Source organism: Actinoplanes nipponensis, assembly GCF_016862275.1.
GTDB classification, from domain to species: Bacteria; Actinomycetota; Actinomycetes; order Mycobacteriales; family Micromonosporaceae; genus Actinoplanes; species Actinoplanes nipponensis.
Genome location: NZ_BOMQ01000030.1, coordinates 1 through 172,858 on the forward strand (window position 1 = coordinate 1; position 172,858 = coordinate 172,858).

Annotated in this window: 141 protein-coding genes and 5 pseudogenes; 62 read left to right on the forward strand and 84 right to left on the reverse strand. The window is 74.4% G+C overall.

The features are described from left to right. A partial coding sequence (locus tag Ani05nite_RS12940) for an FG-GAP repeat domain-containing protein (protein WP_239129825.1) occupies positions 1-368 on the reverse strand: 368 nt, incomplete at its 3' end. 318 nt (positions 369-686) lie between these two features. Between Ani05nite_RS12940 and Ani05nite_RS12945 the strand changes: the two genes are divergently transcribed. Both Ani05nite_RS12945 and Ani05nite_RS12950 read left to right on the forward strand, forming a co-directional pair. After that, entirely contained in the window at positions 687-2,291 is a 1,605-nt protein-coding gene (locus Ani05nite_RS12945; protein ID WP_203768227.1) for an alpha/beta fold hydrolase, read from the forward strand. A 312-nt stretch (positions 2,292-2,603) separates the two neighbouring features. Next, positions 2,604-3,311 (forward strand): TetR/AcrR family transcriptional regulator, encoded by a 708-nt coding sequence (locus tag Ani05nite_RS12950; protein ID WP_203768228.1) that lies wholly within the window; start codon positions 2,604-2,606, stop codon positions 3,309-3,311. A gap of 46 nt (positions 3,312-3,357) precedes the next feature. Here the strand turns inward: Ani05nite_RS12950 and Ani05nite_RS12955 are convergent, their stop codons facing one another. The 3 genes from Ani05nite_RS12955 to Ani05nite_RS12965 form a co-directional block, all read right to left on the reverse strand. After that, positions 3,358-4,209 carry a hypothetical protein gene (locus Ani05nite_RS12955; RefSeq protein ID WP_203768230.1) on the reverse strand — a complete coding sequence of 284 codons (852 nt, stop codon included), beginning with the start codon at positions 4,207-4,209 and terminating at the stop codon, positions 3,358-3,360. Positions 4,210-4,241: 32 nt separating this feature from the next. Continuing rightward, the gene (locus tag Ani05nite_RS12960) at positions 4,242-4,907 is read right to left on the reverse strand and encodes a DUF6230 family protein (RefSeq protein ID WP_203768232.1); all 666 of its coding nucleotides are present in this window, start codon (positions 4,905-4,907) and stop codon (positions 4,242-4,244) included. A gap of 77 nt (positions 4,908-4,984) precedes the next feature. After that, positions 4,985-6,169, reverse strand: coding sequence for a PucR family transcriptional regulator (locus tag Ani05nite_RS12965; protein ID WP_203768234.1), 1,185 nt, complete (start codon positions 6,167-6,169; stop codon positions 4,985-4,987). 128 nt (positions 6,170-6,297) lie between these two features. Between Ani05nite_RS12965 and Ani05nite_RS12970 the strand changes: the two genes are divergently transcribed. Further along, positions 6,298-7,629, forward strand: a complete 1,332-nt coding sequence (locus Ani05nite_RS12970; protein ID WP_203768235.1) for a YncE family protein — start codon at positions 6,298-6,300, stop codon at positions 7,627-7,629. 36 nt (positions 7,630-7,665) lie between these two features. Here Ani05nite_RS12970 and Ani05nite_RS12975 read toward each other — a convergent pair whose 3' ends face one another. Next, entirely contained in the window at positions 7,666-10,428 is a 2,763-nt protein-coding gene (locus Ani05nite_RS12975) for an AfsR/SARP family transcriptional regulator (RefSeq protein ID WP_203768236.1), read from the reverse strand. Positions 10,429-10,603: 175 nt separating this feature from the next. Here Ani05nite_RS12975 and Ani05nite_RS12980 point away from each other — a divergent pair, with 175 nt between their 5' ends. Next, entirely contained in the window at positions 10,604-10,990 is a 387-nt protein-coding gene (locus Ani05nite_RS12980; protein WP_203768237.1) for a hypothetical protein, read from the forward strand. A gap of 64 nt (positions 10,991-11,054) precedes the next feature. Here Ani05nite_RS12980 and Ani05nite_RS12985 read toward each other — a convergent pair whose 3' ends face one another. Further along, a complete protein-coding gene (locus Ani05nite_RS12985) occupies positions 11,055-13,016 on the reverse strand; it encodes an SGNH/GDSL hydrolase family protein (RefSeq protein WP_203768238.1) in 1,962 nt (653 codons plus the stop codon). Positions 13,017-13,232: 216 nt separating this feature from the next. On the opposite strand from Ani05nite_RS12985, the gene Ani05nite_RS12990 reads away from it, so the two are divergent. Beyond that, complete coding sequence (locus tag Ani05nite_RS12990; protein ID WP_203768239.1) at positions 13,233-15,131, forward strand: pectate lyase-like domain-containing protein; 1,899 nt, start codon at positions 13,233-13,235, stop codon at positions 15,129-15,131. 510 nt (positions 15,132-15,641) lie between these two features. After that, positions 15,642-15,989, forward strand: a pseudogene (locus Ani05nite_RS40995) (CPBP family intramembrane glutamic endopeptidase); the annotation flags it as partial. A 260-nt stretch (positions 15,990-16,249) separates the two neighbouring features. Here the strand turns inward: Ani05nite_RS40995 and Ani05nite_RS12995 are convergent. From Ani05nite_RS12995 to Ani05nite_RS13005, 3 genes are all read right to left on the reverse strand, one after another. Beyond that, entirely contained in the window at positions 16,250-16,969 is a 720-nt protein-coding gene (locus Ani05nite_RS12995; RefSeq protein ID WP_239129857.1) for a SigB/SigF/SigG family RNA polymerase sigma factor, read from the reverse strand. A gap of 187 nt (positions 16,970-17,156) precedes the next feature. Continuing rightward, complete coding sequence (locus tag Ani05nite_RS13000) at positions 17,157-17,831, reverse strand: DUF6766 family protein (protein ID WP_203768243.1); 675 nt, start codon at positions 17,829-17,831, stop codon at positions 17,157-17,159. 83 nt (positions 17,832-17,914) lie between these two features. Continuing rightward, positions 17,915-18,325, reverse strand: coding sequence for a hypothetical protein (locus Ani05nite_RS13005; RefSeq protein ID WP_203768245.1), 411 nt, complete (start codon positions 18,323-18,325; stop codon positions 17,915-17,917). Positions 18,326-18,424: 99 nt separating this feature from the next. Here Ani05nite_RS13005 and Ani05nite_RS13010 point away from each other — a divergent pair, with 99 nt between their 5' ends. Then, positions 18,425-18,997 carry a DUF2087 domain-containing protein gene (locus tag Ani05nite_RS13010; protein ID WP_203768247.1) on the forward strand — a complete coding sequence of 191 codons (573 nt, stop codon included), beginning with the start codon at positions 18,425-18,427 and terminating at the stop codon, positions 18,995-18,997. 10 nt (positions 18,998-19,007) lie between these two features. On the opposite strand, the gene Ani05nite_RS13015 is transcribed toward Ani05nite_RS13010, so the two are convergent. The 3 genes from Ani05nite_RS13015 to Ani05nite_RS13025 form a co-directional block, all read right to left on the reverse strand. Next, positions 19,008-20,597, reverse strand: a complete 1,590-nt coding sequence (locus Ani05nite_RS13015; protein WP_203768248.1) for an SMI1/KNR4 family protein — start codon at positions 20,595-20,597, stop codon at positions 19,008-19,010. Positions 20,598-20,670: 73 nt separating this feature from the next. Then, a complete protein-coding gene (locus tag Ani05nite_RS13020) occupies positions 20,671-22,353 on the reverse strand; it encodes an aminotransferase class V-fold PLP-dependent enzyme (protein ID WP_203768249.1) in 1,683 nt (560 codons plus the stop codon). Between the two features lie 96 nt (positions 22,354-22,449). Next, entirely contained in the window at positions 22,450-25,506 is a 3,057-nt protein-coding gene (locus Ani05nite_RS13025) for a PAS domain S-box protein (protein ID WP_239129829.1), read from the reverse strand. Positions 25,507-25,689: 183 nt separating this feature from the next. On the opposite strand from Ani05nite_RS13025, the gene Ani05nite_RS13030 reads away from it, so the two are divergent. Beyond that, positions 25,690-26,151, forward strand: a complete 462-nt coding sequence (locus tag Ani05nite_RS13030; RefSeq protein WP_203768250.1) for a hypothetical protein — start codon at positions 25,690-25,692, stop codon at positions 26,149-26,151. Positions 26,152-26,191: 40 nt separating this feature from the next. Here the strand turns inward: Ani05nite_RS13030 and Ani05nite_RS13035 are convergent, their stop codons facing one another. Further along, positions 26,192-27,205, reverse strand: coding sequence for an acetamidase/formamidase family protein (locus tag Ani05nite_RS13035; protein ID WP_203768251.1), 1,014 nt, complete (start codon positions 27,203-27,205; stop codon positions 26,192-26,194). Beyond that, positions 27,202-28,617 (reverse strand): APC family permease, encoded by a 1,416-nt coding sequence (locus Ani05nite_RS13040; RefSeq protein ID WP_239129831.1) that lies wholly within the window; start codon positions 28,615-28,617, stop codon positions 27,202-27,204. Before Ani05nite_RS13040 ends, Ani05nite_RS13035 begins: the two co-directional genes overlap by 4 nt. 168 nt (positions 28,618-28,785) lie before the next feature. On the opposite strand from Ani05nite_RS13040, the gene Ani05nite_RS13045 reads away from it, so the two are divergent. Further along, entirely contained in the window at positions 28,786-29,130 is a 345-nt protein-coding gene (locus Ani05nite_RS13045) for an STAS domain-containing protein (RefSeq protein WP_203768253.1), read from the forward strand. A gap of 64 nt (positions 29,131-29,194) precedes the next feature. Further along, positions 29,195-29,911, forward strand: a complete 717-nt coding sequence (locus tag Ani05nite_RS13050) for a Clp protease N-terminal domain-containing protein (protein ID WP_203768255.1) — start codon at positions 29,195-29,197, stop codon at positions 29,909-29,911. Between the two features lie 18 nt (positions 29,912-29,929). Here the strand turns inward: Ani05nite_RS13050 and Ani05nite_RS13055 are convergent, their stop codons facing one another. The 5 genes from Ani05nite_RS13055 to Ani05nite_RS13075 form a co-directional block, all read right to left on the reverse strand. Beyond that, a complete protein-coding gene (locus Ani05nite_RS13055; RefSeq protein ID WP_203768257.1) occupies positions 29,930-30,376 on the reverse strand; it encodes an ATP-binding protein in 447 nt (148 codons plus the stop codon). 113 nt (positions 30,377-30,489) lie between these two features. Next, positions 30,490-32,055: a PP2C family protein-serine/threonine phosphatase gene (locus Ani05nite_RS13060; RefSeq protein ID WP_203768258.1), complete on the reverse strand. Its 1,566-nt coding sequence runs from the start codon at positions 32,053-32,055 to the stop codon at positions 30,490-30,492. Positions 32,056-32,162: 107 nt separating this feature from the next. Continuing rightward, on the reverse strand, positions 32,163-33,008 hold the full coding sequence (locus tag Ani05nite_RS13065) for an amidohydrolase family protein (protein ID WP_203768259.1): 846 nt from the start codon (positions 33,006-33,008) through the stop codon (positions 32,163-32,165). After that, positions 33,005-33,943, reverse strand: a complete 939-nt coding sequence (locus tag Ani05nite_RS13070) for an aldo/keto reductase (RefSeq protein WP_203768260.1) — start codon at positions 33,941-33,943, stop codon at positions 33,005-33,007. The genes Ani05nite_RS13065 and Ani05nite_RS13070 overlap by 4 nt, the downstream gene beginning before the upstream one ends. Positions 33,944-34,010: 67 nt before the next feature. After that, positions 34,011-37,001, reverse strand: a complete 2,991-nt coding sequence (locus Ani05nite_RS13075; RefSeq protein ID WP_203768261.1) for a beta-galactosidase — start codon at positions 36,999-37,001, stop codon at positions 34,011-34,013. Between the two features lie 513 nt (positions 37,002-37,514). Between Ani05nite_RS13075 and Ani05nite_RS13080 the strand changes: the two genes are divergently transcribed. The 5 genes from Ani05nite_RS13080 (at position 37,515) to Ani05nite_RS13100 (ending at position 41,419) form a co-directional block, all read left to right on the forward strand. Further along, positions 37,515-38,264 carry an AbfB domain-containing protein gene (locus Ani05nite_RS13080; protein ID WP_203768262.1) on the forward strand — a complete coding sequence of 250 codons (750 nt, stop codon included), beginning with the start codon at positions 37,515-37,517 and terminating at the stop codon, positions 38,262-38,264. 43 nt (positions 38,265-38,307) lie between these two features. Then, entirely contained in the window at positions 38,308-38,829 is a 522-nt protein-coding gene (locus Ani05nite_RS13085; protein ID WP_203768264.1) for a hypothetical protein, read from the forward strand. An 82-nt stretch (positions 38,830-38,911) separates the two neighbouring features. After that, entirely contained in the window at positions 38,912-39,553 is a 642-nt protein-coding gene (locus Ani05nite_RS13090) for a TetR/AcrR family transcriptional regulator (RefSeq protein ID WP_203768265.1), read from the forward strand. Between the two features lie 151 nt (positions 39,554-39,704). Then, the gene (locus Ani05nite_RS13095) at positions 39,705-40,490 is read left to right on the forward strand and encodes a phosphatase PAP2 family protein (protein ID WP_203768266.1); all 786 of its coding nucleotides are present in this window, start codon (positions 39,705-39,707) and stop codon (positions 40,488-40,490) included. Continuing rightward, positions 40,487-41,419: a DMT family protein gene (locus Ani05nite_RS13100; RefSeq protein ID WP_203768267.1), complete on the forward strand. Its 933-nt coding sequence runs from the start codon at positions 40,487-40,489 to the stop codon at positions 41,417-41,419. The genes Ani05nite_RS13095 and Ani05nite_RS13100 overlap by 4 nt, the downstream gene beginning before the upstream one ends. A 193-nt stretch (positions 41,420-41,612) precedes the next feature. Here the strand turns inward: Ani05nite_RS13100 and Ani05nite_RS13105 are convergent, their stop codons facing one another. The 3 genes from Ani05nite_RS13105 to Ani05nite_RS13115 form a co-directional block, all read right to left on the reverse strand. After that, positions 41,613-42,092, reverse strand: coding sequence for an ATP-binding protein (locus Ani05nite_RS13105; RefSeq protein ID WP_203768268.1), 480 nt, complete (start codon positions 42,090-42,092; stop codon positions 41,613-41,615). A 192-nt stretch (positions 42,093-42,284) separates the two neighbouring features. Further along, positions 42,285-43,523 (reverse strand): MFS transporter, encoded by a 1,239-nt coding sequence (locus tag Ani05nite_RS13110; RefSeq protein WP_203768269.1) that lies wholly within the window; start codon positions 43,521-43,523, stop codon positions 42,285-42,287. 152 nt (positions 43,524-43,675) lie between these two features. Continuing rightward, positions 43,676-44,623, reverse strand: a complete 948-nt coding sequence (locus tag Ani05nite_RS13115) for a LysR family transcriptional regulator (protein WP_203768270.1) — start codon at positions 44,621-44,623, stop codon at positions 43,676-43,678. A gap of 114 nt (positions 44,624-44,737) precedes the next feature. Between Ani05nite_RS13115 and Ani05nite_RS13120 the strand changes: the two genes are divergently transcribed. The 5 genes from Ani05nite_RS13120 to Ani05nite_RS13140 are packed head-to-tail and all read left to right on the forward strand — an operon-like array spanning position 44,738 to position 49,869. After that, positions 44,738-45,868, forward strand: coding sequence for an FAD-dependent monooxygenase (locus Ani05nite_RS13120; RefSeq protein WP_203768272.1), 1,131 nt, complete (start codon positions 44,738-44,740; stop codon positions 45,866-45,868). A gap of 19 nt (positions 45,869-45,887) precedes the next feature. Continuing rightward, positions 45,888-46,826, forward strand: coding sequence for a VOC family protein (locus Ani05nite_RS13125; protein ID WP_203768274.1), 939 nt, complete (start codon positions 45,888-45,890; stop codon positions 46,824-46,826). Beyond that, positions 46,826-47,758: a fumarylacetoacetate hydrolase family protein gene (locus Ani05nite_RS13130; protein ID WP_203768277.1), complete on the forward strand. Its 933-nt coding sequence runs from the start codon at positions 46,826-46,828 to the stop codon at positions 47,756-47,758. Before Ani05nite_RS13125 ends, Ani05nite_RS13130 begins: the two co-directional genes overlap by 1 nt. 12 nt (positions 47,759-47,770) lie before the next feature. Continuing rightward, complete coding sequence (locus tag Ani05nite_RS13135; RefSeq protein WP_203768278.1) at positions 47,771-48,907, forward strand: alpha/beta hydrolase family protein; 1,137 nt, start codon at positions 47,771-47,773, stop codon at positions 48,905-48,907. Continuing rightward, positions 48,904-49,869: a cyclase family protein gene (locus tag Ani05nite_RS13140; protein ID WP_203768280.1), complete on the forward strand. Its 966-nt coding sequence runs from the start codon at positions 48,904-48,906 to the stop codon at positions 49,867-49,869. The genes Ani05nite_RS13135 and Ani05nite_RS13140 overlap by 4 nt, the downstream gene beginning before the upstream one ends. Here the strand turns inward: Ani05nite_RS13140 and Ani05nite_RS13145 are convergent. The 3 genes from Ani05nite_RS13145 to Ani05nite_RS13155 all read right to left on the reverse strand — a co-directional run bounded on the left by Ani05nite_RS13145 (position 49,847) and on the right by Ani05nite_RS13155 (position 52,119). Then, positions 49,847-50,815, reverse strand: a complete 969-nt coding sequence (locus tag Ani05nite_RS13145; protein WP_203768282.1) for a DUF2332 domain-containing protein — start codon at positions 50,813-50,815, stop codon at positions 49,847-49,849. The two genes, Ani05nite_RS13140 and Ani05nite_RS13145, sit on opposite strands and share 23 nt — an antisense overlap. A 75-nt stretch (positions 50,816-50,890) precedes the next feature. Continuing rightward, positions 50,891-51,616 carry a YceI family protein gene (locus tag Ani05nite_RS13150; protein ID WP_203768284.1) on the reverse strand — a complete coding sequence of 242 codons (726 nt, stop codon included), beginning with the start codon at positions 51,614-51,616 and terminating at the stop codon, positions 50,891-50,893. After that, on the reverse strand, positions 51,613-52,119 hold the full coding sequence (locus Ani05nite_RS13155; RefSeq protein WP_239129834.1) for a nitroreductase/quinone reductase family protein: 507 nt from the start codon (positions 52,117-52,119) through the stop codon (positions 51,613-51,615). The genes Ani05nite_RS13150 and Ani05nite_RS13155 overlap by 4 nt, the downstream gene beginning before the upstream one ends. An 89-nt stretch (positions 52,120-52,208) precedes the next feature. On the opposite strand from Ani05nite_RS13155, the gene Ani05nite_RS13160 reads away from it, so the two are divergent. After that, the gene (locus tag Ani05nite_RS13160; RefSeq protein WP_203768285.1) at positions 52,209-53,060 is read left to right on the forward strand and encodes a TetR/AcrR family transcriptional regulator; all 852 of its coding nucleotides are present in this window, start codon (positions 52,209-52,211) and stop codon (positions 53,058-53,060) included. A gap of 27 nt (positions 53,061-53,087) precedes the next feature. Here Ani05nite_RS13160 and Ani05nite_RS13165 read toward each other — a convergent pair whose 3' ends face one another. From Ani05nite_RS13165 to Ani05nite_RS13175, 3 genes are all read right to left on the reverse strand, one after another. Beyond that, positions 53,088-53,546 (reverse strand): hypothetical protein, encoded by a 459-nt coding sequence (locus Ani05nite_RS13165; protein WP_203768288.1) that lies wholly within the window; start codon positions 53,544-53,546, stop codon positions 53,088-53,090. Positions 53,547-53,620: 74 nt separating this feature from the next. Next, positions 53,621-55,063 (reverse strand): family 43 glycosylhydrolase, encoded by a 1,443-nt coding sequence (locus Ani05nite_RS13170; RefSeq protein WP_203768290.1) that lies wholly within the window; start codon positions 55,061-55,063, stop codon positions 53,621-53,623. Positions 55,064-55,142: 79 nt separating this feature from the next. Further along, positions 55,143-56,000, reverse strand: coding sequence for an ATP-grasp domain-containing protein (locus Ani05nite_RS13175; RefSeq protein WP_239129863.1), 858 nt, complete (start codon positions 55,998-56,000; stop codon positions 55,143-55,145). 135 nt (positions 56,001-56,135) lie between these two features. Between Ani05nite_RS13175 and Ani05nite_RS13180 the strand changes: the two genes are divergently transcribed. After that, positions 56,136-57,236, forward strand: a complete 1,101-nt coding sequence (locus tag Ani05nite_RS13180; protein WP_203768292.1) for a phospholipase D-like domain-containing protein — start codon at positions 56,136-56,138, stop codon at positions 57,234-57,236. On the opposite strand, the gene Ani05nite_RS13185 is transcribed toward Ani05nite_RS13180, so the two are convergent. Continuing rightward, positions 57,233-60,946: an ATP-binding protein gene (locus Ani05nite_RS13185; protein WP_203768293.1), complete on the reverse strand. Its 3,714-nt coding sequence runs from the start codon at positions 60,944-60,946 to the stop codon at positions 57,233-57,235. The two genes, Ani05nite_RS13180 and Ani05nite_RS13185, sit on opposite strands and share 4 nt — an antisense overlap. A gap of 76 nt (positions 60,947-61,022) precedes the next feature. After that, a complete protein-coding gene (locus Ani05nite_RS13190) occupies positions 61,023-61,577 on the reverse strand; it encodes an HAD domain-containing protein (RefSeq protein ID WP_239129836.1) in 555 nt (184 codons plus the stop codon). A 59-nt stretch (positions 61,578-61,636) separates the two neighbouring features. On the opposite strand from Ani05nite_RS13190, the gene Ani05nite_RS13195 reads away from it, so the two are divergent. After that, positions 61,637-62,335 (forward strand): hypothetical protein, encoded by a 699-nt coding sequence (locus tag Ani05nite_RS13195; RefSeq protein WP_203768294.1) that lies wholly within the window; start codon positions 61,637-61,639, stop codon positions 62,333-62,335. A 34-nt stretch (positions 62,336-62,369) separates the two neighbouring features. Here Ani05nite_RS13195 and Ani05nite_RS13200 read toward each other — a convergent pair whose 3' ends face one another. Continuing rightward, positions 62,370-67,397: a family 43 glycosylhydrolase gene (locus tag Ani05nite_RS13200; RefSeq protein WP_203768295.1), complete on the reverse strand. Its 5,028-nt coding sequence runs from the start codon at positions 67,395-67,397 to the stop codon at positions 62,370-62,372. Between the two features lie 336 nt (positions 67,398-67,733). On the opposite strand from Ani05nite_RS13200, the gene Ani05nite_RS13205 reads away from it, so the two are divergent. After that, on the forward strand, positions 67,734-68,078 hold the full coding sequence (locus tag Ani05nite_RS13205; RefSeq protein ID WP_203768297.1) for a histone-like nucleoid-structuring protein Lsr2: 345 nt from the start codon (positions 67,734-67,736) through the stop codon (positions 68,076-68,078). Between the two features lie 115 nt (positions 68,079-68,193). Here the strand turns inward: Ani05nite_RS13205 and Ani05nite_RS13210 are convergent, their stop codons facing one another. Together Ani05nite_RS13210 and Ani05nite_RS13215 are read right to left on the reverse strand one after the other, a co-directional pair. Next, entirely contained in the window at positions 68,194-69,675 is a 1,482-nt protein-coding gene (locus Ani05nite_RS13210) for a GGDEF domain-containing protein (RefSeq protein ID WP_203768298.1), read from the reverse strand. Positions 69,676-69,733: 58 nt separating this feature from the next. Then, positions 69,734-70,345, reverse strand: coding sequence for an NADPH-dependent F420 reductase (locus tag Ani05nite_RS13215; RefSeq protein WP_203768299.1), 612 nt, complete (start codon positions 70,343-70,345; stop codon positions 69,734-69,736). 144 nt (positions 70,346-70,489) lie between these two features. Here Ani05nite_RS13215 and Ani05nite_RS13220 point away from each other — a divergent pair, with 144 nt between their 5' ends. The 3 genes from Ani05nite_RS13220 to Ani05nite_RS13230 all read left to right on the forward strand — a co-directional run bounded on the left by Ani05nite_RS13220 (position 70,490) and on the right by Ani05nite_RS13230 (position 72,865). Then, positions 70,490-71,206: a GAF and ANTAR domain-containing protein gene (locus Ani05nite_RS13220; protein WP_203768300.1), complete on the forward strand. Its 717-nt coding sequence runs from the start codon at positions 70,490-70,492 to the stop codon at positions 71,204-71,206. A 61-nt stretch (positions 71,207-71,267) separates the two neighbouring features. Beyond that, positions 71,268-72,362: a DICT sensory domain-containing protein gene (locus tag Ani05nite_RS13225; protein ID WP_203768301.1), complete on the forward strand. Its 1,095-nt coding sequence runs from the start codon at positions 71,268-71,270 to the stop codon at positions 72,360-72,362. 101 nt (positions 72,363-72,463) lie between these two features. Next, positions 72,464-72,865, forward strand: coding sequence for an STAS domain-containing protein (locus Ani05nite_RS13230; RefSeq protein ID WP_203768302.1), 402 nt, complete (start codon positions 72,464-72,466; stop codon positions 72,863-72,865). A 10-nt stretch (positions 72,866-72,875) separates the two neighbouring features. On the opposite strand, the gene Ani05nite_RS13235 is transcribed toward Ani05nite_RS13230, so the two are convergent. Both Ani05nite_RS13235 and Ani05nite_RS13240 read right to left on the reverse strand, forming a co-directional pair. Then, positions 72,876-73,628 (reverse strand): ZIP family metal transporter, encoded by a 753-nt coding sequence (locus Ani05nite_RS13235; RefSeq protein ID WP_203768303.1) that lies wholly within the window; start codon positions 73,626-73,628, stop codon positions 72,876-72,878. A 28-nt stretch (positions 73,629-73,656) separates the two neighbouring features. After that, positions 73,657-75,204 carry a GGDEF domain-containing protein gene (locus Ani05nite_RS13240; RefSeq protein WP_203768304.1) on the reverse strand — a complete coding sequence of 516 codons (1,548 nt, stop codon included), beginning with the start codon at positions 75,202-75,204 and terminating at the stop codon, positions 73,657-73,659. A gap of 224 nt (positions 75,205-75,428) precedes the next feature. On the opposite strand from Ani05nite_RS13240, the gene Ani05nite_RS13245 reads away from it, so the two are divergent. After that, positions 75,429-76,625, forward strand: a complete 1,197-nt coding sequence (locus tag Ani05nite_RS13245; RefSeq protein WP_203768305.1) for a right-handed parallel beta-helix repeat-containing protein — start codon at positions 75,429-75,431, stop codon at positions 76,623-76,625. A 73-nt stretch (positions 76,626-76,698) separates the two neighbouring features. On the opposite strand, the gene Ani05nite_RS13250 is transcribed toward Ani05nite_RS13245, so the two are convergent. Beyond that, positions 76,699-77,112 carry a rhodanese-like domain-containing protein gene (locus Ani05nite_RS13250; protein ID WP_203768306.1) on the reverse strand — a complete coding sequence of 138 codons (414 nt, stop codon included), beginning with the start codon at positions 77,110-77,112 and terminating at the stop codon, positions 76,699-76,701. A 35-nt stretch (positions 77,113-77,147) separates the two neighbouring features. Next, positions 77,148-77,570: a hypothetical protein gene (locus Ani05nite_RS13255; protein ID WP_203768307.1), complete on the reverse strand. Its 423-nt coding sequence runs from the start codon at positions 77,568-77,570 to the stop codon at positions 77,148-77,150. Positions 77,571-77,755: 185 nt separating this feature from the next. Between Ani05nite_RS13255 and Ani05nite_RS13260 the strand changes: the two genes are divergently transcribed. Then, the gene (locus Ani05nite_RS13260; protein WP_203768309.1) at positions 77,756-78,157 is read left to right on the forward strand and encodes a hypothetical protein; all 402 of its coding nucleotides are present in this window, start codon (positions 77,756-77,758) and stop codon (positions 78,155-78,157) included. A gap of 14 nt (positions 78,158-78,171) precedes the next feature. Here the strand turns inward: Ani05nite_RS13260 and Ani05nite_RS13265 are convergent, their stop codons facing one another. The 4 genes from Ani05nite_RS13265 to Ani05nite_RS13280 all read right to left on the reverse strand — a co-directional run bounded on the left by Ani05nite_RS13265 (position 78,172) and on the right by Ani05nite_RS13280 (position 82,634). Next, positions 78,172-79,101 (reverse strand): diacylglycerol/lipid kinase family protein, encoded by a 930-nt coding sequence (locus Ani05nite_RS13265; RefSeq protein WP_203768311.1) that lies wholly within the window; start codon positions 79,099-79,101, stop codon positions 78,172-78,174. A gap of 429 nt (positions 79,102-79,530) precedes the next feature. Then, positions 79,531-80,211, reverse strand: coding sequence for an alpha/beta fold hydrolase (locus Ani05nite_RS13270; RefSeq protein ID WP_203768313.1), 681 nt, complete (start codon positions 80,209-80,211; stop codon positions 79,531-79,533). 461 nt (positions 80,212-80,672) lie between these two features. Further along, positions 80,673-80,978, reverse strand: coding sequence for a hypothetical protein (locus tag Ani05nite_RS13275; protein ID WP_203768315.1), 306 nt, complete (start codon positions 80,976-80,978; stop codon positions 80,673-80,675). Between the two features lie 1,047 nt (positions 80,979-82,025). Continuing rightward, on the reverse strand, positions 82,026-82,634 hold the full coding sequence (locus Ani05nite_RS13280; RefSeq protein ID WP_203768317.1) for an HAD family acid phosphatase: 609 nt from the start codon (positions 82,632-82,634) through the stop codon (positions 82,026-82,028). A 187-nt stretch (positions 82,635-82,821) separates the two neighbouring features. Here Ani05nite_RS13280 and Ani05nite_RS13285 point away from each other — a divergent pair, with 187 nt between their 5' ends. Genes Ani05nite_RS13285 through Ani05nite_RS13295 form a run of 3 tightly spaced genes read left to right on the forward strand, consistent with a single transcriptional unit; the run spans position 82,822 to position 85,222 of the window. Beyond that, the gene (locus Ani05nite_RS13285) at positions 82,822-83,340 is read left to right on the forward strand and encodes a SigE family RNA polymerase sigma factor (RefSeq protein ID WP_203768319.1); all 519 of its coding nucleotides are present in this window, start codon (positions 82,822-82,824) and stop codon (positions 83,338-83,340) included. Continuing rightward, positions 83,337-84,152 carry a hypothetical protein gene (locus tag Ani05nite_RS13290; RefSeq protein ID WP_203768320.1) on the forward strand — a complete coding sequence of 272 codons (816 nt, stop codon included), beginning with the start codon at positions 83,337-83,339 and terminating at the stop codon, positions 84,150-84,152. The genes Ani05nite_RS13285 and Ani05nite_RS13290 overlap by 4 nt, the downstream gene beginning before the upstream one ends. Continuing rightward, positions 84,149-85,222: an amidoligase family protein gene (locus tag Ani05nite_RS13295; RefSeq protein WP_203768321.1), complete on the forward strand. Its 1,074-nt coding sequence runs from the start codon at positions 84,149-84,151 to the stop codon at positions 85,220-85,222. The genes Ani05nite_RS13290 and Ani05nite_RS13295 overlap by 4 nt, the downstream gene beginning before the upstream one ends. A 3-nt stretch (positions 85,223-85,225) precedes the next feature. On the opposite strand, the gene Ani05nite_RS13300 is transcribed toward Ani05nite_RS13295, so the two are convergent. Both Ani05nite_RS13300 and Ani05nite_RS13305 read right to left on the reverse strand, forming a co-directional pair. Further along, on the reverse strand, positions 85,226-86,266 hold the full coding sequence (locus tag Ani05nite_RS13300; RefSeq protein WP_203768322.1) for a Gfo/Idh/MocA family oxidoreductase: 1,041 nt from the start codon (positions 86,264-86,266) through the stop codon (positions 85,226-85,228). Positions 86,267-86,275: 9 nt separating this feature from the next. Next, positions 86,276-86,440: a hypothetical protein gene (locus Ani05nite_RS13305; RefSeq protein WP_203768422.1), complete on the reverse strand. Its 165-nt coding sequence runs from the start codon at positions 86,438-86,440 to the stop codon at positions 86,276-86,278. A gap of 106 nt (positions 86,441-86,546) precedes the next feature. On the opposite strand from Ani05nite_RS13305, the gene Ani05nite_RS13310 reads away from it, so the two are divergent. Then, complete coding sequence (locus Ani05nite_RS13310) at positions 86,547-87,314, forward strand: esterase/lipase family protein (protein ID WP_239129840.1); 768 nt, start codon at positions 86,547-86,549, stop codon at positions 87,312-87,314. A gap of 6 nt (positions 87,315-87,320) precedes the next feature. Here Ani05nite_RS13310 and Ani05nite_RS42365 read toward each other — a convergent pair. The 6 genes and pseudogenes from Ani05nite_RS42365 to Ani05nite_RS13340 form a co-directional block, all read right to left on the reverse strand. Next, positions 87,321-87,883 (reverse strand): annotated as a pseudogene (locus tag Ani05nite_RS42365) (IS5 family transposase); the annotation flags it as partial. A 424-nt stretch (positions 87,884-88,307) separates the two neighbouring features. Further along, positions 88,308-88,946 (reverse strand): annotated as a pseudogene (locus Ani05nite_RS13320) (ABC transporter permease); the annotation flags it as partial. Further along, entirely contained in the window at positions 88,943-89,869 is a 927-nt protein-coding gene (locus Ani05nite_RS13325) for an ABC transporter ATP-binding protein (protein WP_203768324.1), read from the reverse strand. The pseudogene Ani05nite_RS13320 and the gene Ani05nite_RS13325, both read right to left, overlap by 4 nt. Next, positions 89,866-90,996 carry a hypothetical protein gene (locus Ani05nite_RS13330; RefSeq protein WP_203768326.1) on the reverse strand — a complete coding sequence of 377 codons (1,131 nt, stop codon included), beginning with the start codon at positions 90,994-90,996 and terminating at the stop codon, positions 89,866-89,868. Before Ani05nite_RS13330 ends, Ani05nite_RS13325 begins: the two co-directional genes overlap by 4 nt. Positions 90,997-91,029: 33 nt before the next feature. Next, positions 91,030-92,148 carry a Gfo/Idh/MocA family protein gene (locus Ani05nite_RS13335; RefSeq protein ID WP_203768328.1) on the reverse strand — a complete coding sequence of 373 codons (1,119 nt, stop codon included), beginning with the start codon at positions 92,146-92,148 and terminating at the stop codon, positions 91,030-91,032. Beyond that, entirely contained in the window at positions 92,133-92,834 is a 702-nt protein-coding gene (locus Ani05nite_RS13340) for a ThuA domain-containing protein (protein ID WP_203768329.1), read from the reverse strand. Before Ani05nite_RS13340 ends, Ani05nite_RS13335 begins: the two co-directional genes overlap by 16 nt. Before the next feature lie 151 nt (positions 92,835-92,985). On the opposite strand from Ani05nite_RS13340, the gene Ani05nite_RS13345 reads away from it, so the two are divergent. From Ani05nite_RS13345 to Ani05nite_RS13365, 5 genes are all read left to right on the forward strand, one after another. Next, a complete protein-coding gene (locus Ani05nite_RS13345; RefSeq protein WP_203768330.1) occupies positions 92,986-94,374 on the forward strand; it encodes an AI-2E family transporter in 1,389 nt (462 codons plus the stop codon). A gap of 153 nt (positions 94,375-94,527) precedes the next feature. Beyond that, positions 94,528-95,211 carry a DivIVA domain-containing protein gene (locus Ani05nite_RS41840; protein ID WP_203768331.1) on the forward strand — a complete coding sequence of 228 codons (684 nt, stop codon included), beginning with the start codon at positions 94,528-94,530 and terminating at the stop codon, positions 95,209-95,211. 137 nt (positions 95,212-95,348) lie between these two features. Further along, the gene (locus tag Ani05nite_RS13355) at positions 95,349-96,863 is read left to right on the forward strand and encodes an FAD-dependent oxidoreductase (protein ID WP_203768332.1); all 1,515 of its coding nucleotides are present in this window, start codon (positions 95,349-95,351) and stop codon (positions 96,861-96,863) included. A 111-nt stretch (positions 96,864-96,974) separates the two neighbouring features. Further along, positions 96,975-97,220: a PspC domain-containing protein gene (locus Ani05nite_RS13360; protein WP_203768333.1), complete on the forward strand. Its 246-nt coding sequence runs from the start codon at positions 96,975-96,977 to the stop codon at positions 97,218-97,220. A 135-nt stretch (positions 97,221-97,355) separates the two neighbouring features. Then, complete coding sequence (locus tag Ani05nite_RS13365; RefSeq protein ID WP_203768335.1) at positions 97,356-98,174, forward strand: DedA family protein; 819 nt, start codon at positions 97,356-97,358, stop codon at positions 98,172-98,174. Positions 98,175-98,239: 65 nt separating this feature from the next. On the opposite strand, the gene Ani05nite_RS13370 is transcribed toward Ani05nite_RS13365, so the two are convergent. Beyond that, positions 98,240-100,591, reverse strand: a complete 2,352-nt coding sequence (locus Ani05nite_RS13370; protein WP_239129871.1) for a putative bifunctional diguanylate cyclase/phosphodiesterase — start codon at positions 100,589-100,591, stop codon at positions 98,240-98,242. A gap of 124 nt (positions 100,592-100,715) precedes the next feature. On the opposite strand from Ani05nite_RS13370, the gene Ani05nite_RS13375 reads away from it, so the two are divergent. Together Ani05nite_RS13375 and Ani05nite_RS13380 are read left to right on the forward strand one after the other, a co-directional pair. Next, positions 100,716-101,609 carry a MarR family winged helix-turn-helix transcriptional regulator gene (locus Ani05nite_RS13375; RefSeq protein WP_203768337.1) on the forward strand — a complete coding sequence of 298 codons (894 nt, stop codon included), beginning with the start codon at positions 100,716-100,718 and terminating at the stop codon, positions 101,607-101,609. After that, positions 101,606-103,063, forward strand: a complete 1,458-nt coding sequence (locus Ani05nite_RS13380; protein WP_203768338.1) for a protein adenylyltransferase SelO — start codon at positions 101,606-101,608, stop codon at positions 103,061-103,063. Before Ani05nite_RS13375 ends, Ani05nite_RS13380 begins: the two co-directional genes overlap by 4 nt. Positions 103,064-103,082: 19 nt before the next feature. Here the strand turns inward: Ani05nite_RS13380 and Ani05nite_RS13385 are convergent, their stop codons facing one another. Next, positions 103,083-105,383 carry a rhamnogalacturonan lyase gene (locus Ani05nite_RS13385; RefSeq protein WP_203768339.1) on the reverse strand — a complete coding sequence of 767 codons (2,301 nt, stop codon included), beginning with the start codon at positions 105,381-105,383 and terminating at the stop codon, positions 103,083-103,085. Between the two features lie 166 nt (positions 105,384-105,549). On the opposite strand from Ani05nite_RS13385, the gene Ani05nite_RS13390 reads away from it, so the two are divergent. From Ani05nite_RS13390 to Ani05nite_RS13400, 3 genes are read left to right on the forward strand one after another with little or no spacing between them, the layout of a single operon-like run. Further along, positions 105,550-105,888: an ArsR/SmtB family transcription factor gene (locus Ani05nite_RS13390; RefSeq protein WP_203768340.1), complete on the forward strand. Its 339-nt coding sequence runs from the start codon at positions 105,550-105,552 to the stop codon at positions 105,886-105,888. Between the two features lies 1 nt (position 105,889). Beyond that, complete coding sequence (locus tag Ani05nite_RS13395) at positions 105,890-106,534, forward strand: dihydrofolate reductase family protein (RefSeq protein ID WP_203768341.1); 645 nt, start codon at positions 105,890-105,892, stop codon at positions 106,532-106,534. 9 nt (positions 106,535-106,543) lie between these two features. After that, complete coding sequence (locus Ani05nite_RS13400; RefSeq protein WP_203768342.1) at positions 106,544-107,005, forward strand: SRPBCC domain-containing protein; 462 nt, start codon at positions 106,544-106,546, stop codon at positions 107,003-107,005. A 15-nt stretch (positions 107,006-107,020) separates the two neighbouring features. Here the strand turns inward: Ani05nite_RS13400 and Ani05nite_RS13405 are convergent, their stop codons facing one another. Genes Ani05nite_RS13405 through Ani05nite_RS13415 form a run of 3 tightly spaced genes read right to left on the reverse strand, consistent with a single transcriptional unit; the run spans position 107,021 to position 110,387 of the window. Beyond that, positions 107,021-108,298: a dihydrolipoamide acetyltransferase family protein gene (locus Ani05nite_RS13405; protein WP_203768343.1), complete on the reverse strand. Its 1,278-nt coding sequence runs from the start codon at positions 108,296-108,298 to the stop codon at positions 107,021-107,023. Further along, positions 108,295-109,296 (reverse strand): alpha-ketoacid dehydrogenase subunit beta, encoded by a 1,002-nt coding sequence (locus Ani05nite_RS13410; protein WP_203768344.1) that lies wholly within the window; start codon positions 109,294-109,296, stop codon positions 108,295-108,297. The genes Ani05nite_RS13405 and Ani05nite_RS13410 overlap by 4 nt, the downstream gene beginning before the upstream one ends. Then, positions 109,293-110,387, reverse strand: coding sequence for a thiamine pyrophosphate-dependent enzyme (locus tag Ani05nite_RS13415; protein WP_203768345.1), 1,095 nt, complete (start codon positions 110,385-110,387; stop codon positions 109,293-109,295). The genes Ani05nite_RS13410 and Ani05nite_RS13415 overlap by 4 nt, the downstream gene beginning before the upstream one ends. Positions 110,388-110,476: 89 nt before the next feature. Between Ani05nite_RS13415 and Ani05nite_RS13420 the strand changes: the two genes are divergently transcribed. Next, a complete protein-coding gene (locus Ani05nite_RS13420; protein WP_203768346.1) occupies positions 110,477-110,983 on the forward strand; it encodes an Lrp/AsnC family transcriptional regulator in 507 nt (168 codons plus the stop codon). Between the two features lies 1 nt (position 110,984). Here the strand turns inward: Ani05nite_RS13420 and arfA are convergent, their stop codons facing one another. From arfA to Ani05nite_RS13440, 4 genes are read right to left on the reverse strand one after another with little or no spacing between them, the layout of a single operon-like run. Then, positions 110,985-112,493: an arabinosylfuranosidase ArfA gene (gene arfA / locus Ani05nite_RS13425; protein ID WP_239129842.1), complete on the reverse strand. Its 1,509-nt coding sequence runs from the start codon at positions 112,491-112,493 to the stop codon at positions 110,985-110,987. A gap of 26 nt (positions 112,494-112,519) precedes the next feature. Further along, positions 112,520-113,365 (reverse strand): carbohydrate ABC transporter permease, encoded by an 846-nt coding sequence (locus Ani05nite_RS13430; protein ID WP_203768347.1) that lies wholly within the window; start codon positions 113,363-113,365, stop codon positions 112,520-112,522. Then, positions 113,362-114,258: a carbohydrate ABC transporter permease gene (locus Ani05nite_RS13435; RefSeq protein ID WP_203768348.1), complete on the reverse strand. Its 897-nt coding sequence runs from the start codon at positions 114,256-114,258 to the stop codon at positions 113,362-113,364. Before Ani05nite_RS13435 ends, Ani05nite_RS13430 begins: the two co-directional genes overlap by 4 nt. After that, the gene (locus Ani05nite_RS13440) at positions 114,255-115,604 is read right to left on the reverse strand and encodes an extracellular solute-binding protein (RefSeq protein WP_239129845.1); all 1,350 of its coding nucleotides are present in this window, start codon (positions 115,602-115,604) and stop codon (positions 114,255-114,257) included. The genes Ani05nite_RS13435 and Ani05nite_RS13440 overlap by 4 nt, the downstream gene beginning before the upstream one ends. Before the next feature lie 233 nt (positions 115,605-115,837). Here Ani05nite_RS13440 and Ani05nite_RS13445 point away from each other — a divergent pair, with 233 nt between their 5' ends. Continuing rightward, positions 115,838-116,863: a LacI family DNA-binding transcriptional regulator gene (locus tag Ani05nite_RS13445; protein ID WP_203768349.1), complete on the forward strand. Its 1,026-nt coding sequence runs from the start codon at positions 115,838-115,840 to the stop codon at positions 116,861-116,863. A 187-nt stretch (positions 116,864-117,050) separates the two neighbouring features. Then, positions 117,051-118,061 (forward strand): hypothetical protein, encoded by a 1,011-nt coding sequence (locus Ani05nite_RS13450; protein WP_203768350.1) that lies wholly within the window; start codon positions 117,051-117,053, stop codon positions 118,059-118,061. Here the strand turns inward: Ani05nite_RS13450 and Ani05nite_RS13455 are convergent. Next, on the reverse strand, positions 118,054-118,455 hold the full coding sequence (locus tag Ani05nite_RS13455) for a hypothetical protein (RefSeq protein WP_203768352.1): 402 nt from the start codon (positions 118,453-118,455) through the stop codon (positions 118,054-118,056). The two genes, Ani05nite_RS13450 and Ani05nite_RS13455, sit on opposite strands and share 8 nt — an antisense overlap. Positions 118,456-118,509: 54 nt before the next feature. Between Ani05nite_RS13455 and Ani05nite_RS13460 the strand changes: the two genes are divergently transcribed. The 3 genes from Ani05nite_RS13460 to Ani05nite_RS13470 all read left to right on the forward strand — a co-directional run bounded on the left by Ani05nite_RS13460 (position 118,510) and on the right by Ani05nite_RS13470 (position 123,219). Continuing rightward, positions 118,510-119,298 (forward strand): metallophosphoesterase, encoded by a 789-nt coding sequence (locus Ani05nite_RS13460; protein ID WP_239129848.1) that lies wholly within the window; start codon positions 118,510-118,512, stop codon positions 119,296-119,298. Positions 119,299-119,369: 71 nt separating this feature from the next. Beyond that, positions 119,370-121,217, forward strand: a complete 1,848-nt coding sequence (locus tag Ani05nite_RS13465; RefSeq protein WP_203768354.1) for a sensor histidine kinase — start codon at positions 119,370-119,372, stop codon at positions 121,215-121,217. Positions 121,218-121,269: 52 nt separating this feature from the next. Continuing rightward, positions 121,270-123,219: a hybrid sensor histidine kinase/response regulator gene (locus Ani05nite_RS13470; RefSeq protein ID WP_239129851.1), complete on the forward strand. Its 1,950-nt coding sequence runs from the start codon at positions 121,270-121,272 to the stop codon at positions 123,217-123,219. Positions 123,220-123,257: 38 nt separating this feature from the next. Here Ani05nite_RS13470 and Ani05nite_RS13475 read toward each other — a convergent pair whose 3' ends face one another. From Ani05nite_RS13475 to Ani05nite_RS13485, 3 genes are read right to left on the reverse strand one after another with little or no spacing between them, the layout of a single operon-like run. Next, positions 123,258-125,042, reverse strand: coding sequence for a glycosyltransferase family 4 protein (locus Ani05nite_RS13475; RefSeq protein ID WP_203768356.1), 1,785 nt, complete (start codon positions 125,040-125,042; stop codon positions 123,258-123,260). Further along, positions 125,039-126,178: a glycosyltransferase gene (locus Ani05nite_RS13480; protein ID WP_203768358.1), complete on the reverse strand. Its 1,140-nt coding sequence runs from the start codon at positions 126,176-126,178 to the stop codon at positions 125,039-125,041. Before Ani05nite_RS13480 ends, Ani05nite_RS13475 begins: the two co-directional genes overlap by 4 nt. After that, positions 126,159-127,202 (reverse strand): glycosyltransferase family 2 protein, encoded by a 1,044-nt coding sequence (locus Ani05nite_RS13485; protein WP_203768360.1) that lies wholly within the window; start codon positions 127,200-127,202, stop codon positions 126,159-126,161. The genes Ani05nite_RS13480 and Ani05nite_RS13485 overlap by 20 nt, the downstream gene beginning before the upstream one ends. 396 nt (positions 127,203-127,598) lie before the next feature. On the opposite strand from Ani05nite_RS13485, the gene Ani05nite_RS13490 reads away from it, so the two are divergent. Continuing rightward, positions 127,599-128,945: a glycosyltransferase family 4 protein gene (locus Ani05nite_RS13490; RefSeq protein WP_203768417.1), complete on the forward strand. Its 1,347-nt coding sequence runs from the start codon at positions 127,599-127,601 to the stop codon at positions 128,943-128,945. Further along, positions 128,942-130,573, forward strand: a complete 1,632-nt coding sequence (locus Ani05nite_RS13495) for a glycosyltransferase family 2 protein (protein ID WP_203768362.1) — start codon at positions 128,942-128,944, stop codon at positions 130,571-130,573. Before Ani05nite_RS13490 ends, Ani05nite_RS13495 begins: the two co-directional genes overlap by 4 nt. On the opposite strand, the gene Ani05nite_RS13500 is transcribed toward Ani05nite_RS13495, so the two are convergent. The 3 genes from Ani05nite_RS13500 to Ani05nite_RS13510 form a co-directional block, all read right to left on the reverse strand. Beyond that, positions 130,552-132,348 (reverse strand): thiamine pyrophosphate-requiring protein, encoded by a 1,797-nt coding sequence (locus Ani05nite_RS13500; RefSeq protein WP_203768364.1) that lies wholly within the window; start codon positions 132,346-132,348, stop codon positions 130,552-130,554. The genes Ani05nite_RS13495 and Ani05nite_RS13500 overlap by 22 nt on opposite strands. A gap of 67 nt (positions 132,349-132,415) precedes the next feature. Further along, on the reverse strand, positions 132,416-132,781 hold the full coding sequence (locus tag Ani05nite_RS13505) for a hypothetical protein (RefSeq protein WP_203768365.1): 366 nt from the start codon (positions 132,779-132,781) through the stop codon (positions 132,416-132,418). Between the two features lie 168 nt (positions 132,782-132,949). Next, on the reverse strand, positions 132,950-133,555 hold the full coding sequence (locus Ani05nite_RS13510; RefSeq protein ID WP_203768366.1) for a hypothetical protein: 606 nt from the start codon (positions 133,553-133,555) through the stop codon (positions 132,950-132,952). Positions 133,556-133,866: 311 nt separating this feature from the next. Here Ani05nite_RS13510 and Ani05nite_RS13515 point away from each other — a divergent pair, with 311 nt between their 5' ends. Together Ani05nite_RS13515 and Ani05nite_RS13520 are read left to right on the forward strand one after the other, a co-directional pair. Further along, positions 133,867-135,999, forward strand: a complete 2,133-nt coding sequence (locus Ani05nite_RS13515; protein ID WP_203768367.1) for a two-component system sensor histidine kinase NtrB — start codon at positions 133,867-133,869, stop codon at positions 135,997-135,999. Beyond that, on the forward strand, positions 135,996-137,240 hold the full coding sequence (locus Ani05nite_RS13520) for a response regulator (protein ID WP_203768368.1): 1,245 nt from the start codon (positions 135,996-135,998) through the stop codon (positions 137,238-137,240). The genes Ani05nite_RS13515 and Ani05nite_RS13520 overlap by 4 nt, the downstream gene beginning before the upstream one ends. On the opposite strand, the gene Ani05nite_RS13525 is transcribed toward Ani05nite_RS13520, so the two are convergent. From Ani05nite_RS13525 to Ani05nite_RS13550, 6 genes are all read right to left on the reverse strand, one after another. Then, the gene (locus Ani05nite_RS13525) at positions 137,200-138,396 is read right to left on the reverse strand and encodes an HD domain-containing phosphohydrolase (RefSeq protein ID WP_203768369.1); all 1,197 of its coding nucleotides are present in this window, start codon (positions 138,394-138,396) and stop codon (positions 137,200-137,202) included. The two genes, Ani05nite_RS13520 and Ani05nite_RS13525, sit on opposite strands and share 41 nt — an antisense overlap. 40 nt (positions 138,397-138,436) lie before the next feature. Beyond that, positions 138,437-140,689, reverse strand: a complete 2,253-nt coding sequence (locus Ani05nite_RS13530) for a sensor histidine kinase (protein ID WP_203768371.1) — start codon at positions 140,687-140,689, stop codon at positions 138,437-138,439. A 32-nt stretch (positions 140,690-140,721) separates the two neighbouring features. After that, positions 140,722-142,419: a S8 family serine peptidase gene (locus Ani05nite_RS13535; RefSeq protein ID WP_203768373.1), complete on the reverse strand. Its 1,698-nt coding sequence runs from the start codon at positions 142,417-142,419 to the stop codon at positions 140,722-140,724. Positions 142,420-142,543: 124 nt separating this feature from the next. Continuing rightward, a complete protein-coding gene (locus Ani05nite_RS13540; RefSeq protein ID WP_203768374.1) occupies positions 142,544-142,927 on the reverse strand; it encodes a response regulator transcription factor in 384 nt (127 codons plus the stop codon). A gap of 46 nt (positions 142,928-142,973) precedes the next feature. Next, the gene (locus Ani05nite_RS13545; protein ID WP_203768375.1) at positions 142,974-144,176 is read right to left on the reverse strand and encodes a response regulator; all 1,203 of its coding nucleotides are present in this window, start codon (positions 144,174-144,176) and stop codon (positions 142,974-142,976) included. Next, positions 144,173-146,149 carry a PAS domain-containing sensor histidine kinase gene (locus Ani05nite_RS13550; RefSeq protein WP_203768376.1) on the reverse strand — a complete coding sequence of 659 codons (1,977 nt, stop codon included), beginning with the start codon at positions 146,147-146,149 and terminating at the stop codon, positions 144,173-144,175. Before Ani05nite_RS13550 ends, Ani05nite_RS13545 begins: the two co-directional genes overlap by 4 nt. A gap of 159 nt (positions 146,150-146,308) precedes the next feature. Here Ani05nite_RS13550 and Ani05nite_RS13555 point away from each other — a divergent pair, with 159 nt between their 5' ends. Beyond that, complete coding sequence (locus Ani05nite_RS13555) at positions 146,309-146,683, forward strand: response regulator (RefSeq protein ID WP_203768377.1); 375 nt, start codon at positions 146,309-146,311, stop codon at positions 146,681-146,683. 30 nt (positions 146,684-146,713) lie between these two features. Here the strand turns inward: Ani05nite_RS13555 and Ani05nite_RS13560 are convergent, their stop codons facing one another. From Ani05nite_RS13560 to Ani05nite_RS13575, 4 genes are all read right to left on the reverse strand, one after another. Continuing rightward, positions 146,714-148,141 carry an RICIN domain-containing protein gene (locus tag Ani05nite_RS13560; protein ID WP_203768378.1) on the reverse strand — a complete coding sequence of 476 codons (1,428 nt, stop codon included), beginning with the start codon at positions 148,139-148,141 and terminating at the stop codon, positions 146,714-146,716. 86 nt (positions 148,142-148,227) lie between these two features. Then, positions 148,228-148,932 carry a hypothetical protein gene (locus Ani05nite_RS13565; RefSeq protein ID WP_203768380.1) on the reverse strand — a complete coding sequence of 235 codons (705 nt, stop codon included), beginning with the start codon at positions 148,930-148,932 and terminating at the stop codon, positions 148,228-148,230. Between the two features lie 36 nt (positions 148,933-148,968). After that, on the reverse strand, positions 148,969-149,544 hold the full coding sequence (locus Ani05nite_RS13570; RefSeq protein WP_203768382.1) for a hypothetical protein: 576 nt from the start codon (positions 149,542-149,544) through the stop codon (positions 148,969-148,971). 17 nt (positions 149,545-149,561) lie between these two features. Further along, a complete protein-coding gene (locus Ani05nite_RS13575) occupies positions 149,562-150,713 on the reverse strand; it encodes a zinc-dependent alcohol dehydrogenase (protein ID WP_239129853.1) in 1,152 nt (383 codons plus the stop codon). A gap of 230 nt (positions 150,714-150,943) precedes the next feature. Here Ani05nite_RS13575 and Ani05nite_RS13580 point away from each other — a divergent pair, with 230 nt between their 5' ends. After that, the gene (locus tag Ani05nite_RS13580; protein WP_203768384.1) at positions 150,944-152,878 is read left to right on the forward strand and encodes a hybrid sensor histidine kinase/response regulator; all 1,935 of its coding nucleotides are present in this window, start codon (positions 150,944-150,946) and stop codon (positions 152,876-152,878) included. 257 nt (positions 152,879-153,135) lie between these two features. Beyond that, the gene (locus Ani05nite_RS13585; RefSeq protein ID WP_203768385.1) at positions 153,136-154,347 is read left to right on the forward strand and encodes a cytochrome P450 family protein; all 1,212 of its coding nucleotides are present in this window, start codon (positions 153,136-153,138) and stop codon (positions 154,345-154,347) included. A 25-nt stretch (positions 154,348-154,372) separates the two neighbouring features. On the opposite strand, the gene Ani05nite_RS13590 is transcribed toward Ani05nite_RS13585, so the two are convergent. The 8 genes and pseudogenes from Ani05nite_RS13590 to Ani05nite_RS13625 form a co-directional block, all read right to left on the reverse strand. Next, positions 154,373-155,674, reverse strand: a complete 1,302-nt coding sequence (locus tag Ani05nite_RS13590) for a 3-hydroxybutyrate oligomer hydrolase family protein (protein WP_203768388.1) — start codon at positions 155,672-155,674, stop codon at positions 154,373-154,375. An 80-nt stretch (positions 155,675-155,754) separates the two neighbouring features. Then, positions 155,755-157,626, reverse strand: a pseudogene (locus Ani05nite_RS13595) (helix-turn-helix domain-containing protein); the annotation flags it as partial. Continuing rightward, the gene (locus tag Ani05nite_RS13600) at positions 157,611-158,390 is read right to left on the reverse strand and encodes a 3-hydroxybutyrate dehydrogenase (protein ID WP_203768391.1); all 780 of its coding nucleotides are present in this window, start codon (positions 158,388-158,390) and stop codon (positions 157,611-157,613) included. The gene Ani05nite_RS13600 and the pseudogene Ani05nite_RS13595, both read right to left, overlap by 16 nt. 80 nt (positions 158,391-158,470) lie before the next feature. Next, positions 158,471-159,433: pseudogene (locus tag Ani05nite_RS13605) on the reverse strand (branched-chain amino acid ABC transporter permease); the annotation flags it as partial. After that, on the reverse strand, positions 159,430-160,302 hold the full coding sequence (locus Ani05nite_RS13610) for a branched-chain amino acid ABC transporter permease (protein ID WP_203768392.1): 873 nt from the start codon (positions 160,300-160,302) through the stop codon (positions 159,430-159,432). The gene Ani05nite_RS13610 and the pseudogene Ani05nite_RS13605, both read right to left, overlap by 4 nt. Then, entirely contained in the window at positions 160,299-161,552 is a 1,254-nt protein-coding gene (locus tag Ani05nite_RS13615) for an ABC transporter substrate-binding protein (protein ID WP_203768393.1), read from the reverse strand. The genes Ani05nite_RS13610 and Ani05nite_RS13615 overlap by 4 nt, the downstream gene beginning before the upstream one ends. Positions 161,553-161,562: 10 nt before the next feature. Continuing rightward, positions 161,563-162,258, reverse strand: coding sequence for an ABC transporter ATP-binding protein (locus Ani05nite_RS13620; RefSeq protein WP_203768394.1), 696 nt, complete (start codon positions 162,256-162,258; stop codon positions 161,563-161,565). Next, the gene (locus tag Ani05nite_RS13625) at positions 162,245-163,003 is read right to left on the reverse strand and encodes an ABC transporter ATP-binding protein (protein WP_203768395.1); all 759 of its coding nucleotides are present in this window, start codon (positions 163,001-163,003) and stop codon (positions 162,245-162,247) included. The genes Ani05nite_RS13620 and Ani05nite_RS13625 overlap by 14 nt, the downstream gene beginning before the upstream one ends. Positions 163,004-163,249: 246 nt before the next feature. Between Ani05nite_RS13625 and Ani05nite_RS13630 the strand changes: the two genes are divergently transcribed. Further along, positions 163,250-164,005, forward strand: coding sequence for a CoA transferase subunit A (locus Ani05nite_RS13630; protein ID WP_203768397.1), 756 nt, complete (start codon positions 163,250-163,252; stop codon positions 164,003-164,005). Further along, positions 164,005-164,652, forward strand: coding sequence for a CoA transferase subunit B (locus Ani05nite_RS13635; RefSeq protein ID WP_203768398.1), 648 nt, complete (start codon positions 164,005-164,007; stop codon positions 164,650-164,652). The genes Ani05nite_RS13630 and Ani05nite_RS13635 overlap by 1 nt, the downstream gene beginning before the upstream one ends. On the opposite strand, the gene Ani05nite_RS13640 is transcribed toward Ani05nite_RS13635, so the two are convergent. Beyond that, on the reverse strand, positions 164,634-165,797 hold the full coding sequence (locus Ani05nite_RS13640) for an extracellular catalytic domain type 1 short-chain-length polyhydroxyalkanoate depolymerase (protein ID WP_203768399.1): 1,164 nt from the start codon (positions 165,795-165,797) through the stop codon (positions 164,634-164,636). The genes Ani05nite_RS13635 and Ani05nite_RS13640 overlap by 19 nt on opposite strands. A gap of 238 nt (positions 165,798-166,035) precedes the next feature. On the opposite strand from Ani05nite_RS13640, the gene Ani05nite_RS13645 reads away from it, so the two are divergent. The 4 genes from Ani05nite_RS13645 to Ani05nite_RS13660 all read left to right on the forward strand — a co-directional run bounded on the left by Ani05nite_RS13645 (position 166,036) and on the right by Ani05nite_RS13660 (position 172,839). Then, a complete protein-coding gene (locus Ani05nite_RS13645; protein ID WP_203768400.1) occupies positions 166,036-168,192 on the forward strand; it encodes an MMPL family transporter in 2,157 nt (718 codons plus the stop codon). A gap of 112 nt (positions 168,193-168,304) precedes the next feature. Beyond that, the gene (locus Ani05nite_RS13650; protein ID WP_203768401.1) at positions 168,305-169,540 is read left to right on the forward strand and encodes a low temperature requirement protein A; all 1,236 of its coding nucleotides are present in this window, start codon (positions 168,305-168,307) and stop codon (positions 169,538-169,540) included. A gap of 32 nt (positions 169,541-169,572) precedes the next feature. After that, a complete protein-coding gene (locus Ani05nite_RS13655; protein WP_239129855.1) occupies positions 169,573-170,571 on the forward strand; it encodes a nitronate monooxygenase in 999 nt (332 codons plus the stop codon). Between the two features lie 378 nt (positions 170,572-170,949). Further along, on the forward strand, positions 170,950-172,839 hold the full coding sequence (locus Ani05nite_RS13660; RefSeq protein WP_203768402.1) for a helix-turn-helix domain-containing protein: 1,890 nt from the start codon (positions 170,950-170,952) through the stop codon (positions 172,837-172,839). Positions 172,840-172,858: the final 19 nt, after the last annotated feature.

Below are 172,858 nucleotides of genomic sequence, written 5' to 3' on the forward strand. Positions count from 1 at the left end.
GTGCCCGCGGCGAAATAGTCATGCCATTTCACGCCGGTGCCGACGAACGAGGAACCGGTCGACAATGCGACGTACACGTCCGCGGACGCGCCCTTGGTGAATGTCGCGATGTCGTCCTTGCCGTCGCCGTTGAAGTCGCCCACCAACGGCGTCTCCGTGCCCACGGCGAAATAGTCATGCCATTTCACCCCGGTCCCGGCGAATGACTGGCCCGTGGACAGCGCCACGTAGACGTCGGCCGCCGGGCCGCGGGTGAAGGTGACGATGTCGTCGCGGCCGTCGCCGTTGAAATCCCCGGCCACGCCGCTGAAGCCGCCACCGGCGGGCGGCGCGGCCACGGCCGCGGAGGGCGTGATCTGGGCGGCCATCGTGATGGCCGTGACCGCTGCGAGCGCCAGCAGGCGCCGATTCCTGTGCATGTTCGTCCCCGTTTCTCGAGCGGACCCCCGATGGGTGCTGCCGGAGAAAAAAGTAGCCTCAAAAGCCGCGCTTGGCTTCATTCAGTCCACTTCCCGTCCAGCTCGGGCAAAGCCGGTGAGCAAGCCGCCGACGGAGTAGGATTTCCGCCTTTTCCCCTCTCGCGGGTCGACCGGATCACGCCTAGGCTCTCGTTCGCCCGGCTCATGCGTGCGGTCGCGATCCGATTCGCCACGTCCCGCCGGGTGAAACGGACCGAGAGGCACAACATGAGAAGACTTCTGGCGGCCGCGGTCGCCATCGGCCTGGCGGCCGGTGGCGCGGTGGCGTCGGCGCCCGCACAGGCGACGCCCGTGCGCGGCGAAACCGGTTACACACCCGCGCCGATCGCGTGGGGCACGTGCGAGAGCCCCGGGCTGCAGCGCCGCGGCGCCCAGTGCGGCATGCTCACGGTGCCGCTCGACTACCGGCGCCCGCACGGCAAGACGATCAAGCTGGCCGTCTCCCGCATCCTGCACAAGTCGTCCGACGCCGACTATCAGGGCGTCATGCTGACCAACCCGGGTGGCCCCGGCGGTTCCGGCCTGACCCTGTCGGTGCTCGGCGAGTACGTGCCGGACAACGTGGGCGGCGACTACGACTGGATCGGCTTCGACCCGCGCGGCGTCGGCTCCAGCGAGCCCTCGCTGACCTGCGACGGCGACCTGACCACCGCGTACAACCGGCCGTACTACGTGCCGGTCACGCGGTCGCTGGAGAAGGAGTGGCTGGCCCGGTCCAAGAAGTACGCCGAGGCGTGCGCGAAGGCCGGTGGCGAGCTGCTCGACCACGTCAAGACCACCGACACGGTCGCCGACATGGAGAGCATCCGCAAGGCGCTGGGCGCCCGGCAGATCAACTACTACGGCTTCTCGTACGGCACGTACCTGGGCCAGGTCTACAGCACGCTGCACCCGGAGCGGGTCCGCCGGATGGTCCTCGACGGCAACGTCGACCCCCGCGGCGTCTGGTACGACGCCAACCTCGCCCAGGACGTGGCGTTCGACAAGAACATCGGCACCTACTTCGCCTGGGTCGCCAAGAACGACGCCGTCTACCACCTCGGCACCAGCGGCAAGGTGGTGGAGCGCAAGTACTACGCGACGCTTGAGAAGCTGCGCAAGGCGCCGGCCGGCGGGGTCATCGGCCCGGACGAGTGGGCCGACGTGTTCACCTCGGCGGCGTACTACATCTTCGACTGGACGACCATCGCCGAGGCGTTCGCGGCGTACGTCAACGACGGCGACATCGCCGGGGTCAAGGCGCTGTACGACGGCGGCTACCCGCAGGGGCCGGGCACCGACAACGGCTACGCGATGTACCTGGCCACCCAGTGCACCGACGTGCAGTGGCCGAAGAACTGGAACAAGTGGCAGCGCGACAACTGGCGCACGTACGCCAAGGCGCCGTTCCTCACCTGGGGCAACGCCTGGTTCAACGCGCCCTGCCGGTACTGGAAGGGCGACGTCGGCCGGCCGGTGCGGGTCGACGGCAAGAAGGCGCCGGCGATCCTGCTGATCAGCGAGACGAACGACGCGGCGACGCCGTACTCCGGCAGCCTGTACGTCCGCAAGCTGTTCCCCCGCTCGGTGCTGCTGGAGGGCGTGGGCGGCACCACGCACTCGGCGTCGCTCAACGGCGTCGCCTGCACCGACGACACGATCGCGGCGTACCTGTCCGACGGCACGCTGCCGGACCGGGTGCGGGGCAACCGCTCCGACAAGCAGTGCGAGCCGCTGCCGCAGCCGGACCCGTCGCCCGCGGCGGCGAAGGCCGCGGCCGCTCCCGGCGGTGGCTCCAGCCGGGTGCTGCAGGACACGACTGTCCAGCGCTGACCGTACGGTGAGGGGGCGCGGGCGAACTGCCCGCGCCCCCTCGTCATGCCCGCTCGGTGCGGGCGCCAGGGTGGCGCGGCGAGTGCGCGCGGACCGGCGGACAGCACACGACGGCGAACCGACATGACGCACCTTTCACATAAGGATCGCCATTCATTCCACAGCCGACAAGACGGTATTCGGGGGCTCCGTTCCGATGGGGGATATCCGCGCCAATCACGCATCGCGTCGCGCCGGCCCACCGCCGCCCGCATGCTCGTCTAGGCTGGCCGCAAGCGGTGCCGAGACCGGCCCCCGGGAGCGCGGAGGAAGGTGACGGTGTCCCCGACGGCGCATTCCGACGAGCGCATTCCGGGCTCGCGTTCGGCCACCGATCCGGAACGGCTGCTGCCCCGCGGGCGCCACGATCTGACCCGGGAATTCGTCAGCCGGACCCAGCGGGACCGCCTCATCGACGCGATGGCCCGCACGGTGGCCGAGCGGGGCTACGCCAGCGCCTCCCTGGGTGAGGTGTGCGCCGCCGCCGGGGTCTCCACCCGCGCCTTCTACCAGCACTTCGCGGACAAGGAGGCCTGCTTCCTGGCCACCTTCGACCGCGGGGTGAGCCTGCTGCAGAAGTCGGTGGCGGCCGCTTACGCCGGGCCGGCGCGCTGGCCGCAGCGGATGCACCGGGGGCTGGACACGCTGTTGCGGATCCTGGCGGCCGAGCCGGCCTTCGCCGCCCTGGCGGTGGTCGAGGTGCTCGCGGCCGGGCCGCGCGCGCGGGCCTGCCGCCGGCAGCTGCTGGACGCATACGTGGTGTTCTTCGCCGAGGCGCCACGCCGGGCCGGGGCGCCGCCGGTGCCGTCCGGCGTGGTGGAGGCGGTGATCGCAGGCGTGTACGGCGTCATCTACGACTTCGTGTCCACGGGCCGGGCGGCGGAGCTGCCGCAGCGGCTGGGCGACCTGACGTACCTGGTGCTGGTGCCGTTCCTGGGCCCGGCGGCCGCGGCCCGGGTGGCAGCCGAGGAGCCCGGGTGAGGGCTGCCCCCTCACCCGGGCGGGATGCGACGGGTGTCGGCCGTGGCTATGCGGTCGGCGTGGGGTCGGTCGGGACCGGGTCCGTCGGGGTGGGGTCCGTCGGGGTGGGGTCGGTCGGGGTGGGGTCGGTCGGGGTGGGGTCGGTCGGGGTGGGCTCGGCCGTCGGCGACGGCTCCTCCGTGGGGGTGGGCTCGGTCGGCGCGGGCGTGCCGGCCGAGACGGTGATCTGCTGGGTGGGGTCGGTCGTGTCGGTCACCGCGTAGCGGGCCCGGAAGGTGGCCGTGGTGGCGCCGGTCGGGCAGGTCAGGCCGCCGGTCACCCGGATCGGCAGCGCGACGCCCGCGGAGAAGTCCAGGAGCGGGGCGCTGGTCGCCGTGCCGGGCACCCACGGGCCGCTGAACGAGGCGGGTCCGTCCGGCGCCACGGTCACCACGCAGGACGCCAGCCCCGAGATGGTGGTGACCACGCCGCCCTGCGGGATGGTCATGGTGCCGACCGAGCCGGTCTCGCCGTACTGCAGCGCGATGGTCCAGCTGCCGTTGGTGGAGTTGGAGACCGTGCGGGCGGTCGTGAACAGCACGTTGGTGGGGCAGGCGCCGCCGTTGTTGGTGAAGGTCGCCGGGGTCAGCGCCGAGACCACCGGGCCGTCGGCGCTGGTGTTGGCCGGCTCGGCCGGGACCGCGCCGTCGTTGCCGGACTGGTTGCAGGTCACCGTGGTGCTGCCGACCAGGAAGGTGGCCGTGGTGCCGGACACCAGCGCGGCGGTGTAGCTGTGCCCGGCGGGCCCGACCGTGGTCGGGGTGGCCGCCTGGGCGGCCCCGGCGGGGAACGCCACCAGGCCGGCCCCGGCGACGACGGCCGCCGCGGCGAGGGCGGCCCGGGAACGGGTACGAACCATGTCGATCTCCTTTGATCAGGGGGTACGGCGGCTCAGAAGCACTCGTCCTTGCCCCACTTGAGCCGCAGGGACAGGCCGGTGAGGTTGAACTCGCCGGCGGTCGTCGCCCAGGCCACCTGCTTGAGGTTGGTGATCGTGACCTTGTCGGCCTGCTGGCTGAAGAAGCCCTCGCGGCGCTGGGCGACCTCGGCGGGGTCGTTGGTCGGTCCCTTGTCGAGGGTGGCCGCGTCCCGGCCGATCTCCATGTCCTGGAACTTGGCGTTGCCGTCCAGGTTGGTCATGTCGACGACCATGTTGGTGGCCGTCACCGGGTCCTTGCCGGTGCCCGCCTTGATCTTGAGAGTGACCGAGCCGAAGTCGCCGAGGTCGGTCACCACCGACTGGCAGAGGTTGGTCAGCGTGGCGTTCTTCATCGCCGACACCGCCACCGGCTCCGGGCGCTGCGAGCCGGCGCCGGGTTCGGTGCGGGCGTCGACGGTGCCGTACTGGACGAAGCCGTTGGCCACCAGCTGGTCGGCGCTGACCTTGAACTGCTGGCCGGACACCGAGAAGGAGGCGGCCAGCGCGCCGTTGGTCATCAGCGTGAGCAGGCCGGCCACAGCCGCGGCGCTGAGCCCGAACAGGACGCCGAAGCGGCGCCAGTGGGTGCGCCCGTCCGGGGGCTGGTGGTGGTGGGTGTGACAGTCACAGGTGTGCACGGGATATCCCCCCACTTGATCCAGAAAAGGCAGTTGTTCTGGATGGGAGGCACGCTAACCCCGGCCCCGAGGCATCGTCAAGCGTCGAAGTCCGCGGCCGGCGGACCGGCGACCGGGGGCGGCTCGCGCCAGCTGCGCAGGGCCCACCACAGACCCACGGTGGCCAGGACGGTCAGCCCCTCCCCCGGTTCGCCCGGGGCCGGCGGCACCCCGGTCAGCTCGTGCAGCCGCCGCAGCCGGTACCGGACCGTGTTGGGGTGCACGTGCAACGCCGCGGCGGTGTGGTCGAGGCGCTGACCGTGATCCAGATAGGCCATCGCGGTCGACACCAGCTCGCGGTGGAAGTCGTCGCCCGCGCGCAGGGCGCCGAGCACGGCGGTCGCGGCCAGGCCGGCCAGCAGCGGCTGGGCGTTCAGCGCGAGGTCGCCGGCGTACTCCACGAGCGCGTGCAGGCCGGGCCGGCCGGAGCGGGCGGCCAGGGGCAGGGCGGACAGGCAGAGGTCGTACACCCCGCGGATGCCGGGCAGCGGCCAGGCCGGGGCGGCGACGAGCAGCAGCCCGGGGTCGGACGTGGCCGGGAGTCGCGGGGCGAGCACCACGAGGCGGCCCCGCACCGTACCCGCGGTCCCGCCCGCCGTCGCGAGCCGCCGCCCGGCCGAGCGCAGCCGGCCCGGATCCGTCACCTCCGAGACCAGGCAGTGGTAACGGCCCTCCGGCCGCAGCCCGGCCCGGACCAGATCCTCCGGCGGCGGCTGGTCGCCGAGCAGCAGCGCGCGCAGCACCCGGTCGCCGGCCGCCTCCCGGCCGCGGGCCAGGTCCTGCTCCGCGGCCCGGTGCCCGGCGATCACGTGCCGCTCCATGATCCCCAGGTAGCGGTCCAGCTCCAGCAGCACCTCGAGCAGCACGCCGTCCGGGATCTCGGCCGCGCGGGCCCGCTGGACCGCGATCTCCAGCGCCCGGTTGCGGCCCGCCTGCACGGCGCTGAGCAGGCCGCCGATGGAGATGCCCTGCGCCGCACGGTCGGCGCCGAGCCGGTCGGCCTCGGCGAAGTCGCGCTCGCTGGGATCGCCGGCGCGCTCGAACGAGGCCAGGCCGGCCGAGAAGAGCAGGGCGACGTGCCGGCGGGTCTCGGCCGCCGGCAGCCGGGCGATCTCCGGGGCCTCGGCCCGGGCCGCCCGGACCAGGTCGTCGACGATGGCCGGGTCGGCGGCCATGGCCCCGAGCACCTTGACGAACAGGTCGCCCCGCGCGGTCAGCGCCATCTCTCCCCCCAGCGGCGGTTGTGGCTGCCGCACAACGACGGGCCCGGACGTTGGTCACCGGCACCTATCGACGGGCGACGATCCGCTGTTTCCTGTGCGTTACCGCAAAGTAACATCGCTCCGCGCCGATGGAGAGTCCCGTGTCCCGAAAAATGTTCGCGTTGACCGCCCTGACCGCCGCGCTGCTCGCCGCCGCCCCGCTGCCCGCCGCGGCCGCAGCACCGCCCCCCGGCCTGCAGGAGGTGATGCCCCCCGGCCTGCAGGAGGTGATGCCCCCCGGCCTGCAGGAGGTGATGTTCGTCGGCAACAATTGGGCCGGCACGGTGGACGTGATCCGGTCCAGCGGCGACTACGCCCGGCTCGGCGGGTTCAGCGTGGTCCCCGACCTGGACGCGCGGCTGTGGGAGATCTACCTCAACCCGATCAAGCTGGCGTACTTCCTCGGCATCCGCTCCGGCCCGGGCGAGGGACACGACCAGCTGGTCGACGACATGTACACCACACCGGACGGCACCGCGGTGGTCGCGTCCCGGCCCAGCCTGGCCGACGTGATCTCCATCGACCTGCGCACCGGGCAGCCCCGGTGGCGGTTCGCCGTCTCCGGCTACCGCGCCGACCACATGGCCGTCTCCCCGGACGGCACTCAGGTCGCGGTCTCGGCGTCCACCTCGAACACGGTGCACGTGCTCGACATCGCCACCGGCCGGCAGCTGGGCTCGTTCGCCACCGGCGACAAGCCGCACGAGAACGTCTACACCGACGGCGGCCGCTACCTGTGGAACATGTCCATCGGCGAGGTCAACACCGACCTCGACGGGCCCGGCTGGGACTGGACCAAGGGCGACCGGCACATCACGGTCGTGGACACCACGACCTTCCGCACGGTACGCACCATCGACATGCGCGCCCGCCTCGACGCCTTCGGCCGCAAGGACCTGTCCAACGCCATCCGCCCCGCCGTCTTCACGCCGGACGGCTCGAAGCTGTACTTCCAGGTCTCGTTCTTCAACGGGTTCGTCGAGTACGACGTGGCCACCGACAAGGTCACCCGGGTGAAGACGCTGCCGAAGAACCCGGCCACCAGCGACGACCGCACCACCTTCGTCAACGACTCCCGGCACCACGGCCTGGCGATGAGCCCGGACGGCGGCAAGCTCTGCGTCGCCGGCACGATGGACGACTACGCCACCGTCGTGGACCGGGCCACGCTGCAGGAGGGCCCGCAGGTGCCGGCGGACAAGCCGTACTGGGCCACGGTCAGCGGCGACGGGCGGGACTGCGTGATCTCCGAGTCCGGCGCGGACCAGGTCTCGGCGATCAGCTTCGCCACCGGCCGGCGGGTGGCCACGGTGGCGGTGGGCGACCACCCGCAGCGGGTCCGGATCGGTCACGTGGCGACCGGGTGGACCGCGCCGGTCCCGGCCTCCCCCACCGGGGCCGGCCGGTCGGCGGGACGCTGAGACGGTCCCGCCGGCCCGCGTCCCGGTCCCCCGGCGTCACGGCACGGCGGCCAGGGCGGCGGTGGCCGGGTCGGTGGTGACGCGGCCGAGGTCGCGGCGGATCTCCCCGGCGTCCGGGTGCCCCAGGTCCTCCAGGATCAGGGCGGCCCGGCGCCAGGCCGCGCAGCCGTCCGGAACGGCCCCGGCGCCGAGCAGGACCGCGCCGAGCCGGCGCAACGTGTCGGCCTCCTGGAAGCGGTCGCCGCAGGACCGGAACGCGTCCACGGCGAGCCGGAAGTGGGCCATCGCGTGGGCGTGGTCCCCGGTCCGCTCGTACGCCGCGCCGAGGGTGTCCCAGGTCAGGCCCTGGCCGAAGCGGTCGCCGAGCCGCTCGTGCAGGGCCAGCGCCTGCCGGCAGCGCGCGATCGCCGTCGCGGGCCGGCCCAGGTGGGCGTGGTGCCAGCCGATCGCGTTGAGCGCCGTGGCCTGCCCGGCGAGGTGCCCCTCCTGTCGGAACAGGGCCAGGGCCTGCTCGTCGTGCTCGAGCGCGTCCGCGTGCCGGCCCTGCCGGGCGTACATCCGGGCCGTCGTCCGGTGGGTCGCCGCGAGGCCGGCCCGGTCGCCGGCCGCGCCGAACCGCTCCCGGGCGGTCGCCAGCTCCCCGGCCGCGGCGTCGTAGGCGCCCAGCCAGATCTGGGCGACGGCCAGCCCGCGCCGGGCGTCCGCCTCCGCGCCGGGGTCGCCGAGGCGGAGCGCCGCCCGGATCGCGGCCCGCTGCAGCGCCGTCCGGTCGTGCCACCGGCCGCGCCGTTCCAGATAGGTGGTCATGGCCCGGACCAGGACCAGCACCTGCCGGTCGGCGCCGCACCCGGCGGCCTGCGCGACGCACGACAGCAGCACCTGGTGCTCCTGCTCGAACCAGACCATCGCGTCGACCGGGTCGGCGGCCCCGGCGCCCGGGCCGGCCCGGGTCAGGTCGAGCGTGTGATCGGCGGCCAGCGCCGTGGTGGCGTAGTAGTCCAGCATGCGCTCGCGCACCGGGGCCGGGTCGCCCGCGAGCTCGGCGGCGTAGAGGCGGACCAGATCGTGCATGCGGTACCGGCCCGGCTGGTGCTCCTGCACCAGGTGGGCGTCGATGAGCTCGCGCAACGACGGCATGAGCTCGCCGCGCGCGAGCCCGGTCAGCCGACGCACGGCGGCCAGCGCGATGTCCGGGCCGGGCGCGGCGCCGAGCCGGCCGAACAGGTCGGCGGCGGCCGGCCGGACCGCCGCGAGCGAGGCGGCGAGCACGGCCCGCAGGTTGCTGCGCAGGCCGCCGCCGTCGAGCCCGTCCAGCCGGGCCGACGACTCCCGCAGGTCCTCGGCGAACGCGGACAGGGGCAACTCCGGGGCCAGCGCCGCCCGGCCGGCCACGATCCCGAGCGCCAGGGGCAGGCCGGCGCAGTGGCGGATCAGCTCGGCCACCGCCGCGGGCTCCGCGGTCAGCCGGGCCGCGCCGAGATGGCCGGCGAGGACCTGCGCCGACTCGGCGTCGTCGACCGTCGCCAGCGGCACCGGGCGGGCGCTGTGCCCGGCGACCAGGTCGGGCAGCCCGCTGCGGGCGGTGATCAGGGTGGCGCAGCTCGCCGCGCCCGGCAGCAGCGGTTCCACCTGCGCCGAGGTGCGGGCGTTGTCCAGCACCAGCAGGATCTGCCGCTCGGCCATCAGGCTGCGGTACAGGGCGACCTGGCTGTCCCCGTCGGGCGGGACGGCCGCCGCGGTGACGCCCAGGCCGTACAGCAGGCTGCGCACCGCCACCTCCGGCGGCACCGGGTCGCGGCCGGGGTCGAACCCGCGCAGGTTCAGATGGAGCTGGCCGTCGGCGAACCGGTCGGCGTTGTCGTGCGCCCAGCGCACCGCCAGCCAGGTCTTGCCCACGCCGCCCGGGCCGTGCACGACCACCACCGGAGCGGCCTTGCCGGCGGCGCCGGGCCGGAGCGCTGCGTCCAGGCGGGACAGCACGGCGGCGCGGCCGGTGAAGGCGGCCGGCAGCGGCGGCAGCTGCCGGGGCTTGGCCCGGTGTCCCGCCGCGCCGGCCCGGGGCGCCGCCAGGGAGGCGTCGGCGCGCAGCATCTGCCGGTGCAGCTGCCGCAGCGACGGGCCGGGGTCGATGCCCAGCTCGTCGGCCAGTTGCCGGCGTACCCGGTCGTAGTGGGCCAGCGCGTCGGCGCGCCGGTCGCTGCGGTACAGCGCCAGGATGAGCTGGCCGGCGAGCCGCTCGTCGAACGGCTCGGCCGCCGCCCGGGCGGTCAGCGCCCCGATCAGCTCGGCGTGCCGGCCGCCGGCCAGCAGCAGGTCGACGTGGTCGCGTTCGGCGGCCTCCCGCTCCCGGGCCAGCTCGGCGCGCAGCTCGGCCGACCACGGGGTGTCGAGCAGCCCCAGCGGATCGCCGCGCCACAGCCCCAGCGCCGCGGCGTACGTCTGCTGGGCCGTCGGCGCGGCGGCGGCGCGGGCCGCGGCCACCAGGTGGCGGAACCGGTGCAGGTCGACGGCGAGCGGATCCACGGCGAGCAGATAGCCCGCGGCCTGGCGGATGATGACGACGTCGTACGGCTCGAGGGCCTGCCGGAGCCGGCACAGGTAGGCGCGGGTGGTCTCCCGGGCCCGGCGCGGCGGGTCCGCACCCCAGACGCGGGCGACCAGGCTGTCGGGCGGCACGCACCGGCCCGCGTCGACCGCGAGCGCCGCCAGGACGTACGTCTGCTTGGTGTGGCCGATGTCGACCGCCCGGCCGCCGGACCGCAGCTCGATCTCGCCGAGCAGCCGGAACTCCGCTGACACAGTGATCAGGTCCTTCCCCCGGTGCTACCGGGCCAGTCTTCCCCACCGGCGCCGGCCCCGCTGTCGCCCAGCGGACCTGCGGGGCAACGGGAATCCAACGCCGGCCCAACGGGCCCGGCCCACGGTGGGTGGCGAGGGCGGGCAACAGGTGCCGGCCGTCGTCGAAGGAGGCAGCATGAACAGCACGGCAGGGGTCAGCGCGGCGGGCAGCAGCACCGCGGGCAAGACGGGCACGAAGCGGTACCGGGTCCAGCTGACCGCGCTGACCTGCAAGCGCAAGCAGGACGCGATCGGCCGGGACGAGCCCCAGCTGTTCGTCAACGGCGTCTCGGTCTACGGCCCGGGCGACATCGGCAAGGGCGAGACGGTGGACCTGCGCCCGCGGTCCGCGGTCTTCGCCTCGGTGGCCCACATGGCGCTGGTCGAGGCCGACCCGGGCGCCGACGACCAGCTGGGCGTGGTCACCGCGATCGCGGGCCAGGCGGGCCGGGGACCGCAGCGCGGCGAGTTCCACCTCCCGGCCGCCGACTACGAGATCACCTTCCAGGTCGTCCCGGCCTGACCGGCCGCGGACGGCCGGCACGGCAGGCGGGTTCCGCCGGGGCACGGCGCTCCGGCGGGACCCGTCAGCCACGGCTGCGGGCCGCGAGGCGGTGCCGCTGGGCGCCGAAGAACGCCACCGCGGCCAGCCAGATGCCGGCCAGCGGCAGCAGGCCCAGCCAGCCCTGGGTGAGCAGCAGCACCCGCAGCCGGCCCTTGGCCCACTGCATGCCCTGCGTCCGGCAGCCGTCGGTGCTGGTGCTGAGCACGTCGCACTGCGGCCCGGTGTGGGTGGCCGCGACCGCCTGGACGCCGGCGCCGCGGCCGCCCGGCGTCTGCGGGACGACCGGGCCACGGGCGGGCAGCGTGGACAGTTCCGGCAGCCAGGTCTGGAAGGTCCGCAGCATCGCCGCGTGGCCGCGCTCGTTGGGGTGCAGGCTGCCGTGCGAGAAGTTCTTCGGGTTGAAGCGCTGCTCGGCCGTCCCGCCCACGGACCGGATGCCGATGAAGTTCAGCCCCGGGCGGCCCTCGTTGTGCGGGTCGCAGAGCTGCAGGCCGGCGTCCCGCAGCGAGGACTCCATCGCCGCCAGGTAGTGGAAGCCGAACTCCGCGGCCGTCTCGGCGATCACCCGGTTCAGGCCGCGGGTCACGAACTCGTGCACGAAGCGGCGCTCCCCGGGCGCCAGGGCGACGTCGGCGCACGGCCCGGACAGGTCGATCGGGTCGGGGTAGCCGACCACGACCACCGGGCTGCGCGGGAAGACCGCGTCGAGCTGCCGGTAGGTGTCGCGCAGGTTGCGCCGGACCTGGGCCAGCGCGCCCGTCCACAGGGCGGCCTGGCTGCTGCACGGGCCGGGGGCCAGGCACATCAGCCCGATCGTGGAGAAGCCGGCGTCGTTGCCGCCGACGCCCACCACCACCATGGCCGGGGTGTAGCCGGGGCCGTAGTCGTGCAGGTAGGCGTCCAGCTGGGTGCGCTCCTCGCCGGTCTGCGGCTGGGGCGGCAGCCCGCCCGGCCGGACCGGGCCGACGGTGGCCGACTCGACGTTGCGGGTGCGCGCGCCCGAGCAGGCCAGGAACTCGACCTGGTCGAACGGGCGCTGCTGGCCGGCCAGCGCCGCCCAGGCGGTGGGCGAACGGCGGCACTGGTTGCCGCCGCCGACGTCCGTGCCCGCGTAGTACGTCGACGCGCCCTCGCCGGACATGTAGGAGTCACCGAAGGCGACCAGCAGGGCGCCCGCGCCGCGGTCGACCGCGAGGTCGGGCGGCGGGTCGGTGGGCGCCGGGGTCACGCCCAGCAGCGCGATCACGCTCATCACGCAGGCGATGTCGGCCTGGGTGGTGGAGACCACCGCCACGATCAGCAGCCCGAGGACCACGACGGCGCCCAGCAGCCAGGGCGACCGGGTGCGGGCGTACAGCCCGGCGGTGGAGAGGCCGGCCAGCGCCGCCCCGGCCAGCCCGAACCGGCGGCGCAGCGGCCGCGGGCCGGACCGGGCGCACATCCACCGGACGACCACCTCCGACAGCAGGGCCACGCCGAGCGGCAGCAGCACCAGCAGCGCGGCGCCGAGCAGCACGTCCTCGCCGATCACCCCGGCCGTGCCGGAGCTGTGGCCGAGCAGCGCGGTGCCCAGCAGCAGGCAGACGGCCCCGGCGCCGGTCAGGGCGAGGGCCAGGACCCGCCGCCGCCGGTCGGAGCGCATTCCCTGGCGCAGCCAGGTCACCCCGGAGCCGGCCACGAAGTAGCCGAGCAGGACGCCGGCGAGCGCGACGCCGGCCCGCGGCCAGAGCTGGTACGAGCCCACCAGCGCGACCGCCAGCCCGAGCAGCGCCGCCCCGGCGCGCGGGCCGATCAGCCACTGCCGGTCGTCGAGGCTGTCGAGGTACTGGCCGCGGACCCAGAGCGTCGCGGCGATCACGAACAGCGTGAAGCACACCTGGATGGTCAGCGTGGAGGCCCCGGACCGGGCGGAGGCCAGCAGCAGGATCAGCGCGGCGGCGAAGATCCAGGTCCGTCGCAGCGCCGCGGGGTCGATAGCCGTCATGCCCTGCAGAGGCGCGACGGGGGCCCGGTGATACGGCTCCGCACAGCCCGCCGGATTGCCCGTTCGGACGTCACCGGTTCCGGAACTCCGGCGAGTTGTCCGGATGCCGCCGGGATTGCGGCGTCCGGCCCGAGAGCGCTCTCTTGACAGTTGGCCCCGGGTGTCGCTTGCTGTGCTGAGCTTCATTACCACCCTGTTACGAAAGGACCTCCCCGCATGACGACACGCCCCACCGGCGTTCGCCGTCTCGCCGGCCGCCGGTACCTCGCCGGCGTCCTGGCCCTCGCTCTCGCCGTCACGGCGACCGGCACGCTGACCGGCTCGGCCGCCATCGCCGCCCCCGCGCGGACGGGCTCCGCGGCGCCGAGCCTCGGGGCCAACGTCACCGTCTTCGACCCGGCCACGCCGGTCGGGCAGATCCAGGCCACCCTGGACGCCGCGTACGCCAAGCAGGTCGACAACGAGATGGGCACCGAGCGGTACGCCTTCCTCTTCAAGCCCGGCACCTACGGCACGGCCGACCAGCCGCTGCAGATCAAGGTGGGCTACTACACCGAGATCTCCGGCCTCGGCGCGTCCCCGGCCGACGTGGTCATCAACGGCAAGGTGGAGGTCTACAACCGCTGCCTCGCCGACGGCGGCACCAGCAACTGCCTCGCGCTGGTCAACTTCTGGCGCACTCTGTCCAACCTGTCGATCAACGTCAACGGCAAGGGCCAGGACGGCTGCCGCGGCACCGCCAACTTCTGGGCCGTGTCGCAGGCCGTGTCGCTGCGCCGGCTGAACGTCAGCGGCGGCACGTTCTCCCTGATGGACTACTGCACCGCGGGCCCGCAGTACGCCAGCGGCGGCTTCATCGCCGACTCGAACTTCCCGGCCGTGGTCAACGGCTCGCAGCAGCAGTGGCTGACCCGCAACAGCAAGGTGGAGAGCTGGTCCAACGGCGTGTGGAACCAGGTCTTCTCCGGGGTGCAGGGCGCGCCGGCCGAGACCGGCTTCCCGAACCCGCCGTACACCACGCTGGACCGGACCCCGGTCAGCCGGGAGAAGCCGTACCTGTTCACCGACGCGTCCGGCCAGTACAGCGTGCGGGTGCCGGCCGCGCAGCAGAACACCAGCGGCACGTCCTGGTCGGCCGGGCTCACCGCGGGCCGGACCATCCCGCTGAGCCGGTTCTTCGTGGCCAAGCCGTCCGACCCGGTCTGGCTGATCAACGCCAACCTGGCCCTGGGCAAGAACCTGCTGCTCACCCCGGGCGTCTACGACATCGCCCAGAGCATCAAGGTGTGGCACCCCAACCAGGTGGTGCTGGGCATCGGCCACGCGACGCTGACCGCGGTCAACGGCGCCACGCCGCTGACGGTGGCCGACGTGCCCGGTGTGGTCGTCGCGGGCGTCACCCTCGACGCCGGCGCCAAGGAGTCGAAGAACCTGCTCAAGGTCGGCAACGGCCGCGGCATCGGCCTGAGCTCGGCGAGCAACCCGACCACGCTGTCCGACGTGTACTTCCGCGTCGGCGGCCCGCACATCGGCAAGGTCGACGTGGCGCTCGAGGTCAACAGCGACAACGTGCTCATCGACCACACCTGGGTGTGGCGCGCCGACCACGGCGTCGAGGGCTTCACCGAGGGCGTCAACGGCGACACCCAGCGCTGGCGGACCAACATCGGCCGCAACGGCGCCGTGATCAACGGTGACAACGTGACCGCCACCGGCCTGTTCGTCGAGCACTTCCAGCAGTACAACACCATCTGGAACGGCCAGAACGGCACCACCGTGCTGTACCAGAACGAGCTGCCGTACGACCCGCCGACGCAGGCGGACTGGACGCAGAAGGACGGCACGCTGGGCTACGCCGGCTACAAGGTCGGCGCCCGGGTCCGCACCCACAAGCTCTACGGCGCGGGCGTCTACGTCTTCAACCAGAACAACCCGGCGATCCACACCGCGAACGGCTTCGAGGTGCCGAACCGTCCGGGCGTCAAGCTGCACCACATCATGACGGTCAACCTCAGCGCCGGCGTCATCGACCACGTGGTCAACGGCGTGGGCGAGGCGGCCGACACCACCAAGGTCGGCGTTCCGGTCTTCGTGACGGACTACCCGACCCCGTAATCCCCGCAGGTACCACCGGCAGGGCCGGATCCGCACCCGGGTCCGGCCCTGCCGGCGTCCATCCTGCGATGGAGGCGGGAATCCGGCCGCGGGCGGATCCGCGGGCGCCCCGGTTCCCGGCACACTTCCGGCATGCTGAACGCCGCGCCGCCGCTGAGCCCGTACCACCGTCTCGGGCGGACCGGCGCCCACCGCTGGTGGCGTCCGGTGGCCGGCACCGCCCTGGTGCTCGCCGGCGGTGTCGGGCTCATCCTGCTGATGTTCGGACTCGCCGGAGCCGTCGCGGCGCTCACCGGCCGGCCCACCGACGCGGACGGGCTGCCCACCTTCGGCCCCCTGCCCGACCTGGCCCTGGACTTCCTGACGATCGCGGCGCTGCTGCCGGCGACCCTCGCGGCGGCCCGGTGGGTGCAGCGCCGGCCGGCCGGCACCCTGTCGTCGGTCGCCGGCCGGCTGCGGTGGCGGTGGCTGGCCGCCTGCCTGCCGGCGGCCGGCGCGGCGATCGTGACGATGCTGGGCGGGGGCCTCGCGCTGGCCGCGGCGACCGGCGAGGACGCCGGGCTCGGCGGCGAACCGGCCGGCTGGGGGCCGTTCGTCGCGGGCACGCTGGTGTTGCTGGTCGTGGTGCCGCCGCAGGCCGCCGCCGAGGAGTACCTGACCCGGGGCTGGCTGCTGCAGGCGCTCGGGGCGTTCGGCCGCCGGCCGTGGGCGCCGATCGGCGTGCAGGCGGTGGTGTTCGCCGCGCTGCACGGCTGGGGCACGCCGTGGGGCTTCGCCGACCTGGTCGTCTTCGGCGCGGTGACCGGCTGGCTGACCGTACGCACCGGCGGGCTCGAGGCAGCGATCGCCCTGCACGTGGTCAACAACGTGGCCGGTGGCGCCCTGAGCGCCGCGTACGGCCGGCTCACCGTCGAGGAGACCGCCGCCGACCTGCCCTGGCAGCTCGCGGTGATCGACGTGCCGGTGCTGGTGGCGTACGCGGCGGTCGTCGTCCCTGCTGGCGCGCCGGCGGCGCCTCGCCACCCGGACCGCCCCGGCGCTCGCGTGCCCGCTCCCGCAGCCCGGCCGCCCGCTCGCCGGCACCGGGCCGGCTGCGGAGCGGGCGTAGCCGGGACGGCTCAGACCGTGTCGTCGCCGAGCTTGCCGCGCAGCTTCGCCAGCGCCCGGCTGATCAGGCGGGAGACGTGCATCTGGGAGATGCCGACCTGCTCGGCGATCTCCGTCTGGGTGAGGTTGCCGTAGAAGCGCAGGGTCAGGATGCGCCGCTCGCGCTCGTCCAGCGAGGCCAGCGCCGGGCCGAGCGCCAGGCGGGCCTCGGTCAGGGCGAACTCGTGGTCCTCGGCCCCGAGGGTCTCGCCCAGCTCGGTGGTGCCGTCGGCGCCGACCGGGGTGGACAGCGACGTGGCGTTGTACGCCCGCGCCCCCTCCAGGCCCTCCAGCACCTCCTCCTCGGTGACCTCCAGGTGGGCCGCGATGTCGGCCACCGTCGGCGAGCGGCCGAGGGTGTGGGTGAGGGTGTTGTTGGCGGCGGTGATCGCCAGGCGCAGCTCCTGCAGGCGCCGGGGCACCCGGATCGCCCACGTGCGGTCGCGGAAGTGCCGCTTGATCTCGCCGATGACGGTGGGGATCGCGTACCCGGCGAAGTCCGTGCCGAAGCCCGGGTCGAACTTGTCGACGGCCTTGATCAGGCCGACGGTCGCCGTCTGCAGCAGGTCGTCGGTGGGCTCACCGCGCCCGGCGTACCGGTTCGCCAGGTGGCGGGCCAGCGGCAGCCAGGCCTCGATGGCGCGCTCGCGCAGCGCCGGCCGCGACGGGTGGGACGCCGGCATCGCCGCCATGGCGCGCAGCAGGTCGTCGGCGTTCCCGGCGGTGCGCGCGCTGGTGAGGGGGTTGTCCTCGGGTGCTCGCCGAACGGTCTTCGTGGTCACGGGCTCTCCCTGCAATAGTTGCCTTACGGCAAACGACATTACCGGCCACGAACCCCCTCAAACCGGCCGAGGTCAGGATGTACCCGAAAGGTGGCTTTCAGCCCTCGATGCCCGTCGCCGTGTGCGCGGCGCCCACCGGCTTGGACTGCGGGGAGCCGCGCTGCCGCAGGTAGATGGCCAGGATCGCGATGGACGCCACGGCGAGCAGCTCGGACTGCCAGTTCTGCAGCGTGCGGTTCCAGAAGTCCGGCTCCCGCACGTACTGCGCCCAGGACACCGGATCCTGCAGGTCGCCGAGCTGCTCCTCGTTGTACGCGGCCACCCCGGCCACCGACTGGGCGGCCCATGAGCCGACGAAGATCAGCCCCATCACGATGCCCAGCGAGTTGGAGAACAGGTGCAGCCGCCAGCCCCGGGCCCGGGCCCAGGGCGGCGAGTCGTCGGTGGCGAACGCGCCCACCTTCTGGTCGCGGTCGGACTCCAGGCCGGCCTCGTCCAGCGACTTCGACTCCGGTGAGCCCTTCTGCAGCAGCCACACGGTCAGGAAGGTGTAGAGGAAGAACTGGAGGTACTCCGACTGCCAGTTCTCCGCCACGTCCGTGCCGAAGCTCGCGGAGGTCAGGTAGCGCCCGAGCGACACCTCCGGCAGTCCCTCGGAGAGCTGCATCCGGTTGAAGTCGGCGTGCCCGGCGACGGCCTGCCCGACCAGCACGACCAGGAACAGCAGACCGAAGACCAGGCCCAGGGAGTTCTCCCGCAGGAAGCGCTTCACCGGTGCAGCACCCCCAGCGTCGTGAAGTACGCCAGGCCGGCCCCGACGACCAGCAGCAGCAGGACGAACAGCACCCGCATGACTCAGCTCCCCTGCAGGACACAGTCGTAGGGACGGTTCGGGCGCGGCGTGCAGCCCGCCGCCACCACCCGCCAGCCGCCCGGGAACGCCGCCAGGAAGACGGTGTCGTCGGTGAGCCGGACCTGGGCCCACTGGCCGTACACGTCGGCGCCGGTCACCGTCCCGGGCCCGGGCAGCTGCTCGTCGAGGACGGCCTGCGCGCACGGCATGTCACCGGTGTCGGCGACCTCGGCGGCGGTGTCGGGCGCCAGCAGCGAGCAGGCGCTTTCCCCGTCGCGGTCGGCGACCGCGGTCAGCAGCCGGACGGCCACGTCACCGGCGGCGCGGCTGCGATCGTCGACCGATGCGCAGCCGGCCAGCAGGAGCCCGGCCAGGGCGACCGCGACCGCCTGTGAAGATCGCGTTCTGAGCACAGGCGCACGTGTTCCCCGCCGCGCGAGTTTTCATGCATGGGGTCACCGCCGGGGGAAAAGCAGGTGCGCCGGCGGCCGGGCGGTGGCTACGTTGGCCGGATGTCCGTCGATGCCGCCCGCGCCGCCGAGATCCTCGCCCAGCTGTCCGTGCCCACCCGGCTGCTCGTCCTGGCCGAGCTCGCCCGCCGGGGCGCCGAGGGCGCCTCGATCGGCGAGCTGCGGTACGCGCTCGACCTGCCCCTGCCCGAGGTCGGTGACGCCTGCGCCCGGCTGGTCGGGCTGGGCGTGGCGACCGGCACCGGCAACGGGTTCTACCGGGCCCGGCTCGAGGGGCTGCGCGACGGCGCCGACGCGGTCGACCGCCTCCAGCCCGTCACCGCCCTGCTCAAGGACTATCCCCAGCTGCGCGCGAACTTCTCGCACGGGCGGCTGACCGGCCTGCCGCCGACCCTCAGCGAGCGCTACCAGCTGCTCGGCGAGCTGCTGGCCCGCTACCTCGCGCTGGACGGCCTGTACGCCGAGGACGAGATCAACCGCCGGCTGGCCCGGATCACCGACGAGGTGGCCGCGACGCGCCGGATGCTGGTCGACACGGGCTGGCTGGAACGCGACCGGGCCGGCACCACGTACGGCCGGGGGCGGCCGCTGCCGGAGCCGGCCCGCGCGCCGTGAAAGCCCGCGGTCAGACGATGTCCCAGTCGAGGGCGCCGTCGGCGGTCACCCGCGGGCGGTACCGGCCCGCGTAGGGTCGCCCGGTCTCCAGCGAGTCGGCGGTCCGCTCGAGCAGCTCGGCCACGGAGCCCGGCCACCCGTCGAACGACACGCCCTCCTCGTTGAAGAACTCGCCCACCCGGCCCCGGCGGCCGGGCCGCTGGTCCACCAGCAGGTTGCCGCCGTCGCCGGAGGAGGCGAACGGCACGAACGCCCGGTCCCACCACGTGCTCTCCGGGGCGTCGAAAACCTCGGCCAGCACGCCGCAGAGCATCAGCCACTCGGCGGGCAGGTCGGCCACGGGCATCGGCAGGTAGAAGGGCGGCAGGGCGAAGCCGGCCGACCGGGGCCGGACCCCGTCGTGCCGGCGCAGCGAGGCGACCAGGTCGGCCGGGAACGCGACGGACATGCGCCGCTGCGCCGCGTCGACGGTCTGCGCGGCGGCCGGCGGGGCCAGCGACCGGCGGCCGGCCGGCGCGTGGGCGGCCAGCCAGTCCTCGATGCGCTGCCAGGCGGCATTCACCCGCCTCGTGGTGGCCCGGTCCGGCCGGGCCGGGGTGACGCGGCCCCGGTGCTGCGGGCAGATCTCGGCGACCGGCCGCGCGCTCGCGGCGCCGGCGTCCGGGCCCGGCGCCGCTCCGGGCCGGGCCAGGTCTCCCGGCTCGGGCTCCGGCCGGACGAAGCCCTCCGGGCCCGCGGTGACCTCGACCTGTTCCAGCGACATGTCGGTCTGCCCGGCCGGCTGGCAGAACGCCAGCCCGCACACCACCAGCGACAGGGAGACGAAGACGCCGGCGAGCAACAGCACGACGCGTTTGCCGCTGGTCGTCGCCGGGGGTGGCAGCGGCTGCGGCGCCGGTGGCGGGGTGTCGCCCTTGGGCCGGCCGGCCGAGGCGTGCAGCAGCGGGTGCAGCCAGCGGCGGGCGGCCACGGCGTGGTCGTCCGGGAGCGCCCCGGCGGGGACGCGGCCGGCCGGCGTCACCGGCATCCCGGCCTCGTGCTCGGGAACAGGCTGCTCGGCCGCGTCGCCCGGGCCCGGCTCCCCCGCCGCGCCGGCATCCGCGGCCGGCACGGCCGCCGGGGCGGCGTCGCCGGGGAGATCCCCGACGGTGATCACCGCGGCGGCGAGGCCGTGCGCGGCCACGGCGCCGAGGGCCAGCGAGGCGTGGTTCGCCGCGTCCGGCCCGGTGCCGGTGACCACGACGACCGGCGCCGACACCGCCACCGCGAGATCCATCGGCGTCCAGCCGGCCCGCCCGGCGGGCACCAGCAGACCCGGCACGCCCACCACCAGCACCAGCCCGTGCGTCCGGGCCAGCGTGCGGACCACCGCGGCCGCCTCGTCGACGCTCAGCGGGTCGGCCGCCGCGTCCCCGGCCTCCAGCACCGTGGCGAGCTCGCCGAGCAGCAGCTCGCCCGGCCGCTCGGCGGACCCGAACACCAGCGCCGCGGCGCGGACCGTCGACGCCGCCGCCAGCGCCGCCGCGGCGCGCTGCCAGTCGACGCTCGCCGACGTGGTGGCGAGCACCCAGGGGCCACCCTCCGGCCAGGGCACGGGCACGCGGGACTCCCCCGAGGTCGCGGAATGCGGGTCGCCGACATCCTAGCCACGGACGCGGGCGCCGCTCAGCCCGTCAGCCCGGACCGGCCAGACAGATCTCGGGCAGCAGGAACCAGCGCAGCTTCTCGAACGCCGGCGGCAGGTCCAGACCGATCCCGTCGGCCGGCTCCGGCCGTCCGCGCATGATGCGGCGGGCCTCGTCGAGGTAGCCCGCGAGGACCTCCTCGCCCAGCGTGGGACCCGGCGCCGGCATGGTGACCAGCCCGTCCGCGCCGAGCCGCAGATCGGCCAGGGACACCGGGAGCGGGGTCGCGGTGACATGGCGCCACCGGCCGGTCCGCGGCTCGAACCGGTAGTCGCCCAGCATCCGCTGCCCGTACCGGGCGATCAGCGCGACCGCCTCGGCCAGGTAGTCGGCGACCGTGTCGGAGATGAAGTAGTTGAGGTTGATCCGGGCCCAGCCGGGCTTGATGCCCTCCCAGCCCCGCACGATCTCGGCCCGGAACTCGCGCGAGTGCGCCTCGTCGATGCCGAGCAGGCGGTGCCCGTACGGCCCGGCGCACGAGCAGCCACCCCGGGCCTGGATCCCGAACAGGTCGTTGAGCAGCGCCACCACGAAGTTGTGGTGCAGGTGGCGGGCGCCCGCCCGGATCTGGAAGGAGACGATGGACAACCGGTCGGCGTACGGGTCGCCGAGCACCTCGACGCCCTCCTCGCCGGCCCAGCGGTCCAGGGCGCGCCGCCACAGCGTGCGTTCCCGCTCGCCGATCGTCGCGGTGCCGACCGCGTCCTTGACCGCGAACGCCAGCCCGGCCCGGATGGACTCCACCACCGCCGGGGTGCCGCCCTCCTCGCGGGCCACCGGGTCGTCCAGGTAGCGGTGGGTGAGCGGGTCCACGAAGGCGACCGTGCCGCCGCCCGGCACGGTCGGCACCCGGTTGGTCAGCAGCTCCCGGCGCAGCACCAGGACGCCCGGGGTCTGCGGGCCGCCGACGAACTTGTGCGGGGAGAGGAACACCGCGTCCAGGTGGTCGCCACGGCCCGGGGCCGATCCGGCCATCCGGATCGGCACGTACGGCCCGGCCGCGGCGTAGTCCCACACCGACAGGGCGCCGTGCTCGTGCAGCAGCCGGGTCACCGCGACGGTGTCGGTCAGCAGCCCGGTGACGTTGGAGGCGGCGGAGAAGCTGCCGATCAGCAGCGGGCGCCGCGCGTACGCGAGCAGGCGCCGGCGCAGGTCGACGAGGTCGATGTGGCCGTCGGGGCCGGCCGCGATCGGCACCACGTCGGCGATCGTCTCGCGCCAGGGCAGCTCGTTGGAGTGGTGCTCGTACGGCCCGACCAGGACCACCGGGCGCTCGCCGGCGGGGATGGCCGCGGTCAGGGCGTACCGGTCGGCCAGGGCCTCCGGCAGCCGCAGCCCGAGGATCGCCACCAGCTTGTTGATCGCCGCCGTGGCGCCCGAGCCGCAGAACAGCACCACGTCGTCCGGGCCCGCGCCGACGCTGCCCGCGATGATCCGGCGGGCCTCCTCGCGCAGGGCGCCGGTCTGCCGGCCGGTCGCGGAGGCCTCGGTGTGGGTGTTGGCATAGCGGGTGAGCACCTGCTGGCGGATGAAGTCCTCGATGAAGTCCAGCGCCTGCCCGGACGCGGTGTAGTCGGCGTAGGTGAGCCGGCGGGGCCCGTACGGCCCGTCGAGCACCTCGCCCGCGCCGATCAGTCCCCGGCGGATCCGGTCCAGCAGTGTCGTCTCCATGGCGGCCCTCCCCGCCGGGCCGGCGTCGACGGCGGCCCGGTGCTCCCCCGTTCTACTGCACCGGCGCCACCGGCCGGGCAGTCCCGGCGCGGCGGGTCAGCGGGCGCCGGGGGGCGCGGCGGCCCGGTCGGCCTCCTCGCCCGCGGCGCCCTGATGCAGCCGGGCGTGCACCTGGTCGAGCAGGTCCCGCCGGGTGAAGGGCTTCTCGATGATCAGCACGCCCGGCTGCAGGGTGCCGTTCTCGGTGAGGATCGGCTGCGCGTACCCGGACATGTAGAGCACCGGCACCTCGGGGCGGATGGCCTGCACCCGCGCGGCCACCTCGTTGCCCATCATGCTCGGCATGATCACGTCGGTGAGCAGCAGGTCGATGCGGCCCGGGTGGTGCTGGGCCAGGCGCAGGGCGGCCGGGCCGCCGTCCGCGGCCAGCACCTCGTACCCGGCCCGGATCAGGATGCGGCTCGCCGCGACCCGCAGCGCCTCCTCGTCCTCCACCAGCAGGATCGTCGCCTCCGGCGCGCCGGAGGGCTCGGCCGGGGCGGCCTCCTCCGGGGGGTCGCCCATCGTGACGGCGCCGTCGGAGGCCGGCAGGACGATGGTGACGGTGGTGCCGAAGCCGTGCTCGGAATAGAGCCGGACGGTGCCGCCGGCCGCGCTGGCGATGCCGTACACCGTGGCCAGTCCCAGGCCGGTGCCGGCGCCCTGCGGCTTGGTGGTGAAGAACGGCTCGAAGGCCCGTTCGGCCACCTCCGCCGGCATCCCGGTGCCCGTGTCGCTGACCCGGAACCGCACGTAGCGGCCCGGGACCAGCTCGGTGCTGTCGGCGACGTCGTCCACGCCGAGCTCGGTGTTGCCGGTGTCGATGGACAGGGTGCCGCCGGCGGGCATCGCGTCGCGGGCGTTCACCGCGAGGTTGAGCAGAATCTGCTCGAACTGGCTGGGGTCGACGCACACCGGCCACAGGTCCCGGTCCAGGTGCGTGATGAGGTGGATGTGCTCGCCGAGGGTACGGCGCAGCATCTGCTCCACGTCGCCCACCACGTGGTTGAGGCTGAGCACCTGGGTCTGGGTGATCTCGCGCCGGCCGAAGGCGAGCAGCTGCTTGGTCAGCCGGGTGGCGCGCTCGGTGGCCCGGCCGATCTGCGCCAGGTCGGCCCGGGCGGCGACCAGCTCGTCCGGGTGCGGCGCCGGCCCGTGCAGCGTCTCGGTGAGCAGCTCGGTGTAGCTGGCGATCACCGCGAGGATGTTGTTGAAGTCGTGCGCCACGCCCCCGGCGAGCTGGCCCAGGCTCTCCAGCCGGCGGGTGTGCTGCAGGCGGCGCTCGGCGGCGTCGCGTTCGGCCTGGGCGGCCAGCCGCTCCCGTTCGGCCTGGGCCTGCAGCCGCTCGGTGACGTCCCGGACCGCGGCCGACACGATGACACCCTGGTCGGTGTCCAGGGCGGACAGGCTGATCTCGGCGGGGAACTCGCTGCCGTCCTTGCGCACCGCGGCCAGCGCCACCCCGGCGCCCATCGGCCGCGGCTGCGGGTTCGCGAAGTAGTTCCGGCGGTGGTCCGGGTGCGCGGCCCGGATCCGCTCCGGCACCAGGATGTCGACCGACTGCCCGAGCAGCTCGTCGCGGCGGTACCCGAACAGGCGCTCGGTCTGCGCGTTCAGCAGAGTGATCCGCCCGTCGGCGGTGACCCCGATGATCGCGTCCGGGGCCGCCTCCAGCAGGCCCCGGAACATCGCCTCGGCGCGCTGGCGCTCGCCGATGTCGCGGGCGACGCAGGCCACGCCGAGCGGGCTGCCGGTCCCGTCGGTGATCAGCGACGACGTCAGCGACACCGTGATCGGTACGCGGTCGCGGGTCAGCTGCTCCACCTCGACCTGCTCGACCCGCTCGCCGCGGATCACCCGGGCCAGCAACTCCGCCTCCTGGTCCGACTGCTCCGGCGGGAACAGCATGGCGGCGTCGCGGCCGACCGCCTCGGCGACGCTGTAGCCGTAGAGCCGTTCGGCCCCGGCATTCCAGCTGGTGATGGTGCCGTCCAGCTCCTTGCTCATGATCGCGTCGGTGGAGGCCTCGACGATCGCCGCGAGCCGCTGGCGTTCGGCCAGCACGGCGGCCCGCTGGGCCAGGGCGGCGGCCTGGCTGGCCAGCTTCGCGAAGAGCGCGACGTCGTCGTCGGCGAACAGCGTCCGGTAGCGGTGCAGCAGCACCAGCGTGCCGCCGTGATCCGGCAGGGCCGCGGCGTCCACGAACCGGGTGCCGCTGATCCGGGCCAGCTCGGCCGCGATCGGCGCCGGGTCGGTCCAGCCGGCCAGCGCGTCCACGGTCCCCGATCCGGTGCGCAGGCGGGCGACGTCGGCCATCCGGTGGTGCTGTCCCGCGAGGTCGAGGGCGGGCGCGCCGACGAGCTGGACCGTGTCGCCCGGCCCGGGCAGCAGCACGACCACCGCGTCGGCGCCGAGCAGCTGCCGGGCCCGGTCGCAGTACCGCTGCCAGATCTGCTGCGTCGGCTCGCCCGCCGGGGCGGCGAGCAGGCTCTGGATCAGGGTGTACGTCGCTCCCCGGGACCAGGCCTGACGCAGCCCCGGCGGCGGCAGGAAGGCCAGCAGGTACATCACCGCCGAGACCAGCGCGAACGACCGGGACAGCGGGGCGGCGTCGGCCGCGGCCAGCAGGATCGTCACTCCGAACAGCAGGGTGCCCACGGCGGCGCAGCCCAGCCGGATCCGGGCCGATCCGCCCCGGCGCCGCGCGTCGGTCGCCAGCAACGTGGCCGCCACCGCCTCCACCAGGAAGAACAGCGCCACCACCGGCCCCGTCACCCACCCGGGCAGCGGCCGGGGCAGGACCACGAGCGGCGCCGCGGAGGCCAGCCACCCGCCCAGCGCGCCCCAGAGCAGCCCCGGCGACACCGGCCGCATCCGGCTCACCAGCCGCAACGTGAAGTACGGCTGCCCCACCAGCACGACGATGACCAGGGTGTGCACCGGCCGGGGCACCGAGCCCAGGGCCAGGCGCAGCACCCCGAGGACGAACAGCATCGCCACCGCGCCGAAGACCAGCATGACGTCGCGCAGCAGCGGATCGCGGCGGCGCAGGTAGCCCACCGTGGCCCAGACGAAGATCAACAGGAACGCCGCGGTGACGACCAGGATCGCCATCAGATCCCCCGCGCCGCGGGAACCGGGTTCGCCATCCCCTCATCCTCGATCATTTCCGGCGAACCAGGGCGTTTTCCGTCGGATGCCCGGTGGCCCGCGGCGGCCTCAGGATGCATCCATCCGGGCGCCGGTTTCCGAAGATTCCTTCGACGGCAACCATCCGACGAGGAGACGAGATCGCCCGTGACCGCTACCCCGCGCACCGAGCCGCCGCAGACCCGACAGTCCGTTGCCGACATCACCGCCTTCCTGCAGTCGGCGGTCTGGGACCTGGCGTACGGCGACGACGTGCCGCCCGAGGAGGCGCTGCAGCTGCATCACGCGGCCCAGCTGATGCTCTCGGCCAGCGAGCAGCTCGTCCGGGCCGGCCTGAGCGGCGCCGCGGCCCCGGCGGGCGCCGGCGGCCCGGCCGACCCGCCGGCGCTGACCCGGCTGCTGCTCGCGCTGGTCGCGTTCACCCGGCTGGACCCGCTGGAGCGGGGCCGGCTGGCCCCGGAGCTGGCCCGCGCCGCCCGGTCCACCCTGCGCCGCGAACGCGCCGAGGCGCTCCGGCTCACCGGCTGGGCCGTCGCCGACCTGGCCCGCGAGTACGACATCTCCCCCGGCGCCGTCCGCGCCGCGATGATGGAGGACCCGGCGCCCTAGGTTCCGCTCCTGAACCGGGCATGGCGCGCGGCCCGTCTGTCTACCGGGTCGCCAGGTACTCCGCCGCCGTCGCCCGCAGCCGGTCGTGCACACCCTCGTACGGCCGCACCGCGCCCAGGTAGCGCTTGTCGACCTTGGCGAGCATCGTGTAGTTAGGGTCGCAGACGTTGCCCACCGGCGCCTCCCCGGCCTGGCTGAGCAGCTGGTACGCGTCCAGGACGTCCAGCCCGGCCAGCCCGGCCGTCCAGGTCACCAGGTCGTGCTGGCTGATCCGGTACGCGTCCTCCAGCGGCCGGGCCGAGCCGGTGGACATGAGCGCGGAGTCCGTCTCCAGCCGCGGGGTGGGCGTCCCGGCCCCCTTGACGACGTCGACGATCAGCACCGTGTTCATCGCCGCCTCCACCCCGGTGCCGCACACCTCGCCGTGGCCCTGCCGGCAGTGGCCGTCGCCGAGGGCGAACAGCGCGCCGCTGACGTTCACGCCGAAGTACGCGGTCACGCCGGCGCGCAGCTCGGGGCTGTCCATGTTGCCGCCGTGCACGTCCGGCACGATCGTCATCCGGCTCTCGAAGGCGGCCGGCGCGACGCCGGCCGTGCCGTGCATGGGGTCCAGGGGCAGCTCCACCTCGAAGTCGCCGCGCCGCGCCCGGTAGCGCACCGTGCCCGCGGCCACGTCGACGTCGTAGCGCCAGACCAGCTCCTCCAGCGGCGGGTGCAGCATGGCGGTGGTGTGCGTGGCGGTCAACGCGCCGAAGTGCGGGAACGTGGTCGAGACGGCCCAGTCCCGGGCCGGCACGATCTCCACGAAGTGCACGGCCAGGGTGTCGCCCGGCTCCGCGCCCTCGACGTGGAAGGGCCCGGTCACCGGGTTGAGGAACGGGAACTCGCACACCCGCGACGGCAGGTCGCCGACGTCGCGGACCTTGCCGCCGAAGCAGTCCTCGGTGTACAGCTCCAGCACCGTGCCGGGCCGGACCCGGCGCACGGGCTCGCGGCCGCCGAACGTGTACGCCAGCTCCTCGGGGCGCGGACGGTAGCTGAGCACCTCGGTCATGGACTCTCCTCCTCCGGTGGGGCGCCGAGGCCGGCCAGCACCGGGCGCCGGCCGGTGGCGTAGAAGACGGCCAGCACCACCAGGCCGAGGCCGAGCCAGACGAACCCGAGCACCTGGGCCGCCACCTTGGCGTTGATCACGACGTACAGCAGGATCAGGAAGCCGATCACCGGCACCACGAGGTGGCGCAGCCAGTCGCGGCTGCCGCGGCGCACCACATAGTGGATCACCACGGCCACGTGCAGCGCCAGGAACGCGGTCATGGCGCCGAAGTTGACCAGCGTGGACAGCAGCGAGATGCCGTCGTCGCGGGCCGCCATGGCCAGGCCCAGGGCCAGCGACACCGCGGCGACCAGCAGCGTGGCGTTGGCCGGGACCTTGTGCCGGGGGTTGATCCGGGCCAGGAAGGCCGGCATCTGGCGGTCGCGGGCCATCGCGTACAGCAGGCGGCTGGTCGCCGCCTGGGCCACCAGCGAGTTGGCGAAGCCCCAGGCGATCGCGGTGGCCAGCGCGGTCAGGCCGGCCAGCCAGCCGCCGCCGGCGGCCCGGGCCGCGTCGTAGAAGGCGGTGCCCTCCGGGTCGCCGTCGGCCAGCAGGCCCGGGGCGTCCGGTACGAGCAGAGCGGCCACCCAGGTCTGCACGACGAACAGCGTGCCGGCCAGCACCAGCGCGCCGACCATGGCCCGGCCGATCCGGCGCGCCTCGACCCGGCTCTCCTCGGCCAGCATCGAGATGCCGTCGAAGCCGAGGAACGACAGCACCGCGATGGAGACGGCGCCGAACACCACGGACCAGGAGAACGTGCCGGAGTTGAACACGGGGCTCCAGGAGAAGCCGGCGCCCTTGCCGTCGAGCAGCGCCACCACGCCCACCACCAGGAAGATCACCAGGACGATCAGCTCGGCGGCGAGCATGACCCGGTTGACCCGGGCCGTCATCTGGATGCCGAGGTAGTTGACGACGGTGTTGACGGCCACGAACGCCACCAGCCACAGCCACACCGGCACGGCCGGCACCAGCGAGTTCATCGCGACGCCGGCGACCAGGTAGAGCAGTCCGGGCACCAGCACGTAGTCCAGCAGGATCACCCAGCCGGCCAGGAACCCGACCGGCGCGGCGATGCCCCGGCCGGCGTAGCTGTACACCGAGCCGGCCATCGGGAAGGCGCGGACCATCTGCGCGTACGACAGCGCGGTGAACATCATCGCCACCATGCCGACCAGGTAGGCCAGGGCGACCATGCCGCCCGAGCCCGAGTACACGCTGCCGAAGATGCCGAAGGGCGCGATCGGCACCATGAAGATGAGACCGTAGATCAGCAGGTCGGCGAAGCTCAGCGAGCGGCTGAGCTCCTGGCGGTAGCCGAACTGCTCGAGCCCGGCGGTGGCCGGCCCGTCCGGTGGCTGGGTCACGGCGCCTCCTCGATCTCCCGACTGGCCGCACGTTACCCGGATCCACCGACATAAATCTTCTCCCGCGCCGGGCGACCCGGCCGGCTCCCGGCGCCGGCGGCGGCGTGACCGGATCGTGCTGCGCGCGCGGGGTCCCGATGTCATACCTGCGTGCTAGACATGCTGCTTGTGACTACTCCCATCCACGAGATCAGCACCCGGCCCGTGGCCGGCGGCGTGCTGGAGGTCGGCCTGGCCGGCGACTTCGACATGAGCGTGGCCGCCGAGCTGTCCGACGCCCTGGTGCGCGCGGCCCGGGCGCCGGGGGTGCGACGGGTGGTGGTCGACCTGCGGCACACCGCCTTCCTCGACTCGCACGGCATCGCGGGGCTGCTGGCCGGTTTCGAGGCCGCCGCGCAGGCCGGGCGGCAGTTCAGCGTGACCAACGCCGCGGGGATGGTGCGGCAGGTCCTGGACATCACCGGGCTGGCGGAGGTGCTGATCGAGCCCCGGCCGAGCGGGGTGGAGGTCTGACGGCCGCCCGGGAAGCGTCAACCATGAGTTGACGAAGCGATGGCGTCAACCTATGGTTGACGTCATGACCACATCCGAACCCGTCACCAGCTCGGTCCGCCTCGACGACCTGATCGAGGCCATCAAGAGGACCCACTCCGGCGCGCTCGACCAGCTCAGCGACGCGGTGCTGGCCGCCGACCACCTCGGGGACGTGGCCGATCACCTGATCGGGCACTTCGTCGACCAGGCCCGCCGCTCCGGCGCCTCCTGGACGGAGATCGGCCGCAGCATGGGGGTCACCAAGCAGGCGGCCCAGAAGCGCTTCGTGGCCAAGGGCGACGCGCCGGACCTCGACGCCAGTCAGGGCTTCAGCCGCTTCACCGACCGGGCCCGCAAGGTCGTCGTGACGGCGCAGGAAGCGGCCCGCACCCACGGCAACAGCCAGATCAGCGTGGCCCACCTGGTGCTCGGCCTGGTGGCGGACCCGGCCGCGCTGGGCGCGCGCACGATCGTCGCGCAGGGCGTGACGCTCGACGCCGTCCGGCAGACCGCCGGCGCCACGCTGCCGGCGGCGGCCGAGTCCGTGCCCGCGCTGATCCCGTTCGACGCGCACGCCAAGAAGGCCCTGGAGCTGGCCTTCCGGGAGGCCCTGCGGATGAACGACAGCCACGTGGGCAGCGAGCACATCCTGCTCGCGCTGCTCGAGGTCGAGGACGGCACCGGCGTGCTGGCCGGCCTCGGCGTCGACAAGGCCGCCGCCGAGGCGTCCATCGCCGCGGCCGCGACACCGGAGGCGTAGCACCGCCCGGCCGGGTGCTCAGCCGGCCGGGGCGGCCGGCGGGAGCGGGAAGGACGCCCAGATGTGCTTGGTCGTCGCGGTGGCGTACCAGCACAGCTCGGCCGACAGCGTGCGGGCGATGTGCAGGCCCCGGCCGCCGACGCCGGCCTGGTGGACGCCGGCCAGCCGCGGCGCGCCCGCCGGGTCGTGATCGGCGACGTCGACGAAGAACGCGTCGGCGCCGCGCAGCAGCCGGACCACCGCCGGCGGCGACCCGTGCCGCAGCGCGTTGCTGGCCAGCTCGGTGGCCACCAGGATCACCCGCTCCACGGTCTCCCCCGGCGCGCCGCGGGGGACGAGCCGGTGGGCGGGCAGGGCGGCGCCCAGGCCGAGGCGCAGGGGACGCAGCTCGTCGCCGGTCGAGACCAGCCATTGCTCCAGCTCCACGGCCTGCGCGGGCGGCGGCGACGTCCGCAACAGACTCATGGGCTCGCTCAATGCCCTCCCGGATCTTGCGGAAACCTCCCGGGCGATCCGCCGCGGTCGATCCGGGCGGGTGGACCGCCGCTCGCGGCCGCCGAACCGCCGCCGGGCACGGGTCAGGACAGCACCCGGACGGCCAGGGTGCAGGTGTCGTCGTCCGGGCCGGCGGTGGGCAGCAGGTCGCGCAGGCGCTTGAGGGTCAGGTCGCCGGGCTCGGCCGAGACCTCGGTCAGCGTCCGCATCACCTCGCCGAGCAGGTCCGCGCCGGCGGCGTCGCGCCGTTCCACCAGCCCGTCGGTGTAGAACATGATCAGGTCGGCCGGCGCCAGCCGGACCTCGACCACCGGGTACCGGGCGTCGTCCGTCGCGCCCAGCAGCAGCCCACGCGGCACCGGCAGCTCCGTGGTCCGCGCGTCGCGGGCCAGCAGCGGGGCCATGTGCCCGGCGCGAGCCCACGACAGCGTCCGGGTGGCCGGCTGGTACGCGGCGATGACCGCGGTCCCGGTGATGTCCAGCCGCCGGCTCAGCCCGTTCAGGTGACCCAGCAGCACGCCGGGGTCGCAGATGCCGATGGACAGCCAGGCCACCAGGGCGAACCGCAGATGGGCCATGCCGCTGGCGGCCTGCAGCCCGTGCCCGGCGACGTCGCCGATGGCCAGCAGCGCGGACCCGTCCGGCAGGGCCTGCGCGTGGTACCAGTCGCCGCCGACCCGGACGGCCTTCTCGGCCGGCAGGTAGCTGACCGCGGCCTGCAGCCCCGGCAGCGGGAACGGGTCGCGGGGCACCGGCTGGATGAGGTTCTGCAGCTGCGCGGCGAGCCGGTGCTCGGCCAGCGCGGTGATCTCCCGGCTGCGCAGCTGGTCGCCGAGCCGTTCGATCTCGCTGCGCGAGTCCACCCGGGCCGTGACGTCCTGCACCACGGCATAGATCTTCAGTGGCGTGCCGTCCGCGTCGCGGGCGACGTCGGAGAGGATCCGCAGGTACTTGACCGCCGGGCCGAGCCGGCACCGGACCGTCACGTCGGCGGCGGCGCCGCTGTCCAGCGTCTGCCAGGCCGCCTCGGTGAGCCCGGCGTCCGCCGGCACCAGCATCGCCGCCTGCTCCGGGCGGGACATCGGGCCGAGCGCCGGGTCGCGTTCGAAGATCCGGTACATGCCCGGCGACCACGTGCTGCGCCCGGTCCGCAGGTCGTACTCGGCCGAGCCGAGGCTGCCGAGCAGCTCGGTCCTGGCCAGCCGGCGCTGGTCCTCGTCGCGCCGCTGCCAGCAGAGCAGCAGGCCGCCGAGCAGCGGGTGCACGGTCACGTCGAACACCGCCTCGGTGACGACGCCGGCCCGGTGCTCGCGGTAGCGGAACCCGGGCAGCTCGGCGGGCTCCCCGGTGGCCAGCACGCGGTGGTAGAGCTGCCACAGGTCGCCGCCGACCATGCTCGGGTACAGCTCGCTGAGCAGGGCCCCGACCCGGCTGGCGCCCCGGCCGTAGACATCGCCGCCGCCGCCGCTGACCGCCGCGATCCGGAAGTCGGCGACCGGCCCGTCGGCGTCGCGCACCGGGCGGACCCAGGTGCAGCCGACCGGGATCACCGCGAGGATCTCGCGCACCAGGGCGACCGGGTCGGCCGGGCCGGCCGGCGCCTGCGGTGACCCGGCCCCCGGGTCCTGCCACGCGCCGCCGGTCACCATGCCCGCAGCCTAACGGCCGGCGCGGGCCCGCGGACCCACCGAACGCGGGACCCGCCGCCCGGCGCCGGGCCGGGACCTACCGCCCTCCACTGTGGCCGGCGGCCGGCTCAGCCGGCCGGCAGCCGGTAGACCCGGGTGGCCGTGCCGCCGAGCACCTGCGCGCGCTGCGCGGACGTCCGTCCGTGCAGCGCCTCCAGCACCACGGCGAGCCAGCGGTCGTAGCCGGTGGCCAGGGTCGCGACCGGCCAGTCACTGCCGAACAGGCAGCGCTCGGGGCCGAACTCGGCCAGCGCGTGCCGCAGGTACGGCAGCACGTCACCGGGGCGCCAGCGGGCGTGGTCGGCCTCGGTGGTCAGACCGGACAGTTTGCAGACCACGTTGGGGTGCCCGGCGAGCCGGCGCAGCTGCTCCCGCCACGGCGCCGGCGTGCCGGCGCGGACCGGGGGTTTGCCGAGGTGATCCAGGACGAAGGTCACCTGGGGCAGCCGGGCCACCAGCTCGGTCACCTCGCTCAGCTGGGCGGCCCGCACGCACAGCTCGGCCACCAGGCCGTGGCCGGCCAGCAACCGGACACCGTCGACGTGACCGTCCGCGAGGGCGAAACCCGGCGGCTCGTCCTGCAGGTTGCGCCGTACCCCCCGGACCAGCGGCAGCGCGGCGAGGCGCCGCAGGGCGGCGGCGACGTCCCCGCCGCGCTCCAGGTCGGCGTGCGCGACCGCGCCGCACAGCACGGGCCAGCGCGCGGCGAGGTCCTCGACCCAGCGGACCTCGTCGTACGCCTGCGCCGGGTCCCGTCCCGCCTCGACGAAGACGGCCCCGGCGAGCCGGTGCCCGGCGGTGTCGAGCGCCGCCGGCAGGAACGGCCGCCGCAGCGCGGCCGACCCGGCCAGCCAGGGGTAGCGGAACCGGCGCGGGTCCCACAGGTGCAGGTGGGCGTCGACCAGCGCGGTCATGCCGGATCGCCGTTCTCCGGGCGGCCGCTGGGCCAGGTGCGGCCGCGGACCGGGGCCAGCAGGCGGTCGACGTCGGCCAGCAGGTCCTCGTCGAGGGGCCCGAGCGCCCAGCGGACGTTGCGGCGCGCCTGCCGCTCGTCGGGCATGCCGACGAACGTGGTCGCGACCCCCGGACACCCGGCGGAGAACCGTACGGCCAGGTGTTCCAGCGCGGCCCCCCGCCGGGCGCAAAGCTCGGCGGCGGCGGCGCAGCGGCGCAGCACCTCGGCCGGCGCCGGGTGCCAGGGCGGCGCGCCCCGGCCGGTGAGCGCCCCCATGGCCAGCGGCGAGGCGTTGAGGACCCCGACCCCCCGCGCGGCGAACGCCGGCGCCCAGTCGGCCAGGGACCGGTCGAGCAGCGTGTAGCGGCAGTAGGACAGCACGGTGTCGAGGTCCGCCCGCCGGGCGACGGCGGCGAGCGCGGCCAGCGGGTAACCGGTGACGCCGAGGTGACGGATCTTGCCGGCGTCGCGCAGCGCGGCCAGGGCGGGCAGGGTCTCCGCGACGATCCGGCTGAGGTCGCCGAACTCGATGTCGTGCACCTGGACCAGGTCGAGGTGGCCGGCGCCGAGCCGGGCCAGGCTCTCGTCGACGCTGCGGCGCACCCGCGCGGCGCTGAAGTCGAACTCGTCGGGCCCGTACCGGCCCACCTTGGTGGCCAGCGTGTAGGCGTCGCGGTCGACCCCGGCCAGCGCCCGGCCGAGGACGGTCTCCGCCCGGGTCCGCCCGTAGTACGGCGCGACGTCGAAGACGGTCACGCCCAGCTCCAGCGCGGCCCGCACCGACCGGATCCCGGTGGCCAGGTCGACCCGGCCGTAGACGTCGCCCAGCGGCGCGGCGCCGTAGCCGAGGATCGAGACGCGCAGGTCCGTGCCGTCGATCAGCCGGTATTCCACGGCGCCGCCCCCAGCATCGGTGAGTGTCCGGGTGCCGGCCGCACCGCGGGCGCGCCGGGCCGGCTGGTCAGCGGTGACCCGGCGCGCGTACCGGGGCCACCGGCACGCCGCCCCGGACGGTGCCCAGGTCGGTGAGCCGGACGCGCTCCAGCGTGTCGCCGGCGCCGCCGTCGCTGGTCACCGCCAGCGCCAGCGTGTTGCCGCCGCGCGGGTTCAGCAGGCCCTCGGGCAGCACGAAGGTGTGCTGCGGGCCGACGTCCGCGACGTACTGGCCGACGTTCCAGCCGTTGAGGAAGATCAGCGCCCGGTAGTGCCCGCCGGAGCGCGGGACGGCCGGGTCACCGATGGTCAGGCCCAGCGAGGCGTCGTGCCCGCGCGGGACGGCGAGGGTGAACGAGGTGCGGTACCAGGAGGTGCCGGGCGTGGCGGCGGTGTCGGGCACCGTCCGGGTGCTCCAGCCGCGATCCGGGAAGCCGGGCAGGTGCCAGCCGGTGCGTTCGCCGTAGAGGCCGCCGTTGTTGAGCGGGCCGCGGGCGGTGTCGGCGAGCAGCTCGCCGCCGGCGTTGCCCTGGATGCGCCAGGTCGTCGGCAGCGAGGTCGCGGCGGCGATCAGACCGCGGCCCTCCTTGTGGGCGTCGTTGACCCCGCCGTCCTGGTTGTGGCCGTTGTTGCGGACCATGACCGACAGGACGTGGTCGCCGTCGGCGCGCTGCGCCGGCGGGACGGCGAAGGTGGCCGTGCCGGTGGTGGGGGGCGCGGCGACGCCGGTGGGCAGCACGTGCTGGCCCAGGTAGACGCCGTCCAGCCAGGCCTGCACCATCCCGGCGCCACCGCCGCCGTAGGTCAGCGCGATCGTCTCGGGCGCGGCGCCGGTGAAGCGCCCGCGGTACCAGACGTCGCCGTGGTGGAAGCCGTAGTCGTCGGCGGTGAGCACCGGCTGCCCGGCCGGCGGCCGGGTGGTGCTGTTGGTGGTCGTCCGGTCGGCCACCGCCCAGGCCGAGTCGTCGAAGTCCGGCGCCTGCTCCGGCGACTCACCGGCGTAGCGCCAGGGCCGCGCGGACAGGTCGGGCAGCGCGAGCGGCCGCGGCCCGGGCAGGGCGGCGACGGCTAGCCGGCTGCCGGCGCGGCCGGCCCGGGTGCGCACCGCGACGCCGTTCCAGGTCACGGCGCGCACCGCGGGCGGCGCCCAGACCTCGAGGTCGCTCGCGGCGGCGGTGTCGCCGGTCAGGCGCAACGTCCGGCCCCGGACCGCGGCGGTACGGGCCAGCGCCGGCCCGCGGACGAGCACCGGGCCGGCGGCCGTGTCCAGCCGCCACATGGTGTCGGCGACGCTGTCCGCGGCGATCAGCAGCAGCAGGGGCGGCCGGCCGCCGCCGGTGATGCGGACCTGCGCGAGGCCGGTGTGGGCGTAGTCCAGCCGCAGGTCGCCGGTGGCGGCGTCGTACGCGGTGGCGACGGCGGCGTCCCCGGTCACGGTGACGGTGGGCGCGGAGGCGTACCGCAGGACCGTCTCGCCGTCCTCGCCGTCGCGGCCGTGCAGGGCGAGCAGGCCGCCGGCGCCGAACGCGGCGTGGGTCGTGATCTCGGAGGTGGAGTAGACCAGGCGCTGGCCCCGCACGTCGTAACCGGCCACCAGGATCTTGGCGTCCTGCCCGTTCAGGCGCAGCTCGCCGGCCTGCGGCACGGTGTAGGAGCCGTCGGCGGTCCGCACGGCGAAGCGGAACGTGTCGTTGGTCGTGGCGTTGGAGGGGTTGTGCATCGCGTGGTAGAAGTGCGTGCCCGTGCCGGCGTTGACGTTGTGGTAGATCTTCACGGCGGCCGAGGACGCGACCACCGGCTCCCCGGCGTCCACCGCGGTGAGCGGCTCGACGCTCTGCACGAAATAGCCGAGCTGCTTCATGGCCAGCGCCTTGGGCCGCAGCTGCCGGGCCTCGCTGATCGCCGCGCCGTAGTCGTAGGAGCTGTAGACCACCGGGGCCGGCAGCCAGCCCCAGCTGGTGCCGCCGAAGGTCATGTAGAAGTTCTGGATGCTCAGCCGGTTGGCGATGGTGGTGCCGTAGAAGACCCGTTCGTAGCCCGGCCCCTGCCGCACGGCCGTGCACGGGTACGTGCCGTTGCTGCCCCAGTAGTCAAACCAGCCGCCGCCGAACTCCGCGGTGAAGCCGGGCGTGTCCGGTGACGCCGAGGCGCCGCCGCGGGCGCCGCCGGGACCGTGGATGCCCCAGTCGGGCGCGGCGTTCGGGGCGCCGGGGGTCGCGTCGGCCCGGCAGGTGCCACCCGGGTAGCCGTCGAAGGCGTACAGGTCGACCGGCCCCTCCACGGTGCCGGGTACGCCGGATCCGGCCGGCACCCAGCGTCCCTCGCGGCCCTTGTCGTTGTGGAAGATCGGCACCGTGATGCCGTCCGCGCGCACCCGGTCGCGCAGGAACGTCAGGTATTCCCGCTGGGTGTCCCCCGTGGCCGCCAGCTCGTTCTCGATCTGGTAGAGGATCACCGGGCCGGCGCCGTCGGTGAGCTGGTGCCGCCGGATGACCGCGTCGATCGCCCCGAGCCACTCGCCGGCCGCGGCCAGGTGATCGGGGGCGGCGGTGCGGGCCCGGCCGGACTGGGTGGTCAGCCAGCCCGGGTAGCCGCCCGCGTCGACCTCGGCGTTGATGTACGGCCCCGGCCGGGCGATGACGTAGAGCCCCACCTCGGCGGCCAGCGACAGCAGCCGGTCCATGTCCCGCACCCCGGTGAAGTCGTAGACCCCGGGCCGCGGCGAGTGGTAGCCCCAGTCGAAGTAGACGGAGACCGCGTTGTAGCCGGTGGCCTTCATCTTCTGCAGCACGTCCCGCCACAGCCCGGGGCTGGGCAGCCGGAACGGGTGGAACTCGCCGGACCACACGAACGTGCGGCGCCCGTCGATGGTCAGGGAGTACCGGTCGTAGCCGATGGTGTGCGCCGTCGCGGGCCGTGGCGGCACGGCCGGCGCCGGGCCGGCGGGCAGCAGGGCCGCCCCGGCGGCGAGTAGCGCGGTGACGGCGAGGGCGAGGCGGCGCCGCTGCGGGTGGGTCATCGCGTCCCCCGGGAACGTCGGACAGCTGGGCGTGGGCCCGTCCAACCTATCGATGAGCGCCGATGTCTACAAGCGCCGCCGAGCGGGCCGGCGCCCCACGGGCGACCGCGGACGGTTCAGGTCCGCACCATTCACCGGAATGGGTGGTTGTCGATATGCGGCCGTCCCGCGTCACGCTGCGGTGGCCGGTCAAGGGACATCGGCGACCACCATTCCGGACATCCGACGATGTAAGGGTTGCGAAGTTCACCGGAAGACCGGAGCATATCGGCGTCGGCCGTCGCGAGTTCCCCGCGATCGGGTCTGATTCTCAGCGAACGGAAACGCATGACCTCTGAGGACGACACCCCGGCCCGGTTGCGGGTCGGCGGGTGGCTACCCCCGTACCGAGCATTTCCGCCCGCCGCCGGCAGCGAAACTCCACGGCTTGTTTACCGTTCACAATCTCCGCCGGATATCGATACCTTCGACGAATTGCGGCCACCCACAAACAGTGAGCGCCGTCGATCCGCCATGGTGTTCTGCGCCGCCGTGGCCGCGCTCGCGCTCATCGGGGTGGCGCTGACCCAGCTCGGCGACCGGCCCACCACGCCCTCCGCCGGGTCCGACGTGCGCCTGCCGGCCGCGCCGATGCTGCCGCCCGTGGCGGCCGCCGCCACGCCCACCGCGGAGCTGCCACCCGTCACGAGCGCCACCGCGTCCCGGTCGCCCTCGCCGGCGCCCCCCACCACCGTGGCGCAGCGCCGGCGGCCGGCGAGCGCGGCGGTCACCGTCGCGACGCGCGTGCCCGGCGCCACGCCCCCGCGCAAGCCGGCCGCCGTCCCGCCGCCGGCCTTGCGGGCCGGCGCGGCGGTCGGCCTGGAGCTCGTCGCGGCCCCGGGCTACCGGGTGCGGCACCGCGACTTCCTGGGCCGGGTCGACCGCATCGGCCCGGACAGCTCGGCGCTGGAGCGCGCCGACGCGCGTTTCCTGGTCCGGTCCGGCCGGGCCGACGCCGGCTGCGTGTCGTTCGAGGCGAGCAACTATCCCGGCCGGTTCCTGCGGCACCGCGACTTCACGCTGCGCCTCGACCGCGCCGACGGCAGCCGGCTGTTCGACCTGGACGCGACCTTCTGCCCGGAGAGCCCCGGCGGGTCCGGCGTGGTCGTGCTGCGCTCCCGCAACTATCCGGACAGATTCGTGACCGAGAGCCGGTCCCAGCTCCGGCTGGACCCGGCGACCCCCGGCACGGCGCCGCGGTTCGCCGTCCGCTCCCCGCTCTGACCACCCGTTCGCGCCCCGCGGCGAGCGGGAGAGGAATGAGGCAATGCCCCCACCCACCGGCGGTGCGCCGTCGAGCAGCCTGCAGGCCATCGCGATGTGGGCGGAGCGGGTGCACCACGCCCCCGACACCCGCGAGCTGTGGGTGCCGCTCGACACCGACCTGCGGATGACCATCGCCCAGAGCTTCCTCATCGGCATGAACTCCCGGCCCGACGACGCCCGGGCCGAGGCGCTGGCGGCCCGGGACTCCGCCGACCCGTGGTTTCCCGACATGCTCCAGCGGTGCGCGCGGCACTGGCGGCGGTTCTACGCGTTCCTCGCCGCCGGCGTGCCGACCGCCAGCCGCTCACAGCCCGTCGGCGCCGACATGGAACTGACCGTCGTGCCCACGCTGGCCCACACCGGCGCCCCGGACCGCGGGCCCTCGGCCACCAGCCAGGCCTTCATCACCCGGCTGAGCGCCGACCGCGGCTGGCTGATCGCCGCGCTGGGCTACAAGCTGCCCGTGCCCGGGTGGCCGCCGACCGAGTGGACCATCCCGCACCTGCGCAAGCGCCGCCCGTGACCGGCGCGGCGAGTGATCCACGGCACTAAGTTTCCGATTTGGAAAACTTGCACGTTCGGAAAAAAGACGTAGCGTCAAGGTCATGACGGACGACCTCGGCCTGCGGGAACGCAAGAAGCTGGCGACACGCCAGGCTCTCTGCGACGCCGCGCTGAAGCTCGCCCTGGCCGAGGGCGTCACCACGCTCACCCCCGAGCGGATCGCCGAGAAGGTGCACGTCTCCCCCCGCACCTTCCGCAACTACTTCTCCAGCAAGGAGGAGGCGATCGTCGCCGGGCTCCAGGACCGGGCCCAGCAGGTCGCCGAGAACCTGCGCCGCCGCCCGGCCGACGAGCCGATCTGGGAGTCGCTGCGCGCGGTGCTGGTGCCGTCGCTGGACACCGGCATGCCCGGCCCCGACCTCCGGCACCTGCTCGGGCTCATCCGCTGCCACCACGCGCTGCTCGCCGAGCACCTCACCAGCTTCGAGGCACTGAGCCGGCAGATGGCCGAGGTCATCGCCGAACGGACCGGCACGGACGTCAACCGCGACATCTACCCCCGGCTGCTGGCCGACGTGTCCGGCATCGCCCTCAAGGCCAGCCTCGGGCTGTGGGCCACCGGCACCACCGGGCGCGGCCTCGGCGACATCTTCGGCGAGGCCCTGGACCTGCTGAGCCGGGGACTGCCGCGGCCCGCCGTCGCCCCCGAGCACTCCGCGGACACCGGCCCGCCGGCCACCTGACCGCCGCCCACCCCGAGCCCCCGTCACCCGCCGGATGCCTCCGGCGGGCCGTCCCGTACGCCCCCGCCGACGACAGCGCCGACGGACAGCCCCCGCCCGTCACCGTCGCCCGCGGCGCGGTCACCGGCGTGAACCCCCCGGAAGGACCGGCATGAGCCTGGTCAGGAGAACGCCGGCCGCCACCGAGGCGGCGCGGCCCCGGGCCCTGCCCGAGCTCGCCCTGGTGGTTGGCCTGTTCCTGGCGTACAAGCTGGCCCGCCTGCTCATCCAGGGCCGGGACGAGGTCGCCTTCGCCAACGCCGGGCGGGTCCGGGCGCTGGAACGGTTCCTGCACCTGCCCGACGAGGTGGCCGTGCAGCACCCGGTGCTCGGGCACCCGGCCCTGCTGGAGGCGGCCAACAGCTTCTACGCGTACGTGCACTTCCCCGCCACCGCGGTGTTCCTGCTCTGGATGTTCCTGCGCCGGCCGGCGTCCTACCGGTGGGCCCGCCGCAGCCTGGCCGGGCTGACCGCCGCGGCGATGGTCGTGCACGTGCTCCTGCCGCTGGCCCCGCCGCGGATGCTGACCGGCACCGGGATGCTGGACACCGGGCGCCTGGTCGGCCCCGCCGTCTACGGCGACCCGGCCACCGACAGCCTCACCAACCAGTACGCCGCGATGCCGTCGCTGCACGTCGGCTGGGCGCTGGCCGTCGCGGTCACCCTGATCGCGGTGACCGGCGGGCGGTGGCGGTGGGCCTGGCTGCTGCACCCCGCGGCGACCCTGCTGGTGGTCGTGGTGACCGGCAACCACTACTGGCTGGACGGGATCGTCGCCGCGGCCCTGCTCGCCGCCGTGATGCTGGTCTGCCCCCGGCCCGCTCCCCGGGTCCCGGCCCACGCCGGGAACGCGGTCCCGGAACCGGCTCCCCCGGTGCCCGTGGAGCAGCCGGCATGAGCGGCGCCCTGATCGCCACGGTGCTGCTGTCGCTGCTCTCGGCCGTGGCGTACGCCCTCGCCGCCGTGGTGCAGGAACGGCTCGCCGCGGCGCCGCGCTGGTGGCTGATCGTCGGCCTGAACGGCGGCGGGGCGCTGCTGCACGTCGGGGCGCTGGCGTACGGATCGCTGGCCGTGGTGCAGCCGCTCGGCGCGCTGACGCTGGTGCTGGCGTTGCCGGTCGGCGCGGCGGTCGCCGGGCGGCGGGTGCGGGGCCGGGAGTGGCGCGGGGCCGTGGCCACCGTCGCCGGCCTGGTGGTGCTGCTGGCCGCCCTCGGTCCGGCCGCCCCGGCGCCGGCCCTGGGCGACGTCCAGGTGATGCTGCTGGTGCTGGTGGCCGCCGCGCTCATCGTGGGGCTGGCCGGTCGGGCGTACCGGGCGGTCCCCGGCCCCGCCCGGCTGCCGGGCCTGCGGCTCGCCGCGGCCGGCGGGATCGCCTTCGCGGTGTCCTCGGCCCTCACCCAGACCGTGCTGGTGCGGATCGGCACGGACGGGCTCGCCGCGCTGGAGCAGCCGGCCGTGGCCGGCACCGCCCTCACGCTGGTCGCCCTGTCGGCGGCCGGCCTGCTGCTGTCCCAGGCGGGCTACCGGTACGGGCTGGGCGGCCCGCTGGCCACGCTGACCATCGTCAACCCGGTGGCCGCCGCGGGCATCGGGGTCGTGCTGCTCGGGCTCGGCGCGGGCCTGACGCTGCCCACGATGGTGGCCGCCGCCGTGGCCGGAGTCGTGGCCGCCGCCGGCGTGGTGCTGCTGGCCACGCCGTCGCGCCCGGCCACCAGGGCCGCGTGCCGGCGGGTGTCGCGGCAGGCGCGACGCCGGCAGCGGCGCCGGCCGGTGACCCGGCGGGACAGCCGCCCGGCCACGCGCACCGCGCCGGTCCGCACGCCCTAGGTTGGGTCCCGCGGCGGGCCGACCACCGACATCCCCACCCGGACCGGCGGGACCGGCCGGCCCGGCCCGGCAGTCCGATCCGCGCGACGATCCCGGAACCCCACGACCAGCTCGCGGCGGCGGGCCATCGACGTTCGCCCCGTTCATCCACCGCCCGGCGATCCGATGCCGAGGTGCCCCGTCGGGGCGTGGCTCACGACCGGGGCGGCGCGGTCATCGGGGCGGTGAGGCACCGGGTCACCGTCACGGTGACGCCGTCCGGGCCGTCGCTGATCATCAGGGTGTCGGTGAGCCGGCGGGCGAGCAAAATCCCCCGGCCGCCCGGGACGTCGGCGGCGGGCGGCGCGGCCGCCACCGGCGGCGGGCCGGCGAAGCCCGCGCCGCGGTCGGTGACGTCGGCGATCAGCGTGTCGCCGTCCAGGGTCAGGCGCAGCGAGCCCTGCCCGCCGCCGTGCCGTACCGCGTTGGTGACCAGCTCGTTCACGGCGGTCACGAAATCGTCGAGGGCGTCGTCGTGCAGGCCGGCCGTCGCGGCGTGGCGGCGCAGGCCGTGCCGCAGCTCGGTGACCTCGGTCGCGGTGAAGTCGCTGGTGAGCAGCTCCGCCGGGCCCGGCGCCGGGGCCGCGCCGAGAACCGCACCCGGCTGGGTGAGGGGGGATTCCGGCGTCGCCATCCCGGAACCATAGCCCCTGCGGCGGAGCTGCCTCCGGGCCGCGACGGATCGTTGTCCCAGGGCAAGAACTGGCGGCCGGGCCGGCCCGCGCTGCCGGCCGCACCGGCCGGGAGGTGGTGCGACGGTAGTCCGAGCACGGTCCGGACGGCCGCGGCGGCCCGTGGCGGTGGGCCGGTGGGCGGCGTCCCCACGTCACCCGTGGGTGATGTCGAGCGGCGCCGCGCCGCGCGGAACCACCATCAGGGTGACCACGGCCAGGGCGGCGGCCAGCCCGGCCAGGATGGCCAGGGCGGGCCGCAGCCCACCGGCGGCGGCGCCGAGGCCGGCGATCAGCAGGGGGCAGAGGAACTCCCCGATGAACAGCGCGCCGGTCCACAGCCCGGTGCCACGGCCGCGCTGGGCGAAGCTGAGCCGGTTGATCGCCCAGGTGAGCAGCGTGGGCAGCAGCAGGCCCGTACCCGCGCCGGTGAGCACCGCGCCCACCGTGATGACCGGGACCGCGCCGGAGGCCGCGACGATCGCCAGGCCGGCGGCCGAGACGCCGAGGGCGACCGGCAGCAGCCGGCGCGGGCTCTGCCCGGACAGCCGGGCGAAGGCCAGCGAGCCGGCCGCCGTCGCGACCGACATGAGGGCGCTGAGCGCGCCGATGGTGGCGGTGGAGCCGACGCCGGCCTCGTCGAGGACGAAGGACAGCTCCACGATCAGGGCGTAGAAGATGATCCCCCCGGCCAGCGTGACCAGGCACGGCGCCAGCAGCTCGCGCCACGGCACCGCCGGCAGCCGCCGGCCGGCGGGCGCCGGGGCGGCCGGCCCGCGCTCCGGCTGCCAGAGCAGCCGGGCCATCGGGAGGGCCAGCAGCGCGGCCACGAGATAGAGCCAGAACGGGGTACGCCAGCCCGCCGCGCCGAGCGCGCCACCGACGCCCAGGAACACGGCGGCCGACACCGACGCCGTGAGGGTCTGCAGTCCCAGGTAGCGGCTGCGGCGCGGCCCCGACCAGTAGTCGGCGATCAGCGTCGTGCAGCACGTCATGATCGCCGCCTCGCAGATCCCGACCAGCACCCGGCTGCCGATGATGGCCCCGAGCGACTGCAGGTACAGCGGCGCGGTCCCGAAGACGGAGTAGAGCACCATCGCCACGATCAGCAACCGCTTGCGGTCGAGCGCGTCGACGACGAAGCCGGCGAACGGCGCGGCGAGCCCGATGACCAGCGCCGGCACGGTCAGCACGACCGGCACCAGCACGTCGGCCCCGGCCACCCCGGCGAAGTGGTCGGTCATCTGCGGCAGCACCGGGGCGATGAGCACGGCGCCCAGCACCGCCAGGCAGCTGCCGGCCAGCAACAGCGCGAGTTGGGCCGGCCCGGCCCGGCGGCCCGCGGACGAGGTGGTCGGCTCACCCGCCGGGGCGGGCCGGATGGTCTCGGACATGGGGGCGCCCTTTCGGTGCGACGGCAGCGGTCCGGTGCGCGGCGGCGGACGGCCGCCGGGGCGGCCTGGTCAGTGGCGCGCGTCACATCGGCTGCGCTGACTATGGGCGGGGCCGCCGCTGTCACGGAAGAGCGAACCGCGGATACCCGCCATCAGCTCCGCGGATGGTTCTCGCCGGCGGCCGCGAGCCGGCGCCCCGCCTCGGTGAGCACGTCCCGCAGCCAGGCGTGCGCCGGATCGGCGCGGTACATCGGGTGCCACCAGAACGCCTCGGCGAGGGGCACCACCTCGAACGGGCAGGCCAGCACGCGGACCGCGGCGAAGCCGGCGATGCGCCGGGCCAGGTGCTCCTGCAGCAGCGCCACCCGGTTGGTGCCGGCCACCAGGAACGGCATCGGCAGGAAGCCGTCGACCACGACCTCCACCCGCGGTTCCACCCCGATCATGCGCAGCTGCTGGGCCGCCGGCGCGAAGGCGGTGGGCAGGTTGTAGAGCACCACCCAGGGCAGCTCGCCCAGCTGCGCCAGGGTCAGGTCGGCGCCGACCGCGTCGTTGTCCCGCGCGACGATGCAGACCCAGCGGTCCTCGTACAGATCGGTGAAGGGGGTGTCGGCCAGGAAGCCGTGTGGCAGGACGATGCCGTCCACGGCGCGCAGCGTGTCGACCGCGTGGTCCACCGCGTATGGCGAGGTCTGCTGCAACCGCAGGCGGACCCCGGGCGCCCGCTCGGCCAGCAGCCGCGTCACGATCGGGCCGAGCACCGCCGCCGCGTAGTCGGAGGTGACCACGGTGAACTCCCGCTCGACCGCGGACGGGTCGAACTCGGCGTGGGCGTCGAAGACCCGGCGCACCCCGGCCAGGGCGGGCGCGGTGCGCGAGGCGAGCCGGGTGGCCAGCGGCGTGAGCTCGTACCGGTTGCCGACGCGGTGCAGCAGCTCGTCGCCGAAGTGCCGGCGCAGGCGGGCCAGGGCGGCGCTGACCGCGGGCTGGCTGGAGCCGAGGTGCTCGGCCGCCCGGGTGACGTTCCGCTCGCGCAGCAGCACATCCAGCGTGACCAGCAGGTTCAGGTCGAGATTGACCAGCACACGGTCGACGGGCACGGCTCACCATAAGCGCGGTGGATGGCGCTCATCAATGAAATCGGTCTTCCTGATGTCCGGAGCGCCCTGGACAGTGGTGTGAGTCACAAGCCCCGACACCAGGAGGAAACCGCGATGGCGGCAGTCCGCACCGTGCTCGTGGTAGGCGGCGGCGCCGCCGGCGCCGCCACGGCCATCCTGCTGGCCGAGGGCGGCGTGTCCGTCGACCTGATCGACCTCAAGCCCGCCCCGGACACCGCCGGCTCCGGCATCACCCTGCAGGGCAACGCGTTGCGGGTGCTGCGCCGGCTCGGCGTCTGGGACGACGTGCTGGCTCACGGCTACCCGTTCGACACGCTGGGGCTGCGCGCGCCCGACCCGTACGGCTCGCTCGTCGCCGAGCTGGCCGACGCCCGCACCGGCGGACCCGACCTGCCCGCCACCGTGGGGATGCACCGCCCGGAGCTGGCCCGGATCCTGCTCGACCGGGCGACCGCCGCCGGGGTCAAGATCCGGTTCGGGACCGGCTGCACGGCGTTGGCCCAGGACGCCGACGGCGTCGACGTCACCTTCGCCGGCGGCGACGCCGCCCGCTACGACCTGGTCGTCGGCGCCGACGGGATCCGCTCCCGGACCCGGGCGATGGTGGGCATCGACCTGCGGACCACGCCGACGGGCATGGGGATCTGGCGGGCGGTCACCTCGCGACCGGCCGGCGTGACCCGCACCGACCTCTACTACGGCGGCCCCTGCCACATCGCGGGCTACTGCCCGACCGGGCCCGACTCGCTGTACGCCTACCTGGTCGAGGACGCCCGGGACCGCAGCGGCCTGAGCCCGCACGAGTCGCTGGCGGTGATGCGGGAGCTGTCGCTGGCGTACCACGGACCGTGGGACGAGATCCGCGAGCGGCTCACCGACCCGTCGACGGTGAACTACACCTGGTTCTCCAGCCACGTGCTGCCCGCGCCGTGGCACCGCGGGCGGGTGGTGCTCATCGGCGACGCCGCCCACACCTGCCCGCCCACCCTGGCCCAGGGCGCCGCCCAGGCCCTGGAGGACGCCGAGGTCCTGGCCGAGCTGCTGCTGGCCGCCGACGCGCCCACCGACGCCATGTGGCAGGCGTTCACCGACCGCCGGTACGCCCGCGCCACCGCCGTCGTGGACGCGTCCCGGCAACTGAGCCGATGGCTGCTGGACCACGAGCGCGGCGACGTGCCCGGCCTGATGGCCCGCATCGCCCGCCTGGTCAGCGCGCCCGCCTGAGCACCGAGGAGCTTCCACCATGGACGAACGACTCATCACCCACCTGCGGCACGTCGACCTGGCCGTGCCCGACTACGACCGGCAACTGGACTTCTACACCGGCGTCTGGGGGCTGAGCCCGGAGACCACCGACGACGGCATCGCGTTCCTGGCCGCCGAGGGCTCCCCCGAGCAGTACTCGGTCCGGTTGCGCCGGGCCGCGGAGAAGCGGCTCGACCTGATCGCGTTCGGCGCCGCGTCGCCGGCCGACGTCGACGCGCTGGCCGAGCGCCTCGGCCGCGCCGGCGTCACCCTGGTGCACGAGCCGGCCGCGCTGCGGACCCCGGGCGGCGGCTACGGTTTCCGCTTCTTCGACGTCGACGGCCGTACCGTGGAGGTCTCCTGCGACGTCGCGGTCCGCCGGCACCGGCGGGTCGAGCCGGGCGAGTCCGTCCCGGTCAAGCTCTCGCACGTGGTGATCAACTCGCCCGACCCGGAGGCGACGGTCGCGTTCTACCGGCGCCACCTGAACTTCGCGCTCTCCGACACCCTGCACTCGCCGCACCTGGGCGAGGTCATGTGGTTCCTGCGCACCAACCGCTATCACCACAGCCTGGCCGTCGCCCGCGGCCCGCACACCTCGCTGCACCACGCGTCGTTCGAGCTGCGCGGCCTCGACGAGTACCTGCGCGGCACCGGGCGGCTGCTGCGGGCCGGCGTGGAGAAGGTCTGGGGCCCCGGCCGGCACCTCGCCGGCAACAACACCTTCAGCTACTTCCTCGACCCGCACGGCAACACCGTCGAGTACACCACCGAGCTCGAACAGCTCGACGAGGACACCTGGCACCCGCACCTGTACGACTTCTCCGACCCGATGGTCACCGACCAGTGGGGCACCGCGAACCCGATGAGCGAGTTCGTGGCCCGGCAGTCGTTCAACGACCCCGACCGCGGCGTCTTCGTCGCTCCCCCGCTCTGATGCGCATCGTCACCGTCGAGCACGGCGGCGCCCGGCGCTGCGGCGTGGTTGTCGGCGATGCCGTCCACCCGTTCCGCGGCGGCCTGGACACCCGCGCCGTCGTCGCGCTCGGCCTCGACCGGGCCCGCGAGCTGGCCACCGGTCCCGGCATCCCGCTGGCCGAGGTCCGGCTGCGGGCGCCGCTGCGCCCGGCCTCGGTCCGCGACTTCGTCGCCTTCGAGGACCACGTCGTGGGGGTGCGGCGCAGCATCGACGGCGCCGGCGGCGTGCCCGAGGCCTGGTACGACGCGCCGGCGTTCTACTTCACCAACCCGCACACCATCATCGGCCCCGACGACGACGTCGCCTTCCCGGCCGCCTCGGCCGACCGGGACTTCGAGCTGGAGGTCGCCGCCGTGGCCGGCCCGCGCGGCGAGGTGTTCGGCTACACCGTCCTCAACGACTGGTCGGCGCGCGACCTGCAGCGCCGGGAGATGCAGGTCAACCTCGGCCCGGCCAAGGGCAAGGACTTCGCGAGCACCCTGGGACCGTGGCTCGTCACGGCCGACGAGCTCGAGGCGCACCGCGACGCCGACGGCTTCCTCGACCTGGCCTGCACGGCCGGCGTCAACGGCCGGGTGGTCGGCGGCGACTCGCTCGCCACGATGGGCTGGACGTTCGAGACGATGATCGCGTACGCGGCCCGGGACAGCCGCGTCGTGGCCGGCGACGTGTTCGGCTCGGGCACCGTCGGCAACGGCGGCTGCCTGGCCGAGCTGTGGGGCCGCCGCGGGACGCAGGACCCCCCGCCGCTGCGCGACGGCGACGTGGTGACGCTGACCGTGCAGGGCATCGGCAGCCTGACCAACCGGGTCGCCTCCGCCCCGCCCGCGCCGCCGCTGCCGGCCGTCCGGCGCCGCCACACCCTCTCCGACGCCCCCCGTACCGCCTGAAAGGACCCCGCGATGTTCGAGTACTTCCCCGGCAACTACGTCTGGAATCTGGGCGTGGTGGCCACGCTGAACAGCGGCGGCCTCATCGACGAGGTGGACCGCGCCTGCCGGCCGCTGCGCGACGCCGCCACCCGCGGGTCGGACGTGGGCACCCGGGACTTCATGGCCGCCTGGACCGCGGTCGTGGACGATCTGCAGGCCCAGGCGATCGACGACGAGAAGAACGGGCGCCGGCGCACGGCCGGGCAGAAGTACCACCGCGCGACCAACTACCTGATCCAGGCCGAGCGGATGCAGAGCGCCCACGCGCCGGAGCGCCGCGCGGTGTACCAGCGCTGCCTGGACCTCATGCAGAAGACGTTCGACCTGCTCGACCCGGCCACCACGCGGGTCGCCGTGCCGTTCGAGGGCACGCTCCTGCCGGCCTACTTCACCACGGCCGGCCCCGGCGCCCCGTGCGTCATCATGTGGAACGGCCTGGACTCCACCAAGGAGCACATGTACGTCTCGGGCTTCGCCCAGGAGCTCGCCGCGCGCGGGATCTCCACGCTGATGGTCGACTGTCCGGGCAGCGGCGAGGCCCTGCGGTTCGGCGGCCTGACCGCCCGGGTGGAGACCGAGACCTGGGCCGCGGCCTGCGTCGACCATCTGCTGGACCGCGGCGACGTCGACCCGGCCCGGATCGGGCTGGTGGGGTGGTCGCTGGGCGGCTACTACGCCCCGCGGGCCGCCGCGTTCGAGAAGCGGCTGGCCCTGTGCGTCGCCTGGGGCGCCAACCACGACTGGGGGGCGGTGCAGAAACGCCGCCTCGACCGCGAGGGCGAGAACCCGGTGCCGCACTACTGGGACCACGTGCTGTGGGTGTGGGGCGAGACCGACCTGGACACCTTCATCGCCCGGGCCCGGGCGGTGAACCTCGACGGCGTGGTCGAGCACATCACCGTGCCGTTCCTGATCACCCACGGCGAGAACGACCGGCAGATCCCGCTGGCCCACGCCCACCGCTCGTACGACCAGGCGGTCAACAGCCCGCGGCGGGAGCTGCGGATCTTCACGCCCGCGGAGGGCGGCGCCGAGCACATCGGCCTCGACCACCTGCCCCACGTCGGCGTCTTCATCGCCGACTGGATCGCCGGGGAGTTCGCGTGATCGACCGGAGCGATCCCGAGGGCGCCGTCGCCGAGGCGGCCCGGCGCTGCTCCAACTGGGGACGCTGGGGCGCCGGCGACGTCCGCGGCACCATGAACTTCCTGACCGACGACAAGCGGGCCGCGGCGGCGGCGTTGATCCGGCGGGGGCGCTCGTTCTCGCTGTCGCAGCGCTTCGACATGGACGGCCCGCAGCGCGGCTGGCGGCGCCGCACCAACCCGGTGCACACGATGCTGGACACCGGCACCGACGCCGCGGCCGGCGTGCAGGGCTTCCCGCACGGGATCGGCGGCGCCGACGACGTGATCGCCATGCCGCTGCAGTGCTCGACCCAGTGGGACGGGCTGGGGCACATCTTCGACCACGGCGTCGCCTGGAACGGCCGTCCCGCCGGCGAGGTGGTGACCAGCCTCGGCGACGCGGTCACCGGCATCGAGACGGTCGCGGACGTCATCGCCGGCCGGGCGGTGCTGCTGGACGTGGGCCGCGCGATCGGCGAGCGCGGCGAGCTGCCCGACGGGTTCGCCATCACCGAGCAGCACCTGCGCGCGACGATCGAGCGGCAGGGCGCCTCCGCGGCGGTCGGCCGCGGCGACATCGTGCTGGTGCGGACCGGCCGGCTGGCCCGGGCCCGCCGCGAGGGCTGGGGCGACTACGCCGGCGGCGACTCCCCCGGGCTGTCGTTCACCACCGCCGGCTGGCTGCACCGCACCGAGATCGCCGCGATCGCCACCGACACCTGGGGTTTCGAGGTACGCCCGAACGAGTTCGACGACGCGTTCCAGCCGCTGCACCAGGTGGCGATCCCGCACATCGGCCTGTTCCTGGGCGAGATGTGGGACCTCGACGAGCTCGCGGCGGACTGCGCGGCCGACGGCGTCTGGGACTGCTGGCTGACCGCCGCCCCGCTGCCGGTCACCGGCGCGGTGGGCGCCCCGGTCAACCCGGTGGCGGTGAAGTAGCCGGGGCGGCTCCGCCGAACCAGGTCATCGCCTGCCCGTGCGAGCGGGTCCAGGCCAGCGGCCGGCCGTCGAGCGCCAGCACGTTGTACCGGGCGCTGTCCGGCGGCGCCGGCAGCGTGTCGTGGCTCAGCACCTCGGGGGACTCGTTGGCCACCCAGTGCCCGGGCAGCGCGGTGACCCGGGCGACGAACGCCTCCCGGCGCGCCCGCGGCACCTGGTAGAGCACCGAGGTGTGCAGCACGACGAGGGTGGCGCCGGCCGGGGCCCGCGCGGCCAGGGCGGGCAGGTCGTCCACCAGGTCGCCGCGGACCAGCAGCGGCGGGTCGGCCGCGGCGACGGCGACGGCCGCGCGCAGCCGGGCGCGGCGGTGCGCGTGCTCGGGCCAGATCAGGGCGTCGAGCCACGCGACGTCGGCCGGGTCGGTCACGTCCAGCGGGTTCAGGTCCAGGCCGGCCCGCCACACCACGCGCGGCCGGGCGGCCGGCGGGGCGAGGCCGGTCGCGGCGCAGTCGAGGACCGGCTCGCCGGCGCCGACGGTGTGGTCGCCGTAGCGGTAGGCGTACCGGTCGGGGTAGAGGCACAGCCCGGCGGCCGCGCCGACCTCCAGCAGGGCCAACGGCTGCGGCAGCGCCGCCAGGACCGGCAGCAGGACGGCGCACCGGCCCGGCTCGTTCGTCTGCGTGGCCCGGGTCCGCAGCTGCGGCTCGACCACCGGCCAGTGCGCCAGCGCCCATTCGCGGAACGCCGCCGGGTCGCGGACCGGACCGCCCAGCAGCCGGGCCACCCCGAACAACAGGTTGGGCTGCTGCTTACCCGGTGGCAGCGTGCCCAGCCGGGCCAGCAGCTCGTCGTCGGCGGCGACCGCGTCCGCCAGCCGCTCGTAGGTGGGCGACACCGTGCGGGCCTCGCGGGCGGCGAAGTCGGCGTACGCGTCGGCGATCGTCATGGCGTCCTTCCTACCGCATCCCGGCGAGGGGCCCGGGCCCGTGCGTCGCCGTGGCCGCGCGGGCCGGTCCGGCGCTCAGGTCCGGCGCAGCACGAGGCGGAACTCGGCGAGGCCGTGGTCGGCCAGCGAGCCGAACGGTCCGTAACCCTCGGGCCCGGGGATGGCGTAGTCGGCGAAGGCCACCGGCAGTGATCCGGCGACGCCGATGCCCGGGCCGTCCCGCCGCAGCGTGAGCGCCGCCGTGACCGGGCGCGTGACGCCGTGCAGGGCGAGCGTTCCGGCGGCGGTGGCGGTCACCGGCGTACCGGAGGGGAATCCGGCGCCGGGGGTGAGCGGCTCGGTCAGGGCGAGGATCGCGTCGGGGTGCTGCGCGGTGTCGAGGCTGATGCCGAACTGGGGCGCCGGCTCGGCGCCGCCGGCGGTCAGCGCGCGCAGGCCGATCCGCAGCTGAGCGGCGGTGACCCGGCCGCCCGCGACCGTGACGGTGCCGGTGACGTCCTCGGTGCGGCCGACCACCTCGCTGGTGAGCCCGATGACGGTCTGCTCGACCCGGAAGCCGGCCGACGAGCCCGCGGCGGGGCGGTAGACGCCGTCCAGCGGGCCGCTCGGCGCGGCGGCGCCGGCCGGGAGCGCCAGCGGCGCGGGCACCGGTTGCAGCTTGACGGCCGCGGCGACCAGGCCCACGGCCAGCAGGACGAGCGCGATCAGGACGGCGATGGTCCACCGCAGCCAGCGGCGCTTGCGGCGGCGGGGCCGGCCGGGCGCGTCCGGTGTGGACAGCGGAGGCGTGGTGGCGGTCATCGCGCGGACTCCTCGGTCGGGCGGACCGGTGCGGCCTCGATGCGGAAGGCGGGGTAGCGGGCCGCGATCGCCGCGAACTCGGCCAGGGGCGCGCCGGGGTCGACGGGCATGTGCGGCCGGGCGCCGGGCACCTTGCGCAGGTAGCGCTGGAGGATCGGCGCGCGTTCCGCGACCGGCACCTCGGCCAGGTGGCAGGTCCGGGCCCGCCCGTGGCGGATGGTCACCAGGCCGCCCGCGGCGCGGGCGTTGCGGACCCAGTTGCAGTCGTCGCCCAGCATCGAGACCAGGTACCAGTCGCCGTTCCAGTCGGCCATGCCGAGCGGGACGCGCATCAGGCGGCCGGTGCGCCGCCCGGGGACCTCGAGGGTCACCCAGCGGCGGGGCACCAGGCCCGAGCCGTGGACCCGGGCCCACAGGCGGGCGAAGCGGCGGGCCGTCGCGTCGCCGCGGCCGCCCGCGTACATGGCCCGGAGGTCGTCGTCGTTGAATGGCCAGCGTGCCATGGGAGCTCCCTCGGTCGGTTCCTGCTGCCACTGTCGCCGTTTTGGAACTTGAGACACAGAGTCCTAAGTCCCGACAGTATGCTGGAGCCATGGCACGCGCATCCACCCCGACCGGCCTCGGACGCCGCAGCCGCCGCCTCTCGGACCAGGAGACCCGGGACCGGATGCTGCGGACGGCGCTGGAGATGATCAACCGGACCGGGCTGACGGTCAGCCTCGACCACATCCGGTTCGAGGACGTCATCCGGGACGCGGACGTCTCGCGCAGCACGGCCTACCGGCACTGGCCGTACCGGGATCTGTTCTTCAGCGACCTGGTCAAGGAGCTGGCCGGCGCCGCGGTGCCGGGAATCGTCAACGACGAGATCTCGCTCATCCGGCGGATCCTCGACGAGCACCGCGACTGGCTGAAGACCCCGCAGCTGCGCCACGAGCTGATCCTCGAGCTGATCCGCCAGCTGGCCCTGCTCGACTTCCGGTCCGTCCTGGCCTCCCCCGGCTGGCGGACCTACCTGGCCCTGCACGCGACGTTCACCGGGCTCGCCGACGGCGAGCTGCGCGACCAGGTCCAGGCCGCGCTGGGCCAGGCCGAGGCCGCCCACGCGGCGCGCGTCGCCGAGGCCTGGCGCCTGATCGCCGGCCTGTTCGGCTACCGGCTGCGGCCCGAGCTGGCCACCAGCTTCACCGCGCTGGCGACGCTGCTCGGGGCCAGCCTGCGCGGGCTGGTCATCACCGCGCTGTCCACCCCGGAGGTGGCCGCGAGCCGGACGGTGGCCGCCCCGTTCGGCGCGGCCGGCGAGCGGGAGTGGTCGCTGCCGGCCATCGGCGCGGCCAGCCTGGCCCTGGCCTTCCTCGAACCCGACCCGGCCGCCACCTGGGACGACCGGCGCCTGGCCGAGATCCACCAGGTGCTGGACGACTGGGTGACGCCGCAGCCGTGACCCCGGCCGCGGCGGCCCCGGGCCGGCTCAGGAGCCCCGGCTGACCGCCAGCACGATGAGCGCGACCAGGACCAGCGGGATCGCCAGCCCGATCAGGGCCGTCGGGCGCTGCAGCAGCCGCGGGCCCGGGTTCATCGGCGGCCGGCTCGGCCCGTACGGGTTGGGCTGCGGCGCGCCCAGGTACGCCACCTTGCCCCGCTTGACCAGGTTCACCAGCACCGTGATCGGCGTGATGAGGAACGACGCCCAGCCGTACCAGCCCTGGACCAGGGTGCGGGCCGTCATCGCCCGGAAGGTGGCCAGCCCGCAGTCCCGGCAGAACGGGCCCTGCTGGCTGAGGAACCGCATGACGATGACGAAGCCCTGGTGGCCGCGGAAGGTCACCGGGGCGGCCGGCACGCTGCCGCACATCCGGCAGGCCACGATCGCGAAGGGGGCGTGCGCCGACCCCGGGTCGGTGGCGGCGTAGGGCTGGGGGTGGGACACGGTTCACCTCGGTAACTCGGACGACGACGGAGCCGCGTCAGGTTACGGCCGGATCGTCCGGCGCGCTGCCCCGTTCACTCGAGGACGAAGGTGGCGTCGGCGCGGTCGGTCGCCGTCGAGACGGCCTGCAGGAAGATGGCGTTGTCGTAGTGGCGCAGGTAGCGGCCCGGGTAGTTGACCGACTCGAACGACACCGTGCCGGCGCCGCCGGTCAGCCCGGCCCGGCGGGTGAAGCTGGCGTCGGCGCGGAAGGCCGCCGTGCCGTCGTCGCGCCGGACCCAGCCCTCGAAGGCGCTGTGCCGCAGGTAGTACCCCGGGAAGTTGGTCGACTCCAGCGACACCGAGCCGTTGCCGGCCAGGCCCGGCACCAGCCGGAACTGCGAGTCGGCCAGCGGCTTGACCTGCGCCTCGATGCGGGCCCGGTACTCCCAGTGCCGCACGAAGCGGTCCGGGAAGTTGACCGACCGCAGCCGGACCGGGGTGGCGCCGTCGGGCACCGGGATGCCGAAGTCCGGGGTGCCGTCGGCGTTCCAGTACAGCTTCTGCACCCGCGTCCGCCGGTTCGGGTCCCGCAGCGGGTCGCCCGAGATGGCCGCGTAGTTGCGGTCGTGGTAGACGAGGACGTCGCTCTGGCCGTCCTCGGAAGTGGTGAACGAGTTGTGGCCCGGGCCGTACTGGCCGGTGGTCGCGTTGCTGACGAAGACCGGTTCGGGCGTCTTGGTCCAGGACGCCGCGCTGAGCAGGTTCGCGCCGGCCGGGGCGGTCAGCATCCCCAGGCAGTAGTTGGCGTCCGTGGCGCTGGCCGAGTACGTCAGGAACACCCGCCCGTTGCGCTGGATCACCGCCGGCCCCTCGTTCACCTCGACCCCGCCGCGGCGTTCCCAGGCCAGCGTCGGCACGGCGATCCGCGTCGGCGTGCCGGTGATCGTCCACGGGTTGCCCATCCGGGCGATGTAGAGGTTGGAGTTGGTGTCGATGCCGGGCTCCGCCTGGGCCCACACGAGGTAGCGCACGCCGTTGGTGACGAAGGTCGAGGCGTCCAGGGCGAAGGTCTCCCAGGCCGTCCGGATCTGACCCTTCTCGGCCCAGGTGGCGGTGAGCGGGTTGGCGCCGGTGCCCTCCAGGACGTACATCCGGATCGCCCAGACGTCGGCGGAGGCGCCGGCGGCGAAGTAGACGTACCACTTGCCGTCGATGAAGTGGATCTCGGGGGCCCAGATGTGCGCGCCCATGACGCCGCTGGCGTGCTTGCGCCAGATCACCGTCTCCGGCGCGGTGGTCAGGCCCTGCAGCGTGGTGGCCCGGCGCAGCACGATCCGGTCGTACTCCGGGACGGTGGCGGTGAAGTAGTAGTAGCCGTCGGTGTGCTTGACGATGTGGGCGTCGGCGCGCTGGCTCACCAGCGGGTTGGTGTACTGCGCCGCGGGCGACGCCTGCGCGGGCGCGGCGCCGGTCAGCGTCGCGGCGATCAGGGCCACAGCGATCAGGGACGCGCGCAGCCGGCCGGAAACGGTCATGGGGATGCCCTTCTCGCCGCGCCCGGCCGACAAATGTCTCCTCCGGGTCACGACAGTGTTAACGGTCACAATGACCCCGTCAAGACCCCGGCGCATCGACCTCGGTCTTCAGGGCGGCGACCAGCTCCTCGGCGGGCGTGGACACCGGCCGGTCGCTGACCTGACCGTCGCCGACCTCGATCACCCGCCACTCGCCGTCGGCGCGCAGGGCCAGGTCCACCGTCACGAAGGGCAGGCCAAGCGCCGCTACCGCCGGGGCGACCGCGTCCGGCACCAGCCCGGGCGGCGGCGGCTCGTACGGGGTGTCCGGGTGGGCGGTCACCAACCGGCACTCACCCGCCACCCACCAGGTACGCGCCTCCGCCCCGCCGAACTCCTCGAACCGGCGCAGCACGAAACCGCCGGTGAACTCGTCCCCGCGCAACTCCCGCAGCCGGCTCGCGACCCGCCACGCCGCCTCCGCGTCGCCGAGCTCCGGCACGTACACCGCCTCGTACCAGTAGTGCTTCATCGACTTGGTCCAGTCCCGCAGCACGGCCGGTCCCCCGCCCAGCTCGGCCCGGGCCCGGTCGAAGTCCGCCCGGCCGGCCCCGTGGGTCCAGACGGTGTCGGGCGTCAGCCCGGTCAGCGCGGCGGCCCAGCCCGGCACCTCGTGCGCCCGGCGGTACGCCTCGGGACCGGTCCGCAGCGTCACGCCGCGCCGGGTCAGGGCGGCCGCCATCGCCGCGTACCGGTCGGCGCCCAGCATCCAGCCGCGGTAGACGGCGTCCTCCCCGGCCGGCACCCGGGCCACCGCGGCGTCCGCCGGACCGCCCGCGGCCAGGGCGTCGTGGTCGACCAGCGCGACCGTCCAGCCGGCCGCGCGGGCCGCCGCCGCCTCGGCGGCGAAGTGCTCGTCGGGCCGCCGCGGGCGCAGCACGTCACCGGGAATCAGCATCAGCACCGCACCATGGTGACCCACGGCCGAGTCGGGTTGGCGACCGAGGCCGCGGATCGGGCCCCGCCCGGGGTCATGGTGGGAGCGGGGCGGGCGGGCGAGGGGGCCGGCCCGAGGCGAGATGAGGGTGCCGCCATGGCTGTCCACCTGGGTGATGTCGCGTTCTACACCGGACCGCCGGTGCTGGGCGCCCCCGACGACCTGCAGGCCGTCATCCTGGACTTCCTGGGCGCGGCCACCACGTCCCTGCGGATCGCGGTGCAGGAGATCGACTCCGAGCCGGTCGCGCGGGCCGTCCTGGACGCCCAGGCCCGCGGCGTGCGCGTGCAGATCATCCTCGAGGCGAGCTACCTGCACGAGCCCCGCAAGCCCGCCGACCCCTGGGCGGTGGCCGGGGACAACGAGGTCAACCGGGTCATCCACGCGGCGTTCCTGCGGGCCGGCGTCGACGTGATCACCGACCTGAACCCGGCGATCTTCCACCAGAAGTTCGTGGTGCGCGACCACGGCCGGCCCGGCGCGGCGGTGCTGACCGGCTCGGCGAACTTCACCGCCACCGACACCGGGACCAACCTCGCCACCGGCGCCGGGCGCTCCGGCAACAACCTCAACCACGTCGTCGTGCTGGGCGGCAAGCAGGCCACCGACCAGTACCGCGCCGAGTTCGACCGGATGCGCGGCGGCACCTTCGGCGAGCTGCACGAACGCCACGAGGCCCGGCCCGAGGAGTTCCGGCTCGGCGGCCTGCGGGTCAAGCCGCTGTTCGCGCCCCGGCACGGGCCCGAGATGGAGATCATGAAGCAGATGCTCAAGGCCCGGGCCCGCATCGACTTCGCGATGTTCACCTTCGCCCAGTCCTCCGGCATCGACGACGCCATGGCCCGGCTGGCCGGACCCGCCCTGCCGATCCGGGGCATCCTGGACCGCGGCCAGGGCGCCCAGCGCTGGGCCGCCACCCAGCCGCTCAAGGCGGCCGGGGTGCAGCTGTGGGAGAACCGGCCGGGCACCGGGCTGCGCAAGGTGCACCACAAGCTGATGGTGATCGACACCCGGCTGACCGTCATCGGCAGCTTCAACTACACCGGGCCGGCGACCACCCTCAACGACGAGAACATCGTCGTGCTCGGCGACCTCGAGGAGACCGACGCCGCCGCCGAGGCCGCCCAGCGGCGCCTCGCCGGCGCGGCCCTGGCCGAGATCGACCGGATCATCACGGACCTGGGCCGGCCGATCTAGCCGGGCGGCGCGGCCCACCGGCGGGCGATGGTCACCCGGGTGCCGGTCGCGGTGGCGACGACCCGCACGTCCCCGTACGCGTTCATCAGCAGCGCCCCGCGCCCCCGGTCGCGCGCCGGCGGCCGCTCGCGCCAGCCGCCGAAGTCCTGCACGACGACCCGCAGCAGCCCGTCCGCCACCTGGAGCCGGACCTCCACCTCGGGCTGGCTGGGCCGCTGCGCGTGCTCGACCGCGTTGTTGACCGCCTCGGTGGCCGCCACCTGCAGGTCGTCGAGCACGTCGGGGTCGATGCGGTGGCCGGCCAGCGCCGCCCGCAGGTCCCGGCGCATCGCCGCCGAGGCCGTCGGCGCCAGCGGGTAGACCCAGGTCTGGTCGAGCTCCGGCAGCTCGGCGACGACGGCCGCGGCGGGCAGCGCCCGGCGCCGTACGGCGATCGCCGCGACGTCGGCGGGCAGCGGCTCGGCGGCGTCGGCCACGACCGCCTCGACGAGCGTGGCCGTCGGGGCGCCGTTCGCGGCCAGCTCCCCGGCGCGGCGCAGCAGGCGGGCCCGGCCCGGGCCGGCGACCAGCCCCTCGGTGACCAGCAACAGCTGGGCCCCGGCCGGCAGCGTCTCCTCGTTCTGCGCGTACGTCGCCGCCGCGGCACCCAGCGGCGGCCCGGCCGCTCCGGTCAGCAGCCGCGGCTCCTCGCCCGGGGCACACCGCACCGGCGCCGGATGGCCCGCGCTGCACCACGACAGCGCCCCGGTGGCCGGGGCCAGCCGCACCAGCAACAGGGTGGCGGAGAACGGCGCGGCCAGGCGGGACAGCAGCGTCGAGACGCGGGTCAGCACGGTCGCCGGGGCCGGCTCCCCGGCCGCGTACGCCCGGACCGCGTTGCGGACCTGCCCGGTGGTCACCGCCGCGCCCGGCCCCGGCCTGGCCACCGCGCCGATGCCCAGCAGCAGGTCGCCGCCGGGCAGGGTGACGACGTCGTACCAGTGGCCGCCGGCATCGCCGGACGCCGGGCGGTACCGCGCCTGCACGTCCCAGCCGTCGGGGGTCGGCAGGTGCTGCGGCAGCAGGCTCTGCTGCAGGGCCGGCGCCAGCTGTCGCCCGTGGTCCAGGGGCCAGGTGCCCTGGGCCAGCGCGGCCAGCATGGTCGCCATGGAGGCGAGCAGCGCCCGCGCGTCGTCCTCCGGCGGGCCCGCGTCCCCGGCCCGTACGGTGATCGCGCCGAGCCGGCCGCCGTCCGCCGCCCGGATGACCGCGGACAGCTCCCGGGTGTCCGCCCCGGCGTCCGGCGGGCCCGCGGTGAAGCGCAGCGGGCCGCGGCCGGCCCCACCGTCCAGCTCGGTGACCGCCCGTACGCCGCCGAGCAGCGCCCGGGCCTGGTCGGTGACGGTCTGGAAGGCCTCCTCGAGCGCCCGGCCGGAGGCGATGACCGCGGTGGTGTCGGCGAGCGCCCGCAGCTGCCGGGTGTGCGTGCCGCGCAGGCGGGCGAGCCGCAGGGTGGCCCGGACCCGGGCGACGAGCTCGGCGGCGGTGAACGGCTTGACCACGTAGTCGTCGGCGCCCGCCCGCAGACCCTCCACCCCGGCCTCCTGACCGGCCCGGGCGGACAGCATGACGACCGGCAGCCCCTCGGTGGCCGGCTCCCGGCGGAGCGCCCGGACCAGCCCGAAGCCGTCCAGCCGGGGCATCATCACGTCGGTCAGCACCAGGTCGGGCGGGTTGCGGCCGATGGCCTCGAGGGCCGCCTGACCGTCGGCGACCGCGTCCACGTGCCAGCCGTCCGCGGCGAGCAGGCGTACCAGATAGGCGCGCATGTCGCTGTTGTCGTCGGCCACCAGGATCCGCGCCCCGGCCGGCGAGCCGGCCGGGGCGGCCGCCGGCGTCGCGGCGTCGTCCGGCCAGCCGCCGGCCTCCCGGACCGCCGCTCGGGCCGTGGCGAACCCGGCCCCGGCCGGCGCGGGCTCGGCCGCCGGCCCGGGCTCGACGGCGCTCCACGGCAGCGTCACGGTGAAGGTCGTGCCCTCCCCCGGCACGCTGTCGACGTGCACGTCGCCGCCCTGCAGGCGGCTCAGCTCGCGGACCAATGCCAGGCCGATGCCGGTGCCCTCGTGGCTGCGCGACCGCACCCCCTGCACCCGGTGGAAGCGGTCGAACAGCCGGGGCAGCTGCGCCGCGTCGATCCCGATGCCGGAGTCGGTGACCCGCAGCCGGATCTGCGCGTCGTCGGCCTCCAGGGCCACCCGGATCTGCCCCACGAAGGTGAACTTGAGCGCGTTGGAGAGCAGATTCGTGACGATCTTCTCCCAGTTGCCCGGGTCGACGGCGACGGCCCGGGGCAGCGGCGGGCAGTCCACGACCAGGCGCAGCCCGGCGCGCTCGACCGCGGCGCGGAACACCCCGGCCAGCTCCGCGGTGAAGGTGGCCAGGTCCACGGTGCGCGGCGCGTGCCCGGCCCGGCCGGCCTCCAGGCTGGAGAACGTCAGCAGGTCGTTGACCAGGCCGAGCAGCCGGTCGGCGTTGCGCCAGGCGGTGTCCACCCGGTCGCGCTGCCCGGGCGGCAGCGGCTCCCCCCGGTCGGCCAGGGCGTCGGCGAGCGGGCCGAGCATCAGCGTGAGCGGGGTGCGGAACTCGTGGCTGACGTTGGTGAAGAAGCCGGTCTTGACCCGGTCCAGCTCGGCCAGCGCCTCCGCGCGCTCGCGTTCCTGCTGGTAGGCCTGCGCGTTGCGGACCGCGACGGCGACCTGCTGGGCGAGCAGCTGCAGGAAGGACCGGTACGTCTCGTCGAGGCCGCGGCTGGGGCTGATCCCGGTCAGCACCACCCCGACGGGCTGCTCCCGGTCGGCCGAGGGCAGCGGCTGGGCCACCGCGGCGCGGACCGGGTCACCCCAGGGACCGCCGGCCACGGCCAGCCGCTCCCCGACGTCGTCCAGCCGGGCGGTCCGGCCCGAGGCGGCGGTCCGCAGCCCCCACGGATCCCCGCCTTCCGGGTACGGGTCGCCGGCCGCCGCGGACAGGCTCAGCGAGGCGGGCAGCGCCGCCTCGACCGGGTCGCCGTCCGCGTCGGCGCCCACGCAGGCGGCCAGCCGCAGCGCACCGCCGTCGCGCAGGTAGACGGCGGCGAACGGCACGTCCAACGGGTGCTCGCCGAGCACCGCGCAGAGCCGGGCGCAGGTCTCGGCCACGTCCCCGGCGTCGGCCCCGGCCGGCAGCGCCAGATCCCGCAGCAGCCGCAGCCGCCGCTCCCCGACGATCTGGTCGGTCACCTCGCTGCAGACGGTGAGCACGCCCACGGTACGGCCGTCGTCGTCGCGGGCCGGGGCGTGCGAGACGCTGAAGTAGGCCTCCTCGCGGTAGCCGGCCCGGTCCAGCAGCAGCCGCAGGGACGGCACCCAGCTGGCCACGCCGGTCGCCATGGCGTCGAGGATCAGCGGCTCCAGCACGTCCCAGGCGTCGGCCAGGGTGACCCGCACGTCCCCGCCGAGCGCGGCCGGGTGCTGGTCGCCGATCAGCGCGGAGTAGGCGTCGTTGTAGAGCTGGGTGAAGCGCGGGCCCCAGAGCAGCAGCATCGGATACCGCGAGGACAGCACGATGCGGACGGCGGCGCGCAGGCTCTGCGGCCAGCCGCCGACCGGGCCCAGATCGGTGCCGGCCCAGTCGAGCCCGGCCATGAGCCGCCCGGTGGCGCCGCCGGAGGCGAACAGATCGTCCGGCGACATCAACGCCGATCACCGGCCATGCGCGAGCCTCACCTCCGGCCGGACCGGCCGGCCCCGTTGATGTTGACACCACCCTTTACCCAGCCGGTCGGCTTTCGCACACGCCGGCCGGGCCGGCTCTGTCACCCGCGCGGGGTCGCCGGGCCCGCATCAGCCAGCGCGTCACCGCGGTGAAGTCGTCGCCCACCAGGCCGGTGCGCGGGTCGACCCGGCGCAGAAGGGCGCCGCCGCGGTGGTGGGCCGCCACCCAGCGCCGGTCCGCGTCGGTGATCTCGTCGTCGATCCAGGCGAACGGCCGCCCCGCCGCCCACCGCACCAGCCCGGCGGTCTTCCAGTGCCGGCCGCCGGGCAGGTCGTCCTCGTCGTCGGGCCAGGTGACGACCGGGAGCCGGGGCAGGCCCAGCCGTGGCGCGATCACCTCGTTGGCCTGCTCCGACCACGTCGTGGCCCAGGTCAGCGCGCCGGGCAGGGCGAGCAGCCGCGGCCCGTCGGCCGGGTCGAGCCGGGCCAGCAGCGGGTGGGCGCCCGGCCCCGGATCGCCGGCGGGGTACCGCCGGCCGGCGTCGCCGAACGGGATCAGCGGGCCGTCGACGTCGAGGAAGACGATCGGGTGGTCGGCGCTGGCGGTCATCGCCGCCAGTGTACGAAGCCGGCTTGACAGCGCGGCCGGGGCGCGGGGAGGGTCGCGCCGTGCTCAAGGACGTGTGGCTCAACCGGCCCGACCAATTCGCTCCCGGCGCGGAGCTCTTCCGCAGCGACCGGACGTTCCAGCTGCTGGCCTACTCGGCGAGCCACAGCCAGCTGCTGCTGTCGTCCCGCGACGGCGCGGACGGCGAACCGTGCGGGACCGTGGTGGAGATCCTCTTCAAGCCGGTCGAGGCCGTCCGGGTCCAGGAGTGCTACCGCGGGCTCGTGGTGTCCTGCGCCACCGGCGAGGAGGCCGCCGCGATCGACGCGGGCATCTCCCCCTACGGCTACCGGGCCCGCGACGCGCGCGCCTTCATCCTGCGCAGCCAGGGCGTCGAGGGCTACGTCGTCGCCACCGCGGTGGGCACGCGCGAGGGCGTGCTGCCCCGGATGCGGCAGAGCCTGTTCCACGGCTACTCGCCCGAGGACACCGCCTGGCCCACGGGGCCGCTGGGCGGGGTGGGCGGCGGGCTGACCGTCGCCTCCCCCGCCGAGGTGGCCCACGCGGTGCTGCACGGCGTTCCGGACGGCGCCCGGCGGGACCGGCACCGCACCGTTCACGTGCTCTACGCCAAGGGGCACGACGCCGAGCGGCTCCCCGTGGGGGTGTTCCTCACCGCCGAGGACGCCGCCGAGGCACAACGGCTGGTGCGCCCCACCGATCCCGACTGCGTGGTGCTGCGCGTGCCGGTGGTCCTCTGACCGGCCGGCTCGGAGCCGCGGCGGCGCCGTACGGTCAGCGGACCCGGACCCGCACGATCCGGACCGTGCTGTCGTTGCCCGCCCGGTCCTGCGCCCGGTACGACACCCGGTGCACTCCCTTCCCGCGGATCTCGACCGGCCCCCGGTACATCCGCCAGGCCCCCCGGTCCACGCGGTACGCGATCAGGGCCACCCCGGATTCGCCGTCCCGGGCGGTCAGGGTGACCGTGGCCCGCGTGCGACCGGCGCGTACCGACGCGCCGGTGGCCGGCGGCCGGGGGTCGCGCCGGACGGTGAGTGTGCCCGGCGCCGACACGTTGCCGGCGTCGTCGGTGGCCCGGTAGCTCACGGTCGTCACCCCGGCGGGGAGCGGGACCGGTCCGGTGTAGGGCTGCCAGCGGCCGCCGGCGAACCGGTACTCGCGGCCGGCGATCCCGGACGGGTCGGTGGCGGTGACCACGAGCGCCACCGGGCCGGTGAACCAGCCGTGCCGGCCGGTGGCCCGGACCGGATCGGTCGTCGCGGTGACCGCCGGTGGCGTCACGTCCGGCCGCAGCGGCACGCTGACCTGCTGGACGCTTTCGGTGTTGCCGGCCCGGTCGGTGGCGAAGAACGCGAGGCTGTGCACGCCGGTGAGGGTGAACGGCTTCGCGTACGGCTGCCACGGCCCGGCGTCGACGCGGTAGCTGATCGAGGCCACCCCCGAGGCGGTGTCCCGGGCGCCGAGGGTCACGGTGGAGGTCTTCTTCACGGCCGTGACGGTGACGGCGGACATCGGCGGCTCGGGGTCGACCTGGACGGCCAGGGACGTGACCGGGCTCGGGATCAGGTTCGCGCCCCGGGCCCGGTGCCGCAGGGGGTACGCGCCGGCCGGCAGCGGCACCGGCTCGGTGTACGTGGTCCAGGCGCCGTCGCCCAGGGCGTACTCGATCGTGCTGTTGCCGGCGCCGCCGTCGAGGGTGAGGGTCGCGCCCGAGCCGTACCATCCGTCGGCGCCGGGCCGGGAGATCGCCGCCCGCGGCGCGGTGCCGGTGTAGGTGAGCGGGTCGGCGCCCTCCAGGGTGGGGATCACCGGGGTGATCGCGCCGGCCGCGTCGAAGTAGAGCCGGTCGATGGTGGTCTCGCGGTGGAAGCCGTCGCCGCCGGGGACGGCGAAGCGGTGGTACGCGATGTACCAGTCGTCGGTGCCGGGCACCTGGATGATCGAGCTGTGCCCGGTGCCCAGGATGCCGAGCGCCGGGTCCTTGGCCAGGATGGTGCCGCGGGCGGTGAACGGCCCGTACGGCGTGGCGCCGGTCGCGTAGGCGACCCGGTAGTTCTCGCTGCCGGTGTCGTCGACGGAGTAGCTCAGGTAGTAGGTGCCGTTGCGCTCGTTCATGAACAGGCCCTCGCGGAAGTCGGTCAGCCCGCCGATGGTCTGCCGGCGGGCGACGTCGATCGAGGTCATGTCCGGGTTCAGCGGCGCCACGTAGGCCCGGCCGTTGCCCCAGTACAGATAGCTCTGCCCGGTGGTGTCGGTGAACACGGCCGGGTCGATCTGCTGGGCGCCGGCGTAGTCGTCGCGGTCGATCAGCGGCGCGCCGGAGTCGGTGAACGGCCCGAGGGGCGAGTCGGCGGTGGCCACCCCGATGTTGCCCGCGGCGCAGAAGTAGAAGTAGTACTTGCCGTCGGCCGAGGCGATCGCCGGGGCCCAGGCGTTGGTGTGCGCCCAGGACACGTCGGCCAGGTCCAGGATCGTGCCGTGCTCGGTCCAGGTGGCCAGGTCGGTCGACGACCACACCTTGAACGTGGTGCTGCCCCAGCCCGCGATGCCGTCGGTGGTCGCGTAGATGTAGTAGGTGTCGCCGAAGCGGACGATGTTCGGGTCGGCGTTGAGGCCGGGCAGCACCGGCGTGCGCATGACCCGGGTGGTGACCGTGTAGTCCCGGGTCGCGCCGGCCGCGCTCGTGACGGTGATGCGCCGGGGCCCGGACCAGTCGCCGGCGTCAGCGCCGGTGACGGTGGAGGTGCTGGCCACGGTGAACACCGGGTGCAGACTGCGGCGGTCGGTGCCGGGGCGGACGGGCAGCACGATGGTGCCGGCCTCGCTGTCGATCAGCGCCGGCGCCCTGAGGCTGTCCAGCGTCACCGCGGACACCGTGGTGGCGTTGGCGCCCAGCCGGGCCACCTCGTCGCCGGTCAGGGCCCGGTTGTAGATCCGGACGTCGCGCATCCGGCCCTTGAAGTACCGGTCCGCGCTGTAGACGGAGCGGCCCAAATAGTTCGCCTTGGTGACGCCGTTGCCGATGGAGCCGGGCGTCACGGTCACCGCCGTGTTGCGGGCGACCTGCCGGCCGTCGAGGTAGAGCGTCGCCGCGCCGCCGCCGACGGTGTAGGTGAGCGTCCGCCACGAGCCGCGGGGCAGCGCGCTGCCGGTGGCCGCGCCCTGTTCGGTGCTCCAGTTGCCCGGGGCGATGGCCGCGCGGTAGTTGTCGCCGGTGCTGAACACGTAGCCGTTGCCGGCGCCGCCGCTGTCGGTGTTGCCCATTCCCCAGAGGAAGTAGGGCTTCGGCTGGGCCGGATCGATCCAGACGTCGGTGGAGACCGTCAGGGCCGGCATGCCGGCCAGGAGGTTGTCCGGCAGCTTCACGTGGCCGTCGGCGCCGCCGAAGGTCAGGCTGCCGTTGCCCCAGGTGGCCCCGCCGACCAGGGTGGCGTGGTTGCCGTTGCCCGAGGAGTCGGCGACCGTGGTGCCGGCGCTCTGGTCCAGCGCGTACCGGGCGACCAGGCCGTCGGCGGTGGCCGGCAGCGGTTGCGGCGCGCCGGAGAGCCGGTCGAGCTCGGCCTGGGTGACCGGCAGGACCGTGCCGTGGCGCGGGCTCTTCGGCAGGGCGTAACCGGCCGGGACCTTCCAGGCCGGGGCGTCGAGGTCGTCGGTGCCGAGCGGGATGTAGCCGCGGCCGCCGTACTCGTCGACGAACAGGTAGTAGCGCGAGCCGGACTCGTCGCCGGGGTTGGCCTTGAACGCCGTCGGGCCCTCGACGGCGGAGGTGCCGGCGGCCCGGCCGATGCACGAGGCGACGATCCGCCACGCCGGGTGGGCCGGGTCGTGCGCCGGGTCGGCCACGTCGTCGACGGCGACCAGCGAGTCGGCCTGCTCCTGGATGATGTCGCTGCAGCCGGTGACCGCGCCCTCGTCCTTGGTGAAGCGGTGGTACTTCCCGCCGTCCTTGATCACCGTGCTGTCGATCCGCGAGGAGCCCCGGTCCTGCCAGGTCCGCGGCGCGCTGAAGGTGACGAAGTCGCGGGTCGTGGCGTACAGCATCCGGTTGTAGGTGTCGCCGGTGTGTCCCGGGTCGGACGCGGCGTAGAGCTTGGACGCCCAGAAGACGACGTACTGGCCGAGGGCGTCGTCCCAGAACGCCTCGGGGGCCCAGGTGTTGCCGGCCGTCGGCGGCGAGACCAGCACGTGCCGCTGCGGTCCCCAGTGGACCAGGTCGGTGGACTCCCAGACCTCGATGTGCCGGCTGCCGCGGCGTTGCGAGTCGTCCCACGAGGTGCCGCTGCCGATGGACAGGTCGGTGGCGATGAGGAAGAACTTGTCGCCCTCCGGCGAGCGGATCAGGAACGGGTCGCGCAGGCCCTTGGTGCCCAGCGTGGAGCTGAGCACCGGCTGTCCGCCGTTGAGCTCGGTCCAGCGCAGCGCGTTGTTGCCCTGGCTCGCGGCGAAGGAGATCTTCTCCCCGGCGACGCTGTTGCCGGTGAAGTAGGCGAAGGCGTAGCCCTTCAGCGGCGCGGGCGCGGGCAGCGCGGGGACCGTGGCGGTGAGCGTCCGCTCGGCGCTGACGTCGCCGAGGCTGATCGTGGCGGTGAGCGCGACCCGCTTCGCCGGGCTGCCCGCCGCGGGCCGGTGCACGACGCCGGTGGCGCTGATGGTGGCGGGGTCGGCGCTGGCCCACGCGACGCCGGCGCCGTGCAGGCCGGCGCCGGGCAGCGTCAGGTTGCCCCGGACGTCGTCCAGGTTGGTCACGGTCAGCGCGGCGCGGGCCTCCTCGACCTGTTGCGCGGCCCCGGGCGCGGCCTTGACGGTGACCGGGAACGCCTTGGTGGCAGTGGCGGAGCCGCTGGTGAGGGTGGCGGTCAGGGTCACGGTGGTGTCGGCGGCCGGGCGCGTGACCGCGCCGGCGGCTGTGATCACGCCCGGGTCGGCCGAGGACCACGCGATCGTGCTGCCGTACGTGGGGCCCGCGTACGGCAGGCTCAGGTCGCCGGTGACCGCCGACGTGTCACCCAGGGTCAGCGCCGCCCTGTCCCCCGCCACCCGGGTCGCGCCGGGAATGGCGATCGCGGCGGCCTCGGCGGCGCTCAGCGCCCGGTCGTAGATCCGGAAGTTGCGGACCTTCCCGCGCAGGCGGGCGTCGGCGGTGTAGACCGACCGGCCCAGGTAGTTGGCCGTGGTGACGCCCGACCCGATGCTGCCCGGGGTGAGGGTCACGCCGGTGCGCGACGCCACGGGCGCGCCGTTGAGGTACTCGGTGGCCACCCCGTCGGCGCCCAGCGTGTAGCCGATGCTCGCCCAGACGCCCCGGGGCAGCGCCGACGCCGCCTTGGCGGTCTGCTCGGTGCTCCAGTTGCCGCCGGCGATCGCCGTCCGGTACGCGTCCCCGGTGGCCATCAGGTAGCCGTTGCCCACCCCGGCGGCGTCGGTGTTGCCCAGCGCCCAGATCATGTACGGGGTGGCCTGCGCGGTGTCGATGAGCACGTCGGCGGCCACGGTGACCTGGCCGAGCCCGGCCAGCACGTGGTCCGGCAGCTGCACGTAGCCGTCCGCGCCGCCGAGCACCAGGGCGCCGTCGGCGGACCAGGACGCGTCGCCGCGCAGGGTCCCGTCGCGGCCGTGCCCGGAGGTGTCCGGCGCCGTGGCGCCCGAGGTCTCGGACAGGTCGTAGCGCAGCACGAGGCCGTCGGTCACGTCGGCGGCGGCGGCCGGGGTGGCCGGCGCCACGAGGGCCGCGGCGGCGATGAGCAGGGCGGAGCAGCTAGCCAGGAGTCGGATGCCGCGACGACGGGGCTCGGCGACCATGAAGGCCTCTATCCAGGGGGTGGGTACCGGGAGAATGCCGAGAGTGTTAACGGTAACAAGCAGCCTGTCAAGCGGCTGTCATCAATGAGAAACACACCGGCAATCCCCGGTCGCGGGTGGACCGGGGGCGGGCGCCGCCGCGAAAACGGCCGCAAGCGCACCGATAGGGCGGCCGGCACAACCATGCGCGACGCCGCGGTAACGGATAGGCGACACCAAGAACGCGGATTCGTTTATCGCCCTGCGCCGGACGGCACCATGGCGATATCGGCTATGGTATCGCCAATAGAGGCGGTCACCAGGTGCCGCACCAAAGGCTTATCCGGGAGCGACCACATGGCGAAGCAGATCGTCACCCTGCTGACCGACGACATTGACGGCAGCAAAGCGGACCGCACCGTCGAATTCAGCATCGACGGCGTCAGTTACACCATCGATCTTTCCGAGAAGAACGCCGGCAAGCTGCGCAAGGCGCTCGACCCCTATCTCGCCGCCGCGTCCCGGATCGGCCGCAGCAGCACCGCCCGGATCGCGTCGCGGGGGGCCGCGCCGGCGCCCAGCCGGGCCAACCGCGATCAGAACCAGGCCATCCGGGAATGGGCCAACAAGAACGGTTACGAGGTGTCGGAACGCGGCCGCATCCCCACCTCGATCGTCGAGGCCTTCCACAGCAAGCGCTGATTCCGCGGGCGCCGGCGGCCGCCGTTGCCAATGCGCCGGCAACGGCGGCCGCCGGCCGGCGCGGGCACATTTCGGCGACGGCTACGGGCAATACGCCGGGCCGTCGCGGCGACGGTCAGCTCACCGGCGACGGTGCGGCGCCGGCGACCCGGTCGCGGCCGGCGTTCTTGGCCACGTACAACGCCGCGTCCGCGGCCAGGACCAATGCGTCGATGTCGCCGGCGGCGCGCAGGCCCGCGCAACCCACCGACACCGTCACCCGGTGGCCGCGGTCCTCCCCCACCGCGACGGGGACGGCGCCGATTCCCCGCCGGATCCGCTCGGCGATCTCGCCGACGTGCGCCGGATCGGTCGCCGGGAGCAGGACCGCGAACTCCTCGCCGCCGTAGCGGGCCACCAGGTCGCCCGGCCGGACCAGCTGGGCCAGCCGGTGCGCCACCTCGACCAGCACGCGGTCGCCGCCGTGGTGGCCGTACGTGTCGTTGACCCGCTTGAAGTGGTCGACGTCGAGCAGGAGCATGCCCAGGTCGGCGCCGGCCCGGGCGGCCCGGGCGGCTTCCGCGGGCAGGCTCTGCTCGAAGTAGCCCCGGCTGCGCAGGCCGGTCAGCCCGTCGGTGATGGCGGCGTTGCGCTGGGCCCGCACCAGCCCGGCCATCCGGGCCAGCACCAGCATGAACAGGGCCGCGCAGACCAGCCCGGCGACCAGCACGTGGGGCTCGCCGGTACGCAGGTACTGGATGACCATGGTGGCCGGCGCGATGACGGCGGCCAGCGCCAGCACCGCCAGCCGCGCCGGGGTGGCGTCCGGCGTGACGACGGACGACCGGTCGATCAGCCGCGGCGCGGACGGGTGCAGCACGGCCACCGCGAGCAGGAACGCCGCGCCCATCCAGAGGGCGTCGAGGAAGTTGCCGGGCCGGTAGGTGCCGTCGAGCGACTGGACGCTGTACACCGTGTCGGCCACCAGGATCAGCGCCAGGTAGCCGCCGAGCATCCGCAGCGCGGCGGCGCGCGGGCCGGCGCCGAGCATGAGGCGCGCGCCGACCATGATGAGCATCAGGTCGCCGACCGGGTACGCGACCGACACCAGCGTGGTCACGTTGCCGCTGGTCACGCTCATCGTGGGGGCGATCACCACCTCGTAGATCAGGTAGCCCGCGCTCACCGCGACGATGGCCGCGTCGATGGCGCTGGCCCCGTCCCAGCCCGGGGTGCGGCGCCGGACGACCACCAGCAGGCCCGCCGCCATCAACGGGTAGGCGGCCAGGTAGCCGACGTCGGCCGGGCTCGGATAGGCGACCTCGCCGTGGACCAGCGCGAGGACGTAGAAGATCACGTCGGCGGCGACCGACACCGCGGCGCCGGCGGCCAGCAGCAGCAGGGCCCGGCGCAACGGGCGGTGCCGGCGGGCGGCGACCAGGCAGCACGCCGTCAGCGCCGCGTTCGCGCTGACGTACAGGGCCACCTGGGTGCCGGCCCAGTCGCCGCCCAGGGCGACGAAGCAGTAGTACAGGGCGATGACCACCGGGGTCGCGGCCAGCAGGACCTGCCACGACGCGGGGCGGCGGGCGGGCGCGGCGGCCAGGGCGTTGCTCATCCCCGTACGGTCGCGCCCGGGGGATGCAGCCCCGCGAGCGATCGGTGGTATTCGGGTTTCAGCGGGCGACGCCGACCACCTGGGCGAAGACGGCCGTCGCGTCGGCCACGTCGATCTCGCGCAACTGCAGCGGGCCGCCGGTCTCGGTCAGGCAGGCGTTGCTCGCTCCGCCGGCGAAGAACGGGGCGAACCCGATGTCCTGGATCAGCCGGGTGGCCGCGGCGCGGGCGTCGCGGTGATCGGTGCAGATGAACTCGGCCAGCAGCGGGTCGCGGCCCCGGCGCCGGCGCAGCACGCTCGGCGGGCAGGTGTTGAACGCCTTGACCCAGTGCGCGTCGGGCGCCCAGGCCGTCAGCGTCTCGATGCCGCTGAGATCGTCCGGCCCGGGCCGCCGGTGGCCGGCACGGTCGCCGGGGAAGACGGGATTGGTCGCGTCCAGGACCGGTTTGCCGGTGAGGGCGCGCGCGGTGGCGTCGAGCGTGGTGTGCGCGGCCGCCCAGTCGGGGGCGAACAGCACGACGTCGCCGAAGGAGGCGGCGTCCGTCACGGTGACCGTCTCGGGGCCCGGTACGGCGTCCGGGGAGCCGACGACCACGTCATGACCGGCCTGGGTCCACCACTCGGCCAACGACCCGCCCAGCTCGCCGGCGCCGATGATTCCGATCCGCATGCCAGCAGTGTCCCCCCACCGTCCGCCGCGCGTCCGGAAAACGCTTGAACCGGTTCAACTTCGCCGGCCCGTCCGGGGTAGCCTGACCCTTCCCTGATCGCGCCCGCGCCGGCGGCAGCCGGATGCCTCAGACGGGATGGTCCGTTGTCCGACACCGACCGGCTCACCGCCACCGACGCCTTCGCCCGCCTCGGCCGGATCAACCTCGGCGAGACGGACCTCGAGGGCGTGCTGGAGACCGTCGCCCGCCTCGCGGTCCGCACCGTGCCGGGGGCCGGCGAGGTCTCGGTGACCCTGATCCGCGACGCCCGCGCCCGCACCGCCGCGTTCACCGGCGAGGTGGCCCGTCACCTGGACGAGTCGCAGTACGCCCGCGGCCACGGTCCCTGCCTGGACGCCGCGGCGTCCCTCGCCACGCTGACCACCCGCGACACCACCACCGACACCCGGTGGCCGCACTGGGCCGCCCGCGCGGCCGAGGCGGGTGTGCGCAGCGCCCTCGCGGTCGGCCTGCCGGTGGCGGAATCGGTCACCGGGGCGCTCAACGTCTACGCGCGGGTGCCCGACGCCTTCAGCCCGGACGCCGTCGGGCTGGCGCAGACGTTCGCCGGCTACGCCGCCGTCGCCCTGGCCAATGCGCACGTCCTCGACCGGCAGACCACCCTCGCCCACCAGATGCAGGCCGCGATGGCCAGCCGGGCCGTCATCGAGCAGGCCAAGGGCATCATCATGGGCGACCGGCGGTGCACCGCCGACGAGGCGTTCCGGATGCTCGCCGAGGTCTCCCGGGCCGAGAACCGCAAGGTCCGCGACGTCGCGGCGGCCCTGGTGGCCCGGGCCGCCGGCGCGGTGGCCGGCTGAGCCCCGCGGTGCGGGGGCCGGCGGTGGCGGACCGCCCGGGTCCGTCGTAGAGTCCGGCCCGATGATCACGGATAGCCTGACCAAGTCCACGTTGGTGACCGTCTCGCACGCCATCGAGCAGGCGGCCCTGGCCGTGGCCGAGGACGGGCCCATGGTGGTGGTCGCCCTGTTCCAGCGGCTGCCCTACTTCGAGCGCGAACGCCGGGTGTACGAGCGGATCGCCGGGCTCGCGGCGGTCACCGTCGTCGGCCTGGTCGCCGACGATCCGCCGCCGGTGCCGGCCGGGACCTGCGCCGTGCTGCTGCGCGAGCCGGAGGATCTGGCTCGGGAGTGGACGGTGGCGGTGCTGACCCCCCGCTTCGGCGCCGTGCTGGTCGCCCGCGACCGCGAGGAGGTCGACCCGGCGGCCGCGACGCTGGAGGGCGGCCGGATCTTCGACGGCGGCTGGCGGTTCCGGCGCGACGACGCGCTGCGCGAGGTGCTGCGGCTGCGCGCGGCGCTGGCCGACCGGCTTCCCGGAGCCGCGCTCACGGCGATCGACGACGTGGTGCAGCGGGTCCGGGACCTGCCGGCCACCCCCGGCGAGGGCCGGGCCGACGCGGCGGTTCGGCTGCTGGCCGAGCGTACGGACCGCGACCGCGCCCGGATCCGGCGGCTGCGGGCGCAGGCGGAGGGGACCCCGCCCGGCGGCCGGCACCAGGCCGGCCTGACCGACGAGGCCGGGGTACGCCGCTGGTCGGGCGACGGCGGGGTGACCGCCTCCGGGACCCTGCCGGTGGCGCTGATCGGCGTCCGCCCCGCCCCGGTGCAGACGCTGCCCGAGCAGACCGGCCGGCGTACGGCGGCATTGCGCAACGAGGGCCTGATTACGGTGCTGTCCGCGCTGCTGCGCCCGGCCGACCGGATCACCCGGCTCGACGAGGAGAGCTTCCTGCTGGTCCTGCCGGCGCTGCCGTACGACGACGCGGTGCGGCTGTCGTACCGGATCGGCGCCGAGCTGACGGCGGCGGGCGAGCGCAACCCGTTCCTGCCGGCCACGGCCACCGTGGTGGTGACCGTGACCCGGAACCGGCCGTTGCCGCTGGACGGCATCCGCGCCGGCCTGGCCTGGGCCCTCGGCCAGGGCATCCCGGTCGCCACCCTGCCGGCGGAGTGACCTCCCCGCACGGGTGGAAACCCGGCGCGCAGGTTGCGTCGATCCGTGCGTCGATTTACCGTCGGTTCCCGAAGAGGCGGCACCGGCAGGACGGATGTCAGATGCGCTGGGAACACGCGGTCCGGACCAGGCGGGACGTCAGCACGCTGAGGCTGCGCGGACAGCTCGACCGGTCGGGCGCCGACGCCCTGCACCGCACCCTGGTCGAGGAGGTGCTGCGGGACGGCGTCGCCGTCGTCCGGCTCGACCTGCGCGGGGTGCGGTTCCTGGGCGCCTCGGCGGCGGCGGCGCTGGTGGCGGCGAGCTTCGCCGGGCGCGCGGCGGGCCGCCGGATGATCGTCGGCGCCTGCAGCGACGAGGCCCGCGAGTCCCTGGACCGCACCGGCGCGGCGCAGGTCATGGGGCCGGCAGCCGGCGTCACCACCGGGTCCGCCGCGCTGCGCCGCCCGCGACGCTTCGCCGGCCGCCGCCGGGAGCCCGCGGAGGCCGGTGGCGCCCGTTAGCCGCAGCGGGTCAGTCGACCTGCGACAGGGCGAAGGCGGTCAGGAAGCCGAGCAGCGTGATGAGACCCATGGCCAGGTGGGTCTTCTCGAACGCCTCGGGGATCATCGTGTCGGCGATCATGGTGAGGATGGCCCCGGCCGCCAGGGCCGTGATCGCGGCCAGGATGCCCGGGGCGACCCCGCCGAGCACGGTGTAGCCGGCCAGGGCGGCCAGCCCGCTGATCAGGGCGATCCCGCCCCACAGGCCGAGGACGTAGGTCCGGGACCGGCCGGCCCGGCGCATCCCGGCCGCGCTGGACAGGCCCTCCGGCACGTTGCTGATGAACACCGCGGCCACGGTGGCCACGCTCACCGCGCCCCCGGCCAGCAGGCTGGTGCCGATGACGATCGACTCCGGCACGCCGTCGAGCAGGGCGCCGAAGGCCAGGGCCGTACCGGAGCCGCCCTGTTCGTCCTCGGAGGGCTGCTGGTCGCCGGAGCGTTTGCGGTGCCGGGCGCCGCGCCGGGCCAGCAGCACGTTGGCCCCGGTGTAGACGACGGCGCCGGCGATGGCGCCCAGCGAGGTCGGCCCCAGCCCGCCGCCCTCGTACGCCTCGGCCATGAGCTCGAACGACACCGCCGAGAGCAGCACCCCGGCGCCGAAGGCCATGATCGAGGCGATGACCTTCTGGGGAATCCGGGTCAGGTATCCGATCCCGGCGCCGACGAGCAGCGCCGAGCCGGCCAACAGTCCCCAGCCACCCGCTTGCAACCATCCCGGCATCGCCGCACAGTATCCCGGGCGATCTCCCTCAAACCGCGACGGGGTCCGCCGTCGGGGTGACGGCGGCCGAGACCCGGTCCCGTCCCTCCGCCTTGGCTCGGTAGAGGGCCCGGTCCGCGGCCTCCAGCAGCTGCCGCACGGAGCCGTCCGGCGCGCTCGCCACCCCGATCGAGGCGGTCACGGAGATGGCGGCGCCGCCGGCGACGATCGGGGTCTCCCGCAGGTGCCGGCGTACCCGTTCGGCGACGCTCCGCGCCTCCGGGGCGTCGGCGCCGGCCAGCAGCACCACGAACTCCTCGCCGCCGTAGCGCGCGACCACGTCGTCCGCGCGCGCGGCGGACGCGATCCGGGTCGCGGCCGCCGCCAGGACGGCGTCGCCGGCCAGGTGGCCGAAGGTGTCGTTGACCAGCTTGAAGTGGTCCAGGTCGACGACCATCAGGCTGACCGGGGCGCCGCCGGCGGCCGCGCCCAGCCGCTCCACCTGCGTCATCAGGTACCGGCGGTTGTAGAGGCCGGTGAGCCCGTCGGTGACGGCCAGCCGCTGCTGCTCCTCGACCGCGCGGGCGAGCTGTTCGGCCAGGCCGGCGCGGTCGGCCGCGAACAGGTACTGGCGCAGCATGACGGTCAGGAACAGCACGCCGACCACGATCAGCGTCAGATCGCCCACCGCACCGGTGCGGACCTTGTCGAACACGACGAGCGCGGACGTGGCGGTCAGCGCCATGAGGATCGGCAGGAGCGGCAGGCCGCGGTCGAAGGACAGCGGCCGGGCGGGCGATTCCGGGCGCCGTACGGCCACCACCGCGGCCAGCAGGCACAGCATCGACGCCGCCTCGAAGCCGGCGTCCACCCACCCGCCGCTGTCGTAGGCGCTGAAGGCGGCCAGGTAGATGTAGACCATGTCGCTGACGGCGTTGACGGCCCCGGCCGCGCCGACCAGCCGCACGGAGAGCGGGACCGAGTCGTGCCCGGCCATGCCGACGATGCCGAGGCAGGCCAGCAGCACCACGTCCAGCAGCGGGTACGCGAGGTTGACCAGGTCGGCCGCCGTGACCGCCTCGGTCAGCTGCGGCTGGACCAGCATCCGCCAGCCCAGCGCGCCGAGGGTGACGATGATCAGGGTGCTGTCCACCAGCCCGCGCAGGTGCCGCAGCCGGCCGGCCCCGCCGAACCCGACCAGGACCGCGATCACCATGACCGTGGAGGCGGTCAGATAGCCCAGGTCGGCGACGGACGGCGCCGGCGGGCCGTCCTCGGTCAGGTAGTCGTAGCCGGCCCAGGCGCACTCGCCGGCCAGCTGGGCGACGAATGCGACGGTGAGCAGTCGCCAGAGCGTGCGGTGCCGGCCGCGCGAGCGGCGGACCGCCAGCCCCGCCACGAGCACCCCGGCGACCAGCGGCACGAGGTAGACGATGTCCCCGACGAACATGGCCAGCCGGGGCCGGTCCCGGCCGAGCGCGGTCAGCACGACGTACCCGGCCATCCAGGCCACGGCGGCGCCCACCACAACCCGCAGCAGCCGGTCCGGCGTGCCGCCGGCCGGCCCGGCGGCCGGGCGTACCTGCCCCGCGCTCATCCCGCTCACCGTTTCCCGTGCCCCATTCGGAGGACTTCTCCGGCCCCTCATCGGTCCCACCGGGCCCGAGCTGAGCGGAAGACCCCCGGTGGTTGCCCCCGCGGCCGGCAACGCATCGTTGACAGTCGATCCGCCGGGTGGCTAGCCTCGCCAGGAAAGCGCTTACCAGTACGGTGTCCCGGGCCCCACCACCGGCGCGCCCGCCCCCCGCCCCTGGAGTCCCCATGCGTACCCGCAGCACCGTCCCGCTCGCCGCCGCCGTCGCCCTCGCGGCCGCGGCCGTCGTCATCGGCGGCCCGTCGGCCCCCGCCACCGCCGCCGCGCCGGCCCCGCTGTTCGTCGCCCCGACCGGCGACGACAGCAACGCCGGCGACCTGGCGCACCCGCTGCGCACCATCCAGCGCGCCGTCGACCTGGCCCAGGCCGGCACCGTCATCTCGGTCCGCGGCGGCACGTACGCCCTGACCACCAACATCCAGATCGCCCGCAGCGGCACCGCGAGCCAGCCGATCACGCTGACCCGGTACGGCGCCGAGCGCGTGGTCATCGACGGCGAGGGCCTGCCCAACACCCCGGCGCCGGTCGGCGGCAGCGTCCCCCGGGCCCAGCGCGGCGCCGTCCACATGGCCGCCTCGTACTGGCGCCTGATCGGCCTGGAGCTGGTCAACGGCCCGTACGGGCTGTACTGCGACGGCTGCAACGGCAACGTCTTCGAGCGCCTGTCGACGCACGACAACTACGAGACGGGGCTGCAGATCCAGGGCGCCTCGAGCAACAACCTGGTGCTCAACCTGGACAGCTACCGCAACCGCGACCCGCGCAAGAACGGCGAGAGCGCGGACGGCCTGGCCATCAAGGAGGGCAGCGGCACCGGCAACGTGGTCCGCGGCGCCCGGCTGTGGCACAACGTCGACGACGGCTTCGACGCCTGGATGTTCACCTCGCCGATCACCGTCGAGGGCAGCGTCGCGTACGGCAACGGGTTCAACCGGTGGAACTTCCCCGACTTCGCCGGCGACGGCAACGGCTTCAAGATGGGCGGCGGCGACCCCGACCCGGCCGCCAACCACGTGATCCGCAACAGCATGGCGTTCGGCAACGCGGCACACGGCTTCACCGACAACGGCAACCCCGGGTCGCTGACCTTCGACCACGACACCGCGTACGCCAACCCGAAGACCGGCTTCGACGTCGACTCCAGCACGTCCCGGCTGACCGCGAACCTGGCCGTGGGCAACGGGACGGCGGTGGCGCTCGGCCGGTCCACCGGCAGCGGGAACTCGTGGAACCTGAGCTCGGTGCCGGCGCCGGCCAGCACGGACAGCTCGGTGCTGACCGGGCCGCGGACGGCCACCGGGGCCATCGCGACCTCGCCGTTCCTGCGGCCGGCGAACGGGGCCGACCTGGGCGCCCGGATCTGAGCGGTCCCGACCGGCGCGTCCGGGCCCGCAGCAGCCCGACGACCTCCACCCGGGCGCACCGGCCCGGCGGGTGTCAGAGACGGATGTCGGCCGGGCCGGCGGTCACGGGCAGCCCGGCGGCGAGCCAGGCCTCCACACCGCCGGCCAGGTCCGTCGCCCGGCGAAGCCCCACCGAGCGCAGGCTGGCCGCCGCCAGGCTGGAGCTGTAACCCTGCCGGCAGACCACGATGACGGGCACGTCGTAGCCGGTCGCCTCCGGGATCCGGTCCGGCGAGGCGGGGTCCAGACGCCACTCCAGCACCGTACGGTCGATCACCAGCGCGCCCGGCAGCTCGCCCTGCACCCGCCGCTGGGCCTCGGTGCGGGTGTCGACCAACAGGGCGCCGTCCGCCACGGCGGTGCGGGCCTCGTGCGGTCCGAGCCGGCGCAGGCCGGCCCGGGCGCGGGCCAGCACGGCGTCCACGCCCCGGGTCTCGACGATCGTCATGCACCCGATCATGACGCGACCGGCGACGCCCCGCACTACCGCAGCCGGCGCCGGGCCCGCCGGATCCCGCGGCGGGCCAGGTCGTACAGGGCGATCGCGGCCACCGACCACCCGAGCAGCTGGAGCCAGCCGCCGGGGTGACGCACGGCGAAGCCGATGCCGAGCGGGACGTACAGCAGGGCCAAAGCCAGCGGCAGGAGCTTCTCCCGCGCGTCGCGGCCGGGCGACCCCAGCGGGTCCCGGCCGATCGCCTCGCGCAGCGCCGCACCCAGCCGGATCCGGCTGTAGTCGCCGCGGCGTTCGGCCTCGACGGCGGCGTCCAGCGCACCGGCGGCCCGCGCCAGCTCGGCCCGGGTGAGGCGGCCGGTCAGCACCCGCGGGCCGACCGTCACCGTGACCTCGACCTCGGCCCGTCCCTCCCGGGTCACCCGCCACTCACCCACCCCGGGGCTCACCATGGCGACGACTGTGCCACACGGCGACACCCCGGCCACGTGGAGGTTTCCGGCCCGTGGCCGGGCGGTCACGGCGATGACGGCCCGGTTTCCGGTCCGGGCGAAACCCCCGGCGCCCATCCTGACCTCGTCGTAAGCCGACCGACCGGATGATCCGGGCGGCCCGGGAACGCCGTTACGCTCCGCCCGTGAACGACATCGAGACCGCCCGCAGGCCGCGCCCGGCGCTGTGGATCGCCGTGGCGGTCGTGCTTCTCATCGTCGCGGCGGGAGGCTACATCGTGCTCCGCGGCGGCGGACCGCACCAGGTCACGTTCGAGGTCACCTCGAGTGGCGAGAAGATCTCCTCGATCACCTACGGCGCCGGCCCGGGCCAGCTCGGCAAGGACGTCGGCGCGGCCGCGGCGGCCCCCTGGTCCAAGTCGTACGAGCTCACCGACACCTCCGGCAAGCTGTGGCTGCACGTGCTGTCCCCGGCCGGCGGCGCCATCACCTGCACGATCTGGGTCGACGCGAAGGTCGTCGTGGAGGCCACCACCCTGTCCGGGGCGACCTGCGAGATCCCGTTCGACGACGCCCTCGACAGCTAGACCGGCATCCCGGGCTAGAGATCCGGGGTGCCGGCCGGGGCCATCACCCGCAGCGCGTTGGCGTCCAGGCCGACGCGCAGCGGGGTCCGCCCGGCCGGCTCACCGTCCACCTCGACCCGGGCGGGCCGGTCGGTCTCCAGCCACAGCTCGCCCACCGCGAGGAACGGCTCCTCGTCGAGCGTGCGCCGGTGACCGGTGGCCGCGTTGCGGGCGGTCTCCCGCAACAGCCCCCACCGGCCGCGGCCGCCGACCGGGTAGGCCACCAGCAGACGGTCGTCGGCGTGCGCGTCGGCGGTGATGGGCCGGCCGGCGTGGAAACCGCCGTTGGCCACATAGAGCTGATGCGTCACGAAGACGTGCTCACGGCCGTCGGCCCGCACCACGACCCGCAACGGCCGGTGCCGGGCCAGGAGGCCGAGGGCGGTGACCGGGTACGCGACCCGGCCGATGACCCGCTTGAGCAGCCGCGGCGCCGCGAGCATGAGGTCCGCGGACAGCCCCACACCGACATGGTTGGTGAACGCGGTGGCCCCGGCCAGCCCCAGATCCACGTCGATGACCTTGCCGTCGGCAAGCGTGGCCACGGCCGCGTCGAGCGTGAGCGGCACACCGACCGTCCGGGCGAAATTGTTGGTGGTGCCCAACGGCAACAGCCCGAGCACGATGTCCCGATGAGCCAGCAACCGCGCGGCGGTGCTGATGGTCCCGTCACCACCGCCGGCCACGAGCAGGTCGGGGCCGTGCTCGATGGCCGCGGCAAGCGTCGCCTCCAGCTTACGAGGACGCTCGACGGGGCACGCGTCCAGCAAGGTGAACCCCGCAGCCAACAACCGGGCCCGGGTGGCGTCGTACAACCGCCGCCCCTGCCGCGAGTGCGCGTTGACGACGAGCGCCGCCCGCCGGTCCCGCTTGACGGCGTCGGTCAGTTCCTGCTTGGTCCGCATCCGGCCAGTTTCCCGTACGGGCCGGGAGCGGGGCACAGCCGAGGTGCCTGGCGCCGCCGCGGCCGGCCCGGTGTTGGTCACCAGAGCCCGGAGCGCCTCGGCCGATTCCGACGCCCGGCCCGGCCGCTACCTGGCCCGCGCCGCCGCCTGGCCCGCACGGCCGCCTGGCCCGCGCCGCCGCCTGGCCCGCACGGCTTCCTCGCCCGCACGGCCGCCTCGCCCGCACGGCTTCCTCGCCCGCACGGCCGCCTCGCCCGCGCCGCCGCCTGGCCCGAACGGCCGCCGCCCGGCGCGCACCGCCACCGCGACCCGGCGCGCACCGCCGCAGCCTGGCCCGCATCTTCCCCAGCCGTCACGTGCATCGTCCAACCAACACCACCAAGCCCTTCATCGCCGCTGCGTCTTAGCCACACCGCCTGGCTTTTGCCCTCACTTCACCAACCGCGCTGCCAATTCCTCGGGTCGGCTCAGCGCCACCAGGTGACCGCCGGGCAGGACCTCGGGTGTGAGACCGAGGCGTTCCCGGGCTATCCGGGCCTGAAAGTCGACCGGGAACAGCCGGTCGGCGCGGCCGCTGAGCACCCGGGTCGGCACGTCCGGCCAGGCGCTCAGTGGCCACGGCTCCTCGAACGGCGTGCCCGACTGCGCCGGCTCGACGGTCATGGCCTCCGCGGTGACGTCCGGCGGCACGTCGTGGAAGAAGGTCACCAGGGGGTCGAAAGGTGCGTCCGGGGAGCGGCCTTCCCGGACGTCGAGCTCGCGCCGGGCCTGCTCCTGCCCGGTCGCGGCCCACCAGTCCCCGCCGGTCTCGCCCGGTGCGGGGATCATCGCGTTGACCAGGACGAGCTCGGTGACGCTCAGCCGGTCGCAGGCCAGCGGCGCGCTGAGTCCGCCCATCGACTGAGCGACCAGCACCACATCACGGTGGTCGGAAGCGGCGAGGACGATCGTGTCGGAGTACTCCCGCAGCCCGGCGGCGTCGTCGGCGGCCGGCAGATCGACGGCGACCGCCTCCTGGCCGAGCCGGCGCAGCTCCGGCACGAGCCGGTGCCAGTACCAGGCGCTGCCGCCGGCCCCGGGCACCAGCACATACGTCTTGGCGGACCTCATCGTTCGCACCTCCTCGTCTCTTCGGTAGGCACACCTTGCCACGGGGGTACGACAATTTTGGGCCGCGCGGAAACGGGCAAGATCGACTAAGCCGCGGGGGCCGAAAAATGTCACCCGGGTACGAGACAATGGGTCCATGCGGCAGCTCCAGCTCTTCACCACAGCTGAACTGGCCGCCATGCGCGACCGCACCGCATCCCGCACCTATTCCGCGGAGAAGAAGGAGTTCCGCCGCGTCCATCAACGCCGCCGCGCCTGGGGTCTGGAACGGCGCCACGCCGAGCGCCTCCGTTACCTGGCGAACAGACCGCGTGAGGGTCGGGCGCCCGCCGCCGCCCGGGAGGCCCAGACGCGCTGCCCCGGCGCGATCCGGTCGGGCGTATCTCCCTCCAGGGCCGGGGCGGCAGCGGCCTCAGGGCCTCCGAACAGGCAGGATACGAGGCAACACGAGCCGCGACCGGTCAGGCCCGGCGGAGCAGACGACGCCGCTCCGGGAACCGCACCGATCGGGCCGTCCACTGCCGACAATGATCGCGAGTCTCCCGTGAGGCCTGCCTCCGCTCCAGGAAGTCGCCGCCCCACACCCGGACCGGAACCGGTGCAGGCACCGGGGCTGAGCCAGACGCCATTGTCAGGACCAGGACCAGGACCAGGACCAGGACTGGGACTGGGACAGGCAACAGCGCCAGCACCAGCACCAGCACCAGCATCAGCACCAGCACCAGCACCAGCGAGAGCAGATCCGACCAATGGTTCCCGACGTTCACCGCGCCAGGAGAAATCGCACGCGGTAATGATCCTCCCTCTGTCTGAAATGCGCCATGCTGGCCGGCGGAAAGGTGGACGATCGCCTCCCGCGCAATCATTCATCGGCGGCTGCACAGACACGCCGAGAAACAGCGTGGCGACGCCGATGTCGGATAAACGGTTCGGCGCCACGTGGAAGCCGCCTGTCCGCCCCCGGCGGGAAGCCGTGCCAGCGCCGACCCGATGCCTGACCGGCGACACACGGCCAGAGATGGACGCGCCATGTCGGGACGGCAGCGCCCGGCCCGGAAAGGAACTCAACGGCCGGAGCCAGCAGCGCACTGCCACAAGAAGAGAGCCACCGGTTCAGGCGGCGCACGGCCCGAAGAGGAACCCACCCGGCCGGGCCACCAGCGCATCGACCAGGGAAGGGAACTACCAGCCCAGAACGGCAGTGCCTCGACCGAGAGGCCACCCACCAAGGCGGGGAGGTCAAGGCGCCGCCCCGAGGAAGAAACCCACTAACCCCGGGCACGGCCCGGGATCCCACACGAGGCAACCCCGGCGAGCGGTACGGAACCGAACGAATCGAGGCGGAGTCTGCGCGCCGGGATGGCTGAGCAGCGAGGGATCGACTCGGGAGGACGACAGATCTTGAGGCGCTGCGATTCAGCGCGGCCGGGCGACACCCACGCCCGTCGCATCCGGCATGTCGCCTGCCCCGGCTCCCCTCAGCCGTAGAGCAGCTCCGCAGGGCGGAAAGCAGAGGGCACCGAGCGAAGACGAGCGGAGCAAGAAGGAAGGGCAGGCAGAGGAAGGAGGAACAAGGAAGAAGGACAGCCGCCCCTCAAACCCCCCGAATGAGCCGATAAGACCGATGGAGATGCACAGCCCAAACCGCGACAAGCTCCCGCGCGGTATCCATCCGCCCCTGCGGCTTGTCCGTGATGCTCCACCGGCTGATGACGACCATGCCGTCAAGTCTGGGCACCCCCGGACCCCGGCCCGGGACCCGTTCGGCAGCAGGACGGTTGCGGGGACGGCCCGGCCCGGCCGCCCCCCACCCGTCAGTCGAGCTGGCCGTCGTAGTCCGGCAGCTTGAACGTGCGCTCGGCGTGTCCGCCGCCGAGGTCGGACGCGCTGTTCCCCACGTTCGCCACGATGGTGTAGCCGCGGCGTTCGATGTCGGTCCGGGCCTTGGTCTTCAGCGTCTGGTTGTCCGAGAAGTCGAACGTCGGCCGGGTGTAGAGCCCGGTCCAGCGGTAGCCGACCACCTGCAGGTTCACCTCGGTGGCCGCCTTGATGAGCTCGGGGCGGGCGGTGACGAAGAACACCGCGGCGCCGTCGGCCTGGGCCTGGCGGGCCAGGGCCAGCACCGGCGGGGTGGCCAGGTACGGGCGGTACTTGCTCTGCAGCGCGGTGTTGTCGATGTCCAGCACGATCGCCGGCCGGATGCCGGTGTCGGGCAGCCGGTCGTTCAGGTACGCCGACGCCTGGTCGGTGACGGCGGTGACGTCCGCCAGCCATGTCTCGTACGCGGGCAGCGCCTGCGCGGTGACCGCCGCCGGCCGCGGGGTGGCCGCGGCCGCGCTCGTGGCGGTCAGCGCCGCTCCCGGGATCATCAGTCCGGCCGTGGCCGCGGCCACCACCAGACCCCGCCGCAGAACAGTTCGCATACCTCAGGTCCTCTCCCCGATGCCGGCGGCGCCGCCGCGCCAGAACGTGAAGGAATTTACACCATTCGATGCCTGGAGCGCGTCCCCCCGCCGCGCCCTAGAGTCGGCGGCGAGGGGGGCGGCCGGCGTGGAAAAAAGTTCGGATCATGAGTGCACAACGGGGCACCCGGCGCCCGTCCTAGGGGGTGTGACCTTCGAGCAATTCGCGGTGGCCCGGCTTCCCAGTCTGCTGCGCTACGCGGTCGTCCTCACCGGCGACCGCGATCTGGCGCAGGACGTCGTCCAGGAGGTGCTGGCCCGGGCGCAGGTCAGATGGCGGCGGATCACCGGGGCCGACTCCCCCGAGGCCTACGTGCGGCGGATGGTGCTGAACGAGTACCTGTCGTGGCGGCGCAGCTGGGCGGTCCGCAACGTGCACACCGTCGGCGAACGGCTGGTCGACATCGATGACGCCCGGGGCGGGGTACGCGACCACGCCCACGACGTCGTCGAGGCCGACGAGCTGTGGCACCGCCTGGCCACGCTGGGCCGCAAACAGCGGGCCGTGCTCGTGCTGCGGTACTACGAGCAGCTCGACGACGACGCCATCGCCGACCTGATCGGCTGCTCACCGGCGACGGTGCGCAGCCACGCTTCGAGGGCGCTGAAGACGCTCCGGCTCTCGTCGGAGCGACAGCACAGGATCCACGCCGAGGAGAAGTCGTGACCGAGCACGGAGATCAGCTCCGCAACGCCTTTGAGACCCATGAACACCTGGCCCCCGACGCCGCCGCGGTCTACAGCCGGGTGCAGGAGCTGTCCCGTTCGTACCAGCGCCGCCGCTGGGGCGTGCAGGCCGGCGGCGCCGTCCTGGGCGTCAGCCTGATCGCCGGGGCGGTGGTCACCCTGCCCGGGCTGATCACCGGCCGGCAGCCGCAGTCGGTCGGCGTGGGCGCCGGCGCCGCGCCCGAGCCGAAGCCGTCCGCGTCGGCGTCGTCGTCGGAGGACGAGCTGCAGCGGCAGTACGACGCCTACTTCAAGGCGGGCTACGACTACGACGACGCGGTCCGGCTGGCCGTCCTGTGGCGGACCAAGGACGACATCGGCGCGGTCAAGGCCGAGGCCGGGCGCCGGCTGCTGGCCGGCCAGACGCTGCCGATCAAGCCCACCCCGGACGACCCCACGCCGGTCGATGAGATCAGCCCCGCCGAGCAGAAGCAGCTGGACGCCTACTTCAAGGCCGGCTACAACTACGACGACGCGGTCAAGCTGGCCAAGCTGTGGAAGCTGACCGACCCGTTCCGGGCGAAGGTCGAGGGCGGCAAGCGACTGCTGGCCCACAAGAAGCTGCCGGTCAGGCCGAGCGCCGTGGCGGAGGCCAAGGAGACGGCCCGGGTCAGCAAGTTCTTCGCCGCCGGCTACGACTACGACGACGCGGTCAAGCTGGCCAAGCTGTGGAAACTGACCGACCCGTACGCGGCGAAGGTCGAGGGCGGCAAGCGCCTCCTGGCCGGCGACACCCTGCCGTTCAAGCCGTGACCGCCACGCTGCACCGGCGTACGGGATTCGAGATCGAGCTGATGGCCCCGCCGGGCCGCAGCCGGCGGACTCTCGCGCGGGACCTGGCCGGCCGCTGCGGCGGCCGGGTCCACCCGGTGTGGCACCACGACAGCGAACCGTCCCTGGTCCCGGGCCTGGGCCGGTTCCTGCACCTGACCCAGGGTTTCGAGGTACGCCGGCCCGGTGGCGCGCTGCTGTGCTCGCTGGTCGACGACGTCACCCTGCTGGCCGGCCTCGACCCGCGCGCGCCCGCCCCGCCGGGCTGGTTCCGCATCCTCGGCGACGACCCGCGCCTGCTGAGCCTGCTCGCGGCGCACAGCGACCCGGGCGGCACGCTCGGGGCGGCCCTGGACGCGCCGGCCCAGCTCTGGGGCCGCCGGGTCGAACGGCACGGCGACGTGTACCGCCTCGACGACGTCTCCGGCGCCACGATCGCCCTGGCGGCGCCGCAGGGCGGGGAACGCGAGCGCCCGTGCGAGATCGTTACGCCGCCGCTGAGCAGCGATCACGGCGCCGCGCTGGAGGAGCTGCTGGGCCCGGCCCGCGAGCTGGGCTTCACCGTCCCCCGGGAGGCCGCCGTCCACCTGCACATCGACGGCGCGCCGTTCCGGGAGCCGCATGCCCTGGCCAACGTCGTGCGGCTGTTCGCCCACTGGCGCGAGCCGCTGCGGCTGCTGCTCGGGACCAACCCGGCCTGCCGGCGGCTCGCCCCGCTGCCGGCGCCGCTGGTCGAGGCGGTCGCCGGGCTGCCCTCCACCGACGACCTGCGCAAGGCCGCGGCCGAGGGCGGGCTGAGCAAGTTCTTCGACGTCAACCTCACCCAGCTGCTCACCGACACCCCGGTGCGGGACACCATCGAGATCCGCATCCTGCCCGGCGCGCTGACCGCCGACGACGTCCTGAACCGGGCCGGGCTGGTCGAGCTGCTGCTGGACCGCTGCGTGGACCCGGAGCCGGTGCCGGCGCCCCCGGCCGATCCGGGCGCCGCGGTCGAGGAGCTGCTGCACCTGGCCGCGCGCGTGCTGGCCGAGCGCGAGGACGCCGGGTGACGGTCAGCCGGGCGCGGCCCACGGCGGCACGTCGGTCGTGACCGTACGGCCGGTCGCCGCGGCCTCCTCGATCGCCAGCGCGACCAGGTGGTCCTGGGCGCCCTCGGCCAGCGGGTACGGCGGCGGGCCGGCCCCGCGGACCCAGGCGGCGGTGGCCTCCAGCAGCGCTGCGGTGGCGATCTCGTCGTCGTTGAGCCGCAGCCCGGCGTACGGGTTGCGGAACAGCACCTCGCCGCCCAGCGAGAGGTTCCCGGTGTCCAGACCGTCGGGGCCGCGGTGGCGCACCAGCGGCGTACGCACGATCGTGTGGGGCGCGGCCAGCCGGACGACCTCGTCGTCGCGCAGCTCGCCGTGGCTGCCGCGCACCAGCAGGCGGCGGAACCGGAGCTGGTTGCGGGTCTGGTTGTCGGTGAAGTCGTACAGCGCGGACCGGCCGGCGCCGAAGTCCAGCGTGGCCAGGGTCGTGGTGGCCGGCCGCGGCGCCGGGTCCGCGGTCCAGCCGGCCCGGTCCAGCGGGTCGGCCAGCGGGGCCCGGTGCCGGGTGGCCCGGACCGTGACGGCGCCCGCGCCGGCGCCCAGCAGCCCGCGCATCAGCGACACCGCGTGGTGCAGCTGCGTCGACGAGACCTGCACCTGGCTCGGCGTGCCGATCAGGCCCCGCGCCACGGCCGCCGCCCGCGCGGCGTGGGTGGGCATCCGGAGGTACTGCTCCGCGACCTGCACCAGGCCCGCGCCGCCGACGGCGGCCCACAACGACCGCAGCGCGTTCGCGTCGGCGGCCGGCGGGGTCTCCGCCAGCACCGGCACGCCGCGCCGCGCCGCGGCCGCCACGACCTCGGCGCCGATGGCCCGCGGCAGCGCGGTGACCAGGAAATCGGGCCGGGCGACGGCCAGGCACTCGGCCAGCGACCGGAACTGCGGCACCGGCAGCGGGCGCGGGGAGCGGACCACCGCGCCCACACAGGACAGGCCGTCGATCCGCGCCGCGAGCCGCCAGTACGCCGCGGCCCGGAAGCCGGCCCCGGCGACCGCGAACGACGTCACCGGCCGATCCTAGGGGCGCCGGCGGGCCGCCCGCACCGCGAGAACGATCGCGCCGATGGCGAGCAGGGCGCCGAGGCCCTGCAGGCCCGGCGAGTCGTCCGCCTCACCGAACACGATCGCGGCGATGCCGATCAGGACGACGACGACGACCAGGACGTACCTCACGGGGTTCATGGCGAGATCCCACCACGGCCCGGCGCCGGCCGGGCGCGGCCCGACCGACTCGGCACAGGATCTCCGCACGATGCGCACAAGCCGCGCCGCCGGGTCATGATGAGGGGTGTCCCCACGCCGCCGGATCGTGCTCGGCGCCGCGCTGGCCGCCCTGCTGGCGGTGCTCGCGGCGGTGGGCGTCCGCCTGCTCGGCCGCGAGGCTCCCCCGGCCCGGCCGGATCAGGCCAGGCCGGGGCCGGTCCTGCTGGTTCCCGGGTACGGCGGCAGCCGGACCGGCCTGACGCGGCTGGCCGAGCGGCTGCGCGCCACCGGCCGCAGCGCCACCGTGCTCACCCTGCCCGGCGACGGCACCGGCGACCTGCTCGCCCAGGCCGCGACGGTCGACGCCGCGGTGACCGCCGCCCTGGCCGCCGGAGCGCCCTCGGTCGACGTGCTCGGCTACTCGGCCGGCGGCGTCGCCGTCAAGCTCTGGGTGGACCGGCACCGCAGCGCCGCGGCGGCCCGCCGGATCGTCACGCTCGGCTCCCCGCTGCACGGCACCCGACTCGCCGGGGCGGGCGCCGCGCTGGCCCCCGGCTCCTGCCCGGCCGCGTGCCGCCAGCTCGCCCCGGGCAGCGCCCTGCTGGAGAGCCTGGCCGAGCAGCCCGTCCCCGAGGGCCTGCCGTGGCTGTCGATCTGGACGGACGACGACGAGACCGTGCAGCCGCCCGACTCGGCCCGGCTGGACGGCGCGACCAACCTCGCCGTGCAGACGCTGTGCCCGGGCGTCCGGGTCTCGCACGGCGCGCTGCCGACCGACCCGATCGTCACCGCCCTCGTGCTGGACGCCCTTGGCGCGCCGGCCTGGTCGGCGCCCACCGGCTGTCCCGGTTAGGCCGTGGTGGAGAGCAGCGGGTTCGGCATTGCGGGTGGCCAGGTCTCGCCATTGCCAGAACCGGTTGAAGCAGCGTTCCACGACGTTTCGCTGGCGGTAGATCTCGTCGAACGACGGCGATCGTCCGCCGTGCTTGCCTCGGGCGGCCCGGCGGGCGACCTGGTCAGATCGTTCGGGATCGTGGGGGCGATCCCGCGGCGGCGCAGCCCGTTGCGAGTCGGGTCGTGCGCGTGGCCTCGTCCGCGATCAGCATGTCCAGCCTGGTGAACCCGGACCGCGTTCAGCAACGCGAACAGCTGCGGTTATCGCCGGACTGGCCCGGCGTGAGCAGGACTGACAACGGCCGGCCCCGACCGTCGACGGCGATATGGATCTTGGTGGTCAACCCACCCCTCGAGCGGCCCAGCGCTTCACCGTCCGCCGCCGGTACGGCGATACCGCCGGCAGATCCCCCTTTTGCGGACTCCAGCGGCGTGCTGATGGGCACGCACGACGCTGGAGTCCACGCTGATGACCCACTCGGCCGGCCGGCCGTCGTCGTAGACCCGAGCCGAAGCCAGGATCCGGTTTCTGCGCCTGGCGCGTCTGATCATCGATGCCCTGAGGCCGGTTGCGCAGGCGCCGAGATCCGCGCCGACGAAAAAGCCGCCACCGCCATCGACGCGCCACGAGCTCGGCTGGGCCTACGCCCGGTCCGACAGCTCCGGACCAGCCCGCAGGAAGGCCCGCCCGCCCTTCCGACATCACCACAATCACCACCGGCCAACGGCGATTGACCGCCGTCGCTGGACAGCACGTCTAGGTGGTCACGTCCCGGGTCGTGAAGTTGGCCCAGGCCGCGCCCAGCAGCACCACCAGGTAGACCACCTGGAGCGCGGCGCCGCGCTCGATGTCGCGCCACAGCACCGGCTCGCGGAAGAAGTCGATCCAGGCCAGCCAGTACCGGGTCGGCAGGTACGGCCGGACCGCGGCGGCCGCGTCCAGGGTCACCAGCACCTGGCTGACGACCAGCACGGCCAGCGCGCCCATCGCCGCGCCGAGCGCCGAGTCGGTGACCGTGGACAGGAACAGCGCGATCGCGGCCACGCCCAGCATGGAGATCGTGAGGTAGCCGACCGTGGCCAGCAGCCGCCAGGCCAGCCCGGCCGGGGTGATGGTGACCCCGGACAGCGAGGTGACGTCGGCCGGCAGCGTCACGCCGGCGTCGGTGGCCTGCGCGCCGAACAGGGCCGTGCCGGTGAGGTAGGAGGTGACCAGCACCGTGACGATGGCGAACAGCACGAACGCGATCAGCGACACCAGCTTGGCCACCAGCAGCCGGGTCCGGCCCACGGGACGGATCAGCAGGTAGCGCAGGGTCCCCGCGGCCGCCTCGCCGGCCACCGCGTCGCCGGCCAGCACGGCCACCGAGACCGGCAGCAGCACCGGCAGCACCAGGGCCAGCGCGGCGGCCGGGTACAGCGCGCCGTTGCTGAGCACGGCGGACAGGAACGCGCCGCCCTGTCCCGGCGGGGGCGGGATGCGGGTGGTGGCCAGGAACACCGCGACGATGAACGGCAGCGCGCACAGCAGCCCGGCGATCACGTACGTGCGGGGGCGGCGGAACAGCTTCGCCAGCTCCACGCGGATCATGCCGGGTCCCCGCCGGCGCGGTCGGCGCGGTCGGCGCTGGTGGTGGTGGTGGCGTCCAGCACCACCTGTTCCAGCGAGCGCCGCTCGGCGGCGAGCTCGCGTACCCGTACCCCGGCGGTGACCAGCTCGGCGTTGAGGTCGTCGGGCGCCCGGTGGCGTACCGTCAGCCGGTCGCCGTCGCGCCCCTCGACCCGGCCGTCGAGCAGCGCCAGGGCCCGGTCCGCGTCCGGGGTGCGCAGCACCACCCGGCCGGTCGGCGCGCGCAGCGTGGCCAGGTCGTCCTGCAGCACCAGCCGGCCGCCGTCCATCACGCCGACCCGGTCGCAGAACGCCTCGATCTCGGTCAGCAGGTGGCTGGAGAGCAGCACCGTCGTGCCCTCGCCGTGCAGCTCGGTGAGCAGGTCGCGGATCTCCCGGATGCCCCGCGGGTCGAGGCCGTTGGTGGGCTCGTCGAGGATCAGCAGCCGGGGCCGGCGCAGCAGCGCGGCGGCCAGCCCCAGCCGCTGCCGCATGCCCAGCGAGTACGCGCGCACCGGGCGCCGGTCGATGCCGGCCAGGCCGACCCGCTCCAGCGCCTCCCCGATGCGGCGCCGGCGGTCGCGCCGCCCGCCGCCCGGGCCGGCCGCGTCGAACAGCTCCAGGTTGGTGCGCCCGGGCAGGTGCGGATACATGCCCGGCCCCTCGACCAGCGCGCCGACCGACGGCAGCACGTCCCGGACCCGCCGGGGCACCGGCAGGCCCAGCACCTCGATGTCGCCGCCGGTGGCGAAGACCAGGCCGAGCAGCAGCCGGATCAGGGTGGTCTTGCCGGAGCCGTTCGGGCCGAGCAGCCCGTAGCGGTCCCCCTCGCGCACGGCCAGGCCGACCTCGCGCACCGCCGTGGTGCGGCCGTACCGCTTGGTCAGGTCCCGGGTGACGATCATGCGACCGCACCGGCCAGGTCCGCCGCGACCCGCTGCATCAGCGACGCGTCCACCAGCCCGGTGACCAGGTACGTCGGCCCGGCCCGGACCAGCAGCAGGGAGAGCGGGCCGGCGGTGATCAGCACGGCGTCGGCGCCCGGCACGGTCAGCCGGCGTCCCCAGCGCGCCGCGGTGCCGTACACCTCGTCGCCGAGGCGGCCCGGCACCCCCACGGCCACGAACCGGGCCAGGCCGGCGCCGTAGCTGCCGGCCGCGGACACCCCGTCCACGGCGTCCCGGCGCGGGTAGCCGGCGAGCCGGTCGGGCGGCGTCAGCGAGTCCCAGCGGTCGAGCGCGGCCAGCACGTCCGCCGCGGAGGTGGTGGTGAAGCCCGTCCCCGGCGTCCGCCCGGGTGGCCGCAGCACGGCGGGGTCCGGCGCGGCCAGCGTGAGCTCCAGGAACCGGGTGACGAAGACCGGCCGCCGGGCTCCGCGGGCGGTGAGCTCGGCCTGCAGCGGCAACCCGCTGGCCGGGTCCGCCCACACGTCGACGTGGGCCACCGTGGTGCCCGGCGCGGCCGGCACCAGGCGCAGCCCGGCCGCGACCATCCCGGCCACCCGCCGGCTGGGCAGGGGCTCGAGCCGGTCGCCCGCGCCCAGCCGCAGCAGCCGGCGGACCAGCTCCGGCGGCGTCAGGTCGGCCGCCTGGGGCAGCCGCAGCGGCTGCTCCCCGACGATCCGGGTGAGCTGGCTCTCGGCGTAGTCCCAGCGGTACTGCTCACCGGGGAGCTGGTAGAGCCCGCGCTCGGTGCCGGGGCCGAGCACGTCGACGCGCCACCGGTCGGCCGCGGCGTGCCAGACGCGCATCTCGGTCGTGCCGCTGACCAGGGCGGTGAGCTCCTCGAGGTGGGACAGCGGGGGCAGGCCCAGCGCGCCGGCGCTCTGCGCGTACCCGTGATAGGCCCGGCCGGCCGAGGCGGTGATCCGGTCGCGCAGCGCGGCCGGCGCGAGCCCGGCCGCCGGCGCCGGCCGGTGGGCCAGCACGACCGGTACGGCGCCGAACACGGCCACCACCACCAGCACGGCGGCCCACCGCCGCCGGGTCTGCCCCGTCACGACGGTCCGTCCCGGCCACGTCACCTGCCGCATCGCCCTCCACTTCGGTGGCTCGTGCGCACCGGACTACCCGCGATCACCGCCGGCATGCTCGCCCACGCCGATCAGCTCCGGGATCCGCTCCGGGCGCCGGCAGGTGCTCGCCACGGCGACCGAGGCGCCGCCGCGGGCGCTGGCCTGGATCGCCTCCATCACGTCGAGGACGTGCAGCGCCACGTCGGCGGCGGCGCGGTGCGGCCGGTCCCGGCTCAGCGCCTCGGCGAGGTCCAGCAGGCCGACGCCGCGCCCGGCGCCCGCGTAGCCGGCCCGGGGCGGCAGCACGCTCCAGGAGTCGCTGCCCGCGGTGCGCAGGCGCACGTCGCCGTCGAAGTAGTTCGGGTCCGGCAGCGACAGGGAGCCCCGGGGGCCGTACAGCTCGAGGAACGGCAGCCGGGTGGCCCAGACGTCGAAGCTCATCAGCAGCGTGGTCAGGGCGCCGCTGTCGTGCTCGAGGACGCCGGTCACGTGGGTGTCGATATCGACCGGGAAGGCCGTGCCGGCGCGCGGGCCGTCGCCGATGGTCCGCTCGCTGCGGGGGCGCGACGACATGCCGGTCACCCGGCGCACCGGGCCGAGCAGGTGGACCAGCGCGGTCAGGTAGTAGGGCCCCATGTCCAGCAGCGGGCCGCCGCCCTGCTGGTAGTAGAACTCCGGGTCCGGGTGCCACCGCTCGTGGCCGGGCACCGTCATGAACGCCGTCGCGGCGTGCGGCACGCCGATCTCGCCGGCGTCGACGACCGCCCGCGCGGTCTGCACGCCGGTGCCCAGCACGGTGTCGGGGGCACAGGCGACGCGCACCCCGGCGGACCGGGCGGCGTCGAGCACCGCCAGCCCGTCGGCGCCGGTGGCGGCCAGCGGCTTCTCGCCGTAGACGTGCTTGCCGGCGGCGATCGCGGCGAGGGCCACCGCGGCGTGCTGGTTGGGCGTGGTCAGGTTGAGGACCACGTCGACGTCGGGGGCGGCGTACAGGTCGGGCAGCACCGTGACCCGGGCCCCCGGCTGGGCCTCGGCCAGCAGTTTGGCCCGGCCCGGGTCGAGGTCGGCCACCGCGGTGACCGCCACCTGCGGCAGCCGGGCGAGGGTCGCGCCGTACTGTCCGCTGATCTTGCCGGCGCCGACGATGCCGACCCTCAACGGCTGGCCCACAGCAGTCCTCTCTCGACGATGGTGCGCACGTTCGGATCCTCCAGGACCTGGACGGTGTGCCCCGGTGTGGCGACGAACACCCGGCCGCGGCCCCACTGCCGGGTCCACACGGCCGGGCAGGTCACCGGCCGGACCCAGGGGGCCCACGGCCGGGTCGCGGTGGTCGTGGTGGCCAGCACGTCGACGTAGTCGTCGGTCAGCACCCAGTACTGCTCGGTGTCCAGGTCGAAGTCGGCCAGGCCGGCGGTGACCGGGTGCGCCGCGGCCGCCGGCGTCAGGGTGATCCGGTGCGGGACGTAGTTGTCGGACTGCTCGCCGGTGCGCTCGGCCGGGCCGCACCGGGCCGCGTGCGCGGCGAACTGACCGCCGACCAGCTGCAGGTAGTCGGCGCTGGCCCGGTAGGAGTCGGCGATGCCGCCGTGCCAGCCGGCCAGCCCGGCGCCGGCGGCCACCGCCGCCGTCAGCCCGGCGACCTCGGCGTCGGAGATGGTGGCCATGGTCATGCACTGCACGACCAGGTCGGTGACCGCCATCAGCTCCGCGTCGGCGTACGGGGCCGGGGAATCGGCCAGCTCGACGGCGAAGCCGTGCGCCCGCAGGTACGGGACGAACAGGTCGGTGGCCTTGACCGGCTCGTGCCCGGCCCAGCCGCCGCGGACGACGAGTGCGCGCCGCTGAGATGTCATCGGTCCCCTCCCGGGCTGCGGTCCCGGGGTCAGCCTAACCACCGCCGCTCAGATGCTCTTTCGCCACACGCGTGAACCCGCGTGGTTGCGGGCAGTTAGGGGGTGCCCGGCCGGTGCGGTCGGAGTTGATCGGCACCAGCTGGAGGATGCGATGACGGGTACGCCACTCACGGGGAGGGGCGCCTGGGCCCAGACGCTGCGGGCCCGGGCCCGCGCACGGCTGGCCGAAGCGGCGAGCCGCAACGCGCCGCCGCCGTTCGTGCCGGCGGGCGACCTGCAGGAGCCCACCCCGGTCATGGTGGTGCAGCAGCAGCGCCCGAGCACCGACGACGTGCTGCCCCGCAGCGTGCGGACCGCGGGCGCCTGGGCGCTGCGGTTCATCCTGTTCGTCGCGGCCGCGTACCTGTTCCTGCGGGTCGTCGGGCTGCTCCGCGTGGTGATCATCCCGGTGGTGGTCGCGCTCCTGCTGGCCGCGCTGTTCCAGCCGGCCGCCGCCGCGCTGACCCGACGCGGGATGAAGCGCTCGCTGGCCGCGGGCCTGGTGCTGGTCGCCGCGCTGCTGCTGGTCTTCGGCGGGCTGGGCCTGATCGTGCGGACCTTCATCTCGCAGATCGACAGCCTCTCCACGCAGGTCGGTGACGGTGTCAACGAGGTGCAGGACTGGCTGTCGCGGGGCCCGCTGCACGTGACCGAGAGCCAGCTGAGCCAGTACGTCGACCGGGTCCAGGCGGCGGTCACCCAGAACCAGGGGGCCCTGACCTCGGGCGCGCTGAGCACCGCGACCACGTTGGGCGAGGTCGTCACCGGCTTCTTCCTGGTGCTGTTCACGCTGTTCTTCTTCCTGCGCGACGGCGGGCAGATCTGGTCGTTCCTGTGCCGGCTGCTGCCGCGGGAGGCGCGCGTGCCGACGGCCCGCGCCGGCCACTACTCCTGGCACACGCTGGTGTCGTACGTGCACGCCACGGTCCTGGTGGCCTTCGTGGACGCCGTCGGCATCGGCATCGGGTTGTTCGTGCTCCGGGTGCCGCTGGCCCTGCCGCTGGCCGCGCTGGTCTTCCTCGGCGCGTTCATCCCGGTGGTCGGCGCGACCGTGACCGGCGTCGTCGCGATCCTGGTCGCCCTGGTCGCCAACGGCCCGGTGACCGCGCTGATCGTGCTGGCCGTCGTCATCGCCGTCCAGCAGCTCGAGGGGCACGTCCTGCAGCCGCTGATCATGGGCCGGGCGGTGGCGCTGCACCCGCTCGCGGTCATCCTGGCCATCGCCACGGGCATCGTGGTGGCCGGCATCGTCGGCGGCCTGATCGCCGTCCCGCTGCTGGCCGTGCTGAACACCGCCATCCGCTACCTGGTCCGGCACCCGAGCGGGGAGCCCACCGCGGACCGGGAGCCGCCGGGCACCGAGGCCGCCGACGACGGCCGGGCCGAGGCCGAGGACCGCGCGCAGGCGACCGTCCGCCAGGCCGACCCGTCCGAGCCGCCGCCCGCGGACACCTCGGTCGCCGACGACGACGAGCCGGCCCCCGCCGTCAGCGCAACCTGAGACAAACGCCACTGACCGGGCGGATCGGCGTATCGCCGGTCCGCCCGGCGCGTTTTTCGGTCCGTCCGCGTGATCACACCCACGCCGCCGCCCGGGGCATCGTGCGTAGGATCGATGGGCAGCACCTGAGCCCGTCATGATCCAAGGAGCACGATGCCGTTAACGCCCGCTGACATCCACAACATGGCCTTCAAGAAGCCGCCGATCGGCAAGCGGGGCTACGACGAGGAAGAGGTCGACGCGTTCCTCGACGAGGTGGAGCAGGAGCTCATCCGCCTCCTGGAGGAGAACGGCGCCCTGCACGGCCAGGTCCAGCGCGGCCCGGGCGGCCCCGGACCGGCGGCCTCGACCATGGTGCTCAGCTCGGAGTTCGCCGACCTCACGGCCCAGCTGGAGCGCATGCAGGAGGCCCGGGCCCGGGCCGAGCAGAACGCCCGCAGCCTGCAGGCGCAGCTCGAGCAGGCGCGCAACGCCGCCCCGGCCTCGCCGTCGCACTCCCCCGACGGCGAGGACCGCAACGCCCGGGTCCTGATGATGGCCCAGCGCACGGCCGACGACCACATGCGCGACGCCCGCCAGGAGTCCGAGACGCTGCTGGCCAACGCCCGCAACAAGTCGGAGCAGATCACCAGTGAGGCCCAGCTCAAGGCCGGCACCATAGAGGGCGACGCCCGGCGCAACCACAGCGAGGCGATGAACAGCCTCGGGGCCAAGCGGGCCGCGCTGCTGGACGAGATCGAACGGCTGGGTCAGCTCGCGCAGAGCTACCAGGCGGCACTGGACAGTCACATCAGCGCGCAGCTGCAGGAGCTGAACAGCGCCCCGGAGGCCAGCTAGCCCCACGGCGTGATCGGAACGGCCGGCGCGGGCGATCGGTTCCCGGCCGGTCGGGACGACCGTGCCGGAGGACGGCGGTAAGGTCGGCGGACGGGGCCGAGGCCCGCACCGGCACTCCTGATGGGGGACCTGACACCGTGATCCGACGTCTCGGCGGTGAGCGCGCGCACCTCGTCGTGCGGTCCCGGCCCGATCTGCCCCGGACCGTCACCGGCCCGGTGACGGCGATCGTCGTCGGCGGCGGGATCGCCGGGGTGACCGCGGCGCTGCTGCTCGCCGAGCGCGGCGTGACCGTCACCCTGCTGGAGCGCGAGGCCCAGCTCGGCGGGCGGCTGGCGGCCTGGCCCCGCACCCTGCCCGACGGCACCCGGCACATGGTCGAGCACGGCTTCCACGGCTTCTTCCGGCAGTACTACAACTGGCGCAACGTGCTGCGGCGCATCGACCCGCGGCTGTCGTTCCTGCGGCCGGCCGGGCGCTACCCGATCATCTCGCAGGAGTGGCCCGAGGAGAGCTTCGCCGGGCTGCCCCGCACGCCCCCGGCCAACCTGCTCGCGCTGCTGGCCCGCTCGCCGAGCATGCGGCTGCGCGAGCTGCGCGGGCTCGACGGCACCGCGGCCCTGCCGCTGCTCAGCTACGACCGCGAGGAGACCTACCGGCGCTTCGACGGGGTCTCGGCCAAGGACTTCCTCGACGCCCTGGGCATGCCGCCGCGGGCCCGGGCCATGCTGTTCGACGTCTTCGCCCACTCGTTCTTCAACCACCAGGAGGACATGTCGGCGGCCGAGATGCTGATGCAGTTCCACTTCTACTTCCTGCGCAACCCGGAGGGCCTGGACTTCGACGCGCCCACCGAGGACTACGAGACCGCCGTCTGGAGCCCGCTGGCCCGGCAGTTCGAGGCGCTGGGCGGGCGGATCCGCACCGGCGTCGCCGTCGAGCGGATCGAGCCGGGCTGGACGGTCTCGGTGCGCGGCGGGGAGTCGCTGACCGCCGACCACGTGGTGCTGGCGGCCGACCCCGGCGCCGCCCGGGCCATCGCGGCGGCCTCCCCCGGCCTGGCCCGGCACGCGCCGGTGCTGGCCGGCCAGCTCGCCTCGGTCGCGACGACCGCGCCGTACGCGGTCAGCCGGCTCTGGACCGACCGGGACTGCCGGCCCGAGCGGGCGGTCTTCAGCAGCGTCTCGCGGGAGGCGACGCTGGACTCGATCACCCTGTACCACCGCATCGAGCGGGCCGCCGGGCAGTGGGCGCGACGCGCCGGCGGGTCGGTGATCGAGCTGCACGCGTACGCGGCGCCGACCGGGCTCACCGCCGCGGAGCTGACCAAGCGGATGTGGGGCGAGCTGGGCGGGCTGTGGCCGGAGACGGTGGACATGACGATCCGGCACGTCGAGGAGCGGGTCGGCGACGACGCGCCGGCCTTCGACGTCGGCAGCGACGCCACCCGCCCGGGCGTGGTGACCGACGCCGACGGGCTGTACCTGGCCGGCGACTGGGTCCGGATGCCGTTCCCGTCGGCGCTGATGGAACGCGCGGCGTCCTCGGCGATCCTCGCGGTCAACGCGATCCTGGACCGGCACGGCGCCGGCCCGCACCAGGTGTGGTCGGTGGCGCCGCGCGGGCTGCTGGCCCGCTCCCGCCGACCCTGACGGCGGGGGGTCAGGGGACGGCCAGGGTCGTTCCCCGATGCGTCTCGGGCCCGGCCGGTGGGACTGTTCAGGGGTCACGTTCGACACCACCGGCAAGGAAAGCGAGACACCATGAACACCGTCCACGACTCCATGGCGCGCCAGGGACTCGTCCGTCCGCGCGAGGGCCGGATGCTCGCCGGCGTGTGTGCGGGGCTCGCCCGGCGGTTCGGGCTGGACCCGTGGCTCACCCGCCTGCTGTTCGTGCTGATCCTGTTCGTCATCCCGGGCAGCCAGATCCTCGTCTACCCGCTGCTGTGGATCCTGATGCCGTCCGAGGAGCGCTCCTACGCCTCGACGTACCCGCCGGTCGCCTGACCGCCACGCACGTCCGCGGGGCCCGGCCGGCAACGGCCGGGCCCTTTCGTGTCGCCGTACCCCGGGGTCGGGATCAGGGTTCTCTCCGGGGATGAACCGATATCCCGCCCGCCCCGCGTCGACCAGGCTGAACGGGTGCTCGCAGATCTGCTCCACGCCGCCACCGCGCTCGTCGACCGGCTCGCCACCCTCGACGAGTGGTCGGTGCTGCTCGTCACCTACCTGTCGGCCGCCGTCGAGATGACCTTCCTGCTGGGGCTGCTGGTGCCCGGCGAGTCGGTGGTCATGCTCTCGGCCTCGCTGCACGGCCCGGGCGGCTTCGCCCTGGCGGTGGCGGCGGGCACCACCGGCGCCCTGTCCGGGCAGGTCCTCGGGTACGCGGTCGGCCGCGTCTTCGGCGCCCGGCTGCGCCACACCCGGCTGGGCCGCCGCATCGGCGCCGAGCGCTTCGACCGCGCCGAGCAGTACCTGCGCGAACGCGGCGCCCCGGCGCTGGTGGCGGTGCGGTTCGTCGCGGTGATCCACGCCGTCGTGCCGATCGTGGCCGGGGTGGCCCGGATGCCGTTCCGCCGCTTCCTGGGCTGGTCGGCGCTGGGCACGCTGCTCTGGGTCGGCACGTTCGCCGGGGTGGGCGCGGCGACGGCGAGCGCCGACTCGACGGGCGGGGTCGGCGTCGTGCTCACCGCCATCGGCGCGACCTGCCTGGGCGTGATCCCCTTCGTGGTGCGGCTGCTGCGGCCCGCCGCCCCGGCGCGGCCCGCGCCTGTCGCACTCCGGGCGAGCACGCCGCCGCCCGCGGGCAGGTCGTCGGCCGCCGCCGCGCCGAGGGCCCTGTCACGCGGGCACGGCCGCCGGACGGCCCGGAGCCGGAGCCGACGGGCGGCGTCCCCGGCCGGTCGCGCCCGCGGGTATGCCAGGGTGCCGGTGACCGTCGATCCCGAGCTGGTGACGTAGCAGGTCAGCACCGTGCCGCCCCGGCCGGGAGCCCGGGGTGCTGCCGGCGCCGGCAAGCGGGCCGGCTAGATCAGGGCGGCGGTGTGGCCGGCCCAGAGCCGGTCCATCTCGGCCGCGGCGACCGGGCGGGAGAACAGGTAACCCTGGCCGTACTGGTAACCCAGGCTCCGCAGCAGGTCGCGCTGCTCCTCGGTCTCGATGCCCTCGGCCACCGAGGCGAACTCCAGGGCGTTGGCCATCTGGCTCACGGCGGTCGCCACCGCCGCCTGCCGGCCCACGGTGACGATCGACTCCACGAAGGAGCGGTCCAGCTTGAGGGTGGTCACCGGGCAGGTCAGCAGCAGGCCGAGCGAGGACGCCGCCGTGCCGAAGTCGTCCAGGGCCAGCTTCACCCCGAGCGCGCGCAGGCCCCGCATGGCCTCGTTGGACTCCTCGTCGTCGAGCACCGCCGTCTCGGTCACCTCGATGCTCAGGCAGGAGGCGGGCAGGCCGGTCGTCGCGAGCACCCGGGCCACCTCGTCGACGAAGCCCGCGGTGCGCAACTGGCGGCCGGCGACGTTGACGCCGACGGTCAGGTGCTCGGCGCCCGGATGGCGGCGGCGCCAGTCGGCCGCCTGCCGGCACGCCTCGCGCAGCACCCAGGCGCCGATCGGCACGATCTGCCCGGTGCGCTCGGCCAGCGGGATGAACTCCACCGGCGAGACCAGGCCCCGGGCCGGGTGGTGCCACCGGACCAGGGCCTCGACCCCGGTCAGGCGCAGGTCGTCGAGGCGCACGATGGGCTGGTACACGAGCCGGAACTCGCCGGCGTCCAGGGCCCGGGCCAGCTGGCTGATCAGCTCGGCCTCGGAGCCGATCCGCGCGCCCATCTCGCCGGTGTAGACCACCCAGGTGCTCTTGCCGCGGCGCTTGGCCTCGTACATCGCGATGTCGGCGTTGCTCAGCAGCGCCGAGGGCTCGTCGCCCGCCGCGGCCGCCGCGATGCCGATGCTGGCCCGGGTCGCGACGGTGTGGTGCCGGATCTCCATCGGCTCGGCGAGCAGGCGCAGGATGTTCGCCGCCGCCCGCTCGGCGGTGTCGGTTGCGGTCACGTGCAGCAGCACGGCGAACTCGTCGCCGCCGAGCCGGGACACGACGTCGCCCGGCCGCACCGCCCGGGCCAGCCGCTCGGCCACGCTCACCAGCAGCGTGTCGCCGGCCGCGTGGCCCATGGTGTCGTTGATGGTCTTGAAGTCGTCGAGGTCGATCAACAGCATCGCCAGCTCGCCCGGGGCGCGCACGGCGGCCAGCGCGCGGCTGGCCTCCGCGCTGAAGTGCGTGCGGTTGGCCAGCTTGGTCAGCCCGTCGAACGACGCCTGCTCGCGCAGCAGCACCTCACGGTCGCGCAGCTCGTCGAGCACCACGTCCAGGCGGCCGATGAGCACCATGTTGTCCTGGAACGCGACCAGCTGCCGGCCGGCGACCAGGCACGTGATCACCACGACGCCGGCGGTCGCGCCCCACAGCTGCGACGACACGTGCTCCGGCAGCATGGCGAAGAAGATGACGAAGGTGACGGCGATCATCCCGTACGGCAGCAGGCTGTACGGCCGCCGCTTGGCGCGGCCGTGGGCCCCGTCGACCCGCACCGTCAGCTCCTGGATCCGCGGCCCGATGGCGATCAGCAGCGACGGCAGCAGCCGGATCGCGAACACGTACGCCTCGTTCTGCTCCTGGAAGGGCCCGGGGAGGAACGTGCTGACGCCCTGCAGCATCGCCGCGCCGACCATCGGCCAGGCCGCGATCCGGGCCATCGGGGGCGCCGGGATGAGCGCGACCTTGGTGGCGGCGAACGCGGCGACCAGCACCAGCGCGGCGGTGATGCCGACCGTGATCCGGTCGGTGGGCGCGCCGCCGAGCGGGTTGACCGCGAAGCACCAGGCCAGCACGCTGCCGCCGACCAGCACGGTGGTGGCGTCCAGCCAGAAGATGAACCGTTCCCGGGCGGTGCGCAGTCCCTGCGGGAAGATCAGGCAGGCGATGACGTTGCTGCTCATCCCGACGGTGAAGAAGGCGGTCTGCACGGCGCCGCCGGTCATCGACGGCACGCCCGTGCCGGCCACCATCGTCAGGAACTGCCAGCTGTCACCCAGCGTGAACGACGTGCCGCCGAAGGCGATCATCGACCAGAACCGGGAGAACCGGGCCGGCGCGACCTGCCGCAGCCGCCAGCCGCCGATGGCCAGCGCCGCGTCGAGCGGGACCTGCACCGCCCAGTAGATCTGCACCTGACGCCGGGTGTCCCCGGCGACCAGGAAGAACAGCGCGCAGCCGAGCAGGGTCAGGGCGGCCAGGGCGAGCAGGGCGGGGTCGCGGCGCAGGGTCGCGAACGGACTGCCGACCGGAGCGGACGAGCGCCGGGGGTCCGGCCGGAACATACCCACGGCTGTCCTTTCGGACGACGGCGCAGCCAGCCGAGGAAAACGGCGCCCCAATGCATTCTGTGCCGGCGGGGCGACCGAATCTCTGACCTGAGTCAGGTATCGGCGGTAGCATCGCCGGATGGACCAGGTCGAGAGCGTGCGCGACTTCAACCGCTACTACACCCGCCGCCTGGGCGTGCTGACCGATCGCTACCTGGGACAGGCCCGGCCGCTGAGCGAGGCCCGGCTGCTGTTCGAGATCGGCGACCGCGGCGACGTCCGTGACCTGCGGGTCCGGCTGGGCCTGGACTCCGGCTACCTGAGCCGGCTGCTGCGCTCGCTGGAACGGCAGGGCCTGGTGCGCACCCGCGCGCACCCCGACGACGGGCGGGTGCGCATCGCCGAGCTGACCGAGGCCGGCCGGCGCGAGCGCGCCGAGCTGGACACCCGTTCCCGGGCGGGGATCGGCGAGCTGCTCGAGCGGCTCTCGGCCGGGCAGCGCCGGGAGCTGATCGACGCCCAGCGGCGGATCCGGCGCCTGCTGCGGCTGGCCGCGGTGACCGTCCGGCCGGTCGACGCCGGGGCCGCCGACGCCCGGCGGTGCCTGCGGGCCTACGCCGGGGAGCTCCGGGAGCGCTTCCCCGAGGGGTACGACGACACCGCCCTGGTCGACCCCGCGGAGCTGACCGGCGACGCGGGCGTGCTGCTGGTGGCGTACGAGGAGGACCGCCCGGTCGGCTGCGGCGCGTGGCGGCGGCTGGCCGCGGACGTCGCGGAGATCCGCCACCTGTGGGTGGCCGGACCGGCGCGCGGACTGGGGCTCGGCCGCCGGCTGCTGGAGGAGCTGGAGGCGCACGCGTCCGGCCACGCCGTGACGACGCTGCGGCTGGGCACCCACACCGCCCTGACCGAGGCCATCGCGCTGTACCGCTCCAGCGGCTACCGCCCGATCCCGCCCTACGACAGCTCGCCGTACCACCAGCTCAGCTTCGCCAAGCGGCTGGCCGGGCCCGACGTATCCTGGGCCGGGTGAGTGTCGCACCCGCCCCGGCCGTCGTGCTGGACAACCGTTTCGCGCGCGAGCTGCCCGAGCTGGCGGTCGCCTGGCCGGCCGCGGAGGCCCCCGAGCCGCGGCTGCTCGCGCTCGACGAGCAGCTGGCCGCCGAGCTCGGCCTCGACCCCGCGTGGCTGCGCGGCCCCGGCGGCATCGGCCTGCTGACCGGCGCCGCGGTTTCGGCCGGCGCCACCCCGGTGGCGCAGGCCTACGCCGGCCACCAGTTCGGTGGCTACTCCCCGCGGCTCGGCGACGGGCGCGCGCTGCTGCTGGGCGAGCTGACCGGCGCCGACGGCACGCCGCGCGACCTGCACCTCAAGGGCTCCGGCCGGACGCCGTTCGCGCGCGGCGGCGACGGCCTGGCCGCGGTCGGCCCGATGCTGCGCGAGTACGTCGTCAGCCGCGCCATGCACGCCCTGGGCATCGCCACCACCCGGGCGCTGGCCGTGGTGGCGACCGGCCGCACCGTCCACCGCGAGACCCCGCTGCCGGGCGCCGTGCTGGCCCGGGTGGCCGCCAGCCACCTGCGCGTCGGCACCTTCCAGTACGCCCGCGCCACCGGCGACCCCGCGCTGCTGCGCCGCCTGGCCGACCACGCGATCGCCCGCCACCACCCGCAGGCCGCGACGGCCGAGCGGCCCTACCTGGCCCTGTTCGAGGCGGTGGTCGCCGCCCAGGCGTCGCTGATCGCCCGGTGGATGCACGTGGGCTTCGTCCACGGGGTCATGAACACCGACAACATGACCATCTCCGGCGAGACCATCGACTACGGCCCGTGCGCGTTCATGGAGGGCTTCGACCCGGCCACGGTCTACAGCTCGATCGACCACGCCGGCCGGTACGCGTACGGCAACCAGCCGGCCGTGGCCGAGTGGAACCTGGCCCGGCTGGCCGAGGCCCTGCTCCCGCTCCTGGACGACGACCAGGAACGGGCGGTGACGCTGGCGGTGGAGTCGCTGGGCGGCTTCCGGCGCGAGTACCACGCCGCGTGGCTGGCCGGCCTGCGCGCCAAGCTCGGCCGCCCGGGCGACCCCGGCCTCGCCGAGCCGCTGGTGGCCGACCTGCTCGACCTGCTGCGGGCCGACCGCGTCGAGCACACGTCGTTCTTCCGCGCCCTCGCGTCGGCGGCCCGCGGCGACGCCGAGCCGGCCCGGCGCCTGGTCGTCGACCTGGCCGGGATCGACGCCTGGATCGCGCGCTGGCGGGCCCTGGAGCCGGACCCGGAAGCGATGGACCGGGTCAACCCCGTCTACATCCCCCGCAACCATCTGGTCGAGGAGGCGCTCGCCGCCGCGACCGACGGCGACCGGGAACCGTTCGACCGCCTGGTGGCGGCGGTGACCGCCCCCTTCGACGAGCGGCCGGGCCTGGAGCGGTACGCGGCCGCCGCGCCGGACGACTTCACCGGCTACCGGACCTTCTGCGGCACCTGAGCCGCCGGCGCCGGCCGGCTCAGCGCCCGCGGCCGGCCGGCCGCGGGACGTGCGCCCAGTCGGTGTCCGCGGCGAGGTAGAACCCCGGGTACGAGGGTTGGTTGTACGTCGTCTGCTGCCGGGCCACCTCGACCCGGTACTGCGGGTCCTGCATCAGCGTGTAGAGCTTGTGGCCGGTGACCTCGGTGCTCAGGTAGATGCGCACGGCCGTGCTGTCCGCCGTACGGACCAGCAGCTCCTCCCGCCAGTCGCCGAGCACGTCCGCGACCAGCGACGGGTTGCCCTTGGTGCCGTTGTTGGTGCGGGTGCCGTCGGCGGTCAGCAGGACGCCGCGCCGCCAGTCGTCGATGGTGGGGGTGACGTCGCCGGCGCCGTTGACCAGCTGGGTGGTCAGGTCGCCGGCCCAGCGGATGCTCTGGTTGGTGCCCGGCACCGGGCCGGGCAGCACCGCGCCGGACGCGGTGTGCAGGCCCGAGGCCTCGGAGCCGCCGGGCAGGCTGGCCCAGGACTCGATGCCGCGGATCTCCGGGAGCACGTCGCCGATCATGCCGCGTCCGGTGTCCCGCCCGGAGTACGTGCCGGACAGCACCTCGCCGGTGGCCGCGTCCCGCAGCGCCATCCCGTACGGCGCGCCCGTGGCGTTCTCGTGCACCGTGAACGTCTCCAGCCCGGGCCGGTCCGGGTCGATGTCCGTCACGTGCATCGCGTCGCCGTGGCCGAGCCGGACCCGTTGCCCGGGCGCCGCGCTGCCCTCCGGGAGCGGGCCGAACGACGAGTACAGCAGGCTGCCGTCGTCGTCGATGGTGGCGGCGCCGTAGACGATCTCCTGCCGCCCGTCGCCGTCCACGTCGGCCGCGCTCAGCGAGTGGAAGCCCTGGTTGGTCAGGGTGCCGTAGCGCGGGTCGGCGCCGTCGCGGCCGTGCGGGTTGTCGTTGAACGGGTTGCTCATCGGCGTCCAGCCGCTGTCCACGGACCAGTTCCGGCTCAGCCGGCGGCCGTCCCAGCGGTAGGCCACCAGGGTGGTGCGGGTGTAGTAGCCCCGGGCGAACACGGCCGAGGGGTGCCGGCCGTCGAGGTACGCCACCCCGGCCAGGAACCGGTCGACGCGGTTGCCCGGCTCGATCCGGGGCAGCGCGTAGTCGCCCCACATCAGGCCGTCGTCGTGCCGGCCCGGCTCGTACCGCACCGTCTGCAGCTCGCGGCCGGTGTCCCCGGCGAACACGGTCAGATACTCCGGTCCGCTGAGGATGAAGCCCTCGAAGGCGCGCAGGTTGTTGCGGGGGCTGCGGGACGGGGCGTACACGTCGAGGAAGTAGTCGGCCAGGGCCTCGGCGTCGGCGCGCGCCAGCGGGTAGGCGTAGCGCGGCGCGATGCCGAACGCGGCTTCCAGGGTGGCCGGCCAGCGCCCGGCCACCACCTCCGGGTGGGCGGACCAGCCCTGGAACACCGTCACCAGGTGCTCGCGGTATCCGGCCGCGCTGAGCCGGTAGTCGTCGGTGTGCGCGTAGCCGGCCCGCACGTCCTCGCGGGGCATCGTGACGTACCGCTGCGACACCTCGCGCCCGGCCGCGTCGTAGCGGATCACCCGGGTGCCCGGCGCGGTCTTGACCATGAGCTCCGCGCGGCCGTCGCCGTCGAAGTCGTACACCGGGAACTGGGTGTAGTGCGCGCCCGCGCGGATGTTGACGCCCTGGTCGATCCGGTACAGCAGGGTGCCGTCCGCCCGGTAGGTGTCGAGGTAGACCGGGCCGGTGTAGCCGGTCAGCGAGACGTCGCGGGAGTTGGACGGGTCCCACTTCACCACGTACTCGTACTGCCCGTCGCCGTCGACGTCGCCGACGCTCATGTCGTTGGCCGCATAGGTGTAGGGCTGGCCGGACGGGGTGACGCCGTCGGCGGGCTTGCGCAGCGGCAGGTCGTGGTGGCCGGCGGCCCACGGCGTGACGACGGCGCTGCGGCCGGCCTCCCGCCCGCGGAGGACGGCGGCCACCCGGTAGCGCGAGGCCGGGGTGCCGGCCGGGTCCTGCCAGTTGGTGCTGTCGGTGACCAGCGCGACCGGCCGGCCGTCGCGGTAGACCCGGAAGTCGGGCCCGGCCAGCCCGGTCGCGGTGGCGCCGGTGGCCTCGGCCGCGAACATCCGCCAGCTCAGGAACACGCCGTCGCCGGTGACCGCGGCGACCAGGCCGCGGTCGAGGCGTTCCAGGGCGGGGCCGCCGGGCCGCGGCCCGGCGGCCACGGCGGGCGGCAGGCCGCCCAGCACGAGCAGCCCGGCGGTCACCGGCACCACCCATCGGCGGTACGGCGGCAACGTGACCCGCATGGCGACCCCTCCCCGACTGAAACGAATCAAGGCAGGCTAGGGAGAGACACAGATCGATGTCAACGGGGGCCGGGCGTTTTACAGGAAAGCGCGTACCCGGGCAGCCGGGCCCGGACTTCCGGCGCGCCGGTTGACCGGGCCCCGGCCGGCGACAATAGTAAGGCGCGTGCCTAAGTATCACGACGAGCTGGACGCCGTCCTCCGCGCTCTCGCGGATCCGACGCGCCGGGCCGTCGTGGAACGGCTGGCGAAGTTCCCGGCCGTGGTGTCCGAACTCGCGGCCCCGTTCCCGATGGCGTTGCCCTCGCTGATGCAGCACCTGCGCGTCCTGGAGGACGCGGGGCTGGTCACCTCGGAGAAGCACGGCCGCGTGCGCACGGTGAGCCTGCGGCCGGGCGCCCTCGACGTCCTGCACCTGTGGCTCGGCGAGCAACGAACCCCCGCGGAACGCCAGGCCGACCGGCTCGGCATCCACCTGACCCGCACCCACCCGAAGGAAACCTGACATGACCCGTGTGCGCATCGACCTGTTCGCCTCGCTCGACGGCTACACCTCGGCCGGCCAGACCCCGGACCATCCGATGGGCGAGGACTGGGGGCGCCTGACGACGGCCTGGGCGGCCACCCGCACCTTCCACGAGCGCGTCTTCGGCGACACCAGCGGCGCCGGGACCACCGGCGTCGACGACTCCTACGCCGCCGCGCACTTCGAGGGCATCGGCGCCGAGATCATGGGCGCGGCCATGTTCGGCCTGCACACGTTCCCCGACGACCCGGACTGGCGGGGCTGGTGGGGTGACCGGCCGCCGTTCGGCACGCCGGTCTACGTCCTGACGCACACCGCGCCGCGCCCGTCGATCCCGATGCCGGGCGGCACGACGTTCCACTTCCGCAACACCGCCGTCGCGGACGTGCTGGCCGAGGCGACCGAGGCGGCCGGCGGCCGGGACGTGCGGGTCGGCGGCGGGGTCGGCACCGCCCGCGCCTTCCTGCGCGCCGGCCTGGTCGACCACCTGCACGTCATGATCGCCCCGGTCCTGCTCGGCCGGGGCGCCCGGCTGTGGGACGACCTGAGCGGCCTCGAGCGCACCCACAAGGTGACCACGGAAGTGGCCGAGAGCGGCACGGTCCACGTCACCTTCGCGCGATAGGAAGCATCGATGACCAGCCAACGCCGACTCGCCCGCGCCGGGTTCACCCTGACCCGCGACTACCCGGTTCCGGTGGCCCGGGTCTGGGACTCGTTCGCCCGGGAGGAGCAGAAGCTGGCCTGGTGGGGCGCCGGCGACGCCATCGAGCCGAGCGAGTGGGCGTTCGACTTCCGCGTCGGCGGACACGACGTCGCCGAGGGCAAGTTCCACCAGGGTCCGGTCACGCGGTACGAGGCCACCTACACCGACATCGTCGAGCACGTCCGCATCGTCACGACGTACGACATGTGGCTCGACGGCGTCCACATGTCGACGTCGGTGGCGTCGCTGGAGTTCGAGCCGATCGGCGCGGGCACCCGGTTCACGCACGTCGAGCACGGCGTGTTCTTCGACCGGTTCGCCGCCGACGGGCCGGACCGCGAGCACGGCAGCCGCGGCCTGCTCGACGCGCTCGGGGCCTACCTGGCCTGACCCGCGCCGGGCGGCTCAGAGCCGGGCGATGGCCGACGCGGGATCCTCGATCGCGTCGGCCACGCTGCGCATGAAGCCGGCCGCCGTCCCGCCGTCGCAGACCCGGTGGTCGAACACGAAGCTCATCTGGGTGATCTTGCGGACGCACAGCTCGCCGTCGACCACCCAGGGCCGGTCCATGATCCGGCCGAAGCCGAGGATGGCCACCTGGGGATGGTTGATGATGGCGGCGCTGCCGTCGACCCGGAAGCCGCCGTAGTTGTTGAGCGTGAAGGTGCCGGCCTCCTGGCCGCTCACCCGCCCCGCGCGGGCGTCCGCGGTGACCCGCCGGATCTCCGCGTCGAGCTGACCGGTGGTCATCGTCCCGGCGCCGAGCACGGCCGGCACGACCAGGCCGCGCTCGCCCTGCACGGCCAGGCCCAGGTTGATCCGGTCGAACTCGACGATCTCCTGCCGCTCGGTGTCCACCCGGGCGTTGAGCATCGGGTACTGCCGCAGGCCGGCCACGACGAACCGCGCGATGTAGGCGAGCAGGCCGGGACCGTCGGGCGAGCCCTGGCGCAGCTGCCAGAGCGCGGTGGCGTCGACGTCGACCCAGACCGTGGCCTCGGGGATCTCGGCCCGGCTGCGGGTCAGCGCGGCCGACACCGCCTTGCGGAACCCGCTGAGCGGGACCCGCCGCTCCCCCGCCCCGTCCCCGGCAACCGGCACGGCCACCGGAGCTGGGGCCGAAGCCGGAGCGGGGGCCGAAGCCGGAGCGGCCGCCGGCGCGGATCGGGTCAGGGCCCGCTCCACATCGGACCGGACGATCACCCCGCCGGGACCGGTCGGCTCGACGGCCGACAGGTCCACCCCGCCCTCCCGGGCCAGCCGGCGCACCAGCGGCGACACCACCAGCGGCACCCGGTGCGACGCCGGGGCCACGGCCGCCGCCGGCCGTGCCCGCGGACGGCGGCGCCGGGAGGTCACCGCGCCGCCCGAGGTGCCGTACCCGATCAGGACGTTGCCGGAGCCGGCCCGCTCCTCCTCGCGGTAGGTCTCGGCCGCGGGCGCCGGCGCGGCGACGGTGAGCAGCGGCCGGCCCACGTCCACCGTGGCACCCTCGGCGGCGTGCCGGACGGCGACCCGGCCGGCGTACGGCGTCGGCACCTCGACCAGCGACTTCGCGGTCTCCACCTCGACCACCGGCTGGTCCACCGCGACGGTGTCGCCCTCCTGGACCAGCCAGCGCACGACCTCCGCCTCGGTCAGGCCCTCGCCCAGGTCGGGCAGCAGGAAGGTCTGGTCGCTCATCGGTCCTCCCACTGCAGGTCGTCCACGGCGTCCAGGACGCGGTCCACCCCCGGCAGCTGGAAGTGCTCCAGCTTCGGCGGCGGGTACGGGATGTCGAAGCCGGTGACCCGGCGGATCGGCGCGGCCAGCGCGTGGAAGCAGCGCTCGGTGACCCGGGCCACGATCTCGGAGGACACGCTGGCGAACCCGGACGCCTCGGCGACCACGACGGCCCGGCCGGTGCGGCGTACGGCGGCGCAGACCGTCTCGTCGTCGAACGGCACGATCGAGCGCAGGTCCACCACCTGCAGGCTGCGGCCCTCGGCCGCGGCGACCTCGGCCGCCTCCAGCGCGACCGGCACGGCAGGGCCGTACGCGATCAGGGTGGCGTCGGTGCCCTCGCGCCGCACGACCGCCGTGCCGATGCCGGGCACCGGCGCGCCGAGCTCGACCTCCTCCTTGCTCCAGTAGAGCTTCTTGGGCTCCAGGAAGACGACCGGGTCGTCCGAGGCGATCGCCGCGCGCAGCAGCCCGTACGCGTCCGCCGGGTTGGCCGGCGCCACCACGTGCAGGCCGGGCGTGTGCGCGTAGTACGCCTCGGAGGAGTCACAGTGGTGCTCGACGCCGCCGATCCCGCCCGCGTAGGGCACCCGGATCACCATCGGCAGCGCGACCCGGCCGCGGGTGCGGTTGCGCATCTTCGCCACGTGGCTGACGATCTGCTCGAACGCCGGGTACGCGAACGCGTCGAACTGCATCTCCACCACCGGGCGCAGGCCGTTCATCGCCATGCCGACGGCCACCCCGACGATGCCGGACTCGGCCAGCGGCGTGTCGAAGCACCGGTCCTCGCCGAACTCGGCGGTCAGGCCGTCGGTGATCCGGAAGACGCCGCCGAGCGCGCCGACGTCCTCGCCGAAGACGACCACCGCGGGGTCGGCGGTCATCGCGTCGCGCAGGGCCCGGTTGAGCGTCTGCGCCATGGTCAGCTTCTGGTGCCCGGGTGCGGTCACGGTCATCGCAGCGCTCCTTCGCGCTCCAGCTCGTCGGCGACCAGGGCGGCCTGCTCGGCGAGCTGCGGGGTGGGACGGGCGTACACGTGGTCGAAGAGCATCGCGGGGTCGGGCGTGACGTCGCGGTTGAGGCCGTCGCGCAGGTGGGTGGCCACCCGCTCGGCCTCGGCGGTGAGCTCGGCCAGCCGGGCGTCGTCGAGCAGGTCCCGCTTGCGCAGGTGGGCCTCGAGCCGGGTGAGCGGGTCGCGCTCGACCCAGGCCGCGACCTCGGAGTCGCGGCGGTAGCGGGAGGCGTCGTCGGCGTTGGTGTGCGCCTGCATCCGGTACGTGTGGGCCTCGATCAGCTGCGGTCCCCCGCCGGCGCGGGCGCGTTCCACGGCGGCGCCCAGCACGGCCAGCAGCGCGGCCGCGTCGTTGCCGTCGACGCGTTCGCCGGGCACGCCGTAGCCGATGCCCTTGTACGCCAGCGACGGCGCGGCGGTCTGCCGGGCGAGGGGGACGCTGATCGCGTACTCGTTGTTCTGCACGAGGAACACGACCGGCGCGCGCAGGACGGCGGCGAAGTTCAGCGCCTCGTGGAAGTCGCCCTCGCTGGTGCCGCCGTCGCCGCACAGCGCCATGACGACGGTCGGCTCGCCGCGCAGCCGGGCGGCGTGCGCGACGCCGACGGCGTGCGGGAGCTGGGTGGCCAGCGGCGTCGTGTGCGGCGCGACGTGGTGCTCGTACGGGTCGTAGCCGCAGTGCCAGTCGCCCTTGAGCAGCGACAGCGCCTCGACCGGGTCCACGCCCCGGTTCACCGCGGCGATCGTGTCGCGGTACGTCGGGAACAGCCAGTCGCCCTCGGCCAGCACCTGGGCCGCGGCCACCTGGCAGGCCTCCTGGCCGTGCGAGGAGGGGTAGACGGCCAGCCGGCCCTGCCGGACCAGCGCGTACGCCTGGTCGTTGAGCCGCCGCGCGGTGACCAGGGCCGCGAAGGCGCGGACCAGCGCCGCGGCGTCCGGGGCGGCGTACGCCGTCGAGGCGACCGGACGCCCATGGCAGTCGATGAGCGTGACCGGCTCGGCCGACGGCAAAAGGTGGTGCGCGTCACCTGTCATGCAGACATGGTGGTTCCCCGACCATTCGGATTCCACATGTGGCCCGAAACCGAGAAGAGGTACGGTCTAGCCGGCCCTTCCGGGGCCAGATGTCCAGGCGGCGCGGCCTGGAGGCAGGGAGGACGAGACAAGTGGCCAGCCCCCTCGACGCCATCGACCGGCAGATCCTGGCGGAGCTGACCCGCGACGGCCGGATGTCCATGCGCACCCTCGCCGAACGCCTGCACATCTCCCGCGCCAACGCCTACGCGCGGGTCGAGCGCCTGCGCGCGGCCCAGGTGATCAGGGGCTTCCGGGCCGACATCGACCCGGTCGCGGCGGGCCTGGGCACCTCGGCCTACGTCACGGTCAACCTGCACCAGGCGGAGTGGCGCGACGTGGGCGAGAAGCTGCGGGCGCTGCCCGGCGTCGTGCACATCGCCCTGGTCGGCGGCGAGTTCGACGCGATCCTGCTGGTGCGCGCGAAGGACAACGCCGACCTGGGGCGGCTGGTGCTGGACACCATCCAGGGCATGCCGGGCGTGGTGAACACCCGGACGCTGCTGGTCTTCGAGGAGGCCGAGCCGCTGTCGGCCACCGCCATCTGGGAGCAGTGACTCACCCGGTGGTCAGCCGGACCGCCGTCCACGACGCCGGGGGCAGGGCCGCCCGCAGCACCCCGTCGGTGACCTCGGCGTCCTTGGCCGCCCGGGGCACCACCCGGTCGGGGTCGGCCGCGGTGTTCACCGCGTACAGGTCGTCGTCGGCCAGCGTCCAGGACTCGCCCACCCGCAGCCCCGCCGGGAAGCCGGCCAGCGACACCGCCAGATCCAGGCTCTCGGTGAGGTGGCGGTTGACCACGAAGACGGTGACCTCGCCGCTGCCGGCGTCGTGGGTGGCCACCGCGTCCAGCACCGGCACCGTGCCGAAGCGCGCGGTCTCGTAGCCGGGCGAGCGGGCCTCCACCCGCAGCACCTCGCCGCGGGCCAGGCGGGAGGTCAGCGCGAACGGGTGGAAGATCGTCTGCCGCCAGGCCGGGCCGTCCGGCTCGGTGCGGATCGGGGCGATGACGTTGACCAGCTGGGCCAGGCAGGCGGCGGTGACCCGGTCGCTGTGCCGCAGCAGCGAGATCAGCAAGCTGCCGACCACCACGGCGTCCACGACGTTGTAGGAGTCCTCGATGACCCGGGGAGCGACCTCCCACCCGGTCGCCTGCTGCGCGTGGAAGGCGCTCTGGTACCAGACGTTCCACTCGTCGAACGAGATCTTGAGCTTCTTGTCGCTCTTCAGCCTGGCCCCCACGCTGTCCGCGGTGGCGGCCACGCTGGTGACGAAGTGGTCCATGTCGACCGCCGAGGCCAGGAAGCTGCCCAGGTCGCCGTCGTGCGGCTCGTAGTAGGCGTGCGCCGAGATGTAGTCGACGGCGTCGTAGGTCAGCTCCAGCACCTCGGCCTCCCACGCGGCGAACGTCGGCATCGCCGAGGACGAGCTGCCGCAGGCCACCAGCTCCAGCCCCGGCTCCGCGCTGCGCATCGCCCGGGCCGTCTCCACGGCGAGCCGGCCGTACTCGTGGGCGGTCTTGTGGCCGGTCTGCCACGGCCCGTCCAGCTCGTTGCCCAGGCAGAACATGGTCACGCCGTACGGCTCCGGGTGCCCGTTGGCCTGGCGCAGGCGGGCCAGGTGGGTGCGGTCGGGCTGGTTCAGGTACTCCTGCACGTCCAGCGCCTCCTGCACGCCGCGGGTGCCGAGGTTGACCGCGTACATGACCTCGACGCCGGCCTTGCCCGCCCAGCGCATGAACTCGTCGATGCCGATCTCGTTGGTCTCCAGGCTGTGCCAGGCCAGGTCGCGGCGCACCGGCCGGTCGGCGACCGGGCCGATGCCGTCCTCCCAGCGGTAGCCCGAGACGAAGTTGCCGCCGGGATAGCGCACCACCGAGACGCCCAGCTCGCGGGTCAGCGCCAGCACGTCGGCCCGGAAGCCGTCGGCGTCGGCCGTGGGGTGCGACGGCTCGTAGATGCCGGTGTAGACGCAGCGGCCCATGTGCTCGACGAACGAGCCGAAGGTACGGCGGGAAACCGGCGCGATGGTGAACGCGGGGTCGAGGATGAAGCTGGCGGAAAGCACGGGTCTCCCGGAGGTCGGAGGGGATGTCACTTGAGACTGCCGACGGCCAGCCCACCCTGCCAATACTTCTGCAGGGTGAGGAAGGCGACGACGAGCGGGACGATGGACACCAGCGAGCCGGTGATGATCAGGCTCCACAGCGACTGGCCGCCGCCGTTGTTGGAGCTGGCCAGCTGCGACCACAGGCCGATGCCGACGGTCAGCGGGTAGAGCTTCGAGTCGGACAGCATGGTCAGCGGCAGGAAGTAGTTGTTCCAGGTGGCGACGACCGACAGCAGCAGCACGGTGATCACGGCCGGCCGCATCAGCGGCAGCGCCACCCGCAGGAAGGTGCGCAGCTCGCCGGCGCCGTCGATGCGGGCCGCGTCGAGCAGCTCGTCGGGCACCGCCGCCGAGGTGTAGACCCGCATGAGGTAGACCCCGAACGGGCTCAGCAGCGACGGCAGGATCACCGCCCAGACCGTGTCGGTCAGCCCGGCGTTGCTCATCATCACGAACGTCGGGATGACCAGGGCGGTCAGCGGCACCATGACCGCGCCCAGCACCAGGGCGAAGGTGAGGTTGCGCCCGCGGAAGCTGTACTTGGCGAAGCCGTAGCCGGCCAGCACCGAGATGACCGTGGACCCGATCCCGCCGGTCACCGCGTACAGCACCGAGTTGCCCAGCCAGCGCAGGTACTCGCCGTTGTTGAAGGTGAACAGGTCGTGCAGGTTGTCGAGCAGGTGGAAGCCGTGGAACCACAGCGCGCCGCTGCCGGAGAACAGGCCCTGGGCGTTCTTGGTGCTGGCCACGACCAGCCACCAGACCGGGATGAGGAAGTAGCAGACCAGGGCGAGCAGGAACAGTTTGGCCCCGAGGTGGCGGTTGCTCACGTGAAGATGCTCCCTCGCTTGCGGGTGGCGACCATGAACACGGCGACCGCCAGGAAGACCACGAAGCCCAGCGCGAACGAGATGGCCGAGGCGTAGTTGAACTGCGCGTACGCGAAGGCCAGGTTGAAGGCGTAGATGTTGGGGGTGAAGTCCGGCGTCACCGAGCCGTTGGCGATCGGCCCGAGGATCTGCGGCTCGGCGAAGAACTGCAGCGTGCCGATCAGCGAGAAGACCAGGATCAGCACGAACGCCGACGACACCATCGGCACCTTGATGCGCAGCGCGATCTGCCGCGCGTTCGCGCCGTCGATGCGGGCCGCCTCGTAGATCGAGGTGTCGATGCTCTTCAGCGCGGCGTAGATGATCACCATGTAGTAGCCGGACCACTGCCAGGTGACCACGTTGAGCAGGCCGTAGAAGATGTTGCCCTGGCTGAGCAGGAACGGCGCCTGCACGTTGAACAGCGAGGAGATCTGTTCCAGCGGGCCGAAGCTGGGGCTGTAGAGGAAGCCCCACATCAGCGCGCCGAGCACGGCGGGGACCGCGTACGGCAGGAAGATCATCAGCCGGGAGAAGCGGGCCAGCCGGCCGGTGACCTCGTCCAGCACCAGCGCCGCGACCAGCGCGACGATCATCTGCAGCGGGATCACCACGAGGCTGAACCGCAGCACCAGCCACAGTCCCTTGAGGAACGACGGGTCGGTGAAGGCCCGGGTGTAGTTGTCGAGGCCGGCGAACGTGGTGCCGGTGGCCAGCCCCTTGGTGTAGAGGCTGAGGTAGCCGGCGTACAGCAGCGGGGCGACCAGGAAGACCGCGAACACGGCCAGGAAGGGCAGGATGAAGAGCCAGCCGACCGCACCGCGGCGCCCCGAGCTCGATCGGATGGCGGTCACCGGACGGTGAAGCCCTGGCTCTTGGCGTACTTGACCATGATGTCCTGCAGGTCGGTGGCGGCCTGGTCACCGGTGGTCCGGCCGCTGTTGATCTTCACGATCTGGGCCTGCAGCTGGGCGTAGTAGTACACGGTGAACGGGCTGTAGGTGGCGCCCGCGTAGGCGTTCGCGGCCGGGATGTAGATGTCCTTGTTCGCCGTCTGCCCGTTGAAGAACTCCACCTTGTTGGTGACGAAGGCGTCGGACTTCAGCACGTCCTGGTTCAGCGGGAAGATGGTCTGCGTCTTCCAGCCGTCGGTCAGCGAGGCCTCGTCGGCGTACAGGCCCTTCGCCACCTCGGCGGCGGCCTTCTTGTCGGACGCCTGGGCGGTCACCGCGAAGGTGGAGCCGCCCCAGTTGACTGAGACGGGAGCGGCGTTGTCCCACTGCGGCAGCGGGGCCACGGCGAACTTGCCCTTCTCGGCGCCGCTGCCGACGCCGGCCCCGGTCAGGTAGCCGGGCGCCCAGGCGGCGGAGACGTAGGTGGCGTACTTGCCGTTGACCACGCCGGCGATGTAGTCGGTGGTGAACTGGTCCTCGGTGCCGATGAGCTTCCTGGTGGCCAGCCCGCCCCAGTAGGTGAGCACGTCCTTGGTGGCCTGGTCGTCGAGCTTGATGGTGATGTCCTGCTTGGCGGCCAGGTCGTAGGTGAACGGGTGGGCGCCCTTCTGGATCATCAGGGCGGTGGCCACGGCCGGCACGTTGCTGCCGAAGTCGCCGAAGTTGGGCCCGCCCGCGGCCTTGACCTTGGCCGCCGCGTCGGCGTACTCGGCCCAGGTCTTCGGCGGGGCCTTGATGCCGTACTTCGCGAAGACGTCGGTGCGGTAGATCATCGCCATCGGGCCGCCGTCGACCGGGATGGCGTACACGGCGGCGCCCTGCGAGACGTCCTTCCAGGCGCCGGGGCTGAACTTGGCCTTGACGTCGTTGGCGCCGTACGGCGCGAGGTCGACCAGCGCCTCCTGGATCTCGAAGCCGACCAGCTGGTCCGCCTCCAGCATGATGACGTCGGGCGCGCCCTTCTTGGCGGAGATCGCCGTCTGGAACTTGGCGTACTCCGGGGCGCCCTGGCCGGCGTTGGTCCAGCAGACCTGCACGTCGGTGTGGGCGTTGTTGAAGTTGTCCACGACCTTGGCCATGTTCGGGTACCAGGCCCAGACCGACACCGCGGTGGCGTCCGCATGAACGATCTTGTTGGTGCAGGTGGTCGGCTTGGCGGAGGTGCCGCCGCCGCCGTCCCCGCCGGAGCAGGCGCCCAGGCCGAGGGCCAGCGACAGTAGGGGCATTGCGATGACGAGACGTCTCATGGTGGGCCTCCTGGCGGATTCCGGGCACGGGAAAATGGCCGCTTCTCGCTCTGCGTAGTCACAGACGCGGTCGGGAGCGCGGCGGCAGTCTGGGGTGAGGTGTGGTGTAAGTTACGATTGCAGCGCTGCAAAGGACTATGCACCGCCGTCCGAGCCCTGGCAAGAGGCAACGTCTCGGAAATACCATCGACACCTCGGGCACGCCGATGCCCGCATCAGACGGGAGGGCGCCCATGCGCGATGTCACGCTGCGTGATGTTGCCGAGCTCGCCGGGGTCTCCCCCCGGACGGTCTCCAACGTGGTCAACGGCTACGCGCAGGTCACCCCGGCGACCCGGGAGAAGGTCGAGCGGGCCATCGCCGAGCTGGGCTACCGGCCCAACGTGCTGGCCCGCAACCTCGCCAACGGACGGTCCGGGCAGATCGCCGTGGTCGTGCCGTACCTGGACACGCCCTACTTCGCCGAGCTGCTGCAGGCGATCATCCCGGCCGCCCGCAAGGGCGGCTACAACGTGCTCATCGACCAGACCGACGGCGACCGCCAGCACGAGGGCGAGCTGATCGGCCGGGGCTCGCGGGGCTTCCTGTTCGACGGCATGATCATCAGCCCGCTGGGCCTGTCCCAGCAGGACCTCACCGTGCGTGATCTGGCCCTGCCGCTGGTGGTGCTGGGCGAGCGGGTCTCCGACGGCACCTTCGACCACGTCGGGATCGACGACATCACCGCCTCGTACGACGCGGTCACGCACCTGATCTCGCTGGGCCGGCGGCGGATCGCGGCGATCGGCGACCAGCCGTACGCCACCGGCGAGGCGGCCCAGCTGCGGACCCGCGGCTTCCGCAAGGCGCACGCCGCGGCCGGCCTGCCGGTCGACGAGTCGCTGATCATCTGCACCGCCCGGTTCAACCGGACCGACGGCGTGACCGCGATGACGGCCCTGCTCGACCGGGACGACCCGCCGGACGCGGTGTTCTGCTACAGCGACCTGGTGGCCTCCGGCGCCATCCACGCCATCCTCGGGCGCGGGCTGCGCGTCCCCGAGGACATCGCGATCATCGGCTACGACGACATCGAGGACGGGCGCTACAGCCACCCCACGATCAGCACCATCTCGCCCGACAAGACCGCGATCGCCCAGCTCGCGGTGGAGCGCCTGATCATGCGCATCGCCGCCCCCGGGCCGGTGCCGGGCGTCGAGCTGCTGGCCGGGCACCGGCTGATCCCCCGCCAGAGCACCCTGGGCCGCGCGGCCACCTGAGCGGTCCAAGATCCGCGGACGGCCCGAATCGGCAGGACTTTGGTCCCGTCCTGTCCCGCGAAGACCCCGCCGGCCTCAACCCGCCCGTAGAAAGGACGACGTACAGCGGGACAGGCGCCGCAGCATAGCGGCGCCGGGGCGGACAGGAGCAGGAACAATGAAGGTCTCACCGGGACGTGGAGCCGTCGTGGCCGCAGGGGCGACCCTGGCGCTGCTGGCGTCGCCGTCACCCGCCTCGGCGCACGAGAAGTGGTTCGTCGACGAGCCGGGCTCCTACGCCACCGACTGGGCGTTCGCCCTGCGGCCGGTCACCCTCGGCCTGATCGTGGCCGTCGTCCTGGTCACGGTGCTCTGGCGGTACGTCGCGCTGCGCTACCTGCCCACCCCGGAGCTGCGGCCGCTGCGCTTCCTCGGCCGGATCGTCCCGTACGTGCCCCGCCTGCTCGCCGTCCACCTCGGCGTCTCGCTGCTGGCCGCCGCGGTCACCGGCCACTTCCTCACCCGCGACCTGGAGGTCGAGCACCTCGCCGGCGGAGCGGCGCTGCTGCTGCTCGAGGGCGCGCTGGGCATCTGGTTCATCACCGGCGTCCGGCTGCGGCCGGCGGCCCTGATCCTGGCCGTGACCGGCCCGCTGGCCCTGTTGCTCACCGGGCCGACCGGGCTGCTCTCCGCGATGGACCTGCTCGGGGTCGCGGTCTTCCTGGCCTTCGTGCCGCCCTCGGACGCCACCTTCGGCCGGGTCGACCCGGACCCGGAGATCCTGCGCCGGGCCCTGTTCGCGCTCCGGCTGGGCGCCGGCGGCGCCCTGATCACCCTGGCCTTCGCCGAGAAGCTCGCCAACCCGGCGCTGGCCCGCGAGACCGTGCACCTGTACCCGCAGCTCGACGTCTTCGCCCTGGTCGGCATCCACCTGCCGGTGGACACCTTCGTGGCCGTCGCCGGCGTCACCGAGCTGCTGTTCGGCCTGCTGGTCATCTCCGGCGCCCTGCCGCAGGTCGCCGTCCTGGTCGCGGGCATCCCGTTCAACGCGACCCTGCTGCTCTTCGGCGGCACCGAGCTGCTCGGCCACCTGCCGGTCTACGGCGTGTTCCTCACGCTGCTGGCCTACGGCTCCGACCCGCGGACCGCGGCGCTGGTGCGCTGGCTGCCGCCGGTCCGGGCCCGGCTGGCGCGCCGACGCCCGGCGCTCGTCAACTGACCGGAACGGAAACTGCCCAGCCGCCCGCGCGCGGCGCGTCGATCCCGGTCACGTGCCCGCCACGGGCGGCGCCGGCGGCGTCGCGGTCCGGGTTCGCCACCGACACCGCGATCGCCACCGCGATGGCGAGCAACCACAGAGCGCAGACGGCCAGCCCCGCGATCGCGTAGAAGCGGCCCCGGCGGTCACCGTTGCGGCGGCTCTGCAGCAGGCCGATGACGCCGAAGGTGATGCTCACCGGGCCCGCGCAGCCCAGCAGGGCCAGCGACAGGCAGGCGATGGAGAAGCCGTTGGTCTTGCCGTTCCACGGCGGGTGGGGTGACGGCGGCGCCGGTGGCGGCGAATAGGGCGGCCACCGCAGAGCGGACGGGTCGGGCGGGGGCGGCTGATTCACAGCGGGGACCGTACCGCGCTGACATCGCGCGCGCCGCCCCGTAAGGTGCGTCCGGTGAAGGGCCCGCTCTACGTGCTGTCCGACATCCACGGTCACCGGACCGAGTTCCATGACGTGCTCCGGGAGGCCGGCCTGGCCGGCCGCGACGGGGAGTGGTCGGGGGGCGGGGCCCGGCTGTGGCTGCTCGGCGACTACGTCGATCGCGGTCCCGACGGCATCGGCGTGATCGAGGACATCGCGCGGCTGACCGCCTCGGCCGCCGATCGTGGCGGCACGGTGTCGGCGCTGCTGGGCAACCACGAGGCGCAACTGCTGGCGGCGTACCGCTTCGGCAGCGAGCCGGTGCGCGGCTGGCCGGACGGCCTGCACGGAGCGTGGCAGCGCTTCGGCGGGCGCGCGACGGACCTGCGCCGGCTCACCTCGTGGCACGTCGGCTGGATCACCGCCCGGCCCGCGATGGCCCTGGTCGACGGTCACCTGCTGCTGCACTCCGACACGGTGCGCTACCTGGAGCTGGGCGCCGGCGTGGCCGAGGTCAACGCGGCCACCCGCAGCGCCCTGGCCTTCCGCGACAGCGCCGCGGCGCTGGCGTTCTGCGAGGTGCTCAGCGCCCGCGACAGCTTCCGTGGCGCCGGGCCGGCCCGCCCCGGCGATCCGGTCTCGCGCATGCTCGGCGCCTTCGGCGGGGAGATGATCGTCCACGGGCACAGCACGCTGACGAAACAGTTCGGGCTGCCGCCGGCCGACGTGCGGGCGGCCCTGCGCTACGCCGACGGTCGGGTGCTGGCCGTCGACGGCGGGCTCTACGAGGGCGGCCGTCTGTTGCTCACCCGGCTCGGATAGGGCCGGCGCCGCGGGACGGCGATCGCGGCAATCGCCCGTGCCGGGGCGCTCCGCGGCGTAGCCTCGGGCGGGTGAGGCCCGCGGCGACGGCGGCTACCCCGGCCGGCGGTGATTCCCCCGCGCGGCGGCGCTGGTCGTGGATCCCGGTGCTCACGCTCATGGTCGTGCTGGGCCTGATCGGCACCGCGCTGGCGGTCGTCGCGCTGCGGCGTACGGTCGACGACCGTCTCGACCAGGCGCTGGACCAGCGGGCCATGATGGTCGCGCACACGCTCACCGCCGAGCTGCGGCGCTACAGCTCCTCCCTGCTCGACCTGGCCGCCGCGGTCGGCGCGCAGGCGCAGCTGTCGGCGGCGGAGTTCCACGCGATCACCACGGCGGTGGACCGGCGGCGGCTGCCCGGCGCCACCGGCGTCGCGCTGGTCGTGCCGGCCACCACCGACCAGGTGAGCCGGGTGCAGGCCGCGTGGCGGCGCGCCGGGAGCCCGGAGCTGCGGTTGCGGCCCGCCCGGGGGCAGGGGACCGAGCATCTGTTCGTCGTGCTGGCCCGGGGCACCGACGCCGACCGACAGGTCGCCGGGCAGGACCTGACGAACTCGCCCGCGGCGGCCGCGCTCGGCCGGGCCCGCGCGGCCCACCAGGTCGCCATCAGCGACAGCTACCGCCTGCTCCAGGACGCCGGCCGGCCGACCGAGAGCCAGCAGCTGGGGTTCGTGCTGGCCGCGCCGGTGTACGCGACCTCGCCCTCGGCCGACGACGCCGGGCGGTTCCGCGGCTGGATGGTGATGGCGCTGCGCGGCGACGACTTCCTCGAGGACGCGATCGGCCGCATCGCCGGCGACACCGTCGCCGTCACGCTGGCCGAGTCGGCGGCCGGGGCCGGCACCCCGATCGGCCGCCGGCTGCCGGACGCCGCGATCGACGGGTCGCGGCCGGCCCGGACCGTGCCGATCGCCGTGCCGCAGGGCGCCTGGCGGGCCACCATCGCGCCCACGGTGCAGGTGACGCCCGACGCGGCGCTGCATCTCGACCTCATCGCGGCGCTGGTCGGCGCCGCCCTCACCGCCCTGCTCGCCGCGCTCACCGGCACGGTGATCACCTCGCGCAACCGCGCCCTGCGCCGGATCGACGCCGCCACCATCGCGCTGCGCGACGACATCAGCCGCCGGGAGGTGGTCGAGCAGCAGCTGCGCCGCCGCGAGGAGGAACTGGTCGGCTTCGCCGGCGTGGTCGCCCACGACCTGCGCAGCCCGCTGGCCCGGATCACCGGGTACGCCGACTTCCTGCGCGCGGAGGCCGCGCCCCGGCTGGAGCCGGAGCACCGCGAGTTCCTCGAACGCCTGCACGGGGGCGCCCAGCGCATGCAGTCGCTGATCGACGACCTGCTGACCTACGCCACCGCGGACAACCGGACGCTGGTGCGCACCCGGGTGGACCTGAACGCGCTGGCGGCCGAGGTGATCCGCGACCGCGTCACCGGCCCGGGCGAGCGCGAGCCGGCGATCGTGATGTGGCCGCTGCCGGTCGTCGACGGCGACCCGGTGCTGCTGCGCCAGGTCTTCGACAACCTCGTCGGCAACGCCCTGAAGTACACCGCGACCGGGCAGAACCCCCGGCTGGAGATCTCCGGGGCGCGACGCGGGGACGGCTGGCGCATCGAGCTCGCCGACCGTGGGATCGGCATCCCGGCGGCCCAGCGCGCGACGGTGTTCACGCCGTTCATCCGGGCCGACGGCAGCCAGAACTATGTCGGCACCGGGCTCGGGCTGGCCATCGTGCACCGCATCATCGAGCGGCACGGCGGCGAGGTCGGGGTCGAGGCGAACCCCGGCGGCGGCAGCCGGTTCTGGTTCACCCTGCCCGCCGTCGCGCCGGGCGAGCGCTCCCCGGTCGCGGCGCGCGGGGCCGCCGACGCATGATGCATGCGGGCTGATCACTAAGTCCGGCGGAATCCGGTCCGATGAGACGAGTGTGCCGGACCAGATCTATCTCCTCGGCAACACCGTCATCATGGCGGCGTACGCGGCGATCACCGTCGCCATCGCCGTGCCGGTGGCCCGGGCCGGGCAGTTGCGCACCAACCGGCTGGCCACCGCCACCGCGCTGATCTTCTTCAGCTGCGCGGTCGGACACGGCATGCACGCCGGCGCGTCGTTCCATGCGATGATCTCCGGTCCGGCCGCCCACCCGGCGACGACGCATTCCTGGTTCACCGCCCTGTGGGATCTGTGCACGGCCGGCGTCGGGGTCTACTACTGGACCCTGCGGCGCGGCTACGGCATCCTGCTGCGCCGGGGCGCGATGTACGTCGATCCCACCGACCAGCAGCGCTTCGACGTGGTCGACGCCCGCGAGCGCGCGGCCCGGGAGCTGGCCGAGAGTCACCGCGCCACGCTCGCCGCCGTGGTCGAGCACAGCGACGACGCGATCATCGGCACCACCCTGGACGGGACCGTCACCGCGTGGAACGGCGGCGCCGAACGGCTCTTCGGCTACACCGCCGCCGAGATGATCGGGCACCCGGCGTCGATGCTGGCCGATCCCGCGGACCTCGACGAGCAGGCCGACGTCCTGGCCCGCATCGCCGGCGGGGAGCGCAACCTGCAGTACGAGGCCCGGCGGGTGCACAAGGACGGCTCGCCGCTCGAGATCTCCGTCAGCGTGGCGCCCATCCAGGACCGCGATCACACCGTCATCGGCATCTCCGTGGTGGCCCGGGACATCGCCGCGGCGAAGGAGGCGGCCGAGCGGCGCCGGCTCGTCGAGGAGCGCACGCACCAGGCCCAGCGCATGGAGAGCCTGGGCAACCTGGCCGGCGGGGTGGCCCACGACTTCAACAACATCCTCGCCATCATCGTCAACTACACCGACTTCGCGGCCGACCAGACCCGGGACCCGGCCGTACGGGCCGACCTGGAGCACGTCCGGATCGCCGCCGACCGGGCCATCAGCCTCACCCACCAGCTGCTGGTCTTCACCCGCGGCGACACCATCCAGCCGCAGGACATCGACCTGAACGCCGCGATCGACGAGGTGCGGGCGATGCTGCACCGCACCATCGGCGAGGACATCGACCTGCGCACCGTACCCGCGCCGGCCCCGCTGACCGTGCACGCCGACGCCGGGCAGATCCAGCAGATCCTGCTGAACCTCTCGCTCAACGCGCGCGACGCGATGCCCGAGGGCGGCACGCTGGTGATCGAGGCGAACCGCGCGAGCCTGGACGAGAACCAGATCGACATGCACCCCGCGCTGCCGCCCGGCTCGTACGCCCGGCTGCTGGTCAGCGACACCGGCCAGGGCATCGACCCGGCGGTCGCCGCGCACATCTTCGAGCCGTTCTTCACGACCAAGCCGCGCGGGCAGGGCACCGGCCTGGGGCTGGCCACCGTGTACGGGATCGTGGCGGAGGCCGGCGGGAGCATCAACGTCTACTCCGAACCGGGGGTCGGCACCACCTTCCGGGTGTACCTGCCGCTGGTCGAGAGCCCGCGGGACGTGCCGGTCGCCCGGGCCGTCGAGGCGGCGGTGCCGCGCGGGCACGAGGAGACCGTCCTGGTCGTCGAGGACGAGCCGGCGCTGGGCCGGATCATCGCCCGCATCCTGGCCCGGGCCGACTACCGCGTGCTGTCGGCGACGTCCGGGGCGCAGGCCCTCGAGCTGGACGCCGAGCACGGCTGCGACCTGCTGCTGACCGACGTGATCATGCCGGGCATGTCCGGGCCCCGCCTGGCCGAGCTGCTGGCCGAGCGGCACGCCGGGCTGCCGGTGCTGTTCATGTCGGGCTACAGCAACGGCCTGCTCGGCTCGACCCACGTGCTGGACCCGGACATCGCGTTCATCGAGAAGCCGTTCACCGCGGACGACCTGCTGCGGCGGGTGGACGCGGCGCTGAGCACCACCACGTCCCGCTCGCCGTGACCGGCGGCGGACGGTGTGGCCGCCCGTCTCCATCGCGATCATGGAGCTGCCCGACAACGCCCGGCCATCCGGTCGCGGACGGCCCCGGGGACGCGCCGGAACCGGCGTACGACGGCCTCCGGTCCCGGGGCCGGCACCCGGCTCGCCGCCCACTGGAGCCCGCCGAGGACACCGTCCGGCGCGCCGACCAGCACGAGCCGTCCGAGGCGCACCGGCCACGGGCGGCTCGCCGCCACGGTGGGAGCCGGCGCCGCGGGCGCGCCGGCCGGCCCGGCGGAGTCCGGCGCGTAGACCTCGCGCAGCCGGGCCGCCACCGCCGCGGAGCCGTAACGCGCCGCCAGGGCGGCCCGCGCCGCCGGCAGGTCCAGGGTGCTCAGCCGGCTCCGCAGGCGGCGGTAGCCGTCGGCGATCACCGCGGGATCGTCGCTCGGCTCGATGAGCAGGCCGGCCAGCCCGGCCACCCCGGCCAGCGTCTCCTGCGGGCCCTGGCTGCGCGCCACCAGCACCGGCGTGCCGGTGGCGACCGCCTCCACCACCGTCATGCCGAAGGTCTCCCGCCGGCTGGCGTGCACCAGCAGGTCGTGCTCGTGCATCAGCGCGGTCACCTCGCCGGGCGGCACGGGCGGGCGGCGGGTGATCCGGCCGCCGAGGCCCAGCGCCGCGATCCGGCGGTCCAGCGGGTCCGCCAGCGGGCCCGCACCGACCAGCGTCAAGGTGACCCTCGGGTCCTCGGCGGCGATCCGGGCGAAGCCGTCGACGAGCGTGAGCACGCCCTTGTGGGCCATCAGCCGGCCGGCGTAGAGCCAGCGCAGCAGCTCGCGGGGCGGCCGCGGGCGCATCGCGAACCGGTCGAAGTCGATGGCGTTGGGCACCACGCGCAGCTTGTGGGCGTACCCGGGGAAGAAGCCGGCGAGCTGGTCCCGCAGGTGCCCACCGACGCAGAGCACGGCGTCGGCGCGGGCCAGCATCGCGGCGTACTGCTGCCGGGCCCCGGGCTGCCGGAAGACCTCGGCCAGGAAGGTCGCGTGCTCGGTCACCACGATCCGGGCGTCCGGGCGGGCCAGCCGGGTGGCCACGACGCCGGCCAGCATGCCGGTGTGGGCGTGCACCAGCGGCGCCTCGATGCGCCCGGTCGGCAGGCTCGCGCGCAGCGCCCGTACCTGCGCCTCGGCGAACGCCGGATAGCCGCGGCCGGCCGCGGTGGGCACCGCCACCCGGGTGAGCTCGCCCTCGGGGGTGTCCAGGACGACGGCGTGGCCGGACCGCGCGGCCTGCCGCTCCGCGGCGACACCGACCCGGGTGCCGGTGACGCCTGTCGGCGAGTAGTACCAGTTCTGCGTGTGCAGGACGGCCACGCGGTCGTGGTCGGGTCCGGTCGCGGCGGTGGCGGCCTGGACGAAGGCCCCGGCGTACGGGTCGTCCGGCGACGGGTACCACGGCGTCACGACGGCCAGGCCGGCCGCGGCGGTGCGGCGCCCGGGCTCGCCGGAGGGCTCCAGCCGGATGACGACCTCCGGACGCCGCCGGCCGACGGACCACGCCACCGCGAGCGCCTCGGGGTCCCCGGCGACGAGCAGGTCGCCGTCCCGCAGCGGGCTGCCGGCGGCGAGCAGCAACCGGCGGGCGGCGCGCAGGACCGCACCGGTGGCGCCCGCCGGCACCCGGAGCACCGTCACGCCCGGCGCGATCCCCGCTCCCGTCCACTCCGGACGATCGGCGATCAGCAGGGTGACCGGCGTACCGGCCGCGGCCAGCCCGGCGGTGTGCGCGACGGCCGCGCCGATCCGGCGGGTGCCCAGCGCGACGTAGACGACGGCCCTCACCGGTGCGGCACCGGCGCGGACCGCGGGCTGACGGCCTCGTACAGCTCCTGCAGCCGTTCGGTCTGCTTGTCGAGGTCGAAGTGGGCCTCCGTGTGCCGGCGCGCCTCCCGCCCCAGCCGGGCCCGCAGCTCGTCGTCGGTGAGCAGCCGCCGGATGGCCGCGGCCAGGGCGCCGCGGTCGCCCTCCGGGCAGAGCAGCCCGGTCTCGCCGGGCACGACCGCCTCCGGGATGCCGCTGTGGTAGGTCGAGATCGTCGGCAGCCCCGCGCTCCCGGCCTCCAGGATCGTGGTCGGCAGCCCCTCGGTGTCGCCGTCCGGCGCCGTCTTGGACGGCGACACGAAGACCTTCGCCTCCGCCAGGGACCGGCGGACCACCGTGGCGTCCTGTGCGCCCAGGAACGTCGCGTCCAGGCCGAGCTCCGCGGCCCGGGCCCGGATCGCCGGCTCCAGGGGTCCGGTGCCGATGAACAGCAGCCGCGGGCGCAGGTCCCGGACCGTCGCGGCCGCCTCCACCAGGTCGTCGAGACCCTTCTTGGCGACGAAGCGGCCGACGAAGACGAGGTCCCAGCGGGGCGGCGCCGGCGCCGGCAGCGGCGCGATCGGCACGCCCGTGTGGTGCACGCGGACCTTCGCCGGGTCCGCGCCGAGCGCCACGGCCCGGGCGCGGATGAACTCCGACACGGCGATGATCAGCGCCGCGCGGGCGAACACCGCGCGCAGGTGCCGGCGGTGCCGCCGGCCGCGCGGTCCGGGCCGGCGCGCCTGGCTGGTCACGTCGAGGCCGTGCAGGGTGATGACCAGCGGCACGCCGAGCCGCCCGGCCGCGTGGCTGACCAGCCATCCGTCGCCGGCGAAGTGGGCGTGCACCAGCTCCGGGCGCCGGTCGGCCAGCAGGCCGCGCAGCCGGGCCGACCGTCCGGTCAGGCGGAGCAGCAGCCAGCCGAGCCGGCCGGCGGCGGTGTCCGGGAAGAGGATGGCGTCGGTGTCGCGGGCGGTCGGGGACGCGACCTTGACCGCCCCCAGGTAGGCCGGCTGCCACCGGGTCAGCGCGCCGCCCTGGTGGCGGACGAACGTCTCGGAGGCGGGCAGCAGGCAGCTGCGCCAGATCGCGACCGTCCTACCGGAGGGCGCCGTCACGGGCCAGCTCCTCGTCACGGTCCGCGCGGGCGGGCCGGCTCGGGACGCTCGCGTCGGCGGCGGGCGCCGCGGCGACCGCCCGGTCCGGCGTCCGGCGGCGGCCCAGCAGCAGGTCGCGCACGCGGTGGCGCAGCGCCGGCGGGATCAGCCAGATCTGCAGGTAGGTCAGGTAGTCGACGGCGCCGGGCCGGCCGTGCCGGCGCGCGTCGCGCAGCAGCAGGGCGAACACCCGGGCGCTGCGGGTGGGCGCGGCCATCGAGCCGATCACGCTCATCGCCAGGGCGGCGTACGCGCGGGGCGTGAACAGGTGACGGCTGCGCCGCAGCCAGTCGAGCTGACCCTGCCAGGGCGAGCTCAGCGTGATCCGCGGCCGGTTCTCGTCCTGGTGGAAGATCACCAGCGGCTCGGCCGCGACGATCAGCTCGACGTCGTCGTGGTGCACCGCCCGCAGCACCCAGTCGAGCTCCTGCATCCGGCGCAGCCCGACGGTGAACGGCTCCCGGCGCAGCAGCACGGTCGGCGCCATGATCGTCGAGGTCTGGACGAAGCCGTCGCCGTAGAACAGCCCGCGGCGCACGGTGAGGTACTCGCACACCGGCTCGTCCGGAGCGGGCAGGCGGCGGGGCAGCACGGAATCGGCCCGCGGGGTGCGGTTGATCAGCCGGCTGGCCACCACCGGCAGCGCCGCCCGGGCGGCGCCGGCCGCGGCGAGCTGCGCCGCGAGCTTGCCGGGCAGCCACTCGTCGTCGTCGTCGAGCAGCGCGGTCCAGGGCGCCCGGGCCGCGCGCACGCCGACGTTGCGCGCGTTCGGCGCCCCACCGGGCGCCGGCACGACGACGACCCGCAGCCGGGCGTCGGCGATCCGGGCCAGCGCCCGGCTCGTCGGCTCGTCCGGCCCGTCGATCACCACGATGACCTCGATGGCGCCGACCGTCTGGGCCAGCGCGCTGCGGACCGCGCGGGTCACCAGCTCCGGCCGGGCCCGCGTCGGGATGACCACGCTGACTTCGGGCAGGGATTCCATGGTGGCCTCTCGGCTCGGCGCATGCGAAAACCGCATTGGCCTGAATGAATCTACGAAGGAATGCCGCGGACCCGACGGGTCGCGACACGGATGCAAATTACGGTTCGCGGACGACGTCCGGGTGAATAGCGGGTGGCGCTCCCGGGTCCACTCGGGGATCACCTTCAGACGCGTCCTGAGCAGCTAGGACAGCCACTCGGCGACGGGCCGGCGAACAGCTGGCCAACGGCAGGTTGCGTTCTTATCACCAATGCGTGACGACCCGGGCGGATATGGCGATCCGGTTCCGGGCGGATACACTCGCCGACGTTTCGACAACGACGGGAAAGGGCCGGGGAAACGCAGATGACGATCGCCGACGGCACGGCCGGAAGCGGCGCCGGCCGCCGCGTCGTGATGCTGGTCGACAACGGCGTCGAGGGCGACTCCCGGGTGCAGAAGACCGCGCTGTCGGCCGCCGGCGCGGGCTGGGACGTCGTCCTGCTCGGCTGCTCCCCGACCGGGGCGACCCAGCGGTGGCAGCTCGGCCGGGCCGAGGTGCGCCTGCTCCCCCTGTGCCCGGCGCCGGGCGCAGCCGCCGGGACGGCCCGCCTGCGCGCCCGCCTGCTGGCCCGCGGCGGCCCGCTGCTGCGCGCCGCGCGCTGGGCCCGGCGGCCGGTGGAGCACGCCCAGGTGTGGTTCTGGCGGGCCGTGCTGCGGGACCGGGCCTGGCGCCGGCTCGAGCCGGGGCTGTGGAACTACGAGCGGGCGTTCGGCGCGGTGATCGACGAGCTGGCGCCGGACCTCATCCACGCGCACGACTTCCGCATGCTGGGCGTGGGCGCGCGGGCGGCGGCGCGGGCGCGGGCCGCCGGCCGTCCGGTCCGGCTGGTCTGGGACGCGCACGAGTACCTGCCCGGGGCCAAGCCGCGCCGGGACAACGCGCGCTGGCTGCCGGCCCACCTCGCCCACGAACGCGAGTACGTGCCGTACGCCGACGCCGTGGTGACCGTCTCCCCCGCGCTGGCCGGCCTGCTCCAGCGCCGGCACCGGCTGGCCGAGCGTCCGGCCGTGGTGCTCAACGCCCCCGAGGTCACCGGGCCGCCGCCCGCGGACGCCGCCCCGGCGCCCGACCTGCGCCGGCTGTGCGGGCTCGACGCCGCGACGCCGCTGCTGGTCTACAGCGGATCGGCCACCGTCCAGCGTGGACTCGGCACGGCGGTGGCGGCGCTGCCCCGGCTCGGCGGGGTGCACCTGGCGCTGGTCGTCGGGGACGCCGGGACGCCGTACCTGCGGCAGCTGCTGGCCACCGCGGCCCGGCGGGGCGTCGCCGAGCGCATCCACCTCGTGCCCTACGTGCCGCACCGGCAGGTGCCGGCCCTGCTGGCCGGGGCCGACGCCGGGATCATCCCGCTGCACCGCTGGCCCAACCACGAGATCGCGCTGATCACCAAGTTCTTCGAGTACTCCCACGCCCGGCTGCCGATCGTCGTCAGCGACGTGCGCACCATGGCCGACACCGTGCGCGCCACCGGGCAGGGCGAGGTGTTCCGCGCCCGGGACGTGGCCGGTTTCGCCCGCGCGGTCCGGGCCGTGCTGGCCGACCCGGGGCGCTACCGCGCGGCCTACGACGGGCCGGACAGCCCGCTGCCGGCCTGGACCTGGCCAGCTCAGGCGGCGCGGCTCGACACGCTCTACCGCCGGCTGCTGGCCGACCGCCCGGCCGCGGGCGCCCGGACGATCGAGGAGACCGTGACCCGATGAACGTGCCCGACGTCAGCATCGTGGTGCCGGTCTACAACACGATGCCCTACCTGACCCGGTGCCTGACCTCCCTGGTGGAGCAGACCATCGGGGTGGACCGGATGCAGATCGTCGCCGTGGACGACGGCTCGACCGACCGCGGCGGCGCGGAATTGGACCGCTTCGCCCGGCGCCATCCCGGGGTCTTCACCGTCATCCACCAGCCCAACTCCGGCGGCCCGGCCGGCCCGTGCAACCGGGCGCTGGAGGTGGCCACCGGCCGCTACGTCTTCTTCGTCGGCGCCGACGACCACCTCGGCCCGCAGGCCCTGCAGCGGCTCGTCGCCGCGGCCGACACCTGGGGCTCGGACGTCGTGCTGGGCCGGGTCGTCGGCGAGAACAGCCGGCACATCTACCAGGACGTCTTCGCGCGCACCGAGCCGGACCTGGACCTGTTCGACTCGCCGCTGCCGCGCTCGCTGGCCAACACCAAGCTGTTCCGGCGCGAGCTGCTCGAACGGCACGCGATCCGCTACCGGGAGGACATGCGGATCGGCAGCGACCTGCCGTTCACCCTGGAGGCGTGCTACCGCGCCCGGCGCATCTCGGTGCTGGCCGACTACGACTACTACCACGCCGTGCGGCGGTTCGGCGCCACGAACATCACCTACCTCAGCCGGCCGGAGGAGCGGCTGCGGACCGTCGAGGCGGTGACGGCGTTCGTGGCCGAGCTGATCCCGCCCGGGCCGCGGCGCGACGCGGTGCTGCTGCGCCGGTTCGACCACGAGGTGGCCCGGCTGCTGGAGGACGACCTGCTGCGGCTGGACCGCGAGGGGCAACGCCGGGTCCACGAGGGCGTCGGCCGGCTGGTGCGCGACCACCTCACCGACGGCATCGCCGGACGGCTCGGCGCCGAGACGCGGATCCGGCTGGCCCTGACCCGCGACGGCGAGCTCGACGACCTGCTCGCCGTGATCCGCCGCGACGCGCGGACCGGCGCCCCGGCCACGCTCGTGGAGGGCGGCCGCCGGTACGCCCGCTATCCCGGCTTCCGCGACCCGGAGCGCGCCCTGCCGGACGCCTGCTTCGACGTGACGACCGCCCCGGACTGGGTTGCCCGGCTCGACGCGACCGGGATCGCCTGGGAGACCGACGAGGACGGCTCGCGGGTGCTCGCCATCACCGCGCACACGCCCGCGCCCGACCTGTCCGCGCTGGGCGCCGACCGGATCTCGGTGAGCGCCGAGGAGATCCCGGGCGACGTCGGCGTCCTGCGGCGCGACGACACCGGCACCACCGTCCGGATCACGTTCCCGGTGTCCCGGCTGCTGGCCGCCAGCGCCGCGAGCGGTCAGCGCCGGATCGTCTCGGCCCAGGCCGGCGCGTTCGACCCGGCGCGGGCCCTGGGCGCCACGAGCGCCACCGGGGCGGCCGGGGCGATGGCCGTACGGGCGCCCCGGCTACGCGCGCCGCAACCGGTGGTCGTCCGCCGCGGGACCCGGTTCGCCGCGCTGACCTGCACCGTCGAGGGCTCCGGCCGGCTGCTGGTCGCGGTGGTGCCGCTGACCCCGCAGCGCGTCGGCGCGCACCTCCGGCGCCGGCTGCACCGGGCGGGCGCGCCGGCGGCTCAGCCGGCCGGGTCGTCGTAGCCCTCGTCGGCGCGTTCCCGGCGCAGGTGCGCCTCGGCCCGGCGGGCCGTCTCCCCGGTCTCGGCGGCCAGGCCCGCGTACATGCCCCGGACCTTGTCGAACGGCCGGCCGGGCGGCAGCAGCGGGATCGCCGGGTCCACGACGGCCTCGATGAGCATCGGCCGGTCCGCCGACAGCGCGGCCTCCCACGCCGCCGTCAGCTCGCCGGCCCCGGTGACCCGCACACCGCGCAGCCCGAGCAGCTCGGCGTAGCGGGCGTACGGCACGTCGGGCAGCTGCTGCGAGGTGGCGAACCGGGGCTCGCCCTCCATCTCGCGCTGCTCCCAGCTCACCTCGGCGAGATCCCCGTTGTGCAGGACACAGACCACGAAGCGCGGGTCGGCCCAGTCGCGCCAGCGGGCGGCCACCGTCACCAGCTCCGCCAGCCCGGTCATCTGCATCGCGCCGTCGCCGGTCAGGGCGACCACCGGGCGGTCGGGCGCGGCCAGCTTGGCGGCGATCCCGTACGGCAGCCCGCAACCCATCGAGGCGAGCGTGCTGGACAGGTGCGCCGGGACGCCGCGGGGCAGCCGCAGGTGCCGGGCGTACCAGTAGACGACCGAGCCCACGTCCACCGCCACCTGCGCGTCGGCGGGCAGCACGGCCGACAGCGCGCGCACCACGTGCTGCGGGTTCAGCGGCTCGGCCGGTGCGGTGGCCCGCGCCTCGGCGATCTCGTGCCAGCGGCGGACCCAGCCCTCCACCTGTTCCCGCCAGGCCCGGTCGGCGCGGGGCTGCACCGCGGCCAGCAGGCCGCGTACCGTCTCGGCGGCGTCGCCCAGCAGCGGCACCTCGACCGGGTAGCGCATGCCGAGCTGCCGCCCGTCGATGTCGATCTGCACGGCCCGGGCCTGCCCGGGCGCGGGGTAGAACTCGGTCCACGGGTCGTTGGTGCCGATCAGCAGCAGGGTGTCGCAGCCGCGCAGCAGCTGCTCGCTCGCCGTGGTGCCCAGGTGCCCCATCACGCCGGTGTGGAACGGCAGGCCCTCGTCGAGCACCGGCTTGCCCAGCAGCGACGAGACGACCCCGGCGCCCAGCCGCTCGGCCAGCTCGACGATGTCGCCGGCCGCGCCGTACGCGCCCTGGCCCACCATGATCGCGACCCGCTCCCCCGCGGCCAGCACCTCGGCCGCCGCCCGCAGGTCCTCGTCGCGGGGCACCACCCGGGCCGGGCGCAGGCCCGGGCTGGTCACCATGATCCCGTGCTCGTGGGCGGCCGGGTCCGGCGCCGGCGCCGACTGCACGTCGTGCGGCAGGATCACGCACGTCGGGCCGCGGGTGGCCAGCGCCGTGCGGAAGGCCCGGTCGATGAGCATCGGCAGCTGCTCGGGGGCGTGCGCGACCTGGACGAACTGCGCGCAGACGTCACCGAAGAGCCGGACCAGGTCGATCTCCTGCTGGTAGGCGCTGCCCAGCACGGTCGAGGCCTGCTGCCCGACGACGGCCACCACCGGCTTGCCGTCCAGCTTGGCGTCGTAGAGGCCGTTGAGCAGGTGCACCGCGCCGGGCCCCTGGGTGGACAGGCAGACACCGGGCCGGCCGGTGTACTTGGCGTGGCCGACGGCCATGAAGGCCGCCGCCTCCTCGTGGCGGGCCTGCACGAACTCGGGTTCACCGGCCCGGCGCAGGGCGCCCATCACGGCGTCGATGCCGTCGCCGGAGTAGCCGAAGACCCGGTCCACCCCCCAGTCGCCGAGACGCGCGACGACCAGGTCGGCAACGGTGCGCTCCGTCATGCTGTCCTCCTCGCAGTGGCAGGTGCGGACTACCCGCCGGACGGCCGCTCAATCGGGGTCGCCGCGCTCACCGGCGCCGCCGCGCCGTCCCGCCGTCGCCTCCGGCCACGGCGAAACCCGCCTCGACCAGCGCGTCCAGCAGCGCGGCGCGCCGCCACCGGGGCGACACCGCCGCGAACGCCACGCAACTGCCGGTGTGCAGGATGTCGACGACGGCGCCGAGGCGCGTGACCGGTCCGGCCGGCGCCCACGCGCCGGCGGCCGCCTGCAGCAGGTGCCGGGCGCCGAGCACCCGGGCCACAGCCACGGCGGCGGCGGGGACCGGCGCCGGCCCGGCGGCCCGCAGCAGCCGGTGCGGCACGAGCAGCAGAGCGGCCGCCCACCCGGCCCGGACCGCCGCTGTCGCCGGAAAACCTCTGGTACGCCGCGCCATCGCCGGTCCCCCGCCTTCTCTCGTCCGGCCGGGGATACCCCGCAGCGCGCGGGTGACACCCCCCCGCCGCGCAGGCGGTCCAAGCCCGCCGTTGCCCCGGCCGCAGTCGTCGCCCATCCGGCCGGCGACGGTCACCGCAGCGGTGACCGTCCTCAGCCGACCTCCGACTCAGGCCGGCGGGGCGGCGACCGTGCTGGTCGACCGGTGGCCGCGCCGCGACCTCGGCCTCTCCGGGACACAGCGGGTCGGCGTGCCGGCGCTCGCGGCGCGTCGGCGCAGCAGGGTCCGGGTGGCCGCGGCCAGCACGTACTCGTAGCCGGCGGCGCCGAGGTTGGCGCCGATGAGGAAGACCAGGGCATCGGTCGAGGTGATCGCGTCGGTGGCCGCCGCGGCGCCGAAGGCGCCCAGGTAGTACGGGACCTCCTTGGCCAGTTCCGTGCCGAGGTAGCCGATCACGGCGGCCGCCCGCGGGGCCCGCTCGCCCCGGCTGCGGCGCCGGGTCACGTCGTGGGCCGCCTTGGAGAGGATGTTGGTGCTCGTGCCGGTGGTGGTCAGCAGGGCCCAGTTGGCCCCGACGCCGGCGCGCAGGCCCAGTCCCCAGGCGGCGTAGCTGGCCACCAGCAGCGCCACCGCGGTGGGGTGGCCGGCGCCGGCGAGCAGTCCCGTGGCCACCAGGGCGGCGCCCGTCGCGGCGGCGAACGCGTCCAGGGCGTACGCCGACACCGCGGTGGCCGCGAGGCTGACCGCCCAGCTGGTCAGGCCGCGGTGTGGCATGGGCGCCCCTTCCGACGGGCGCCCGGGAGGCGCCCCTGGAACAGAGCACGACGGCCCCACCGAAAGTACCAAGGTCGACGGGATTATACGGACTATTTTCCTAAATCACCCATGCTCCGCAATGCGCCACGCCGCGCCCCGGTCGAGGCGCCGGAACGTCACGCTTCCGATACGGCGTCGCACCGACTTCTGGGAGTATGGACCGATACACACCATCGGTCCGGTTACGGGTGGTACAGGGGTCGGCGGGAGGGACTGCCATGGCAGGTGGGGCGTGGTGGGCACAACGCTGGCTTCGCGGTACCGACACGATGCTGGGCCAGATCCGCACCCTCTTCCTCGGCATCCTGCTGCTCTGGCCGCTGTTCGGCCTGTGGGGCCTCAGCGGCCACCGCCGCGAGCTGGCCGCGCCGGCCGTCGCAGCCACCCTGGTGGTGGTGGGCTGGCTCTACACCGGTTACCGGCGGCAGCGATTCCCGGCCTGGAGCTGGATCCTCGAGGGCGCCTGCGTCTGCCTGGTGGCCGCCGGCTCCGACTTCGGCATCACCATCGGCCTGTGCGTGGTCTGGGTCAACTTCCGCTCGCTCTACGGGCGGCTGCGGGAGAAGATCCTCGCCGTCGCGGTGATCTGCGCGATCATGGGGATCGGCGTCGTGACGTTCGGGGTGCCCGCCAGCGTCGCCGTCGCGCTGTTCTTCACCGTGCTGATCTCGCTCGCGGTCAACCATGTCCTCGCGCGGGGCAGCAGCGCCCGGGACCGGTCGGCCGACCGGGAAGCCACGCTGGCCTCCGCCGGCGGCGGCCTGGTCGCCTCCACGACGCGCGGCGAGGCGATGGACGTGACCCTGGGCGCCGCGCTGAGCCTGGACCGCGCCGCGAGCGCCGCGCTCATCTTCACCGTCGCCGGCCCGGCGCTGCACGTCATCGCCGCCGCCGGGCACGTGGGCACCGAGGCCGCCGGATGGGTCACCGAGCTGACACGGCTGCCCGAGCGGACCCGGGCCGCCCTGCGGCCCGGCGGCTACGTGATGGTCACCGGCGGGGACGCCGACGCGGTCACCGACGTGCTGCGGCTGCCCCGGCACCCCGTGGTCATGCTCGCGCCGATGGCGGCCCACGGCGGCGTCTTCGGCATGCTGGTGCTGGCGCTCGTCCGCCGGCCGTCCGACGACCTGTCGTCCTCGATGACGACCCTGGCGGACGAGGCCGCCCTGACCCTCGACCAGCTGCTGAGCCGGTCGCGGCTGAGCATCGTGGTCGAACACTCGGCCGACGCGCTGATCCTGGCCGGCGAGGCGGGCCACATCCGTTTCGTCAACCCGGCGGCCGAGACGATGCTGAGCCACCCGGCCGGCGAGCTGGTCGGCAGCGACCTCTGGCAGCTGGTGCACGAGAACGACGTCAGCACGCTGCGGGACGCCGCGTCGGCGTTCGAGCGGGCGGCGCCGGTGCCCTGCCGCATCCGCGGCCACGAGCACGCCGGCTGGACCGAGGTGGAGGCGCTGGTCGAGTACGTGAGCGAGCACGACGGCTCCCGCAGCATCGTCTTCACCGCGCGCGACGTCTCCGAGCGGCACCGGCTCGAACTCGAGCTGCGGCACGCCCAGAAGCTGGAGTCGGTGGGCCGGCTCGCCGCGGGCATCGCGCACGAGATCAACACGCCGATCCAGTTCGTCGGGGACAACCTGCGCTTCCTCGACACCGCCTTCGCGGATCTGGACCGGCTGCTCGGCGCGTACCGGGAGCTGGTCGCGACGGCTCAGGGCGACGGTGACATCCCGGCCGCCCTGAGCCACCTCGACTCGGTGGCGACCGAGATCGACATCGAGTTCGTCATGGAGGAGGTGCCGGTCGCCATCACCCAGACCCTCGAGGGCATCAGCCGGGTCGCCCACATCGTGCGCGCGATGAAGGCGTTCGGCCACCCCGGCACGGAGGAGAAGAGCCGGGCCGACCTCAACGAGGCGATCACCAACACCATCGTGGTCGCCAACAACGAGATCAAGTACATCGCCGACGTCGAGACCGACCTCGGCGACCTGCCCCTGGTGCACTGCCACCTCGGCGACATCAACCAGGTCGTGCTCAACCTGGTGGTGAACGCCGCGCACGCGATCGGCGCCGCGGACCGCGGCCGGGGCCGGATCCGGGTCAGCACCCGACTGGAGGAGGGGTACGCGGTCATCGAGGTCGCCGACACCGGCACCGGCGTGCCCCCGGAGATCGCCGACAAATTGTTCGACCCCTTCTTCACCACCAAGGAGGTGGGCACCGGCACCGGCCAGGGCCTCGCCCTGGTCCGCACCCTGGTGACCGACCGGCACGGGGGGACCATCGACTTCACCAGCACGGTCGGGGTCGGCACGGTCTTCACCGTACGGTTGCCCGTGGTCGGCCACGACGAGCCGCAGCCGAGCTCCGAGCTCGCGGAGGCGTCGCTGTGACCGGGACAGACGTGGTGACGCCGGCGGCCGCCGGAACCGCGCGGCCGCACATCCTCTTCGTCGACGACGAGCCCCGGATCCTCGGCGGCCTGCGCCGGATGCTGCGCACCCACCGCGACCGCTGGGACATGTCCTTCGCCGAGGGCGCCGAGGCCGCCCTGGCCGCGCTGCGGGAACGGCCGTGCGACGTGATCGTCTCCGACTACCGCATGCCCGGCATGAACGGCGCGCAGCTGCTGGAGCGGGTGCGCCTGGAGTACCCCGGCACCGCCCGGGTGATCCTGTCGGGCCAGACCAACGAGGACAACCTGCTCAGCATCATGGTGCTGGCGCACGAGTTCCTCACCAAGCCGAGCTCACCGGAGCAGCTGGTCGCCACGGTGGAGCGGCTGATCGACGTCCGGGCCGCCAGCGGCGGCGGCATCCGGCCGGACCGGGCCGACGTGCAGTCGCTGCCGAGCCCACCGCGCACGCTGGTCGAGCTGGTCGCGGCCCTCGCCGGCGAGGAGGCGTCGGCGCATTCCGTCGGCGCCGTCATCGAGCAGGACCCCGCCGCCACCGCCAAGATCCTGCAGCTGGTGAACTCGTCGGCGTACACGATGGCCCGCAAGGTCAGCGACGTGGGCCAGGCGGTGGCCCTGCTCGGTCTGCACACGGTGCGCGGCCTGGTGCTGATGCACGACCTGATCCGCACGTTCGACGCCGCGAGCGGGCTCCCGGTGGAGTGGCTCGAAGGGCTCACCCTGCACTCGGTCGAGACGTCGCGGCTGTGCCGGATGTTCGCCGACGGCGCCGAATGGGAGAGCAACGCCTTCACCGCGGGCCTGTTGCACGAGGTGGGGCAGTTGGTCCTGGCCTCGATGCGGCCGCGGGAGTTCGCCGACGCCCGAACCGCGTGGCGCGCTCCGGAACCCGAGCCGGGGGGCCCGACCTTCCTGTGCGTCGCGGAGTCGGCGGTCATCGGCTTCTCGCACATCGACGCCGGCGCCGACCTGCTGCGGTTCTGGGGGCTGCCCGATCCGGTGATCGAGGCGGTCGCCGGCCACGCGGCGACCGTGCAGCCGAGCGCGGTCGTCGACGCGTCCAGCGCCGTCGCACTGGCCCACATGGTGGTGGAGGCGGACCTGGGCCCGGTGTGCGGGCCACTCGGCCCGGCGCCGCTCGAGGAGGATCAGCTCGACGAGCGGGCCCGTACGGTGATCACCCGGTGGCGGCGGGAGCGGTCGCGGCACGGGGGCTGACCACGGCCTCGTCGAGGATCATCAGGGGCTCGGCGACGCCGTCCTCGAGGGCGGCGAAGTTGCGCAGCCGGGTCAGCAGACCGACGGTGACCTCCTGGCCGGCGTTCACCAGCAGCACGTCCGACCGGCTGCGGACGGCGGCCGCCAGCACCATGCCGGACTGCAGGTCGGTCAGCATCACGCCGCGGATGCTCTCGGCCGACGCGGCGGCGGTCGCCGCGAACGCCTCCAGCAGCGCCGGGTCGTAGAGCCTGGCATTGGTGCGCAGAGTGGCCAGCGCGACCGTCGGCGACATGCCCTGCAGGAGCAGGGCGTCGTGATCCTGGACGAGCCGCAGCAGCCGGCCGCCGAACGGGATGCGCTCGCCGGCGGTGGCGTCGCCGGGCGTGCCGGAGCCGTCGAATCCCTTCCGCGAGTAGTGGATGCACTCGGCCACCGGCGCCATCCTCGGGATCGGCGCGATGAGCTGCTCGGCGACCGCCGGCAGGTGGTCGACCATCGCCTGCTCCGCCGGGGTGAGCTCCGCGCCGGCGTCGAGCTTGCCGGCCACGGTGGGCGGCAGCGACACGATGCCCAGCTGCGCCATCTCCACGGCGAGCTCGGCGGCCCACCGGTCCTCGGCCGGCACCTTGTCGAGGATCGCGGAGGCCACCCGCCGCATCCGGGCGGCGCGGCCGAACGCGGCCGGGCTGGCCAGCGACAGCACGTCGGACAGCGCCTTGACGCTGCCCTGCAGGGTCTGTTCGAGCAGCTCGCGTTCCGACACGACCAGCCGATGCTGGTTCACGCAGTCGCGGAGAGCGGCCGTCATGGTCTCGGTGTCGACCGGTTTGAGCAGCATCCGGAAGACGCGGCCCTGGTTCACGGTGACGGCGGCGTCGGCGAGGCTGGTATGTCCGGTCAGCAGCATCCGGGTGCTGGTCGGGGCCGCCTTCGCCGCCGCCGCCAGAAATTCGGCGCCGTTGATGCCGGGCATGAGGAAGTCGGACACGATCACGGCGAACGGGGTGTCCGCCTTGAGGGCGAACAGGCCGTTGGCCGCACCGACCGCGGTCTCGACGGTGAAGTCGCGCCGCAGCTGGCGCCGCAGGCCGTCGAGGAGGTGGGGTTCGTCGTCGACCAGCAGGATCCGGGGTTTGTCGACGGCGGTCGTCATGCGGGCTCCTCGCACTGATGGAATGTGCCGAATATATCCGCTAAGCCCGGTTCTCGGACGGGTTTGCGACGTCGGGGGCCGGTCCGGCGGAGGGCAGCGTGAGCGTGAAAACCGAGCCGCTGTGGAGCGTGGAGACGACGGTGACGTCCCCGCCCATCGCCCGGGCCAGGCGGCGGGCGATGAACAGCCCCAGCCCGGTGCCGCTGGTGCTCATCGTCATCGGGTCCTCGACCCGGTGGAACTTGTCGAAGACCTTGGCCAGCTGATCGGCCGGGATGCCGCGGCCGCGGTCGCGGACGTCGACGTGCACCCGGTCCCCGTCGAGGCGTACGCCGACCAGCACCTCGGTGTCCTCGGCGGAGTACTTGAGCCCGTTGCCGATGAGGTTGGCCAGCACCTGCAGGGCCCGGCCGCTGTCGCACTGCGCCGGCACCGGGCCGGGCGGCAGCGACGTGACGACCCGGGCCGAGCCCAGATCGCGGGACGCCTGCCCGACCAGCGCACCGAGGTCGTGGATGCCGGTCGACACCTGCAACGCGACGTCGTCCGGGTTGTCGCCGAACCGGGAGGCGAGCAGCAGGTCCTCGACGAGCCGGGACAGATGGCCGGCACGGTCGCCGATGAGGTTCAGCGCGTCCAGGCGCTTCTGCGGGGTCATCCGCTCCCCCCGCGACCGCAGCAGGTCGACATAGCCGATGATCGGCGTGAGCGGCGTGCGCAGCTCGTGCGACACCATGGCGATGAAGTCGGACTTGAGCCGGTCGGTGCGGTGCTCCCGGGTCAGATCGCTGACCACGACCACGTCGCGGACCAGGTTGCCGGCGGCGAAGACCGCCGAGTGGGCCAGCCGCAGCCGGCGCTGGTCGCCGTCCCGGCGGCGGGCGGTCAGCTCGGCCACCGTCCGCGGTTGCGCCACCGAGACCGGCATGAGCAGCCGACGCTCCTCCTCGGCGGGCACGTCGAGCGCCTCGGCGGGCGGCCGGCCGACGGCCTCCGCGGCCTCGACGCCGGTCATCTCGGCCAGCGCCCGACTCCACACCTGCACCAGGCCGGCGCCGTCGATCACCATGATCCCCTCGGCCGACTGCTCGACGACCGCCTGGAGCTTGCTGGTCTCGGCCAGCAGCCGGTCCAGGTGCTCCGCGCCGCGCATGGCCACGGCCAGGGCGCTGGCCAGCGAGGCCAGCAACGTGACGTCGCCGGTCGTCATCCAGCCGCGGCCGCGGTGCCGGGTGGCGAACGCGGCGGTGCCGAAGCGGCGGCCACCGCCCTGCACCGGCACCACCACCATGCGGCGCAGGCCGCCCGGCAGATCCTCGGCGAGGTGCGCGGGCTCCTCGATCCGGCCGAGGACAGCGAGGTGCCGGGGCACCGGCCCGGGCCGCACGGCGGCGGGATCGGCGCTCTCCACCGACAGCGCCACGTCGTCGTCCTCGAGCACCACGACGGCCAGGTCGGCGCCGAAGGCCTCGCGGACCAGCAGGAGGAACTGCCGCACCACGTCCTCGCGTTCGGCCAGCGCGTGCGACAGCCGCAGCAGGCACGCGGATCGCGCGTGCTCGTCGGCCTCGCGGGCCGCCGCCCGGTAGGCGTAGGTGACGGCCAATGCCGGCATCGCCATGAAGGGCAGGAGCAACGGCGAGTGCAGCGCGATCTCGGCGGTGGTCAGTCCCGTGGCCATCGTGCCGACCGCCATGTACGCCGACAGCCGCGCCTCCGACCGCACGATCCGCCACGGCGAGGTCTTGTTGATCACTCCGAGGATCTGCGCCAGGCAGCACAGGTTCACCGCGGTGAAGGCCACCGTGCCCGCCACGACCCCGGCCAGCACGCCGACGGTCAGCGCGCCGGGCGAGCCACCGGCCAGGTGCACGATCAGGATCAGCACGGACGTGGCAGCCGTGTACGTGCCGAGATTGAACAACGCCTTCACGAAGGGCCGTCGTTGCCGGGCGCTCGCGAGCACCAGCCCGGCCGCGGCCGCGATGAGCGCGTCCCGCGGCGGCAGCACCAACACATCGATGATGAGCGCCGCCTCGTAGAGGCTGAGCTCCTCGACGGCCTCCCCGTGCCGGAGCCGGACCACCGTCATCTCGGCCAGGCAGCTCAGGACCGTCAGACCGGGCAGCAGGGCAGCCGTGGGCACGCCGAGCCCGCGCAGGACGCTGCCGTGCCCGGCGAGACCGACCACCACGACGGCGGCCAGGGCGGCGCCGACCAGGACGACGCCCAGGACCCGGCGCTGGATCGGATCACGCAGTTGGTCGCGCACGGCGACGGCCGCCCGGGACACACCCGGGCGACCGTCGTGGGCCGACGCCGCATTCACGACGCGGGCAGCCAGGCCCAGGCACGAGCGTTCCACCGGTCCGCCGCCCAGGCCCGCGCGGCCCAGTCGTCGGCGGCCCAGGCCCGGGCCGACCAGTCGGCGTCCGCCCAGGCCCGCGCGGCCCAGTCGTCGGAGGCCCAGGCGCGCGCGGCCCAGGCCCGGGCCGCCCAGGCCCGCGCCGCCCACTCGCCGTCGGCCCAGGCCCGGGCCGACCAGTCGGCGTCCGCCCAGGCCCGCGCGGCCCACGCGCGGGCGGCGGGGTCGAGCTGGGCCCAGGCGCGGGCGGCCCAGTCGCGCGAGGCGGGGGTCAGCTTCCGCCACGCCTGGTCCGCGGACTGCTCGTCCCCGTCCACCAGGGCCTCGGTGAAGGCGGCCCAGCGCTTCGCGTCGCGTCCGACCGTGGCGGTGTCGGCGTCGTACTGCTGCTGCGCCTTGCCGGCGTGCCAGCGCGGTGCGGCGGCGAGCACGGCGAGCGCGTCCAGGCCACCGGCGCCGCCACCGGAGGCGCGGCTCAGCCCGGGACTGGCGTACGCCTCGCTGACGAGCAGGTTCTTGACCGCGTCCGGCCGCAGTCGGGGCTGGACGGCCAGCACGTCCGCGATGACCGCGGAGGTGACCGCGGCGGCCATGGACGTGCCGGAGCCGCGGAAGTAGCCGTCGCCGACGCGGGCCCGCGGGTTGCCCCGGTCCACCACGCTGCCCGGCGCGGCCAGGCTCACCACGTGGCCACCGGCCGCGACCAGGTCCGGCTTCGCGTCGCCCTGCCAGGTCGGCCCCCGGCCGGACCAGACGCCGACCACGTCGTCGCCGCGCGCGGCCGTGCCGGCGGCGTCCAGCCCGCCGGCGGTGAGCAGCAGCGGGTCGTTGCCGGGCGAGGTCACCGAGCCGGTGCCGGGCCCGTCGTTGCCGGACGGCACGACCACCACGACGCCCTGGTGCCACAACGACTCGAGCGCCTGGGTCAGCGGATCGATCTGGTACGGCAGCGGACTGTTCGAGGACAGTGACAGGTTGAGCACCTGCACGTCGTCGCGGTGGTCACTGACCCACTGCAGGCCGCGCAGCACGGTGATGAGGTCGGTACGCCCGTCCGCGTCGGCGACCTTGACGTCCACGAGCTTCGCGCCGGGCGCCACTCCGCGGTACGCGCCGGCCGAGGCCGCACCGGTGGCGGCGATCAGGCCGGCCATGAACGTGCCGTGGCCGTACCCGTCCCCGGCGCCGGTGCCGGTGAGGTCCACCCGGGCGGCGACCTGCCCGGCGAGATCGGGGACGTCGGCGACGCCGGTGTCGACGACGGCCACGGTGACGCCGCGCCCCTCGTCGCCGTCGGCGGCCAGACCCAGCATCTGGCGTACCGTCGTCGCGCCGGCCGTCCCCTCGGGCGTCTCCGCCTCGGCGACGGTGATCTCGCGCTGGGGCGCGACCGACCACGCCGGGTCCAGCGTGGTGTGCCGCGGCAGGCGGGCCGCCACGCCGCGCACGACGGGCAGCAGGGACACGACCTGGCCGCCGGCGGCCAGGACCGCCCGCGCCGCGCCCTCGGCGTCGGCGCCCGTGACGACGACATCACGCCACGCCGCGGCGGTGGGCTGCGCGGCGGAGGGGGCGGGGAGACTGACGACCCCGAGGGCGGCGGCGACGACGGTCGCCATCAGGCGACGGTGGGTGGCGGTGGCGCTGGTGATTTTCACGGCCTGCGCTCTCCTAATCACTCTGGGTAACGCTATGACGCAACAGCTGAGAAGGCCGTCTCCGTCCGTGGCGGGAACATCGGCCGCCCCCACGACGACCTGAGAAGGATGTCACCGGATTCCGTCACCGCTCGACGACGGGCACCTGACCCGCCAGCACGCCGTCGATCAGGTCGAGCACCGCGTCCGCGGTGAACGGCTTGGCCAGGTAGTAGTCCACGCCACCGGCCCAGGCCCGGGTGCTGGCGTCGGCCTCGGCGGCCGCGGTCAGCATGAGGACGGGCACCGGCTCACCGGGCAGGCCGCGGATGGCGGTGAGCACCCCGAAGCCGTCCAGGCCCGGCATCATCACATCCAGGATCACGAAGTCGGGGCCGGCCGCCTGCACCTCGCGCACTGCGGCCAGCCCGTCCACCGCCACGCTGACCTCGTACCCGTCCATCTCCAGCACGTCGGTCAGCAGTTGCCGGATCGCCGGATCGTCGTCGACGACCAGGATGCGTGCCATGATCTCCCCTTCCGAGGGACCGGCCGCGGCGGGCCCGCCGCGGTGATCAGTGCCGGCCGCGGCGGCGCCACGACCCGGCCTGGTGCGATGCCTCGTCGGCGGCCCGCCGCCAGTCGACGTCCTGGGCCCGCAACTGCGGGTGGGCGAGCAACCGGGCCAGCTCGTCGTCCCGGCCCGCCTGGCTGCCGGCGGCCGAACAGGCGGACTCCGTGCGCTGGATCAGCAGGTGCGCCGTGCGCACGGCCGCGGCCACCCCGAGCCCGGAGGGCTCCGGCGACTGCTCCAGGTCGCGCTGGGCGACAGCGGTCACGATCGGCGCCGGCAGCCCCCACAGGTGCAGCAGCTCCACCCCGACGTCGCGGAACGGGACCCCGTCGCGGGTCTCCGAGGCGAGGTCGACCGCGGATTCCCGCTCCTCGCCCGCGGTCGCCAGGCAGACCAGCCGCCCGACGTCCTGCAGCAGCGCCGCGGCCTGCGCGTGCGGCCGGTTCGCCGGCGAGGCCACGAAGTCCACCAGGCAGGCGGTCGCCACCGCGTGCCGCCAGGCCATGTGCAGGTGCTGCTCGATCGCCGGGTCCCAGGCCGAGGCCGGGCGCAGCGCGTGGCCCGCGCCGGCCACCGCCTGCACCATCGGCACCCCCATCGCGTTGACGATCGACTCGACCGAGGAGTTGCGCGGGCGCGCCCCGAAGAACCGGCTGTTGGACAGCTGGAGCAGCTTGGCGGTCAGCCCGACGTCGTGCATGGCCATCTGCACCGCGTACGCCAGGTTGGCGTCCGGCGCGAGCAGCCCGACGATGCCGTCGGTGTGCTCCGGCAGCGTCGGTACGGCGCGGACCGCGCCGGCGATCCGCCGCGCCTCGCTCCGGTGCGCGCCCGACGTCCTGACCAGCAGCTGTTCGATGACGGCGATGAGGCTGTCGGCGTCGGAGGGCTTGGTCAGGAACCGATGGCCGGCGACGGCCACCTGGATCGCCGCCGCCGGCTCGATGTGGCCGGACAACACCACCCGGGCCACCTCCGGGTGCCGGCGGCTGACGGCGGTCAGCAGCTCGGCGCCGTCCATCCCGGGCATCCGCATGTCGGACACCACCACGTCGTGGGGCTCCCGGGCCAGCAGTTCCAGCGCCTCGGCACCGTCGGAGACGAACGCCATGTCCCACTCGCCGCGCTTGCCCCGCAGCGAACGGCGCAGCCCGTCCAGGATGCGCGGTTCGTCGTCGACGAACAGGGCGCGGGCCCTGCTCATGCGGAGGCGTCCTGCTTGCCGGCGATGGGCAGGCGCAGGGTGAACTCGGTGCCCTCGCCGATCGCCGAGCGGACCTCGATCGAGCCGCCGTGCTTCTCCAGCACCGCCCGGGCCAGCGCCAGGCCCTGCCCGGTACCCTTGCCCACCTCCTTGGTGGTGAAGAACGGCTCGAAGATGGACTGCTGGACGTCCTCGGCGATGCCCGTGCCGTTGTCGGCGAAGCTGAGCACCGCGGTGCCGCCCTGCACCCGGGAGCTGATCCGGATCTCGCCCCGCTCGGCGTTGTCCTTGAGCGCGTCGGCCGCGTTGACCAGCAGGTTGAGGAAGACCTGGTTCAGGTCGCCCAGATGACACAGCACGTCGGGCAGCTCACCGAGGTCGAGCGTGACGTCGGCGACATACTTGACCTCGTTGCGGGCCACCGTGAGGGTGGTCCGGATCGCCTCGTTCAGGTCGGCGTAGGCCTGTTCCGTGGAGTCCTTGTAGCTGAACGACTTCATCGCCCGGACCAGCGAGGCCACCCGCTCGACGCCCTCCAGGCTCTGGCCCACCGCGGCCGGGATCTCGGTGGCGAGGTACTCGATGTCGGCCTTGACCTCGGCCTGCTGCGCGCGCCGGGTACGCTCCGCCCACTGCAGCTCGCCCAGCGCCGGCGCCATGCACTCCCGGTACACCAGCAGCAGCTCCAGCATGTCCCGGTAGGCGTCGGCCAGGAAACGGGTGTTGTCCCCGACGAACTGGATCGGCGTGTTGATCTCGTGCGCCAGCCCGGCGGAGAGCCGGCCGAGCGACTCCAGCTTCTGATCGTGACGCGTCTCGAGCTCCACGCGCCGCACCTCGGTCATGTCCCGGAAGGTGACCACCGCACCGGGCAGCCCGCCGCCGGTCTCCAGCGGCGCCACCGAGCAGGCGACCCCGAAGGTCGACCCGTCGCGACGGACGAAGGTCTCGTCGACGGTCTGCGCCGACGGGCCCGCCGTACGGATCCGCAGCGGGCACTCGCTCTCCGGCTGCGGCGCGCCGTGCCAGGGCGCGGCGTGCACGGCGGTGTGCACCGAGACGCCGAGCAGATCCTTCTCCTGCCAGCCGAGCATCTCCGACGCGGCCCGGTTCATCGACGTCAACTTCCCGTCGCCGTCGACCGTGTAGAGGCCCTCGGCCATGTCGTCCATGATGACCGAGCGGAACGCCTGGGCCTGTTCCCGCTCGGTGACGTCGACCAGCACCAGCCCGACGCCCATCATCCGGTCCCCCACCCGGACGGGATAACAGCCGGCGAGCCAGGAACGCGGGCCGTCCCCGTCCCCGTCGCCGCCCGCCGGCGCGGTGACCACGGTGCCGACGACCGCGGTGGCCGTCTGCCGGGCCCGGTGGTAGTTCGCCGCGATCTGCGGCCAGACGCCGGGCAGCGCCTCGGGAGCCGGCCGGCCGAGCAGCTCACCGCGCGGGGCGCTGCCCATGGCGGCCAGGGTCTCGTTCACCCGCGAGAGCCGCGATTCGCTGTCCACGAAGCCGAATCCGGCCGGCGCGGCCGCCTCGAGGGTCTCCAGCAGCGAGAGCGTCTCGGTGACGCACTGCTGTTGGCGGGTCACCTCGTCCCGCAACGCCTGTCGCTCCTCGATGTCGGTGCCCGTCGCGATCCACCGCCCGGCGTCGCCGGGTATCGGGCTGAACAGCAGGCTGTGCCGGCGGAACGAGCCGTCAGCGCCACGGATCCGGCACTCCGCGGCGTACGGCTCCGGCCGCGGGCGCGCGGCCGCGGCCGCGCGGCTCACCGCCTCGACGTCATCGGGATGCACGACCGAGAGCCACGGCTCACCCGTGCACTGCCGGCCGTGGTGGACGTATTCGACCGTTCCCGCCCCGGTCATCACCCAGATGGTGTGCGGAACCGCCGCGGCGAGCAGCTGAGCGTCGACGCCGGGCGGCAGCGCACCGCCCGGCGCCGCCTGAGCCGCTCGAGATCCGGACACGTTCCGCCTTTCTCAGCCGCCGGGGCCGAGTGCGCCCTCCTTGCTGCCCATCGGCGGCCGGCGTCCGGATCTGAGGCACGACGCACTCAGATGTCCGCCCGCCCGGCCGATGGGGCTGGTGCCGGCAGGCCGCATCCCACCGTCCCGAGGAGGCACCGCATGGCATGCATCGTCATCGCCGATGACGACGTCGATGTCGCGGCGTTCATCAGCTACAGCCTCGAGGTGGCGGGCCACGACGTGCACACCGCCCTCGACGGCGTCAGCGCCCTCGAGCTGGCCCGCCGGGAACGGCCCGACCTCGTGGTGCTCGATCACGGCATGCCCGGCCTCACCGGGCTGGAGGTGGCCGCGGCGCTGCGGGCCGATCCGCACACGGCCGGGCTGCGCATCCTCATGATCAGCGGGAGCACCCTGGGCGACGAGGAGGCCGCCGTCGTCGACCGCCTGGTACGCAAACCGCTGCGCCCCCGCCAACTCGCCACGCTGATGGCCGACATGCTGGCCGAGAACCCGGCACCGGTGCGCCGCTGAGCCGGCCGGCGGCGGGGAGCCGCCGGGGCGTCACCCGGACCACTGCTGGTTGGCGCCGGCCCCGCACGCGTACTGGATGAGCCGCACCCCGTCGCCCGTGCCCCCGCCGGTGACGTCGAGGCACCGGCCGCTGTGCCGGGCCACGAGCCGGTAGTAGCCGCCGCCCGCGCCCTGCACCTGCCACTGCTGGTTGGCGCCCGCCCCGCAGGTGTACTGCACGATCCGGGCGTTGTCCGCGGTCGACGCGTCGGCCACGTCCAGGCACTTGCCGCTGTGCCGGGCCTCCAATTGCACGTAGCCGTTGCCCAGGTCGCGGCGCCGCCACTGCTGGTTCGCCCCGGAGTTGCAGGCGTACTGGACCACCTCGGCGCCGTCGGCGGTCGACGCGCTCACCACGTCCACGCACTTGCCGGAGTGCCGCGCGACCACGGCGGTGTAGCCGCCGGGCCCGCTCACCGTGCCGGCCGCCGCGTCGATGACCAGCGTCGGGTAGTAGTCCATGGCCAGCGTGGTGGCGCTGGGGAAGCGCAGCGGCAGCCAGACGTAGCGGGAGTCGTTGACGGTGCCGCCCAGCGAGTTGCCCCACCGGTCCCCCAGGTAGAGGTACGCGGTCCCGGCCGTGCCCGTCACCGGCAGGACGTAGGCCGTCTGCGACTGGTAGGCGGTGCCGTCGCCCACGTTGGCCCACGGACTCCAGGTGCCGGTGATGCCGGTGGCCGAGGAGTACTTCTGCTGGTTGGGGCTCCAGCCGGTGGCGCCCGAGGTCAGCATGAAGTACACGCCGTTGCGCTTGAACAACGCCGGAGCCTCCCGCACGTCGCCGGGCCAGCTGCGGACCAGGGCGGCGACACCGGTGTAGTCGGCGGTGAGGCGGTAGATGTTCAGGTCGCGGTTCTCGTTGGCCGCCGACACCATGTAGCCGGCGCCGTCGTCGTCGACGAAGGTGGTGATGTCCCGCGACATGTACGTGCCCAGCGGCCGGAAGCTGCCCCGGTAGGTGTAGGCCCCGTCGACCGTGCTCGACACGGCCACCGCCGCCCGTGCCTGCCCGTAGTCCGTGGCGGTCTCCTTGTGCATCCACATGACGAACTGCCCGGTCGCGGCGTTGTAGATGACCTTGGGACGCTCGATGTTGGCGCTGGCCAGTTCGGCGGCCGACGACTGGGTGAGCACGTGGTTGCGGAATTCCCAGGTCTTCAGGTCGGTGGAGCGGTAGGCCGACACGTACCGGAAGGTGTTGTCGGGGTTGCGGTTCTCGCCGAACCAGTAGTAGTAGGCGCCGACCTTGAGGACGCCGCCGCCGTGGGCGTGCACCACGGCGCCGCTGGTGTCGGTGAACTGGGTGCCGTTGGTGACGGTCACGGGCGCCGCGAGCGCCGGCGCACCGGTGAGGGCGAGAACGGTGGCGGCCCCGGCAAGCGCGGCGACGATCGCCCGGGCGCAGCGGCTGAACGACATCGCGGCCTGCTTTCAATAGGCAGTTGTCTATGTGACCGTTCACACAGATTGCCCGCGCGGGTCCGCCGTGTCAACAGCCGGACCGCTCAGCGGCGCAGACCGACGGAGACCAGCACGGCCCGGGCCAGGCCGGCGCCCGGGCGCAGGATCGCCGCGTGCACCCACCGCCCGGCGGCGGCGACCATCCGGTACGCCGGCACGACCGTCCACCGCCAGCACCAGGCGACCGCCCGGCCGACCGGCCGCAGCAGCCACCGGTAGAGCAGCCCCAGCACCCACCCGGCGCCCCGCCACCCGGCGTTCAGCACCGCGGCGAGCCCCCGGCCCAGCCCCGCGAGAAGCCACCCCAACCCCCGCCGCACCGGCCGGGTCACGGCCCACAGCCAGACGGCCGGCACGACCACCAGGTAGTGCAGCGCCAGCGCGAACGGCCGCAGGAAGAGCCGCCGATGCCGCCACAGCCACCGGGCCGGAACGACCAGCAACCACCGGGCCAGCCACTCCAGCGCGGGCCGCAGCGCCCGTCCCCACAGCCAGGCCGCCGGGAGGGCCACCAGATGACGCCACAGGAACGCGACGGGCACGGCGACCAGGTACCGCCACAGGAAGGCGGCCGGCACCACCACCGCGCGATGCCACAGCCAGGCCAGCGGCCGGCCGACGTAGCGGGCCAGGAACCGCCCGGTCAGCCCCAGCAGCTCCCACAGCAACCGGAACGGCAGCACGAGGACGACGGCGAGCACCCGGATCGGCCAGTGGATCCAGGCGGGTGGCGGGGGCTGCTCGGACATGGCCGCCCACGGTAGCCGACCTGCGCGAACCTCGGCCTAGCGGCCGGCCACCCGCCGGGCGATCCGGTACGCCAGCGCCCCGGCCAGCAGCCACGGCGCCCCCACGATGATCGGGTCGAGCCACTGGTGGTTGACGTCGGCGCGCTTGCGGCCGAACCGGGAGCCGATGCCGTGGTGGGTGAACTCGCTCAGCACCCCCGTCTGGGTGATCGGGTTGTCCGGGCGGGTGCTCACGAACGAGCGCAGCGTGCTCTCCACGGTGTCGACCCGGTCCGCCGCCAGCAGCAGCAGCCAGTGGGCGGCACGCCCCTCGCTGTACTGCCCGTAGGCGTATCGGCGGATCACTCCGGACAGCCCCTTGGGCGGGCACGAGGTGCCGAACACCGGCGTGAGCTCGGCGTGCTCGATGGAGCGTTCCCGGGGCTGCTCCTCCGGCTGGCGCGCCGGGAACTCACCGGGCGCACCGGCGAGCGCCGGATCGAGTCGCTCCTTCGGCACCGCCGGCCGGTCGCGCGGGTCGAGATCGACTCCCCAGCCGGGGATACGGGCGCGCAGCTGGTCGTTCGACTCCGGCCGCGGCGGCCGCTCGGACGTGTACGGCGTGGACGGCATGGTCGCTCCCCTTGAGGTCAGGCGGCGTTCGGAACGATGAGCGGCTTGATGCAGCCGTCGAGCTTGGCCGAGAAGATGTGGTACGCCTCGGCGATGTGCTCCAGCGGGATGCGGTGCGTGACCAGCTCGCTGGGCTTGAGGTAGCCGTTCTTGACGTGCTCGAACAGCCGGGGCCACTGCCGCTTCACCGGGCACTGGTTCATCCGCAGGGTGAGGCCCTTGTTCAGGGCGTCGCCGAACTTGACCGCGCTGAACATGGGGCCGTAGGCGCCCATCACCGAGACCGTGCCGCCCTTGCGGACCGAGTCGATCGCCCAGTTGAGCGCGATCGGCGAGCCGCCCTGCAGCTTGAGCTTGGCCGCGGTGACGTGCTGCAGGAAGTTGCCGTCGGCCTCGGCGCCGACCGCGTCGATGACCACGTCCGCGCCGAGGTGGTCGGTGGCCTTCTTCAGCTGCACGACGATGTCGTCGTACTCGGCGAAGTTGTAGGTCTCGGCGTGGGCGAACGTGCGGGCCTTCTCCAGCCGGTACTCCAGGTGGTCGATGACGATGACCCGGCCCGCGCCCATCAGCCAGGCGCTCTTGGCCGCGACCAGCCCCACCGGCCCGGCCCCGAAGACCACCACCACGTCGCCCTCGGCGATGTCGCCCAGCTGGGCGCCGAAGTAGCCGGTGGCCGTGGCGTCGGTCAGCAGGACGGCGTCCTCCTCGTCCATCCAGTCCGGGATGAGGGTGGGGCCCACGTCGGCGAACGGGACCCGGACGAACTCCGCCTGGCCGCCGTCGTAGCCGCCGGTGGTGTGCGAGTAGCCGTAGATGCCGCCGACCGCCGTGGCGTTGGGGTTGACGTTGTGGCAGTTGGCGTAGAGCCCGCGGGCGCAGAAGTAGCAGGTGCCGCAGAAGACGTTGAACGGCACCATGACCCGGTCGCCCGGCTTGAGGGTGCGCACCGCGGCGCCCACCTCGTCGACCACGCCGATGAACTCGTGCCCGAACGTCGAGCCGACCCGGGTGTCGGGCAACATCCCGTGGTAGAGATGCAGGTCGGAGCCGCAGATCGCGGCCCTGGTGACCCGTACGACGGCGTCGCCCGGGTGCTCGATCTTCGGCCGGTCCTTCTCCTCGACCCGGATCCGGTACGGCCCCCGGTAGACCATCGCACGCATCATCGACCTCCTCTGCCTGGGCGCGGGTGGCGCCCGAAGGCGGCTACCCGGGACCTCCGGCGATAAACGCCGGGGCCGGCGCGGGCGAGGGAAAAGCCTGACATCCCACGCGTACCGGTGTGACCCGCCGATTACCGGTCCGGACGCTTCGCATCCGGCCTAAATTGAACCGAGCCCCGCAGGGGTTCGCATCCGCGAGTCCGGGCCGGGCACCGGCCCAGGGAAGGCCGGCGATGTGGCAGTCCCCGCCCGTGCTGAGCCCGGCGACCGCCCGTCGCCAGGTGCCCGTCGTCGCGGTCGCCGTCACCGCCGTCACCGTGCTGGCGGTCATCGACGGCCTCTCCGGGCAGCAGACGGTCATCATGGGGACGCTGGCCACCGGCCCGTGCCTGGCCGCCGGGTCGGGCCGGCCCCGGGCCGTGCTGGCCGTCGGCGCGTACGCGGTGATGCTGGTGAACCTGCTGTGCTGGTGGCCCGACCGGATCTGGGGCTCGGCCCGGCACCTGCTGTTCACCCTGATCGCCGCCGTGATGACCGGGGTCGGCCTCGCCATCGCCGGCCAGCTGCGGGCCGTGGATCGGGCCCGGGCGCAGGCGGAGACCGAGTGGCGGACCCTGGCCGCCATCGTGGCGCACTCCGACGACGCCATCGTCGCCGCCGGCCTGGACGGGCGGCTGACCGCGTTCAACAGCGGCGCGGAACGGCTCCACGGCTACCGGGCCGACCAGGTCATCGGTCTCACGGTGGCGGACTTCCACGCGCTGATCATCGCCGACGACGCGCCGGGCCCGTCCCTCGCGGAACTCCGCGCCCGCATCGAGAGCGGTGAGCAGGGCATTCGCTTCAACAACCGGATCAGACACCGGGACGGCCCGGTCAAGGAGGTGTCGGTCGTCGTCTCCCCGATCCGCGACGAGACCGGAGCGATGGTGGGCACCTCGTCGGTGGCCCGCGACATCAGCGCCCAGCGGCGCGCCGAGGAACGGGCCCAGCTGTCCCAGCGGATGGCCTCGCTGGGACAGCTCGCCGGCGGGGTGGCGCACGACTTCAACAACATCCTCGGCATCATGCTCAGCTTCACCGGCTTCGCCGAGGAGAGCAGCACCGACCCGGCCGTTCGGGCGGACCTCGCCAAGGTCCGGCTGGCCGGCGAACGCGCCGTCGACCTGACCCGCCGGCTGCTGACCTTCACCTGCCAGAACACGGTGCAGCCGCGGGCCGTCGACGTGAACGCCGCCATCGCCGAGCTGAGCGCCATGCTCACGCGCACCATCGACAAGAAGATCGAACTGGTCACGAGCACCCCGGCCCAGCCACTGATGATCTTCGCGGATCCCGGGCAGATCCAGCAGATCCTGCTCAACCTGGCGGTCAACGCCCGCGACGCCATGCCCGACGGTGGCCGGCTGACCATCGAGGCGGCCGAGACCGTCCTGGACGAGAACCAGCAGGATCTGCACCCCGCGCCCGCCGGTGGCCGCTACGTGCGGCTGCGGGTGAGCGACACCGGCACCGGCATGAGCCCCGAGGTCGCCGCCCGGGTGTTCGAGCCGTTCTACACCACCAAACCCAAGGGCCACGGCACCGGGCTGGGCCTGGCCACCGTCTACGGCATCGTCACCGAGGCGGGCGGCAGCATCAACGTCTACTCCGAACCCGGTCTCGGCACCACGTTCCGGGTCTACTTCCCCGCCGCTCCCGCCGATGCCCCGAGCGCGCCGGTCGCCGACCCCGTCCCCCTCGCCGGGGAGGGGCAGACCGTCCTGGTCGTCGAGGACGAGGCGGAGCTCGGCGAGGCGGTGGTCCGGATCCTGCGGGCCGGCGGCTACCACACCCTGTACGCCCGCGACGGCGCCGAGGCGCTCGCCCTGGAAGCCGAACACGGCTGCGACCTGCTGCTGACCGACATCATCATGCCGGGGATGTCCGGACGGCAGCTGGCCGACGAGATCCTCGCGCGCCGGCCGGACCTCCCGGTGCTCTACATGTCCGGCTACAGCGACGGGCTGATCGACAGTGACGACCTGGCGGAGAGCGGCACCGCCTTCATCGAGAAGCCGTTCTCGGCGGACCGCCTGCTCACCCAGGTCGGCGTGCTGGTGCCGCGCGGTGGGCTGCCGGCACGGCATCCCGGCGGCGCGGCCGGCCGCGAGCCGGTCCCCCGGTGACGACCATCCGGCGCTGAGCGAGGAAGCTCGCGGCGACCGGCGTGAGCTCGGCGAGCAGGTTCGCGGCGACCGCGGACAGGGCGAGGTCGCCGGTCGGCGCGACCAACGCCGGCCGGGCGGCGGGCGCCATCTGTCTGCCGTCCGCTGCTCACGGAGGCCGGTGAAACGGCGGATCGGGGGACGCCGCCGGGCCGCGGCCGGGGATCGCCGATCGGAGGTATCGTCATAGATTCCTGCCGATCGACGGGAGCGGTGCGATGACCCAGGACGTCCGGGAGGACTTCGCCGATCCGGCGCTGCGGACCGACCCCCACCCGGTGTACGCGCAGTGGCGCCGGGAGACCCCGGTCCGCCGGGTCAAGCTCCCCAATGGAGTGACGGCCTGGCTGGTGACCCGCTACGAGGACGCCCGCCAGGCCCTCACCGACCCGCGGCTGTCCAAGGCGCTCCCGGTGGGGCAGACCACCGACAGCGCCCTGCCGCCGGCCGTCGGGGCCGCCGTGTCGCGGCACATGCTCTCGGCCGACCCGCCGGACCACACCCGGCTGCGCCGCCTGGTGTCCGGCGCCTTCACCGCCCGGCGCATCGAGGCGCTGCGCCCGCGGATCGAGGAGATCACCGACGAGCTGCTGGCCGCGATGGCCGGCCGCGAGCGGGTCGACCTGATCGACGCCTTCGCGTTCCCGCTGCCCATCCAGGTCATCTGCGAGCTGCTCGGGGTGCCGGCGGCCGACCGCGACTCGTTCCGCCGCTGGTCGAACACCATCGTCGCGGGCGCCGCGGCGCGCGACCGGCTGCCCGGCGCGATGCAGGCGATGGTCAGCTACATCCGCGAGCTGATCGCCGAGCGCCGCGCGCAGCCCGGCGAGGACCTGCTGTCCGGCCTCATCGGGGTGCGCGACGCCGGCGACCGGCTGTCCGAGGACGAGCTGTCGTCGATGGTGTTCCTGCTGCTCATCGCCGGCCACGAGACGACCGTCAACCTCATCGGCAACGGGGTCCATCTGCTGCTGCACGAGCGCACGCGGTGGGAGCGCCTGCGGGCCGACCCGGCGCTGCTGCCGAGCGCGATCGAGGAGTTCCTGCGCTACGAGGGACCGGTCGAGACGGCCACCTTCCGGGTGGCCACCCGGGAGCTGGAGCTCGGCGGCACGACGATCCGGGCCGGCGACCCGGTGCTGGTGGTGCTGCTCTCGGCCGACCGGGACCAGCAACGCTTCCCGGCCCCCGACGAGCTGCGGATGGACCGCGCGCAGAATCCGCATCTCGCCTTCGGGCACGGCATCCACTACTGCCTGGGCGCCCCGCTGGCCCGGCTGGAGGCCCAGGTCGCGTTCGGCCGGCTGCTGGCCCGGTATCCGCACATGCGGCTGGCCGTCGCGCCCGCCGAGCTGACCTGGCGGCCCGGCGTGCTCATGCGCGGCCTGCTGGAGCTGCCGGTCGTCCCGGGCCCCGCCGCCCGGCGGTGAGGCCCGCTGCGTGACGTCGGCCCGCTCAGCCGCTGAGCGCGCAGGTGTTGGCCAGGTCGCCGGACGCCGGCCGGGCCACCGTGCGGCTGGGCGGCGGCGCGGCCCGGTGTCCGGTCCAGTCCTCCAGCGCGATGAACGCGCTGCGGAAGCACGGCAGGATCGGGCGCAGCCGGTCCGGGTAGGCGTCGTACAGGCCGTCGACGTGGTTGCCGCCCTCGATGCGGTAGTAGCGGAAGATCCGGTCGCGGTGCCGGTCGCGGACCATGCCGGCGTACACGTCGGAGTCGAGGGTGATCGGCAGCAGCGCGTCCAGGGTGCCGTGCAGGGTGATCAGCGGGCGCTGGATCCGGCCGGTCAGCGCGATCCGGGCGATCGCCGCACGCACGGACGCGGGCCGCGTCGGGTAGTCGTAGTCGGCGTCGCAGGCCGGGGTGCCCGAGGCGCAGAACGGGGTGCCGGCCTCGGCCGGGCCGTCGTAGCCGGGGTCCAGCTCCTCGCGGTAGATCCGCTGGGTCAGGTCCCAGTAGACGCGGTAGTGGTAGTCCCAGAGGAAACTCGATTCCGGTGCGAAGCCCGCCGCCGGCCCCGGGTACGCCCGCAGCGCCGGCGGCAGGAACGTCAGCAGGCTGGGCCGGTCCGGATGCCAGAGGGTGCCCTCCCAGTCGATGCCGCCGGCGTAGAGCTCGGGGTGGTTCTCCAGTTGCCAGCGCACCAGGTAGCCGCCGTTGGACAGGCCCGCCGCGTAGGTGCGGCGGGGCCGGTGGCCGTAGTGCCGCCCGGCGGCCGCCTGGGCCGCGCGGGTGAGCTGGGTGACGCGCCGGTTCCATTCCACGATGGCGTCGCCGGGGCGGGTGCCGTCGCGGTAGAAGGTGGCGCCGACGTTGCCCTTGTCGGTGGCGGCGTACGCGTAGCCCCGGGCCAGCACCCAGTCGCCGATGGCGAAGTCGTTGGCGTACTGCTCGCGCACGCCCGGGGAGCCGGCCACGACCAGCCCGCCGTTCCAGCGCTCGGGCAGGCGGAGCACGAACTGCGCGTCGTGGTTCCAGCCGTGGGTGGTGTTGCCGGTCGAGGTGTCCGGGAAGTAGCCGTCGATCTGGAGGCCGGGCACGCCGGTGGGGTTGCGGGCGCCGGCGGAGGTCAGCCCGGCGTAGTCGGCCGGGTCGGTGTGGCCGGTGGCCACCGTCCCCGCGGTGGTCAGATCGCCGAGGCAGGCCGCGACCTGACGCTCGGCGCCGGGCACGGTGGGTGCGGCGCAGGCCGGGGCGGCGCCGGCGGCGACCGGGGACAGGGTCACCGCCAGCAGGGTGGCCAGGAAGGAAGGGAGCATGCCCGTCATGCTCCGGCCCGCCCGGGTCCGGGACCATGGGCCCGGACCACACTGTTGGCCGCCGCGGTGTGGGTGGCGGGCGGGCCCTGCAGCCGGTGCAGCCGCAGCGCGAGCTGGAGCTCCAGGCTGCGCTCGGGACGCTGCCAGCCCGCGCCGAGCACCTGCGCGATCCGGGCGATCCGCTGGGTCACCGTGTTGACGTGCACGTGCAGCGCCTCGGCGGCCCGGACCGCGTTGGCGCCCGCGTCGAAATAGGACTCCAGGGTCCGGACCAGGGCGGTGCCGCGGCGGCGGTCGTACTCCAGCAGCGCGCCGATGGTGTCGGCGACGAACGCGCCCACGTCGCGGTCGGCCCCCACCAGCAGCCCGACGAAGCCCAGCTCGGCGGCGCTGGCGCCGTCGCCGGCGCGGCCCAGCGCCAGCAGCGCCGAGGCGCAGCGCTGCGCCTCGGCGTAGGCCTCGGGCACCCGCTGCGGCCCGGCGACCGGCCCGGCCCCTCCCCCGGTCACCGGTACGCCGAGGTAGGCGCCCAGCTCGCGGGCCATCCGGCGGGCGGTGTCGCCCGGATGGTCGCCGCCGATCAGCAGGGTCACGTTGTCCTCCCGCTGCGCGGCCAGCCCGCCGCAGGCCGCCGCCTGGGCGGCGCTCCACTGGGCGGCGCGTTCCCGCTGCCGGGGCGGGCAGGTGAGCACGACCAGCACGTGCGCGGCGTCCAGATCGACGCCGAGGCGTTTCGCCCGCTGCCGTACCGTCACCGGGTCCTCCACGCCCCGGCTGAGCAGGTCCTCGAGCAGCTCGCCGCGGACCCGGCCCTCGGCCTGGGCCAGGCTGCGGCGGAACAGCAGCAGCAGGGAGGTGACCACGCCGGCGCGTTCCAGGATGCGGGTGTCGGTCTCGCTCAGCTCGCCGGGGGCGTGCAGGACCAGCGTGCACAGCGCCTCGCTGCCCGCGCCCGCGGCCAGCACCCAGTGCTCGCCGTGGCGGGTGGCCCGGCCCAGCCCGTTGCCGGCCACCGCGGCGCCGGCCAGCGAGGCGACCTCGGCGATGGCCCCGACCGCGGCGAGGCGGTGCCCGTCGGCGTCCAGGATGGCCAGCTCCCCGCCGAGCACCTCGGCGACGACGCCGGCCAGGTCGTCCAGGTCGCCGCCGCGCAGGATCACCTCGGTCATCCGGTCGTGCGCCTCGGCCGCGCGTTCCAGCGACTCGCTGTGCCGGCGTACCACGGTGTTGACCGCGCCGAGCTCCTCCAGGGCGGCCCGGGTCTCGCCGAGCAGCCGGGTGTTGTCCAGCGCGACCGAGGCGTGCGCGGCCAGCGAGCCGAGCAGCGTCACCTCCTGGCGGGTGAACGGGCGGGCGCTGCGGTTGGCGGCGAACAGCACCCCCTGCACCCGGGTGCCCAGCCGCATCGGCACGCCCAGGATGGCGACCAGGCCCTCCTCGCTCACCCCGCCGTCGATCTCGTCGGTGTGCTGGAAGCGGGCGTCGGCGGCGTAGTCGGCCGTGACGTAGGGCGCGGCGGTCTGCGCCACCAGCCCGCCGAGCCCGGCGCCGAGCGGCAGCCGCAGCTGCTGGAACCGGGCCGACACCGAGCCGTAGGTGACCCGCATGTACGTGTCGCCGCGTTCCTCGTCGTTGAGGGTCATGTACGCCACGTCGGCGTCGAGCAGCTCGCGGGCCCGGCGCACGATCGCCTCCAGCACCGCGTCGATCTCCCGCAGGGTGGCCAGGTCGCCCACGGTGTCGACCAGCGCGCTGAGCTCGGCCTCGCGCCGACGGCGGCGTTCCAGCAGCGCGCGGACCTGCAGGGCGAGCGCCTTGTGCTCGTCCAGCTCGGCCAGCTCCCGCGGCGGACGGCCCTGGGCCCGGGCCTCCAGCAGCGGCCGCTCGAACTCCACCGCCGCCGCCTCGCGCAGCAGCAGCTCGAGGAAGACGCTGCTCAATGCGCTGTCCATCCGCCGTCCATGACCATCGAGGCGCCGGTGATGAACGAGGCCGGCGGCGAGCACAGGTACGCCACCAGCTCGGCGACCTCGTCCGGCTCGACCAGCCGCTTGAGGGCCACCGGCGCCAGCATCACCTCCTCGACCACCTGCGCCTCGGGCATGCCGTGGCTGGCCGCCTGGGCGGCGATCTGCGCCTCGACCAGCGGGGTGCGCACGTACGCCGGGTTGACGCAGTTGGAGGTGACCCCGTGCGGGGCGCCCTCCAGCGCGATCACCTTGGACAGGCCCTCCAGCCCGTGCTTGGCCGACACGTACGCCGCCTTGTACGGCGAGGCGCGCAGCCCGTGCACCGAGGACACGTTGACGATGCGGCCCCAGCCCTGCGCGTACATGTGCGGCAGGCACCGCCGCACCAGCCGGAAGGGCGCCTCCAGCATGAGCCGCAGGATCAGCGAGAAGGTCTCCGGCGGGAACTCGTGCAGCGGCGCCACGTGCTGCAGGCCCGCGTTGTTGACCAGGATGTCCGCGGTCAGGTCGAGGCGGTCGATCGCCGCCAGGTCGGACAGGTCCACGGTGCGGGCGGCGCCGCCGATCTCGGCCGCCACCCGCTCGGCCGCGTCGCCGTCGCGGTCGAGCACGACGACGCGGGCGCCGGCCCGGGCCAGCCGTTCGGCGCAGGCCCGGCCGATGCCGCCGGCGCCGCCGGTGACCACGGCCGTGCGCCCGGCGAGGACCTCGTGCGGGGCGGTCAGCCCCTGGGCGATGGTGTCCATGCTGCCTCTTCACGGGTGGTCGGGGTCGGGACGGGTGCCGCCTCGGTGGCGGCGGGCGGCTTCGGCCGGCGGCGCCGGGCCCGGCCGGCGGCGGCCCCCAGCTGCCGGCCGGCGCCCCACAGCCCCTGCCGGAACAGCAGCACCACGAGGACGAACACCGTGCCGGTGACGATGCCGATGCCGTCGAAGCCGGCGGTGGACAGGTAGTCCTCGAGCTGCACCACCAGCGCGGCGCCCAGGGTGCTGCCCCACAGCGAGCCGATCCCGCCGAGCACGACCATCATCACGGCCTTGCCGGAGGTGGTCCAGTTCACCTCCTGCAGCGAGGCGAACCCGTGGCTGATCGCGAACAGGCCGCCGGCCAGCCCGGACAGTGCCGCCGAGAGCACGAAGGCCAGCAGCTTGTAGCGTTCCACCGGGTACCCGATGGCCCGGGCCCGGGCCGGGTTGTCGCGGATGGCCACCAGCACGTGCCCGAACGGCGAGTGCACGATGCGCCACAGCCCCCAGAGCCCGAGCAGCACGATCGGCAGCCCGGCGTAGTAGAAGACGAACGGGTCGCTCAGGTCCAGCCCGAGCAGCTCGCGCGGGATGCCCTGCAACCCGTTCTCGCCGCCGGTGAGCGAGCGCCACTGGTTGGCCACGAAGTAGATCATCTGGGCGAAGGCCAGGGTGACCATCGCGAAGTAGATGCCGCTGTTGCGCACGCACAGGTAGCCGATGGGCACGGCCAGCGCCGCGGCCAGCAGCGCGCCACCCAGCACGGCCACCGGGAACGGCAGTCCGCTGTGGATGGCGATCAGCCCGGCGGCGTACGCCGAGGTGCCCCAGAAGGCGGCGTGGCCGAAGGACAGCAGGCCGGTGTAGCCCAGCAGCAGGTCCAGGGCGGCGGCGAACAGCGCCCAGCTGGCGATGTCCATGGCCACCGGCGGGTAGATCAGCCAGGGCAGGGCCAGGGCCAGCAGCAGCCCGGCGGCCAGCAGCAGGTAGCGCAGCGGGCGGCGCCCGGCCGGTTCGGTGTGGCGCAGGAACAACCGGATCACGTGCGGGCCTCCTCGCGGCCGAACAGGCCGGCGGGACGCCACAGCAGCACCCCGGCCATGATGATGAAGATCAGCGTCTGGGACAGCGCCGGCACGTACAGGTTGCCCAGCGACTGCACCAGGCCGATGGCGAAGCCGGCCAGCACCGAGCCGAACACCGAGCCCAGCCCGCCGATCACCACCACCGCGAAGACCGCGATGATCAGGTCGGCGCCCATCAGCGGGTTGACCGCCCGCATCGGCGCGGCCAGCACGCCGGCCAGGCCGGCCAGGGCCACCCCGAACGCGAAGACCGGGGTGACCCAGCGGCCCACGTTCACCCCGAGCGCCCGGGTCAGCTCCGGGCGCTCGGTGGCGGCCCGCACCACCATGCCGACCCTGGTCCGGGTCAGGATCAGCCACACCGCGAGGCAGAGCAGGACCGCCGCGGCGAGCACGAACACCTGGTACGCCGGGTAGTCGAACAGGCCCAGGTCGAGCGAGCCGGACAGCTCGGCCGGGCGCGGGTACGGCTGGGACTGCACGCCGTACTCGCGCTTGACGAGGTCCTGGAGCACCAGGGTGAGCCCGAAGGTGAGCAGGAAGTTGTAGAGCGGGTCGAACGGCACCAGCCGCCGGATGAGGGTGCGCTCCAGCACCGCGCCGAACAGGAACAGCAGCGCCGGCACGGCCACCAGCGCCGCCCAGAACGGCACCCCGAACTCGGCCAGGGCGACGTACGCCCCGAACGCGCCCAGCATGAAGAACGCGCCGTGGGCGAAGTTCACCACGCCCAGCATGCCGAAGATGACCGCCAGCCCCAGCGCCAGCAGCGCGTAGAAGCCGCCGCTGACCAGGCCGTTGAAGCACTGCTGGAGGAAGCCGCTCACAGCGCGCAGCCGCCCGTGCCCACCGGCCGGAACGCCTCCGCGGCCGGGATGGTGCGCAGGATCCTCTCGTAGTCCCAGTCGGTCTTGACCTCGCTCTTGGGCTTGACCTCGGCCAGGTAGACGTCGTGCACGACCCGGTGGTCCTCGGCGCGGACGGTGGCGTTGCGGGCGAACACGTCGTCGTAGGAGTAGCCCTCGAGCCGGCCCACGACGGCGTCGGCGGCGTCGGTCCCGGCCCGCTGGACCGCCTCGAGGTACTGCATCGCGGCCGAGTAGTTGGCGGCGTGCGCGAACGACGGCCGGGTCCGGGTCTTCGCGGTGAACCGGTCGGCCCACTGCCGGTTGCGGTCGTCGAAGTTCCAGTACCAGGCGTCGGTGAAGGTGGTGCCGGCGAACGCGTCCGGGCCCAGCGAGTGGATGTCGGTGATGAACATCAGGCCGACCGACAGCTTGATGCCCTTGTCCCGCAGTTTGAACTCGTTGTACTGCTTGACCAGGTTGACCAGGTCGCCGCCGGCCTGCATGGTGCCCAGCACGTCCGGCCTGGGGTTCATCGCGGGCGCCTTGAGCAGGAAGGTGGAGAAGTTGTCGTTCGGGAACGGCGTCGGGTCCTTGGCCAGCACCTTGCCGCCGGCGGCGGTGATCGCCGCGGTGAACGACTTCTGCATGTCCTGCCCGAACGCGTAGTCCGGGTACACGATGTACCAGTTCTTGCCGCCCTCCTTGGTCACCGCCGAGCCGGTGCCGTTGGCCAGCATGTACGTGTCGTACGCGTAGTGGAAGGTGTACTTGTTGCACTGCTTGCCGGTGAGCTCGGTGGTGGCGGCGCCGATGTTGAAGTAGAGCTTCTTCTTCGCCTTGGCCACGTTCGCCACGGCGAGCGCCGCCGAGGAGGTCGGCACGTCGAGGATGACGTCGGCCTGCTGCCGGTCGTAGAGCTCCTGGGCCTTGGAGTTGGCGATGTCCGGCTTGTTCTGGTGGTCGGCGGTGACCACCTCGATGTTCTTGGTCACGGCCCGGTCGCCGTACTTGGCCTGGAAGTCGGCGACGGCCATCCGGACCGCCTCGACGCTGTTGCGGCCGGACAGGTCGGCGTAGACGCCGGACTGGTCGTTGAGCACGGCCAGCACGATCTTGCCGCCGCTGACCTTCTCGTCGCCGCCGCCACCGGGTCCGCCGCGACCGCAGCCGGCGACCAGCAGGCCACCGGTGGCCAGGACGGCGGTCACCGCTCGGATCGTCGTTCTCATGGGGGTCTCCTTAGATGCCGAGGTAGGCGAGAAGTTCGTGTTCGCGGGCGCGGACCGCGCCGTTGTCGAGGCTCTCGACGATCCGGCCCTCGGCCAGCAGGTGGTGCCGGTCGGCCACGGTCGTCGCGAAGTGCAGGTTCTGTTCGATCAGCAGGACGGTGACGCCGGCCGCCTTGATCTCCCGGAGGATCTCGCCGATCTGCTCGACCAGCAGCGGCGAGAGCCCCTCGGTGGGCTCGTCGCAGAGCAGCAGCCGGGCCCCGCTGCGCAACACCCGGGCCAGGGCGAGCATCTGCTGCTCGCCGCCGGAGAGCTGGGTGCCGGCGAAGCGCCGGCGTTCCCGCAGCACCGGGAAGGTCTCGTAGACCCGCGGCAGCGACCAGGGGTCGGGACCGACCACCGGGGGCAGCAGCAGGTTCTCCTCGACGCTGAGGGTGGCGTAGATGCCGCGGTCGTCGGGCACGTAGCCGACGCCGAGCCGGGCCCGCCGGTGCGCCGGCCGGGTGCCGAACGCGGTGTCGCCGCGCAGCCCGATGCGCCCGGTGCAGCGCTCGTGCAGGCCCATGACGCAGCGCAGCAGGGTGGTCTTGCCCGCGCCGTTGCGCCCGACCAGCGTCACGATCTCGCCCTCGGCGACGGCCAGGTCGACGTCGCGCAGCACCTGCGCCTCGCCGTACCAGGCGTTGAGGCCCTCAACGGTCAGCATGGGTCTCCCCCAGGTAGGCGGTGATCACTCGGGGGTCGGCGCGGACCTCGGCGTACCCGCCCTCGACCAGGACCGCGCCGCGCTGCAGCACGGTGACCCGGTCGGCGAGGTTGCGGACCACGCTCATGTTGTGCTCGACCAGCACGACGGTGCGCCCCGGGCGGACCCGGCGGATCAGCGCGATGGTGCGGTCGATGTCCTCGGCGCCCATGCCGGCGGTCGGCTCGTCCAGCAGCAGCACCCGCGGGTCCAGGGCCAGCGCCACGGCCAGCTCCAGGGCCCGCTTGCGGCCGTACGCCAAAGCGGCGGCGGGGACCTCGGCCGCGTCGGCGAGACCCACGTCGTCGAGCAGCTCCAGGGCCCGGTCCCGGAAGCGGTCGAGCCGGCCCTCCGAGCGCCAGAAGCGCCAGCCCAGCCCGGTCCGGGCCTGCAGCGCCAGCCCCACGTGCTCGCGCGCGCTGACCTGGGGGAACAGGGTGGTGATCTGGAACGAGCGGGCCACGCCGAGGCGCGCCACCCGCTCGGGCGGCAGCCCGGTGACGTCGGCGCCGGCCAGGGTGATCCGCCCGGCGCTCGGCCGCAGGAAGCCGGTGAGCAGGTTGAACAGGGTGGACTTGCCGGCGCCGTTGGGCCCGACGAGGGCGTGCACGCTGTCCGCGGCGATGTCGAGGTCCACGCCGTGCACGGCGCGGAACCCGCGGAACTGCTTGCCCAGCCCGCGGGCCTGGAGGATCGGCGGGGGCATTCGACCTCCTCTGAGTGCGGGCGGCGGCGTCGGATCGGCAGCGCCCTGTGACGCGCAACACTATGGGCCGGATTCATGGCCAGCTATGTGGGTCGTGCCCATAATCCGGCCGCCCCCGATGGCGGTTCCCGCCATCCGCGGTCACCGGCCGTGCACCGGCGGCACAGCGACGGGCCGGCGTTTGTAGGCGGCGCGCACATAGGTGGTGATCAACCGCGCGCTTACGGTGCCTCGCGAGGAGGAATCGTGGACAAGACAGTCACCAGTGCCGCCCGGGCGGTCGCCGACGTGCCGTCCGGGGCGAGCCTGGCCGTGGGCGGGTTCGGGCTCTGCGGCGTACCGGCCGACCTGATCGAGGCCCTGCGGGCCGGGCCCGCCACGGACCTGCGCGTGGTCTCCAACAACTGCGGAGTCGACGACGCGGGCCTCGGGCGGCTGCTCGCGGCCGGCCGCATCGCGCGGATGACCAGCTCGTACGTCGGGGAGAACCGGGAGTTCGCCCGCCGCTACCTGCACGGCGAGCTGGAGGTGGAGCTGGTCGCCCAGGGCACGCTGGCCGAGCGCCTGCGCGCCGGCGGCAGCGGCATCCCGGCCTTCTACACCCCGGCCGGCGCCGGCACCCCGCTGGCCGACGGCGGCCTGCCCTGGCGGTACCACGCCGACGGCTCGGTGGCGCTGGGCTCCCCGGCCCGCGAGGTGCGCGAGTTCGGCGGCCGGCCGTACCTGCTGGAGGAGGCCATCGTCTGCGACTTCGCGCTGGTCCGGGCCGCGGTGGGCGACCGGCACGGCAACCTCGTCTTCCACGCCAGCGCCCGCAACTTCAACCCGCTGTGCGCGATGGCCGGGCGGATCACGGTGGCCGAGGTGGAGCGGCTGGCCGAGCCGGGCGAGCTGGACCCGGGGCGGATCGACCTGCCCGGCATCTTCGTGCAGCGGGTCGTCGCCGTGCGCGACCCGGCCGACAAGCGGATCGAGAAACTGACGACGACGGGAGCCCGGTGATGGCGTGGACCCGGGACCAGATGGCCGGGCGGGCGGCCCGGGAGCTGACCGACGGGCAGTACGTCAACCTCGGCATCGGGCTGCCGACGCTGGTGCCCGCGCACGTGCCGGCCGGGGTGCACGTGGTGCTGCACTCCGAGAACGGCATCCTCGGGACGGGGCCGTACCCGCGCCCGGGGCAGGCGGATCCCGACCTGATCAACGCGGGCAAGGAGACGGTCACCGTGCTGCCGGGCGCCGCGTACTTCGACTCGGCACTGTCCTTCGCGATGATCCGCGGCGGGCATCTGGACGTGGCGATCCTGGGCGGCATGCAGGTCTCGGCCGGCGGCGACCTGGCCAACTGGACGGTGCCCGGCAAGCTGGTCAAGGGCATGGGCGGCGCGATGGACCTGGTGCACGGCGCCGGGCGGATCATCGTGCTGATGGAGCACCGCACCCGCGACGGCGCCGCCCGGCTGGTGCGGCGGTGCACGCTGCCGCTCACCGGGCGCCGGGTCGTGCACCGCGTGATCACCGACCTGGCGGTGCTGGACGTGACGCCCGCGGGCTTCGCCCTGCGCGAGCTGGCCCCGGGCGTCACGGCGCGGCAGGTGCGCGCCGCCACGGACGCGCCCCTGCTGGTCGCTCAGCCGATGACCCAGTAGGCCGGGGCGCTCTCGCACAGCGTGGTGGACGCGAAGACGTTGTAGAGGCCCATCCGCTGGCCCGAGCCCCGCGCGTAGGCGTAGCCGCCGGTGGTGTAGGCCCGGCCGGCCTGCACGTGCGCGTAGTTGGTCGCCGTCACGCAGGCCGGCGCCGGCGGCGGCGGCTCGCCCGGGCCGGCGTCCGCCCCGAGCCCGAAGAACACCGCGTCCCGGTACGCCGAGCAGATGGTGTCCAGGAAGTACGCCGCAGCCGTCCCGCACTGGTCCGCGGCCGTCCCGGGATCGACCGGCGTGCCGTGTCCCATGCCCGCCACCCGGTACAGCCGGACCTGGTCGGCGCCGTAGACCTCCAGGGTGGTCCCGGCCGGCAGGGCGCCGGTCGAGGTGGGCCGGTCGGCGACCCCGAGCACGTCGGTGAACTGATCACGCAGCTCCAGGCCGTTGGCGGGCACCACGGTGTAGTCGGCCTGGCCCTGCCAGATCGCCACCCGGGGCCGCGGCCCGCCGTAGCCGGGGTACGCGGCGCGCACGAGGTCGCCCCACTGCGCCGGGGTCCGGTCCGGCGGCGTGTGCTGGCAGGTGCCCGCCTGGCTCAGCGAGGTGGCGCAGCGGTACGGCAGCCCGGCCACCACCGAACCGGCGGCGAACACGTCCGGATAGGTGGCCAGCATGACGGCGCTCATCGCGCCGCCGGCGGACAGCCCGGAGACGAACACCCGGGCCGGATCCACGCCGTAGCCGGTCACGGCCCGGTCCACCATCTGCCGTACGGACAGCGCCTCGCCCTGGTCGCGGGTGGTGTCGCCGGGCTGGAACCAGGTGAAGCACGAGCTGGAGTTGTTGGCCGCCCGCTGCTCCGGCAGCACCAGCGCGAAGCGCCACCGGTCGGCGAACGTGCGCCAGCCGGAGTTGGCGAAGTAGCCGGCGGCGTTCTGGGTGCAGCCGTGCAGCAGCACGACGGCGGGCGACCCGGCGGGCAGGGCGTCCGGCCGGTAGAGGTACATGGCCAGGTTGCCGGGGTTGCTGCCGAACCCGGACACCTGCTCGAGGCCGGCGGCGAGCGCCGGCGCGGGCGCGGCCACCGCGGTGACGGCCCCCAGCAGGACGGTGACGAGACTGCGGCCCAGCCGCCGGAAAGGACCCATCGGAGCCTCCACTCCTCGACGGTCATCGATGTCACGGACGTTACGGCCGGATGACGGACCGATGACATGGCCACGGCCCACACCGTCTCCGCCGGGCCTGTGTGCCCCGTCCCCGGTCGCCCGCGAATCGACAGGACCGCGACAAACGGGTAGACCTCACGGGCCGGCTGGGCAATCATCGTCGCCGATACGTTGGCCGCGGCCGTCTCCGCAGGATCGCCGGAACGAAGGAGTGTCGATGTTCGACAGATGGGGAAGGTTCGTCGTCCGGCGGGCCTGGTGGGTCATCGGCGGTTGGCTGGTGGGCGCCGCCCTGATCATCGGTCTGCTGCCCAGCCTCTCCGACATCACCAGCGGTGACCAGGGCGGCTTCCTGCCTGACAGCTACGAGTCGGTGCAGGCGATCGACCTGGCCCGGACCGCGTTCCCGGAGCAGGCCACCTCCAGCGCCGTCGTGGTGGTGAAACGCTCCGACGGCGCCGCCCTCACGCCGGCCGATCAGGACCGGGTCGGCGCGCTGGCCACCGCGATCGCCGGCGCGCACATCCCCGGCACCGGTCAACCGCTGACCGGCCCGCAGGCCGTCGCGCCCAACAAGCTGGTGCAGCTGATCTCCGTACCGGTCACCGCGCGCCCGACCGACGCCCAGGGCCAGATCGACGCGGTGCAGAAGACCCGCGAGGCCATCCGGTCCAACCTGGCCGGCACCGCGCTGAGCGCGGGCGTCGCCGGGCAGGTGGCCCAGATCGTCGACAACAACGACACCTTCACCACCGCGTTCGCGGTGGTCGGGGCGGCCACCCTCGCGCTGATCATCGTGCTGATCCTGATCATCTTCCGCAGTCCCATCGCCGCCCTGCTGCCCATCGTGGTCGTGGGCGGCGTCCTGCAGGTCTCGTCCAACCTGATCGCGGCGGCCGGCAAGCTGTTCGGCTTCAACGTCGACCAGAGCCTGCAGACGCTGCTGCTGATCGTGCTCTACGGCATCGGCACCGACTACATCCTCTTCCTGCTGTTCCGCTACCGGGAACGGCTGCGGGCCGGCGTGGACGCCAGGACCGCGATGGTGGACGCGGTGGCCCGGGTCGGCGAGGTGATCACCTCGGCCGCCGCCGCGGTCATCGTCGCCTTCCTGGTGCTGCTGCTGGCCACCTTCGGCGGGTTCGGGTCGCTCGGCCCGGCCCTGGCCATCGCGGTCTTCGTCATGCTGATCACCGGGCTCACCCTGGTCCCGGCCGTGGTCGGCCTCATCGGACCGGCGACGTTCTGGCCGTCGAAGGCGTGGCGGCGCGAGCCCACGGGCACCGCGTTCGTCCGGATCGGCGCGGCGCTCGGCCGGCGTCCGGCGGTCGCGGCCGCCGCCTCCGGCCTGGTGCTGATCGCCCTGGCCAGCGGGACGCTGCTGTTCAAGGCCGACTACGACTTCGCGGCCGGCTTCCCGAGCACCACCGAGTCGGCGAAGGCGGCGGCCGACCTGCAGCGCGGGTTCCCGCAGGGCGCCCTCGACCCCACCGAGGCGTACCTGACCACCCGGGACGGCGGCGCGCTGACGGCCGCCCAGCTGGACCAGTTCGCCGCGGCCGCCGCCCGGGTGTCGGGCGTCGGCGGCGTGCAGCCCCCGGTCAAGGCGACCGCCGGCACGGTGGCCCGCTACTCCCTGCTGCTGACCGTCAGCCCCGCGTCCAACGAAGCGATCACCCTGCTGCACGACCACCTGCGCGACGATCTGCACGCCGCCGCCCCGCCCGGCACCAAGGTGCTGGTCGGGGGCAGCACGGCGATCTATGCGGACATCAACTCCGCCAACACCCGCGACCTCTCGGTGATCCTGCCGGTCGCGGCCCTGCTCATCGCCATCATCCTGGCCCTGCTGCTGCGCAGCGTCGTCGCGCCGCTCTACCTGGTCCTGGCCGTGCTGCTCAACTTCGCCGCCACGCTGGGCGCCGCGATCTACCTGTTCCAGGGCGCGGCCGGCAAGCCCGGGGTGACGTTCCAGTTGCCGATCATCCTGTACCTGTTCGTCCTGGCGATCGGCACCGACTACAACATCCTGATGATCGCCCGGCTGCGCGAGGAGGCCCGGGCCGGCAACGAGCCCCGGGCCGCCGCGGCGCTCGGCGTGCAGCACGCCGGCCCGTCCGTGGCCGCGGCCGGGCTGATCCTCGCCGGCACCTTCGCGGTGCTGACGCTGGCCCCGGTGTCGTTCCTGCAGCAGATCGGGTTCTCCGTGGCGACCGGCATCCTGCTGTCGGCGTTCGTCATGTCGATGTTCCTCGTGCCGTCCCTCACCGCGCTGCTCGGGCACGCCGCCTGGTGGCCCGGGCACGGCGACGTCAAGCGGGGCGGCCCCGAGCCGGCGCCGGTGGAGCACCCGGTGCCGGTCGAATCCAACTGATCCGGCGGCGGGCGGGGCCGGGATGTGTGACCGGCCCCGCTCGCGGGCATGACGGCGCCCCGCCGGGGGTACTGGCAGCGCACCGCCAGGACCGGCCGACGTTGGAGGCACCATGACCCGAGCGGACGACCGGCTCGACGGCGATCAGCGCCGCCACCTCGACGAGGAGGAGGCCGAGCAGCTCGAGGCGGTGCGCCCGCCCGACCTCAACCAGGAGTCGAACCGCTCGGCGACCCGCCTGGAGCTGTTCTTCGACCTGGCCTTCGTGCTGTTCGTGGCGCGCTGCGCCGACGTGCTGGCCAAGGACGAGACCTGGCACGGCGCCATGGTGTTCGCCGCCGTCCTGACCGTCGGCTGGTGGGCGTGGGCCAGCGCCACCCTGTACGCCAACCGGTTCGACACCGACGACGCGGTGTTCCGCCTGCTCACGCTGACCGCCATGGCCGGGGTGGTGGCGATGGCGGCCGCGGTGGACAAGATCGACGGCGCCTCCGCGCCCTGGTTCGTGGTGGGCTACGTCATCATCCGGTTCGCCCTGATGGCCGGCTACGTACGCGCCTGGCGGCACGTGCCGAAGGCCCGTTCGACCGCCCGGCTGTACCTGATCGGGCACGGGCTCGGCGCGGCGATCTGGCTGGTCTCGCTGGCGGTGCCCGAGCCGGCGCGTTACGTGCTCTGGGGCGTCGGCGTCCTCGCGGACCTGGCCTGGCCCACCGCGGCGGCCCGGCTCAAGGACGCCGTCCCGCTGCACCTGGAGCACCTGCCGGAACGCTTCGGACTGTTCATCATCCTGGTGCTGGGCGAGTCGGTCGCGGCGGTCGTGACCGGCCTGCACGACGGCGGGTGGAAGCCCACCGTGGCGCTGACAGCCGGCTTCGCGTTCGTGGTGGCGGCGGCGCTGTGGTGGATCTACTTCGACCTGTCGGGCGGCGCGGCGAAACGGCGGCTGGCCGCGGAGGGCGACAACGTCACCAAGCACGGCGTGCACGACTTCTACGTCTACATCCACCTGCCGCTGGCGGTCTCGCTGGCGGCCGTCGCGGTGGGGCTGGAGCACGCGGTCATGCACGGCGCCGACGACCACCTCACCGCCGGGACCCGGTGGGTGCTCGGCATCGCCACCGCCGGCTACCTGCTCGCCGCCGCGATCATGCAGGCCCAGCTCGGCGAACGGGTCCGCGGGGCGGTGCTCTGGCCCGGCGCGGGCGTACCGCTGGTGCTGGTGGTCGTCCTGCTGGACCTCTCCCCCGTCGCGACCGTGGGCCTGCTCGCGGTCCTGGCCGTCGCCGGGGTGCTCACCGGCTACCAGCTGCACCGCTACGGCGAGGTGCGGACCGCCAAGGTGTGAACAACCGCTGCCCCGCGGCCTAGAGTGGCGGTGTGCTGGGCGATGGTGGACGGTCGATCGTCGTCGCGCCGATGGCCGGCGGGGTGAGCACGACCGCACTGGTGCGCGCCGCCGCCGAGGCCGGCGCGGCGGCGTTCCTGCCCGCCGGCTACCGGACGCCGGCGGCCGTCGAGGCCGACCTGCGCGAGCTGCGGGGCACGGGCCGGCCGTACGGCCTCAACATCTTCGTCCCGCCGCGGTCGGCGCCCGACCGGGCCGCGGTCGAGGCCTACCGCGCCCGCCTGGCGCCCGAAGCCCACCGCTACGGCGTCGAGCTGCCGGCCCCGCGCCTGCACGACGACGACCACTTCGCGGCCAAGATCGAGCTGGCCCGGGCCGCCGTGCCCGCGTGGGTGAGCTTCACGTTCGGCATCCCGGACGCGGGCGTCGTCCGGGCGCTGCGCCGGGCCGGGTCCACGGTGCTGGTGACCGTGACGGACGCCGACGAGGCCGCACAGGCCGTGGCGGCGGGCGCCGACGCGCTCGTGGCCCAGGGCGGCAGCGCCGGCGGGCACTCCGCCACCACCCGCCCCGGCGACTACACCGGTGACCGCGGCACGGCGGACGTGGTGCGCGAGGTGCGGGCGGCGGTGTCCGTGCCGGTGGTGGCGGCGGGTGGGGTGGGTGACGCGGCGGACGTCGCGGGCCTGCTGGCCGCCGGCGCGACGGCGGTGCAGGTGGGCACGATGTTCCTGCCCGCGGCCGAGGCGGGCACGAAGGAGGCGCATCGCGCGGCGCTGGGTGGCGCGGGGGCCACGGTGGTCACCCGGGCGTTCACCGGACAGCCGGCCCGGGGGCTGCGGAACCGGTTCACGGACACGTACTCCGCGTACGCGCCTGTCGCCTATCCGGCCGTGCACCATCTGACCGCGCCCATCCGGGCCGCCGCGGCGCGGGCCGGCGACGCCGGTGCGCTCAACCTGTGGGCGGGCACGGCGTTCGCCCGGGCCCGGCCGGGCACCTGCCGCGAGATCCTGGACCGGCTGAGCTGAGCCGTTCGCCGGTCATTCCCGAGCCGCGAACGACATTGTCAGGAAACGCACAGCAGTCCTGGAACCGACAGTTAGACGAGGTTCTAGGAATCGCATTGCGCAGGCCCGATGAATCACCTCCACCGGCATTCCGCGTCCCGAACGCCCCTTTTCCGGGGCTTTCGTGATCACGCAAGGTGGCCGCTGCACCACTTTCCCGGTGGCTGCCCCCCACGCATCTCGGTATCGTTCCGGCAGGACATCCGCTTCCGAGCCGCCATCGCCACGGGCGCGGCAGCGATCTTCGCGCGGAGAGCCGTCCCGTTCGCCGGCCGCGCCGAAAGGCGACCCGGAAATGGCGGGAAAGACGTTTCTGCAAAACACGGGGGATACACCATCATGGGGCGACCTGAACGACCACTCGACCCGGACGCCGGCCCGCTGGAGGCGTTCGCCGTCGAACTGCGTGAGCTGCGGAACGCCGCGGGCCGGGCCAGCTACCGGGCGCTGGCGCAACGGGCCGGCTTCTCGCCGTCGGTGCTGTCCGCGGCGACGAGCGGATTCAGCCTGCCGACCCTGCGCGTGACGCTGGGCCTGGTGACCGCGTGCGGCGGGGACGAGGCGGCCTGGACGCGGCGCTGGCACGCCGTCGCCGGGGAGCTGCGGGCCGCCGCCGCGCCGGGACGGGTGGACACTCGGCCGCCGCGGGCCACCACGGCGTACCCGCGTCCGGTGCGGTCCCAGCCGGCCCGGCGACCCCATCCCGGCCGCTCACCGGCGTCGCCGTCGCGGCCGGGACGGTGGCCGTCTGGGCGTTCGGCCGAGCCGCTGCGCCAGGTCTCGGGACCGGTGGGGATCCGGCCGGCGCCGGGCGGTTCGGGGCGCCCGGATCAGCCGGTCGCGCTGTCGCCGTCCCGGCCCGGCCGCGACGTCCGGGATCGCCTGTCCGGAACGCGGCCGCATCCCGACCGGCCGCCCATCGGGATGTCGCTCCCGGATCAGGCACACACCCGGCTCGCCCATCCCGACCAACCACCCACCCCGCTCCCCCGGACCGCCCACCCCGACCCCGACCTGTCGCATCCCGACCAACCACCCACCCCGCTCCCCCGGACCGCCCACCGCGACCCCGGCCCGTGGTGTCCCGATCTGCCACCCGGCGGGCTGGCGCTTCCGGGCCTTCCGCCGGCCGGTCTGTCCTCTTCGGAGACGAATTCCGTGGATCGGCCGTGGACGCCTTCCGCCCCGATCCCTTCCGGCGGAGTCCCGGCCGCCCGGATCCGCCTCGCTCCCGTGCCGCGGCCGGCCCAGCTTCCGGCCGCCGCCGTCCGGCTCGCCGGTCGCGCCGATGAGTGCGCCCGGATCACCGCGCTGAGCGACCGCGGCCGCCCGCCCGTCCTTCTCAGCGGGCCGATCGGCGCCGGCAAGAGCGCCACCGCGATGCACTGGTGTCACCGCAACGCGGCCCGGTTCCCGGACGGCGTGCTCTACGCCGATCTGGCCGACCCGGGCACCGGCCCGCACGAGGCCCTGACCGGCTTCCTGCTCGCCCTGGGCATCGCGCCGGACCGGGTCCCGGCCCACCCCGCGCACTGCGCCGCGCTGTACCGGTCGCTGATCGCCGGTCGGCGGATGCTCGTCCTGCTGGACAACGCGGCCGACGAGACCCAGCTGGGACTGCTGCTCGCCGCGGCGCCGGGCAGCCAGGTGCTGATCACCAGCCGCAGCCGGCTGGCCGGCCTGGACGGGCTCGCCCGGCTGACGCTGGAGCCGCTGCCCCCCGAACAGGCGGTGGCCCTGCTCGGCACCATCACGGGACACGACCAGGTGGCGGAGCACCTCGAGCACGCGGTCGAGGTGGCGGCCCTCTGCGACCACCTGCCGGTCGTGCTGCGCACGATCGGCACGCGGATCGCTCTCCACCGCGGCTGGACCCTGCCGCGAGCTGCCGCACACCTGCGCGACGAACGCGGGCGCATCGACAGCCTCGCCCCCGGCCTGCGCGACAGCTTCCGCGCCGCGCACCGGGCCCTGGACCCCGACAGCCGCCGGATGCTGATGCGGGTGGCCCGGCTGCCTCAGGCCGAGTTCGACGCCGGTGGACCGGCCCGGGCCGGGCAGATGGCGCTCGAACAGGCCGAGGAGTCCCTCGAAGCCCTCGTCGACGCGGGACTACTGCAGGCCGCGCCGGCCCGGGGGCGGTACCGGCTGCCGGTGCTGTTCCGGCTGCTTGCGCTGGAGGTTTTGCGCAGCGCGACGCCGGTGGCTGCTGTGCAGGCGGCCGGCTGAGTGGCGTGGGTGGCCGAGC

Excerpts from the sequence above, each read along its gene's own strand:
- Ani05nite_RS12945 (WP_203768227.1), top strand. The coding sequence starts at position 687 with ATGAGAAGACTTCTGGCGGCCGCGGTCGCCATCGGCCTGGCGGCCGGT.
- Ani05nite_RS12955 (WP_203768230.1), bottom strand. The coding sequence starts at position 4,209 with ATGGTTCGTACCCGTTCCCGGGCCGCCCTCGCCGCGGCGGCCGTCGTC.
- Ani05nite_RS12965 (WP_203768234.1), bottom strand. The coding sequence starts at position 6,169 with ATGGCGCTGACCGCGCGGGGCGACCTGTTCGTCAAGGTGCTCGGGGCC.
- Ani05nite_RS12970 (WP_203768235.1), top strand. The coding sequence starts at position 6,298 with ATGGAGAGTCCCGTGTCCCGAAAAATGTTCGCGTTGACCGCCCTGACC.
- Ani05nite_RS12980 (WP_203768237.1), top strand. The coding sequence starts at position 10,604 with ATGAACAGCACGGCAGGGGTCAGCGCGGCGGGCAGCAGCACCGCGGGC.
- Ani05nite_RS12985 (WP_203768238.1), bottom strand. The coding sequence starts at position 13,016 with ATGACGGCTATCGACCCCGCGGCGCTGCGACGGACCTGGATCTTCGCC.
- Ani05nite_RS12990 (WP_203768239.1), top strand. The coding sequence starts at position 13,233 with ATGACGACACGCCCCACCGGCGTTCGCCGTCTCGCCGGCCGCCGGTAC.
- Ani05nite_RS12995 (WP_239129857.1), bottom strand. The coding sequence starts at position 16,969 with ATGGCGGCGATGCCGGCGTCCCACCCGTCGCGGCCGGCGCTGCGCGAG.
- Ani05nite_RS13010 (WP_203768247.1), top strand. The coding sequence starts at position 18,425 with ATGTCCGTCGATGCCGCCCGCGCCGCCGAGATCCTCGCCCAGCTGTCC.
- Ani05nite_RS13020 (WP_203768249.1), bottom strand. The coding sequence starts at position 22,353 with ATGGAGACGACACTGCTGGACCGGATCCGCCGGGGACTGATCGGCGCG.
- Ani05nite_RS13025 (WP_239129829.1), bottom strand. The coding sequence starts at position 25,506 with ATGGCGATCCTGGTCGTCACCGCGGCGTTCCTGTTGATCTTCGTCTGG.
- Ani05nite_RS13035 (WP_203768251.1), bottom strand. The coding sequence starts at position 27,205 with ATGACCGAGGTGCTCAGCTACCGTCCGCGCCCCGAGGAGCTGGCGTAC.
- Ani05nite_RS13050 (WP_203768255.1), top strand. The coding sequence starts at position 29,195 with ATGACCACATCCGAACCCGTCACCAGCTCGGTCCGCCTCGACGACCTG.
- Ani05nite_RS13055 (WP_203768257.1), bottom strand. The coding sequence starts at position 30,376 with ATGAGTCTGTTGCGGACGTCGCCGCCGCCCGCGCAGGCCGTGGAGCTG.
- Ani05nite_RS13060 (WP_203768258.1), bottom strand. The coding sequence starts at position 32,055 with ATGGTGACCGGCGGCGCGTGGCAGGACCCGGGGGCCGGGTCACCGCAG.
- Ani05nite_RS13065 (WP_203768259.1), bottom strand. The coding sequence starts at position 33,008 with ATGACCGCGCTGGTCGACGCCCACCTGCACCTGTGGGACCCGCGCCGG.
- Ani05nite_RS13075 (WP_203768261.1), bottom strand. The coding sequence starts at position 37,001 with ATGACCCACCCGCAGCGGCGCCGCCTCGCCCTCGCCGTCACCGCGCTA.
- Ani05nite_RS13080 (WP_203768262.1), top strand. The coding sequence starts at position 37,515 with ATGGTGTTCTGCGCCGCCGTGGCCGCGCTCGCGCTCATCGGGGTGGCG.
- Ani05nite_RS13085 (WP_203768264.1), top strand. The coding sequence starts at position 38,308 with ATGCCCCCACCCACCGGCGGTGCGCCGTCGAGCAGCCTGCAGGCCATC.
- Ani05nite_RS13090 (WP_203768265.1), top strand. The coding sequence starts at position 38,912 with ATGACGGACGACCTCGGCCTGCGGGAACGCAAGAAGCTGGCGACACGC.
- Ani05nite_RS13095 (WP_203768266.1), top strand. The coding sequence starts at position 39,705 with ATGAGCCTGGTCAGGAGAACGCCGGCCGCCACCGAGGCGGCGCGGCCC.
- Ani05nite_RS13100 (WP_203768267.1), top strand. The coding sequence starts at position 40,487 with ATGAGCGGCGCCCTGATCGCCACGGTGCTGCTGTCGCTGCTCTCGGCC.
- Ani05nite_RS13105 (WP_203768268.1), bottom strand. The coding sequence starts at position 42,092 with ATGGCGACGCCGGAATCCCCCCTCACCCAGCCGGGTGCGGTTCTCGGC.
- Ani05nite_RS13110 (WP_203768269.1), bottom strand. The coding sequence starts at position 43,523 with ATGTCCGAGACCATCCGGCCCGCCCCGGCGGGTGAGCCGACCACCTCG.
- Ani05nite_RS13120 (WP_203768272.1), top strand. The coding sequence starts at position 44,738 with ATGGCGGCAGTCCGCACCGTGCTCGTGGTAGGCGGCGGCGCCGCCGGC.
- Ani05nite_RS13125 (WP_203768274.1), top strand. The coding sequence starts at position 45,888 with ATGGACGAACGACTCATCACCCACCTGCGGCACGTCGACCTGGCCGTG.
- Ani05nite_RS13130 (WP_203768277.1), top strand. The coding sequence starts at position 46,826 with ATGCGCATCGTCACCGTCGAGCACGGCGGCGCCCGGCGCTGCGGCGTG.
- Ani05nite_RS13135 (WP_203768278.1), top strand. The coding sequence starts at position 47,771 with ATGTTCGAGTACTTCCCCGGCAACTACGTCTGGAATCTGGGCGTGGTG.
- Ani05nite_RS13145 (WP_203768282.1), bottom strand. The coding sequence starts at position 50,815 with ATGACGATCGCCGACGCGTACGCCGACTTCGCCGCCCGCGAGGCCCGC.
- Ani05nite_RS13150 (WP_203768284.1), bottom strand. The coding sequence starts at position 51,616 with ATGACCGCCACCACGCCTCCGCTGTCCACACCGGACGCGCCCGGCCGG.
- Ani05nite_RS13155 (WP_239129834.1), bottom strand. The coding sequence starts at position 52,119 with ATGGCACGCTGGCCATTCAACGACGACGACCTCCGGGCCATGTACGCG.
- Ani05nite_RS13160 (WP_203768285.1), top strand. The coding sequence starts at position 52,209 with ATGGCACGCGCATCCACCCCGACCGGCCTCGGACGCCGCAGCCGCCGC.
- Ani05nite_RS13170 (WP_203768290.1), bottom strand. The coding sequence starts at position 55,063 with ATGACCGTTTCCGGCCGGCTGCGCGCGTCCCTGATCGCTGTGGCCCTG.
- Ani05nite_RS13175 (WP_239129863.1), bottom strand. The coding sequence starts at position 56,000 with ATGCTGATTCCCGGTGACGTGCTGCGCCCGCGGCGGCCCGACGAGCAC.
- Ani05nite_RS13180 (WP_203768292.1), top strand. The coding sequence starts at position 56,136 with ATGGCTGTCCACCTGGGTGATGTCGCGTTCTACACCGGACCGCCGGTG.
- Ani05nite_RS13185 (WP_203768293.1), bottom strand. The coding sequence starts at position 60,946 with ATGTCGCCGGACGATCTGTTCGCCTCCGGCGGCGCCACCGGGCGGCTC.
- Ani05nite_RS13190 (WP_239129836.1), bottom strand. The coding sequence starts at position 61,577 with ATGACCGCCAGCGCCGACCACCCGATCGTCTTCCTCGACGTCGACGGC.
- Ani05nite_RS13200 (WP_203768295.1), bottom strand. The coding sequence starts at position 67,397 with ATGGTCGCCGAGCCCCGTCGTCGCGGCATCCGACTCCTGGCTAGCTGC.
- Ani05nite_RS13205 (WP_203768297.1), top strand. The coding sequence starts at position 67,734 with ATGGCGAAGCAGATCGTCACCCTGCTGACCGACGACATTGACGGCAGC.
- Ani05nite_RS13210 (WP_203768298.1), bottom strand. The coding sequence starts at position 69,675 with ATGAGCAACGCCCTGGCCGCCGCGCCCGCCCGCCGCCCCGCGTCGTGG.
- Ani05nite_RS13215 (WP_203768299.1), bottom strand. The coding sequence starts at position 70,345 with ATGCGGATCGGAATCATCGGCGCCGGCGAGCTGGGCGGGTCGTTGGCC.
- Ani05nite_RS13225 (WP_203768301.1), top strand. The coding sequence starts at position 71,268 with ATGATCACGGATAGCCTGACCAAGTCCACGTTGGTGACCGTCTCGCAC.
- Ani05nite_RS13230 (WP_203768302.1), top strand. The coding sequence starts at position 72,464 with ATGCGCTGGGAACACGCGGTCCGGACCAGGCGGGACGTCAGCACGCTG.
- Ani05nite_RS13235 (WP_203768303.1), bottom strand. The coding sequence starts at position 73,628 with ATGCCGGGATGGTTGCAAGCGGGTGGCTGGGGACTGTTGGCCGGCTCG.
- Ani05nite_RS13240 (WP_203768304.1), bottom strand. The coding sequence starts at position 75,204 with ATGAGCGCGGGGCAGGTACGCCCGGCCGCCGGGCCGGCCGGCGGCACG.
- Ani05nite_RS13245 (WP_203768305.1), top strand. The coding sequence starts at position 75,429 with ATGCGTACCCGCAGCACCGTCCCGCTCGCCGCCGCCGTCGCCCTCGCG.
- Ani05nite_RS13250 (WP_203768306.1), bottom strand. The coding sequence starts at position 77,112 with ATGACGATCGTCGAGACCCGGGGCGTGGACGCCGTGCTGGCCCGCGCC.
- Ani05nite_RS13255 (WP_203768307.1), bottom strand. The coding sequence starts at position 77,570 with ATGGTGAGCCCCGGGGTGGGTGAGTGGCGGGTGACCCGGGAGGGACGG.
- Ani05nite_RS13265 (WP_203768311.1), bottom strand. The coding sequence starts at position 79,101 with ATGCGGACCAAGCAGGAACTGACCGACGCCGTCAAGCGGGACCGGCGG.
- Ani05nite_RS13270 (WP_203768313.1), bottom strand. The coding sequence starts at position 80,211 with ATGAGGTCCGCCAAGACGTATGTGCTGGTGCCCGGGGCCGGCGGCAGC.
- Ani05nite_RS13280 (WP_203768317.1), bottom strand. The coding sequence starts at position 82,634 with ATGCGAACTGTTCTGCGGCGGGGTCTGGTGGTGGCCGCGGCCACGGCC.
- Ani05nite_RS13305 (WP_203768422.1), bottom strand. The coding sequence starts at position 86,440 with ATGAACCCCGTGAGGTACGTCCTGGTCGTCGTCGTCGTCCTGATCGGC.
- Ani05nite_RS13325 (WP_203768324.1), bottom strand. The coding sequence starts at position 89,869 with ATGATCGTCACCCGGGACCTGACCAAGCGGTACGGCCGCACCACGGCG.
- Ani05nite_RS13330 (WP_203768326.1), bottom strand. The coding sequence starts at position 90,996 with ATGCGGCAGGTGACGTGGCCGGGACGGACCGTCGTGACGGGGCAGACC.
- Ani05nite_RS13340 (WP_203768329.1), bottom strand. The coding sequence starts at position 92,834 with ATGACATCTCAGCGGCGCGCACTCGTCGTCCGCGGCGGCTGGGCCGGG.
- Ani05nite_RS13345 (WP_203768330.1), top strand. The coding sequence starts at position 92,986 with ATGACGGGTACGCCACTCACGGGGAGGGGCGCCTGGGCCCAGACGCTG.
- Ani05nite_RS41840 (WP_203768331.1), top strand. The coding sequence starts at position 94,528 with ATGCCGTTAACGCCCGCTGACATCCACAACATGGCCTTCAAGAAGCCG.
- Ani05nite_RS13360 (WP_203768333.1), top strand. The coding sequence starts at position 96,975 with ATGAACACCGTCCACGACTCCATGGCGCGCCAGGGACTCGTCCGTCCG.
- Ani05nite_RS13370 (WP_239129871.1), bottom strand. The coding sequence starts at position 100,591 with ATGTTCCGGCCGGACCCCCGGCGCTCGTCCGCTCCGGTCGGCAGTCCG.
- Ani05nite_RS13375 (WP_203768337.1), top strand. The coding sequence starts at position 100,716 with ATGGACCAGGTCGAGAGCGTGCGCGACTTCAACCGCTACTACACCCGC.
- Ani05nite_RS13385 (WP_203768339.1), bottom strand. The coding sequence starts at position 105,383 with ATGCGGGTCACGTTGCCGCCGTACCGCCGATGGGTGGTGCCGGTGACC.
- Ani05nite_RS13395 (WP_203768341.1), top strand. The coding sequence starts at position 105,890 with ATGACCCGTGTGCGCATCGACCTGTTCGCCTCGCTCGACGGCTACACC.
- Ani05nite_RS13400 (WP_203768342.1), top strand. The coding sequence starts at position 106,544 with ATGACCAGCCAACGCCGACTCGCCCGCGCCGGGTTCACCCTGACCCGC.
- Ani05nite_RS13405 (WP_203768343.1), bottom strand. The coding sequence starts at position 108,298 with ATGAGCGACCAGACCTTCCTGCTGCCCGACCTGGGCGAGGGCCTGACC.
- Ani05nite_RS13410 (WP_203768344.1), bottom strand. The coding sequence starts at position 109,296 with ATGACCGTGACCGCACCCGGGCACCAGAAGCTGACCATGGCGCAGACG.
- Ani05nite_RS13415 (WP_203768345.1), bottom strand. The coding sequence starts at position 110,387 with ATGACAGGTGACGCGCACCACCTTTTGCCGTCGGCCGAGCCGGTCACG.
- Ani05nite_RS13420 (WP_203768346.1), top strand. The coding sequence starts at position 110,477 with ATGTCCAGGCGGCGCGGCCTGGAGGCAGGGAGGACGAGACAAGTGGCC.
- Ani05nite_RS13440 (WP_239129845.1), bottom strand. The coding sequence starts at position 115,604 with ATGAGACGTCTCGTCATCGCAATGCCCCTACTGTCGCTGGCCCTCGGC.
- Ani05nite_RS13445 (WP_203768349.1), top strand. The coding sequence starts at position 115,838 with ATGCGCGATGTCACGCTGCGTGATGTTGCCGAGCTCGCCGGGGTCTCC.
- Ani05nite_RS13485 (WP_203768360.1), bottom strand. The coding sequence starts at position 127,202 with ATGGAATCCCTGCCCGAAGTCAGCGTGGTCATCCCGACGCGGGCCCGG.
- Ani05nite_RS13490 (WP_203768417.1), top strand. The coding sequence starts at position 127,599 with ATGCTGGTCGACAACGGCGTCGAGGGCGACTCCCGGGTGCAGAAGACC.
- Ani05nite_RS13495 (WP_203768362.1), top strand. The coding sequence starts at position 128,942 with ATGAACGTGCCCGACGTCAGCATCGTGGTGCCGGTCTACAACACGATG.
- Ani05nite_RS13500 (WP_203768364.1), bottom strand. The coding sequence starts at position 132,348 with ATGACGGAGCGCACCGTTGCCGACCTGGTCGTCGCGCGTCTCGGCGAC.
- Ani05nite_RS13505 (WP_203768365.1), bottom strand. The coding sequence starts at position 132,781 with ATGGCGCGGCGTACCAGAGGTTTTCCGGCGACAGCGGCGGTCCGGGCC.
- Ani05nite_RS13510 (WP_203768366.1), bottom strand. The coding sequence starts at position 133,555 with ATGCCACACCGCGGCCTGACCAGCTGGGCGGTCAGCCTCGCGGCCACC.
- Ani05nite_RS13515 (WP_203768367.1), top strand. The coding sequence starts at position 133,867 with ATGCTGGGCCAGATCCGCACCCTCTTCCTCGGCATCCTGCTGCTCTGG.
- Ani05nite_RS13525 (WP_203768369.1), bottom strand. The coding sequence starts at position 138,396 with ATGACGACCGCCGTCGACAAACCCCGGATCCTGCTGGTCGACGACGAA.
- Ani05nite_RS13540 (WP_203768374.1), bottom strand. The coding sequence starts at position 142,927 with ATGGCACGCATCCTGGTCGTCGACGACGATCCGGCGATCCGGCAACTG.
- Ani05nite_RS13545 (WP_203768375.1), bottom strand. The coding sequence starts at position 144,176 with ATGAGCAGGGCCCGCGCCCTGTTCGTCGACGACGAACCGCGCATCCTG.
- Ani05nite_RS13555 (WP_203768377.1), top strand. The coding sequence starts at position 146,309 with ATGGCATGCATCGTCATCGCCGATGACGACGTCGATGTCGCGGCGTTC.
- Ani05nite_RS13560 (WP_203768378.1), bottom strand. The coding sequence starts at position 148,141 with ATGTCGTTCAGCCGCTGCGCCCGGGCGATCGTCGCCGCGCTTGCCGGG.
- Ani05nite_RS13565 (WP_203768380.1), bottom strand. The coding sequence starts at position 148,932 with ATGTCCGAGCAGCCCCCGCCACCCGCCTGGATCCACTGGCCGATCCGG.
- Ani05nite_RS13570 (WP_203768382.1), bottom strand. The coding sequence starts at position 149,544 with ATGCCGTCCACGCCGTACACGTCCGAGCGGCCGCCGCGGCCGGAGTCG.
- Ani05nite_RS13575 (WP_239129853.1), bottom strand. The coding sequence starts at position 150,713 with ATGATGCGTGCGATGGTCTACCGGGGGCCGTACCGGATCCGGGTCGAG.
- Ani05nite_RS13580 (WP_203768384.1), top strand. The coding sequence starts at position 150,944 with ATGTGGCAGTCCCCGCCCGTGCTGAGCCCGGCGACCGCCCGTCGCCAG.
- Ani05nite_RS13585 (WP_203768385.1), top strand. The coding sequence starts at position 153,136 with ATGACCCAGGACGTCCGGGAGGACTTCGCCGATCCGGCGCTGCGGACC.
- Ani05nite_RS13590 (WP_203768388.1), bottom strand. The coding sequence starts at position 155,674 with ATGCTCCCTTCCTTCCTGGCCACCCTGCTGGCGGTGACCCTGTCCCCG.
- Ani05nite_RS13600 (WP_203768391.1), bottom strand. The coding sequence starts at position 158,390 with ATGGACACCATCGCCCAGGGGCTGACCGCCCCGCACGAGGTCCTCGCC.
- Ani05nite_RS13615 (WP_203768393.1), bottom strand. The coding sequence starts at position 161,552 with ATGAGAACGACGATCCGAGCGGTGACCGCCGTCCTGGCCACCGGTGGC.
- Ani05nite_RS13620 (WP_203768394.1), bottom strand. The coding sequence starts at position 162,258 with ATGCTGACCGTTGAGGGCCTCAACGCCTGGTACGGCGAGGCGCAGGTG.
- Ani05nite_RS13625 (WP_203768395.1), bottom strand. The coding sequence starts at position 163,003 with ATGCCCCCGCCGATCCTCCAGGCCCGCGGGCTGGGCAAGCAGTTCCGC.
- Ani05nite_RS13635 (WP_203768398.1), top strand. The coding sequence starts at position 164,005 with ATGGCGTGGACCCGGGACCAGATGGCCGGGCGGGCGGCCCGGGAGCTG.
- Ani05nite_RS13640 (WP_203768399.1), bottom strand. The coding sequence starts at position 165,797 with ATGGGTCCTTTCCGGCGGCTGGGCCGCAGTCTCGTCACCGTCCTGCTG.
- Ani05nite_RS13645 (WP_203768400.1), top strand. The coding sequence starts at position 166,036 with ATGTTCGACAGATGGGGAAGGTTCGTCGTCCGGCGGGCCTGGTGGGTC.
- Ani05nite_RS13650 (WP_203768401.1), top strand. The coding sequence starts at position 168,305 with ATGACCCGAGCGGACGACCGGCTCGACGGCGATCAGCGCCGCCACCTC.
- Ani05nite_RS13660 (WP_203768402.1), top strand. The coding sequence starts at position 170,950 with ATGGGGCGACCTGAACGACCACTCGACCCGGACGCCGGCCCGCTGGAG.